The 223,974-nt window shown below is 71.1% G+C and carries 213 protein-coding genes (1 of these 213 running past the window's edge); 84 read left to right on the forward strand and 129 right to left on the reverse strand.

Going from position 1 to position 223,974, the window contains the following annotated elements:
• The 4 genes from ABZ470_RS05285 to ABZ470_RS05300 form a co-directional block, all read left to right on the forward strand.
• On the forward strand, positions 1 to 349 hold the 3' portion of the coding sequence (locus ABZ470_RS05285) for a DUF4129 domain-containing protein (protein ID WP_362910102.1). 329 nt of this gene lie to the left of the window's left edge; the window shows 349 of its 678 coding nt (coding positions 330–678); its start codon lies beyond the left edge, outside the window; it ends in the stop codon at positions 347 to 349.
• Positions 346 to 1,539: a DUF4350 domain-containing protein gene (locus ABZ470_RS05290; RefSeq protein ID WP_362910104.1), complete on the forward strand. Its 1,194-nt coding sequence runs from the start codon at positions 346 to 348 to the stop codon at positions 1,537 to 1,539. Before ABZ470_RS05285 ends, ABZ470_RS05290 begins: the two co-directional genes overlap by 4 nt.
• A gap of 227 nt (positions 1,540 to 1,766) precedes the next feature.
• The gene (locus ABZ470_RS05295; protein WP_362910354.1) at positions 1,767 to 2,765 is read left to right on the forward strand and encodes a MoxR family ATPase; all 999 of its coding nucleotides are present in this window, start codon (positions 1,767 to 1,769) and stop codon (positions 2,763 to 2,765) included.
• 55 nt (positions 2,766 to 2,820) lie between these two features.
• On the forward strand, positions 2,821 to 4,188 hold the full coding sequence (locus ABZ470_RS05300) for a DUF58 domain-containing protein (protein WP_352009854.1): 1,368 nt from the start codon (positions 2,821 to 2,823) through the stop codon (positions 4,186 to 4,188).
• Positions 4,189 to 4,204: 16 nt separating this feature from the next.
• Here ABZ470_RS05300 and ABZ470_RS05305 read toward each other — a convergent pair whose 3' ends face one another.
• Positions 4,205 to 5,200, reverse strand: coding sequence for a stage II sporulation protein M (locus tag ABZ470_RS05305; protein WP_362772423.1), 996 nt, complete (start codon positions 5,198 to 5,200; stop codon positions 4,205 to 4,207).
• A gap of 105 nt (positions 5,201 to 5,305) precedes the next feature.
• Here ABZ470_RS05305 and ABZ470_RS05310 point away from each other — a divergent pair, with 105 nt between their 5' ends.
• Positions 5,306 to 6,142: an arylamine N-acetyltransferase gene (locus ABZ470_RS05310; protein WP_362910106.1), complete on the forward strand. Its 837-nt coding sequence runs from the start codon at positions 5,306 to 5,308 to the stop codon at positions 6,140 to 6,142.
• 90 nt (positions 6,143 to 6,232) lie between these two features.
• On the forward strand, positions 6,233 to 6,925 hold the full coding sequence (locus ABZ470_RS05315; RefSeq protein WP_352009857.1) for a phenylalanine--tRNA ligase beta subunit-related protein: 693 nt from the start codon (positions 6,233 to 6,235) through the stop codon (positions 6,923 to 6,925).
• Here the strand turns inward: ABZ470_RS05315 and ABZ470_RS05320 are convergent.
• Positions 6,894 to 7,385 carry a helix-turn-helix domain-containing protein gene (locus tag ABZ470_RS05320; protein ID WP_362910108.1) on the reverse strand — a complete coding sequence of 164 codons (492 nt, stop codon included), beginning with the start codon at positions 7,383 to 7,385 and terminating at the stop codon, positions 6,894 to 6,896. The two genes, ABZ470_RS05315 and ABZ470_RS05320, sit on opposite strands and share 32 nt — an antisense overlap.
• A gap of 100 nt (positions 7,386 to 7,485) precedes the next feature.
• Between ABZ470_RS05320 and ABZ470_RS05325 the strand changes: the two genes are divergently transcribed.
• Both ABZ470_RS05325 and ABZ470_RS05330 read left to right on the forward strand, forming a co-directional pair.
• The gene (locus ABZ470_RS05325; RefSeq protein ID WP_362910110.1) at positions 7,486 to 8,010 is read left to right on the forward strand and encodes a pyridoxamine 5'-phosphate oxidase family protein; all 525 of its coding nucleotides are present in this window, start codon (positions 7,486 to 7,488) and stop codon (positions 8,008 to 8,010) included.
• A 48-nt stretch (positions 8,011 to 8,058) separates the two neighbouring features.
• Positions 8,059 to 9,006, forward strand: a complete 948-nt coding sequence (locus ABZ470_RS05330) for an RDD family protein (RefSeq protein WP_362910112.1) — start codon at positions 8,059 to 8,061, stop codon at positions 9,004 to 9,006.
• 52 nt (positions 9,007 to 9,058) lie between these two features.
• Here ABZ470_RS05330 and ABZ470_RS05335 read toward each other — a convergent pair whose 3' ends face one another.
• Complete coding sequence (locus ABZ470_RS05335) at positions 9,059 to 10,468, reverse strand: hypothetical protein (protein WP_362910114.1); 1,410 nt, start codon at positions 10,466 to 10,468, stop codon at positions 9,059 to 9,061.
• Between the two features lie 184 nt (positions 10,469 to 10,652).
• Between ABZ470_RS05335 and ABZ470_RS05340 the strand changes: the two genes are divergently transcribed.
• Positions 10,653 to 11,312, forward strand: coding sequence for a DUF305 domain-containing protein (locus tag ABZ470_RS05340; protein ID WP_362910116.1), 660 nt, complete (start codon positions 10,653 to 10,655; stop codon positions 11,310 to 11,312).
• Between the two features lie 2 nt (positions 11,313 to 11,314).
• Here the strand turns inward: ABZ470_RS05340 and ABZ470_RS05345 are convergent, their stop codons facing one another.
• Entirely contained in the window at positions 11,315 to 12,556 is a 1,242-nt protein-coding gene (locus ABZ470_RS05345) for an adenosylhomocysteinase (protein ID WP_352009863.1), read from the reverse strand.
• A 63-nt stretch (positions 12,557 to 12,619) separates the two neighbouring features.
• The gene (gene ahcY / locus ABZ470_RS05350) at positions 12,620 to 14,047 is read right to left on the reverse strand and encodes an adenosylhomocysteinase (RefSeq protein ID WP_352009864.1); all 1,428 of its coding nucleotides are present in this window, start codon (positions 14,045 to 14,047) and stop codon (positions 12,620 to 12,622) included.
• A 201-nt stretch (positions 14,048 to 14,248) separates the two neighbouring features.
• Between ahcY and ABZ470_RS05355 the strand changes: the two genes are divergently transcribed.
• The 3 genes from ABZ470_RS05355 (at position 14,249) to ABZ470_RS05365 (ending at position 16,580) form a co-directional block, all read left to right on the forward strand.
• Positions 14,249 to 14,584, forward strand: coding sequence for a MerR family DNA-binding transcriptional regulator (locus ABZ470_RS05355; protein ID WP_352009865.1), 336 nt, complete (start codon positions 14,249 to 14,251; stop codon positions 14,582 to 14,584).
• Between the two features lie 68 nt (positions 14,585 to 14,652).
• Complete coding sequence (locus tag ABZ470_RS05360) at positions 14,653 to 15,831, forward strand: histidine kinase (protein WP_362910118.1); 1,179 nt, start codon at positions 14,653 to 14,655, stop codon at positions 15,829 to 15,831.
• Positions 15,828 to 16,580 (forward strand): response regulator transcription factor, encoded by a 753-nt coding sequence (locus ABZ470_RS05365; RefSeq protein WP_362910120.1) that lies wholly within the window; start codon positions 15,828 to 15,830, stop codon positions 16,578 to 16,580. The genes ABZ470_RS05360 and ABZ470_RS05365 overlap by 4 nt, the downstream gene beginning before the upstream one ends.
• A gap of 10 nt (positions 16,581 to 16,590) precedes the next feature.
• Here the strand turns inward: ABZ470_RS05365 and ABZ470_RS05370 are convergent, their stop codons facing one another.
• The 5 genes from ABZ470_RS05370 to ABZ470_RS05390 form a co-directional block, all read right to left on the reverse strand.
• On the reverse strand, positions 16,591 to 17,550 hold the full coding sequence (locus tag ABZ470_RS05370; RefSeq protein WP_362910122.1) for a cation diffusion facilitator family transporter: 960 nt from the start codon (positions 17,548 to 17,550) through the stop codon (positions 16,591 to 16,593).
• Positions 17,551 to 17,591: 41 nt separating this feature from the next.
• Positions 17,592 to 18,698 (reverse strand): bifunctional phosphoglucose/phosphomannose isomerase, encoded by a 1,107-nt coding sequence (locus tag ABZ470_RS05375; protein WP_362910124.1) that lies wholly within the window; start codon positions 18,696 to 18,698, stop codon positions 17,592 to 17,594.
• A complete protein-coding gene (locus ABZ470_RS05380) occupies positions 18,695 to 18,868 on the reverse strand; it encodes a Trm112 family protein (RefSeq protein ID WP_184712993.1) in 174 nt (57 codons plus the stop codon). The genes ABZ470_RS05375 and ABZ470_RS05380 overlap by 4 nt, the downstream gene beginning before the upstream one ends.
• 4 nt (positions 18,869 to 18,872) lie before the next feature.
• Positions 18,873 to 20,228, reverse strand: a complete 1,356-nt coding sequence (locus tag ABZ470_RS05385; RefSeq protein ID WP_362910126.1) for a phosphomannomutase/phosphoglucomutase — start codon at positions 20,226 to 20,228, stop codon at positions 18,873 to 18,875.
• 430 nt (positions 20,229 to 20,658) lie between these two features.
• Positions 20,659 to 21,045 (reverse strand): DUF3499 domain-containing protein, encoded by a 387-nt coding sequence (locus tag ABZ470_RS05390; protein WP_352009871.1) that lies wholly within the window; start codon positions 21,043 to 21,045, stop codon positions 20,659 to 20,661.
• Between the two features lie 228 nt (positions 21,046 to 21,273).
• Here ABZ470_RS05390 and ABZ470_RS05395 point away from each other — a divergent pair, with 228 nt between their 5' ends.
• Complete coding sequence (locus ABZ470_RS05395) at positions 21,274 to 21,669, forward strand: metallopeptidase family protein (protein ID WP_362910128.1); 396 nt, start codon at positions 21,274 to 21,276, stop codon at positions 21,667 to 21,669.
• Positions 21,670 to 22,205: 536 nt separating this feature from the next.
• Here ABZ470_RS05395 and ABZ470_RS05400 read toward each other — a convergent pair.
• The 4 genes from ABZ470_RS05400 to ABZ470_RS05415 form a co-directional block, all read right to left on the reverse strand.
• The gene (locus ABZ470_RS05400; protein WP_362910130.1) at positions 22,206 to 23,618 is read right to left on the reverse strand and encodes a DUF5719 family protein; all 1,413 of its coding nucleotides are present in this window, start codon (positions 23,616 to 23,618) and stop codon (positions 22,206 to 22,208) included.
• Positions 23,615 to 26,476, reverse strand: a complete 2,862-nt coding sequence (locus ABZ470_RS05405; protein ID WP_362910132.1) for a glycosyltransferase family 2 protein — start codon at positions 26,474 to 26,476, stop codon at positions 23,615 to 23,617. The genes ABZ470_RS05400 and ABZ470_RS05405 overlap by 4 nt, the downstream gene beginning before the upstream one ends.
• A gap of 178 nt (positions 26,477 to 26,654) precedes the next feature.
• The gene (locus ABZ470_RS05410) at positions 26,655 to 26,915 is read right to left on the reverse strand and encodes a WhiB family transcriptional regulator (RefSeq protein ID WP_012888122.1); all 261 of its coding nucleotides are present in this window, start codon (positions 26,913 to 26,915) and stop codon (positions 26,655 to 26,657) included.
• A 229-nt stretch (positions 26,916 to 27,144) separates the two neighbouring features.
• Positions 27,145 to 29,154, reverse strand: a complete 2,010-nt coding sequence (locus ABZ470_RS05415; RefSeq protein WP_362910134.1) for a hypothetical protein — start codon at positions 29,152 to 29,154, stop codon at positions 27,145 to 27,147.
• 261 nt (positions 29,155 to 29,415) lie between these two features.
• On the opposite strand from ABZ470_RS05415, the gene cofD reads away from it, so the two are divergent.
• From cofD to ABZ470_RS05430, 3 genes are all read left to right on the forward strand, one after another.
• Positions 29,416 to 30,381: a 2-phospho-L-lactate transferase gene (gene cofD / locus ABZ470_RS05420; RefSeq protein WP_352009876.1), complete on the forward strand. Its 966-nt coding sequence runs from the start codon at positions 29,416 to 29,418 to the stop codon at positions 30,379 to 30,381.
• Positions 30,378 to 31,697: a coenzyme F420-0:L-glutamate ligase gene (locus ABZ470_RS05425; RefSeq protein ID WP_362910136.1), complete on the forward strand. Its 1,320-nt coding sequence runs from the start codon at positions 30,378 to 30,380 to the stop codon at positions 31,695 to 31,697. The genes cofD and ABZ470_RS05425 overlap by 4 nt, the downstream gene beginning before the upstream one ends.
• Before the next feature lie 380 nt (positions 31,698 to 32,077).
• Positions 32,078 to 32,998 carry a histidine kinase gene (locus ABZ470_RS05430; protein WP_362910138.1) on the forward strand — a complete coding sequence of 307 codons (921 nt, stop codon included), beginning with the start codon at positions 32,078 to 32,080 and terminating at the stop codon, positions 32,996 to 32,998.
• On the opposite strand, the gene ABZ470_RS05435 is transcribed toward ABZ470_RS05430, so the two are convergent.
• Positions 32,963 to 33,571 carry a response regulator transcription factor gene (locus tag ABZ470_RS05435; RefSeq protein WP_352009879.1) on the reverse strand — a complete coding sequence of 203 codons (609 nt, stop codon included), beginning with the start codon at positions 33,569 to 33,571 and terminating at the stop codon, positions 32,963 to 32,965. The genes ABZ470_RS05430 and ABZ470_RS05435 overlap by 36 nt on opposite strands.
• Positions 33,572 to 33,840: 269 nt before the next feature.
• On the opposite strand from ABZ470_RS05435, the gene ABZ470_RS05440 reads away from it, so the two are divergent.
• On the forward strand, positions 33,841 to 35,352 hold the full coding sequence (locus ABZ470_RS05440; RefSeq protein ID WP_352010170.1) for an acyl-CoA carboxylase subunit beta: 1,512 nt from the start codon (positions 33,841 to 33,843) through the stop codon (positions 35,350 to 35,352).
• 14 nt (positions 35,353 to 35,366) lie between these two features.
• Complete coding sequence (locus ABZ470_RS05445) at positions 35,367 to 35,615, forward strand: acyl-CoA carboxylase epsilon subunit (protein ID WP_362910141.1); 249 nt, start codon at positions 35,367 to 35,369, stop codon at positions 35,613 to 35,615.
• A 110-nt stretch (positions 35,616 to 35,725) separates the two neighbouring features.
• Here the strand turns inward: ABZ470_RS05445 and ABZ470_RS05450 are convergent, their stop codons facing one another.
• From ABZ470_RS05450 to ABZ470_RS05575, 26 genes are all read right to left on the reverse strand, one after another.
• A complete protein-coding gene (locus tag ABZ470_RS05450) occupies positions 35,726 to 36,607 on the reverse strand; it encodes a glutathione S-transferase C-terminal domain-containing protein (protein WP_352009881.1) in 882 nt (293 codons plus the stop codon).
• Positions 36,604 to 38,271: an ABC transporter ATP-binding protein gene (locus ABZ470_RS05455; RefSeq protein WP_362910143.1), complete on the reverse strand. Its 1,668-nt coding sequence runs from the start codon at positions 38,269 to 38,271 to the stop codon at positions 36,604 to 36,606. The genes ABZ470_RS05450 and ABZ470_RS05455 overlap by 4 nt, the downstream gene beginning before the upstream one ends.
• Positions 38,268 to 39,113: an ABC transporter permease gene (locus ABZ470_RS05460; protein WP_352009883.1), complete on the reverse strand. Its 846-nt coding sequence runs from the start codon at positions 39,111 to 39,113 to the stop codon at positions 38,268 to 38,270. The genes ABZ470_RS05455 and ABZ470_RS05460 overlap by 4 nt, the downstream gene beginning before the upstream one ends.
• Positions 39,110 to 40,069 (reverse strand): ABC transporter permease, encoded by a 960-nt coding sequence (locus ABZ470_RS05465; RefSeq protein WP_352009884.1) that lies wholly within the window; start codon positions 40,067 to 40,069, stop codon positions 39,110 to 39,112. The genes ABZ470_RS05460 and ABZ470_RS05465 overlap by 4 nt, the downstream gene beginning before the upstream one ends.
• A complete protein-coding gene (locus ABZ470_RS05470) occupies positions 40,066 to 41,502 on the reverse strand; it encodes an ABC transporter substrate-binding protein (RefSeq protein ID WP_362910145.1) in 1,437 nt (478 codons plus the stop codon). Before ABZ470_RS05470 ends, ABZ470_RS05465 begins: the two co-directional genes overlap by 4 nt.
• 303 nt (positions 41,503 to 41,805) lie before the next feature.
• Positions 41,806 to 43,404, reverse strand: a complete 1,599-nt coding sequence (locus ABZ470_RS05475) for an MFS transporter (protein WP_362910147.1) — start codon at positions 43,402 to 43,404, stop codon at positions 41,806 to 41,808.
• Positions 43,405 to 43,491: 87 nt separating this feature from the next.
• Positions 43,492 to 44,349 carry an LLM class flavin-dependent oxidoreductase gene (locus ABZ470_RS05480; RefSeq protein ID WP_352009887.1) on the reverse strand — a complete coding sequence of 286 codons (858 nt, stop codon included), beginning with the start codon at positions 44,347 to 44,349 and terminating at the stop codon, positions 43,492 to 43,494.
• Between the two features lie 49 nt (positions 44,350 to 44,398).
• Positions 44,399 to 45,061: a DsbA family oxidoreductase gene (locus ABZ470_RS05485; protein WP_362910149.1), complete on the reverse strand. Its 663-nt coding sequence runs from the start codon at positions 45,059 to 45,061 to the stop codon at positions 44,399 to 44,401.
• A 91-nt stretch (positions 45,062 to 45,152) separates the two neighbouring features.
• Positions 45,153 to 46,187, reverse strand: coding sequence for a zinc-binding dehydrogenase (locus ABZ470_RS05490; protein ID WP_362910151.1), 1,035 nt, complete (start codon positions 46,185 to 46,187; stop codon positions 45,153 to 45,155).
• On the reverse strand, positions 46,177 to 46,770 hold the full coding sequence (locus tag ABZ470_RS05495; RefSeq protein ID WP_362910153.1) for an NAD(P)H-dependent oxidoreductase: 594 nt from the start codon (positions 46,768 to 46,770) through the stop codon (positions 46,177 to 46,179). The genes ABZ470_RS05490 and ABZ470_RS05495 overlap by 11 nt, the downstream gene beginning before the upstream one ends.
• An 8-nt stretch (positions 46,771 to 46,778) precedes the next feature.
• Positions 46,779 to 47,915, reverse strand: a complete 1,137-nt coding sequence (locus ABZ470_RS05500; RefSeq protein WP_352009891.1) for a nucleotide disphospho-sugar-binding domain-containing protein — start codon at positions 47,913 to 47,915, stop codon at positions 46,779 to 46,781.
• Positions 47,912 to 49,018: a nucleotide disphospho-sugar-binding domain-containing protein gene (locus ABZ470_RS05505; protein ID WP_362910155.1), complete on the reverse strand. Its 1,107-nt coding sequence runs from the start codon at positions 49,016 to 49,018 to the stop codon at positions 47,912 to 47,914. The genes ABZ470_RS05500 and ABZ470_RS05505 overlap by 4 nt, the downstream gene beginning before the upstream one ends.
• A gap of 32 nt (positions 49,019 to 49,050) precedes the next feature.
• Positions 49,051 to 49,959: an MBL fold metallo-hydrolase gene (locus ABZ470_RS05510; protein WP_362910157.1), complete on the reverse strand. Its 909-nt coding sequence runs from the start codon at positions 49,957 to 49,959 to the stop codon at positions 49,051 to 49,053.
• Positions 49,960 to 49,996: 37 nt separating this feature from the next.
• Positions 49,997 to 51,127, reverse strand: coding sequence for an acyl-CoA dehydrogenase family protein (locus tag ABZ470_RS05515; RefSeq protein WP_362910159.1), 1,131 nt, complete (start codon positions 51,125 to 51,127; stop codon positions 49,997 to 49,999).
• Between the two features lie 6 nt (positions 51,128 to 51,133).
• On the reverse strand, positions 51,134 to 51,811 hold the full coding sequence (locus ABZ470_RS05520; protein WP_362910161.1) for a hypothetical protein: 678 nt from the start codon (positions 51,809 to 51,811) through the stop codon (positions 51,134 to 51,136).
• A 91-nt stretch (positions 51,812 to 51,902) separates the two neighbouring features.
• Complete coding sequence (locus ABZ470_RS05525; protein WP_362910163.1) at positions 51,903 to 52,433, reverse strand: hypothetical protein; 531 nt, start codon at positions 52,431 to 52,433, stop codon at positions 51,903 to 51,905.
• On the reverse strand, positions 52,430 to 52,939 hold the full coding sequence (locus ABZ470_RS05530) for a nuclear transport factor 2 family protein (protein WP_362910165.1): 510 nt from the start codon (positions 52,937 to 52,939) through the stop codon (positions 52,430 to 52,432). Before ABZ470_RS05530 ends, ABZ470_RS05525 begins: the two co-directional genes overlap by 4 nt.
• 79 nt (positions 52,940 to 53,018) lie before the next feature.
• On the reverse strand, positions 53,019 to 54,005 hold the full coding sequence (locus ABZ470_RS05535) for a 3-hydroxyacyl-CoA dehydrogenase NAD-binding domain-containing protein (protein WP_362910167.1): 987 nt from the start codon (positions 54,003 to 54,005) through the stop codon (positions 53,019 to 53,021).
• A gap of 32 nt (positions 54,006 to 54,037) precedes the next feature.
• Positions 54,038 to 55,435: an NDP-hexose 2,3-dehydratase family protein gene (locus ABZ470_RS05540; RefSeq protein ID WP_362910170.1), complete on the reverse strand. Its 1,398-nt coding sequence runs from the start codon at positions 55,433 to 55,435 to the stop codon at positions 54,038 to 54,040.
• A complete protein-coding gene (gene rfbB / locus ABZ470_RS05545; protein WP_362910171.1) occupies positions 55,432 to 56,427 on the reverse strand; it encodes a dTDP-glucose 4,6-dehydratase in 996 nt (331 codons plus the stop codon). The genes ABZ470_RS05540 and rfbB overlap by 4 nt, the downstream gene beginning before the upstream one ends.
• Positions 56,424 to 57,488 carry a glucose-1-phosphate thymidylyltransferase gene (locus ABZ470_RS05550; protein WP_352009901.1) on the reverse strand — a complete coding sequence of 355 codons (1,065 nt, stop codon included), beginning with the start codon at positions 57,486 to 57,488 and terminating at the stop codon, positions 56,424 to 56,426. Before ABZ470_RS05550 ends, rfbB begins: the two co-directional genes overlap by 4 nt.
• A 46-nt stretch (positions 57,489 to 57,534) precedes the next feature.
• Positions 57,535 to 58,290 (reverse strand): SDR family oxidoreductase, encoded by a 756-nt coding sequence (locus ABZ470_RS05555; protein ID WP_352009902.1) that lies wholly within the window; start codon positions 58,288 to 58,290, stop codon positions 57,535 to 57,537.
• Positions 58,291 to 58,307: 17 nt separating this feature from the next.
• The gene (locus tag ABZ470_RS05560) at positions 58,308 to 58,922 is read right to left on the reverse strand and encodes a dTDP-4-dehydrorhamnose 3,5-epimerase family protein (RefSeq protein ID WP_362910173.1); all 615 of its coding nucleotides are present in this window, start codon (positions 58,920 to 58,922) and stop codon (positions 58,308 to 58,310) included.
• A 5-nt stretch (positions 58,923 to 58,927) separates the two neighbouring features.
• Positions 58,928 to 59,671: a class I SAM-dependent methyltransferase gene (locus ABZ470_RS05565; protein WP_352009904.1), complete on the reverse strand. Its 744-nt coding sequence runs from the start codon at positions 59,669 to 59,671 to the stop codon at positions 58,928 to 58,930.
• A 25-nt stretch (positions 59,672 to 59,696) separates the two neighbouring features.
• On the reverse strand, positions 59,697 to 60,818 hold the full coding sequence (locus tag ABZ470_RS05570; RefSeq protein WP_352009905.1) for a DegT/DnrJ/EryC1/StrS family aminotransferase: 1,122 nt from the start codon (positions 60,816 to 60,818) through the stop codon (positions 59,697 to 59,699).
• Positions 60,819 to 60,844: 26 nt separating this feature from the next.
• A complete protein-coding gene (locus ABZ470_RS05575) occupies positions 60,845 to 61,603 on the reverse strand; it encodes a phytanoyl-CoA dioxygenase family protein (RefSeq protein ID WP_362910176.1) in 759 nt (252 codons plus the stop codon).
• Positions 61,604 to 61,822: 219 nt separating this feature from the next.
• Between ABZ470_RS05575 and ABZ470_RS05580 the strand changes: the two genes are divergently transcribed.
• The 4 genes from ABZ470_RS05580 (at position 61,823) to ABZ470_RS05595 (ending at position 65,699) form a co-directional block, all read left to right on the forward strand.
• Positions 61,823 to 63,094: a beta-ketoacyl-[acyl-carrier-protein] synthase family protein gene (locus tag ABZ470_RS05580; RefSeq protein ID WP_352009907.1), complete on the forward strand. Its 1,272-nt coding sequence runs from the start codon at positions 61,823 to 61,825 to the stop codon at positions 63,092 to 63,094.
• Positions 63,091 to 64,347, forward strand: a complete 1,257-nt coding sequence (locus ABZ470_RS05585; RefSeq protein WP_362910179.1) for a ketosynthase chain-length factor — start codon at positions 63,091 to 63,093, stop codon at positions 64,345 to 64,347. Before ABZ470_RS05580 ends, ABZ470_RS05585 begins: the two co-directional genes overlap by 4 nt.
• Positions 64,348 to 64,406: 59 nt before the next feature.
• Entirely contained in the window at positions 64,407 to 64,652 is a 246-nt protein-coding gene (locus tag ABZ470_RS05590) for an acyl carrier protein (protein WP_352009909.1), read from the forward strand.
• A gap of 114 nt (positions 64,653 to 64,766) precedes the next feature.
• A complete protein-coding gene (locus tag ABZ470_RS05595; RefSeq protein ID WP_362910181.1) occupies positions 64,767 to 65,699 on the forward strand; it encodes an aromatase/cyclase in 933 nt (310 codons plus the stop codon).
• A gap of 195 nt (positions 65,700 to 65,894) precedes the next feature.
• Here the strand turns inward: ABZ470_RS05595 and fabG are convergent, their stop codons facing one another.
• Positions 65,895 to 66,707, reverse strand: coding sequence for a 3-oxoacyl-ACP reductase FabG (gene fabG / locus ABZ470_RS05600; protein ID WP_362910183.1), 813 nt, complete (start codon positions 66,705 to 66,707; stop codon positions 65,895 to 65,897).
• Between the two features lie 52 nt (positions 66,708 to 66,759).
• Entirely contained in the window at positions 66,760 to 67,554 is a 795-nt protein-coding gene (locus ABZ470_RS05605) for an AfsR/SARP family transcriptional regulator (protein ID WP_352009912.1), read from the reverse strand.
• Positions 67,555 to 68,369: 815 nt separating this feature from the next.
• On the opposite strand from ABZ470_RS05605, the gene ABZ470_RS05610 reads away from it, so the two are divergent.
• Positions 68,370 to 68,747 (forward strand): DUF4267 domain-containing protein, encoded by a 378-nt coding sequence (locus tag ABZ470_RS05610; protein WP_352009913.1) that lies wholly within the window; start codon positions 68,370 to 68,372, stop codon positions 68,745 to 68,747.
• Here the strand turns inward: ABZ470_RS05610 and ABZ470_RS05615 are convergent, their stop codons facing one another.
• A complete protein-coding gene (locus ABZ470_RS05615) occupies positions 68,748 to 69,689 on the reverse strand; it encodes a helix-turn-helix domain-containing protein (RefSeq protein WP_362910356.1) in 942 nt (313 codons plus the stop codon). It abuts the gene before it with no gap.
• Positions 69,690 to 69,768: 79 nt separating this feature from the next.
• Between ABZ470_RS05615 and ABZ470_RS05620 the strand changes: the two genes are divergently transcribed.
• The 3 genes from ABZ470_RS05620 to ABZ470_RS05630 all read left to right on the forward strand — a co-directional run bounded on the left by ABZ470_RS05620 (position 69,769) and on the right by ABZ470_RS05630 (position 70,828).
• Positions 69,769 to 70,089, forward strand: a complete 321-nt coding sequence (locus ABZ470_RS05620; protein ID WP_362910185.1) for a cupin domain-containing protein — start codon at positions 69,769 to 69,771, stop codon at positions 70,087 to 70,089.
• Positions 70,090 to 70,271: 182 nt separating this feature from the next.
• Positions 70,272 to 70,559, forward strand: coding sequence for a type II toxin-antitoxin system Phd/YefM family antitoxin (locus ABZ470_RS05625; RefSeq protein WP_352009915.1), 288 nt, complete (start codon positions 70,272 to 70,274; stop codon positions 70,557 to 70,559).
• Complete coding sequence (locus ABZ470_RS05630; protein WP_362910187.1) at positions 70,556 to 70,828, forward strand: type II toxin-antitoxin system RelE/ParE family toxin; 273 nt, start codon at positions 70,556 to 70,558, stop codon at positions 70,826 to 70,828. Before ABZ470_RS05625 ends, ABZ470_RS05630 begins: the two co-directional genes overlap by 4 nt.
• A 25-nt stretch (positions 70,829 to 70,853) precedes the next feature.
• On the opposite strand, the gene ABZ470_RS05635 is transcribed toward ABZ470_RS05630, so the two are convergent.
• Positions 70,854 to 71,327 carry a DUF1203 domain-containing protein gene (locus tag ABZ470_RS05635; RefSeq protein ID WP_362910189.1) on the reverse strand — a complete coding sequence of 158 codons (474 nt, stop codon included), beginning with the start codon at positions 71,325 to 71,327 and terminating at the stop codon, positions 70,854 to 70,856.
• 49 nt (positions 71,328 to 71,376) lie between these two features.
• Entirely contained in the window at positions 71,377 to 71,946 is a 570-nt protein-coding gene (locus tag ABZ470_RS05640; RefSeq protein ID WP_362910191.1) for a WHG domain-containing protein, read from the reverse strand.
• 72 nt (positions 71,947 to 72,018) lie between these two features.
• Here ABZ470_RS05640 and ABZ470_RS05645 point away from each other — a divergent pair, with 72 nt between their 5' ends.
• Both ABZ470_RS05645 and ABZ470_RS05650 read left to right on the forward strand, forming a co-directional pair.
• The gene (locus ABZ470_RS05645) at positions 72,019 to 72,513 is read left to right on the forward strand and encodes an FBP domain-containing protein (protein ID WP_362910193.1); all 495 of its coding nucleotides are present in this window, start codon (positions 72,019 to 72,021) and stop codon (positions 72,511 to 72,513) included.
• A 171-nt stretch (positions 72,514 to 72,684) separates the two neighbouring features.
• Positions 72,685 to 73,281 carry an AAA family ATPase gene (locus ABZ470_RS05650; RefSeq protein ID WP_362910195.1) on the forward strand — a complete coding sequence of 199 codons (597 nt, stop codon included), beginning with the start codon at positions 72,685 to 72,687 and terminating at the stop codon, positions 73,279 to 73,281.
• Here the strand turns inward: ABZ470_RS05650 and ABZ470_RS05655 are convergent, their stop codons facing one another.
• Positions 73,282 to 73,902 (reverse strand): DUF4386 domain-containing protein, encoded by a 621-nt coding sequence (locus tag ABZ470_RS05655; protein WP_362910197.1) that lies wholly within the window; start codon positions 73,900 to 73,902, stop codon positions 73,282 to 73,284. It abuts the gene before it with no gap.
• Positions 73,903 to 74,085: 183 nt separating this feature from the next.
• Between ABZ470_RS05655 and ABZ470_RS05660 the strand changes: the two genes are divergently transcribed.
• Positions 74,086 to 74,718 (forward strand): TetR/AcrR family transcriptional regulator, encoded by a 633-nt coding sequence (locus tag ABZ470_RS05660; RefSeq protein ID WP_352009922.1) that lies wholly within the window; start codon positions 74,086 to 74,088, stop codon positions 74,716 to 74,718.
• Between the two features lie 42 nt (positions 74,719 to 74,760).
• Here the strand turns inward: ABZ470_RS05660 and ABZ470_RS05665 are convergent, their stop codons facing one another.
• The 10 genes from ABZ470_RS05665 to ABZ470_RS05710 all read right to left on the reverse strand — a co-directional run bounded on the left by ABZ470_RS05665 (position 74,761) and on the right by ABZ470_RS05710 (position 88,128).
• Positions 74,761 to 77,355 carry a bifunctional FO biosynthesis protein CofGH gene (locus ABZ470_RS05665; protein WP_362910200.1) on the reverse strand — a complete coding sequence of 865 codons (2,595 nt, stop codon included), beginning with the start codon at positions 77,353 to 77,355 and terminating at the stop codon, positions 74,761 to 74,763.
• A 284-nt stretch (positions 77,356 to 77,639) separates the two neighbouring features.
• The gene (locus tag ABZ470_RS05670) at positions 77,640 to 78,476 is read right to left on the reverse strand and encodes a DNA-3-methyladenine glycosylase 2 family protein (RefSeq protein ID WP_362910202.1); all 837 of its coding nucleotides are present in this window, start codon (positions 78,474 to 78,476) and stop codon (positions 77,640 to 77,642) included.
• Positions 78,477 to 78,545: 69 nt separating this feature from the next.
• A complete protein-coding gene (locus tag ABZ470_RS05675; RefSeq protein ID WP_362910204.1) occupies positions 78,546 to 79,640 on the reverse strand; it encodes an NDP-sugar synthase in 1,095 nt (364 codons plus the stop codon).
• 71 nt (positions 79,641 to 79,711) lie between these two features.
• Positions 79,712 to 80,833, reverse strand: a complete 1,122-nt coding sequence (locus ABZ470_RS05680) for a glycosyltransferase family 1 protein (RefSeq protein WP_352009926.1) — start codon at positions 80,831 to 80,833, stop codon at positions 79,712 to 79,714.
• A 91-nt stretch (positions 80,834 to 80,924) separates the two neighbouring features.
• Positions 80,925 to 81,851 (reverse strand): lysylphosphatidylglycerol synthase transmembrane domain-containing protein, encoded by a 927-nt coding sequence (locus ABZ470_RS05685; RefSeq protein WP_352009927.1) that lies wholly within the window; start codon positions 81,849 to 81,851, stop codon positions 80,925 to 80,927.
• Positions 81,852 to 81,880: 29 nt separating this feature from the next.
• Entirely contained in the window at positions 81,881 to 82,720 is an 840-nt protein-coding gene (locus ABZ470_RS05690) for a class I SAM-dependent methyltransferase (RefSeq protein WP_362910206.1), read from the reverse strand.
• Positions 82,721 to 82,806: 86 nt separating this feature from the next.
• A complete protein-coding gene (locus tag ABZ470_RS05695; protein WP_352009929.1) occupies positions 82,807 to 83,883 on the reverse strand; it encodes a glycosyltransferase family 4 protein in 1,077 nt (358 codons plus the stop codon).
• Positions 83,884 to 84,813, reverse strand: a complete 930-nt coding sequence (locus ABZ470_RS05700) for a glycosyltransferase family 2 protein (RefSeq protein ID WP_352009930.1) — start codon at positions 84,811 to 84,813, stop codon at positions 83,884 to 83,886.
• Between the two features lie 54 nt (positions 84,814 to 84,867).
• Entirely contained in the window at positions 84,868 to 85,875 is a 1,008-nt protein-coding gene (locus ABZ470_RS05705) for a permease-like cell division protein FtsX (RefSeq protein WP_362910209.1), read from the reverse strand.
• A 105-nt stretch (positions 85,876 to 85,980) separates the two neighbouring features.
• Entirely contained in the window at positions 85,981 to 88,128 is a 2,148-nt protein-coding gene (locus ABZ470_RS05710; protein WP_352009932.1) for a hypothetical protein, read from the reverse strand.
• A gap of 102 nt (positions 88,129 to 88,230) precedes the next feature.
• On the opposite strand from ABZ470_RS05710, the gene ABZ470_RS05715 reads away from it, so the two are divergent.
• The 5 genes from ABZ470_RS05715 to ABZ470_RS05735 all read left to right on the forward strand — a co-directional run bounded on the left by ABZ470_RS05715 (position 88,231) and on the right by ABZ470_RS05735 (position 95,602).
• Positions 88,231 to 89,688, forward strand: coding sequence for a phospholipid carrier-dependent glycosyltransferase (locus ABZ470_RS05715; RefSeq protein WP_362910212.1), 1,458 nt, complete (start codon positions 88,231 to 88,233; stop codon positions 89,686 to 89,688).
• A 153-nt stretch (positions 89,689 to 89,841) separates the two neighbouring features.
• Positions 89,842 to 91,539: an LCP family protein gene (locus ABZ470_RS05720; protein WP_352009934.1), complete on the forward strand. Its 1,698-nt coding sequence runs from the start codon at positions 89,842 to 89,844 to the stop codon at positions 91,537 to 91,539.
• A 244-nt stretch (positions 91,540 to 91,783) separates the two neighbouring features.
• Positions 91,784 to 93,697: an acyltransferase family protein gene (locus tag ABZ470_RS05725; RefSeq protein ID WP_362910214.1), complete on the forward strand. Its 1,914-nt coding sequence runs from the start codon at positions 91,784 to 91,786 to the stop codon at positions 93,695 to 93,697.
• Positions 93,698 to 93,746: 49 nt separating this feature from the next.
• Positions 93,747 to 94,877, forward strand: coding sequence for a glycosyltransferase family 4 protein (locus ABZ470_RS05730; RefSeq protein ID WP_352009936.1), 1,131 nt, complete (start codon positions 93,747 to 93,749; stop codon positions 94,875 to 94,877).
• Positions 94,862 to 95,602: an acetoacetate decarboxylase family protein gene (locus ABZ470_RS05735; RefSeq protein WP_362772587.1), complete on the forward strand. Its 741-nt coding sequence runs from the start codon at positions 94,862 to 94,864 to the stop codon at positions 95,600 to 95,602. The genes ABZ470_RS05730 and ABZ470_RS05735 overlap by 16 nt, the downstream gene beginning before the upstream one ends.
• Before the next feature lies 1 nt (position 95,603).
• On the opposite strand, the gene ABZ470_RS05740 is transcribed toward ABZ470_RS05735, so the two are convergent.
• Positions 95,604 to 96,521: a PfkB family carbohydrate kinase gene (locus tag ABZ470_RS05740; RefSeq protein WP_362910216.1), complete on the reverse strand. Its 918-nt coding sequence runs from the start codon at positions 96,519 to 96,521 to the stop codon at positions 95,604 to 95,606.
• 220 nt (positions 96,522 to 96,741) lie between these two features.
• On the opposite strand from ABZ470_RS05740, the gene ABZ470_RS05745 reads away from it, so the two are divergent.
• The 5 genes from ABZ470_RS05745 (at position 96,742) to ABZ470_RS05765 (ending at position 102,071) form a co-directional block, all read left to right on the forward strand.
• The gene (locus ABZ470_RS05745; protein WP_362910218.1) at positions 96,742 to 97,446 is read left to right on the forward strand and encodes an FCD domain-containing protein; all 705 of its coding nucleotides are present in this window, start codon (positions 96,742 to 96,744) and stop codon (positions 97,444 to 97,446) included.
• Complete coding sequence (locus ABZ470_RS05750; RefSeq protein WP_362910220.1) at positions 97,443 to 98,264, forward strand: ATP-binding cassette domain-containing protein; 822 nt, start codon at positions 97,443 to 97,445, stop codon at positions 98,262 to 98,264. Before ABZ470_RS05745 ends, ABZ470_RS05750 begins: the two co-directional genes overlap by 4 nt.
• A gap of 102 nt (positions 98,265 to 98,366) precedes the next feature.
• Positions 98,367 to 99,563, forward strand: a complete 1,197-nt coding sequence (locus ABZ470_RS05755; RefSeq protein ID WP_362910222.1) for an MFS transporter — start codon at positions 98,367 to 98,369, stop codon at positions 99,561 to 99,563.
• Positions 99,564 to 99,853: 290 nt separating this feature from the next.
• Complete coding sequence (locus ABZ470_RS05760; protein ID WP_362910224.1) at positions 99,854 to 100,687, forward strand: aldo/keto reductase; 834 nt, start codon at positions 99,854 to 99,856, stop codon at positions 100,685 to 100,687.
• Positions 100,688 to 101,156: 469 nt separating this feature from the next.
• On the forward strand, positions 101,157 to 102,071 hold the full coding sequence (locus tag ABZ470_RS05765; RefSeq protein WP_362910226.1) for a TIGR03620 family F420-dependent LLM class oxidoreductase: 915 nt from the start codon (positions 101,157 to 101,159) through the stop codon (positions 102,069 to 102,071).
• 108 nt (positions 102,072 to 102,179) lie between these two features.
• Here ABZ470_RS05765 and ABZ470_RS05770 read toward each other — a convergent pair whose 3' ends face one another.
• The 6 genes from ABZ470_RS05770 to ABZ470_RS05795 all read right to left on the reverse strand — a co-directional run bounded on the left by ABZ470_RS05770 (position 102,180) and on the right by ABZ470_RS05795 (position 108,149).
• Complete coding sequence (locus ABZ470_RS05770) at positions 102,180 to 103,061, reverse strand: glycosyltransferase family 2 protein (RefSeq protein ID WP_352009944.1); 882 nt, start codon at positions 103,059 to 103,061, stop codon at positions 102,180 to 102,182.
• Positions 103,062 to 103,257: 196 nt separating this feature from the next.
• A complete protein-coding gene (locus ABZ470_RS05775) occupies positions 103,258 to 104,025 on the reverse strand; it encodes a CDP-alcohol phosphatidyltransferase family protein (RefSeq protein WP_352009945.1) in 768 nt (255 codons plus the stop codon).
• The gene (locus ABZ470_RS05780) at positions 104,003 to 105,043 is read right to left on the reverse strand and encodes an iron-containing alcohol dehydrogenase family protein (protein WP_362910358.1); all 1,041 of its coding nucleotides are present in this window, start codon (positions 105,041 to 105,043) and stop codon (positions 104,003 to 104,005) included. Before ABZ470_RS05780 ends, ABZ470_RS05775 begins: the two co-directional genes overlap by 23 nt.
• Positions 105,044 to 105,048: 5 nt before the next feature.
• The gene (locus ABZ470_RS05785; protein WP_352009946.1) at positions 105,049 to 105,783 is read right to left on the reverse strand and encodes a phosphocholine cytidylyltransferase family protein; all 735 of its coding nucleotides are present in this window, start codon (positions 105,781 to 105,783) and stop codon (positions 105,049 to 105,051) included.
• Positions 105,784 to 105,886: 103 nt separating this feature from the next.
• Positions 105,887 to 106,510 (reverse strand): DUF5941 domain-containing protein, encoded by a 624-nt coding sequence (locus ABZ470_RS05790; RefSeq protein ID WP_352009947.1) that lies wholly within the window; start codon positions 106,508 to 106,510, stop codon positions 105,887 to 105,889.
• A gap of 10 nt (positions 106,511 to 106,520) precedes the next feature.
• Positions 106,521 to 108,149 (reverse strand): CDP-alcohol phosphatidyltransferase family protein, encoded by a 1,629-nt coding sequence (locus tag ABZ470_RS05795; protein WP_362910228.1) that lies wholly within the window; start codon positions 108,147 to 108,149, stop codon positions 106,521 to 106,523.
• Positions 108,150 to 108,304: 155 nt separating this feature from the next.
• Between ABZ470_RS05795 and ABZ470_RS05800 the strand changes: the two genes are divergently transcribed.
• Positions 108,305 to 109,669 (forward strand): SDR family oxidoreductase, encoded by a 1,365-nt coding sequence (locus tag ABZ470_RS05800; protein ID WP_362910230.1) that lies wholly within the window; start codon positions 108,305 to 108,307, stop codon positions 109,667 to 109,669.
• Between the two features lie 28 nt (positions 109,670 to 109,697).
• Here the strand turns inward: ABZ470_RS05800 and ABZ470_RS05805 are convergent, their stop codons facing one another.
• The gene (locus ABZ470_RS05805) at positions 109,698 to 110,723 is read right to left on the reverse strand and encodes a glycosyltransferase (protein ID WP_362910360.1); all 1,026 of its coding nucleotides are present in this window, start codon (positions 110,721 to 110,723) and stop codon (positions 109,698 to 109,700) included.
• A 64-nt stretch (positions 110,724 to 110,787) separates the two neighbouring features.
• On the opposite strand from ABZ470_RS05805, the gene ABZ470_RS05810 reads away from it, so the two are divergent.
• The 6 genes from ABZ470_RS05810 (at position 110,788) to ABZ470_RS05835 (ending at position 116,587) form a co-directional block, all read left to right on the forward strand.
• On the forward strand, positions 110,788 to 112,329 hold the full coding sequence (locus tag ABZ470_RS05810; protein WP_362910232.1) for an LCP family protein: 1,542 nt from the start codon (positions 110,788 to 110,790) through the stop codon (positions 112,327 to 112,329).
• A 45-nt stretch (positions 112,330 to 112,374) separates the two neighbouring features.
• Complete coding sequence (locus ABZ470_RS05815) at positions 112,375 to 112,719, forward strand: STAS domain-containing protein (RefSeq protein WP_352009951.1); 345 nt, start codon at positions 112,375 to 112,377, stop codon at positions 112,717 to 112,719.
• Positions 112,720 to 112,828: 109 nt separating this feature from the next.
• A complete protein-coding gene (locus ABZ470_RS05820) occupies positions 112,829 to 113,974 on the forward strand; it encodes an ATP-binding protein (RefSeq protein WP_362910234.1) in 1,146 nt (381 codons plus the stop codon).
• On the forward strand, positions 113,971 to 114,816 hold the full coding sequence (locus tag ABZ470_RS05825; protein ID WP_362910236.1) for a response regulator: 846 nt from the start codon (positions 113,971 to 113,973) through the stop codon (positions 114,814 to 114,816). The genes ABZ470_RS05820 and ABZ470_RS05825 overlap by 4 nt, the downstream gene beginning before the upstream one ends.
• A gap of 112 nt (positions 114,817 to 114,928) precedes the next feature.
• The gene (locus ABZ470_RS05830; protein ID WP_352009954.1) at positions 114,929 to 115,504 is read left to right on the forward strand and encodes a hypothetical protein; all 576 of its coding nucleotides are present in this window, start codon (positions 114,929 to 114,931) and stop codon (positions 115,502 to 115,504) included.
• Between the two features lie 168 nt (positions 115,505 to 115,672).
• Entirely contained in the window at positions 115,673 to 116,587 is a 915-nt protein-coding gene (locus ABZ470_RS05835) for a glycerophosphodiester phosphodiesterase family protein (RefSeq protein ID WP_362910238.1), read from the forward strand.
• Here the strand turns inward: ABZ470_RS05835 and ABZ470_RS05840 are convergent.
• Complete coding sequence (locus ABZ470_RS05840) at positions 116,532 to 117,743, reverse strand: multidrug effflux MFS transporter (protein ID WP_362910240.1); 1,212 nt, start codon at positions 117,741 to 117,743, stop codon at positions 116,532 to 116,534. The two genes, ABZ470_RS05835 and ABZ470_RS05840, sit on opposite strands and share 56 nt — an antisense overlap.
• Before the next feature lie 177 nt (positions 117,744 to 117,920).
• Between ABZ470_RS05840 and ABZ470_RS05845 the strand changes: the two genes are divergently transcribed.
• A complete protein-coding gene (locus ABZ470_RS05845; protein ID WP_362910242.1) occupies positions 117,921 to 118,385 on the forward strand; it encodes a heme-binding protein in 465 nt (154 codons plus the stop codon).
• A 76-nt stretch (positions 118,386 to 118,461) separates the two neighbouring features.
• Positions 118,462 to 118,704, forward strand: coding sequence for an antibiotic biosynthesis monooxygenase (locus ABZ470_RS05850; protein WP_362910244.1), 243 nt, complete (start codon positions 118,462 to 118,464; stop codon positions 118,702 to 118,704).
• 43 nt (positions 118,705 to 118,747) lie between these two features.
• On the opposite strand, the gene ABZ470_RS05855 is transcribed toward ABZ470_RS05850, so the two are convergent.
• A complete protein-coding gene (locus ABZ470_RS05855) occupies positions 118,748 to 119,575 on the reverse strand; it encodes a hypothetical protein (protein WP_362910246.1) in 828 nt (275 codons plus the stop codon).
• A gap of 431 nt (positions 119,576 to 120,006) precedes the next feature.
• Between ABZ470_RS05855 and ABZ470_RS05860 the strand changes: the two genes are divergently transcribed.
• Together ABZ470_RS05860 and ABZ470_RS05865 are read left to right on the forward strand one after the other, a co-directional pair.
• Positions 120,007 to 120,351: a hypothetical protein gene (locus ABZ470_RS05860; protein ID WP_352009960.1), complete on the forward strand. Its 345-nt coding sequence runs from the start codon at positions 120,007 to 120,009 to the stop codon at positions 120,349 to 120,351.
• A gap of 140 nt (positions 120,352 to 120,491) precedes the next feature.
• Complete coding sequence (locus tag ABZ470_RS05865; RefSeq protein ID WP_362910248.1) at positions 120,492 to 122,564, forward strand: hypothetical protein; 2,073 nt, start codon at positions 120,492 to 120,494, stop codon at positions 122,562 to 122,564.
• Between the two features lie 157 nt (positions 122,565 to 122,721).
• Here the strand turns inward: ABZ470_RS05865 and ABZ470_RS05870 are convergent, their stop codons facing one another.
• The 4 genes from ABZ470_RS05870 to ABZ470_RS05885 all read right to left on the reverse strand — a co-directional run bounded on the left by ABZ470_RS05870 (position 122,722) and on the right by ABZ470_RS05885 (position 125,495).
• Entirely contained in the window at positions 122,722 to 123,018 is a 297-nt protein-coding gene (locus tag ABZ470_RS05870; protein WP_362910250.1) for a hypothetical protein, read from the reverse strand.
• Positions 123,015 to 123,539 carry a hypothetical protein gene (locus ABZ470_RS05875; RefSeq protein ID WP_362910252.1) on the reverse strand — a complete coding sequence of 175 codons (525 nt, stop codon included), beginning with the start codon at positions 123,537 to 123,539 and terminating at the stop codon, positions 123,015 to 123,017. Before ABZ470_RS05875 ends, ABZ470_RS05870 begins: the two co-directional genes overlap by 4 nt.
• Positions 123,540 to 123,672: 133 nt before the next feature.
• Positions 123,673 to 124,032, reverse strand: a complete 360-nt coding sequence (locus ABZ470_RS05880; protein WP_362910254.1) for a hypothetical protein — start codon at positions 124,030 to 124,032, stop codon at positions 123,673 to 123,675.
• 299 nt (positions 124,033 to 124,331) lie between these two features.
• Entirely contained in the window at positions 124,332 to 125,495 is a 1,164-nt protein-coding gene (locus ABZ470_RS05885; protein WP_362772661.1) for an acyl-CoA dehydrogenase family protein, read from the reverse strand.
• Between the two features lie 152 nt (positions 125,496 to 125,647).
• On the opposite strand from ABZ470_RS05885, the gene ABZ470_RS05890 reads away from it, so the two are divergent.
• A complete protein-coding gene (locus ABZ470_RS05890; protein ID WP_352009966.1) occupies positions 125,648 to 126,967 on the forward strand; it encodes a UDP-glucose/GDP-mannose dehydrogenase family protein in 1,320 nt (439 codons plus the stop codon).
• Positions 126,968 to 127,014: 47 nt separating this feature from the next.
• Here ABZ470_RS05890 and ABZ470_RS05895 read toward each other — a convergent pair whose 3' ends face one another.
• From ABZ470_RS05895 to ABZ470_RS05910, 4 genes are all read right to left on the reverse strand, one after another.
• Positions 127,015 to 127,218, reverse strand: coding sequence for a DUF397 domain-containing protein (locus tag ABZ470_RS05895; protein ID WP_352009967.1), 204 nt, complete (start codon positions 127,216 to 127,218; stop codon positions 127,015 to 127,017).
• Positions 127,203 to 128,030, reverse strand: coding sequence for a helix-turn-helix transcriptional regulator (locus tag ABZ470_RS05900; RefSeq protein ID WP_352009968.1), 828 nt, complete (start codon positions 128,028 to 128,030; stop codon positions 127,203 to 127,205). Before ABZ470_RS05900 ends, ABZ470_RS05895 begins: the two co-directional genes overlap by 16 nt.
• A 167-nt stretch (positions 128,031 to 128,197) precedes the next feature.
• Complete coding sequence (locus tag ABZ470_RS05905) at positions 128,198 to 129,682, reverse strand: alpha/beta fold hydrolase (protein ID WP_362910256.1); 1,485 nt, start codon at positions 129,680 to 129,682, stop codon at positions 128,198 to 128,200.
• A gap of 62 nt (positions 129,683 to 129,744) precedes the next feature.
• Complete coding sequence (locus ABZ470_RS05910; RefSeq protein WP_352009970.1) at positions 129,745 to 129,981, reverse strand: DUF397 domain-containing protein; 237 nt, start codon at positions 129,979 to 129,981, stop codon at positions 129,745 to 129,747.
• A 233-nt stretch (positions 129,982 to 130,214) separates the two neighbouring features.
• On the opposite strand from ABZ470_RS05910, the gene ABZ470_RS05915 reads away from it, so the two are divergent.
• Positions 130,215 to 131,033 (forward strand): alpha/beta hydrolase, encoded by an 819-nt coding sequence (locus ABZ470_RS05915; protein WP_362910258.1) that lies wholly within the window; start codon positions 130,215 to 130,217, stop codon positions 131,031 to 131,033.
• A 189-nt stretch (positions 131,034 to 131,222) separates the two neighbouring features.
• Positions 131,223 to 132,440: an MFS transporter gene (locus ABZ470_RS05920; protein WP_362910260.1), complete on the forward strand. Its 1,218-nt coding sequence runs from the start codon at positions 131,223 to 131,225 to the stop codon at positions 132,438 to 132,440.
• Between the two features lie 61 nt (positions 132,441 to 132,501).
• On the opposite strand, the gene ABZ470_RS05925 is transcribed toward ABZ470_RS05920, so the two are convergent.
• The 3 genes from ABZ470_RS05925 to ABZ470_RS05935 all read right to left on the reverse strand — a co-directional run bounded on the left by ABZ470_RS05925 (position 132,502) and on the right by ABZ470_RS05935 (position 134,458).
• Positions 132,502 to 132,744: a hypothetical protein gene (locus ABZ470_RS05925; protein ID WP_362772679.1), complete on the reverse strand. Its 243-nt coding sequence runs from the start codon at positions 132,742 to 132,744 to the stop codon at positions 132,502 to 132,504.
• An 81-nt stretch (positions 132,745 to 132,825) separates the two neighbouring features.
• Positions 132,826 to 133,329, reverse strand: a complete 504-nt coding sequence (gene purE, locus ABZ470_RS05930; protein WP_352009974.1) for a 5-(carboxyamino)imidazole ribonucleotide mutase — start codon at positions 133,327 to 133,329, stop codon at positions 132,826 to 132,828.
• A 43-nt stretch (positions 133,330 to 133,372) separates the two neighbouring features.
• Positions 133,373 to 134,458 (reverse strand): 5-(carboxyamino)imidazole ribonucleotide synthase, encoded by a 1,086-nt coding sequence (locus ABZ470_RS05935; protein ID WP_362910362.1) that lies wholly within the window; start codon positions 134,456 to 134,458, stop codon positions 133,373 to 133,375.
• Positions 134,459 to 134,839: 381 nt separating this feature from the next.
• Between ABZ470_RS05935 and ABZ470_RS05940 the strand changes: the two genes are divergently transcribed.
• Positions 134,840 to 135,319 (forward strand): GtrA family protein, encoded by a 480-nt coding sequence (locus ABZ470_RS05940; protein ID WP_362910262.1) that lies wholly within the window; start codon positions 134,840 to 134,842, stop codon positions 135,317 to 135,319.
• A 3-nt stretch (positions 135,320 to 135,322) separates the two neighbouring features.
• Here ABZ470_RS05940 and ABZ470_RS05945 read toward each other — a convergent pair whose 3' ends face one another.
• The 10 genes from ABZ470_RS05945 to ngcE form a co-directional block, all read right to left on the reverse strand.
• A complete protein-coding gene (locus ABZ470_RS05945; RefSeq protein WP_352009976.1) occupies positions 135,323 to 136,600 on the reverse strand; it encodes an ATP-binding protein in 1,278 nt (425 codons plus the stop codon).
• Positions 136,601 to 136,603: 3 nt separating this feature from the next.
• The gene (locus ABZ470_RS05950) at positions 136,604 to 137,272 is read right to left on the reverse strand and encodes a response regulator transcription factor (protein WP_012888073.1); all 669 of its coding nucleotides are present in this window, start codon (positions 137,270 to 137,272) and stop codon (positions 136,604 to 136,606) included.
• Between the two features lie 259 nt (positions 137,273 to 137,531).
• A complete protein-coding gene (gene bfr, locus ABZ470_RS05955) occupies positions 137,532 to 138,014 on the reverse strand; it encodes a bacterioferritin (protein ID WP_362772684.1) in 483 nt (160 codons plus the stop codon).
• 15 nt (positions 138,015 to 138,029) lie between these two features.
• On the reverse strand, positions 138,030 to 138,209 hold the full coding sequence (locus ABZ470_RS05960) for a (2Fe-2S)-binding protein (protein ID WP_362910264.1): 180 nt from the start codon (positions 138,207 to 138,209) through the stop codon (positions 138,030 to 138,032).
• A 140-nt stretch (positions 138,210 to 138,349) separates the two neighbouring features.
• Complete coding sequence (locus tag ABZ470_RS05965; protein ID WP_352009979.1) at positions 138,350 to 138,967, reverse strand: MBL fold metallo-hydrolase; 618 nt, start codon at positions 138,965 to 138,967, stop codon at positions 138,350 to 138,352.
• A complete protein-coding gene (locus tag ABZ470_RS05970; RefSeq protein WP_352009980.1) occupies positions 138,964 to 140,049 on the reverse strand; it encodes an S-(hydroxymethyl)mycothiol dehydrogenase in 1,086 nt (361 codons plus the stop codon). Before ABZ470_RS05970 ends, ABZ470_RS05965 begins: the two co-directional genes overlap by 4 nt.
• Positions 140,050 to 140,140: 91 nt before the next feature.
• The gene (locus tag ABZ470_RS05975; RefSeq protein ID WP_362910267.1) at positions 140,141 to 141,118 is read right to left on the reverse strand and encodes an adenylate/guanylate cyclase domain-containing protein; all 978 of its coding nucleotides are present in this window, start codon (positions 141,116 to 141,118) and stop codon (positions 140,141 to 140,143) included.
• 91 nt (positions 141,119 to 141,209) lie between these two features.
• Entirely contained in the window at positions 141,210 to 142,061 is an 852-nt protein-coding gene (locus tag ABZ470_RS05980; protein ID WP_352009982.1) for a carbohydrate ABC transporter permease, read from the reverse strand.
• The gene (locus tag ABZ470_RS05985; protein ID WP_362910269.1) at positions 142,061 to 142,972 is read right to left on the reverse strand and encodes a sugar ABC transporter permease; all 912 of its coding nucleotides are present in this window, start codon (positions 142,970 to 142,972) and stop codon (positions 142,061 to 142,063) included. Before ABZ470_RS05985 ends, ABZ470_RS05980 begins: the two co-directional genes overlap by 1 nt.
• A 12-nt stretch (positions 142,973 to 142,984) precedes the next feature.
• A complete protein-coding gene (ngcE, locus tag ABZ470_RS05990) occupies positions 142,985 to 144,379 on the reverse strand; it encodes an N-acetylglucosamine/diacetylchitobiose ABC transporter substrate-binding protein (RefSeq protein WP_352009984.1) in 1,395 nt (464 codons plus the stop codon).
• Positions 144,380 to 144,444: 65 nt separating this feature from the next.
• On the opposite strand from ngcE, the gene ABZ470_RS05995 reads away from it, so the two are divergent.
• The 6 genes from ABZ470_RS05995 to ABZ470_RS06020 all read left to right on the forward strand — a co-directional run bounded on the left by ABZ470_RS05995 (position 144,445) and on the right by ABZ470_RS06020 (position 153,060).
• Complete coding sequence (locus tag ABZ470_RS05995) at positions 144,445 to 145,479, forward strand: hypothetical protein (RefSeq protein WP_362910271.1); 1,035 nt, start codon at positions 144,445 to 144,447, stop codon at positions 145,477 to 145,479.
• Positions 145,476 to 146,426: a BadF/BadG/BcrA/BcrD ATPase family protein gene (locus tag ABZ470_RS06000; RefSeq protein ID WP_362910273.1), complete on the forward strand. Its 951-nt coding sequence runs from the start codon at positions 145,476 to 145,478 to the stop codon at positions 146,424 to 146,426. The genes ABZ470_RS05995 and ABZ470_RS06000 overlap by 4 nt, the downstream gene beginning before the upstream one ends.
• Positions 146,423 to 147,889, forward strand: coding sequence for a glycoside hydrolase family 3 N-terminal domain-containing protein (locus ABZ470_RS06005; RefSeq protein ID WP_362910275.1), 1,467 nt, complete (start codon positions 146,423 to 146,425; stop codon positions 147,887 to 147,889). The genes ABZ470_RS06000 and ABZ470_RS06005 overlap by 4 nt, the downstream gene beginning before the upstream one ends.
• Positions 147,890 to 147,895: 6 nt before the next feature.
• On the forward strand, positions 147,896 to 149,137 hold the full coding sequence (locus ABZ470_RS06010) for an ROK family transcriptional regulator (RefSeq protein ID WP_352009988.1): 1,242 nt from the start codon (positions 147,896 to 147,898) through the stop codon (positions 149,135 to 149,137).
• A 332-nt stretch (positions 149,138 to 149,469) separates the two neighbouring features.
• Positions 149,470 to 151,134 (forward strand): carboxylesterase family protein, encoded by a 1,665-nt coding sequence (locus tag ABZ470_RS06015; protein ID WP_362910277.1) that lies wholly within the window; start codon positions 149,470 to 149,472, stop codon positions 151,132 to 151,134.
• Positions 151,135 to 151,389: 255 nt separating this feature from the next.
• A complete protein-coding gene (locus ABZ470_RS06020; RefSeq protein ID WP_362910279.1) occupies positions 151,390 to 153,060 on the forward strand; it encodes a PQQ-binding-like beta-propeller repeat protein in 1,671 nt (556 codons plus the stop codon).
• A gap of 81 nt (positions 153,061 to 153,141) precedes the next feature.
• On the opposite strand, the gene ABZ470_RS06025 is transcribed toward ABZ470_RS06020, so the two are convergent.
• The 4 genes from ABZ470_RS06025 to ABZ470_RS06040 form a co-directional block, all read right to left on the reverse strand.
• Positions 153,142 to 153,777, reverse strand: coding sequence for a phosphoribosyltransferase (locus tag ABZ470_RS06025; protein WP_362910281.1), 636 nt, complete (start codon positions 153,775 to 153,777; stop codon positions 153,142 to 153,144).
• 100 nt (positions 153,778 to 153,877) lie between these two features.
• The gene (locus ABZ470_RS06030; RefSeq protein ID WP_362910283.1) at positions 153,878 to 154,798 is read right to left on the reverse strand and encodes a DNA-processing protein DprA; all 921 of its coding nucleotides are present in this window, start codon (positions 154,796 to 154,798) and stop codon (positions 153,878 to 153,880) included.
• 82 nt (positions 154,799 to 154,880) lie between these two features.
• A complete protein-coding gene (locus ABZ470_RS06035; RefSeq protein WP_352009993.1) occupies positions 154,881 to 155,399 on the reverse strand; it encodes a PH domain-containing protein in 519 nt (172 codons plus the stop codon).
• A 33-nt stretch (positions 155,400 to 155,432) separates the two neighbouring features.
• A complete protein-coding gene (locus ABZ470_RS06040) occupies positions 155,433 to 156,257 on the reverse strand; it encodes a biotin--[acetyl-CoA-carboxylase] ligase (protein WP_352009994.1) in 825 nt (274 codons plus the stop codon).
• Positions 156,258 to 156,366: 109 nt separating this feature from the next.
• On the opposite strand from ABZ470_RS06040, the gene fdhD reads away from it, so the two are divergent.
• Positions 156,367 to 157,239 carry a formate dehydrogenase accessory sulfurtransferase FdhD gene (gene fdhD, locus ABZ470_RS06045; protein WP_352009995.1) on the forward strand — a complete coding sequence of 291 codons (873 nt, stop codon included), beginning with the start codon at positions 156,367 to 156,369 and terminating at the stop codon, positions 157,237 to 157,239.
• A gap of 24 nt (positions 157,240 to 157,263) precedes the next feature.
• Here fdhD and ABZ470_RS06050 read toward each other — a convergent pair whose 3' ends face one another.
• The 3 genes from ABZ470_RS06050 to ABZ470_RS06060 form a co-directional block, all read right to left on the reverse strand.
• Positions 157,264 to 159,900: a phosphoenolpyruvate carboxylase gene (locus tag ABZ470_RS06050; protein ID WP_362910286.1), complete on the reverse strand. Its 2,637-nt coding sequence runs from the start codon at positions 159,898 to 159,900 to the stop codon at positions 157,264 to 157,266.
• A 65-nt stretch (positions 159,901 to 159,965) separates the two neighbouring features.
• Positions 159,966 to 161,570 (reverse strand): hypothetical protein, encoded by a 1,605-nt coding sequence (locus tag ABZ470_RS06055; RefSeq protein ID WP_362910289.1) that lies wholly within the window; start codon positions 161,568 to 161,570, stop codon positions 159,966 to 159,968.
• The gene (locus ABZ470_RS06060) at positions 161,546 to 162,334 is read right to left on the reverse strand and encodes an ABC transporter ATP-binding protein (protein WP_362772717.1); all 789 of its coding nucleotides are present in this window, start codon (positions 162,332 to 162,334) and stop codon (positions 161,546 to 161,548) included. The genes ABZ470_RS06055 and ABZ470_RS06060 overlap by 25 nt, the downstream gene beginning before the upstream one ends.
• Before the next feature lie 209 nt (positions 162,335 to 162,543).
• On the opposite strand from ABZ470_RS06060, the gene ABZ470_RS06065 reads away from it, so the two are divergent.
• The 5 genes from ABZ470_RS06065 to ABZ470_RS06085 all read left to right on the forward strand — a co-directional run bounded on the left by ABZ470_RS06065 (position 162,544) and on the right by ABZ470_RS06085 (position 167,362).
• Entirely contained in the window at positions 162,544 to 164,136 is a 1,593-nt protein-coding gene (locus tag ABZ470_RS06065; protein WP_352009999.1) for an acyl-CoA carboxylase subunit beta, read from the forward strand.
• A complete protein-coding gene (locus ABZ470_RS06070) occupies positions 164,133 to 164,330 on the forward strand; it encodes an acyl-CoA carboxylase epsilon subunit (RefSeq protein ID WP_362910291.1) in 198 nt (65 codons plus the stop codon). Before ABZ470_RS06065 ends, ABZ470_RS06070 begins: the two co-directional genes overlap by 4 nt.
• Positions 164,331 to 164,432: 102 nt before the next feature.
• Positions 164,433 to 165,374: an NYN domain-containing protein gene (locus tag ABZ470_RS06075; protein ID WP_352010001.1), complete on the forward strand. Its 942-nt coding sequence runs from the start codon at positions 164,433 to 164,435 to the stop codon at positions 165,372 to 165,374.
• Positions 165,375 to 165,449: 75 nt separating this feature from the next.
• The gene (locus ABZ470_RS06080) at positions 165,450 to 166,859 is read left to right on the forward strand and encodes an AlkA N-terminal domain-containing protein (RefSeq protein ID WP_362910293.1); all 1,410 of its coding nucleotides are present in this window, start codon (positions 165,450 to 165,452) and stop codon (positions 166,857 to 166,859) included.
• A complete protein-coding gene (locus tag ABZ470_RS06085; protein ID WP_362910295.1) occupies positions 166,856 to 167,362 on the forward strand; it encodes a methylated-DNA--[protein]-cysteine S-methyltransferase in 507 nt (168 codons plus the stop codon). Before ABZ470_RS06080 ends, ABZ470_RS06085 begins: the two co-directional genes overlap by 4 nt.
• A 10-nt stretch (positions 167,363 to 167,372) precedes the next feature.
• Here the strand turns inward: ABZ470_RS06085 and ABZ470_RS06090 are convergent, their stop codons facing one another.
• From ABZ470_RS06090 to ABZ470_RS06145, 12 genes are all read right to left on the reverse strand, one after another.
• The gene (locus tag ABZ470_RS06090) at positions 167,373 to 168,329 is read right to left on the reverse strand and encodes a hypothetical protein (RefSeq protein WP_362910297.1); all 957 of its coding nucleotides are present in this window, start codon (positions 168,327 to 168,329) and stop codon (positions 167,373 to 167,375) included.
• Positions 168,326 to 169,006, reverse strand: coding sequence for a hypothetical protein (locus tag ABZ470_RS06095; protein WP_362910299.1), 681 nt, complete (start codon positions 169,004 to 169,006; stop codon positions 168,326 to 168,328). The genes ABZ470_RS06090 and ABZ470_RS06095 overlap by 4 nt, the downstream gene beginning before the upstream one ends.
• Positions 168,976 to 171,795 carry a hypothetical protein gene (locus tag ABZ470_RS06100; RefSeq protein ID WP_362910301.1) on the reverse strand — a complete coding sequence of 940 codons (2,820 nt, stop codon included), beginning with the start codon at positions 171,793 to 171,795 and terminating at the stop codon, positions 168,976 to 168,978. Before ABZ470_RS06100 ends, ABZ470_RS06095 begins: the two co-directional genes overlap by 31 nt.
• Positions 171,796 to 171,875: 80 nt before the next feature.
• Positions 171,876 to 172,313, reverse strand: coding sequence for a pilus assembly protein TadG-related protein (locus tag ABZ470_RS06105; RefSeq protein WP_362910303.1), 438 nt, complete (start codon positions 172,311 to 172,313; stop codon positions 171,876 to 171,878).
• Entirely contained in the window at positions 172,310 to 172,717 is a 408-nt protein-coding gene (locus ABZ470_RS06110) for a TadE/TadG family type IV pilus assembly protein (RefSeq protein ID WP_352010008.1), read from the reverse strand. The genes ABZ470_RS06105 and ABZ470_RS06110 overlap by 4 nt, the downstream gene beginning before the upstream one ends.
• The gene (locus ABZ470_RS06115) at positions 172,714 to 173,172 is read right to left on the reverse strand and encodes a TadE family protein (RefSeq protein WP_362772737.1); all 459 of its coding nucleotides are present in this window, start codon (positions 173,170 to 173,172) and stop codon (positions 172,714 to 172,716) included. The genes ABZ470_RS06110 and ABZ470_RS06115 overlap by 4 nt, the downstream gene beginning before the upstream one ends.
• Positions 173,156 to 173,431: a hypothetical protein gene (locus ABZ470_RS06120; RefSeq protein ID WP_352010010.1), complete on the reverse strand. Its 276-nt coding sequence runs from the start codon at positions 173,429 to 173,431 to the stop codon at positions 173,156 to 173,158. Before ABZ470_RS06120 ends, ABZ470_RS06115 begins: the two co-directional genes overlap by 17 nt.
• 1 nt (position 173,432) lies before the next feature.
• A complete protein-coding gene (locus ABZ470_RS06125) occupies positions 173,433 to 174,371 on the reverse strand; it encodes a type II secretion system protein (protein ID WP_352010011.1) in 939 nt (312 codons plus the stop codon).
• A complete protein-coding gene (locus tag ABZ470_RS06130; RefSeq protein ID WP_362910305.1) occupies positions 174,361 to 175,275 on the reverse strand; it encodes a type II secretion system F family protein in 915 nt (304 codons plus the stop codon). Before ABZ470_RS06130 ends, ABZ470_RS06125 begins: the two co-directional genes overlap by 11 nt.
• Positions 175,272 to 176,573, reverse strand: coding sequence for an ATPase, T2SS/T4P/T4SS family (locus tag ABZ470_RS06135; protein ID WP_362910307.1), 1,302 nt, complete (start codon positions 176,571 to 176,573; stop codon positions 175,272 to 175,274). The genes ABZ470_RS06130 and ABZ470_RS06135 overlap by 4 nt, the downstream gene beginning before the upstream one ends.
• Positions 176,570 to 177,325: a hypothetical protein gene (locus tag ABZ470_RS06140; protein WP_362910309.1), complete on the reverse strand. Its 756-nt coding sequence runs from the start codon at positions 177,323 to 177,325 to the stop codon at positions 176,570 to 176,572. The genes ABZ470_RS06135 and ABZ470_RS06140 overlap by 4 nt, the downstream gene beginning before the upstream one ends.
• Position 177,326: 1 nt before the next feature.
• Positions 177,327 to 178,025, reverse strand: a complete 699-nt coding sequence (locus tag ABZ470_RS06145) for a hypothetical protein (RefSeq protein WP_352010015.1) — start codon at positions 178,023 to 178,025, stop codon at positions 177,327 to 177,329.
• Positions 178,026 to 178,748: 723 nt separating this feature from the next.
• Here ABZ470_RS06145 and ABZ470_RS06150 point away from each other — a divergent pair.
• Positions 178,749 to 183,329, forward strand: a complete 4,581-nt coding sequence (locus ABZ470_RS06150; protein ID WP_362910311.1) for an FtsK/SpoIIIE domain-containing protein — start codon at positions 178,749 to 178,751, stop codon at positions 183,327 to 183,329.
• Positions 183,330 to 183,407: 78 nt separating this feature from the next.
• Here the strand turns inward: ABZ470_RS06150 and ABZ470_RS06155 are convergent, their stop codons facing one another.
• Complete coding sequence (locus tag ABZ470_RS06155; protein WP_012888044.1) at positions 183,408 to 183,680, reverse strand: WXG100 family type VII secretion target; 273 nt, start codon at positions 183,678 to 183,680, stop codon at positions 183,408 to 183,410.
• Positions 183,681 to 184,049: 369 nt separating this feature from the next.
• Between ABZ470_RS06155 and ABZ470_RS06160 the strand changes: the two genes are divergently transcribed.
• The 3 genes from ABZ470_RS06160 (at position 184,050) to ABZ470_RS06170 (ending at position 188,768) form a co-directional block, all read left to right on the forward strand.
• Positions 184,050 to 185,825 (forward strand): biotin carboxylase N-terminal domain-containing protein, encoded by a 1,776-nt coding sequence (locus ABZ470_RS06160; RefSeq protein WP_362910364.1) that lies wholly within the window; start codon positions 184,050 to 184,052, stop codon positions 185,823 to 185,825.
• 107 nt (positions 185,826 to 185,932) lie between these two features.
• Positions 185,933 to 187,291, forward strand: a complete 1,359-nt coding sequence (locus tag ABZ470_RS06165; RefSeq protein WP_362910313.1) for a hypothetical protein — start codon at positions 185,933 to 185,935, stop codon at positions 187,289 to 187,291.
• Positions 187,292 to 187,538: 247 nt separating this feature from the next.
• Positions 187,539 to 188,768: a pentapeptide repeat-containing protein gene (locus ABZ470_RS06170; protein ID WP_362910315.1), complete on the forward strand. Its 1,230-nt coding sequence runs from the start codon at positions 187,539 to 187,541 to the stop codon at positions 188,766 to 188,768.
• A 7-nt stretch (positions 188,769 to 188,775) separates the two neighbouring features.
• Here the strand turns inward: ABZ470_RS06170 and ABZ470_RS06175 are convergent, their stop codons facing one another.
• Together ABZ470_RS06175 and ABZ470_RS06180 are read right to left on the reverse strand one after the other, a co-directional pair.
• A complete protein-coding gene (locus tag ABZ470_RS06175; protein ID WP_352010024.1) occupies positions 188,776 to 189,603 on the reverse strand; it encodes an alpha/beta fold hydrolase in 828 nt (275 codons plus the stop codon).
• 23 nt (positions 189,604 to 189,626) lie between these two features.
• Entirely contained in the window at positions 189,627 to 191,021 is a 1,395-nt protein-coding gene (locus ABZ470_RS06180; RefSeq protein ID WP_362772768.1) for an NAD(P)H-quinone dehydrogenase, read from the reverse strand.
• A 181-nt stretch (positions 191,022 to 191,202) separates the two neighbouring features.
• On the opposite strand from ABZ470_RS06180, the gene ABZ470_RS06185 reads away from it, so the two are divergent.
• The 4 genes from ABZ470_RS06185 (at position 191,203) to ABZ470_RS06200 (ending at position 194,964) form a co-directional block, all read left to right on the forward strand.
• Positions 191,203 to 191,655: a gamma-glutamylcyclotransferase gene (locus ABZ470_RS06185; RefSeq protein WP_352010026.1), complete on the forward strand. Its 453-nt coding sequence runs from the start codon at positions 191,203 to 191,205 to the stop codon at positions 191,653 to 191,655.
• A gap of 48 nt (positions 191,656 to 191,703) precedes the next feature.
• A complete protein-coding gene (locus ABZ470_RS06190; protein WP_352010027.1) occupies positions 191,704 to 192,507 on the forward strand; it encodes a purine-nucleoside phosphorylase in 804 nt (267 codons plus the stop codon).
• Between the two features lie 11 nt (positions 192,508 to 192,518).
• Entirely contained in the window at positions 192,519 to 194,156 is a 1,638-nt protein-coding gene (locus ABZ470_RS06195) for a phospho-sugar mutase (RefSeq protein ID WP_362910317.1), read from the forward strand.
• A gap of 223 nt (positions 194,157 to 194,379) precedes the next feature.
• Entirely contained in the window at positions 194,380 to 194,964 is a 585-nt protein-coding gene (locus tag ABZ470_RS06200; protein ID WP_362910319.1) for a hypothetical protein, read from the forward strand.
• Between the two features lie 43 nt (positions 194,965 to 195,007).
• Here the strand turns inward: ABZ470_RS06200 and ABZ470_RS06205 are convergent, their stop codons facing one another.
• A complete protein-coding gene (locus tag ABZ470_RS06205) occupies positions 195,008 to 195,631 on the reverse strand; it encodes a hypothetical protein (RefSeq protein ID WP_362910321.1) in 624 nt (207 codons plus the stop codon).
• Between the two features lie 73 nt (positions 195,632 to 195,704).
• Entirely contained in the window at positions 195,705 to 196,784 is a 1,080-nt protein-coding gene (locus ABZ470_RS06210) for an adenosine deaminase (RefSeq protein ID WP_362910323.1), read from the reverse strand.
• A 173-nt stretch (positions 196,785 to 196,957) separates the two neighbouring features.
• Here ABZ470_RS06210 and ABZ470_RS06215 point away from each other — a divergent pair, with 173 nt between their 5' ends.
• Positions 196,958 to 197,545 (forward strand): TetR/AcrR family transcriptional regulator, encoded by a 588-nt coding sequence (locus ABZ470_RS06215; RefSeq protein ID WP_362910325.1) that lies wholly within the window; start codon positions 196,958 to 196,960, stop codon positions 197,543 to 197,545.
• Positions 197,546 to 197,556: 11 nt separating this feature from the next.
• Positions 197,557 to 197,847: a hypothetical protein gene (locus ABZ470_RS06220; RefSeq protein WP_362910327.1), complete on the forward strand. Its 291-nt coding sequence runs from the start codon at positions 197,557 to 197,559 to the stop codon at positions 197,845 to 197,847.
• Between the two features lie 6 nt (positions 197,848 to 197,853).
• Here the strand turns inward: ABZ470_RS06220 and ABZ470_RS06225 are convergent, their stop codons facing one another.
• The 4 genes from ABZ470_RS06225 to ABZ470_RS06240 all read right to left on the reverse strand — a co-directional run bounded on the left by ABZ470_RS06225 (position 197,854) and on the right by ABZ470_RS06240 (position 201,667).
• A complete protein-coding gene (locus ABZ470_RS06225) occupies positions 197,854 to 198,837 on the reverse strand; it encodes an aldo/keto reductase (protein ID WP_362772783.1) in 984 nt (327 codons plus the stop codon).
• A gap of 96 nt (positions 198,838 to 198,933) precedes the next feature.
• Positions 198,934 to 199,287: a cupin domain-containing protein gene (locus ABZ470_RS06230; RefSeq protein ID WP_362772786.1), complete on the reverse strand. Its 354-nt coding sequence runs from the start codon at positions 199,285 to 199,287 to the stop codon at positions 198,934 to 198,936.
• Positions 199,288 to 199,445: 158 nt separating this feature from the next.
• Entirely contained in the window at positions 199,446 to 200,069 is a 624-nt protein-coding gene (locus ABZ470_RS06235) for a hypothetical protein (RefSeq protein WP_362910329.1), read from the reverse strand.
• A gap of 158 nt (positions 200,070 to 200,227) precedes the next feature.
• Positions 200,228 to 201,667: an MFS transporter gene (locus ABZ470_RS06240; RefSeq protein WP_362910331.1), complete on the reverse strand. Its 1,440-nt coding sequence runs from the start codon at positions 201,665 to 201,667 to the stop codon at positions 200,228 to 200,230.
• An 85-nt stretch (positions 201,668 to 201,752) separates the two neighbouring features.
• Between ABZ470_RS06240 and ABZ470_RS06245 the strand changes: the two genes are divergently transcribed.
• Positions 201,753 to 202,145, forward strand: coding sequence for a MarR family transcriptional regulator (locus ABZ470_RS06245; protein WP_352010038.1), 393 nt, complete (start codon positions 201,753 to 201,755; stop codon positions 202,143 to 202,145).
• 55 nt (positions 202,146 to 202,200) lie between these two features.
• On the opposite strand, the gene ABZ470_RS06250 is transcribed toward ABZ470_RS06245, so the two are convergent.
• Together ABZ470_RS06250 and ABZ470_RS06255 are read right to left on the reverse strand one after the other, a co-directional pair.
• Entirely contained in the window at positions 202,201 to 202,815 is a 615-nt protein-coding gene (locus tag ABZ470_RS06250; protein WP_352010039.1) for a VC0807 family protein, read from the reverse strand.
• On the reverse strand, positions 202,812 to 203,993 hold the full coding sequence (locus ABZ470_RS06255) for an alpha/beta fold hydrolase (protein ID WP_362910333.1): 1,182 nt from the start codon (positions 203,991 to 203,993) through the stop codon (positions 202,812 to 202,814). The genes ABZ470_RS06250 and ABZ470_RS06255 overlap by 4 nt, the downstream gene beginning before the upstream one ends.
• Positions 203,994 to 204,078: 85 nt before the next feature.
• On the opposite strand from ABZ470_RS06255, the gene ABZ470_RS06260 reads away from it, so the two are divergent.
• Positions 204,079 to 204,633, forward strand: a complete 555-nt coding sequence (locus ABZ470_RS06260; protein ID WP_352010041.1) for a TetR-like C-terminal domain-containing protein — start codon at positions 204,079 to 204,081, stop codon at positions 204,631 to 204,633.
• Positions 204,634 to 204,642: 9 nt separating this feature from the next.
• Here the strand turns inward: ABZ470_RS06260 and ABZ470_RS06265 are convergent, their stop codons facing one another.
• From ABZ470_RS06265 to ABZ470_RS06295, 7 genes are all read right to left on the reverse strand, one after another.
• The gene (locus tag ABZ470_RS06265) at positions 204,643 to 205,917 is read right to left on the reverse strand and encodes a thymidine phosphorylase (protein ID WP_352010042.1); all 1,275 of its coding nucleotides are present in this window, start codon (positions 205,915 to 205,917) and stop codon (positions 204,643 to 204,645) included.
• A gap of 3 nt (positions 205,918 to 205,920) precedes the next feature.
• Positions 205,921 to 206,310, reverse strand: a complete 390-nt coding sequence (locus tag ABZ470_RS06270) for a cytidine deaminase (protein WP_362910335.1) — start codon at positions 206,308 to 206,310, stop codon at positions 205,921 to 205,923.
• An 11-nt stretch (positions 206,311 to 206,321) separates the two neighbouring features.
• The gene (locus tag ABZ470_RS06275; protein WP_352010044.1) at positions 206,322 to 207,599 is read right to left on the reverse strand and encodes an ABC transporter permease; all 1,278 of its coding nucleotides are present in this window, start codon (positions 207,597 to 207,599) and stop codon (positions 206,322 to 206,324) included.
• Entirely contained in the window at positions 207,596 to 208,768 is a 1,173-nt protein-coding gene (locus tag ABZ470_RS06280) for an ABC transporter permease (protein WP_362910337.1), read from the reverse strand. Before ABZ470_RS06280 ends, ABZ470_RS06275 begins: the two co-directional genes overlap by 4 nt.
• Complete coding sequence (locus tag ABZ470_RS06285; protein ID WP_362910339.1) at positions 208,765 to 210,315, reverse strand: ABC transporter ATP-binding protein; 1,551 nt, start codon at positions 210,313 to 210,315, stop codon at positions 208,765 to 208,767. The genes ABZ470_RS06280 and ABZ470_RS06285 overlap by 4 nt, the downstream gene beginning before the upstream one ends.
• 75 nt (positions 210,316 to 210,390) lie before the next feature.
• Entirely contained in the window at positions 210,391 to 211,467 is a 1,077-nt protein-coding gene (locus ABZ470_RS06290) for a BMP family ABC transporter substrate-binding protein (RefSeq protein WP_352010047.1), read from the reverse strand.
• Between the two features lie 370 nt (positions 211,468 to 211,837).
• Positions 211,838 to 213,073, reverse strand: coding sequence for an amidohydrolase (locus ABZ470_RS06295; RefSeq protein WP_352010048.1), 1,236 nt, complete (start codon positions 213,071 to 213,073; stop codon positions 211,838 to 211,840).
• Positions 213,074 to 213,956: 883 nt separating this feature from the next.
• Between ABZ470_RS06295 and ABZ470_RS06300 the strand changes: the two genes are divergently transcribed.
• On the forward strand, positions 213,957 to 215,297 hold the full coding sequence (locus ABZ470_RS06300; RefSeq protein WP_362772810.1) for a peptide ligase PGM1-related protein: 1,341 nt from the start codon (positions 213,957 to 213,959) through the stop codon (positions 215,295 to 215,297).
• Here ABZ470_RS06300 and ABZ470_RS06305 read toward each other — a convergent pair.
• Positions 215,271 to 215,468, reverse strand: a complete 198-nt coding sequence (locus ABZ470_RS06305; RefSeq protein ID WP_362910341.1) for a hypothetical protein — start codon at positions 215,466 to 215,468, stop codon at positions 215,271 to 215,273. The genes ABZ470_RS06300 and ABZ470_RS06305 overlap by 27 nt on opposite strands.
• A gap of 100 nt (positions 215,469 to 215,568) precedes the next feature.
• Between ABZ470_RS06305 and ABZ470_RS06310 the strand changes: the two genes are divergently transcribed.
• The 4 genes from ABZ470_RS06310 to ABZ470_RS06325 all read left to right on the forward strand — a co-directional run bounded on the left by ABZ470_RS06310 (position 215,569) and on the right by ABZ470_RS06325 (position 219,224).
• Positions 215,569 to 216,705: a D-alanyl-D-alanine carboxypeptidase gene (locus ABZ470_RS06310; protein WP_362772816.1), complete on the forward strand. Its 1,137-nt coding sequence runs from the start codon at positions 215,569 to 215,571 to the stop codon at positions 216,703 to 216,705.
• Between the two features lie 87 nt (positions 216,706 to 216,792).
• Positions 216,793 to 218,037 (forward strand): sensor histidine kinase, encoded by a 1,245-nt coding sequence (locus ABZ470_RS06315; protein ID WP_362910343.1) that lies wholly within the window; start codon positions 216,793 to 216,795, stop codon positions 218,035 to 218,037.
• A complete protein-coding gene (locus ABZ470_RS06320) occupies positions 218,028 to 218,669 on the forward strand; it encodes a response regulator transcription factor (RefSeq protein ID WP_352010053.1) in 642 nt (213 codons plus the stop codon). The genes ABZ470_RS06315 and ABZ470_RS06320 overlap by 10 nt, the downstream gene beginning before the upstream one ends.
• A gap of 12 nt (positions 218,670 to 218,681) precedes the next feature.
• Complete coding sequence (locus tag ABZ470_RS06325) at positions 218,682 to 219,224, forward strand: hypothetical protein (protein WP_352010054.1); 543 nt, start codon at positions 218,682 to 218,684, stop codon at positions 219,222 to 219,224.
• Between the two features lie 4 nt (positions 219,225 to 219,228).
• On the opposite strand, the gene ABZ470_RS06330 is transcribed toward ABZ470_RS06325, so the two are convergent.
• The 3 genes from ABZ470_RS06330 to ABZ470_RS06340 form a co-directional block, all read right to left on the reverse strand.
• Positions 219,229 to 220,173 carry a YihY/virulence factor BrkB family protein gene (locus ABZ470_RS06330; RefSeq protein ID WP_362910346.1) on the reverse strand — a complete coding sequence of 315 codons (945 nt, stop codon included), beginning with the start codon at positions 220,171 to 220,173 and terminating at the stop codon, positions 219,229 to 219,231.
• Positions 220,174 to 220,248: 75 nt separating this feature from the next.
• Positions 220,249 to 221,253 carry a tryptophan--tRNA ligase gene (gene trpS, locus ABZ470_RS06335; RefSeq protein WP_352010056.1) on the reverse strand — a complete coding sequence of 335 codons (1,005 nt, stop codon included), beginning with the start codon at positions 221,251 to 221,253 and terminating at the stop codon, positions 220,249 to 220,251.
• Between the two features lie 14 nt (positions 221,254 to 221,267).
• The gene (locus tag ABZ470_RS06340) at positions 221,268 to 222,581 is read right to left on the reverse strand and encodes a hemolysin family protein (protein ID WP_352010057.1); all 1,314 of its coding nucleotides are present in this window, start codon (positions 222,579 to 222,581) and stop codon (positions 221,268 to 221,270) included.
• Positions 222,582 to 222,703: 122 nt separating this feature from the next.
• Between ABZ470_RS06340 and galE the strand changes: the two genes are divergently transcribed.
• Positions 222,704 to 223,666, forward strand: coding sequence for a UDP-glucose 4-epimerase GalE (galE, locus tag ABZ470_RS06345; RefSeq protein ID WP_362910348.1), 963 nt, complete (start codon positions 222,704 to 222,706; stop codon positions 223,664 to 223,666).
• Positions 223,667 to 223,974: the final 308 nt, after the last annotated feature.

A 223,974-nucleotide genomic window follows, 5' to 3' on the forward strand; every position in this document is an offset into this window, starting at 1 on the left:
CGAGCACCGGCAGGCGGCCGAGCACCTGGCCGCGCGGGAGCAGTGGGCCGAGGCGATCCGCGAACGGCTCAGGGCCGTGGCCAGGGACCTGGAGGACCGCGTCGTCATCGACTCGATGCCCGGCCGTACCGCCGACGAGCTGGCCGTCGAGGCGGGGCGCGCGCTGCCCGGCCTGGCCGCCGACCTGGCCGCCGCCGCACGGATCTTCGACGACGTGACCTACGGCGAGGTGCCGGGGACCGCCGCCGCCTACGAGGTCATGCGCGACCTCGACGAGCGCCTGCGCACCGCCCGGCCCGTGTTCGCCCGGGAAACCTCCCCGGAAACCTCCAAGGTGGCCGTCCCGTGAGCTCCCAGACGGGCCTGGCCCCCGTGAACGCCCTCGGGCCGACGCCGACCTCACCGACCGCGCGGAGCCTGTGGCGCGGCGGCAGGGGCGCCCTGTCGATCGCCCTCCTGGTCGTGCTGGTGGCCGTCGGCGGGGTGCTGCTCGGCGGCGGCCAGGGCGAGGGCAAGCCGCTCGACCCGGAGAGCACCTCGCTGTCCGGGGCGAGGGGCCTGGCGCAGCTGCTGCGGGCCGAGGGTGTCCGGGTCGTCAGGGTCACCTCCGTGACCGAGGCCGTCGAGGCCGCCGGGACCCCGAAGGCCCCCGGCGGCAGCATGCTGCTGCTCGGCGACACCTCCTTCCTCACCGAGGAGGAGGCCGACCAGCTGGCCTCGACGCCCGCGGACCGGCTGGTGGTCGGCGCCCAGCCGTACCTCGGCCGGCTGGCCCCCGGTGTGAGCCCCGGCCCGGAGACACGGGCGCGCTCGCGCGAGCCGCGCTGCGCGCTGCCCGCCGCGGTCAGGGCGGGCAGCGCATACCTGGGCGGGACGACCTTCACCGCCCCCTCGTGGGCGACCGGCTGCTACCCGGCGGACGGCTCCCCCTCCCTGGTCAGATACGAGGAGGCGGGCCGTACGATCACGGTCGTCGGCGACGGCCAGTTCATGAGCAACCTGCGCCTGGCCGAGGACGGCAACGCCGCGCTGGCGATGAACCTGGCCGGGACGCGGCCCACGCTGGTCTGGCTCGTCGCCCCGGAGACGCCGCCCACCGTGAGCGCCACGCCGCCGACCCTGTACGACCTCATCCCGTCCGCGGTTGTCTGGGCCGTCGTGCAGCTGGCCGTCGTGGTCCTCCTGCTCGCGCTCTGGCAGGGCCGCAGGCTCGGTCCCGTGGTGACCGAACGGCTTCCGGTCGTGGTCAGGGCGGCGGAGACCGTCGAGGGACGGGCCAGGCTCTACCGGGCGAGGCGGGCCCGTGACCGGGCCGTCTCCGCCCTCAGGACGGGCTTCGTCGACCGCGTGACCCCCAGGCTCGGACTGCCCGTGGGGGCGGGCCCCGAAGCCGTGGTCGGCGCGATCGCAGAAAGGACCGGTCAGCCCGCCGCCTACGTGGGCTCCGCCCTGTACGGCAGGGCGCCGGCGGACGAGGCCGGGCTGATAGCCGTGGCCGCATACCTTGACATGTTGGAAAGGCAGGTCAGAGAGTCGTGAGCGAGCGCAGCGAGCCGGGCGCCGGATACCCCGATCCCGGGCCCGGCGGCGACCCCGCGGGCACGCCGCCGGACAACGGCGGTCAGGGCGGCACGCCGTCCCCGGGGCCCCAGACGCCCTTCCCCGGCGGCCAGGGCGGCTTCGCGGCGCCTCCCGCCCCGCCTCCCGGACCGCCCGCCTCCTTCCCCGCCGGGCCCGCTGTGCCCTCAGGGGCCCCGGCGCCCCCGATGCCCGCTGTGCCCCCAGGGGCCCCTGTGCCTCCCGTCGCGGGGACCGACAGGGCGCGTGAGGCGCGTGAGGCCCTCAGCGCGCTGCGCGCCGAGGTCGCCAAGGCCGTGGTCGGGCAGGACGCGGTGGTGACCGGGCTGGTCATCGCCCTGCTCTGCCGGGGGCACGTGCTGCTCGAAGGCGTGCCGGGCGTCGCCAAGACCCTGCTCGTCAAGACGCTGTCCGCCGCGCTCTCCCTGGACTTCAAGCGGGTGCAGTTCACCCCGGACCTGATGCCCGGCGACGTCACCGGCTCCCTGATCTACGACGCGAAGACCTCGGAGTTCGAGTTCAGGCAGGGCCCGGTCTTCACCAACCTGCTGCTCGCCGACGAGATCAACCGCACGCCTCCGAAGACGCAGGCGGCCCTCCTGGAGGCGATGGAGGAGCGCCAGGTCAGCGTCGAGGGCAGGGCGCGCGCGCTGCCCGAGCCGTTCATCGTGGCCGCGACCCAGAACCCGGTCGAGTACGAGGGCACCTACCAGCTCCCCGAGGCGCAGCTCGACCGGTTCCTGCTCAAGCTGACCGTGCCGCTGCCCGCCCGCGACCAGGAGATCGCGGTGCTGGAACGGCACGCGCTCGGCTTCGACCCGCGCGACCTGTCCCACATCAGGGCGGTCGCCACCGTCGAGGACCTGGACGCGGGACGCGCGGCCGTCAGCCAGGTGCACGCCGGGCCCGAGGTGCTCGGCTACATCGTGGACATCGCCAGGGCCACCCGCCAGTCGCCGTCACTGCAACTCGGCGTCTCACCGCGTGGCGGCACCGCGCTGCTCGCCGGCGCCCGCGCCTGGGCGTGGCTCTCCGGCCGTTCCTACGTGACCCCTGACGACGTCAAGGCCCTGGCCAGGCCCGCGCTGCGGCACAGGATCCAGCTGCGTCCCGAGGCCGAGCTTGAGGGCGCGACCGCGGACGGCCTGATCGACGCCATCCTCGCCTCCGTCCCCGTCCCCCGCTGAGCGTGGCACCGATCGTGACGAGGACGCGCGAAGGAGAGGGCGAGGCGGTGCGGACATGGCACTGACGGGACGGGCCGCGCTGCTGGCCCTGCTGGGGACGCTGGTCGTGCTGTTCGCGCCCAGGCCCGGTCTGGCGGTCGCCGCCGTCGCGCTGCTGCTGGTCGCGCTGGTCGCGATCGACCTGGCGCTGGCCGCGGGCGTGCGACCGCTGCGCCTGAGCCGCGCGGGAGACCGCCTGGTACGGCTCGGCGAGACCGCGGCGGTCGAGCTGATCGTGGAGAACCCCGGCCCTCGCAGGGCTAAAGGACTGCTCAGGGACGCCTGGCCCCCGTCGGCGGGGGCGGCTCCGCGCCGTTTCGTCCTCGACGTCCCTCCCGGGGAGCGCCGCCGCCTGGTCACGACGCTCACCCCGTCCCGAAGGGGGGACCGGGAGGCGGTCACCGTCACCGTGCGGACGCTGGGCCCGCTGGGCATCGCGGGCCGCCAGGGCTCCCACAGCGTGCCGTGGTCGGTCCGGGTGCTGCCGCCGTTCCTCAGCCGCAAGCACCTGCCCGCCAAGCTGTCCAGGCTCAGGGAGCTTGAGGGCAGGCACCCCTCGATGATCAGGGGGCAGGGCACCGAGTTCGACTCGCTGCGCGAGTACGTGGTCGGTGACGACGTCCGTTCGATCGACTGGCGGGCGACCGCCCGCCGCCACGACGTGGTGGTCCGCACCTGGCGTCCCGAACGCGACCGCCGGGTGCTGATCGTCCTGGACACCGGGCGCACCTCGGCGGGACGGGTCGGCACCGCCCCGATCCCGCTCGCGGGTGAGCTTCCCCGCAACCGGGACATCCCTGGTGGAACCGGGGTGGCGCCCGGCTGGCCCCGCCTCGACTGGTCGATGGACGCGGCCCTGCTGCTGGCCGCGCTGGCCTCGCGGGCGGGCGACCGGGTCGACTTCATGGCCCACGACCGCGCGGTGCGGGCCTGGGTCTCCGGCGCGGGCCGTGGCGACCTGCTGTCCACCCTGGTCAACACCATGGCCCCGATCGAGGCCGAGCTGATCGAGGCCGACTCGGCGGACATGGTCTCGGCCGTGCTGTCCAGGGCGAAGCGGCGCTGCCTGGTCGTGGTGCTCACCGACCTGAACCCGGCCTCGCTTGAGGAGGGGCTGCTGCCCGTGCTCCCCCAGCTCTCCTCCCGGCACCTGGTACTGCTGGCCGCCGTCTCCGACCCTCAGGTCGCGGCGATGGAGGCCGGGCGCGGCACCGCCGAACTGGTCTACAACGCCGCGGCGGCCGAACGGCACAGCGCCGAGCGGCGCAGGATCACCGCCCGGCTCAGACGACACGGCGTCGAGGTGGTCGACGCCGCCCCCGAGCAGATCGCCCCCGCCCTCGCCGACGCCTACCTCGCCCTGAAGGCCGCGGGCCGCCTGTGACCCGGCCCCCGGGCTCCTATCCGGCGCTCGGGGCCAGGTCGGGCGCCCGCTCCAGGTCTCCGGTCTCCCCCGCGGCCACGGCACGGCGGCCGAAGAAGATCACGTAGGCCAGGAAGGCCGCCTCCGCGACGACCCCGATGCCGACGCGCGCCCAGGTCGGCAGGCCCGAGGGGGTGACCAGGCCCTCGATGAGCCCGGAGACCAGCAGGACGACGACCAGCCCGAGCGCCACGCTCACCACGGCTCTGCCCTGCTCGGCGAGGACCTCGCCCCGCCCGCGCGGCCCCGGGTTGACGACCGTCCAGCCCAGGCGCATGCCGACGGCGGCGGCCAGGAAGACGGCGGTCAGTTCGAGCAGGCCGTGCGGCGTGATGAGCCCGAAGAAGACGTCCAGCCTGTCGTGGGAGGCCATCAGACCTGCGGAGACGGCCACGTTGGCCGCGTTCTGCCACAGGATGTACGGGATCGGCAGGCCGAGCAGGATGGCCATCACGATGACCTGCATCGAGACCCAGGCGTTGTTGACCCAGACCTGGCCCGCGAACGAGGCCCCGGGGTGCTCCGAGTAGTAGTCGGCGAAGTCGTGCTCGACGAGCTGACGGATCTCCTCCGGCGTGCCGACCGCGGCCTGGACCGCGGGGTCGCGCGCGACCCAGACGGCCATGACCACCGAGACCAGCAGGAACGCCCCGGTCGTCGCGATCCACCACCAGCGGGCGCGGTAGGCGACCACGGGGAAGGAGACCGTGAAGAAGCGGACGAACTCCCGCCAGGCGGGGGTGTGCGCGCCGGTCACCGCGGAACGGGCCCTGGCCACCAGCGCGGAGAGCCGCCCGACCAGGAACGGGTCCGCCCGGCCTGAGCGCACGATGGACAGGTGCGTCGCGACCCTCTGGTAGAGCTCGACGAGTTCGTCGATCTCGGCGCCGTTCAGCGACCTGCGGCGCCGTACCAGCTCCTCAAGGCGGTCCCAGACGGGGCGGTGCGCGTTGACGAAGGCGTCGATGTCCACCAGGAAAGCCTAATGCCGCGCCCGGGGGCCCTTCTTGACCTCAAGGGGGATTGAGGTCCTAGGTTCGGAGACCTGTGGAGTGGTCGAGCCGGACGGGGACGGGACATGAACCAGGCGGGGCGTGGCTGGGACGGCGAGACGCTGGATCTGGCGGCCTATCTGGCGCGGATCTCCTTCGAGGGAGACCTCACGCCGACCGCGCGGACGCTGCGCGCCCTGCAGCGGGCGCACGCGGCCGCGATCCCCTTCGAGAACCTGGAGGTCGTGCTGGGCCGCCCGGTCCTCCTCGACCTCGAAGCCCTTCAGGACAAGATGGTGCGCGGGGCACGCGGCGGTTACTGCTACGAGCACACCCGGTTGTTCGCGGCGGCGCTCGAACGGCTGGGGTTCGGCGTGACGGGGCTCGCCGCACGGGTGCGGATGGGCTCGGACAGGCTGCGGGCCGCGACGCACGCGCTCCTGTTGGTCGAGGTGCCCGGGTCCCCGGAAAGCGGGTGGATCTGCGACGTCGGCTTCGGCGAGGGACCGACCGAGCCGATCGAGCTGGTCGAGGGCGCCGAGTCGGAGCAGGGCGGCCGGCGCTTCCGGCTGGAACGGGCAGGGCGGGAGTGGGTGCTGAACTCCCTGCGCAGCCCCGCCGACGGCTGGCTCGACCTGCACTCCTTCACTCTCGACCCGCGCTACCCCGTCGACTATGTCGTGATAAATCACTACATCTCAACTCATCCGAACTCGCCGTTCGTCAACCGTCTCGTGGTCAGGCGACCCGGCCCCGGGGTCCTGTACGGCCTGCTGGGGACCACGCTGACCGCCCACCACCCCGACGGCTCCGCCGAGGAGCGGCATCTCGAACCCGGCGAGGTGCCGAAGGTCCTTGAGGAGACCTTCGGCGTCCGGCTCGGCCCCGCCGACGCCGCCGCCCTCACCGCCCGTCTCTCCTGACCCGTCCCGGCCCGTTCCCGCGAGCCGTACCGGTGATCGACACCGGTTACGGTGTCCTCCTAGACACATGAACCCACGGGGAGCGGCCTCATGTACTTCCAGCACGCGGACGACATCTGGGCGGAGCACCCCGGCCTCGCCGCCGGAGTGGTCCTGGCCACCGGGATCACCCCGGAGGCGTCCGTCGAGGAGCGGATCACGGAGTTCGCCGCCGTCGCCGGGCGGCGGCTCGCGGCGGGCTCCGAGGCCGAGTTCCCCGAGATCCAGGCCTGGCGGCGGACCTTCTCCAAGATGGGCCTCAAGCCGACCCAGTACCGCTGCGCCTCCGAGGCGCTGCTGCGGCGTTTCAAGAAGGAGGGGGACCTTCCCCGGATCCACCCGCTGATCGACCTGTGCAACGCGGTCTCGATCGCGTTCGCGATCCCGATCGCCGTGTTCGACCTGGCCAACGTCTCCGGGGGCCTTGAGGTCAGGCACGCGACCGGCGAGGAGACCTACCTGACCTTCTCCGGGGAGACCGAGAACCCGGAGCCGCGCGAGGTGGTCTTCGCCGACGCCGAGGGCCGGGCGCACGCCCGCCGGTGGACGAACCGGCAGAGCGGGCTGTCCGCCGTACGGCCGGGCACCGCCTCGGTCCTGATCGTCGCCGAGGCGCTGCACGACTCGGCGGCCGGGGACGTCGAGGAGCTCACGGCCACGGTCGCCGGGCAGCTCGGCGAGGTCTGGCCGGTCGCGCCCAAGGCCGTGACACTCAGCCGGTCGGCTCCGCGTCTGGAGTTCTGAGCGGCTCCCCGCCCGCTCCCGGGCCGGGCAGTACGTCCACGTCGGTGGCGCGCATCGGCTGCCCGCACGAGGAGCAGCACAGCTCGACGTGGCCGATCTCGCCGCAGGCGTGGTGGCGGTAGAGCACCGGCGGCCCCGCCTCGCCCGAGGTCCAGCGGTCACCCCAGCGCACCATCACCAGCAGCAGGTCGCACAGCTCCCTGCCCTTGGCGGTGAGCAGGTACTCGTCGCGGGGTGGCCGCTCCGAGTACGCCCGTCGTTCGAGCACGCCGTTCTCGGTCAGCCATCTGAGCCGTTCGGCGAGCACCTTGCGGGAGATGCCCAGGTCCTGCTGGATCTGCTCGAAGCGGTTCATTCCAACGTAGACGTCCCGCAGGATCAACGGCGACCACGGCTCGCCCACGATGTCCAGCGTGCGGGCGATGGAACAGGCCATGTCACCGAACCGAGTGCGTTGCATCGGCCCAGTCTAGGCGAGTGGGTTCCCTCAGGGAATGGTCTCTGCTACGGTCGCCCTATGAGTTCCCTCAGGGAACTGACAAGGAGAGGACTGATCCGCGATGTCGAAGAACCCGGTGGCCGAGCTCCTGTTCAGCGAGGCCGACGCCACCCCCATCAGCACCGACCCGGCGACGGTGAAGTCCTGGGACCTGGCACGGACGTGCGTCGAGTCGGCGCACCGGGCGTGGCTGTCGACCGGACGGCCGGGCGGCGGCCCGCACGCCGTGCCGTTGATGCCGGTCTGGGTCGACGGCGCGCCCTGCTTCACCAGCCGCCCCCACTCCCGCAAGAGCAGGAACCTCGCCGGCGACCCCCGCTGCGTCCTCACCGCCGCCGACGAGACACTCGACCTCGTCATCGAGGGCGAGGCCGTGCGGATCACGGACGAGGACGGCATCAGGCGGGTCCTCGACGCGTTCGGGGCCAAGTACGGCTGGGGGCTGTCGGTGCGCGACGGTTCGGCCTTCGCCGACGACCTGCCCGGCTCCCCCGAGTACGGTGTCTACCGGATCGTTCCGACCCGTGCCTTCGGCTACGGCGCCGACGGCTCGACGGCGACACGCTGGCGGTTCGAGGGAGAGTGACCAACTGCGTAGGGGAGTGGGATGGTCCGTCATAGGTAGGGTGCTGATGTGACCGATGTCGTAACCGGCGAGGCCGTCGTCGTCGAAGTCAGGATCGCCCAGCTACCGAGCCGGGCCCTGGCACTGCTGATCGACATGACGGTCCAGTTCGTGACGCTGTTCGGCGTTTCCCAGCTGATCGGCGTCCTGGCCTGGAACGCCGACGAGGCACTGGTCGTGATGCTCTACATCGCCTTCACCGTGTCCGTGCTCGTCGGCTACCCCGTGGCCTTCGAGACCCTCAGCAGGGGCCGCAGCCTGGGAAAACTCGCCCTCGGGCTCAGGGTCGTCAGCGACGACGGCGGCCCGGAGCGGTTCCGGCAGGCACTGTTCCGCGGCCTGTCCGGAATGGTGGAGTTCTGGATGCTCGGCGGCGCCCCGGCACTGATCGGCTCGCTGATCTCCGAGAAGGGCAAACGGCTCGGTGACGTCTTCGCGGGCACCGTCGTGATCGCCGAGCGCTCCCCCAGGCAGTACGGCCCGCCCCTGGAGATGCCCCCGCCGCTGGCCGCCTGGGCCGCGACGCTCGAACTGTCCCGGCTGCCCGAGGGGGTCGCCGCGACCGCCAGGCAGTACCTCATGCGCTGGCACGACCTCTCGCCCGCCGTGCAGCACGAGATGGGGGTGCGCATCGCCACCGAGATGTCGGCCTTCGTCTCACCGCCCCCGCCGTCCGGGGTGCCGCCGTTCGCCTACCTGACCGCCGTACTGGCCGAGCGCCGCAGACGTGACCAGGTACGGCTGGCGCAGCGGATCGGCGCTCCCCCGCCCGATCCCCGGTTCCAGGCCCCGTCCCAGGCTCCGTACCAGCCGTATCCGCAGCCGCCCGCCCCGCCGCCCGCGCCGTACGGCCCGCCCTTCGCTCCCCCCACGCAGGCCCCTCAGCCCCCTCGGCCCCCGCAGGTCCCGCCGGCGCCTCCCACGACCACCCCCGGCGGCTTCGTCCCGCCCGCCTGAACACCGACGTGCCCCGGCCATGGCGGACCGGGGCACCGGAGAAGGGGAACGGTCACTCCGCCCCGACGCCGAACCAGCCCCTGTAGGAGGTCTGGGTCTGCACGTTCAACCGGTCGAAGCGGACCCACCTCGCCGGGTCGGTGCGCCTGTCGCTGATGTTGAGGACGTCGAGCCCGAAGTTGAAGTCACTGCCGTAGACGTAGCCGTTGTAGTAGTAGGCCGACCAGATGCCGCCGGAGCCACCGCTGGGGTCGGGACCGCGCTCGAAGAAGCCGATCTCCTTCGGGTGGGCCGAGTCGGTGAAGTCGATGACGGAGACGCCGCCCTGGTACCACGCCTGGACCAGGATGTCGCGGCCCCTGACCGGGATCAGTGAGCCGTTGTGCGCGACGCAGTTCTCGGTCTCCCCCTGGTAGCGGGAGATCTTGAAGTAGCTCTTGAAGACCAGCCTGCCGCGCCTGATGTCGAAGATGGCGTCGGCTCCCCGGTTGGGTCCCGTCTCCTCGTTGCAGGTGGCCGCGCCGCCGCCGCCGAGTTCGTCGGTGAAGATGACCTTGGTGCCCTCGTTGTTGAACGTCGCCGAGTGCCAGAAGGCGAAGTTCGGGTCGGTCACCCGGGCCGTGACGACCGGGTTCTCCCGGTCGGAGATGTCCAGCAGCACGCCGTCACCCATGCAGGCCCCGGCCGCGATGTCCTTCTCCGCGTAGACGGTGATGTCGTGGCAGCCGGTGGTCGGCAGCAGCAGACCGGGCTGGGTCTCGTTGCCGCCGTCGGGGAAGACGACCGGCGTGCTGACGACCGCGGCGTCCACCGGCCTGTGCAGCGGCACCTTGATGACCGAGATCTTGTCATGCGGCGGCTGGCAGTCGGGGAAGGCCGCGTTGGGGCTGTAGGAGGAGACGTACAGGTAGACGTTCCTCCAGCGGTCCCTGCCCTTGCCCGGCACCTGGGTCAGGGTGTGGGAGCCGCAGTTCGTCTCGACCGACTTGATGTACTTCGGATGTGCCTTGTCGCTGATGTCGAAGATCCGGACGCCCTCCCACGACTCCTTGACCGACGCGCTCTGCGCGGTGCTGCTGCAGGAGTCGTTGTTGCGGGAGGAGTCGACCGCGGTGAACAGCAGGTTGTCGTGGACGGTGACGTCCATCTGGGAACCGGGGCATACGACGCTGCTGACCACCTTGACGTGTTTCGGGTCGCGAATGTCGTAGATAGAGAAACCGCCGTAATTTCCGACGAACGCATAGTCACCCTGGAATGCGATGTCGGTGTTGATGGTCTTCTCCAGCCCGGCGGGCTTGGGAACATTCGTCACATGCGCCACATTCGCACTGGTGACCACCTGGCCGGGGGCCGGGAGATCGGAGGCCTGGGCCGGTACGGTGGCCAGGACCAGCGCCGCCGCGGCCGCGGCCGCGATCAGGAATCGGCCACCAAGGCCCTTCCTGAGAGGGGATAACACCGGTGATCCTCCTTGCCGCTTATGCCATAAAGCACAGATAAATAACTGAATTGTTTATCCGAACGGCAGACACCACAAGACCTGACCACGTCAGTAAATTTTCCCGTTCTGCGGCCTTTACTCCTTTCCCTCCCCGGGTTATCGTCCTTGCCCGGGGGAGTCGGGAGATCACGAAGGAGGCCGGGTGCGCGTCAGACTGGTGCTCGCCGTTCTCACGGCCCTGTCGGCCCTGTCGGCCACCGCCTGCTCGGCCGGTGGGCGACCGGCGGCGCTGTCCGCCCCGCTGTCGGCCGCGCCGCCGACCGCGCCCGTCATCGCGCCCGGCAGGCCGGGCGAGGCCGCCAGGACGCTCGGGGCGGACGAGGCGGCGACGGCGGTGCCCACCCCCACGGCGAACGCGGCCGACGTGCGGTACGCGCAGGACATGATCGTCCACCACCGGCAGGCCCTGGAGATGGCGACCCTGGCCCTCACCCACGCGGGCGACCCGACGGTCCGCGCCCTGGCCTCCCGGATCAGGGACTCACAGGGGCCGGAGATCCAGGTCATGTCCCGGTGGCTGACCGAGCAGGGCATGCGGCTGCCGGACCACCACACGAACCACGGCGCCATGCCCGGCATGGCCACCCCCGAGCAGCTCGACGCCCTGGCCGCCGCCTCGGGCCCGGAGTTCGACCGCCTCTTCCTGCGGCTGATGACGGCCCACCACCGGGGCGCGATCACGATGTCGGCGGAGGTCCTGACCAACGGCTCGCACCTGAGGATCGAGGAGATGGCCAACGAGATCGCCACGGTCCAGGCCGGGGAGATCCGCAGGATGGCCCGCCTCCTGGCCTCCCCCTGAGGTCAGGAGCCCAGGCGCCAGGAGCGCAGGTACTCCTCCTGCTGCGTGGTCAGGTGGTCGACCTCGATGCCCGCGGCGGCGAGCTTGAGCCTGGCCACCTCCACGTCGACCTCCTCGGGAACGTCGTAGACGCCGGGTTCGAGCCGGGCCCGCTCACGGGCCAGCCAGGCCACGGCGAGGGCCTGGGCGGAGAAGGACATGTCCATCACGGCGGCCGGGTGCCCCTCGGCGGCCGTGAGGTTCACCAGACGACCCTCGGCCAGCAGCAACAGCCTGCGCCCGTCGGCCAGGACGTACTCGTCGGTGTTCGGCCGCACCCCGGGCCGCACCTCGCGGGCCAGTTCCTCAAGGGCCCTGACGTCGATCTCGACGTCGAAGTGGCCGGCGTTGGCCAGGATCGCGCCGTCCTTCATCGCCGCCAGGTGCTCACCCCTGATGACGTCGCGGTTGCCGGTCACGGTGACGAACACGTCGCCGACCACCGCCGCGGCGGCCATGGTCCGCACGTCGTAACCCTGCAGCGAGGCGTCGAGCGCCTTGACCGGGTCGATCTCGGTGACGACGACCCGGGCGCCCAGGCCCCTGGCCCGCTCGGCCACCCCCCGGCCGCAGAATCCGAACCCGGCGACGACCACGACCTTGCCCGCCAGCAGCGTGTTGGTCGCGCGCATGATGCCGTCCAGGGTCGACTGGCCGGTGCCGTACCGGTTGTCGAACATCCGCTTGGTCCGGGTGTCGTTGACCGCGACGACGGGGAAGCGCAACGCCCGCTCCGCCGCCATCTGCCGGAGCCTGATGACCCCGGTCGTGGTCTCCTCGCAGCCGCCGGAGACCGTTTCGAGGAGTTCGGTCCGCTCGGTGTGCAGGATGTTGACCAGGTCACAGCCGTCGTCGAGAACCAGGTCGGGGACGATGTCCAGGGCCTGGTGGATGTGCCGGTAGTAGGTCTGCCGGTCGACCCCCGCCAGCGCGTGCACGCGCACGCCGTACGCGCCGAGGGCCTGGGCCACGTCGTCCTGGGTGGACAGCGGGTTGGAGGCGGCCAGCGCGATCTCGGCCCCGCCCGCCCGAAGGGCACCCATGAGGACGGCGGTCTCCGCCGTCACGTGCAGGCAGGCGGCGATCCGCAGTCCGTCGAACGGCTCGTCGGCCGCGAACCGTTCCCCGATCGCGGTGAGCACCGGCATCGCCCGCGCCGCCCACCCGATCCGCCGCTCCCCGGCGGCCGTCAGCGCGCTGTCCACGGTCCTCCCCAGATGGCCCGAAGGCCCCCGCGTGCCACGCGGGGGCCGGGTCTGACGGTTCGATCAGTAACGGTAGTGGTCGGCCTTGTAGGGGCCCTCGACGTCCACGCCGATGTACTCCGCCTGCTCCTTGGTGAGCTTGGTGAGCTTCACGCCGAGGGCGTCGAGGTGGAGGCGGGCGACCTTCTCGTCCAGGTGCTTGGGCAGCACGTAGACGCCGACCGGGTACTGCTCGGTCTTGGTGAACAGCTCGATCTGGGCGATCACCTGGTTGGTGAACGAGTTGGACATGACGAACGAGGGGTGGCCGGTGGCGCAGCCCAGGTTCATCAGACGGCCCTCGGCGAGCACGATGATCTGACGGCCGTCGGGGAAGGCCCAGGTGTGGACCTGCGGCTTGACCTCGGTCTTGACGATGCCCGGGATCTTGGCCAGGCCGGCCATGTCGATCTCGTTGTCGAAGTGCCCGATGTTGGACACGATCGCGTTGTGCTTCATCCGCGACATGTGGTCAGCGGTGATGATGTCGAAGTTGCCGGTCGTGGTGACGAAGATGTCGGCGATGCCGACGACGTCGTCGAGCGTGGTGACCTGGAAGCCGTCCATGGCCGCCTGGAGCGCGCAGATCGGGTCGATCTCGGTGACGATGACCCGGGCGCCCTGGCCCCTGAGGGCGTCGGCGCAGCCCTTGCCGACGTCGCCGTAACCGGCCACGACCGCGACCTTGCCACCGATCAGCACGTCGGTGGCGCGGTTGAGGCCGTCGATGACCGAGTGGCGGCAGCCGTACTTGTTGTCGAACTTCGACTTGGTCACCGAGTCGTTGACGTTGATCGCCGGGAAGAGCAGCGAGCCCGCCTTGAACATCTCGTACAGGCGGTGGACACCGGTGGTGGTCTCCTCGGTGACGCCCTTGATGCGCGAGGCGATCTCGGTCCAGCGCTTGTCCGGCCCGACCGTACGGCGCAGCAGCTCCAGGATGACCTGCCACTCCTCGGAGTCGCCCTCGGAGGCACCGGGGACGGCACCGGCCTTCTCGTACTCGACGCCCTTGTGGACGAGCAGCGTCGCGTCGCCGCCGTCGTCGAGGATCATGTTGGGGCCGTCACCGCCGGGCCAGACGAGCGCCTGCTCGGTGCACCACCAGTACTCCTCCAGGGTCTCGCCCTTCCAGGCGAAGACCGGAACGCCCTTGGGGTCCTCGACGGTGCCCTCGGGGCCGACGACCACGGCGGCGGCGGCGTGGTCCTGGGTGGAGAAGATGTTGCAGCTCACCCAGCGAACCTCGGCGCCGAGCGCGACCAGCGTCTCGATCAGCACGGCGGTCTGGATGGTCATGTGCAGCGAGCCCATGATCTTCGCGCCGGCCAGCGGCTGGGAGTCCGCGTACTCCTTGCGGACGGCCATCAGACCCGGCATCTCGTGCTCGGCGAGCTGGATCTCCCGACGCCCGAAAGCGGCCAGGGAAAGGTCGGCGACCTTGAAGTCCATGAATTAACCCCTCTGGTTGATGGTCTGGCGCCGCATGCCCCCGCCGGGCTCGCCGCGTGCACGGCCCCGCTTCGCCTCCGGGCACGGCTCTCACTCCACCGGAAAGCAGACGAAGTGAGTGTAGGCGCCCGATACGGCTCCGCGCACCTTGTGAGGCGGTAACCTTACACAAGAATGTGAGGTTTCCAGGAAAGGCGCGATATGCGGATCACCGAGGCCGCGAAACGGCTGGGAATGTCCCCCAGAATGCTCCGCTACCGCGAGGCCCTGGGACTGCTCCCGCCCGTCAGGACCCAGGGGGCGCACCGCCGCTTCGGCCAGGAGGAACTGGCCGCCGTGGCGCAGGGCGTCGAGCTGGAGAAGCGCTTCGACGTCTCCCCCGCCGAGCTGGCGTTCGCGCTGCGGGTGCTGAGCGAGCCCGCCGTCGCGCAGGCCGTACGGGATCTCGGGCTGCGGATCGGCCGCCTCCAGGCCCCGCGCAGGGCGCTGGACTTCGAGAAGGAGAAAGCCCTGCGCCTGCTCCAGGGGCGCTCCTGACCGCCGGAGGGGAACGTCGCTCCCAGGAGTGACGACGCCGGACGGCCTCCGTCGCGACAATTCTCCCCATGAACGTCGCAACCGTATTGACCGAGGCCGAACGGAGGGTCGACGCCCTGAACCTCCGGCGGGTCATCGCCTCCCCCCTCACCGACGTCGCCGTCGGCGTCCTGCTCATGTTCCTCGCCCTGGCCCAGCTCGGCGGCCGGTCCTCCCTGACCATGCTGGCCGCCGTGCTCGCCACGCTGCCGCACGTCGTACGGCGCAGGCATCCCTGGGCGGTCGTCACTCTGGTCTCCTTCGGCGCGCTCTGCCTGCTCTACACCGGCGTACTGCCCGGCTACCCCCCGTTCGGCGTAGTGCTGTCCGGCGCGCTCACCCTCTACACGATCGCGCGGATCGTCGGCCCGCTCGTCGTCGGGCTGGTCATCGGCGCCCTGACGATCCTGCTCCTGGCGGCCGTGTTCCTGCTGAACGGGAGGGAGCTGCTGTCCATCGCCACGCTCGACAGACAGGCGGCCTCCCCGCTCGTCGTCCTGTTCCTCGGAACCGTCCTGCTGATCTTCCTCGCCCATGTACGACGCAGCGCCAGCACGATCACGGAGATGCGCGCGGGCAACCTGGAGACGCTCAGGGAGCAGGCCGCGATGGCCGAGCGGGCCAGGATCGCCAGGGAGATGCACGACATCGTGGCCCACTCCGTCTCGAAGATCGCCGTGCAGGCCGAGACCGCCCCCTACACGCTCGACGGCCTCGACGAGCGGACCCTCCAGGAGTTCGCTGAGATCGCGACCTCCGCCCGGACCACCCTCACCGAGATGCGCCGCCTGCTCGGCGTGCTGCGCGCCGACGTCGTCACCGCCCCGGAGACCGCGCCACAACCGGGGCTGGCGCGGCTTCCCGAACTGGTCGGACGACACGAGGGCGAGGTCGACCTCGACGTGATCGGGGAGGAGGTCCCCCTGCCGCAGGCCGTGGACGTCTCCGCCTACCGGATCATCCAGGAGGCGCTGACCAACGTCCGCGTCCACGCGCCCGGCGCCCGGGTCTCGATCGAGCTGGCCTACCGCCCTGCCCTGCTGGCGCTGCGGATCACCGACAACGGCCCCGGCCCCTCCGGCGACACCGAGAACGGGCACGGCCTGGTCGGCATGCGCGAACGCGCCCTCGCCCTCGGCGGCTGGTTCAAGGCGGGCCCCGGCCCCTCCGGTGGCTTCCTCATCCAGGTGGGTCTCCCCCTCGAATGACCTCCCCCGAACCTCCCGCCCCTTACGCCGAGGCCCTCCCCGGTCCTCAAGCCGAGGCCCTCCCCGGGACGGCCTCCGGGGCTCCTCCCGGGACGGCCGTGGACGGCCGGATCCGGGTGCTGATCGCCGACGACCAGCCGGTCGTGCTGCGGGGCTTCGCCGCGGTGCTCAGGGCCCAGCCTGACATCACCGTCGTGGGAACCGCCCCCGACGGCGCCCAGGCCGTACGGCTGGCACGGCGGACCCGTCCCGACGTCGCGCTGCTGGACATCCGGATGCCGGAGATGAACGGCATCGAGGCGGCCCGCCGAATCCTGGAGACCGAGGCGACCAGGATCATCATGATCACCACGTTCGACCTCGACGACTACGTGTACGACGCGCTCACCGCGGGGGCGAGCGGGTTCCTGCTCAAGGACGTCAGGGCCGGAGATCTGGCGGAGGCCGTGCGGACGGTGGCCCGTGGGGACGCGCTGCTGGCCCCCAGGATCACCAGGCGACTGATCGCCGAGTTCTCCCGGCAGCGAAGGCCCGCCGCGGACGGCGGGCCGCTGACCCCGCGTGAGGTCGAGGTGCTGCGGCTGATCGCCCAGGGGCTGTCGAACGCCGAGATCGCCTCCCGCCTCGTGGTCACCGAGCACACCGTCAAGACCCACGTGGCCAGGCTGCTGGCCAAGCTGAACCTGCGTGACCGCACGCAGGCCGTCATCCACGCCTACGAGACGGGACTGGTGGTCCCCGGCGCGTGAACCTCCCGGGTCACACCCGGCCGTTGGCCGCGTGCGGCCCGGGGGTGATCCCGCCCGTCTTGGCCCGGTCGAGGTCGGGCTCCAGGTAGATGACGCGGGCGATCGGCACGGCGGAGCGGATGCGCTGCTCCGCCTCGTCGATGCCCCTGGCCACCTCGGCGGCCGTGTCGTCGTGGTCGACCGCGATCTTCGCGGCGACCAGAAGCTCCTCGGGGCCGAGGTGGAGGGTGCGCATGTGGATGACCCTGACCACCTCGGGGGCGCTCTCCAGGGCGGCGATGATCTGACCCTCGACCTCGGGACCGGCGCTCTCGCCGATCAGCAGCGACTTCATCTCGACGGCCAGCACGATCGCGATGACGGCCAGCAGCACGCCGATCGCCATCGTGCCGACGCCGTCCCAGACACCGTTGCCGGTGATGACGGCCAGCGTCACACCGGCCAGCGCCAGGATGAGGCCGACCAGGGCGCCCAGGTCCTCCAGGACGATGACCGGCAGCTCCGGCGACTTGGACCTGCGGATGAACTGGGTCCATGTCTGCTTGCCGCGCAGCGGGTTGGACTCCTTGATCGCGGTGCGGAAGGAGAAGCCCTCCGCGATGATCGCGAAGATCAGCACCGCGAAGGCCACGACCGGCGTCTCCACCGGGTGCGGGTCACTGATCTTGTGCCAGCCCTCGTAGAGGGAGAAGAGCGCGCCGATCGTGAACAGCACCACCGCGACCACGAAGGCGTAGAAGTAGCGTTCCCTGCCGTAGCCGAAGGGGTGCTCCGGGGTGCGCTTGCGCTCGGCCCGCTTCCCGCCGACCAGCAGCAACACCTGGTTCCCCGAGTCGGCGAGGGAGTGAATCGACTCGGCGAGCATGGACGACGAAGTCGTGACCAGGAAGGCGACGAACTTGGCCGCCGCGATCGCAAGGTTCGCGCTCAACGCCGCGATGATCGCCTTTGTACCGCCGCCCGCACTCACGACAGCCTCCGCTTACATAGTCCGAAAAAGACGAGAGGATACTATTGGGAAATTCTCGCCTTTAGTTCCGTGATGGCCGACACGGGGGTCGGATCGATCCCGTACCCCAGGGCGAGATAGGTACTCGCGTAGTCGCCCAGCCCGATCAGCGTCGCGAGCCGCTCAAGCGGATGAGCGCCCTCCGCGACGAGCTGGGTGGCCGGAACGCCCCTGTCCTCGGCCATCCGCACCGAGGCCTCACGCCGCCGCGCCTCCTGCGGATGCTCCTCCGTGTCACGCAGCATGAACAGCCGCAGCGACCGGCCCGCGTCGTCGGCGAAGATGTCCCGCTGCGCCAGCGGACCGTCGAAGGCCACCACCTGGTTGTGGTTGGCCTCCGGGATCTGCCCCCAGACGGCCGGGTACTTGCCGTTCTCGTTGAGCTGGCTGGCCCACCGGTAGGCGGCCACGGCCGAGAGCCGGGAGGAACCCCAGATCATCGGCACCGTCTCCGCCAGCTCCATGGCCAGCGTCTTGCCCGGGTTGATGAAGGACTCACTCACCGGACGGCAGCGGTGGGCGATCTCCTCAAGACGCTTGGCGACCTCCTCGATCACCCCGTCGTCCATCTGGAGCACGCCGAGTTCGGCGGCGACCACGAGCAACGGCACCGACAGCGCCCAGACCGCCGCCCGGGGCTGCCCGCCGGTGGTCACCGGCACGAACGGCGCGCCCGACTGCCTGGCGACCGCGTGCAGCGGAGAGTTCGCCGCGGCCAGCACCAGCAGGCGGCACCCCCTGCGGACGGCCTCCGTGGCCACCGCGAGTGTCTCCTCGGTCTTGCCCGAACACGACACGGCGACCACCAGGTCCGTCGCGCCGACCCAGCCGGGCAACTGGTAGGAACGCACCGTCACGATCGGCAACGGAGCCCCGTTGCCGCACACCGCGTCGAGGATGTCACCGGCGATGCCGGAACCGCCCATGCCCGCGACCACGATCGCCCTCGGCCTGCCCTCCCCGATCACCCGGGTGAGGTCGGCCTCACGGACACCCCGATGTGAGATGCGCACCTGCGCCGCCGAGGCGGCGACGGCGCGCAACATGCCTGAGGGGTCGCCCTCGGTCAGCCACCCCTGGTCGTCGAGCCGATCCGACTCCCAGCTCACGACTTCCGAGCCTCGTCGACCAGCAGGACCGGAATGTCATCACGAACCGGATAGACCAGCCCGCACGAGGCCGAAGTACACGACAGCTCGTCCACCTCCGGCTCCGCACGCAACGGAGACTTGCAGTTGGGGCAGGCCAGGATCTCCAGCAACCACTCGTCGATCTTCACGTGCTCAGCTCCTCACGACGGCGAGGACCTCGTCCCTGATCGCCGCCATCTGAATCTCGTCGGCCGCCTCGGCGTTCAGCCTGAGCAGCGGCTCGGTGTTGGACGGACGAAGATTGAACCACCATCCGGGGCCGGAGACGGTCAGACCGTCCAGGTCGTCGAAGGTGACGCCGTCCCTGCCCTCGAAGACCTGCCTGACCCGCGCCGTCGCGGCCCGCTGGTCGGCGACCGTACTGTTGATCTCCCCGGAGGCGGCGTAGCGGGCGTAACCCGCGAGGATCTCCGACAGCGGCCTGTCCTGCTCACCCAGCGCGGCCAGCACGTGCAGCGCGGCCAGCATGCCGGTGTCGGCGAACCAGAAGTCCTTGAAGTAGTAGTGCGCGGAGTGCTCACCGCCGAAGACCGCGCCGCTCCTGGCCATCTCGGCCTTGATGAAGGAGTGCCCGACCCGGGTCCTGACCGGGACCCCGCCGTGCTCGGCGACGATCTCGGGAACGCCCCGCGAGGTGATCAGGTTGTGGATGATCGTGGCGCCGGGCTGCTTGGCCAGCTCACGGGCGGCGACCAGCGCGGTGATCGTGGAGGGCGAGACCGACTCGCCGCGCTCGTCCACGACCCAGCAGCGGTCGGCGTCGCCGTCGAAGGCGAGGCCGATGTCCGCGCCCACGTCGAGCACGGCCTTCTGCAGGTCACGCAGGTTCTCCGGCTCGATCGGATTGGCCTCGTGGTTGGGGAAGTCGCCGTCGAGCTCGAAGTAGAGCGCGGTCAGCTCGACGGGAAGCCCCTCGAAGACCACCGGCACCGTGTGTCCCGCCATCCCGTTGCCCGCGTCGACCACGACCTTCAACGGCCGGACACCGGACAGGTCGACCAGCGTGCGCAGGTGGTCCGCGTAGCCCTGCAGCAGGTCACGCCGGGAGACCGTACCGCCGCCCTCGCCGCCCTCGCCGCCCGAGGCGAGCAGTTCGGCCGCCCGGTCGCGGATCTCGGTGAGCCCGGTCTCCCCACCGATCGGCACCGCGCCCGCACGGCACATCTTCATGCCGTTGTAACGGGCCGGATTGTGGCTGGCGGTGAACATCACCCCGGCCATGCCCAGACTGCCGCTGGCGTAGTAGAGCATGTCGGTCGAGCCGAGACCGGTGTCCACCACGTCGGCCCCACGTGAGACGGCCCCGCCGGCGAAGGCCGCGGCCAGCGGAGCCGATGAGGCACGCATGTCGTGCGTGACCACGACGGACCCGGCACCGGTGACCTCAACGAAGGCCGCGCCGACCGCCCACGCGGTCTCCTCGTCTAACTCGTCCGGCACGACGCCGCGCACGTCGTACGCCTTGAAGATCCTGGCGAGGTCGCCCACTCCAGCTCCGCCCCTTTGACTCGTCTCTGCCGCCCCCAAGCCTAGGGGGTCGGTGTCCCTTTGCGCCGCCTGCTGTGTCTCCTTGCTCCGCCTGGCGGCGTCGCGGGCTTGGGCGCCCTGGGTCGGTGCTTTCCCTCGTCGCTCATCCGCTGCGCTCCTTCGCTCCTCAGTCCAAGCACCGACGCGCCCAAGCCGGACACTCCTCACACACGGGACCGGTAAAGCAAAGATCAAACTCCTCACACTTGGCGCCGGTAAGGCACGGGCGAAACTCTTCACTCGCCGCGCCGAGGAAGGCCGTTCTGGGTGGGCTCTCCACTGCGGGCACCGTTGTCGGGGGCGCAAGGTGGGCGTCTCCGTGATGAGGTTCTTCTGAGCTGTGTCCCGGGTTCCGGAACCCTCGCCGCTCCGGGGGGTGGGGACGTACGGCTCAGCGGTCGCGCTGGGGCTGCGCGGGGTGGGGCTGTGGCTGGGCTGAGCGCAACACTCTCAGGTGTCCACGACGCCCGACCTCGACTCCCTGGCCCACGGGCTCGGTGCCCTTCGTCGCGGGCCTGGCCGCCTCCCGGACGGCGTTGGCGAGCGCTTCGAGGTCGTCGGTGCTCGGCGGCGCTCCGTCGCTCGGCAGCCGGACGACCTCCCAGCCCCGTGGGGCGGTGAGCCGCTCCGCATGCTCGGCGCACAGGTCGTAACAGTGCGGCTCGGCGTACGTCGCCAAGGGCCCGAGAACGGCGGTCGAGTCGGCGTAGACGTACGTGAGCGTGAATACGGCAGGCTGACTGCACGCGGTGCGGGAACAGCGGCGGACGGGGCTCACGGTGGGACCGTATCCGGTAAGCGTCCAGGGCGCCACTATCTGAGCGCTCTTAACGAGCGTGTCGCCACAATTCGGACACGTGTCCCGCCTTCCACCCGCCTGTACGGCTTGCACACCCTCCCGTCAACCCCTTTCCACCTTCCCACCAGGCATGTCTAAGCTTGGCCCGTGAGCCCGGCACCAGGTAGACCTCGCCCTCCTCGCAAACGCGACCGACACGGTCGTGGCATGCGGGGCCCGCTGGCACCCTCCCATGTGCCGATCGCCAAGTCGCGCAGCGAGCGCTTCGACGATCTCGTCCTGGACGCCGTGGACCGTCTCAAGCCACGCTGGGGCACCCAGCTCGCGTCCGTCGAGTTCGCGATCGAGGAGGTGCCGCCGCTGTCGGAGCTGGGCGACGGCCCGGGCCTGCTGTCCGGCGAGCCGATCCCGTTCGGCCGCTCGGAACCCGCCGTCGGCAAGCGCCCCGCCGTCGTGATCGTCTACCGGCGCCCCCTTGAGGCCAGGGCCCGCGACCGCGACCAGCTGGGAGCCCTGGTCCACGACACCGTGGTTGAACAGATCGCCGGTCTCCTGGGTCTGCCCCCCGAATCCGTAGACCCCGGCTACGAGGAAGACGACTAGCCCAATCGGGCTGCCTTACCTCACCGCCAGATCTCCCTTACCTCACCACCCCCGCCCCACGCCACCCCAGGTTCCCCCGAGTACGACCCCCAGGGAACTCACCCCGGCGCCAAGAGCGGACTCCCCCAAAGAACCCGACCACTCCCGGCACCGCACACGAGGCTTTTGCCCTTGTGCCTTACCGCCCCCAAGTGTGAGGGTTTCGGCCCCCTGCCTTACCAGCTCCCGGTGTGAAGCTTTTGCCCTCGTGCCCTACCGGCGCCGTGTGTGAGGAGTGCCCGGCTTGGGCGCGTCGGTGCTTGGACTGAGGAGCGAAGGAGCGAAGCGGATGAGCGACGAGGGAAAGCACCGACCCGAGGCGCCCAAGCCCGCGACGCCGAAGGCGGAGCAAGGAGACCCGGTTCGGGCGCGCCGACGCTTGGACTGAGGAGCGAAGGAGCGAAGCGGACGAACGACGAGGGAAAGCACCGACCCGAGGCGCCCAAGCCCGCGACGCCGAAGGCGGAGCAAAAAGTCACAACAGGCGGAGCAAGGAGTCACAACACCACCCCCATCGATTCCGTCGTAGGTGGCACCAGAGCCCACACTCGGGCCGCGGCGAGGGGTTGGACGGTCAGGGCCAGGCCCTTCTTGATTCGTTCGTCCATCACCCGCCCGCCGTACACGGGCCCCGATCCTTCCACCGGTAGCACCAGCACCCCGAAGGGGCCGTCGACCTTGGGGAGGCTCACCTGTTTGGTGCGGGCGGCGGGGATGTCCACCTCGAACGGTTCCGGTGCCTTTCCCTTGCGTGGCAGGACCCGCACGCTCACCTTGCCTGCCGTCTCCGGCGCGCTCAGCACGAGCCTCGCGCCCTTGTCCCCGCCGGTGTGGTTGTCGGCGACCACGCTGCCCAGGTCGATGGGGGCTGCTCCGGCGGTGAAGGCCACATCGGGTTTCTTGCCGGTCCCGGTTACCGTCACCCCGGCGAGGATGGGGGCCTCCGAGGTCAGCACGAGGGCGGCCGACCGGTCGTCCACGGCGTTCGACAGGTCCAGGGTCGCGACCGACTCGGCGGGCACTTCGAGCACCTCCTTGCCCTTGAGGGCGTAGGTCCCGTCCGAGGTGATCGCCTTGATCTCGACCAGGGTGTCGGTCTCGGCGGTCGAGGCGACCAGCAGCTGGCGGGTGCCGCCTCCGCCGGGGACGGCGGGGACCACGACGCGGGTCGCGGGAGGGGCCGAGGCGGGCAGCCAGTCCACGCCCTTTCCGCCGTGCATGATCGCCCGGGCCGCCGCGGTGACCCGGCCGGAGACGGTGCGTACCCCGACCGCCATGACGAGCGGTGAGGGCGCGACGTCCTTGAGGTCGATCGCCCTGGTCTCGCCCGGCTTCATGGTGATCACGTCGCCCGAGTCGGAGACCACCGGCCCCTCCCCCGCGTAGACCGTGAGCTCGACGGTCGCCTGGGCGAGTCCCGGGTTGGCGAGGTAGAGCGTGACGTCGGCCGCCGCCGGCCCGGGGCCGACCAGCCAGGTGTCGGCGGCGGGCTCGACGCACCGCACTCCGGCCAGCCCGCGGTGCCTGCCCGAGGTCTCCCTGCGGGTCTGGGAGGCCTCAAGGCCCGCCGCCATGTTCGCCTTGGCGGTCACGACGAGCGGGGCCGACTTGGCGGGGATCTTCTCGTGCCAGAGGGTGCCGGGGGTCCGCAGGGCCGTGACCGTGGTGTCCCCGGTGACGAGTGTGGCGGTTCCCGCGTCCTGGCCGCCCGGCGGGGTGACGACGGCGGCGTCGGTGTCGCCGGGGTCGGGGCAGACGACCGTCACCGAGGCGACGGGGACCCGTCTGAGGCCCTTGGCCGGTTCGGCCTCGGGAGCGGGCCTGGTCGCGGAGGCGACGCCGTACAGGGCCAGTAGGGCGACCAGGACGAGTGCGAGGAGGCTGAACCGGTTCTCGATCAGGGACTTCATCGGCTGGACGGCTCCCTGCCTGGCTCGGGGACCTCGGTGCGGATCTGACTGTCGGCGCCGCGTGAGGCCGGGGCGGCCAGGACGGAGACGACCAGCAGCAGTACGGCCTGCGCCCACAGCCAGCGGCCGTGCCAGGGGTCGTCCTGCGGGGTGGGGGGCACGGTGACCGGCTGGGTCAGCTGCCACACGCCTATGGCACGCGACAGGCTCATCCTGGCCAGGGCGGGCTGGGAGTCGAGGGCGTGGCTGATCGTCTCGGTCACCGGCGGGACGACCACGACGAACCGTATGCCGTAGGAGGCGAGCACGTCGGCGTCGTCACCGCCCCTGCCCGAGGCCAGCCCTCCCGCGGCGACGGCGACCCGTTCCCTGGGGCCGGGCGGGGTGGGGATGTCGGCCTCGCCGACCAGCGGGGTACGGCCCCGCAGCACGGTGAAGGCCAGGGCGCCGTCCTTCTCGCGCAGCAGCAGGGTCCGTTCGCCGCCGCCGGAGTTGAGGGCGGCCAGCGCGGGCATCACGTCGCCGACGTCACCGCCGAGGGGGCCGCCCGCCCCCCTGGTGATCCACATTCCGGCCGCGAGGACCGGGGTCGAGAACGCGACGGCGACGATGGCGACCGCCACGGCCCTGCGCGGCCCGCCCGCCTTCCTGAGGTCGGCGATGCGGTTGGCGGTGAGCGCGGCGACGACGAGCATGCCGATCGCGGCGAGGGCGAGCGGCACGCCGGGCCAGGCGGGGGCCCGGGTGTCGGCGTTCAGCGAGGTGACCGGGGTTCTGCTGACCAGGATCGCGACCAGCGTGCCGAAGAGCGCGACGCCCCAGCCGACGGCGACGACCGTCCGGTCGCGGCGCATCAGCAGCGCGGCCAGGCAGGCGGCGATGAGGCCGCCCGTCACCCACAGCGGCGGCATCCCCGGGCCGCCGGGGCTGAGCAGCAGCAGCGAGGAGGCGGGCAGCGCGGCGTCGACCAGCTCGGGCCGGTGCAGGCCCGCTTCGAGCAGCAGCAGGCCGGGGGTGGAGACCACCTGGACCAGCCAGGGCAGCAGCAGCGCCACCGGGACGCCGAAGGCGATGACGACCGAGCCGGTCAGTCCCCTGCGGGGGAAGGCCAGCGCGGCCAGCGCGCCCAGGACCAGCGTGAGCGGGTAGATCAGTGGGGCGAAGGCCGTACCGACGGCCAGCAGCAGGCCGAGTCCCCAGGCGGCGCGGCGCGCCCGGCGCGGGTCGGCGGTCAGCATCCTGGTGGCCAGCGCCGCGTAGCAGGGCAGCAGCGTGAAGACCACGGCGGTGCCGAGTCTCCCGGCTGCGATCGCCCCGGTGGCGACGGGCAGCAGCGCGTAGGAGGCGCCGAGCCAGACGCGGGTCCAGCGGCCCGGGATCATCGCCCTGGTCGCGGTGTAGGCGGAGAGCCCGGCCAGCGGCACGCAGCCGAGCAGCAGCACGGTCACGGCGAGCCAGGGTTTGCCGAACAGCACCGTGGACAGCCCGGCGAGCACCGCCACGTACGGCGGCGCCCACCCGTCACCGCCGAGTCCCGCCTGACGGTAGCCCTCGGTGTAGAGGTCCCACAGGTCGGAGGCGCCGCCGATCACGGGGACGAGCGCGCCGCCGCCCAGCCGGGAGCCGCCGAGCAGGCCGCGTTCCGCGACCAGCGTGACGGCGGCCAGGACCAGGAACAGCGCCATGCCCGGACTGCCGAACAGGCGCCGGGTCGCCCCGACGTCGTCGGTGAGCAGCTCTTCCCCGTCCTCCTGGACGGGGGTCGCGGCGTGGTGGCGTCCCGCCGACTCGACGAGGCCGTTGCCCGCCAGGTAGCCCTGGAACCGGTCGGCCAGCCGCCGGTAGCCCGCACCCGGCGGGGTGAGCAGCCTGGCCGCCGCGGCGCCGCCGCGTCTCCTGCCCGCGGCGCGGACGCGTCTGGCCCTGACGAGCCTGCCCGGGTGCCTGAGGATCGAGCCGAGCGCGAGCGCCTCGTCCAGCGCGTCGGCGGGCTGTTTGGCCAGCAGGAACAGCAGTGTGCTGACCAGCGAGCCGAAGAGGTTGCGCAGCAGCGCCCACGGCAGCGACCGCGCGGGCAGGTTCGCCATGACCACGAACATGGCGTTGCGGCGGTCGAGGCGGCGGGGGTGGTCGCCGCTGACGGTGATGCGGCGGCGGCGCCTGCCGGCCGCCTCCGCGTGCCAGGCGACGGCCTGGGTGACGTTGCGGACCCGGTATCCGGCACTCCTGATCCGCCAGCACAGGTCGAGGTCGTCACGGAACAACGGCAGGAAGGGGTCGAGGCCGCCGACCTCCTCCCAGACGTCCCTGCGGACCAGCATTCCGGCCGTGGAGACCGAGAGCACGTCCCTGGCGCCGCTGTACTGGCCCTGGTCGAACTCGCGGGGTTCGATGCCGGTGTCCCTGCGTCCTCGCAGGTCCACGGTGACGCCGACCTCAAGCAGGAGCCGCCGGTCGAGCCAGTCGCGGAGCTTGGGGCCGAGTACGGCCGCGCCCGGGTCGTCGTCGGCGGCCTTCAGCAGGGCTTCGAGGGCGCCGTCGTCCGGCGCGCAGTCGTCGTGCAGCAGCCACAGCCACTCGTTTCCCTCAGAGGGCCCGAGCCGGTCGAGGACCTCGGCCACGGCCTGGCCGAAGCTCGTCGAGCGCGGCAGCGTGAGCACGGCGTTGCGGCCGAGGGTACCGGTCAGCAGCGCGGCGCTGCCGTCCCTGCTGCCGTTGTCGACCCCGACCGCCCGGTCGATGGGGCGGGTCTGCCGCAGCAGCGCGGCGAGGGTCTCCCCAAGCCAGCGTGCGCCGTCGTGGGCCACGACGATCGCGGTGACGGTGTGGTTGGGGCGGGGGGAGTCGGTGCTGGACATGCGTCCCGTGTTCAGGAAGGGCTGATGATCGGCGCGACCACGATACGGCACCCTCTGTTGAGGTATGCCTGATGCACCAAAAAAGGAGCATGTGGCCGGTCGGCCACATGCTCCGTCGATATATGATCAAGCACTCTCCGTGAACCCGTGGCCCCCGGTGAGCGCGTCAATCGTCCGCTCAGACCGCCTCGCGCTTGATCCTGCGGCGCTCCCTCTCGGAGAGCCCTCCCCAGATCCCGAACCGCTCGTCGTGCTCCAGAGCGTACTCAAGGCATTCGGCACGCACCTCGCACGAGCGGCAGACCTTTTTGGCCTCCCGAGTGGATCCCCCCTTCTCGGGGAAGAACGCCTCGGGGTCGGTTTGCGCGCACAGCGCGCGTTCCTGCCAACCAAGCTGCTCTTCAGCGATGCTGTCCTGTGCGATGACCAGGTCGGCCACTGCACACCTCCCTGCCGCCTGCCCGCAAATGGAGCCCCCCTATGAACGCCTCCCCTCTTACCCACCAGCGGGAAGGCGTAACAACACGTGTGTAATTACACGCGCGTGGCCTGTGTGACGTCAAGCGGCATGCCGGTATCCGGGGAAAGACCTGCTCTCCCCGGTAGTGGATCGTCCTACTGCCAAATACGGCGTTCACCCCGGTCTCCCGTGACGATCGCCTGGCTCTTCAGTGCTCTCGGCGGTCGGAACCGTACCAGGACATGTTCTGCTCCTGACCGGGACCCACCCTTTCTCTGTCCGGACTTTCCTCTCCCGTTACCTGGGTCGAGCGCTCCGGTTTGTAAATCGCGGTGGGGTCGATGGGGGGCTGCGAGTCCCACGAGCGCCCCGAGGGGCTCGGGCCGTTGAGCGGGTCGCCCTGGTATGCGGCGGGGTCGAACCTCAGCGTCATCTCGGCCGGGGCCTCCCACTGGCCGCCGCCCTGCTGGTACGGCTGCGCCTGCGGGTACCCGAGGTTGTCGTAGTTTCCGCCCTGCTGGGGGGTCTGGGGGTTCGAGGTGTACTCGGGGACGCGCAGCTGCGGTTCCGGTGTGCCCGCCTGCGACTGCTGGTAGTTCTCCGCCTGCTGGTAGGCCTGCGCCATCTGCTGCGAGCGGGGGTCGACCGGGTCGGGCGCCGGGTAGTGCAGGTTCGGCTCGGTCTGGCGGACGTACTCGGAGCCGGAGTAGCCGGTGAACGGCTGGCCGTAGTTGTCCGGCGGCTGCGGGAAGGAGTGCTGTCCCTGCGCGTCGAACGTCAGCCGCGGCTCGCTGTCGGAGCCGTACGGCGAGGCCGCCTGCGGTTCGGGGCGGCCGCCGTAGGAGTCGGCGCCGTGGAACTGCCCGGCCTTCTGGCCGTACCCGGTGGCCTGGGGCTCGGCGGGCGGCGGGTAGGCGGACGGCTGGGGGTCGGCGTAGGCGTCGGTGTAGGACGGGGCCTGCGGCTGTGACGGTGGCTGTGGCTGCGGCTGTGGCTCCGTCCTCGGCCCGTAACCGGACTGGTCGTAGGCGGGCGGGTCGTAGGACGGCGCCGGAGGCTGGACGTCCGCCGGGACGTACGGCCCCGGGTTGTAGGACTCACCGTAGGAATCGTTGTAGGACTCCGCGGCGCCGTAGGAGGGGGCCGGGGATGCGTGGGAGCCGGTCTGCGGGGTCAGCAGGTCCTGGCCGTACCTCTCGCCGTATCCCTCGGCGCCGTACGCCTCGGCGGCGGCGGCCGGGCCGGGGGGAAGGGCGGGCTGGCTGTGCGCGGGCCTGCTCGCGGGGGCGGGCGGAGCCTGCTGCGCGAACCCGTGGCTCCCCTGGTCCTGGGCCGGGAAGCCGTGACCGCCCTGGTCCTGGGCCGGGAAGCCGTGACCGCCCTGGTCCTGAGCCGCGAAACCATGGCCACCCTGGTCCTGGGCCGGGAAGCCGTGCTGGGCCGTCTCCTGGGGGCGGGCCGCCTGCTCGTACTGCGGCGGGACCTGCTCGTGCGGCGGCCGGCCGTGCGCGGGGGGCTGTTCCTGGACGTTGACCCCCTGCGGCGCGCCCTGCTGGTCGTACGGCGGGAAGCCGTGCTGCTCCTGGGGCGGGAAGCCGTGCTGCTCCTGGGGCGGGAAGCCGTGCTGCTCCTGGGGCGGGAAGCCGTGCTGCGGGACCTGCTCCTGGGGGTGGGCCCCCGGGAAGGGCGCACCGGGCTGCGCGCCGGGCTGCGGAACGGAGTGCGCGCCGGGCTGCGGGGTGGGGAAGGCCTGGCCGTGGGAGAAGACCGGTTCCTTCCGCGCGGGCCCGGCGGCGGCCATCCTGGGCAGGAGATAGGCCAGTGCGAGGCCGGTCAGCCCAAGGGTGGGGAGGCTGACGAGGAGGAACTCGACCTTCTCCATGAGGCCGGTCTCACCGGCGAACAGGCCGCCGAAGAGGCCGACCGTGCCGAACAGGGCGGCCAGGCCGAGCGTGCCGACCGCGATCTGCGTCATGAGCTTCAGCCGCGCGATCGCCGGGCCCGCGTTTGCCGCCAGCAGCACGGCGCCGACGAGCAGCGCGGTGGTCACCGGGGAGGTGAGTCCGCCCACCTGGCCGGCCGCGCGAAACGCGAAGGACCCTCCGAGCGATGTACCGAACAGCAGCCGCTCGACATCGACGAGAACGCCCGTGGACGCTACGGCGATCATGAGCCACGCGGCCGGCTCCCTGAGCCTGCCCGCTTCCGCATTGATCACGATTACTCCCAAAGGGTTCTCAGGTAAACCCGGGGCAAGTTTTGCACATGGCCGACTTAGGTGTCTGGAGTCCCAGCAAGCCCACTTATCCCATAAGTACTACATAGCATCCTATTCGGACATATTTCGGGCAGCCCTGAAGATCACGCTGCCAGCGAAGACGCCGTGCATAACGATCAAGACAAGTCGTCCCGCCCCCTTGACGAACGCTCCCATACCCCATCAGGGCGGGACCGGTACGGCAGTGGAACACTGGACCGCATGCGCATTGTGTCCCTCGCAGGTGGGATCGGCGGTGCCCGTTTCCTGCGCGGCCTCCGTTCCGCCGTCCCCGATTCAGAGATCACCGTCATCGGCAACACCGGCGACGACATCACCCTGTACGGCTTGCAGGTCTGCCCCGACCTGGACACCGTCATGTACACCCTGGGCGGCGGCATCGACGAGGAGCAGGGCTGGGGCAGGCAGAAGGAGAGCCACGTCGTCAAGGAGGAGCTGGCCGCCTACGGCGTCGAACCGCAGTGGTTCGGCCTGGGGGACCGTGACTTCGCCACGCACATCGTGCGCACCCAGATGCTCTCCGCCGGATACCCCCTGTCGGCCGTCACCGAGGCGCTGTGCGCCCGCTGGCAGCCCGGCGTGCGGCTGATCCCGATGACCGACGACAGGGCCGAGACCCACGTGGTCATCTCCGACGAGCGAGGCCGCAGGGCCGTCCACTTCCAGGAGTGGTGGGTACGGCTGCGCGCCTCGGTCCCCGCCGAGCGGATCATCCTCGTCGGCGCGGAGGAGGCCCGTCCCGCCCCCGGCGTGCTCCAGGCCGTCGCCGAGGCCGACGTGGTGATCCTGCCCCCCTCCAACCCCGTGGTGAGCATCGGCACGATCCTGCAGATCAAGGGCATCCGCGAGGCCCTTGAGGCCAAGACGGTCGTCGGCGTCTCCCCCATCGTCGGCGGCGCCCCCGTACGCGGCATGGCCGACGCCTGCCTGACCGCGATCGGCGTGGAGACCACCGCCCAGGCGGTCCTCGACCTGTACGGCTCGCCGCTGATCGACGGCTGGCTGGTCGCCGAGGAGGACGCCGGGGTCGCCCTCGACGGCGTGCGCGTCGAGGCCCGTCCCCTGATCATGCACGACGTCGAGGCCGCCGCCGACATCGCGCGGGCCGCCCTCGACCTTGCCGTCTCCCTGGCCGGGACCGGCGGCTCGGACGGGGAGGCCCGATGAGCAGGGTCCGCCGTACCAGGGCCGGCTCCCAGGACGCCAGGCTGGAGATCTTCGCCGTCCCCGGCATCCCCGAGGTGAGGGAGGGCGACGACGTCGGCGAGCTGATCGCGGACGCCGTGCCCGACCTGCGTGACGGCGACATCCTCGTCGTCACCTCCAAGATCTCCAGCAAGGCCGAGGGGCGGGTCAGGCGAGGCATCACCCGGGCCGAGGCCATCGCCGCCGAGACCACCCGGGTCGTGGCCCGCTGGGGCGAGACGGTGATCGCGCAGACCACGCACGGGTTCGTCATGGCCGCGGCCGGGGTCGACGCCTCCAACACCGAGACGGGCACCGTCGTGCTGCTGCCCGTCGACCCCGACGCCTCCGCCACCGCGGTGCGGGAGAGCGTACGGCGCAGGCTCGGCGTCTCGGTCGGCGTCATCGTCTCCGACACCTTCGGCCGCCCGTGGCGCAACGGCCAGACGGACGTGGCGATCGGTGTGGCGGGGGTGACCCCCATCCTCGACTACCGGGGCATGTCCGACGACCACGGCAACGCTCTTGAGGTCACCCTGACCGCAGTCGCCGACGAGCTGGCCGCCGCGGGTGACCTGGTCAAGGGCAAGCTCGCCCAGACCCCGGTGGCGGTGATCAGGGGGATGGCCGAGTACACCACCCAGGAGGACGGCCCCGGCGTCCGCGAACTGGTCCGCCCGTCGGAGGAGGACATGTTCCGGTACGGCTCGCGGGACGTGCTCTTCTCCCGCAGGACCGTGCGTTCCTTCTCCGCCGAGCCCGTCGACGGCGCCAAGGTCCGCAGGGCCGTGGAGGCCGCGATCGCCGCCCCCGCCCCGCACCACACCACGCCGTGGCGGTTCGTCCTTCTTGAGTCGCCCGAGGTCAGGACCAAGCTCCTGGACGCCATGCGGGAGGCGTGGATCGCCGACCTCCGGGGGGACGGGTTCTCCGAGGAGGCGATCACCAGGCGGGTCGCGCGCGGGGAGGTGCTGCGCGGCGCGCCGTACCTGGTGGTGCCCTGTCTGGTGACGGACGGCTCGCACACCTACCGCGACGAGCGGCGCAACGCGGCCGAGCGGGAGATGTTCGTGGTCGCGGCGGGTGCCGGGGTGCAGAACCTCCTGGTCCAGCTCGCGGTCGAGGGGCTCGGCTCGGCCTGGGTCTCCTCGACGATGTTCTGCCGCGACGTGGTCCGCGAGGTGCTCGGGCTGCCCGGCGACTGGGACCCGATGGGCGCCGTCGCCGTCGGCCGCCCCGCGGCCCCGCCCAGGGACCGCGCCCCGAGAAAGGCCGACGACTTCATCGTCGTCCGCTGAACCTTTCACCGTCCCCCGGTTTCCAGCCCCCTCCTGGGCACCCCCCGCCGGGGAACTCTCCGCGGACGACCGGGCCCGGCCCACGGGCTGACGCGACGGCCCGCCCTGGTCGCGCGGGACCGGCCCGGTCTCCCCGTACGGCGGCGCCCTCGCGGGGTGGAGTCCGCCCCCGGCGCCCGGCCCCACTCCTCCACGACGTCACTCCTGCGAGCGCGTCCCCGCCGCCCGGCGGCCCCGTGGCGGCGCGGAGCGGCCCCGGGCACGGCCCTCGTACAGTTGCTATGGACCGCTGATCTACGTATCCGTTGCAGTCGACGCCCCAGCATGTGCTTTGGAGTGTGACGATGGAAGAAATCGCAAGGTCAGATGCTCCGCGTCGGATGCCCGCACGGCTGCGTTCGCTCGCGACGGTCCTGATCGCCGCCCAGTGCGGTTTCTGGGGTGGCCGTGTCCTCGATGCGAGTTTCGGCGAGGACCTGCTGCTCGGCGGGGTCGTCGCGCTGGCCGTCGCCGGTGCGACCGGGATCGGTTTCCTCACCCTGAGGCGGCTGGGAGACGCCCTGGTCAGGTGGCGGGGGCACCGGACGGCCCTTGAGGCGGCCAGGGCGGAGCTGTTGTGCGCCGCCGCCATCGCGCAGGAGCGCGAGCGGATCGCCCGCGACCTGCACGACCTGCTCAGCCATGGGATCTCCACGATCGCCCTCAAGGGCGAGCTGGCCCGGCGGATCACCCCCGCGGAGTCCCCCCGGGTCAGGGAGGAGCTCTCGGAGATCATCGAGATCTCACGCAAGGCTCTGGCCGACGTCCGCGAGCTCTCGCACAACCACAGCAGGATGTCGTTGCGGGACGAACTGGACTCGGTGCTCTCGACGCTGTCCGGCCTGGGCATCAGGGTCGAGGCGGACATCTCCCCCGAGCCTCTCGACCCGGACACCGGGACCGTCCTGGCGATCGTGTTGCGCGAGGGCGTCACCAACCTCCTCAAACACGGCACCGGCCGGTGGTGCGAGGTCTCCGTCCGGTCCACGGGCGAGGCGGTCACGATGGTCCTGGCGAACGACTGCGCGCCGGGCAGCCCCTGGCGCCCGGCGAAGGACGGCAACGGGCTGGCCAACCTCGCGTCCCGGGTCGCCACGGTCAACGGCCGTTTCTCCGCGGCCCGTTCCGGCGGCCGGTTCGTCCTTGAGGTCGCGATCCCCAGGGATACCTTCTCCCCCGGCTCCCCTGGCTCTCCGGGCTCCTCCAGTGCCCCGGCCGAGCGGACGTCAGGAGAGCCACCCCGATTCCTGTGCGAGACGTAGCGCGTCGATGAGGTTGCGCGCGCGCAGTTTGCCGACGATGGCGGTGAGGTAGTTGCGCACGGTCCCCGGCGACAGTGACAGGCGGGCGGCGATCTCCCGCGCTCCCGCCCCCGACCCGGCCATCCTGAGCACCTCGGCCTCGCGCAGCGTGAGGGGGTTGGCCCCGTCGTTCCACGCGGCGAGCGCCAGCTTGGGGTCGAAGACGTGCTGCCCGTCGGCCACCGCCCGTACGGCGTGGGCGAGTTCCTCAGGCGGGGCGTCCTTCAGGACGTATCCGGAGACCTTCGCCTCGATGGCGCGGTGCAGCGTCCCCGGTCTTCCCAGGCCGGTGAGGATGAGGGTGCGGCATCCGGGCAGGGTCTCGCGCAGCCTGTTGGCGGCGCTGATGCCGTCGAGTCCCGGCAGGCCCACGTCGATCAGGGCCACGTCGGGCCGGTGCCGTACGGCCTCGGAGACGATCCGGTCGCCGTCGCCGACCTCGGCGACCACCTTGAGATCGTCTTCGAGTTCGAGCAGGGCCACCAGTGCGCCCCGGATCATGTTGACGTCCTCGGCTATCAGGACTCGGATCACTACGCCCCCTTGGCTGGTGTGCCGCTTTTCTGCGAAAAATCCACCTGTAGCGCTTTAAAAGCCGTCATATCCCACCAAATAGGTCGGGTGCGAGGCTGGTTCAAGTGTTCCTCGATCGGCTCCGGCCATGCTGGGACCCGGTCGAACGCACGCCGGAGGCCGAGCCGCCGAGGGGGATGTCGATGAGCACCGTCACGCACGAACCGCCCGAGCCCGTGACCACGGGCCCCGCCTCTCCGATGCGCGAGCGCGTCGCCGCGCTGACGTGGATGCGGGCCCGTGCCAGGGTGGGGCCCGGCGAGCAGGCCTCCCGGGCGCAGCACGCCAAGGGCAAGCTGACCGTCAGGGAACGGCTCAGGCTGCTGTTCGACGAGGGGACCTTCACCGAGATCGAGGCCTTCCGCAGGCACCGCGCGACGGGCTTCGGCCTTGAGGACCGCAGGCCGTACACCGACGGCGTGGTGTGCGGGTGGGGGCGGGTGCACGGGCGCAAGGTCTTCGCCTACGCGCACGACTTCCGGATCTTCGGCGGCGCCCTCGGCGAGGCCCACGCCGAGAAGATCCACAAGGTGATGGACCTCGCGGAGACGACGGGCGCCCCGATCGTCGGGCTGTGCGACGGCGCGGGCGCGCGCATCCAGGAGGGGGTGACGGCGCTGGCGGGCTACGGCGGGATATTCCAGCGCAACGTCCGCGCCTCCGGGGTGATCCCGCAGATCAGCGTGGTGGTCGGCCCCTGCGCCGGGGGCGCGGCCTACTCCCCCGCGCTCACCGACTTCGTCTTCATGGTGCGCGGGGTGGCGCAGATGTTCATCACCGGCCCCGACGTGGTCCAGACGGTGACCGGAGAGAGCGTCACCCACGAGGAACTCGGCGGCGCCGACGTGCACGCGCGCTCCGGCGTCGGCTCCTTCGTCTACGACGACGAGGAGACCTGCCTGGCGGACGTCAGGTACCTGCTGTCGCTGCTGCCGTCCAACAACCGGGAGTCCGCGCCCGTCCTCGCGCCCGCCGACCCGCCGGACCGGCGGGTGGAACGGCTGCTCGACCTGGTCCCGGTCGAGACCGGCCGCGCCTACGACATGCGGGCGGTGATCGAGGAGATCGTGGACGACGGCGAGATGCTGGAGCTGCACGAGCAGTGGGCGCCGAACGTCGTGTGCGCGCTGGTCAGGCTGGACGGGCAGGTCACCGGCATCGTCGCCAACCAGCCCGCCAGTCTCGCCGGGGTGCTCGACATCGACGCCTCGGAGAAGGCCGCCAGGTTCGTCCAGTTCTGCGACGCCTTCAACATCCCGCTGGTGACGATGGTCGACACCCCGGGTTTCCTGCCCGGGACGGACCAGGAGCACGGCGGCGTCATCAGGCACGGCGCCAAGCTGCTCTACGCCTACTGCAACGCCACGGTCCCCCGCGTCCAGCTCGTCCTGCGCAAGGCGTACGGCGGCGCCTACATCGTGATGGACTCGCGCTCCATCGGGGCCGACCTGTCGCTGGCGTGGCCGACCAACGAGATCGCGGTGATGGGCGCCGAGGGCGCCGCGAACGTCATCTTCAGGCGGGAGATCGCCGCGGCCGAGGACCCGAAGGCGGTCTTCGACCTGCGGACCGAGCAGTACCGCCAGGAGCTGATGCACCCCTACCACGCGGCGGAACGCGGCCTCGTCGACGACGTCATCGACCCGGCCGACACCCGCTCCGCGCTGATCGGCGCCCTGGCGATGCTGCGCGGCAAGCACCGGGTGCTGCCCTCGCGCAAGCACGGAAACCAGCCACAGTGACGCCGACGGTGACGATGACGATGACAGCGACGCCGATCCTGGTCGTCCGGGGCGAGGCGGGAGCCGAGGAGCTCGCCGCTCTCGCCGTCGTGCTGCTCGCGCTGGGCAGGCGGGGCACACCCGGCGCCACACCGCCCGGCGAGGGCGCCTCACGGCCCGTCCCATGGTCGGAGGGGCTGGACGGCTACCGTCCGCCCGGCTCCTGGGCCTCCGGTGAGCACCCCTCCTGGGCGGGGCTTCCCCGGGGGTCCCGCCACCCGTAGGACCGGACCGTGGACGGCCCCGCCGAAGACACGCGGCGTGAACGGCCCGGCCGCGCCGTTCACAGGACCGGATCGCGGGCGGGCCCCGCCGAAGACACGCGGCGTGCCGTTCACAGGACCGAGTCGCGGCCGTGTGGCAGCTCCCAGTCCGCCTCGACCGGTTCGACCTCGATCCGCGCCGGACCCGGCCTGCGGATCGAGGAGCGGTCCCTGCGGAAGGTCCCGAAGTCCGTGGTGTCGCGGAAGGCGGGCCGCTGGTACAGGTCGCGGGCGTAGGCCCACAGGTTCGGGAAGTCGCTCAGGCTCCGTTCGCTGATCTTCCCGAGCGGGTTGTCGAGGAGGTCGAAGCGGGCCAGGGTCGGCCACAGCCAGACGTCGGACTCGGTGATCGTGTCCCCGAACAGGAACCGGCGGGTGGCCAGGCGCCTCTCCATCCGGTCGAGGACGGCGACGACACGCCCGCGCGCCGCCTCGTACCCCTTCTGGGTGGTGGTCATCGCCACCTCCCAGGCGCCGCCGTTGAGGTCGGCGTGCAGGTAGGCGTTGAGCCTGTCGATCTCCGCGCGCAGCTCGGGCGGGTAGAGCCGGACCTCCGGGTCGCCCCACTCCTCGAACTGGGTGCCGAGGTCCACGGTGATGGCGGCGTAGTCGTTGCTGACGAGGCCGCCGGTCACCCGGTCCCACAGCGCGGGCACCGAGACCGGGCCGTCGTAGCCGGGCACGGTCGCCTCGTAGGCCTGCCTGAGGCGGCCGAAGCCGTTCACCGGGTCGGGGCCGCGCCGGGGGCCGAAGGTCCACCCCTCGGCGCCGAGGTCGTCCTCGACGTAGGACAGCGTGACGACCTCCCGCAGACCCTTGAGGTCGCGCACGATGGCCGTCCGCTGCGCCCAGGGACACGACCAGGCCAGATAGAGGTGGTAGCGGCCGGGCTCCGCGGGGTAACCGCTTGAGCCGTCGGCGGTGACACGTCCCTTCAGCGCGGAACCGTTCACTGGATTGCCTCCGTCGTTGGTCGGGGCCGGGCGGCCGGGACGAGGTGGGCCGTACCCGCCTGTTCGGACGGCCGGTCGAGTTTGGGGATCGCGGCCAGCAGTTCGCGCGTGTAGTCGGCCCGGGGCGCGGTGAAGATCTGGCCGACGTCGCCGGTCTCGACGACGCGGCCCTCCTTGAGCACCACGACCCGGTCGCTGACGTGGTGGACGACGCCCAGGTGGTGGGAGACGAACAGGTAGGCCATCCCCAGCTCCGCCTGCAGGTCGGCCAGCAGGTCGAGCACCTGCGCCTGCACCGAGACGTCCAGGGCGGAGACCGGCTCGTCGCAGACCAGCACCCGGGGCCGCGGGGCCAGGGCGCGGGCGATGGCGACCCGCTGCCGCTGGCCTCCCGACAGCTGCCGGGGGCGGCGTTCCAGCACGCCGCCGTCGAGCCCGACCTGGTCGAGCAGTAGCAGGGCCTGGTCGCGGCGTTCCGCGCGGGGCACTCCGCCGACCATGAGCGCCTCGTCGAGGATGCGCCTGACGTTGAAGCGGGGGTCGAAGGAGCTGAGCGGGTCCTGGTAGACCACCTGGACGTGACGGCGGGCCTCGCGGCGCTGCCGTGCCGTCATCTCCCCCCAGGTCCTGCCCTCGACCAGTGCCTGCCCGCCGTCGGATTCGAGGAGGCCGAGCACCAGTCTGGCGACGGTCGTCTTGCCCGACCCCGACTCGCCGACCAGTCCGAGCGTCTCACCCGCGCGCAGCTCGAAGGAGACCTCGTCGACGGCGCGCCGCCCACGGAAGTCCTTGACCAGGCCGCGCGCCTCGATCACCACCTCCCCCGGGGCACGGCGCGGCTCGGGCCGTACGTGCCCGGACGTCGCCGACAGGCGGGTGCCCCTGCTGTGCTCTCCCGGGATGGCGGCCAGCAGCGCCCGGGTGTAGGGGTGGGACGGGGCGGTGAGGACCCGGCCGGTCGGCCCCTCCTCGACCACCGTCCCGTCCTTCATGACCAGCACCCGGTCGGCCAGCCGCGCGACGACCGCCAGGTCGTGGCTGATCAGCAGCAGCGCGGTGCCCGCCCGCCGCCGTTCGTCGAGCAGCCGCAGGATCTGCGCCTGCACGGTGACGTCGAGCGCGGTCGTCGGCTCGTCGGCGATGAGCAGCTCGGGGTCGCAGGCGATGGCCGAGGCGATCAGCGCCCGCTGGCGCAGGCCGCCGGACAGCTCGTGCGGGTACTGCCCGGCCCGCAGTTCGGGCTCGGGCACCCCGACCTCGCGCAGCAGCTCGATGACGCGCCCGTCGATCTCGGCGCGCGGCACCGCGCGGTGCAGCCTGAGCGTCTCGGCGATCTCCCTGCCGACCGGCCGCAGCGGGTCGAGGGAGACCAGCGCGTCCTGCAGGACGTAGCCGATCCCGGTGCCGCGCACCTGACGCCACTGCCGTTCGCCGAACGCCAGGGCGTCCTGCCCGCCGACGCGCAGCCGGGCGGCGCCGACGGTGGCGCCCTCTCCGGTGAGCCCGATGAGGCTGCGGGCGGTGACGCTCTTGCCCGAGCCGGACTCCCCGACGATCGCCACGCACTCGCCGGGGCTCACCGCCAGGGACACTCCCCGTACGGCCTCGATCGCCCCGAAGGACACGGTCAGGTCCTCAACCTCGACCAGCGGGTCACCGTTCATCGGTCCCTCCCCTCAAGGCGCCGCTGCAGGGCGCGTCCGACGACCGTGATCGACAGCACGGTGAGCGTGACGGCCGCGCCAGGGAAGACCGCGACCCACCACGCGACCGAGAAGTAGTCCCGCCCGCCGGCCAGCATCGCCCCCCACTCGGGGGCCGGCGGCCTGGCGCCCAGCCCGAGGAAGCTGAGCGAGGAGGCCGCGACCAGCGCGGTGCCGACCTCGATGGTGGCCAGTACCAGCAGCGGGGCGAAGGCGTTGGGCAGGATGTGACGCAGGACGATCCGGCTGCGGGTGAGGCCGAGCGAGGTCGCGGCCTCCACGTGGCCCGAGCGGCGGATCACCATCGTCTGCACCCTGACCAGCCGGGCGTAGCTGGGCATCGTGTACAGCGCGATGGCGTAGATCGAGTTGAGGGTGCCGGGGCCGGTGATCGTCAGGACGAGCAGGGCCAGCAGCAGGGTGGGCAGCGACAGCGTCACGTCCGTCAGCCGCATGATGATCTCGTCGGCGACCCGCCCGCCGAGCGCGGCCAGCAGCCCGAGCAGGGTGCCCGCGCCCACCGCGAGCACCGTGGCGCCGACCCCGGCCAGCAGCGACTGGCGGGCGCCGTACACGATGCGGGTGAAGACGTCCCTGCCGATGGCGTCGGTGCCGAACGGGTGGCCCTCCCCCGGAGGTTGCAGCGCCATCAGCGCGTCCGACTCGTGGGGGGCGCCGTCGGTCAGCAGGCCGGGCGCCACGGCGGCCAGGACGATCAGGGAGAGCGCGATGCCCGCGGCCCAGACGCCCGGCCGGACGCCGGGTCGTTCACGGGTCGCGGCCCGCAGGGTGACGGCCGTCATGTGGCCTCCCTCAGCCTGGGGTCGATGACCAGGTAGAGCAGGTCGATCAGGGCGTTGACGACGACGTAGACGGTCGCGGTGAGCAGCGTGACGCCCATCACGACCGGCAGGTCCTTGCCGGTGACGGCGCCGAGCATGAGCGTGCCGAGTCCCTGTCTGGAGAAGACCTGCTCGATCACGACCATGGCGCCGAGCAGCAGCCCGAACAGCCATCCGGCCAGGGTGACGACCGGCAGCAGGGCGTGTCTGAGGGCGTGCCTGAGCCGTACGGCGGCGTCGGACATGCCGCGGGCGCGGGCGGTCAGCACGAACGGCTCGTCCAGCGCCCGTTCCAGTCCCTCCCGCATGACCTGGGCCAGCAGGGCCGTCACGGGCAGGGCCATGGAGATCGCGGGCAGGACCAGCCCCGCGAGGCCGTCACCGCCCGCCGCGGGGAACCAGCCGAGCTGGAAGGAGAAGACCGTCAGCAGCAGGATGCCCACCCAGAAGATCGGCACGGAGGTGCCGACGAGTTCGGCGCCGGAGGAGACCCCGCGGATCCAGCGGGAGCGCTTGGCGGTCAGCAGCGCCAGCACCGTCGCCAGCACCAGAGCCAGCCCCATCCCGGCGGCGGTGAGCTGGAGCGAGGCGCCCAGCTGCGACCAGATGGCCGTGCCGACCGACTCGTTGAGCTGGTAGGAGTGGCCGAGGTCGCCCCTGACGACCATGCCGAGATAGGAGAGGTACTGCGTCAGGACGGGCCTGTCGAGCCCGTAGTCGGCGATGATCTGCGCCTTGACCTGCGGGGAGACGATCGAGGTTCCCACGAGGGCGTCGGCCACGCTGCCCGGGGTGAGCTGGAGGGCCGCGAAGGAGACCGTGGCCGCCCCCCAGATCACCAGGAGTGAGGTGGCCAGCCTGACCAGCGCCGCGCGCAGGCGGCGCCGGTGGCGGAGGCCGGGGACGGTCCCGCTCATCGCGCGGCGACCCAGGCGTCGTAGAAACTCGGGTAGGCCTGCGCCTCCCAGGTGACGCCGTGCACCCTCTTGGCGGCGCCGAGCACGTAGTTGAAGGTGTAGACGGGGAAGACCGCGGCGTCCTCGACGACCTTGCGCTGCACCTTGGCGTACAGCTCGGCGCGCTTGGCCGGGTCGACGGTGTCGAGGGTCTGGTCGAGCCAGGCGTCGACGTCCTTGTTCGAGTAGCGGGAGGCGTTGGCCCCCGAGCCGCCCTGGTCGTTGGGGATGTTGGCGGAGGCGAACAGGTCGCGCAGGGCGTCGGCGTCCACCCGCTGCCAGCTGTAGTCGGACAGGTCGTAGTCGCCCCGCAGGGCGATGGGCGCGTAGTTGCTCGGGGTGACGTCGAGGAACTGGACGTCGATGCCCGCCTTCCTGGCCTCGGCCTGCACCTGCTCGGACAGTACGGCGCGCTGCTCGCGGGCGATCATCTTGACGAACATCCACCGGACGGTCAGCCGTTCGCCGTTCTTCGTCCGGTAGCCCTGGGCGTCGCGGGCGGTCCACCCGGCCTCGTCGAGCAGCTTCGCCGCCGCCTGCGGGTCGTATCCACCGAGTTGTTCGGTGCCGGGGTCGTAGCCGAAGGTGCTGGGCGCGATGGGGCTCGCGGCGGGCTGGAAGACGCCGAAGTAGAGCTTGCCGATGATCGTCTTGAGGTCGATCGCCGCGCGGAAGGCCTGCCGTACGCGGACGTCGGAGAAGACGCCCTTGGCGGTGTTCGGGTAGTAGTTGTAGTTGCCGCCGGGGGCCTGACGGGTCTCAAGCCAGAGTCTGGAGTCGGCCTTGACCTGGCTGACGTTGACCGGGGGGACGCTTCCGATGGCGTCGACCTGGCCGCTGGTCAGCGCGCCGACCCGGACGGAGTCCTCCCGCAGGACCTTGAACTCCAGTTTGTCGAGGTAGGCGGGGCCGGTGTGCGCGGTGCCCCGCGGCGGCCAGGCGTACTTCGGGTTGCGGTGGTAGGTGATGCCCTGACGCGGGGTGAAGGCGTCGATCACGAACGGCCCCGAGCCCACGACCTTCCTGGCCAGGGCGTCGGCGCCGAGTTTCAGCGAGGCGGGCGACTGGATGCCGAGGTAGGGGGTGGACAGGGCCGACAGCAGCGGGGAGTGCGGCCGGGAGAGGTCGACGCGCACCGTGTGCGGGCCGATCACCTCGGTCCCCTTGTAGGGGGTGATGAGCCCGGCGGCGAGTTCGGACTTGGTCTTCGGGTCGACGACGTGGTCGAGGTTGGCCTTCACCGCCGCGGCGTCGAACGGCGTGCCGTCGCTGAAGGTGACGTCCTTGCGGAGTTCGAAGGTGTAGCTCTTCCCGTCCGGCGAGACCTGCCATGACGTCGCCAGCCAGGGGTGCACCCCGCCCTTGGGGTCCAGGGAGACCAGGGAGTCGAGCACGGGCCGAGTGAAAACGGCGGTTATGTCGGAGGGGCTCGCGTGCGGGTCGAGATTACTCGGTTCGGTATTGACCGCGTAGCGAAGAATTCCCCCGCTGACCGGTTTGGTGGATTTCGTGTCACTTTCAGCGGCGGCGCCGCATGAGGAGAGGGCAAGGGCGGTGATGAGCAGCAACGCGGGAGGCGCGAATCTGCCGGTCAAGTACACTCCGTCAGCACCTTTACGGGTAGTGCGTGCCAGGAACCGGCTCGGGGCCGGCCGTCCACATTACATATCTTCCTGGTAGGAAATGTAGCCTTCTTTTCATGACATGTCAGGTGCTTCGGCGCGATGTTCTACTAATTCGGGCTTCTCCGATTTATCCGACTGCTCTGATCCATGGGCGTCCGCGGGCCGTACACCGCGCAGCAGCAGGACCACCGCGACCGCGAGCCCGAAGACGGTGACCATGCCGATGCCCGCCGCGAGCCGCAGCCCGTGGGTGAACGCCTGCCCCGCGGCCAGGCGCAGGCTCTCGCCCAGCTCACCGGGCAGCCGCGCCGCGGCGGAGAAGGCCGCCCCCACCGTGTCGTGGGCCGCGGCGACGGCCTGCGGGGGCAGGCCCCGGGGCAGGTTCCCGGCCACCTCTCCCCGGTAGACGGCCATCCCGGCGCTGCCGATGGCCGCGATGCCCAGGGCGAGACCCAGGTCGGAGCCGGTCTCCGAGATCGCCGAGGCCGCCCCCGCCTGCCGTACGGGGACCGAGCCGAGCACCAGGTCGCTGCCCAGCGCGAGCGTCGGCCCGAACCCCAGCGAGGTCATCACGGTGGCCGCGACCACGATCCCGACCCCGGCGTCCGCGCTGACCTGTGTCAGCACCCCCATGCCCAGGGCCGAGAGGGCCAGCCCGAACGCCATGAGGTAGGCCCTGGGGATCCGGCGGGCGAGCACCGGGGCGAGCATGGTGCCGGTGATGCTCGCCACCGCGCTGGGCACGACCACCAGGCCCGCCCGCAGCGGCGACAGCCCGAGCACCGTCTGCAGGTACTGGCTGATGAAGAACTGCATGCCGGCGGAGGCCGCGATGGCCAGGGCGGTCGTGCCCAGCGAGGCGGTGAAGGCCCGGTTGGCGAACAGTCTGGTGTCCAGCAGCGGGTCGCGCAGCACCCGCTGCCGCCGGACGAAGACCACACCGACGGCCACCCCGGCGACCGTGACGGCCACGGCGGGCAGGCTCACCCCGGCCGCGGCGATCCGCTTGAGCCCGTAGACCACGGCCAGCACGGTCGCCAGCAGCAGCCCGGCGCTGAGGAAGTCCAGCGGTCCCGGCTCCGGGTCGCGCTGCTCGGGCAGCAGGATCGGGCCGAGCACGACCAGCAGCACGGCCACCGGTACGGCCAGCAGGAACACCGACCCCCACCAGAACCGTTCCAGCAGCGCCCCGCCGACGACCGGGCCGAGCACGGCGCCCGCGGTGAAGCTGGAGATCCAGACGCTGACCGCGACCGCGCGCTGACGCGGGTCCTCGAAGATGGTGCGGATCAGCGACATCGTCGAGGGCATCAGGGTCGCCGCGGTGACGCCCATCAGCGCCCGCGCCAGGATCAGCAGCTCGGCGTTCGGGGCGAGGGCGGCGAACGCGCTGGCCAGGCCGAACGCGCCCGCCCCCCAGATGAGCAGCCTGCGGCGGCCGATGCGGTCGCCCACGTTGCCCATCGTGATCAGGAATCCGGAGATCACGAACCCGTAGACGTCGATGATCCACAGCAGCTGCGTGCTGTCGGGCTGCAGGTCGGCGCTCAGTTTGGGCACGGCCAGGTTCAGCACGGTCATGCTGATCGCGATCACGACCGTCGGCAGTGCCAGCACCGCCAGGCCGAGCCAGTCGCGCGTGGTTGCGCGCGCCGGTGCAGCGGCGACCATCGGTTGATCCCTTCGTCGAGTTCGTCCGGAAGGCCGCCGCGCCGCGACGGTCCGCGTGGGATGGGGGCGGTCCTCACGCCCCCGGGTTCACAGCCCGATCGTGTCGGCCAGCAGGTCGACCTGGGCGGGGTCGGGGTCGTTGCCCGCGAAGATCAGCTCGTCGACGCCGATCTCGGCGAACCCGGCGACCGCCGTCGTGATCTGCTCGGGCGTGGTGAGCGCCGCCGAGGCGCCGTAGGAGGCGTACTCCTCGCCGGCGAAGGCGTAGTAGGGCTCGATGGCGGCCGAGACCGCCCGGCGGGCGTCCGGTCCCAGGGCGAACATCACGGTCGCGACCACCCTCGGGGCGCCCGGCCTGCCCGCGTCCGCCCAGGCCTTGGCCAGGCCGGGCGTGAACTCCCGCACCCCCTCGACCGTCGCGTCGCCGGCGATCCACCCGGTGCCCCGGGTGGCGATGCGCCGCAGGGCCGCCTCCGAGTGCCCGCCGAACAGCAGCGGGATCCCGCCGTCCGTCGCGGCGCGGGGGCCGACCGGGTCCTCTCCCCGGGAGACCCCGGCCAGCCGGTCGAGCAGCCGGTCGAACTGCCGTCCCCGGGTGGCGTAGTCGACGCCGCCCTCGGTGAAGTCGTCGTCCCGCAGCCCGGGGGCGAGGCCGAGCTGGAGCCTGCCGGGACCGGCGAGCTGGTCGAGGGTGGTCACGGCCTTGGCGAACAGCGCGTGGTTGGCCCGCAGCGGCGCCAGCAGCACGCTGGTGAGCAGCCGGATGCGGGAGGTGGCCCCGGCCGCGGCGGCCAGCGTGATCAGGGGTTCGGGCGTCGTCCAGACCAGGCGGTCGCTGACGGAGAGCGTGGAGAAGCCGCGTTCCTCCGCCCGGCGCGCCCAGTCGACCAGGGCCCGGCCCTGTGTCCAGGGGGCGTGCCCGGGAAGCCCGATACCGATGTCCATGCGGGTGTGATTCCTCTCGTGCTGTCGTGTCGGTGAGGTGTCGAACCCGTCAGTCGCCCGCGACGGGCGCCGGGCGCAGCGCGTCCTGGAGCAGGCGGGTCAGGTCGGCGGGAGACTGGATGCCGCTGACGGGCGGCCTGCCGTCGATGATGAGCATCGGCACGCCGTTGACGCCCCGCTCCTTCGCCCTGCGCTCGTCGGCGCGGACGTCCTTGGCGTAGGCGTCGCCGTCGAGCAGCGCGCGGACCTGCCCGGCGTCGAGACCGGCCTCGACGCCGACGCGCTCCAGGACCTCGGGGTCGCTGACGTTGCCGCCCTCGCAGAGGTAGGCGCGCAGCAGCCGCTCCATCACCTGGTCGGCCAGGCCGTGGTCGGCGGCCAGGTGACGCAGCCGGTGGGCGTCGAAGGTGTTGACGGGCCTGGCGAGGGTGAGGTCGATGGCCACGCCCTCCGCCCGGCCGAGGGTGTGGATCAGCTCGACCCTGGCGCTGCCCTGCTCGCCCCACCAGTCGCCCATCGCCTCGGCCGCCGTCCTGCCGGGAGTACGGCCCTCCTCCGGCGACAGCTCGTAGCTGCGCCAGACGATCTCAAGCCGCTCCCTGCCCTCCGTCCCGGCCAGGGCCGTCTCAAGACGCCTTTTGCCGATGTAGCTCCACGGGCACAACACGTCGGCGTAGACCTCGACGGTCCTGGTCTGGTTATCGGTAGACATGGGGAATCCTCCCGTCCCGCGGCCAGTGCGCGGCGAACTCGGAAAACGGGTTTCGACGCCTTCGATGCTGCAACCTCAAGCACGCTAGAGGTCAAGCCGGGAAGTGATTGTCGGCGTTTCGGCCAACCCTTAGGACGACCCTCCCGATATGGCGACGGCCCTCGATGATCTCGTGTGCCCTGGCCACCTGCCGGAGAGGGAGGACGGCGTGGACGACATCTTTGACGCTGCCGTCCCTGAGATGGTCCACCAGCAATTTGTGGTCCGTCCGATAACGATCGGGACGGGCGGCCCGCCAGGCGGAAAGGGCAAATCCCGTCACATATTTAATCCCTATCAACTCCATGGGCGATATGTGAGGAATATCCAATCCACCGTGCGATGACCCGTAGAACACCAGTCGTCCGAACGGCGCCAGCAGACCGATCCCCTGCCGGAGCACCTGTCCCCCGACGCTGTCGAGGACGACGTCCACCCCGGCGCCGCCCGTCGCCTCCCGCACCCGCTCCGCCCAGTCGTCCTCGCCGTAGTCCACGACCAGGTCGGCGCCCAGATCCCGGACGAAGTCGCGCTTGGCCGCCGACCCCGCCGTCGCGATCACCTGCCCCGCCCCCGCCAGTACGGCCAGCTGCACGGCCAGGTGACCGATGCCGCCGGAGGCCGCGTGGACCAGCACCCGCTCCCCCTGCCGCAGGTCGGCCACGCCGAGCGTGCCCATCGCGATCGGCCCCGAGCCGGGCAGTACGGTCGCCCGCACGGCGTCCAGGTCCTCCGGCACCGGCACGAGCGAGGCGGCGTCGAGCACCGCGTACTCGGCGTAGGCGCCGTGCAGCGTGTAGGCGCCCACCCGGTCGCCGGGCCGTACGTCCTCGACGCCGGGGCCGGTCTCGACGACCACGCCGACGACGTCGCCGCCGAGCACGATGGGGAACGTCGGCCGCCACATCGGGGCGGGGAAGAGGTCACGCCGCATCTGGGTCTGCGCGAACCCCACGCTGACGGCCTCGACCTCGACCAGCACCTGCCCGGGTCCCGGCCTCGGCACCGGGACCTCCTCGGGACGCAGCACCTCGGGCGGGCCGTACTCGTGGACGCGGACGGCGAGCATCGTCCCCTCAGCCGGCATGGGGCCGCCGTCCACGTCCCTCACGCAGGGTGCTCGCCAGCCATTCGAGCTCCCGCAGGATCTCCTTGGCCGTCGAGGCGTAGCCCTCGGGGTCCTTGGGCCTGCCGTCCTCGCCGAAGACCTCCCTGGGGAACTGGAAGGTGAGCACCTCGCGCACCGTGACCGCCTCAAGGGCGGCCAGGATCTGCCGGGTGTGCTCGGCCGCCCGTATGCCCCCCGAACGCCCGCCGTAGGAGACCAGCGCGACCGGCTTGGCCCGCCACTCGGCGTCGCTCCAGTCCAGCGCGTTCTTCAACGAGGCGGGCAGGCTGTGGTTGTACTCGGGGGTGACCACGACGAAGGCGTCGGCGGCGGCGAGCCGTCCGGAGAGCCGGGCCGCGACGGCCGCGACCTCGGGGGCCGGGTCGCTCCCGAAGGCGGGCAGCACGACCGGCAACGGCGACTCCGCCAGATCGACGACGTCCGTGGTGAACCGCCCGTACTGGGCGACCTGCTCGGCGAACCAGTTCGCCACGGTCGGCCCGAAACGGCCCTCACGCACGCTTCCCACGACCAGGGCCAGGTGCAGGGGTGTCTGTGTCATCGGGACTCCTATCGGGAGGTGTGGACCAGCCGCTCGACGGCGGCCAGCGCCTGGGAGGGGCCGGGAAGCAGGGACATCTCGTGGGCGACGTCGCGGGCGCGCTGCCGGTAGGAGGGGGTGCCCAGCACCTCCCGGCAGGCCTCGGCCACGTTCTCCGGGGAGTCGTCCTCGGGAGGCAGCATCCTGGCGGCGCCGTAGTCGGTGAGCCTTCTGGTGAAGCCGAGCGCGTAGGGCAGGTAGGGGATGAGCAGCTGGGGCACTCCGTAGTGCATGTTCCCCAGGACCGTGGTGCCTCCGGCGTGGCTGACCACCAGGTCGCAGGTCGGGGCCACCACGTCCAGCGGCAGCCAGCCGGCCCTGACGTTGTCCGGCAGGGGGCGCAGCGCCTCCGCCACGTCGGCGGGCGCCGCGACCAGCAGCTCCACGTCCAGCGCGCCCACCTTGGCGACCAGGCCGCTGAGGATCTCGAAGTCGCGGTCCGGGGTGACCCGGCTGCCCGCGGAGACCAGCACCCGGGGCCTGTCCCCCTTGGTGTACATCCAGGACTCGACGCGGCCCTTGGTGGAGTAGGGGATGTATCTCATGATCTGGGCGGGCGGCGCGTCCGCCTCCCTGAGGCTGGGCGGGCAGATGTCGACGAACAGATCGGAACGCGGCATCTCGTGGAAGCCGAGCCGCTTCAGCCAGGGCCCCAGCTCTGCGGCGGCGGCCAGGTCGATCGTGCGGGGCTCGCCCATGTCGACCGCCTGCTTGACGTACGGCACGCCCGCGTGGCGGGCGACCAGCGGCGCGGCGAAGACCAGCGTGCCCCCGACCACCACGTCGGGGCGCCAGCGGTCGGCGAAGTCGAGCAGCCCCTCAAGGCACCAGCCGGCGTAGCGCCCGAAGCAACGCCCGTTGAAGATGTAGCGCTCGTGCAGGTCGGTCGGGATCGGACGGCGCTCGCCGTCGTCGTACAGCAGGGTGTCCAGCATTTTGCGCGAGGTGACCGCGACGGCCGTCAGCCCGGCCGAGGTGATGGTCGGCACCACGTTCTCCGGGGCCGCCATCACCACCTCGTGCCCGGCGTTACGCGCCGCCTGGGCCAGCGGGATGATCGAGAAGATCACCCCGGACGTCCCCCCGGCCACGAACAGGACTCTCACGCCACGACCTCCTCGGTCAGCAGGGGAACGAGGTCGGCGGGCAGCGGCATCTCGTGGATCTCGGCGCGCAGCCGGTGCGCCGCCTGCCCGTAGGCGGGATCGGCCAGCACCTCCCGGCAGGCCGCGACGACCTCCTCCGTCTCCACCGGAGCCCCCGGGACCGCCGAGGCTCCGACCTGTCTGGCCGCCCCGAGACGCGCCAGCCTGTCGGCGTGCTCGTCGAGGCCGGGGTCGCCGGGCAGCAGGACCTGCGCCGCCGCCCGTGCCAGGCAGGTCAGGACGACGTCCGGGCGCCCCCGGTGGACCACGACGTCCCCGGGCCGTACGGCGACGCCGAGCGGGACCCGGCCTGCGCGCACGCCGGGCGGCACCGGCCCCTCCTCGCGGCCGGTCACCACGATCTCGGCCTCCAGCTCCCGCAGCCCCTCCAGCAGGTCCGGCCGCGTCTCACCGTGGTCGTGCACCAGGACACGCGGCCTGTCCTGTCCGGGGTGGGCCCACGGCGGCAGGGCGCTCTGCGTCTCGTAGGGGATGTGCCGCAGCGGCAGGGCGGGGGCCGCGTCGGGGGCACGCAGGCTGGGCGGCGCCACGCTGACCGAGCGCCACGGCGCGGGAAGCTCGTACAGGCCGAGTTTCTCCAGCTCCGGTCCCAGCTCGGCGACGGCCGCCAGCATGTGGACGACCGGCTCCGCCAGATCGGTCGCGAACCGGACGTACGGCACACCGCCGTCGTGCGCGGCCAGCGGCGCCGCGTAGGCCGTGGCGACCCCGACCACCCGGTCGGGACGCCAGTCCCGCACCAGGGCCAGCAGCCCGTCCAGGCCGTCGGCGGCGAAGCGGCCGAACACCCGGCCCACGGCCAGGTCGTGTTCGTGTCCCGGCTCGGGAAGCTCGACGGTCCGCCCCCTGCGGTCCACGAGGAAGTCGGACAGCGTCCTCGACGAGATCGCGACCCCGGGCAGGCCCGCGGCGGCCACGACGGGAAGGACGTCCTCGTGACCCGCGACGAAGACCTCGTGCCCGCCGAGCCGTACGGCCTGGGCCAGCGGGACGAGTGGATAGCAGGCCCCTGCCGTGTGGCCCGCCACGAAGAGAACTCTCATGCGCACGTCCCCGGTTTCTGTCGAGGGTTTGGTCAGGCGTGACAGGCGGGCAGGCCGCCGTTGAACTCGACGATCTCCCCGAACACGGCGGGCACGTCCAGCGGCAGGCCCGGCTCACCGCCCGGTTCGCCGAGTTCGAGCAGTGCCCGGTGCAGGTTGCCCACGAGCCGCTCGGGGTCGAGCAGCCCGCCGTACTCGCCGAGGGAGCACTCGCGGGCCGTGCCGAGGGCGTCGAGCCCGCGCCGTGCCCCGTCGGCCGCGACCCGCCGCAGCCAGCGCAGGTAGGCCTCGGTCTCGTCGAAGGCGTGCGGCCCGGCGACGGGGCCGTGGCCGCCGACGACGACCTCGGGGCGCAGCTCCCGCAGCAGGTCCAGGGTGGCCAGCGTCCCGCTGACCGTCCCCATCATCACGAACGGCGTACAGCCCGGCATGACGATGTCCCCGGCGAACAGGACGCGTTCCTCCGGCAGCCAGACCACGGTGTCGTGCCGGGTGTGCGCGGGACCCGCCGAGATGAGTTCGATCCGCCTGCCGCCCGCGTGCACCGTCAGCCGGTCGGTGTAGGTGACGCCGGGCGGCACGACCCCGACGTCCCCCCACTCCACGTCGGGCCACAGCCCGGTCAGCGCGAGCCCGGTCTCGGCGATCTCCTCGCGCGTGCCCGCGTGGCTCACCACGGTCGCCTCGGGGCCGAAGACCGCGTTGCCGAAGACGTGGTCGCCGTGGAAATGGGTGTTGACCACGAGCCTGCGGTCTCCCCCGGCGACCCCGTCGACGGCGTCCCGCAGCGCCAGGGCCCGGCGTTCGGTGGCCGCGGTGTCCACGACCACGGCCCCGTCGGGCGTGGTGATCACTCCGGCGTTGTTGAGGCACCAGCCCCCGTCCGGCTGGAGGTAGGCGTGGACACCCTCGGCCACCTCGACCAGCTCAGGCGCGACCATGAGACGTTCCCCTTTCTGTGGTCGTTCCTGTGGCCGGTCACCCCGCCGACGGCAGAGCGGACCGGCTCACGAACGCGCCCGCCACGGCGGGCAGCTGCAGCCCGGCGTGACCCGCGCCGGTGGTCACGTCGCGCCAGTGCCGTTGCAGCGGCTCGCTCTCCGACTGGCCCCTGCTCCCCGAGCTGCGCAGCAGCCGGTCGGCGGCGGTCGCGAGCAGGTCGGCCGCCAGCGCGCAGTCACGCCCGTTGCGCGCGGTGAGCAGGGCGTCGACGGGCGCCTGGTCGGCGACCTCGGCGACCCGCCGCAGCAGCAGGGCCGCCGCGTCCACCTCGCCGTCCGCGCGGGCCAGGGTCAGCTCGTAGGAGCCCCTGCCGACCCCACCGGAGATCGCCCCGGCGGGCGCGAGCAGCTTGTCGCGCACCAGCTCCGACCAGCGCCGCAGCGCGCCGCGCGCGGCGCCGAGCAGCGGGGCGGTCAGGGTGAGCCCGTTGCCCGCCTTCATCGGCACCCGGTGGCAGACGGCCCGCGCGTCGGGGGCCTCACCGGCGAGCAGGTCGTCGAGCGCGACCGAACGGGCCTCGGGGACCTCGGTCTCGTCGAGGATCAGGGTGTTGCTCCCGGTCGCCCGCATGCCGCTGTTGAACCAGGTGTCGGCGACGCCGTACGCGGCGCGGGGGACCGCGAAGAACCTGGCCCCCCGCTCCGTTCTCGCGCACAGCAGCGCCCAGTCCGAGTGGGCGATCCCGCTGACGTACGGCCACTGGCCGCGTACCCGCCAGCCGCCGGAGACCCGCTCGGCCGTACCGGCCTGGACGAGGCCCCCCACGATCACGGCGTGGGGGCCCTCGGCCCAGACCTCCCGCCGCCCCTCCTCGGGGAGGTAGGCGGCCAGTCTGCCGGTGCCCGCCGTCAGGGACGCGAACCAGGCGGCGGACGCACAGCCCTCCCCCACCTGTGTCACGGCGGACAGCAACTCGGTGAAGCCTCCCGCCGCGCCGCCGTACCCGGCGGGCACGAAGTGCCTGACGAAGCCCGCGTGGACGATCGCCTCGACCACGTCGGGGGTGAGCTGTCTGTTCGCCTCTGCCTCCGCGGCACGCTTGGCGGCCACGGCGGCGGTCTCCCTGACGGCGTCAGGGGACAGGGAGGCGGGGGTGGCTTCCGGCATGTCGGATCACCCGATGGTGGTCGTGGTGAAGGTCACGGGGCTCGCCGGGTCCACGTAGTTCTCGAACGGGTCCCACTGACCGCTGACGGTCTGCTCGCGGTACCAGTAGAAGGCCGGGTCGGCGAAGCTGGAACCGCCGGGCGAGGTCGTGACCGTGCCCGTGGCACCCGCGCGGACCTTGACCACCAGGTCGGGCACGTCGAACTCGACCCCGCCCTGGAAGGTGCCGTTGCTGCGCAGGACCAGGTCGGAGCCGTTCCGCTCGACCCAGAAGTGGGCGCCGCCGAGGTTGCTGCCCCCTTCGAGGCGGTAGCGCAGGATGGTGGCGTCACCGGAGACCCGGTAGGCGATCCGCAGGTCGGTCAGCGTCTTGTTGTGCGCGGGCACCGCGAAGATCGGCGCCGAGTCGAACCTGACACGGAAGTCGTCGCCGGGCTCGACCGTCGCGGGGGCGGTCACGGTGTAGTCGCGGGTGTAGCCCTCGATGGGGGTCCACACGCCGTCGATACGGGTCCGCGAGATGTACGGAACCGTCACCGTCGCGGTGGTCCGCACGGCCCCCGTCGCTGTCCCCGTCGCCCCCGTCGTCGTGGTCTGCCGGGCCTCGGCCGGGGCGGTCAGGCCGGTCAGGGCCACGGCGGCGAGGCAGGCCGCGGCGGCGGTACGGAGGGTCCACTTGTTCATGCGTGTTTCCTTCGTTCGTTACCCATTGTTTTCCAGGAGGTTTTCCGGGTTTTTCGGCGTGAGCCGTCCCCGGCGTAGGAGAGACACGAGGTCAGGAGGAGATCAGGGTGGTGGTGAAGACCACCGGCGCGTCAACGGGGACGTAGCACTGGAAGGGGTCCCACTGGCCGTTGACCGCGTGCTCACGCGTCCACCCGAAGGCGGGCCGGTCGAACCCGGAGCCCCCCGGCGACGTGGTGACCGTGCCCGGCTCCTCCGCGCGCACCGTGACGACCAGGTCGGGCACCGCGACCTCGACCCCGCCCGCGATGGTCCCGCCGAAGCCGACCACCAGGTCGTCGTCCTGCCGCTCGGCGGTGAACTCCAGCCCGCCGGGGGTGTCGCCCCCGCGCAGCTCCCACTCCAGTACGGCCGCCTGGCCGGAGACCCGGTAGGCGATCCGCAGGTCGGTCAGCGTCCGGTTGAACGCGGGCAGGGCCAGGATCGGCGCGCTGGCGAAGACGACCGTGAACTCCTCTCCCGGCGCGACCCGTTCCGGAGCGGTCACCGTGAAGTCCCTGGAGTACTCGATCGGCGTCCACTCGCCGTCGATCCTGGTCCTGGCCAGGTACGGCACGCTCACCGCGACACCTCACCGTTCACCGGGCCGTTCACTGGGCCGCCCGCCGCCGCGCCGACCGTGGTGGCCGGTTCCGGCTGCCAGTCGTGCTCGACCCATCGGGACCTGACCAGCAGGCCGCCGTCGGCGTCCTCGACCAGCACGTCGTGGACCACGCAGCTCGGCGCGATCTCCGGCTGCCTGACCCCGGGGCGGGTCGCGACGACGAGCACGTAGAAGGTGGCGTGGATCTCGCCGCCGGAGCCCGGTTCCACGCGCAGCATGTTGAACCAGTGGCGCCGCTGCACGGGGTCGCCGGCGAAGCGCTCCCGGTGGAAGGCCTTCAGCTCCTCGGCGATGCCCGCGCGGGTCCTGGCCGCGGGCCGTCCCGGTGTGTGCCGGAACTCGCCGTCCTCGGTGAAGGTCTCGGCGTAGGCGTCGAATTCACCACCGTCGAGCGCGTGCATCTGGGTGGCGTGGAACTGCTGTATCCGCGCGTACAAATCCGGTGGGGCCGTAACTTCTCTCATCTGGCGGACTCCTTTCGAGAAGTCCTCATAATGCTAGAAAGAGGCGCTCGAATGACACTTGAGAAACGTGGCCGACCGCTCATCCGGGCTCCGCCACGGTGCCGCGAGCCCCGTTCAGTTGCCGGATATTTCCGGATTCAACACGGGCAAGGGCATCAAGGATGGCATTCTGCCTAATGTCCCTTTTTGTGGAGAGTTCCGGGTAATTTCCCACGCCGTAGACCCGTTCCGCCTCCGAGCTCAGCAGCTCGATCGTCTCCTCCGTCAGCTCGGGACTGCCGAGTTCCCGCCAGCTCGCCTCAAGTCCCCGGCCCAGGTGCCCGAGCCAGCGGCGCAGACCTCCCTCGCCGCCCCCCAGGTGGAAGGCCTGGAACGGCCCGACCGTCGCCCACCGCAGGCCGATCGAGTTGACCACGACGCTGTCCAGCTCCTCCATCGTGACCACGCCCTCGCGGACCAGGTGGATGCTCTCCCGCAGCAGCGCCGTCTGCAGCCGGTTGGCCACGAACCGGGGCACCGGCCTGCGCAGCGCGATCGGGACCTTGCCGACCGAGCGGTAGAAGGCGATCGTCTCCTCGATCGCCTCCGGGGTGGTGCTCGTGCCGCCGACCACCTCGACCAGCGGCACCACGTGCGGCGGGTTGAAGGGATGGCCGACCACCAGCCTGCCCTGGTCCGGGACCCGCTCGCCGAAGTCGTCGGGCACCAGCGTCGAGGTCGAGGACAGCAGCAGCGCCCCGGGCGGGGCCGCGCCCGCGATCACCCCGAACAGCTCCCGCTTCAGCACCGGGTCCTCCGGGGCGTTCTCCTGCACCACGTCGGCGCCGGAGACCGCCCGCGCCACGTCGGGTTCGAAGCGCAGCCCGGCCAGCAGCTCCTCCGGGTCACGCCCGCCGCCGGGCAGCGTCGGCGCGAAGGTCCGCAGCCCCTCCTCGACGACCCGCCGGGCGTCGGGGCGCCTGCTGTTGACGGTGACGTCCAGCCCGTGCGCCGCGAACAACGTGATCCAGCCCAGCCCGATCGTGCCCGCGCCGATGACCGTCACGGCGCCTGGTCGCGTTCCCATCCGTTCCGTCCTCCCTGTCGGGCTTGTCGGGCTCACCAGCCGACCGCGCCGGTGTTGAGGCAGGCGAGCAGGGAGCGCGCCTGGACGTTGACGTAGTGCGGGTGCCGCGCCAGGAAGCGCAGCTGCCCCGGGGTGACCCAGCGGAAGCCGGGCGGCGGGTCGAGCGGCGCGTCCGCCTCGTTCACGTCCACCACCAGGTAGCGGCCCTCCGCGTTGAGGAACCTGCCGCCCTCCTCCGAGTGGATCGCCCGGTAGCGGACGCTCTCCGGCCTGGCGGTCAGCACCAGGTCCAGGAAGGGCGGCCGGTCGGCGCCGCTCAGGTGGGCGTAGTTCTCCGGGGTGTACTGGACGGTCGGGGCCAGCTCGATCGTGTCGCGCAGTCCCGCCTCCGCCTTGGCGTGCACCAGAACGTGCGGGACCCCGCCGATGCGCCTGGTCAGGAAGGCCGTGACGGCCAGGCCGTGCGGTTCGAGCAGCGGCTGGGTCCAGCGGGTCACCTCGCGGTTGCCCGCCGCGACGGAGACCGCGACGATGCTGAAGTAACGGCCCGCGTCGTGGTCGATGGACCAGGGGCCGCGCCGCCAGTCGTTCACCTCGGTCAGCGGCATCAGCTCCACCCGCATCTCCCGCCTGGCCCGCTCCGCGGTGAACCAGGACAGCAGCTCGGTGTCGCTGTGCAGCGCGCCCGCCTCGTCGGAGCCGATCGGCGCGCAGGCCAGGACCGTACGGGCGTCCATGTTGACGACGTTGTCCCGGCGCAGCAGCTCCCCGATCTGCCCGAGCGTCAGCCAGCGGAAGTCGTCGCCGATCGGGACGTCCTCGTCCACCTCGACGATCATGTTGCGGTTGATCTTCTGGTGGAACCACGAGCCCTGCTCCGACTGGAGCACGTCGGCCAGGACCCGCCCCCTGGTGGGATCGACGAAGTACTCCAGGTAACGCACCTCGGAGCCCCGGTGCACCTTGGTGTAGTTGCTCCGGGTGGCCTGGACGGTCGGCGACAGTTGCAGCAGGTTGGGGTTGCCCGGCTCCATCTTCGCCTGCATCAGCAGGTGCGGAACCCCGTCGAACTCCTTGAGCAGCAGGCCGAGGATGCCGACCTCGGGCTGTTTGATGATCGGCTGGTCCCAGCTCAGGACGGGCCCCTGGTCGGCCGTGACACGCAGCCCCTCGACGGTGAAGAACTTGCCGCTGTGGTGGGCCAGCCTCGCGCCGTCCTCGACGAAGTCCCACTGGTCGAGTCTGGCGAACGGGATGCGTTCGACGACGAAGCGGTGGGCCAGGGCGCGTTCGGCCAGCCAGTCCGTGACCTGCGCGGTGCTCAGCTGCCAGCCCGCCGTCGTCTCCGCCAGCGAGCGCGCGAGCCGTTCGGCCAGTCCGGCGTCCTCCCTGGCGCGCAGCCTCGGCAGGTCGAACAGCCCGGCCGTCATGCCCCCACCCCCGCCGCCGTCCGCAGGGCGTGTTTGACCGGCCCCCACCAGCCGGGGTTGTCCCGGTACCAGGCGACCGTCTCGGCCAGCCCCCGCTCGAACGGTACGGCGGGCCGGTAGCCGAGTCGTTCACGGATCTTGGTGTCGTCGAGGGAGTAGCGCCGGTCGTGCCCCTTGCGGTCGGCCACGGGACGGATCACCGAGCGGTCGGCGCCGAGCAGCGCGATCAGCCGTTCGGTGACGGCGATGTTGGTCTGCTCGCTGCCGCCGCCGATGTTGTAGACCTCACCCGCGTTACCCCGGGTCAGGACGAGCTGGACGCCCCGGCAGTGGTCGTCGACGTGCAGCCAGTCGCGGACGTTGAGGCCGTCGCCGTACAGGGGCAGCGGCTCGCCTTCGAGCAGGTTGGTGACGAACAGCGGGATCATCTTCTCGGGGTGCTGGTGGGGGCCGTAGTTGTTGGAGCAGCGGGTGATCGAGACGTCGAGCCCGTAGGTGCGCCAGTAGGAGCGGACGAACAGTTCGGCCGCCGCCTTCGAGGCCGCGTAGGGGGAGTTGGGCAGCGGCGGGCACTCCTCGTGCCAGGAGCCCTCCTCGATGGAGCCGTACACCTCGTCCGTCGAGACGTGCACCACCCGCTCGACCCCGGCCGCGAGACAGGCCTCCAGCAGCGTCTGGGTGCCTCCCACGTTGACGTGCGCGAACTCGGCGGCGTTCCTGAGGGAGCGGTCGACGTGCGTCTCGGCGGCGAAGTGGACGACCGCGTCGTGCCCGGGCAGCAGGTCGAGCAGCAGCGGCAGGTCGCAGACGTCGCCGTGCACGAATTCGAGGCGGGGGTGCCCGATCGGCAGGTTCGCGATGTTGCCGGCGTAGCTGAGCTTGTCGAGCACGGTGACCCGGACGTCGTGGAAGCCCGGGTAGCCGTCGTCGAGAACGGTGCGCGCGTAGTGCGAGCCGATGAAACCGGCGCCGCCGGTGACCAGCAGTCTCATGCCGCCGTCTCGATTCTGGCCTCGTCGCCGACCACGAGCCGTAACACGCCGTCCGGCGGACGCCCTCCGACGACCGTGCCGCGCCCGATGACGGAGTCACGCAGCCCGGCCACGCCCGTCAGGCGGGCCCCGTCCATCACGACCGAGTCCCGCAGCCGGGTGCCGCTGATCACGCACCCCCTGCCGACGGTCGTGCCGGGGCCGATCTCGCTGTCCTCGACCACGCTGTCGCCGCCGATGAGCGCCGGGCCCTCGATGCGGGACCGTACGACACGGGCGCCCGCCTCGACGACCACCGGGCCGGTGACGCCGCTGGCCGCGTCGATCGAGCCGTCGAGACGCGGGGGCAGGCCGCCGAGCAGCCGCCGGTTGCAGTCGAGGACGTCCTCGACCCGGCCCACGTCCCGCCAGTAACCAGGGTACTCGGCGGCCGTTACCTCGGCCCCGTCGTCGACCAGCCACTGGATCGCGTCGGTGATCTCCAGCTCGCCCCTGGCGCTCGGCCGGATGGCGGCGACGGCCCGGTGGACGGCGGCGGTGAAGAAGTAGACGCCGATCAGGGCGAGGTCGCTGCGGGGCCTTCGCGGCTTCTCGACCACCCGCTCAAGCCTGCCGTCGGGACCGAACTCGGCCACCCCGAACGACTGCGGATCGGCGACCTTGCGTACCACCACGTGTGCGGCGGGCCGGTTCGCGGTGAAGCGCGCCGCGGGCTCGGCGACCCCCTCGGGCAGCATGTTGTCCCCGAGGTACATCACGAAGTCGTCCTCCCCGAGGAACGGCCTGGCGATCGTGACGCAGTGCGCCAGGCCGAGCGGCTCGTCCTGCGGGATGTAGGTCACGCTCATCCCCAGCCCGCCGCCGTCACCGATCGCCTCGCGGATCTGCCGTTCCCCGGCGCCGACGACGATCCCGGCCTCGGTGACGCCGACGGCCCTGAGGTTGTCCAGGACGTGTTCGAGAACCGGTCTGTTGACGATGGGGATGAGCTGTTTTGGCATGGAGTAGCTGAAAGGGCGCAGGCGGGTTCCCGTCCCGCCTGCCAGCACCAGAGCCTTCACGGCGGAGTCCTCTCTGGACGATCTCGACGATCGCGGCGCCGGGCCGCTATGTGCTCTCCCGCTGCCGCTGGAACCCGTTGACGACCTCAAGCCAGCGCTCGTGGTCGGTGACGCGCTCGGCGGCCTGGTCGGCGACCTCGGGATGCGGAAGGATCAGGAACCGCTCCTCGGCGATCCCCTTGAGCAGCGCGTCGGCGACCTCCTCCGGGCCGATGGCGGTGGAGGTGAGCGTCAACCCGCTCGAACTCGCGGCCCTGCGCGTCTCGGTGCGGACGCCGCGGGGGCAGACGGCGTGCACGCTGACGCCGCGGTGCCGGTAGGTCAGTGACAGCCATTCGGCGAAGGCCAGCGCCGCGTGCTTGGACACCGCGTACGGCGCCGCCCCGACCATGGTGAGCAGTCCCGCCGAGGAGACGACGGAGACGAAACGCCCCTGCCCCCGTTCGAGCCAGCCGGGCAGCAGGTCCCGCGCGGCCCGCACGTGGGCCATCACGTTGACCTGCCAGGCGCTCTCCCAGTCCTCCTCGGGCGCCTCGGGACCACCGGCCCGTACGGCTCCCGCGTTGGCGCAGTAGACGTCGATCCGCCCGCCGAGCAGGCGCAGGGCCTCGGGCACCAGGCCCCGCTCCGCGTCGCCGGGCAGGGCGATCCCGCCGATCTCCCCGGCCACCTCCTCGGCGCGCTCAGGATGGCGGTCGTTGACGACGACCCGGGCACCCTCCTCGGCGAACCGCCTGGCCAGCGCGGCCCCGATGCCGCGTCCCGCGCCGGTGACCACGACCGCCGCCTCTCGCAGGCCCATGCCGTACGGCTCCTCTCTCACGCGCCGTGCCCGGCGGCCCGCAGACCGTCCAGGGCCCGGCTCGCGGCGTAGTCCGGCAGGATCCCGGCGCGTTCCGCCTCGGCGAGCGTGGGAGCCCGCCGGTCGCGCTCGGACAGGATCAGGTCCAGGTCGCGCGGCAGCGGCAGCCCCAGGGCCGGGTCGAGCGGCGAGACCGCCAGCTCGTTCTCCGCGACGTATCCCGTGGACAGCAGGTAGGAGACGGCCGTGTCGTCCTCAAGCGCGACGAACAGGTGCCCGACGCCGACCGGGAGGTAGACCGACCTGAAGTCCCGCTGGTCGAGGACCACGCTGTCCCACACGCCGTAGGTCGGCGACCCCACCCGGGTGTCGAGGACCACGTCCAGGGCGACGCCCCCGGCGCAGTAGGCGTACTTCGCCATGCCGGGAGGTGTGGCGGTGAAGTGGACGCCGCGGACCACCCCGCGCCGCGACCGGCTGTGGCTGGCCTGCGCCACCGGGAACAGCGGGCGCCCGACCGCCCTGACGAACGGTTCCTCCTGGTAGGGCGACAGGAAGAAGCCCCGTTCGTCCCCGAACACCTCGGGGGTCAGCTCGTAGGCCCCCTCGACCTTCAGCTCGCGGACGCGCATCCCGCTCACCCGGCGCCCAGGACGCCGACGTACAGGCCGGGCCCCGCCCAGTCGTGCTCGACGAACTCCGCGGCGAAGCCCGCGCGGGTGAAGGCGTCGAGATACTCCCGCCGGGAGAACAGCGACATGACGTGGACGTCGGAGTGGTGGCTGATCCCCGTCTCCGGGTGGGCGGCCGTCCAGTGCACCTCCATCCGGCTGGCGGCTCCCTCCCGCTGCCACGTCGAGTGGGAGACCCGGGAGACCGTCAGGCCGCCGACCTTCACCACGTCCCCCTGGACGTGCCCGGGGAGGAAGTTCTCCGGCGCCCACCAGGGTTCGACGACCACGACACCACCCGGGTTGAGGTGCCTGGCGAAGCTCTCCAGCGTCGCGGTCAGCTCACCGACGTCGGCCAGGTAGCCGACCGAGCTGAACATGCAGGTCACCGCGTCGTAGGTGACGCCGAGGTCGAACTTGCGCATGTCGCCCTGCCACAGGGGCACCCCGGGGACCCGGTCACGGGCCCTGGCGAGCATCCGCTCGGACAGGTCGACCCCGGCGACCTCGCCGAACGTCCCGGCGAAGTGACGCAGGTGCGAGCCGGTCCCGCAGGCGACGTCGAGCAGGCTCCGCGCGCCGGGGTTGCGCTCGCGGATCAGCGCCGAGGTGACCGCGGCCTCCCGCTCGTAGTCCTTGCCCCTGCCCTCGTAGACCACCTCGTAGAGGTCGGCCCTGTCGTAGGCCCCGAGGACCTCGCTCTCGTTCATCTGACGCCCTCCAACGGGTCGGCTCCTACAGCGTGGACAGCACTTCGCGCAGCGCGGCGATCACCTTGTCCTGCAGCTCCTCCGACAGCGCCGGGTACATCGGCAGGGAGAAGATCTCCTTGGCCAGCCGTTCGGTCACCGGCAGCGACCCGGCGCCGTAGCCCAGGTGGGAGAAGCCGGTCATCGTGTGCACCGGCCAGGGGTAGCTGATGTTCAGGGAGATCCCGTACGACTTGAGCCGCTCGATGATCCGGTCCCGTTCCGGGTGGCGGACCACGTACACGTAGTAGACGTGCTCGTTGCCCGGCGCCGTGGACGGCAGCAGCAGCCCGCCGGGGCCGGTGAGGTCGCCGAGCGCCTCCTCGTACCGCCTGGCGACCGCCTGACGTGCGGCGATGTAGGAGTCGAGTCTGCGGAGCTTGCGACGCAGGATCTCGGCCTGCACCTCGTCGAGCCGGGAGTTGTGCCCGGGGGTCTGCACGACGTAGTAGACCTTCTCCATGCCGTAGTAGCGCAGCCGCCGCAGGTTCTGCTCGATCTCGTCGTCGGAGGTGGCCACCGCCCCCGCGTCGCCGTACGCGCCGAGCACCTTGGTCGGGTAGAAGGAGAAGGCCGCGGCGTCCCCGAGCGTCCCGGCCAGCCTGCCGTGGTGACGGGCGCCGTGCGACTGGGCGCAGTCCTCAAGGATCTTCAGCCCGTGCTCGTCGGCCAGGGCGCGCAGCGGCGCGAAGTCCACGCACTGGCCGTACAGGTGCACCGGCAGCAGCGCCTTGGTCCGCGGGGTGATCGCGGCGGCCACCTGGGCGGTGTCCATGAGGAAGTCCTCCTCGCGGACGTCCACGAAGACGGGCCTGGCCCCCGCCCCGTCGATGGCGACCACGGTGGGGGCCGCGGTGTTGGACACCGTGACGACCTCGTCGCCGGGGCCGACCCCGAGCGCCTCAAGCCCCAGCTTGACGGCGTTCGTCCCGTTGTCCACGCCGACGCTGTGCCTGAGCCCGTGGTAGGCGGCGAACTCCTCCTCGAAACCCTTGACGCTGGGCCCCAGGATCAGCTGGCCGGAACGGAAGACCGTGTCCACGGCGTCGAGGATGTCCTCACGCTCGTTGTCGTACTCCGCCAGGTAGCTCCAGACGTAGGTGCTCATGAACGTGCTCCCGGTCCTTCCGGTGGTCAGCTGTGGGCTCCGATGAGGGGGAAGACGCGGTCGTCGTCGAGCGGCTGGCCGGGCAGCAGCCCGCCCAGGTCGTCGGGGACGAGGTCGCTCGGCTCGTAGACGGCTTCGGCGTCCATGTAGACGGTGGCCAGCGAGACCCTGACCTCGTCGGTGTCGTTGCGGCCCGCCAGGTGCAGGACCCGCTCGTGGTGGAAGGTGACGTCCCCGGCCCGGACCGGGACGGTGACCCGCGGCTCCCAGACCAGGTTCACCGGGCAGCGGAAGGGGTCCTGGTCCCCGGAGTCGTCCCGCTCGTGCGGGACCAGGTGCGAGCCGGGGATGTAGCTCATGCAGCCCCGCTCGACCGGGACGTCGGTCAGCGCCACCCAGGCGGTCAGGCCGATGGACCGGCCGGCGAACGGGATGGCCGGGGCGTCGGCGTGCAGCGGGGTCAGGGCCGACCCCGCGGTGCCCTTGCGCAGGAGCTCCGACTTGAACAGCCGCAGCGGGCCTCCCGCCAGCCGTTCGGCGACGGCGGTCACCCGGGGGTGCAGCGCCAGGCCGCGCAGTTCCTCACTGACACGGTCGACGTGGGGGACCCAGTCCATGACCCGCCCGTCGGCCCGGTCCCAGTTCACCTTGTCCGCCTCGTCGAGACGGACAAGGGAGACCGCCAGGAGGCTCTCCACCTCCTGCGGCGTCAGTACGCCGGGGATTCGGATGAACCCCTCCCGCCGATAACGCTCAACCACTTCGTCGGAGACGAGGTCGGGCATGTGCCTGCTCCTTCCCGTGTGCCCCGCGGCGCCCTCGTGGACGCCGGGAACGATCGGACGGCGCGAGTGTCTCCGACACGACTCGAAGCGCGGTCGAGCCTTCCTCCATCGGGTCCCCGAGCCGATTTCGAGCTGTGCTCAAGGCGGCTGACCCATGCTGCTGCTGGCTCCGCGATCGACGGACGCCCGCACACGGGTACACAGCCTGGAGGTACGCCGATGGAAAGTTCAGCCAGAGGCCGGCGCGTCGTCATGACGGGGATGGGCGTCCGCACTCCCGGCGGGGCAGGCACCAAGGAGTTCTGGGACCTGCTCACCTCGGGGAGGACGGCCACCCGCCGGATCTCCTTCTTCGACGCCTCACCCTTCCGCTCGCAGGTCGCGGCCGAGGCCGCCTTCGACCCCGTCGCCGAGGGCCTGACCCCCCGGCAGATCCGCAGGATGGACCGGGCGACGCAGTTCGCCGTCGCCTGCACCCGGGACGCGGTCGCCGACAGCGGACTCGACTTCGACGCGCTCGACCCCTACCGGGTCGGGGTGAGCCTGGGCAGCGCGGTCGCCTCGGCGACCAGCCTGGAGAAGGAGTACCTCGTCATGTCGGACGCGGGCAGGAACTGGCTCGTCGACCCCGCCTACCTGTCGCCGCACATGTTCGACTACCTGAGCCCGGGGGCGATGCCCGCCGAGGTCGCCTGGACGGTCGGGGCGCAGGGGCCGGTGACGATGGTCTCCGACGGGTGCACCTCCGGCATCGACGCGGTCGGCCACGCCGTACGGCTCATCCGGGAGGGCAGCGCCGACATCATGATCGCCGGGGCGACGGACACCCCGATCTCGCCGATCGTCGTCGCCTGCTTCGACGCGATCAAGGCGAGCACACCGCGCAACGACGACCCCGAGCACGCCTCCCGGCCCTTCGACCGGACCCGTGACGGCTTCGTCCTCGCCGAGGGGGCCGCCGTGTTCGTCCTTGAGGAGTACGAGGCGGCGCGGGCCAGGGGCGCGCACATCTACGCCGAACTCGGCGCCTCGGCGACCCGGTGCAACGCCCACCACATGACGGGCCTGACCAGGCACGGCCGGGAGATGGCCGAGGCGATCAGGAACGCGCTCGACGACGCGCGGGCCGACGCCACCGACATCGACTACGTCAACGCCCACGGCTCGGGCACCCAGCAGAACGACCGGCACGAGACCGCCGCCTTCAAACTGGCGCTCGGCTCCCACGCCTACCGGGTGCCGGTCAGCTCCATCAAGTCGATGGTCGGCCACTCGCTCGGCGCGATCGGCGCCATCGAGATCGCCGCCTGCGCGCTGGCCATCGAGTACGACGTCGTGCCGCCGACCGCCAACCTCCACGAACCCGACCCCGCCTGCGATCTGGACTACGTGCCGCTGACCGCCAGGGAGCTGCCGGTGCGCACCGTGCTCACGGTCGGCAGCGGCTTCGGCGGCTTCCAGAGCGCCATGGTCCTGCGAGCCGTCGCGTGAGCGGCCCGGCCGTACGGCCCGCGCCGGCCGGGCACGTTCCCACGGTCGTCACGGGCGTCGGCGTGGCCGCGCCCAACGGCCTGGGCACCGAGGAGTACTGGCGGAACGTGCTCGAAGGCCGCAGCGGCATCACGGAGATGACCAGGTTCGACACCTCCGGCTACCCGTTCAAGCTGGCCGGGCAGATCACCGGGTTCGTCGCCGAGGACCACCTGCCCGCCAGGCTGCTGCCGCAGACCGACGTCTCGACCCGGCTGGCGCTGGCCGCCGCCGACTGGGCGCTCGCCGACGCCGCCGTCGAACCCGGCGACGGGGAGAACTACGACATGGGGGTGATCACCTCCAACGCCACCGGCGGGTTCGAGTTCACCCACAGGGAGTTCCACAAGCTGTGGGACCAGGGGCCGTCCTACGTCAGCGTCTACGAGTCCTTCGCCTGGTTCTACGCGGTCAACACCGGCCAGATCTCCATCCGCAACGGGCTGCGCGGCCCCGGTGCCGCCCTGGTCGGCGAGCAGGCGGGCGGGCTGGACGCGCTGGGGCACGCCTGCCGTACGGTGCGGGAGGGCACCGGCCTGGTGATCAGCGGAGGGGTCGACTCCGCGCTCGACCCGTGGGGGTACCTCTCCCAGTTCGCGGGCGGCCTGGTCAGCGCGGAGTCCGACCCGCGCCGCGCCTACCTGCCCTTCGACGCCGCGGCCGGCGGCTACGTGCCCGGCGAGGGCGGGGCCGTACTGGTCGTGGAGTCCGCCGAGGCCGCCGAACGCCGGGGAGCGCCGCGGATCTACGGTGAGATCGCCGGATACGCGGCGGCCTTCGACCCGCCTCCCGGCTCCGACCGGCCACCCGCGCTGCGCCACACCGCCGAGCAGGCCATCGCCCGCGCCGGTCTGCGGCCCGGCGACATCGACGTGGTCTTCGCCGACGCCGCGGGCGTGCCGCGCCTCGACCTGGCCGAGGCCCAGGCCATCAGCGGCCTTTTCGGCCCGGGGGCGGTGCCGGTGACCGCGCCCAAGGCCCTGACCGGACGGCTCTACGCGGGCGGCGGCCCGCTGGACGTCGTGACCGCCCTGCTGTCCATCAGGGACGGGGTGATCCCGCCGACCGCGCACACCAGCGACGTCCCCGGCTCCTACGGCATCGACCTCGTCGTCGGGGAGCCGCGCGCCCTGCCGGTCTCGACCGCGCTCGTCGTGGCCCGTGGCAGGCACGGCTTCAACGCGGCCGTCGTGGTACGCGCCTGGACGAACTGATCCCGTTCCCAGCCCGAACCACGCCGTGGAAGACGGCGTGGTGTGAAAGGAGCACGACCATGTCCGCACTGAGCATCGACGACCTGCGCCGCGTCCTGGTGGAGTGCGCCGGGGAGGCCGAGGGAGCCGAGTTCGACGGCGACGGCCGGACGTTCGAGGAGCTGGGATACGACTCCCTCGCCCTGATCGAGACCGCCGCCAGGCTCAAGCAGCGCTACGGCATCGACCTCGACGACGGCGACGTCATGGCGGCCGAGACCCCGGCCGCGCTGCTGTCCCTGGCCAACGCGGCGGCCCGCTCCTGAGACCTCCCCGACCCTCCCGGGTCTCGGCGCCTTCCCAGGACTTCCTCGGACTTTCCGGGCGTGGTGCCCTCCCGGGACGGGACCTTCCCCGACGTGACATCGAAAGGCCAGTAGATGAGCACACACCGCACCGAGCACACGCTCACGGTCGACGCCCCGGCCCGCGTGCTGTACGACCTGGTCTCCGACGCCGGGACCTGGCCCGCCGTCTTCGGGCCCAGCGTGTACGTCCGGCACCTGGAACGCGACGCGAACCGGGAGCGCTTCCGCATCTGGGCCGTGGTGAACGACGAGGTGCGGAGCTGGACCTCGCGCAGGGAGCTGGACCCGCAGGGGCTCTCGGTCACCTTCCGGCAGGAGCACAGCAGGCCCCCGCTCTCCTCGATGGGAGGCGGCTGGCGCTTCCGCGAGCTTCCCGGCGGCCGGACCGAGATCGTCCTTGAGCACGTCTTCGAGACCGACGGCACGCCGGAGGCCCTCACCTGGGTCACCGCCGCGCTCGACCGCAACAGTCCCGAGGAACTGGCCGCCCTCGCCCGGATCGCCACCCTGGCACCGCGCCCACAGGACGTGGTCGTCTCCTTCACCGACACCGTCGAGGTGCCGGGGACCGCCGCCGAGGCCTACGACTTCATCCACCGCGCCGACCTGTGGGAGCGGCGGCTGCCGCACGTCGAACGGGTCAGCCTGCGTGAGGACGCGCAGGGCGCGCAGGTGCTGGAGATGAGCACCCGTACGGCGGACGGCGCGGCGCACGAGACCCGCTCGATCCGGATCTGCGAGCCGGGCGCCTGGATCGCCTACAAACAGCAGCTCACCCCGGCCCTGCTGCTCGGCCACAGCGGACTGTGGACGTTCACCGACGGCCCCGGCGGCGCCGTCGTTACCTCCCGGCACACCGCGGTGATCTCGCCGGAGGCGGTGCCCGCCGTCCTCGGGCCGGGCCGTACGCTCGCCGACGCCCGGGAGTACGTCCGCACGGCGCTGAGCCGCAACAGCCTGGCCACCCTGGAGGCGGCCGCCGCCCAGGCCAGGGCCGCCCGGTGACACCCCGATGACATGACGCCGCCCCGGAGCCGAGCGGGCTCCGGGGCGGCACCGTCTGTCTGGCACTGTCCGTCTGGCACTGTCCGTCTGGCACTGTCCGTCTAGGGCGATCGCGCCGTGGCGATCCCGTCCTGGACGGCCCCGCCCTTGGGCGGCGCCGCCCCTCCTCGTCAGGTCAGGCCCGGCCGGGAGCCGTCAGTAGTTGCCCAGGCCGCCGCAGACGTTGAGGGCCTGGGCGGTCACGGCCTGGGCGTCGTCGTCGACGAGGTAGTCCACCATGGCCGCCACCTCCTTCGGCTCCACGTAACGCCCGATCGGGACGCGGGTGGTGATGCGGTTCTTGGTCTCCTCCTCGTCCACCCCCCAGATCGCGGCGTAGTGCTTGCGCACCCGCTCGGCCATGGGCGTCTCGACGAACCCGGGACAGACCGCGTTGACGGTGATGCCGGTCCTGGCCAGTTCGAGGCCGAGCGCCTTGGTGAAACCGACCACCCCGTGCTTGGAGGCCGAGTACGGCGCGGCGTGCACCACCCCCTGCTTGCCGCCCGTCGAGGCGATGTTGATGATGCGGCCCCGGCCCGCCGCCAGCATCCCGCCCGCGTTCAGCACCTCCTTCGTCATCAGGAACACGCTGTTGAGGTTGGTGTTGATGACGTCGAACCAGAGGTCGTCGTCGAGTTCGGCGGTGGCTCCGCCCCCGCTGCGCCCGGCGTTGTTGACCAGGATGTCGACGGGGCCGTACCGCTCCCTGGCCGTGCGCACGAACGCGCGGATCTCCTCGGGCCTGGAGACGTCACAGGTCGTGCCGTCCACCTCGTACCCCTGCTCACGCAGGGACTTGACGGTCGCGGCGACGTCCTCGGCCCCGCGGGCGCAGACGAAGACCGCGGCGCCACGGCGGGCGAGCCGTTCGGCGATCTCCCGCCCGATCCCGCTGGTCGCCCCGGTGACGAGGGCGACGGGACGCGCGGGACGGTCGGTCGGCGTGATGTCGGTCGTGTCGGTCAACTCGGCTCCCTCGCTTCGGCGAACACCTCACGTGCAGAGTGCCGCAGCGCGCTCAAACCCTGGTCGAGAAGCTCTCGGGGAGGCCGACGCCGTACGGCCTGGGCCGGATGCCTCCGCCGTCGGTGACCAGGTCGAGGGTCGGGTCCCCGGCGAGCATCGCCAGGTGCAGGCGGCGCAGGCGGGCCGACGGTTCGATGCCGAGCTCCTCGACGAGCTTGGCCCGCAGCCGGTGGAACTCCTCAAGCGCCCGTGACACGTTGCCCGTGCGGTACAGCGCCAGCATGAGCTGGGAACGGAAGCCCTCGTGCATGGGGTGCTCGGCGACCAGGACACTCAGCTCCGGGAGCAACGCGGCCTGTCTGCCCAGTTGCAGGGCGGCGTCGATCCGCTGTTCGAGCACGCTCATCCGCAGGTGCTCCATGCTCATGACCTCGCGTTGCAGGATTCTGCCGTGCGGGACGTCCACCAGGGCCGGCCCCCGCCACAGCCGCAGGGCCCGTTCGAGCGTGGCCAGTGCCCGGGGGTCACCCGCCTCGTGCGCGGCGATGCCCGCGGTGGCCTGCGCCTCGAACTCCTCGGCGTCGGAGAGCCCCGGGCCGCGTTTGAGCATGTAGCCGCCGAAACAGGTGACAAGAAGCTCCTTGGGGGAACGTCCCGACTCCCTGGGCTGCGCGGCGGCGATCTTGTTACGCAACTGGAGCACGTAGGTCTGCAGGGTCGTGGAGGCGCTGCGCGGTATGCGGTCCCCCCAGAGTTCCTCCATCAGGGTGGACACCTGGACCACCCGTTCCCCGCGCAGCGCGAGAAGGGAGAGGACCTGCCGTGGCTTGCCCGCGCTCGGCACCACGGAGATTCCGCCTTCACTGATTCTCAGCGGACCAAGGACACTGATATCCAACAGATAACCCCCTCTTCTATTTACAGGTACTTTACATCTGACGTCTTCAACTCCCTGTCCAGCACCCTCAGAGCCTTACACACATCCATCTGTGAAACCATGTGACCACATCATGATCTTGACCGTGAAAAATACACGATGATTCATTCCCGTGTCCCCCGCACTACGGAACGACACACCTCACAGCGTTAACTTCGGCGTAACACGCAGGCCACACGCTCTTCTTCCACCCCTTCCCCCGGCATCCGATCCGCCTATTAGACAGGACGGACGAAGGCGTATCACTCTCCGTCGCCCATCAACTCCGGACCGGAGGAATTCTTTTCAAGAATATGTCAACCATTGCCACACGAATAATCCGGAGACATCGACGGGGAAGCGCCCGCCGCTCTTTTCAATGAGCTTCGGGAACGTTCCCTCCACCGGGAACACCGTCACACCCACGGCTCACCATCCCTTTCCCGAGGCCCCGCAACCGCCCACTTCCCCTCCGGGAACGCCCTCCGAAGCGCCGTCCCCCTCCGAGGCCGTCGCCTTCCCGGGAGCGCGCCGCCACCGCCTCCCGCACGACTCCCCCCGTCCCCCCAGGGGCCGTCGCCTTCTCGGGAACCCCGTCACCACCTCCCGCACGACTCCCCCCGTTTCCCGGAGGCCGTCATGCCGCCCACCCCAGAGCACCCCCACCCCTGTTCCTAGCGCCGCTAGATTTCCTGCCTAAGGCATGCTAGCTTCACTCCTGTTCCTAGCGTTGCTAGCAAAGAGAGATGCTCATGCTCACCCCCGTCGCCTACGGGCTGGCCGTACTCCTCGATCTCCTCATCGCCTTCATCGGCCTCAGGTTCCTCCTGACGCCGGGCCCCGCCGCCGCCGGTTACGGCGTCCCCGCCAAGGAGAACGGCGACGCCGCCTACCTGACCATCAAGGGGCTGCGCGACCTGACCTACGGCCTCCTCGGCCTGGCCCTGCTGGCCTTCGCCGGTGCCAGGGCCGAGGCGTGGTTCATGCTCGTCGTCGCGATCGTCCCGTTCGTGGACACGGTCATCGTCCTACGCCACGGCGGCACCAAGGCCGTCGCCTTCGGCATCCACTTCGCCACCGCCGTAACCGTCCTCCTCAGCGCCGCCCTGCTGTTCATGGTCTGATCACCGCGACCGGGCCCGGAACGCTCGGCGGTAGGCGCCCGGGGTCGTGCCCAGGGCCGTGAGGAACCGCCTGCGGAGGTTGGTCGAGGAGGAGAGGCCGGCCCGGCGGGCGACGGCCTCCAGCGGGAGGTCGGAGGACTCCAGCAGGTCCTGGGCGACGGCGATCCGCTGGGCGAGCAGCCACTGTCCCGGGCTCGTGCCGAGCTGGTCGGTGAACCGCCTGGCGAGGGTGCGCGCCGAAAGCCCCGCCCACCCGGCCATGTCCTCGACGGTCACCGGTTCGTCGAGCCTCCCGGCGACCCACTCCAGCAACGGCGCGAGCGTGCCGTCGATCTGCTCGGGGTGCGGCGGCGCCGAGTACTGCAGTTGCCCGCCCTCACGGTGCGGCGGCATGACCATGGTCCTGGCGATGTGCGCGGCGTACCGGGCCCCCTGGTCGCCACGGACCAGGTGCACGCACAGGTCGAACCCGGCCCCCGCCCCGGCGCTGGTGGCCACGTCGCCGTGGTCCACGTACAGCACGTCCGGGTCCAACCGGACATGCGGGAAGCGTCTGGCGAACTCCCCCGCCAACGCCCAGTGGGTGGTCGCCTGCCGTCCGTCGAGCAGACCCGCGTACGCCAGCGCGAAGGCGCCGGAGCAGATGCTGACCACCCGCGCGCCACGGGAGTGCGCGCGGCGCAGCGCCCGGACGACCTCGGAAGACGGCGGCTCCTCGACGGGCAGCCAGCCCGGGACGACCACGGTGTCCGCCTGGTCGAGTGCCTCCAGCCCGTCGTTCACGAGCATGTCGTACCCGGCGAGCGTCGGGATCGGGCCGGGCCGCTCCGCGCACACGCCGAAGGCGTACCTGACGGGAAGGCCCGGCCGTTCGACCCCGAACACCTGGGCCGCGCAGGCGAGTTCGAAGGTCGACTGCCCGGGGCGGACGAGCGCCGTCATCCGATGCATGGCAAGAAAGTACCGTACGACGTCATTCCTGACACTCGGCAGGGAGACGGCCGACCACCAGGCTGGCCACATGACGACAGAGCGGTATGTGTGGTCCACCGTCCAGGACGCCCCGGTTCGTGAGCTCTTTCCCGGCATTCGCCTGCACTCCCTGTGGAAGGGGGGCAACGGCGCCAAGGCCTATGTGCTCCAGATGGACCCGAACACGTCCTGGCAGGGGATCGACGTCCACGACCCGGGCCCCGAGGAGGTCTTCGTGGTCTCCGGGGTCTTCAACGACGGCGACCGGGATTACCCCGCGGGCACCTTCATCCACGCCCCCGCGGGCTCCTCCCACGTCCCCCGGACGACCGTCGGCTGCACCCTCTTCCTCTTCTACCCGGAGGGCTGAACCCTTCCGCCAGAGGTCTGAGCCCCAGGTCACACGGCGCCATCCCACGAAAACCACGTCGGGCGCCGAACCGTGTTCCCCGGACCCGATCCCCAGGGGCTCCAGGTCACGTGGACGTCGCCTAGGGAGGGCAATGGCCGAGAATCTGGCCGTCATATCGGCCAAGCAGATATCATGGACGTATGGAGATCATCCCGATCAGTGAGGCCAAGGATCGGCTGACCGAACTGGCCGACCGGGCCGCTCGCGAGCATGACCACTTCACCCTGACCCGGAACGGGCGGCCACACGCCGTGATCGTGTCCGTGGCCGAGTGGGAGTCCCTCCAGGAGACCCTGGAAATCCTCGCCGACCCACAGATGCGCGCCGACCTGGTCGAGGCGGCGTCCGCCGAGGCCCGCGGCGATGTGACCACCGAGGAGGAGATGGCCGCCATCATGGCGAACCGTCTTGGCAGGGCCAGCGCGTGAGCGACCGCTACACCGTCCTCCTGGCCCCTCCCGCACGACGTGCCCTGACGGCGAGTCTGCCCGAGACAGTGGCGGTCGCGGCCTGGGAGTTGATCACCGGCGCGCTCGCCAAAGAACCGTGGCGCGTCGGCAAACCCCTCCAGGAGCCATATGAGGGACTCCACGTCGCCCGACGCGGGACCTACCGGGTGATCTACCGCATCGATGAGGACAAGCACACGGTGACGGTTCAGGTCATCAAACACCGCCGGGATTCATACCACACCTGACATCGTCACCGTGTGCGGTCTGTCCTCAGCCGCGCCGTGCCTCGAAGTGGAAGCAGCCGAATTCGATCGCGCGGATGTGGACCACCGCCGTCTCCGGGTCCTCGAACACCTCCCGCAGCGCCGTGTCCGGGTCCTCGCCGGCGGCCAGGTAGCGTCCCCCCAGGATGTGCCCGTCCGCGGCGTAGGCCCGGAGCATCCGGTGCGACTCGTGCCCCGCGGGCCAGCCGTCGGACCCGGCGCCGGGACAGTCGCCGGCGTGCACGAAGATCGGCCCCTGCTCGTCGTAGGCGCCCGGGTCCACTCCCTGTTCCGCCGCCCACCGGCGCAGCGGCGCGTACGACAGCAGCGCGACCCTCTCCCCCGCTCCCGCCCTGGTCAGGCAGCACCGCAGCGGAGCGCCCTCCCGCTCGGTCGACACCCGGGGCGGGCGGCCCGCGTCGTCGCCCTCCAGCAACTCCTTCACGACCTGGGCGTCGATCGCCCGAATCTCATATCCCATGCCGCCATCGTCGTACCGCCCGCACCCGGGCACCGGCGCTCCTCGGACCTCACATTTGCGACGGCCAGTTCCGCAGGAGGACGTCGAGGGCGTCCAGGTTTCTGGCCCAGGACTCGTCGATCGCCTTCGAGTGGCTGAACCCGCCCGCCGTCTCCAGGCTGACGTACCCGTGGAAGAAGCCGTGCAGCAGCCGTACGGCGTCCGTCTGGGCGGGTTCCGGCAGGTGGTAGCCGCGGAGCAGCGCCCGCGTCATCGTCGAGTGCCGGGTGGCCGCCTCGGCGGAGGCGTTCTCCGGGTCCAGTTCGAAGCGCGCCGCGGCGTATCTCCCAGGGTGTTCCCTGGCGTAGTCGCGGTAGGCGTTGGCGAAGGCCACCAGCGCGTCCTTGCCCGAACGCCCGGTCAGCGCGGCGGCGGCCCGGTCGGCCAACTCGGTCAGCGCGAGGATCGCCACCCTCGTCCTGAGGTCGCGCACGTTCTTGACGTGGGAGTACAGGCTCGCGTCCGTGACGCCGAATCCCCGCGCGAGCGCCGAGACGGTCACGTTCTCGAAGCCGATCTCGTCGGCCAGGTCCGCCGCCGCCCGCGTCAGCCGTTCGACGGTCACTCCCGCGCGCGCCATACGCCTCCCTCTCACAACTTAGATGAATTAACCATTTGCCTAGGGTTCCTAGGAAAGGATAGCGTCCCAACCATGAGACCGGTTACCGAGCGCGACATCCGCGCGGCCTTCGTCAACTGCACCAAGGGAGAGGCGAAGCGGCTGGCCGTACCCCGGGATCTGGCCACGCGCCCCTGGGACGACCTGGACTTCCTCGGCTGGCGCGACCCCGCCTCACCGGAGCGGGCCTACATGGTCGCCGAGTCCGGCGACGGCCTCGTGGCGATCGCCCTGCGCCAGGCCGCCCCCCACGCCGGTCATGTACGGCGCAGCATGTGCTCGCTGTGCCTGACCGTGCACCCCGGAGACGGCGTGAGCCTGCTGACCGCCCGCAGGGCGGGAAAGACCGGGCAGCAGGGCAACTCCGTCGGCGCCTACATCTGCACCGACCTGGCCTGTTCCCTCTACCTCCGCGGCAAGAAGGAAGCCGCCCCCGGTGCCCGCCTCCACGAGTCCCTGACCCTGGAGGAACTGATAACCCGCACCGCCACCAACCTCACGAACTTCCTGAACAAGGTCGTCGCGTAGTCCCACACGACCACCGGAAAGGGGTTCGTGTCGCTCGGCAACGCGTGTGGCGAAGTTCCGGCGACCGGCCGTACGGTCATCCGGAGGCGGCATCGCATGTCTCGCGGTCGCCCTGGCGGATCTTGCCCATCTACGATGATCGAGTTCGGTGATCACCAGGGGAAGGGTGACATGGCGCAGGATCCGGATCATGCCTCCGTTCCCGGAACCCCGGCCGGAGGCAGGGTCATTCTGCTCAACGGCACGTCCAGTTCCGGCAAGAGCAGCATCGCCGGGGAACTGCTCGACGTCCTGGACGGGACGTGGTTCCACATGCCGGTTGACGCCTTTCACGCGATGCGGTGCAAGCGTGAGATAGCCGAGGAGGACCTGCAGGCCGAGGTCGACCGCACCGTGAAGGGCTTCCACCGCGCCGTCGCCGGTATGGCCGCGGCGGGGAACAACCTTGTGGTCGACCATCCGCTCAGCCGACGCTGGCGGTTGCTGGACCTTCTCGATGTGCTCGTGCCCGAGAACACGGTGCTGGTGGCGGTGCGCTGCCCGCTGCCCGAACTGGAGCGCCGTGAGGCCGAACGTGGCGACCGGCAACCCGGGCTGGCGGCTCTGCAGTACCACCGGGTCCATTCCCACGAACTGCATGACATCGACGTCGACACGAGCGTCCACAGCCCGCGGGAATGCGCCGTCCGGATCAGCGACGCGCTGCCGGACCTGCCGCGCCCGACCGCCTTCGAGACGCTCAGGCGAACGCTGCGGCGGCCACGCTGATCACCCGGTGACCACCGGTAGGGCCCGGGCCTTCTCGGCCTCGACCTCCTCGGACTCGGCGGGAAATCCCTTCACCGTCAGCAGCACTCCCAGGCCTACTTCGAAAAGGCCGCCGGGAACCGAAAGGGCCGTGCCGACGCCGTACCCGAGGATTTCGAGAATCGCACCCACCGCGAAAACGGCGTAGCCCACCGTCCCCCACACCGCCATGAATCCGGGCACGAGTTTCGCCCGGAACAGAACGCGGCAGAACAGCAGGCTCCCAAGGCCCAGGGAGACCATGGCGATCTGGTAGGCGTAAAGGTTCCCCTGCCGCAGGACGGCGGCCAACGACGGGGAAAGGGAGGTGTCCCGCGCGAGGGGGACCAGCAGAAGCAGGAAGACGATCCCGACGGCCAGCATCACCGCCTCGACGACCCTGGAGACCAGGTAGGCGTGGGCGGAGAGTTCGTGGTGGCGTTTCAGGACGGGGAACATCAGCACTCCGATGCCGGCGACGGCGACGGAGTTGACCAGCATCAACAGTGCTCCCGCCGACGTCCGCATCTGGTCGGCGGCGGCACCGGTCAGGGCGTTGCCGGGGATGTACACGACGAACGCGAGCAGAAAAAGAGCACCCACGGCTCGTCCCGTTGCTCTGGCTGACATCTCTTCCCTCTTTCACCGGGCCGGGCTTCACCGGGCCGGGCTTCACCGGACCCGGACGTCACCGGACCCGGCGAAGCCCGGTCCGGAGTGCGCTCGTACTAAGTACGGTCACGGTAACGTACTAAGTACGAAACGACAATCGTCCAGGAGGGTGCGATGGCTCAGCTCAGCCGTGAACGGGTGTTGCGCGGCGCCCTCGCGGTCGCCGACGCGGGAGGAATCGGGTCGCTGACGATCCGCTCGCTCGCCCAGGAGCTCGGTGTCAAACCGATGTCGGTCTACCACCACGTCGCCGGCAAGGAGGAGATCCTCGACGGCATCGTCGACCTCGTCTTCCAGGAGATCGAGCTGCCGTCGGCCGACGGCGACTGGCGAGAGGAGATCCGGCGGCGGGCGTCCTCGGCCCGTCTCGTGCTGCGGCGCCACCCCTGGGCGCTCGGGCTCCTGGAGTCGCGGACCACCCCCGGCCCCGCGACCCTGCGGCACCACGACGCGGTCCTCGGCATCCTGCGCGGGGCGGGTTTCCCGGTGCGGATGGCCGCCCACGCCTACGCGCTGCTCGACAGCTACGTGTACGGCTTCGCCCTCCAGGAGGCGTCGCTGCCCTTCGACGGCCCGCGGAACGTGACCGAGATCGTCGAACCGATGGCGCAGCAGGCCTTCGCCGAGGGGTATCCCCATCTCGTCGAGATGGCGACCGAGCACGTTCTCAAGCCCGGCTACGACTTCGGCGACGAGTTCGACTTCGGGCTCGACCTGATCCTCGACGGACTCACGCGGAGGAGATGACGCGCTGGGCGGGAACCCCGCCGAGGAGCCCCGCCCAGCGACTCAGACCTGTTCGAGGGGCAGCAGGCCCCGGACACTGCGGCAGACGCCGTCGCTGGCGGCCGAGGCGGCCAGCCGCTCGGCGTCCGGCGTGCCGTACTCCGTGGTCCGCTGACGGATCCGCCGCCCAGTCGGGGCCACCATCTCCCCGATCTCGGTGATCGTCTTGAACGAGCCGTTCTCCGAGCCCGCCATCCGGCTGATCGTCTCCTCCATCAACGTGCCGCCCAGGTCGTTGACTCCGCCCTGGAGCACCTGACGGCACAGGTCGTCACGGAGTTTGACCCACGAGCACTGGATGTTGTCGATCGCGCCGTGCAGCAGGATCCTGGACAGCGCGTGCACGGCGCGGTTCTCCCGCGCCGTCGGTCCCGGCCTGGCGATCCCGGCCAGATAGATGGGCGCGCTGTGGTGCACGAACGGCAGCAGGACGAACTCCGAGAAACCGCCCGTCTCCTCCTGCATGCGGCGGATCAGCTGAATGTGCCGTACCCAGTGGGCGTGGGTGTCCACGTGGCCGTACATCATCGTCGAGGTCGTCGGGATGCCGACCCGGTGCGCGGTCGAGATGACCTCGATCCACTCCCTGGCCGGCAGTTTGCCCTTGGTCAGCACCCAGCGCACGTCGTCGTCGAGGATCTCGGCCGCGGTGCCGGGCAGCGAGTCGACCCCCGCCTCCCTGGCCGCGACGAGCCAGTCCTCGATGGACAGGTTCGTACGGCTCGCACCGTTGATGACCTCCATCGGGGAGAAGGCGTGGACGTGCATTCCCGGCACCCTCGCCTTGACCGCCCTGGCGATGTCGAAATAGGCGTCGCCCGGCATGTCCGGATGGATGCCGCCCTGCATGCACACCTCGGTCGCCCCGGCCTGCCAGCCCTCCCAGGCCCGGTCCGCGACCTGCTCCAGGCTGAGGGTGTAGGCGTCGGCGTCGGTACGGCGCTGCGCGAACGCGCAGAAGCGGCAGCCGGTGTAACAGACGTTGGTGAAGTTGATGTTGCGGTTGACCACGAAGGTCACGTCGTCGCCGGCCGCCTGCCTGCGCAGGTCGTCGGCGATCCGGCACAGCTCGTCGAGGGCCGCGTCGTCGGCCCCGGCCCCGTTCTGGTCGCCCGCCACGTCGAGCAGGGCGACGGCCTCCTCCTCGGTCAGCGCGGCCGGGCTCTCCGCGGCCTTCCGCAGGGCCCGGCCGACCTCCCCGACCAGCACGGAGGGAGCGGCGGCCACGGGCAGCCGTTCCCTGAGCGCGTCCCAGTCACCGTAGACGTCGTCGAAGTCCTCTCGACGATCGGCGGTCCGCCCCTCGGTGTCCACCGCGGTGTGCAGGTCGGTACGGCCCGCCGAGACGAAGCCGCCGTCGGGCTCCTGCCAGGGACGGCCGACGAGGACGGCGTCCTCCCGCGCCAGCCCCGTCTCCGGGTCGGCGAGGGCCGCCACGTGCGCGTGAAGGCGGGGGTCGAGCCAGGGCTCACCCGCGAGCACGTACTCGGGGTAGATCGTCAGCCGCTCACGCAGCGTGAAGCCGGAGGCGGCGGTACGGGCGGCGAGTTCCTCGATCTGCGGCCACGGCCGTTCCGGGTTGACGTGGTCGGGGGTCAGGGGCGAGACACCGCCCCAGTCGTCGATCCCGGCCCTGATCATCAGGTCGTACTCGGCGTCGACCAGGTTCGGCGGGGCCTGCACCCGCATCCGGGGGCCGAGGACCAGCCGGGAGACCGCGATCGTGGCGGCCAGCTCCTGCAGGTCGGCGTCGGGCATGCCGCGCATCGCGGTGTCCGGCTTGGCGCGGAAGTTCTGGATGATGGTCTCCTGGAGACCGCCGTACTCGCGGGCCACCCTGCGCAGCGCGAACAGCGACTCGGCCCTGTCCTCGACGGTCTCGCCGATGCCGATGAGGATGCCGGTGGTGAAGGGCACGTTGCTGCGGCCCGCGTCCTCAAGGACGCGCAGCCGTACGGCGGGGTCCTTGTCGGGAGAGCCGTGGTGCGGCATGCCCTTGACCTCGAACAGGCGCCGTGAGGTCGTCTCCAGCATCATGCCCATCGACGGCGCGACCGGCTTGAGGCGTTGCAGGTCACGCCAGGTCATGACGCCCGGGTTGAGGTGCGGCAGCAGGCCGGTCTCCTCAAGGACCCGGATGGCCATCGCGCGGACGTAGGAGAGCGTGTCGTCGTAGCCGTGCGCGTCCAGCCACTCGCGGGCCTGGTGCCAGCGGTCCTCGGGACGGTCGCCGAGGGTGAACAACGCCTCCTTGCACCCCATGGCGGCGCCCTGCCTGGCGATCTCCAGCACCTCGTCGGGGCTCAGGAAAACGCTCTCCAGCTTGTGCGGAGCGGTGGCGAACGTGCAGTACCCACAGCGGTCACGGCACAGGCGGGTCAGCGGTATGAAGACCTTGCGGCTGTAGGTGATGGTTCCCTGCCGTCCGACGGCTTCGAGACCCGCGTCCCTGACTCGGCCCGCGTGTTCGAGCAGGGTGTCGAGATGACCGTCCCTGGCGTGCAGGAGGACGGTGGCTTCGGTGAGATCAAGAGCTTTGCCGTCACGGGCGCGGGCCAGCGCCCTACGCATCGCGCTGTCGGTGGGGTTGTCGCTCATGACGGCACATTACGACCCTGCTCCGGACGGACCGGGCGCGGGGTACGGCTCCGACTTCAGCACTGCTTAAGTGGACCCTCAAGCAAATCTCGATAGACGTAAATTATTGCACCTGCATATATTGGAGGCATCCCCGGAAACCGCTCCACAGGAGTTCACGATGCTCTGGTTCCTCCTCGCCCTGCTCGCCGTGTCCGCGCTGGCCCCGCTGATAGGCACCGACACCCGTGACGGCCGTGACTGGCGCGACGACGACCCTGCCACGTCCAGGAGAAGGCTCCCCGTCAGAAGGATCGGTAGTCCCGCACCCGTGCCCTCGGCCCCCGTGCGGGCGGGCGTTCGCCGTCCGACCTCAGCAACCTGCTGACCCGGTGACGATGCCCCAGGTAGGGGGCGAGCAGCCGCAACATCCCCGCGTCGTCGGTCCGCCGCCCCGTCAGCGCCCAGCCGACCAGCGACGACAGGTGATAGTCGCCGACGGAGAGCGCGTCCGCGTCACCGTGTGAGCGCTGGCGCACCTCGGCCGACGTCCACACCCCGATCCCCGGCAGCGCCCGCAGCAGCAGATCGGTGGCGGCGCTGTCCCCCGCCGCCTCCAGCCTCGCGGCGTACCGGGCGGCGTTCACGATCGTCCTGGCCCGTACGGCCTCGGCCCCCGCCCGGTGCCAGTCCCACGAGGGGATCGACCGGCACACCTCAGGTCCGGGAAAGACCCGCATCCCCTCGGGCGCGGGCCCCGGAGCCGGCTCACCGTAGTGGTACAGCAGCCACCGCCACGCCCGCCAGCCCTCCTCACTGACCACCTTCTGCTCCAGTACGGCGGGCACCAGGGACTCGAAGACCCGGAAGGTCCGTCCGATCCTGAGCCCTTCGTGCCGTTTCGCCGCGCGCCGTACCACCTCGTGCTCCGGGACGAAGCCCGAGACGTCGTCGTCCTCGCCGAGCAGCGCGGGCAGCGTCTCCAGCAGCCATCCGGCTCCGGGACCCCACGCCGCACCGGTGACGCGGCCGTCGGCGACGGCGACCCGCAGCGTGCCCGGTCCGTCGGGGGTGGCGCAGGTGCGCCAGAACGCCCCGTCGGGGGTGTGCCGCCAGGCGGGGTCCCCGGGACCGTGCCGCAACGGACGCAGAGTCGCCCTGAGATCGAGCGGCCGGTCCGGCCGCCACCGTCTTTCCGCCAAGGGAGAGGGTCAGCGGTCGCTGGAGAAACGGATGGCGCACTCGGGCAGCACGACACCCGGCCAGACCCGGCTGCCCGCGAGCAGTTCGTTGCCCGGCCCGACGACGGCGCCGTCACCGACGACCACGTCCCGCAGGACCGCGCCCGGCTCGACCCTGGCCCCGATGCCCACGACCGAGTCGGTCACCGACGCCCCGGCGCGGATCACGCAGTCGTCGCCGAGCACGCTGCCGGAGACCTGCGCCCCCGCCTCGACGACCGCGCGGGCGCCGACGACGGAACCGCCGTCCACCTTCGCCCCCGCGTCGACCACGGCGCCGGGCAGCGCCAGCAGGTCACCGGTCGGCCCGGGCAGGGCCGGGGAGGCCAGCCGGCCCAGGACCAGGTCGCGGGAACCCTGGACGAACGCGGCGGGGGTGCCCACGTCCAGCCAGTAGGAGGCGTCGGCGTAGCCGAGCACCAGGGCGCCGTCCTCGATGAGGCCGGGGAAGGTCTCCCGTTCGACGGAGACGACCTCCCCCGCCGGGATGGTGTCGATCACCGAGCGGGTGAAGACGTAGCAGCCCGCGTTGATCCGGTTGGTGACCGGGTTCGGTGTCTTCTCCAGGAACGCGGTCACCCGGCCGTCCCCGTCGGTCGGCACGCAGCCGAACCGCGAGGGGTCCTCGACCTCGGTCAGGTGCAACGTCACCGCGGCCTGTCTGGCGATGTGCCTGGCGACCTGGTCTCCGATGTCGTGGCCGGACAGGATGTCGCCGTTGAGCACCAGCACCGGGGCGTCCGGGCCGCAGGTCAGCGCGTCGGCGGCGTTCCTGATGGCGCCGCCGGTGCCCAGCGGCGTCTCCTCCGTCATGTACTCCAGCGAGAGCCCGAACGCCGAGCCGTCCCCGAACGCCTCGGAGAACATCTCGGCCCGGTAGGAGGTGGCGAACACGATGCGCCGTACCCCGAACGAACGGGCCCGCGCCAGCTGGTGCGCCAGGAAGGGGACCCCCGCCGTGGGCAGCAGCGGCTTCGGGGTGCCCAGGGTAAGCGGACGCAGTCGCGTTCCTTGTCCTCCGACAAGAAGAATCGCCTCAAGATCCGACAAAGAGGTCTCCATCATCCCGCGAGATTAGCTCACCGTTCAACGGCGTGCTGAATAGCCCATTAACCGATGGAAGATCGATTCTTTCGCTAATCGAGCGCACGCTGATAGGACAACAGATGGGCCTCGGCCGAGGCGTCCCAGGTGAACTCCTTCGCCCTGGAGTGCCCCGCCTCGGAAAGCGCCGCGCGGCGCTCCGGCGAGGTCAGCAGCGAACGCAGCGCGTCGGCGATGCTGGCCTCGTCGGGCTCGGTGTAGGCGACCGCGTCCCCACCGACCTCGGGCAGCGAGGTCCGGTGCGTGGTCAGCACCGGTGTGCCGCAGGCCATGGCCTCAAGGACGGGAAGCCCGAAGCCCTCCCCCCGGGAGGGGAAGGCCGCCACCAGCGCGCCGCCGAGGAAGCCGGACAGGTCGGAGAAGGCCAGGAAGCCGGGACGGACGACCCTGACGTCCGAGGGCACCTCGTCGATCGCGGCGTCCACGTCGGCCTCGTGGACCCCGCCCGCCAGCACCAGCGCGGGCGGCGAGGGCAGCTCGCGCACCGCCCTGGCGAACCCCCTGATCAGGTTCGGCAGGTTCTTGCGCGGCTCCATCGGGCCGAGAAAGGCAACGTACGGCGTGCCGTGCAGCCCGAGCCGGTCGGCCGCGTGCGCCAGCTCCCGCTCCGAGGGCCGGTGGAACAGCCGGGGATCGACCCCGTGGTAGGCCACGTCGATCCTCGTCGGGTCGGCGGTCAGCACCCTGACCAGCTCGTCCCTCGTCGCCTTAGAGGGGACGACGACCCGCGCGGCGTGCCGTACGGCGGTGCGGGTCGCCGAGCGGAAGAAGGAGGCCCTGACCGTGTCGTGCTGGGAGGCCTCGGTGAACCACGTGACGTCGTGCACGGTCACCACGGCGGGCAGCCCGGAACGCAGCGGCATCGAGTAGTAGGGGGCGTGGATCACCTGGGCGCCCACCTGCTGGGCGACGACCGGCAGCCCGGTCTGCTCCCAGGCGATCCTGGCGGCCCGGTTGGCGATGCCGAGCGGACCTGGAACGATCCTGGCCGAAGGGGCGAGCCCGGCGTAACGTTCGGCGTCGGCGCGTTGGCACACGATCGCCAGGTCGGCTCCCGCCCGGTCAAGCGCGGCGAGAAGTCCGTCGACATATCTGATCAGAGCACCACGGTCAGCCGGAACCGCGGCCGCGTCGACGAGCACTCGGGGCGTCAAGAACGATCACTCCCCCTCAAGGGTCAGCGCGGGCTCCTTCTCCCATTTCCCCCTCACTCTATTGCGAGCGTCTTCGAAAACGTGGGGTATATCACACGGGTTTTCCCGTTGTTTGATCGTGCGTGGGACCGACGTCACGACGGGCCGCGATCCCGGCCGCACCGGCGCAAACAAGGTCACCGACAACGATCACGATTCTGGAGCAGAGCGCCACCGTGATCGCCTGTCCCTGGCTCAGCACCGGGGCCAGCACCGCGACCATGGCCACCTCGCGCACCCCCGCCCCCGCCGGGACCACGAACGTCATGATGCCCAGACACCAGGAGAGCGCGAACGCCCCGATGGAGAAGACGATCGCGGAAAGCCCGGAGGGGCCGAAGTCACGGACGACGGCGGCCAGGTGCAGGCCGTAGGCGGTCCAGCCGAGCAGCGCCCAGCCGAGCGCGGTGAGCATGCCCCCGCGGGTGAGCGGGCGTTCGAGCGGCTCACGCCCCAGCTTCCGCAGCCCGAACCCGAGGACCGCGTTGACCACCCGGGGCTCGAAGGCCACCGCGAGCACCGGGATCAGCAGGAACACCCAGGCGTACGGCGCCGCCGAACCCGGCATGGCGGCCAGCAGCGTCACCCCCGAGACCACCAGCCCGCTGCCCAGCTGCACCGGCATCGTCAGGAAGAACGCCGCCGCGCTGCGCGACCTGGGCACGCCGAGTTCCCTGCCCATCTCCATCTGGGCCAGGACCGGCCACAGCGAGCCGGGGATGTACTTGCCGAGCTGGCCGACGAAGAAGACCTTCGCGGCGGGGCGGAACGGCAGCGGCGAGCCGAGGTCGGCCAGCAGCGCCCGCCACGTCATCATCCCGCCGCCCAGCGCGGCGATGACGGCCAGCAGCGACAGGACCAGGCCGGGCCAGGAGAGCCGGGCGAACCCGGCGCGGATGTCGTCCCACTGCCGGGCGACCGCCCACGCGCCGAAGCCGAGCGCGACGACCAGGAACGCGATCCGGACCAGGCGTTTCACGCTCTCACGGTTCCAATCTCACAGGGGTCTCACAGAGGGAGCACCGGCTCCGGCGGCTGCGGCAGGGCGGCCCCCGCGGGACGGCGTCGCCCCTTGGTCGCCACCCACAGGTAGGTCGGCACGACCGGCAGCAGCGCGCCGAGCACCGGCCGGGGCAGCCGGGACAGGACACCCTCCGCGGCCCGGCCGACCGCGCCGGGGAACAGCTCGGACCCGGCGAACTCCGCCGGGGTGGCCAGCACCGGGAAGGTGTAGTCCCACACCCGTAGCCCCCTGACCATCCGGCGCAGCCCCCTGCGGGTCCGGTAGCGCTCGTAGTAGCTGTCGGCCCGCCCGGACAAGCGCACGTAACGGTCGGCGAGCGCGGGCGGTAGATAGGACAGGAACGGCAGCTTGTAGTGCGGCTCCATCACCCCGAGCCGGTTGCCCAGGCCCAGGTAGAGCACGCCGTCGGGGGCCAGCACCCGGCGCATCTCCGCCATGATCGCGTCAGGGTCCACCACGTGCTCGTAGATGTGGTTGAAGACCAGCACGTCGATGGAGTCGTCGGGGAAGGGCAGCGCCGTACCGTCGGCGCAGACGAAGCTGACCCGCTCACCGAACCGCGCCGAGGCCTTGCGCAGGCCCGGCACGTCGATGTCCACGCCGAACGTCCGCCGCGCGCCCGCCGCCGCCAGCTCGTCGGCGATGAACCCGGCCGAACAGCCGATGTCGGCGACCGTCAGCCCTTCGAGGACCCGCTCCCTCCTGCCGAGGAAGTGGCCGAGCACCGCCACGATCTTCGCGGCCTTGCGGCGGCGTTTCTCCTCGTCCAGCATGGCCGCCTGGAACTCGGAGTACTCCAGCTGCGCAACCCGCTCGCCGCTCATCGTCCGTTCACCGTTCCTCGTCGCCATCACGGCCCGCCCCTGCCCGCCGGGGCGCGCGGCCCAAGCGTACCGGCGTGCCGTGTCCCTTACCGGTCACCGACCAGAGCCGCCAGGTAGGCGTCCCAGTAGGGTTCGGGGTCGACCGGCTTGACCCCGGACCGCAGCCGTTGCGGCTCTCCCGGCCGGTAGAAGGCCTCAAGCGCGGCCCGCAGGGACTCCACCGAGCCCGGCTCGACCAGCAGGCCGTCCACGCCGTCGGTCACGTGGTCACCGAGCGTCCCCACCCGGCTGGCGATCACCGGCACGCCCTGTTCGTGACCGAGCCACACCTGCTGGCTGGCCGTACCGCCGCGGTAGGGCAGGACCAGCGCGTCCACGTCGGCGAACAGCTCCGGCACCTCGGTGTCGGCCACGTAACCCGGTCGCAGTTCGACCCGGTCGGTCAGCCCGAGCTGCGCGACCAACGCCTTCGTCTCGTCGAGACCTCCCCAGAACTCTCCGGCGACACGCAGCGAGACCCCTTCGGGCAGCGCCCTGATCAGCACGTCGAGCCCCTTGTACGGACGGACCAGGCCGAAGAACAGCAGCCGCCCGGCCACCTCCTCACCCGCCCCCCGGGCACGTCCGCGCAGGGCTGCGGGCAGGTGCGGCGCCATCTCGGCCACCGTCACCGGAGCGGGCGTCAGCCCTCGGGCCAGGTCCCCCTGCGCCCGCGAGTGGGCCAGCACCCCGTCGACCCTGCGCAGCAGCGCCCGCATCAACGGCACGTCGTACGGCTTGCGCTCGTGGGGCAGCACGTTGTGGCACAGCGCGACGACCCGGGTACGGCGCCGCAGGCCGTACAGGATGCCCAGGTAGGCGGGCACCTGCACCGGGCTGAGCACGACGAGGATCACCAGGTCGGCCCCCGCCAGGCGGCGCCCCGCGCGCACCCAGCCGTCGGGACGACGCCAGTCGAGGTCGCGCAGGACGTTGGGGAAGGGGGCGCCGTCGGGGGTGTCCACGGTCTGGGTGCCCGGGTAGAGGAAGGAGGGGTACTGCGCCCGCCACGACTCGATCAGCACGTCATGCCCGGCCGCCCGCAGACGGTGGGCCAGTTCCGTGGTGTGCGCGACCCCGCCGCCCTTGTAGGGGTGGGCGGGCCCGACGATCGCGACGCGCATCTACTCGCTCCTGGAGCGCACGATGAGGTCGGCCAGCAGCGCGAGCGAGCCGATGAGCAGACCGGACAGGAAGATGACGATGGTGTTGCTGGTCAGGTAGAACCCGTAGCGGATCATGTCGACCACGCCCTTGACCAGGCCGATGCCGACCAGCCACAGCGCGGGCGGCATGAGGACCTTGAGCGGGTTGAAGTACATGACCATCCGCAGCACCTGCAGGATGTAGCGGTAGGCGTCGGAGACGAAGCTGAACTTCGACGTGCCCGCCCGCTTGCTGTACTCGATCGGCAGATAGTAGACGTCGTGCTGGTTCGACAGGAACGACAGCGTGATCGTGGTGACGCAGGAGAAACCGGGAGGCAGCAGCCGCAGGTACGGCTTGGCCACCGACTTGCGGAAGGCCCGAAGCCCGCTGTTCAGGTCGGGGATCTTCTGCCCGGCGAGCCGCTCGGCCACCTTGCGGATGAACCACTTGGCGGGCACCCGCAGGAACTTGTGCGAGCCCTCCTCGGTGGTCCGCGCGCCCACGACCTGGTCGATCGCCGCGTCCTTGTCCAGGATCGCCACCAGCTCGGGGATGCGCTCGTTCGGGTAGGTCATGTCCGCGTCGGTCCACACGACGATCTCGCCCCTGGCCTCCTGCGTGCCGATCCTGCGCACGGTGCCCGAGCCGCCGTTGCGGTGGAAGGCCCGCACCCGCATGTTGGGGAAACGCGGCGCGGCCTCGTGCAGCCTGGCCAGGGTCGCGTCGGTCGAGAAGTCGTCGACGGCCACGAGCTCGTAGGTGTAACCGCTGTCGTCCATCGCCCGGCAGATGCGCTCGACCTCGTCGATGACGTGGTTCTGCTCGTTGTAACAGGGCAGGACGATTGTGACGTACGGTGTTGCGTCCACGGCGGTTCCACTCTTCGGCGTCTCGGGCGTGCTCACGACGGGCGAGGATACTCTGCCCGGCTGGGAGGCGAGTGCACTTCGCCGTCCGACTCAGCCTGTCTCCACGACACCGGCGCCGCCGACGCCCGGCAGTCCCTCCATCGTCGCGGCGAATGACCGGGCGTCCGTCGGGTCGGCGAGCTTTACAAAGTATCCCTCGGACACGGTCGCCGAGTCGGGCAGGCGCCCTGCCCACATGAAGGACAGAACGCGCCGGGCGTGGGCGGCGTCCTCGACGTAGACGTGCTCGACCTCCTCCATGCCCGCCAGCCTCGCCTCGACGGCCTTCCTCTCCTGGGAGGTGGCCCGGCCGCGTCCCGCGCAGTCGTCCGCCCCGCACAGCGTGAGGTAGGCGTCGGCCTTGTACCGCCAGAAGGGGTGGCCGAAGGCACCGGCGTTGGCGACGCCCGGAGCCCGGTTGAGCGCGGCGGGGAAGGGGGCGATGTCGGCCCGGTCACGGAGTGTCCCGACGAACGACTCCGGCAGGTCCCCGGCCTTGAGGACGGAGAGCATGACCTCGTCCCCCGCGTAGGCCCTGCGGTAGTCCGCCAGGGCCTCCTGGCGGGAGACGAACCGCACGTCCTTCACCTGGGGCATCGCCCGCAGCCTCTCCCCGAGAGCGCGCCGTTGCTCGGCGGTCACGGCCCTGCCGTGGCAGTTCTCCCACGGGGCGTCGTCCCAGCACAGGAAGACGGAGAACGTCCCGCCCTTCGGCCAGGGACCGGCGGGCGGCGGGGAGAACTTCTGGCCGGTCGCGGAGGACCCCGTCGTGAGGGACGGCGCCTTGAGGGCCGGGGCCTTGGGAGGCCGTGCCGTGGGAGTCGCGGCCTTGGGGGAGCGTCCCTGCGGGGACTCCGCCCGGGGAGCCGACGCCCTGGCAGCCGACGCCTCGGGGGACGGAGCCTTGGGGGACGGCGCCGCCTGCGCGGCCGTCGGCGGGAGCACCGGCAGTACGGCCACGGCCGCGACCCCGCTCAGTACAGCGCGGCGGGCCCGTGCCCGTCTCCGCGAGCCACCGGACCCGCTCCCGGGAACAATCGTGTCCAATGCGTCACCCACCGCGATAACCAGATGTCCTTCACAACAGCCATGAATGGATATCACGGATTCGATCACCGCTTGACGAGGTGGTCCCCGGCGGGCGAAACCGTTACCTACGGGCCTTCAGGAGGCGGGCGGGACGGTCATCCAGACGTCCACGGCCATCGACCAGGTGCCGTTCGGCGGCTCGACGAGGGAACGCTCGTCCTGACGGGCCCGCAGCTTCATCACCTGGACCGGATCGCCGTACGGAGCGAGCTGGTCGGCCCTGACCGCGAGCAGGACGGGCACCCGGCCCGCCGCCCGGACGCGGCCGACCAGGCGGTTGACGTCGGAGGGGATGGGGATGTCCGCGCCCTGCCGGTGGAAGACCTTGGCGGTCGGCACGCCGCAGGTGCCCCTGACGACCTGGGTGAACCGGTCACCGGTGACCCGTTCGACGATCAGCACGGAGGCGTTGGCGGGCAGGGCCGCGCACATCGCCTCGACCGCGGCGCGCTCACCGCGCTCGACCGGGGTGAAGGCGACGCCCGCCGAGGTGACCACGGGCGGCACGAGCAGCAGCAGCACGCCCGCGACGACCAGCCCGCGTTGCACGGGCCTGCCGTACCCGAGCCTGCGGGCCTTGTCCCTGACCCAGCGCAGCCCCCAGACCGCCAGCAGCACCAGGCCGGGGATGACGACGGGCACCAGGCGCCGGGAGGCCCACGGGTGGTCGGGGGTGATGGAGGGCAGTATCAGCGTGGCGACCGTGGTCCAGCCGATCACGGCCAGCGGCAGCAGCCAGCCGAACCCGCGCCGCCTGACCAGCCTGCGCGTCAGCAGGGCGGCGGCCATGGTGGCCAGGGCGACGGCGGGAACGCCGAGGTACCAGATCACCCAGTAGAGCGACTCCTCGTAGTAGAGCCGGGTCGGGTCGGCCGCCAGGCCGTTGTCCGCCTGGGTTCGCTGGATGAACGCGGCGTTCAGCGCGTCGTCGGCGGTCACCGGGATGCGGGTCACGGTCTGCAGCCAGGGCCGGGCCACGAAGATCGCGACGACCAGCACCACCAGACCCGCGGCGATCTCGGGAAGCCCGCGCAGCCGTACGGCCCGCCGCAGCGGCGGGGCGAGCACCGGGGCCAGGGCCGCCGCCACCAGGGTGAGGGCCAGGACCGCCCCGCAGATGGCCAGCAGCGGCCTGACCGAGGCTCCCAGGTAGGTCAGGTACGGCCGGGACAGGAAGTAGGCGGCGGCCAGGCCGACCCCGGTTCCCACGGCCAGCCCGCACAGCAGCGGCAGGCCGAGCCGTCCCTCCTGACGGCCGCCGACCCTGCGCATGGCGATCAGCAGTCCGGCGTAGGCGAGCACGGGCAGGATGTCGCGCAGGCCGTCGATCCTGACCAGCACGGCCAGCCCGAACACCAGGCCCGCCAGGTCGGCTCCCGCGACGGCGCCGTAGGCCTGGGCCGCGCGGACCAGCCCCGGCCGTTCCCCCGAGGGGACCGGTGGCAGGTAGCCGAGCCCCATGACGCCCGAGCGCAACCTGGCCCGTGCGTCGTGGAGCAGGACGAGCCCGCCGAAGAGCATGATCAGGGACGGGATCTCACTGAAGGTGGTGCGCGAGGTGTAGAGGATCGGCAGGCTGACCGCGAACACCAGGGCGGCCAGCGGCGCCCAGCGGGCGCCGACGAACCTGGCGACGAGCCCGGCGACGACCAGCACCGCCATGGCGCCGAGCAGCGGCGGGACCAGCAGCAGGCCGCCCAGTCCGCCCAGCCAGTGGCCGAGCGCCTGGATCATCGGCGGCCCCGGCATGAACTGCGGCACGACCACGCCGCCGAAGTCGTAGAAGCCCATGCTGCCGAAGACCAGCGCCGGGTCGGCCCCGCCGAAGGCCGCCTCCTGGTACGGGATCGGCAGCGAGCCGTGTTCGGCCAGCCAGACGGCGTACTGCGCGTAGGTCGCCGGGTCACGGCGGACGATGAGCTGCTCGCTGCCGAACACGGTGTTGAAGATCGCGGAACCGGCCGCGACGGCGACGACCGCGGCCGTCTGCCCGGCGGTCGCCTCGACCGTCTCCGGCAGGCGGCGCAGGCCGTAGCGGCACAGCAGCGCCGCGACCAGCAGGCCGAGCGGCAGCGCGGCGACCGGCCTGAACCAGCCCAGCATGAGCAGCGCGAACCCGGCCAGCAGCCAGCCAGCCAGGACGAGCGCGGGCACGGCCGAGAGCACGGCGAGCACCCTGCCCGCCGTGGGTCCGCGCGCGCTGTCCCACGGGCCGATCCTCATGGCTGGCCCCGAGCGTAGCGGCCCCGCCGCGTGACGGCGACGGGGGCGCGCGACGGGCGGGCCGAGCCGGTAGCGTACGCGCAGCATGCGAAGGGGGCGGTAGTGGTCGGGTGGGTGCGGGGGCGCAGGGGGCTCTTCCCGGTGCCGGAGCGGGCCGCGCTGGAACCGCTGAGGCAGCGGTGGTTCCTGGTGGTGCTCGGTCTCGGGGTCGTCCTGCGGGCGCTCGCCATGCTCGGCTACCGGCCCGCGCTGTGGTTCCCCGACTCCTACACCTACGTGGTCACCGCGATGCGGCCCAGGCCCGACCTGGTGCGCCCGGCGGGCTACTCGATGTTCCTGCGGCTGTTGGAGCCCCTGCACAGCTTCGCCCTCGTCGCGGGCGTCCAGCACCTGCTCGGGCTCCTGACGGGCGTGATGGTCTACCTCACCGCCAGGCGGCTGCGCGCCCCCGCCTGGGCCGCGACGCTCGCCTGCGTCCCCGTCCTGCTGGACGCCTACCAGATCGAGCTGGAGCACCTGCTGGTCTCCGACACGCTGTTCACGACGCTCGTGGTGGCCGCCGTCTGCCTGGCCGTACGGGAGCCCGGGAGTCAGCGGGGGCGGATGGCCGGGGCGTGCGTGATCGGCCTGCTGGTCGCGGCGGCGACGCTGACCAGGACGGTCGGGCTGCCGCTGGTCGCGCTCCTGGGCGCGTGGCTGCTCTACCGGCAGCGGGGCCGGGTGGCGGTCGCGGCGGTGACGCTGGCCGCGGCGGCTTTGCCGATCCTGGGTTACGGCGTCTGGTTCCACGCGACCACCGGCAGGATCGGCCTGGTCGGCGCGAACGGCGCCTTCCTGTACGCCAAGACGATGACGTTCGCCGACTGCGCGGTGATGAGGCCGTCGGCGGAACTGGCCGTCCTGTGCGACCCCCGGCCGCCCGCGTCGCGGCCCCCCTCGCAGGAGTATCTCTGGGGCCAGGACTCCCCGCTGGTCAGGCTGCCCGGCATCACCTTCACCCGGGAGACCGACGCGCTGGCCGGGGAGTTCGCCTCGCTGGCCATCCGCAGTCAGCCGCTGGACTATCTGGGCTCGGTCCTGACGGAGCTCGGTCGCTCCTTCACGCTGGACCGGCCCGTCTACCCCGACCAGGAGATCTACGACCACTACCTCTTCCCGGCCGCGACGCCCGAGCCGCCGGGACGTTACCCGGCCCTGGTCGGCGCCTCCTTCGCCCGGCTCTACGAGCGGGGGCCGATCGAGACCGAGGTGGTCGAGCCGTACGCGGGCTGGATGCGGGCCTACCAGGGCGTCGCCGCGCTGCCCGGCGCCGCGCTGCTGGTGATCCTGCTCCTCCCGCCGGTCGTCGCGGGGGTACGGCGGGCCAGGTCGGCCGGATCCGTCCCGGCGGTGTGGGTGCTGCCCTGGGCGACGGCGGTGACGTTGCTGGTCATGCCCGCGGCGGTGGCGGAGTTCGACTACCGCTACGTACTGCCCGCCGTACCACTGGCCTGCCTTGCTGCGGCTTTCGCCGCAAGTAAACCTTCTTTCAGTAACATTCCAAGAAATGTCCGTATTTGAGTATGCTGGGCGGCCGGATCACCGCGCAGTCCCCGGGGGAGATCATGGCTGAGTTCGTACCATCACGACTCCCCACGCCGACTTCGTGACCTACTCTTTGGGCGCTATGAGCGAGCCGAGACAGCGGGTGTCGCCGCCGAGCAAGGAGATCGCATGAGCGACCAGCGGCACGTCGCCATGAGCGATCACACCACCCAGCCGGCCCTTGGGCGCAGGGCGTCCAGGCGCGCGGCCGGGAACGGCGTGACGCCTGAGGAGATCTCCCCTCTTTACCAGGAACCTCCCAGGAGGAACGGCGGCGGCCGGTCGAGAGGGTCGGGCGGCAAGGCCGCCAAGCTCGGCGTCGGTGCCTGGGTCAGCGTCGCGCTGACCGGCGTCATGGTGGTCGGCACCCTCACCGGATACAAGTTCTACCGGGACATCGAGGGCAACATCACCCGTGAGGACGTCGAGGGCAAGCTGGGCGCCGACCGCCCGCCGGAGACGGGCGCGCTCAACGTCCTCGTCGTCGGCTCCGACAGCCGCGACGGCGCGGGCAACAAGAAGTACGGCCAGCACCTGCAGGGAACGGGTGAGCGGACCGACACGATCATCCTCCTGCACATCTCCCCGAACCGCGACAAGGCGACGCTGATCAGCTTCCCCCGCGACTCGATGGTCCAGGCGCCCGAGTGCCAGAACCCCAAGACCAAGGCGATCATCCCCGCCGGTCTCCGGCAGATCAACGCGACCTTCAACGACGGCGGCATCACCTGCACGTGGAAGACGATCGAGACGCTGACCGACATCCACATCAACCACTTCGTCAAGGTCGACTTCTCCGGGTTCAAGGGCATCATCGACGCCCTCGGCGGCATCGAGATCTGCCTGCCCAAGGACGTCACGGACAAGAAGGCCAAGCTCGAACTGAAGAAGGGCAAGCACATCGTCAAGGGCGAGACCGCCCTGGCCTACGTCCGTGCCCGCTACACGCTCGGCGACGGCAGCGACATCAGCCGCATCAAGCGCCAGCAGGTCTTCCTCACCCAGGTGATGAAGAAGGCGACCAGCTCCGACCTGCTCACCGACCTCGGCAAGCTGACCAGTTTCCTTGAGGCCGCGACCTCCTCGGTGACGATGGACCGCAACCTCACCACCGGACGGCTCCTGGAGATCGCGCAGAGCGCGGCCTCCCTCAACGCCAAGGGCCTGAAGTCCGTCACCGTCCCCTGGAAGCCGTACGCGCCCGACCCCGGCCGGGTCGAGTGGGCCCAGCCGAAGGCCGACCAGCTCTTCGCCGCGATCCGCAGCGACATCGAGGTGCAGCCGACCGCCACGCCGAAGCCCTCGGCCAGCCCAGGCCAGACCTCGGCCCCCGCCAAACCCGCGATCAAGCCCTCCCAGGTCAGGGTCCAGGTGCTCAACGGCACCAGCGTCGCCGGCAGGGCGCAGGAGGTGGCCGACGCGCTGGCCGCCCAGGGCTTCACGGTGACCGAGGTCGGCAACGCGCGGCTGCCCAGCGGCGCCGACCAGCCGAAGACACGCATCCTGTACGCCAGGAACGCCCAGGACGGCGCCGACTACGCCGCCCCGGTGGCCGCCAAGCTCCTCAACAAGGAGAAGGTCAAGCCGGAGGGCGGCAAGCTCAAGCCGGGCGGCAGCGAGCCGTACGTCCCGTCGGCCACGGGAACGGCCTCGACCGCGCCCACCGCGACGCCGACGGCGAGCGCCCCGGCCACCACGACGGACGGCCAGGGGCCGGTCATCCAGCTGGTCATCGGTGCCGACTGGCAGGGTGTCGCCGCTCCCATCAAGATCCCGGACAGCATCAAGGGCGACGTGGTCGACGCCAACACCAACCCCTGTCTCTGAGCCCTGTCCCCGGTACCGCCGGTGCCGCCCCGTGCCCCGTTCCTCCGGGAACGGGGCTGTTCTCCCAGCTCCGGGCCGCCCCGACGGTCACGAAACCCCGTGAAACGCGGCGAGCTCGTGCGACAGGGCGTCCAAGAGCGTTTATGGTGGTCCGACCGGTGGACGACTCCGTCATCCGTCCGTGTCCCGGGCGATCTCGCCGGTCCGCTTCCCCGTCTCCGACAGATAGCTGAGCGTTTTCCTCGTGAGCGACACCCGACCCTCTTCCCCGGTACCGGCCCCATGGGACGACGGCGCCAGTGGCGCCGGAGGCGGCGGGCAAACCGGCGGACAGGACGGAAGGGCGGCGCCGTGGCCCCAGCCTCCGGCCCCCGACCCCACGGAGGGGGCGGGCGAGGTGACCGCGTGGGGCTACCCCGCCTACCGGGACCCGGAGAACGCGCCCGGCGGGGAGACGGGCACGCCGTACTGGGAGGGTTCCTCCGCGTTCGGGAGTGAGGAGACCTCCGGGGCGGGCGCGGCACCGTCCGCCGCACGGCAGGCGCGCAGCCCCTACCCCAGCCCTCACGACCCCCCGCACACCACCGCGTCCCAGGAACCCGCCTCTCAGAGGCCGGAGGCCCGGGAGCGGGACGCGCGGTGGGCTCAGGAGTTCGGCGCGGCCCAGGCACGGGCGTGGACCTCGGGCACCCCGTCCGAGCCCCCCTCCTCGGAGACCTTCTCCTACTGGGAGAACTCCGCCCGGCAGCAGCCCGAGCCCCAGGAGGCCGACCGTCGGCCCTCCGCGTGGGGAGAGGCGACCGTCTCCCCCTGGGACCGCCCCTCCCCCGTCCCGTCTCAGGAACCCCCCGCGCCCGCCGAGCAGGCCGGGTACACCGCACCGGCTCCCGCCGAGCTCCCCGAGCGGACCACGCCGCGCCGCCGGGGCTCACGGGCGGCCTCGCACCTGAACGCCCGGCCCAGAATCCCTGCCTACCTGGACGAACACCCCCAGGTCACCGAGCAGCAGAGGGCCCCGGTTCCCGTCGGCGCGCACGCCGCGGGACCGGCCGTCGCCCCCTCACCCGTCGGAGGTCCGGCGGCCCTGGAGTGGGAGCAGCGGGCCTACGCCGAGGAGGAGCCCGCCGCTCCCCCGGCGAAGAAGAAGCGCGAGCCGTACCTCGACAACGTCAAGTTCGTCCTGATCGTCATGGTGGTCATCGGGCACTCGCTGGTGCCGACCCTGGCCGCGCACTCCTCCAGGGCCGCCTACCTGTTCATCTACACGTTCCACATGCCGGCGTTCGTGCTGATCAGCGGCTATCTGGGACGCAACTTCTGGAACTCGAACGCGAAGATCAACAAGCTGGTCGACACCATGCTGGTGCCGTACGCGTTCATCGAGATCGGTTACGCCCTGCTGCGTTACGCGCTCGGCCAGAAGTGGACCCTGACGATCATCGACCCGGCCTGGCTGAACTGGTATCTCGTCGCGCTGGTGCTCTGGCGGATCTCCACCCCCATCTGGACGCGGATGCGCCAGCCGTTGCTGGTCGCGGTGACCATATACATGGTGGCCGGTTTCTCCGAGATATCCGGCGACTTCAGCCTCGACCGGTTCTTCGGCCTGCTGCCGTTCTACGTGCTCGGCCTGCTGCTCAAGCCCGAGCACTTCGACCTGCTCAAGCCGTTCTGGGTGCGGATCGCCGCCGGGTTCGTCGTCGCCGGAGGCGTCGCGGTGGCCGTCTACCTCGCCCCCAGGGTCGGCCTCGACCCGGTCTACTACCGCTACAGCTTCAAGTACATGCACCTCAGCTGGTGGATGGGCCTGAGCGTGCGCGCGGCCATGCTGCTGGCGGGCCTGGCGCTCTCGGTCGCGCTGCTGGCGCTCGTGCCGAGGCGCGAGACCTGGTTCTCCGACCTGGGCACCCGCACGCTCTACACCTACCTGCTGCACGGTGTCGTCGTGCTCATCGCCAAGGACCAGAAGTGGCTGAGCTTCCCCTGGCTGTACGGCCCGCTCGGCGTGCTGGCGATCGCGTCGAGCTCGCTCGTACTGGCGATCATCCTGAGCCTGCCGCAGACCCGCACGCTCTTCAAATGGCTGCTCGAACCCCGCCTGGTCTGGCTGTACCGCAGGCCCTCCTCGAAGGAGAGTTCAGCCGCCGTTCCCCGGTAGTTCACTCAACGCATCCGGTGAGGACGGAACGGGCACTCAGCATCGGCATATGCGGGTATGTGTCGGGACGATCGTCCATCACCCCGAAGACGCCCGGATCATGCATCGGCAGATCCGGGCGCTCCTCGACGCCGGGCATGACATCACCTATGTCGCGCCCTTCACCGACTGCAACGTCACGCCCGATCCCGGGATCAGGGCGATCGACGTTCCCCGCGCGACCGGGCGGCGCCGCAGGCGCGCGCTCAAGGCGGCCAGGAAGGCACTCAAACGCGGGATCGAGGGCGCCGACCTGCTGATCGTCCACGACATCGAGTTGCTGTTCCGGCTGCCCAGGCGCAGGCCCGCGACCGTGTGGGACGTGCACGAGGACACGGCCGCCGCCCTTGAGGCCAAGCCGTACCTGCCCGAGGTGCTGCGCCGTACGCTGCCGTCGCTGGTGCGCGGGGTCGAGGCCAGGGCCGAGCGGCGCATGCACCTGATCCTGGCCGAGGAGGCCTACCAGGAGCGCTTCTCCAGGCCCCATCCCGTGGTGCTCAACACCACCTACGTGCCCCGGCGCCCGCCCGCCCCGCCCGGGGGGAACCGGGTGATCTACGTCGGCCAGCTGTCGGCGGCCAGGGGGGCCGTCGAGCTGGTCGAGCTGGCCAGGCGGCTGCTGCCGCACGGGATCAGGACCGATCTGGTCGGGGCGGCCGACCAGGAGATCAGGCCGCTGCTGCGGGACGCGCAGCGGGAGGGCGTGCTCGACTGGTACGGCTACGTGCCCAACCAGCACGCGCTGCGGATGGCCGAGGGGGCGATCGCCGGGCTCTCCCTGCTGCACGACGTGCCCAACTACCGGCAGTCGATGCCGACCAAGGTCGTGGAGTACATGGCCAGGGGTGTCCCGGTGGTGACGACGCCGTTGCCCGCCGCCGCCTCGATGGTCGAGCGGGTCGGTTGCGGCGTCGTCGTGCCGTTCGGGGACGTGGACGCGGCGCTGCACGCCGTGCTCGGGCTGCGGGACGACCCCGGCGGGGCCACGGCGATGGGCAAGCGCGGGTACGAGCAGGCGCTGAACGAGCACCACTGGCCCGACCACGCGGGTGAGTTCGTCGGCCGCCTTGAGGAATGGGCCGGCAAACCGGTGACGTCCGCCGTGGAGATTGGTGTACTGGAGGCATGGCACGCCATCTGATCCAGGGACGTGAGATATCCACCCCCGTCCGCGTCCGCGACGCGGTGGCGTGCGCGGCCTCCTATCTCGTCAGAGCGGACGCCGCCCGGGCCGTGATCGCCTACTCGGGGTTCGACGTCGCCGAGGTGCTGCCGGGCAGGGCCCTGTGCACACTGGCGTTCGCCGAACACGCCGACGGTGACCTGGAGGCCTGCCGGGAGTTCGCCGTCTCCTTCCTGACCAGGCCGCCCGACGCCGGGCCGCCGCCCAGGGCTCGTGGCCTGCGGGCCAACCTCGCCGAGCTGCGCCGGGCCGGGGCGGGGTCGTTCGTCCACTGGCTGCCGTCCGACCGGGAATTCGCCGCGGAGGCGGGACGCGCCATCTGGGGCTTCCCCCGGGAGGTCGCCGACATCGACCTGCGGATGGCCTCGCCGTACAAGCGGTGCGTGGTGCGCAGGGACGGCCGCCTGGTGCTCGACCTGCTCGTCAAGCCGGGGGCGGCCGTCCCCTTCGTGGGCAGGGTCACGCCGCCGAGGGCCTACGGCCAGCTCGACGGTGTCACCCGCCGTGTCCCCTGGTCGGCCACCCTGCGCGGGGTCCGGGCCCGCCTCGGCGGGGCGCTGATCCGCCTGGGCAACCACCCGATCGCCAAGGAGCTGAGCGAGCTCGGCCTGCCCAGGCGCGCTGTGCTGACCGGTACGGTCTCCCACCTGGCCATGACGCTCGGCGAGGCCAAGCAGTTGTAGGTCAGCCCTCCAGTTCGAGGAGCGGCAGTTCGGCGCGGGTCGGCAGGCCCTGCCAGTCGCTGGGGCTCGACGCGGCGAAGGCCGCGAGCTGGGCGCCCCTGCGCAGCCTGTCCGTCGGGTGCAGCCGGTCGAGCAGGGCGCTGAGATAGCCCGCGACGAAGGCGTTCTCGCACCCTCCGGGGTCGACCACGGGCGCCACGATGCCCGGGGCGTCGTGGCGGACGCCGTCCACCCGCACGCTCGCCCCCCTGGTCCCCCTGAGCACCACGACCTGCCTGCCGCCGCCGAGGGCGGGTTTGACCAGGTCGAGTTCGCTCTGCCGTACGAACAGCAGGTCGGCCGAGCCTGCCAGGGCGCCGAGGACCTCCTCCGCCTCCCGCAGGTCGGGCCAGAGCCGGTCGTGGTAGTCCACGGCCACCGAGACGACGACCCCCGCCGCCTGCGCCGCCCGTACCGCGGCCTGCATGGCGTCGCGCGCGCTCAGCGCGGCGGTGACCCCGCTGACGTGCAGGATGCGCACGGCCGCGATGCGGTCTATGGGAACGTTCCCCTGGGCGAGCCGGGTGCCTGCCCGATAGTGGGTGACCTTGGCCGCCTGCCCCGGTCTGGTCTCCCGCAGGATCATCCCGGTCGCCGAGCCGTCCTCGGTCCTGGCGTCGGAGACGTCCACTCCCTCGCCGCGCAGCGCGGTGAGCACCCGCTGGCCCAGCTCGTCCGCTCCCACCTTGCCCAGCCACGCGACCTTGTGGCCGAGTCTGGCCAGGCCGACCGCGACGGTGAACTCCGATCCCGTGACGTCCAGCCTGACCTCGTTCTCGTGACGGATCCGGCTGCTGCTGACGATGGCGAAGGCCTCGCCGAGGGTGTAGACGTCCACGCCGGAACCTTTCGCGGCGCCGTAGGACGCCGATGGAGCCATGTTCGGATTTTCGAACTCTAGCGATTCTCCCCGTCCCGCTCTTCCCAGGGAGCACAACAGCAACCGGCCGGTGATCTCCGCGTGCTCTGACCTCCAGGGGTGCTGGGAGCCTTATGGTCCTGGGAGCCTTCACGGGCTCCCGGAGGACCTTCGTCGGTCTTCAGAGGTCTGAGGACCTGTTAGGGTTCTCGCATCGAGGAGAGCCCATGGGAGGTGGGAGATGGCCGAGTCACCCGGCCTGCGGCACGGCCCCGTCGTGCCGCAACTGGAGAGCCTGCTGCGCGAGCTGCTCAGGGAGCAGCGCTGGAAGGCCGGTGAACGGCTGCCCAGCGAGGTGCGGCTCGCCGAGGAGCTCGGCGTCGGCCGTTCCTCGGTGCGCGAGGCCATCCGCCTGCTGGCCCGTGACGGTCTGGTCGACGTACGGCACGGCTCGGGCACGTTCGTCACCGACCTGTCCGCGGTCCCCCACGAGGGGCCGGACGTGCGCCAGCTCCTGCGCCGGGCCCGGCTGCTTGAGGCCTACGAGGTGCGCAGGGCCCTTGAGGTCGAGGCCGCCAGGCTCACCGCGCGGCGCATCCGCCCCGAGGACGTCGAGCGGCTGAGGGCGAGGCTGCGCGAGCGCCAGGAGCGGGTCGGCGGTGACCCTGCCGCCTTCGTCGACGCCGACCTCGACTTCCACCACGCGATCGTGGAGCTGTCCGGCAACGCCGTGCTCGTCGGCCTGTTCGACGTGGTGCGCCCCGTGCTGCGCGCGGCGCTGATCGAGATGGTCACCCACGAGGCCGCCCTGCCCGACGTCTCGTGCGCCCACGCCGACGTGCTTGAGGCGCTGGCGCGCGGCGACGCCGAGGCCGCGGTGGCCGCCACGGCCGACAACCTGGAGGGCACCATGGCGTTCATCAGGGCGGAGATGGCCGACCGATGATCGTCTCCCAGCCCTCGGAAACCGGGCCCGTCCTGCACGCGCAGGAGGTCGACGTCGTGCGCGACGGCAACCACCTGCTGCGGCAGATCTCCCTGACCGTGCACCGGGGTGAGCACTGGGCCCTGCTCGGCGCCAACGGCGCGGGCAAGAGCACACTGCTCAACCTGCTGGGCGCGGTCACCCACCCCACCCGCGGCGTCGTCGAGGTGCTCGGGCGCAGGCTGGGCCGGGTCGACATGCGGGAGCTGCGCTCCTACCTGGGTCACGTCGACCCGCGTCACGCCCCCGACTCCCCGCTGCGGGTCAGGGAGGTCGTCCTGACCGGCCTGACGAACACCATCGCGCTCGTGCCCCGCTGGGCGCCCACCGCCGAGGAGACCCAGCGCGCCGATCACCTGATCGAGCTGCTGGGCATGGGCGCCAGGGGTGAGGCGCGCTGGCCCACGCTGTCGCAGGGCGAGCGTGGCCGGGCCCTGATCGCCAGGGCGCTGATGCCCCGGCCACGGCTGTTGCTGTTCGACGAGCCGGCGACGGGCCTTGACCTGGCCGCCCGCGAGCAGCTCCTCGGCAGCATCGACCTGCTCAGGCACGAGCATCCCTCGCTGGCCACGGTCCTGGTCACCCACCACCTGGAGGAGCTTCCCGCGAGCACCACTCACGCGATGCTGCTCAGGAAGGGCCGCTGCCTGGCCTCCGGCCCGGTTGACGACGTCCTGACCACCGACCTGATCAGTGCGTGCTTCGACCACCCGGTGCGGATCACCCGCAGCGAGGGCCGCTGGAGCGCCAAGGCCGCCACCCTGCTGGCGACCCCCTGACCTCTTCCCTGGAGTTCCGGAACTCCAGGGAAGATCGACACCTTATGTTGTCTGAGGTCTGAGGACAGTCCTCGGACTTTCACGAGAAGGACGCACGAGAGAGTGAAGAACCGCAGGGCCCTGGGGCTGCTCACGGTCACCCACGGGGTCAACGACATGTACCAGGGCGCCGTCCCCGCCCTGCTCCCCTTCCTGGTGGCCGAGCGCGGCTACAGCTACGCGCTGGCCACGGGGATCGTCGTGGCCGCCACGGGGCTGTCCAGCGTCGTGCAGCCGCTGTTCGGCGTGGCCGTGGACCGCCGCCGGATGAGCTGGCTGATCGCCGTGGGCATGATCGCGGCCGGCGTCGGGGTCGGCCTGTCCGGCCTGGTCGACGACTACGCGTGGACATGGCTCGCCATCGCGGTCTCCGGCCTGGGCGTCGCCGCCTACCATCCCGCGGCGGCCAAGGCCGCACGGATCGCCGGCGGCGGCTCCGCGCGTTCGATGGGCGTCTTCTCCGTCGGCGGCAACGTGGGAGGCGCGCTCGCCCCGCTGTTCGTCGCCCTCGTCCTCAACGCCGCCGGAACCCGGGGCACCTGGCTGCTTGCCGTGCCCGCCGTGGTGGCCGGAGTCGGCTACCTCCTGGCCCGGCGCGCCTCCGGCTCCGGCCCGGCAACCGCGACCACCCCGGCGGGCGCGGAGGGGGCCACGGGGCGCGACGACTGGCGGGCGTTCGCCCGGCTGTCGGCCCTGGCGGTCTTCTGGTCGATCCCCTATGTCGTCATGGGCTCCTTCGCCGCCCTGAACGTCATCGGCCGCTTCCACGTCTCGACCGCCACCGGGACGGCCACGCTCACCGTCTTCACCGCGGGCGGCGTGGTCGGCACCCTCGCGGGCGGATGGCTCGCCGAACGACGGGGACGGCTGAGCACGATCCGCCTCGGTTATCTGACGGCCGCGCTCGCGGTGGCGGGCGTCGTGTTCTCACCCGGCCTGGCGGGGGTGCTGTGCTGTACGGCGCTGTTCGGCACCGCCCTGTTCGTGCCCTTCGCCGCCCAGGTCACCCTGGCTCAGGACTACCTTCCCAACCGGGTGGGAACGGCCAGCGGGCTCACCCTGGGGCTGACCCTGTCGGTCGGCGGCCTGCTCTCCCCCGCCTTCGGCGCCCTGGCCGACGCCTGGGGGGTGCGCACCGTGCTGGTCTGCCTCGTCGCGGTCCTGGCCGTGGCCGTCCTGATCGCACTGAGGCTTCCCGAGCCCTCCGCCCCCCTCCCGTCTCCCCGTTCCGACCCGGAGCCCGCGGACGCCGCCGCGTGAACCCCGGAGAGGCCGCGAGGCGCGCGGAACCCCCGGGCCGGACGACCACCGGCGCCGCCCTCGTACGGCTTCGGCGGACCTTGCGGCCCGGGGGCTCTTCCCCGCCCTTGGGTGCCGCACCCCTTCCCGCTTCTCACCACTTATCACCCCATAAGGGAAATTTGTCCCTTCTCTCCAGGTCAGCGGGGTCACGATGTCGGCCGGCGATGTCGAGGGGCACCTGTTAAACGGCACAAAGCCGGGTACCGGCATGCTTGGGGCTCAACACACAGACATCAAGGGGAAATCGGATGACTTCGGTACCCATCATCAGGTTGAACAACGGCGTCGAGATCCCGCAGCTGGGGTTCGGGACCTACCAGGTCAAACCTGGCGAGACGAAGGCGGCGGTGCTGTCCGCGCTCGAAGTCGGCTTCCGGCACATCGACACCGCCGAGATGTACGGCAACGAGGCACAGGTCGGCGAGGCGGTCAGGGCGTCCGGTCTCGACCGGGGCGAGGTGTTCGTCACGAGCAAGCTGAACAACGGCTTCCACGCCCACGACGACGCCCTGAAGGCGTTCGACCGGACGCTGGAGGAGCTGGGGTTCGACTACCTGGACCTGTTCCTCATCCACTGGCCGCTGCCCGCCGTCGGTGACTTCGTGGAGACCTGGAGGGCCCTGGAGGAGATCTACCGTTCGGAGCGTGTCAGGGCCATCGGCGTCTCCAACTTCCACGTGAGCCACCTGCGCAGGGTCCTGGAGGAGACCGAGACCGTGCCCGCGGTCAACCAGATCGAGGCGCATCCGTACCTCACCCAGGACGACATCAGGGCGTTCGACGCCGAGCACGACATCGCCACCGAGGCGTGGTCGCCGATCGCACAGGGCAAGGTGCTCACCGACCCGACGATCGTACGGATCGCCGAACGACACGGCAGGACACCCGCCCAGGTGACGCTGCGCTGGCACATCCAGCGGGGCGACATCGTCTTCCCCAAGTCGCTCAGGCGCGAGCGCATGCAGGAGAACTTCGACATCTTCGACTTCGAGCTCTCCGAGGAGGAGATGAACACGATCTCCGCCCTCAACCGCGGCGAGCGGGTCGGCCCCGACCCGGACACCTTCAACTGGATTCCCTAGTCCCTCTCACGAACTGGTCCACGGACCACAGCGATGGCGGCCGCCCGACCCGGACGGCCGTCATCGGCGTCTCGCCCACCTCGACCGGCAGCGGCACCCGGAACAGCGGCTGGTCGAGGTGAGCGAGTACACCCTCCGCCCGGCGCGCCCAGGCCGACGGCTCCCTCCGTCCGCCCCACCGCGACCCCCTCCGGTCGCCCCGGGCCCCGTCCATGGCACAAGGTGCCCCCACCCGGCCTCCTCAGGACAAGGCCCCGGCAACCCGCCCTCGGGAGAGGCCGGGCAACCCGGCCGCTTGGAACAGGGCTTCCCTCTCTTCACGACACAGCAGCCACCTGTGACAGGCCGCTCGACGACGTGCGTCGATTGCCAAGCGGAGGCAACCTCCGTATTGTGGTGCACACAAAACGGAGGGCCTCTCCGAATAATGGGGAGTCCTCCCATACCCCGGAGGCAGGCGATCGTGACCGTGGAAGAGACACGTCTGAGGCTGGGCCGGTTCGGTGTCTGGCTGGCCCCGCCCACTCTGCTGAGGACCCCCGTCAGCGTGCAACGTGAGCAGTTCTCCCGCGTCGAACGGCTCGGCTACGGCTCACTGTGGAGCGGCGAACCCCCGGCGACCTCCCTCGGCGCCGGACGTGAGGTGTTCACCCAGCACGCCGTGATGCTGGCCGCGACCGACCGGATCGTCGTCGGAACGGGGGTGGCGAACATCCGGATGCGCGAGCCCCTCGCCGCGCACGGCGGCGCCGCCACCCTCGCCGAGGCCTACCCCGGGCGGTTCGTCCTCGGTCTCGGCGGGCACGGCGGTGACCGCCCGCTGGGAGAGCTACAGGCCTATCTAGAGGCGATGGCGACCGCGGCGACGACGCTGCTCCCGGAGATCGGCTACCCCCTCGTCCTGGCCGCCCTGGGGCCCCGGGCGCACCGGCTCGCCGCCGACCACGCCGACGGAGCACACCCGTTCATGCAGCCGGTCGAGCACACCGCGATCGCGCGCGAGCGGCTGGGGCCCGGCAAACTGCTGATCCCTCACCAGGCGGTCGTCCTCGACACCGACCCGGTCTCCGCCAGGGCGCGGATGCGCGCCCTGACCCCCGCCCGGTTCCGTGACGTCGAGACCCCCTACACCGTCAACTTCAGGCGCCTGGGCTACGGGGACGACGACCTCGCGGGTGAACGCAGTGACCGGCTCATCGACGCCATCCTGGGCTGGGGGGACGAGAAGACCGTCGCCGGCAGGCTCGGCGCCCACCTGGAGGCGGGCGCCGACCACGTCCTCGTGCATCCCCTGGCGGACGACCTGGTCTCCGCCGTCGACCAGCTCGAACGCCTCGCCCCTTTCCTGACAGCCCCCCAGGATCCGCACGCCCGAGGCATGTGACCGACCGGTCGCGCCCGTGCGGCCACCGGTTCGAAACCGGTGGAACCGCTCCTCGGCAAGGAGAGGACGATCTCGGTCAGCCGCACGCCGCCGCGCCCGGCTGACGGCTCAGACGATCGGGGGACGGCCCAGGCGGAGCATGCGCCAGGCGGTCTTCCAGCCCATCGGACGGCGCTCGCCCGCGGGCTCGCGCATCCCCTCGGTGAAGCCGGTGAACCAGGCGCGCAACGCCGGACGGGAACGTTCTCTGAGCAGGGTGAGAACGATCCAGTTGAGGAGGTAGAAAGCCGCCAGCGGCCAGGGGAGGTTGCGCCGGGCCAGCCAGACGCGGTTCCTGGCGTTGAGGCGGTAGAAGTCCGCATGGCGGGTCGGCGGGACCTGCGGGTGGTACATGACCGTCTGGGCGTCGTACTCGATCCGGTAGCCCTCGCCGAGCAGCCGCCAGGCCAGGTCGGTCTCCTCGTGGGCGTAGAAGAAACGCTCGGGGAGGCCGCCGACCTGGAGGAAGGCCGACCGGCGGATGGCGCAGGCGCCACCGAGGAAGGTGGTGACCGGTGAGGACCGCTCGGGGTCGCCCGCGCGCAGGCGCGGGACGTGACGGCGCTGACCGACACCGCCCTCGGGGTCCATCACGCGGAAGGAGACGACCGCCAGGTCGGGCTCGGTCGAGAAGCGCTCACGAAGGTGGGAGATGACGTTGCTCTCGCCGTACCAGCCGTCGTCGTCCAGGAAGAGGACGACGTCGCCGGAGCACTCCTCGACGCCGCGGTTGCGACCGGCCGGGATGCCGGTGTTGTGACTGAGCCGGACGGTCCTGATCGAGGCCGCCGATCCCGCGGGCACGGTGACCGGCAGCTCGGGCACGTCCGCGCCGTTGCCGACGATGACGATCTCGACATCGCCGTCGACCTGGTTGACGGCCGACTCGACGGCCCGGGCCAGCTCAGGGACCCGGTTGCCCATGGTGAGGATGACGCACGAGATCTTCAACGCGTCATCGCCTTGACGCGTCGAGAGCACGTGCGGGGCATACTTTCATGATCACCGAGTCTGCTGGGTGGGGCGATTCTGGCTTCAGTACAACTTCCTGATTTACCGGGAAATAAGCGTATCGGAACCTCCGGCGAACACCCACCAAACAGTGGGACGTCCGCACCTACGACGCACCGAAACGCCATCCGGTTCCTCACGAAAGCCGCCTGGAGGCCAGAATGCTCACCAGGTGCAGAGCGGTCTGCAGCACGGCGACCACCACGCAGGCGACCATGAGCACCCGCGTCGCGGCCAGACCGCCGCTGAGGGCGTCCCACAGGGCCACGAGCACCACGATGAGGGACAGCTCGACCGCCTGGACGAGCCGGTGGAACTTCAGCGCCGCCGCGGCCCTGCGGGCCATGCCCAGGCCCCGCGATCGGAACTGCTCCGCCGAGCTCTCCGTCGCCGCGATCAGCCCGGAGCGGGCACGCGCCACGTCGACCAGGTCGGTCTCGGCCTTGATCAGGATGGCGCCGAGCGCGGCGGCGAAGCCCAGCACGGTGTACCAGTCGGGCAGAACCTCCGAGGCCCTGAAGCCAAGACCGATGAGCAGGGCGGCCTCGGCGAAGTAGTGCCCGACCCGGTCCAGGTAGACACCGGTGATCGAGGTACGGCCCGTCCACCGGGCCAGTTCCCCGTCGGAGCAGTCGAGCAGCAGGTAGAGCTGGATGAGCAGGGCCGCGCCCACCGCGGCCCAGAACCCCGGCACCGTGAGCACCACGCCCGCCAGCAGTCCGGAAAGGATCATCAGCCAGGTGGTCTGGTTGGGGGTGATCGGCGTCTTGGCGAGGAACCAGGTGACGTAGATCGACAGCTTGCGCATGTACAGCGAGCCCGCCCAGTGCTCGCCGCTGTTGCGACCCATGGTCGACTGCGGCTGGGCGACCGCGCGGAACTCAGCGACCGACGGCCCGGACATAGTCCCCCACCCGCTCGCGAATCTCCGGCTCGGACAGGCGCAGGTGCTCCAGGATCGTGTAGCGTCCCGGACGCGTCGAGGGCGCCAGCATGACGGCCTCGGTGAACTGCTCCTCGGTCAGTCCGGCGTCGCCGGGGGTGACCGGAAGCTCGTGCCCGCGCAGGCACTCGACGACCTGGGTCAGTCTCCGCGAGTCCTCGCGGAGGAAGAAGCAGAAGGCGGCACCGATTCCGGCGAGTTCGCCGTGGTTCGAGGTGCCGGGGAAAAGCTGATCCACGGCATGCAGGATCTCATGGTCTCCGCCGCTCGAAGGACGGGATGACCCGGCGATGACCATCGCCATCCCCGACATGATGAGCGCCTCGGCCAGCACGGTGAGGAAGGCGTCGGACTCGATGGAGTCGTTCCTGCCGATCACCGCCTCGGCCGCGGTGCGGGCCATCGCGCAGGCCAGACCGTCGATCGGCTCGCCCCGCTCGGTGTTGCCGAGCTGCCAGTCCTCGATCGCCGACAGGTTGCTCACCACGTCGCCGACCCCGGAACGGACCAGGGAGTCGGGCGCGTCGTGCACGAAGTCGAGGTCGACCACGATGGCCAGCGGCATGGGCACGCCGAAGGAGCCCTTGCCGCCGTCGTGGGTCAGCGACGCGACCGGCGAGCAGATGCCGTCGTGCGACAGGTTGGTCGCCACCGCGACCATGGGGATCCCTGCGAGCGACGCGGCGTACTTGGTCGCGTCGATCGTCTTGCCTCCGCCGATGCCGACCACCGCCTCGTAGGCGCCTTTGCGCAGGTCGGCGCCGAGCGAGACCGCGGCGTCGACGGAGCCGTTCGCCACCCGGAAGACCTGGGCCTCACCGAGTGAGGGGGCGATGACCGAGGCGATCCGGTCGCCCTGCCCCACTCCGACGGCCACCGCGACCCGCCCCGAGGTCGCCACCCTGCTGTCGGCCAGCAGCGTGCCGAGCTGGGCGACCGCGCCCCGCCGTACCTCCATGGTCAGCGGGGCGGGCAGCATCCTGGCTAGTATCGGCACGCGATCTCCCGGGCCCTCGCGAGGTCGTCGTGGTTGTCCACCTCGACCCACGGGACGTCCCCGATCGGGGCTACGGCGATCTTCTCGCCGCGGGTGACCATCTCCTGATAGCCGTCCTCGTAGTACAGCTGCGGGTCGCGCTCGAAGGTGGCCCTGAGGGCGTCGGCGAGCCGCTCCGCGGCACCGGGACGGATCAGCGTCGCGCCGATGTACTCACCGGCCGCGGCGGCCGGGTCCATCAGCTTGGTGATCAGCTTGAGGTGACCGTCGTCGTCGAGGGTGACCTTCATCTCCTCGTCGGCGAGCTTCTTGACGTTGTCGACCGCGAGCAGGATGTCGCCGGTCACCGGCGCGGAAAGCAGCGTCTCCTCGACGGAGGCCGGGTGCACGGTGTCGCCGTTGACCAGGAGCACACCCTGGTCGAAGTGGTCACGGGCGCACCACAGGGAGTAGGCGTTGTTCCACTCCTCGGCCTTGTCGTTGTGCACGAGGGTGAGCTTCACGCCGTGCCGCCGCTCCAGCTCGGCCTTGCGCTCGTGTACGGCCTGCGCCTGGTATCCGACGACGACCACGACGTCACGGAGGTCGGCCGCGGCGAGGTTCCGCAGCGAGATGTCCATGATCGTGGTATCACCGTCGACCGGCACGAGCGCCTTGGGCAGCGTGTCGGTGTACGGCCGCAGGCGTCGTCCGGCCCCGGCGGCCAGCACCATTCCCAGCAACGTGCACTCCTCATCCAAGTGAGCCCCTCGACGGGCACTCCTGGTCCCAAAGGTTAGTTGCCTTCAGGCCTTGATCGTGTAATCGGAGGTTTGCCGGGTGTTCTCAGTCATGCGTCTCCAGGCCGGCCGAGCCCGCCTTCGAGCGGGGTACGGCCAGCCAGCAGGTAACGCTCTCCCACCCGAACAGACCCCACAGATACAGCGCAAGCAGGGCGAACACCAGCGTGACCTGCCCGGTCAGCCCGCCGAGCGCGACCAGCAGCATCCGGCCGTCCCAGCCGAGCCCGAAGGTCGCCAGCCACTGCGGCGGATAGACGCGTTGCCGCAGACGATAGACAAGATCATAGTGGTGGAAGGCCATCGCGCCGAGCAGGGTGAAGATCAACCAGGGCGGCACGTCGTGGGCGAACCCGACCGAGGCCACGAAGCCGTACTCGGTCAGGCGCAGGATCGGCGGCACCAGCCAGTCGAGACGGCCGTCGTGCGGGTGTGAGCTGCCGGGGCCCGCCAGCAGCAGCGCGACGGCGGGGGCCAGGACGGCCAGCCCGTCGGTGCCCGCGACCCCGACCAGCAGCAGCACCCCGGTCACGAACGTGCCGACCAGCACGGGCGGCAGCGGCGGCAACTGCCCGACGACCAGCGCGCCCATCCCCCGCGACAGCACCCCGTCGTCGCGGTAGGCGACCACGTTGCCGCGCGGCACCGGCGTCATGTGAACGGTGACCATGGCTCCCCTCTCACCTGCTCATCGACCTGGCGACCCGGCCGGAAAGCGTGTAGAGCATGGCGACGCAGCCCCACCCCAGCAGCGCGAGGAACGTCACCCGCGCGTCGAAGAGCGCCGCGGTCACCGCGATCAACGCCATCCGCTCCCCGATCGGCAGCACGATGATCTTCTTCAGCCAGCGGGTGAGGGAGTCCTGCTCCAGGCGGTGCGAGAGCCGTACGACCGCGTTGCCCCGCCGTGCGGGCGGCTCCTGAGACGCCGGGGGCGCTGGAGGCACCGGCGGCTCGGCGGGCGCCGCGACCGGTCCGTACGGATCGCGCCCCCGCCGCCGGGGCCCCTCTGCGGCCACGGCCACGTCGCTCCTGGCGGCCGGCGAACCCGCGGCCCCCGCCCAGGCGTGGCCCGCCCGCTCGGCGTCCGCCCTGGCGCCCACGTAGGAGAAGTCGACCGTGTGCCGCAGCGTCTGCAGGATCAGCGCCCCCACGGTCAGCGGCCAGATGCCCTCCCCCTGGTAGCCGAGGGCGAGTCCCAGATAGACGACGTACTCCTTGACCCGGTCGAAGGTGGCGTCGAGCCAGGCGCCGAGCGGGGAGAACAGCCGGGTGTAGCGGGCGAGCTGGCCGTCGACGCAGTCGAGCACGAACGACAGGTAGACCAGCACGGCCCCGGTCACCAGCGCGGGACGGGTGCCCGCGGAGAACCAGACGGCGGCCAGTACGGCCAGGCCGACCGAGACACCGGTGACCGCGTTCGGCCGCAGGCCCAGCAGCGCCGCGACCCTGACCACGTGTCCGGACCACGAGCTGACGAAGAAGGTGGCGAAGAAGCCGTCGTCGCTCTTGATCGCCGCGTCCAGCCGGGCCTCGGACTCGTCCACCTCGCTCAGCCGCCGCAGGGCCGCGTTCGCCTCCTCCTGCGTCGTCACCCGGTCGCAGCGCAGCCGTCCGAGCCCGACGGCCCGCACCGCGACACCGGAGCGCAGCAGGCCGGACAGCAGCAGCTCGCCCGCCTCCGCCTCGTCCGTCGTGCCGAGGCCACCGGCCTCCGCCAGGTCGGCCAGCGTCTCCGCGGTCGCCGCCAGGGTCCGCACGTCGTCGGCGCCCACCTGGAAGGCACCGTGGAAAGCGCCGTTCGGGCCCTCCACGTCGTGAAGGGAGGTCCCCGCCGCGGAGACCAGCCCCCTGTCGATCCTGACCGGCGGGGTTCCGTCCCCCCTGGTGACCAGGGCGCCGGTGTCGCGTCCCGGGCGTTCGAGCAGCAGCGCCAGCGCCTCGGTGTGGGCCACCAGGTTCCCGGCGAGCACCGCGACCGGTCCCGTGGCCGTACGGGCGACGCCCGCGACCCTGCGCAGGTCGTCCGCCAGGCCGCCGGACCCCTCCGAGCCGATCAGGTAGGCGCCGCCGGGCGCGCGGATGACGTCGCCTGAGCGGGTGACCACGTGCACGTCCCCGGTGGGCAGCCCGGAGAGCTGGGCGGTCAGCCGGTCGAGCAGAGTGCCGCCCTGCCCGCGCAGTCCCGCGGCGTCCGTCGTGGCGAGCACGACGGTGGCCGTCCGGGCGGCGGGAGCAGGTGTGGAGCCGTCGGATGGAATGTCTGGGGGGAGGCCCTCCGCGGGGAGGGAGGCATCGGGATCGGGCAAGAAGAGCTCCTTCGTATCCGACGGCTTCGCCGTACGAATCGGGGAGTGCGCACTCAGGGTAGCGAGATCTTGACCGCATAGCACGGGACCGCGGGCCGGGATCGGACGGTCAACCGTTACGCTCGCCGTATCCAGACCGTTGGAGGAGTCAGACCTTGACCGTTCTTGAACCACGCCCGCACACCGTCGGGGTTCTCCTGGCCGGCGGGGTCGGCAGGCGGGTCGGGCTCGACACCCCCAAACAGCTCGTCGAGATCGCGGGCAGGTCGATCATCGAGCACACGCTGACCGTGTTCCAGGACGCCCCGGAGATCGACGAGATCCTCGTGCTGATGACGCCCGGCTTCACCGAGGACGTGGAGCGCGTCGTCGCGGCGGGGGGGTTCACGAAGGTCAGCCGGGTCCTTGAGGGCGGCGCCAGCCGTACCGAGACCACCTGGCGGGCGCTGCGGGCCCTTGAAGAGCACGAAGATCACGAAGAGCGCGAGTGCGACGTGCTGCTGCACGACGCCGTACGGCCGCTGCTCGAACCGCGCGTCATCACCGAGTGCGTCGAGGCGCTGCGGACCCACCGGGCCGTCGAGGTCGCGATCCCCACCTCCGACACGATCGTGGTCGTCGGGCGGGGACCGGACGGGGAGGTCGTCCGTGAGGTCCCGGACCGGGCGGCGCTGCGGCGCGTGCAGACCCCGCAGTGCTTCCGCCTGCCGGTGATCCGCGAGGCCTACGAGCGGGCGTTCGCCGATCCCGGCTTCGCCGACCGGCCGCCGACCGACGACTGCGGCGTCGTGCTGCGCTACCTGCCCGACGTGCCGATCCACGTCGTGCCCGGCAGCGAGCGCAACATGAAGGTCACCCACCCGGTCGACGTGTTCATCGCCGAGCGGCTGTTCCAGCTCGCCGCCGAGCGGGTGCCGGAGCAGCTGCCCGCCGCGTACGGCGCGGCGCTGAACGGCGGAACCGTGGTGATCTTCGGCGAGGGCGAGGGCGAGAGCGAAGGCGAAGGGGACGGGGTGGGCGCGGCGGTGGCCGAGCTGGCCGGACGGCACGGCGCCGCGGTGTTCTCCTTCCCCTGGACGCTGGTGAGCGACCCGCGCTCCGTCGAGGAGGCCCTGGCACGCGTGGCCAAGGAGAGCGGCGGGATCGACCACGTCGTCGGCGTGGTCGAGGCGCCGGCCGCCGGTGACCTGGGCAGGACCGGCGCCGCCCAGCTCGGTCCCGTCGTCGTCGCCGACGCCGCCCTGCCCCACCTGCGTGAGCGACGGGGTCACCTGCTGTTCCACTCCGCCGTGCCGTACCCCGGGGCGGGGCACGCCCTGCGGTCGGCCGCGCGGGCCTCGGTGGTCGCCCTGACCCGGGCGCTGGCCGTGGAGTGGGCGGCCGAGGGCGTGCGCGTCAGCTGCCTGGCCCCAGAACCGGCGGGACCCCTGACGGCACCGGCGCCCGAGCCGTCGCGTGCGGACGTCGCCCGCACGGTGGTCGACGTCCTCGTCTCCGGGGTGAGCCGTACGGCCCGCTGAGACTCCGGGGTGAGCCCCGCCGGGAACCTCAGCCCTTGGCGGGCTTGACCAGGCTGCGCGGGCTCGTCAGGAAGCCCCACCCCCACGACATGTGCATGGTCATGTAGACCAGCGGCAGTCTGAGCAGGGCGGAGGTCGGCAGTCCGCTCCCGGTGAGCGCGGACCCGGCGAGGATCGCCGCGAGGTAACCACCGGGCAGCAGCAGGCCGGGCCAGAAGAACGGCGAGACGACCAGCCCCAGGATGATGGCCAGCACCGCGGCGGGCGGCGCCAGGTAGCGCAGGTTGATCGTGCCCTCGTGGGTGCGGGCGACCACCCTGCGCCAGCGGCCGTAGTGGAAGTACTGCTTGGCCAGCGCCTTGACGCTCGGCCTCGGCCGGTAGGACACGCGCATCCTGGGCTGGAACCACACCAGGCCGCCCGTCTCGCGGATGCGGTGGTTCATCTCCCAGTCCTGCGCCCGCTGGAAGTGCTCGTCGTAGCCGCCGACGCGTTCGAGCGCCTCCCTGCGGAACACCCCGAGATAGACCGTGTCCGCGGGCCCGGCGGTTCCGCCGGTGTGGAACCTGGCCCCGCCGACGCCGATCTTGGAGGTCATGGCGCGGGCGACCGCCTGCTCGAAGGGCGTGACGCCCTCGGCCGCCATGACACCGCCGACGTTGTCGGCCCCGGTCTCCTCAAGGGTCTCGACCGCGACCTTGAGGTAGTCCTCGGGCAGCATGGCGTGGCCGTCGACCCGGGCGACGATGGCGTTGCGCGAGGCGGCGATGGCGGCGTTGAGGGCGTTGGGCGTGCGGCCCGTCGGGTTGGGGACCACGACCACCCGGGGGTCCTCCGCGGCGATCGCGTCCGCGACCTCCTGGGTGCGGTCCTTCGAGGGCCCGATCGCGAGCACGACCTCGATCGGGCCGTCGTAACGCTGCGACAGGACCTGGCGCACCGCCTCCCGCAGATGGCGCTCCTCGTTCAGCACCGGGATGACGATGGAGATGGGCGGCCAGACACGTGTCTCGGGAGACGACGCCGGCGCGGGCGAGTCGGGGAACTGCTTCATGGCGTCGCTCACGCTACTGTACGGACGGGTACCTCATCGACCCAGCAAGCCTAGGGGGCCACGCATGCGCGAGTCGGGAGAAGAGGACTCGGGGGTGCGGGTGGGCGGCGACGCCTACGGCAAGGTCCGAGTCGCCCCCCGGCGTGAGCGCAGGCCCGCCCGGGGTGCCCGGTCACGGCGGCGCGGCCTCATCCTGGCCGGCGCGCTCTCCTGCCTGGTCCTCGGCGGTTCCGGGACGACCTGGGCGTTCACCAACTACGTGGGCAGCCAGATCAAGTCGGTCGACGCGGGGGTGCCCGGCTCGCAGGCCACCGGCGCGATGAACATCCTGGTCGTCGGCGTGGACAAGCGCGACAACCTCACCCGCAAGCAGCAGAACGAGCTCAAGCTCGGCCGGGAGAGCGGGCAGCGCACCGACACCATGATGGTCCTGCACCTGTCGGAGGACCACACCCGCGTCACCGTGGTGAGCCTGCCCCGTGACACCTGGACGACGATCCCCGGCCAGGGCATGCGCAAGATCAACGCGGCCTACCAGCTCGGCGGGCCCAAGCTGGCCGTACGGACGGTGCAGAACGTCACCGGGCTGACCATCAACCACTACGTCGAGGTCAACGTGCTGGGCTTCATCCAGGTCGTCGACTCCCTGGGCGGCGTGGACGTCTGCACCCCCGTGGCCATCGACGACCCGAAGACCGGGTTGCAGCTCCAGGCGGGCAACTACTCCCTCGACGGCGCCAAGGCCCTGTCCTACGCCCGGACCCGGGCCACCGCCCGCTCCGACCTGGACCGCATCGACCGGCAGCAGCAGGTCATCTCGGCCCTGCTGCAGCGGGCGCTGAGCGGCGGCACGCTGGCCAATCCCGTCAGGCTCAGCGCGTTCGTCAACAGCACCCTCGGCACGCTCAGTGTCGACGACGCGCTCCGCAGGGACCTGCTCGGCCTGGCCGAACAGCTCAAGAACGTCTCGACCGACGACGTCTCCTTCGCTACGGTCCCGCTCGCCGACGTCGACTACAAGACGCCGACCGGTGAGTCGGCCGTGCTGTGGGACAAGGAGGCCGCGGCCGAGATGTTCCGCAGGATCGCCGCGGACGACCCGCTCACCAAGCCCGCCAAGCCCACGAACAGCCCCTCGGCGACCCCCTCCGTGAAACCTTCCGTAACCCCTTCTGTGAAGCCGTCCGCGAAGCCGTCGGCGACCCCGCTGACCGTGCCGCCGTCGCGGATCGCCGTCAAGGTGCTCAACGGAACCCTGATCAGGGGCCTGGGCGCGCGCACCAGGAACGACCTGATCAAGGCCGGGTTCCGGGTGCCGCAGCCCGCCGGGGACACCCGCGAGCGTGACCACGACAAGACCCTCATCCGGTACGGCCCCGGCCGCGAGGACTCCGCGCGCACCCTGGCCGCCGCGCTGCCGGGGGCCGAGGTGCGCGTGGTCGACGACCTCGGCGACCGGATCGAGGTGGTCGTCGGCCAGAAGTACCCGGGAGCCAGGAAGGTCACCGTCACGGCCCCCTCGGCTACCCCGGCTCCGGCCCCGAGCCCCTCGGCGAGCACGCTTCCCGAGGCGAAGACCGCGACCGAGAACATCTGCAAGAAGTGAGTCCGGCTCCTCCCAGGGCAGGAATCCGGTGAGGAGGTGATGGCCATGACGGTTCTTGAGGTCCGCAGATGGCGCAGGGGTCCCTGTGTCGTGGTCCACGCCGCGGGGGAACTGGACATGTCGGTCGCGCCGCGTCTCGACACGGAGATCGGCCGTGCCCTCGGCATGGTCGAACATCCCTGCCTGGTGCTCGATCTGACCGAGATCTCGTTCTGCGACTCGGTCGGCCTCGGTGTCCTGGTCGGCGCGCTCACCCGTGCCAGGGACGCCCAGGGCCGCCTCATCCTGGTCGTACGTCCCGGCATGGTCGCCCGCCTGCTGACCATGACCAATCTCGACAGGTACATCGAGACCCGGGGCAGCCTGCGGGAGGCTCTGTCCGTCGCCTGACCCCCGCGCGCCCGCGCGGGGGTCACGTACAACAGGGCGCGTGCCCGCGCGGGGGTAACGATCAGGGCACGCGGTAACCCGGTCGAGGGCCCAGGCACGTCGCCTAGACGTGGATTTGCTACGGCACGACGTCCAGGCCGCCACCGAACGGCGCATGGCCAGGATGATCGTCTACGCCAGGGCGGGCACCACGGCGTTCCTGCTCGTCCCGCTGGTCTCGTGGGACCGGCTCGCCCTTCCCTGGGCGGCGGCCTGCGTGGCGCTCCTGGCCGCCGTCGAGGCCGTGTGGTTCACGGCCAGGGCCTGGCACGGCACCCTGCACGACCCGCCGCTCGTCTGGGCCGACGTCCTGGTGAGCCTGGTCGTGATGACGATCGGCTCGCGCGCCGCTCTCCCCCACGAACGCAACGTCGTCCTGACGGCCCTGCTGCCCTTCTGCCTTGCCACCTCGGCGGTGCTGGGCTTCGGGTTCGGCTGGAACCGCAGGGCCGTGGCGGCGGTGGCCGTACTGGCCGTGGCGTGGACCGCCTCCATCTATCCCAACCTCACCCAGAAGCTGCTGTCCGACCTGCTGGGCTTCACGCTGTGGTTCCTGATCGCGGTACTGATCGGCAGGGAGCTGCGTGACCTGGCGGGCCAGACGGTGCTGGCGCAGCGACTGGCCGAGGAACGCCAGGAGCTCATCGCCGAGTACAAACGCCGCCAGGAGACGGCGCGTCAGCGCGAGTCGGCGCACCGGGCCATCCACGACGACCTGCTGCCGATCGTCGAACGGGTCGCGGGCAGCCCGTCCCTCGATCCGCCGACCGCCCGTGCCGCCCGCAGGGCCGCCCAGCGGGCCAGGCGGTTCATCACCGACGAGCACGCGACGGCGTTCGCCGACCTGATGGCCGAGGTGGCCGAGAGCGCCGCCGACCTGGGACTTGAGCTCACCCACGTGCTGCGCGTCCACCACGACCCTCCCCCCGAGGTCGGCGCGGCGCTCGCCTCCGCCGCCCGTGAGGCGCTGAACAACGTGGCCAGGCACGCGGGCAACCCGGACGGCGTGCACCTGTACGCCGAGGCGCACGACGACGGTGTGACCGTGGTCGTGCGCGACAGGGGCCGCGGCCTGCCCGAGGACCCCGTACGGCGGGGCGGCGGGATGTCGCGCAGCTTCGCCGCCGTCGAACGGCACGGCGGGAGCTGGACGATCGAGTGCCCCCCTGGCGGCGGCGCCAAGGTCGTCCTGCGCTGGCCCGGGGACCGGGGGTGAGCCGGGCACGGGTCGGGATCGTCGACGACCATCCGATCGTGTCCTACCCGCTGGCCGACGCCCTGCGCCGCGCCGGGCACACGGTGCTCGAACCGGTGACCGCCGTGGAGTGCCTGCCTGAGGGCGGCCCGGGGGACGTCGCCGTCTGTGACCACTCGCTTCCCGAGGGCCGTTCGGGTGCGGAGGCCGTCGCCCACCTGACCTCAAGGGGCTGGCGGGTGCTGGCCACCTCCGGGGTCGCGGGCCGTGCCCAGGTGCTCGACGTGGTCGCCGCCGGGGCCTGGGGATACGTGGAGAAGCGCTTCACCACCCACGCGGAGTACGTCCACGCCGTCGGCCTGGTCAGCGCGGGCCGTCACCACGTCTCCCCGCTGCTGGCCGCCCTCCTGCTCGACGACGCGGCGGCCCGCCCGCTGGGTGCGGGCGATCTTTCGGCCAGGCAGCGTACGGCGTTGCGCGCGCTGGCCGAGGGCGACGGCCACGAGGAGGTCCTCGCCGCCTTGGGAAACCTCTCGGGAAACGTCTCGGGGCCCGTCTCGGAGACCGTCTCGGGGACCGGTGAGGCAGAGCTTGAGGCCGCGCTCGCGGGGGCGTTCGCCCTGACGGCCCGCCGCCGCAGGATCAACCGCCTCTCCCCCCGTGAGCTGGACGTGGTCGCCGTCGTCGGCTGCCGGGGCCTGGGCCTGAAGGAGACCGCCAGGGAGCTGGGGATCAGGCCGGGTACCGTCGCCGACCACCTGGAGGCGGCCAAACGGAAGTACCTGGCCTCCCACCCCGGGGAGAGGGACCTCTCCCCCCGTGCCGCGGCGCTGCGCTGGGCGATGGAGCTGCGCCTGTGCTGATCCTCCCGTCTCCCCCTCCCCCGGTGGCATCCCCATGTTTGGGGATGGCGGCCCAAGGAGCGGCCATCCCAAAATCCCCTTGGGGGTCCGCCCTTTCCGTCAGGAGCACACCATGCGCACACGCGTCATCACGTCCACCCTTGCCGGTGCCGCACTGATCGCCGCGACACTCCCCACGACCGCCCACGCGGGCACGGCCACCGGCCGGTCGAGCACGGCCGTCAGTTACAGCGTCGTCATCTCGGGCACCGTCAGCGGCAGGAGTTTCCGGCGTTCGGCCACGCTCGTCCTGCGCAGCACCGTCACCCGGGTCACCACGAACGGGACCAACCCGGTCGACGTCTGCCTGAAGTCGGGCTTCCCCGCCGGAGCCCCGCAGGTCGGCGCCATCTGGTACGGCAGCAACTCGGCCTGTTTCGGCGGCACCGCGGCCCTCGACATGGCCTATGTCAGGACCAGCGGGAACACCGCGACCGTCTCCCCCGACAGCCGGATCAGCGCCTCGGGCTCGAACAACTTCACCGCGACCGGCACCCTCACCAGCTGCGTCTACTTCCCGACTGAGGGCGGCGCCTCCTACACCTTCCGCAACGACGGCACCGTCTCCGGACGGATCTCGATACGTGGCTTCGGGGGCTACCCCTGTGGCTACTCCACCTACACCGCGAACCTGTCCGGCCGCCGCTGAGACCGGCGATCTTCCCCTCCCCGAGGGGAAGATCCGCCCGGGTCCGGGTAAACCGCCGTCGCGTCTGCTCACCTGCCCGGCATCGCCGGGTTACTTGTTCCTCAACTCGTTGTCACAGGCCTCAGTCAGCTTGGAATCGTAGGTCATCCCTCCGACCCGAGGAGACCCATGTTCCGACGACTCGGCCTCTTCGTCACGACCGCACTCGTGGCGGCGCTGACGGCCACCCCCGCCGCCCCCGCCGCTGCCGCCGTACGGCCGGTGAGCGTCGTCGCCCATCGCGGGGCGTCGGCGTACGCGCCGGAGAACACCGTCGCGGCCTTCGAACTGGCGCGTGAGCAGCGCGCCGACCTGTTCGAGCTCGACGTCCAGGAGAGCAGGGACCACGAACTCGTCGTGGTGCACGACACCACCCTGAACCGCACCACCGACGTCGAGCGGGTCTTCCCCGGCCGGTCGCCGTGGCGGGTCGGGGACTTCACGCTGGCGGAGATCCGCAGGCTGGACGCGGGCTCGTGGTTCGCCGCGAAGTACCGGGACGAGCGGGTGCCCACCCTGGGTGAGGCGCTGCGCGCGATGGACGGCAGCGGCCTCGGCCTGTTGCTTGAGATCAAGGCGCCCAACCTGTATCCGGGCGTCGAGGAGCGCGTCGCCGGCGAGCTCCGCCGCAATCCGGCCTGGCTGGCCCCGGGACGGCTCGTCGTGCAGTCGTTCGACTGGGACTCGATGCGGACGTTCCACCGGATCATGCCCCAGGTCCCGATCGGCCTGCTCGGCACGCCTCCGGCCTCCCGGCTCGACGATCTGTCCAGGTTCGCCCGTCAGATCAATCCGACGTACGGCGATCTCACCCCCGGCTACGTCAGGAACGTCCACGACCGCCGCATGGAGGTGTTCACCTGGACCGTCGACGACCGGGAGGCCATGCGCCGGGTGATCTCCCAGGGGGTCGACGGCGTCATCACCAACCGGCCCGACGTGCTGCGCGAGGTGGTCTCCCGCGCCCAGCGCCGGGCCGTACCCCAGCTCAGGCGGCGTGGGGCCGCGCCCGGAGCGTCGCGAACAGCACGGCCAGCGTCGTGACGGAGGTCACGCAGATCGCCAGCGTCATGGACAGCGCGCTCGCGCCCGCCAGGGAGACCAGCGGCGGCACCACGGCGCCGAGCAGGAACTGCAGCACGCCCAGCATCGCCGAGGCCGTCCCGGCCCGTTCGCCGTGCGGCGTCATGGCCAGCGCGTTGGCGTTCGGCGTGGACATGCCGACACTCGCGACCGCCAGGAACAGGCCGGGCAGCAGGCCGTAGAGGCCCCAGCCCGCCAGCACCCCGGCGAGGGCGGCCACCGCCCCGACCAGACCGACGACGAGTCCCGAGCCCAGCATCCGGCGGGCGCCGTACCGGCCGACCAGGAGACCGTTGACGTTGCCGCCGAGGACGATGCCGACGGAGTTGACCGCGAAGATCGCCGAGAAGGTCTGCGCGGTCACCCCGTAGCCCTCCTGCAGCACGAACGGGCTGAGCGTGATGTAGAGGAAGAGCGAGCAGCCCGCCAGCGCCAGCAGCATCGCGTAGCCGACGAAGACCCGGTCGCGCACGAGCACCGTGAACTGCCGTCCCGTCTCGCGCAGCCCGCCGGTGTGCCGCGCCTGCTTCTCCAGCGTCTCCGGCAGGGTGAGCCCGGCCAGGAGCAGCAGCACGCCGATGACGGCGAGCGCGACGAACATGCCCCGCCAGTCGGTGAAGCGGGCGAGCTGGCCACCGGCGAGCGGGGCGACCACCGGCGCCAGGCCGCCGACCAGCATGAGCAGCGAGAACACCTTCGCCGCCTCGTCGCCGTCGAACAGGTCGCGGACCATCGCCCTGGCGATGACCAGCCCGGCCGCCCCGGCCAGTCCCTGGACCAGGCGGAAGCCGATCAGCGACCAGATCCCGGGGGCGAGCGCGCACAGCACCGACGCCACCGCGTACGTCGCGACCCCCAGCAGGAGCGGGCGGCGGCGGCCGATCCGGTCGCTGATGGGACCGGCCAGGAGCTGGCCGAGCGCCAGCCCGACCATGCACATCGACATGGTCATCTGGGCCAGGGCGTCGGTGGTCCGCAGTGCCCTGCCGAGCTCGGGCAGGACCGGCAGGTAGAGGTCCATCGACAGCGGGCCGAAGGCCGAGAGGGCGCCGAGCGTGACCAGCACCCGTACCCGCCGGAGCCCGGACAGCGCGGCGGGCCGTGCGGCGACCGTCATCGCGTCCGCCCGTCCTGGTGCCGTCCGTCCTGGCCGGGGGTGCCGACGTTCATGGATCTCCTTCTCGCGGGGTTCCGGTCCGTGCGGGAGCCGGCGGGGCGCTCGGGTCAGAACCAGTATCACGACGCCGATTTCCCTGATTCCCACCGGGTCCGGTCGTATACGACTTTTGCTGTGATGTCCTACATAGTGGGACCGTACGACTCGACGCGGGAGGGACATGTCGTGGCACGGGAACTGAGACTGGACGAGGCACGCGCGATGGCCGAGGCCGCGCTGGCCCGCGCCGCCCAGGAGGACCTGCGGGTCAGCGTCGCGGTGGTCGACGCCCTCGGCCGGGACGTCCTCGTCGTCCGCGGTGACGGCGCCACCTGGTTCACCCCCGAGGTCGCCCGTTGCAAGGCCCGTACGGCCGCCGCCTTCCGCCGCGACAGCGCCGGCCTGACCGGGCTCAGGGAGAACTACCCCGACGTGTTCGACCTGGCAGGCGACCAGCTGCCCTTCCGCCCGACCACCCTGGCCGGTGGTCTCCTCCTCGAACACGACGGCGATCCCGTCGGCGCCATAGGCGTGAGCGGCGCCACCCCCGCCCAGGATGTCCTGTGCGCCGAGGCAGGTGTGATCGCCTTCCCCACCCGCTGACGCGGGAGAGACCCGTGTTCGGATCGATGGTGCGTTTCACGTGCGAGGACCAGGCGGGCGCCGACGGTTCGACCGGTTGACCGCCCGGACCGTGGCGAAGGTCCGGGAGAGCGAACCCGACACGCCGATCTACACCACGCACACGGTCGAGGGGCGGCCGCCCCAGCGGATCTTCCACGAGCCGTACCGTGACCGCGCCGCCTTCGAGGCGCACCGCGAGCTTGAGCACGTCAAGCGTTTCGCGGCCCGCTGTGACGACCTGTCGGTCTCCTTCGAGGTCGACTTCCTCAACCTGCGGAAGATCGGGACGACGGCCTGAGCCGTTTCCCGGCGCCGAGGAGATCCGCCCACGCCTCCCGGGCTCACCGGTGAGGTGATGAGCCCTCCGCCGCGACCGGCAGGGGCGTGGAGTCGGCCGACGGCCGAGGGTCGGCCAGGTCATGGGCGGAACGGATCAGCCAGACCATGCCCAGGGCGTCGACGACCGTCAGTGCGTCGCGGACGGCCTCCCCTCCCGCGAGCAGCCCGGCCAGCGGCCAGAGAACGGGCAGCAGCAGGGCGGCGATGCCGTACTGGACGGTGGCCGTCCGCCAGCGGCCGTCCATCCACTGCGCCCGCAGCACCAGCACCGTCCAGACCAGGGTCGCCAGGGCGCAGATCAGGTTCAGCTGACCGGGCGTGTCCCGGCCGAGGAGGGCGAGCACCTCGGAGACGGCGACGCCCCCGTACGCCAGGACGCCCACGGCCCCCGTGCGGTCGGCGCCCTTCACACCGCGTGTCAGCACCGGCCGGAACAGCAGCACGACCACCACCATCAGCAGGGAGTCGAGCACCGTCACCCACCAGGGCCACGACGGCACGGCGAAGTAGAGCAACCAGGTCGCCGCGGACGCGTACAGCGCCGCCCTCAGCCGCCGTTCGTCCCGGTCCAGGGTGGGCGACGGCCCCGCCAGCGGCCCGCGAAGGCACTGCCACAGCGCCCAGGCCCACAGCGCTCCGGCCAGGACCAGGACGATCACGTTCGGCCACGTCACCGCCGCGCCCGCGTCCGCCTCGGTGAACACCGTCAGCCACCACAGCACACCGAGATCACCGGTGACCCACGCGGCCCCGGCGGCGACCGCCACCGCGACGAGGTAGACGCCCATGACGAGCAGGGCGGGAACACCGAAACGATGACGACGTAACATGCGGCTCTTCCCGGGGGTCAAGATCGAAGGGGGTCAAGATCGAAGGCCCCACCCTAGCGAGTCGCCGCTCCGAGACCGACCACGCACTCTCCCCGACGGCCCCGCCCGTGCCCGTCACCGTGAAAACGCCTCGGCCGACCGGCGACCAGGCCCGGTATTCCACGGAACGGGAAACACCCTCCGGCCGGGTCCGCCGCCTTCTTCCACATCCCCTTTTATGTGGAAATAAGCAGACAAATAAACGACGACACAACCACCGCGCCATTCTGACCGGCCAGGACACAATTCAATGCCCACCTGATTCACAACACACACCGCCTTGACGAAGCGCGGCAAAAACATACTGTTATTACAGCCGCTCTCTTTAATTGACCACTCTCCAAATCAAGTTCGAGTGGTTCCAAAACCAGAACGGCGCTACGGGAGGCATTATGGTGAAGATCAGATGGGTCGCGGGGGCGGTGCTCACAGCCGGACTCGTGATTCCGACCGCCAACGCGGTCGCGGTCAGCTCCTACGGCGGCGGCGCCCACGCCTGGGCGCCCGCACAGGGCAACCCGGGGAAGATCGCGGTCAAGGACAACAGCGACGACGGTGACCCGGTCAAGGCCGAGTACTACCGGCAGAGCAGCCCGGGGACCAAGCGGACCCTCTGGAACCACAGCGGCTACAGAAGAACCGTCTACTCCGGGAGCGGCTCGAAGATCATCAAGCTTCGCGCCATCGACGAGAACAACCACGCCCCCGACGACGTCGGGCCCTGGGTCTCCCCCTGACCCGAAGTCCATCACCTGGCCGGGCCGACACCGTCGACCCGGCCTTCGTCCTGACGCCCGGAACCGACGACGGGAGGCAAGTGCGTTCCCATGGCGTACCGCGAAGCCGTACGAGCCCCGGAGACCTGGGGTCCGGTCCCGTGACGGGCCGGTGGGCCCTCCTGGCCGCCTCGTGCGTGCTGGCCGTGGTCATGTCGGCCATGGTGCTCGCGGTCGCGACATACGAGGGGCGCGCGGCCAGGGATCGGGCGCGCGGCCCGGTCATCGCCGAGACGGCACGGGACGCCGTCGCCTGGTGGGCGTCGAGATTCGACGCGGTGGGGGGCCTGCAGCACAGCGTGGTGTTCGTGGAACCGCTGGACGCCTCGGCGCCGCCGCCTCCCGGGCTGACCCGGTGGCCCGCGCCGGGAGAGGCGATGCTCTCCCCGGAACTGCTGAGACGCGGGGCCACGGAGGAGGTCCGGACCCGCTACGGGCGCTTCGGCGGGCTCATCGGGCCGGAGGGGCTCCTGTCGCCCTCGGAGCGGCTCGCCTACGTTCGCCCGCCCACTTCCCCGAACGCGGTGGAACGCGAATCATGGTTGCCGATCACCGGGTTCGGACGGCCCTTCCCGCTGGTCGAGACGCTGGACCAGCGTGACCTGTCCGAGGTGCTGCTCGCGCTCGGGACGTTCACGCTGGTGCCCGCCCTGGCGCTCATGACGGTCGCCGCCCGACGCGCCCCGCGGACCGGGAACCGTACCGGACCACGGTGGCGCCCGCGGACCCGATCGCGTCGGAGCGAGCGGGCCGGACCACGGTGGCGCCGGGCGTTGACGGGGCTCGGCGAGGAGGTTGCGCCGCTCGTGATCGGCAGCGTGGCGGGAGGTCTCGTGCTCGTCCTGGCCGCGTGCGTCGATCTGCCCGTGCCGGCCACCGGCTACGTGCTGAACTCCGCCGACGTCCGCGCCGCCTGGCCTCTCGGCTGCGCGGCGATCCTCACGAGCCTCACCACCGGGCTCGTCCTCGTGGCCGCCCCGCGCCGGACGGAGCAAAAGACCTCCAAGGTGGAAGCGGACCACGAGACGGCACAGAAAGGAGACCGAGAGGCGGAAAGGGGGCCCGGCACCCCGCCGTACTCCGTTCCGAAACGGCGCCTCGTGGCGTGCCCTCTCGCGGCCGGGACCGTCGCCCTCAGCCAGTACTTCCCTCCGGCCGGGAAACTGATCACCTTCGCCGTGGGCACGGCCGGCATGTGGGTTCTGCTGCCCTCGGCGGCCACCGCGCTCGCCGTGTCCGGGGGCCGCGAACTCGCCAGGCGCGGCGCGGACTCGGGGCGCCCCGGACTCCTCACCGGCGGTCTGCGGCTCGCGGCGCGGCCCGCCCCGTTCGTGCGCCTGTTCACGGCGTTGGTCGTCCTGCTGGGGGTCCTGACCCTCATCCAGATCTGGGAGGGACGGATCGGAGACACGGCGAGAGCGGCCCTGACGACGGAGCGGCGCATCGGTGACACCCTCCTGGTCGTGCGTACGGCGGGGCGCCCGGACCTGGAGAGGTTCTCCCGGGCCCTTCCCCGCACGTCGGCGCTCGCGGTGCTGACGATCGGTGAGGACGGCAGGCTCGCGACGCTCGTCGGGCCGTGCCGGACGCTCCGGATGCTGAAACTGCCGTGCACCGGCGCGCTGGTCCCCGGGAACCACGAGGACGACAGGCTGAAGGAGCTCCGGAGCTGGTACGGCATCCGGACGCTGACCGGCCAGGTCGGCCGGGGCCGTACCGAACGGACCAGGAACCTGGTCGTGGTCGTCAGCGACACCAGGGGGCAGTACCCACGGGTCGCCCGCGCGGCCTACGCGACGCTGCCCGTGCTGGAGACCACGGCCCCGGGCGGCGGCTGGATCGACGGGGCGGTCCGGCGGACCGGGCTGGGGACGTGGCTGACACTGCTCGGCCTCGTGGGAGTGTTCGCGCTGCTCCAGGCCGCCTGGATCGGCTTCGCCGAAGACCGCGACGCCTCCGGGCCGGCCGCCTGGTGGCACCTGACGGTCCCCCTGCTCGCCATGACCGCCCTGGTGATCGTCATCACCGCCTGGCACGGCCTGTTCCTCATCTCCATCACGGCAGGAGGCACCCTCCCCTGGCCCGTGCTGACCACGACGGCCGCGGCCTGCGCCCTCCTCGCAATCGCCCTGGGGCCCTTCCACCAGCGGAGCCGCGGCCCTGAATTCAGATGAGCCGGATCCGGCAGAGGCCGCCCGTCATTCGGCGATGACCGGTTCGAAAGCCGCCTGCTTCAGGAAAGCGATCAGGCACCTGCTCCGAACCGTGAAAACCCCTCGGTCACAGTCACCCGGAACATGATCGTTCGATGATTTCTCCGGAGACCGGCGGTCATTCCTTCTTGGAGTCCGTGGCGGTGGAATCGTCGTAAGAAAGCCCCTCGAACAGCGGCCAAAGCGGGCTGTTCTCGTCAATCTCGACGCGCTGGTCCTTGTCGATGACCTTAGCGTTCGACGTGTCGTCCTTCCCTGCCGGTGTGACCACCGATTGTCTCGCCTTCCCCGGATCGTCGCGGTCGGCCATATGGTCTCCGGTTGTGAGCAGCAATGCGACGCCCAGAACGAACATCTGCCGGTAGCACCATGTCCGTTTCTTCTCCCCCGGCATGTCGCGGACCGGACCGGTCACAACCCGGTGTCCTCCCAGTACGGGGTGTGCGTTTCGATGTCCTCCGGCACGTGAATCCGCCCGTTCGACAGGACAAGTGGCGCGATCTCAACGCTCTCGTGGAAGCGCAGGTAACCGACGAAGAATCCGGCGCCGCCGGCATGTGCGTCAACCGAACACCGGCCAAACCAGTCCAGCAATGTCCGGAGCCGGTAGAAGTCGTCGGGATGGAGTTCCTGGCGTACCGTCAGCACCCAGCCGTCCGATCGCTCTCGCGCGACCAACTCGGCGACGAGCGCGCCCCCCACCCACCGGGCAGCGCCCCGCTGCGCGAACACGGGCTCCGCCTCCGCGTTCTCCCATTCGCAATCGGGGTCATCGGGATCACCGAGCGGATAGGTTTCCACGTATCTGTCGGAGCCGATCGGCAGCCGCTCAGGCCGTGGCCCCTCCCCCACATGCCACCGCAGCTCGGCGAGCTCGTCGTCGGTCACGTCAGCGCGAATGTCCGCCGAAAGCACGAGTTCGTAGACATCTCCCATCGGCACACCGTACCGTCACAACACCCCGAAAGATCGTTCTGTGAGGAGTTCACAGCTGTGGTCACCGATCTTCAGCAGGGTTCGGAGACTTCCAAAAAAAGCCCTCCACGATATGACCGGATTCCATCAGCGGTTATCGTGTCAGGACCCGTTTGTGGTAGCTCTCAATGTCCCGGACCTCGACGGTGACCTGGGTGTTCAGTCCCGTCCCGGGCCTGAGGTGGTCGCACAGCGTCGCAAGGGTCAGATCTCCCAGACGAGCTTTGACCTCCGGATCGCGCCCGGGCAGGATCGCCAGATCTACGTGGACCATCGCCTCGGTGGCGGCACCGCCACCGATGACCGCTTCGGCGATCGAACGAAAGCGTGTTTTGAAATCCGGCAGGGCACTGCCGATCAACTCGGCCGCGGCCGGATGAAGTACCGACGCGAATCCGCGCCGGTCGAACGCCTCAGCGAGGGATGCGGAGTACTCGACAACGATCTGTGGCATGCCACTCATTGTGGAAGCCGTCCGCACCATGACCAAGCCGGTTTCCCGGTTCGAAGAAGAATGAAGGTTCGGTACCGGCCGGACAGAGTCTCGTGCACCCACACCCCGGAACATCTGGGGAGGCCGGATTCCTCGGGGTCCCCCGGGACGACCGTTCCGGTGACCTTGTCCATCGTGACGACCCCCGCTCCGTGAGACACGGGGCTCTCCCCGTTCCGTCCCCGCACCGCGTCTCACGGAACGGGGACGGAACAGAGCCTCATGGAGGCCACGAAAACCGGCGGACGGTTCTCAACGACCTACTTCAGCAGCTGCCTGGCCATGACCAGGCGCTGGATCTGGTTGGTGCCCTCGTAGATCTGGGTGATCTTGGCGTCGCGCATCATGCGCTCCACCGGGTAGTCGCTGGTGTAGCCGTACCCGCCGAGGAGCTGGACCGCGTCGGTGGTGATCTCCATGGCCGCGTCGGAGGCGGCGCACTTGGCGGCGCTGGAGATGAAGGTGAGGTCCTTCTGCGGCTTGCCGTGCATGGCCAGTTCGGACTTGGCGGCGGCGGCGTAGGTGAGCTGCCTGGCCGCCTCCAGCTTCATCGCCATGTCAGCGATCATGAACTGGAGTCCCTGGAAGTCGGCGACGGGCCTGCCGAACTGCTTGCGCTCCTTGACGTAGCCGATCGCGTAGTCCAGCGCCCCCTGGGCGATGCCGAGCGCCTGGGCGGCGATCGTGACGCGGGTGTGGTCCAGGGTGGCCAGCGCGGTCTTGAAGCCGGTGCCCGGGGCGCCGATCATGCGGGAGGCCGGGATGCGGACGTCCTCAAGGATGACCTGACGGGTCGGGGAGGCCCGGATGCCGAGCTTGCGCTCCTTGGCCCCGAAGCTGACGCCCTCGTCCGACTTCTCCACGACGAAGGCGGAGATGCCCTTGGCGCCCACGCCCGGCTCGGTCACGGCCATCACCGTGTAGTACTCGGAGACCCCGGCGTTGGTGATCCACATCTTCGCGCCGTTGAGCACGTAGTGGTCGCCGTCGGCCACGGCTCGGGTCTTCATCGCCGCGGCGTCGCTGCCCGCCTCCGCCTCGGACAGGGCGTAGGAGAACATCGCCTCGCCCCGCGCGACCGGCGGCAGGTAACGCTGCTTGAGTTCCTCGGAGGCCGACAGCAGCAGCGGGACGGTGCCCAGCTTGTTGACCGCGGGGATCAGCGAGGACGAGGCGCACGCCCGCGCCACCTCCTCGATGACGACGACGGCCGCGAGCGCGTCCGCCCCGGCGCCGCCGTACTCCTCCGGGACGTGTACGGCGTGCAGGTCGGCCGCGACGAGTGCCTTGTAGACGTCCCAGGGGAACTCCCCTGTCTCGTCGGCTTCGGCGGCCCGCGGAGCGATCTTCTCGTCGGCCAGGGCACGGACGGTCTCCCGGAGCATCTGGTGCTCTTCGGGCAGCTCGTAGAGAGGGAAGCTCATGGAGAAATACTAGGACGTCCAACAAAATATGGACCGCTCCAGGGTGGTAGATCAGTGCAGCCAGATGTTTGTGCAGGTGGCGTGAGAGTACAGACAAGTGGATACCGCTACTCTGACGGCACAGAATCGGGCAGAAACCGAAAGGAACACCAGTGGCCTACCGCCTGACGATGGTGGGAACCGGATACCTGGGTGCGACGACGTCGGCATGCATGGCGGAGCTGGGCTTCGAAGTCCTCGGCGTCGACGTGGATGCGGAGAAGATCGCCCGCCTGCAGGCCGGGGACCTGCCTATCTACGAACCCGGCCTTCAGGAGATCCTCCGGCGCAATCTCGCCAACGGACGGCTGCGCTTCACCACCTCCTACGAGGAGGCCGCGGCCTTCGGGGATGTGCACTTCCTGTGCCTGGGCACCCCGCAGAAGCCCGGAGAGTACGGCGCGGACGTCTCCCATCTGGACGCCGCGGTCGAGTCGCTGGCACCGTTCCTGGAACGTGAGTGCCTGGTGGTCGGCAAGTCGACGGTCCCGGTCGGCACCGCGCAACGCCTGTCAGAGAAGCTCGCACGGCTCGCCCCCATCGGCTCCGGCGCCGAGCTGGCCTGGAACCCGGAGTTCCTGCGCGAGGGCTTCGCCGTGAAGGACACGCTGTATCCCGACCGGATCGTGCTCGGCGTCGCCTCGGAGAAGGCCGAGAAGGTCATGCGCGAGGTCTACGCCGCCATGCTCGAACGCCAGACCCCCCTGGTGATCACCGACTACCCCACCGCCGAGCTGGTCAAGGTCGCCGCCAACGCCTTCCTCGCGACCAAGATCTCCTTCGTCAACGCGATGGCCGAGGTCTGCGAGGCCGCCCACGCCGACGTCAAGCAGCTGTCGCTGGCGCTGTCCTTCGACGACCGCATCGGCGGCAAGTTCCTCAACCCCGGCCTGGGCTTCGGCGGCGGCTGCCTGCCCAAGGACATCCGCGCCTTCATGGCCCGCGCCGGAGAGCTCGGCGCCGACCAGGCGCTGACCTTCCTGCGCGAGGTCGACGCGATCAACATGCGCCGCCGCGCCCGTATGGTCGACCTGGCCCGCGAGCTGACCGGCGGCTCCTTCCACGGGTGTACGGTGACCGTCCTCGGCGCCGCGTTCAAGCCGAACTCCGACGACATCCGCGACTCCCCCGCCCTCGACGTCGCCGTCACGATCAGCCGGCAGGGCGGCCAGGTCACCGTCTACGACCCGGCGGCCCAGGAGAACGCCCGCCGGGCACATCCCCAGCTCGCCTACGGCGAATCCGCCCTCGACGCCGCCCGCGACGCCCATGTCGTACTGCTGCTGACCGAGTGGCAGGAGTTCATCGACCTCGACCCCGAGGCCCTGGGCTCCGTGGTCGCCAGGCGCAAGATCGTCGACGGCCGTAACGCCCTCGACGCCGAGGTCTGGCGCGAGGCCGGCTGGCACTACCGCGCCCTGGGGCGCCCCTGACACACGCGACGGCCCCCTGCGCGTGAGAGCGTCAGGGGGCCGGTTGATCAGACGTCGAACGAACCCTGCCTGACCTCACCGAGGAACGCCCGCCACGCCGTACGGGTGAGGATCAGCTTCGGCCCGTCGGGGTCCTTGGAGTCACGTAGCGCGAACAGCGGGCCGACCGCGGCCATCTCGACGCACTCTCCGCCGTTGTCGCTGCTCAACGACGCCTTACGCCACACGGCCCCGCTCAGGTCTGCTTCCATGTCTCCATCACCTTCGTCATGAGATCGATGCTCGCCCCCGGGGACATGGCCTCGGTGCGAAGCTCCTCGTAGCGTCTGCTGACCTCCGCCACGTCACGCGGATGATCCGTTACCCGCCCTTCGATCGCGCATTCCACGTAGGCGGTGTCCGTGGTGCCCTCGATTCCGGCGATGACGAACGCCCCGCTCAGACCGGCCGTGACGCTGGCGTCCCCCGGCATCACCTGGATGGAGATGTGACGGTTCTCCATCGCCGCGATGACGGCCGCGATCTGACCGCGCATGATCTCGGGGCTGCCGACCCGCCGGTAGAGCATGCTCTCGTCCAGCACCGCCCACAACAGGGGTGGATTGGCGCCGTGCAGCAGGCTCTGCCGTTCGATCCTGGCGGCGACCAGCTCCTCGATCCGCTCCTCCGGCATCGTCCGCCTGCCTTTCAGCAGGGCGCGGGCGTAGTCGGGGGTCTGCAGCAGGCCGGGGAAGACCAGCGGCTGCCAGTTCTTGAGAACGTGCGCCCTGCGTTCGATCCCCACCCATGGACGAAACCAGACGGGATAGGCGGCCTGGCTGAGAATCGGCCAGATCCGCATGAGCGTCCCCTCGGTGTTGAGCATCCGGTCACAGCGCTCGATGAAGTCACGCGACGGATTGCGCTTGGCGGTCTCGACCATCCCGACCAGGGAGACGGAGGAGGAGATCGCCTCTGCGAGCTGCTCCTGGGTCCATCCGGCCTGGTCGCGCAGGCGGCGAAGCTCTGCTGCGAAGAACGCCAGCGGGCCTGACCCGCTGTCGAGCTCACGCGACGATGGCATCCGAACTCCTGTCTTACGTCTCACACCGGTATCGCAGCATGACCGGTCATCAGGGGACACGATCATGCCTTCAGTGACAACTGCATCACGCACGGTAATGTGACACCGTCTCGTTTGGAAGCGCATCCCCAAAACACGTCAAGATCAGCAAAGCGAAACCCCGGCGATCACCCAGAGACCTTGACCGGGGGGATGGCCGCCAGGCACGAGGTGTCCGGCGTCCGGCCGTCACGGAGAAACGCGGTCACAACGCCCGCGACACACCCGCTGGGTTCGAACTCCGACACATGGCCGACGTTGGGCACGGACACGAAGACCCCCCGGGGAAACTGCGCGGCGGCCTTGCGCCCGTTGGCCTCGGCGGTGATGCCGTCCAGGTCGCCGTTGAGCACCAGCACCGGCACGTCGGGGAAGCTCCCCGTCGAGATGTACGGCCTGCCGGTGCCCTTGGCGGGCCAGCGCAGGCAGTAGTCCCCGGCGTCGGCCTGCGCCCTGGCGAATCCCAGGGGGCTGAACGCGCCGAACTCGCCGGGCCTGGCCCGTCCGACCGCGCGTTCGAAGTGGCGGCGCCGTTCGGCGAGCGAGGCCCCGACCGGCCACGGGCGGGGGTAGTCGTTGCACGAGACGGTGGCCGCGATGCCCATGTCCATGCCCTCGTAGGCCGCCAGGTCTCCCGCCATGATCTCCCCCATCAGGGCGACCAGCTCACGGTCGTCCCCCCGGGCCGCGCCGCGCAACGCCCTGGGCAGCCTGCCGACGACCGGGACCTCCGAGGGCACCGCCCCGACGGCGACGCTGGCCGAGGAGTAGACCAGCTGCGCGAACCTGTCCTCGGTGAGCGCGACCCACCTGTTCCGTCCGCCGACGGTGAGGGGCACCCGCGCGGGTACGGCCCGCAGCCTGGCGGCCACCCTGCCCAGGTCCCGTACGGCCCGCTCCCCGTCGCAGGCCCCGCTCCGCTCGCAGATCCGCCGCAGCGTCAGGGAGACGGCCTGGGCGCTCTCCCTGCCCAGCGGGTCGAGGCCGATGGGGTAGGCGGCGGAGAACACCGCCGACTGGACCCGCTCCGGATGCCGCTGGGCGTAGACGGGCAGCAGGTAGGTGCCGTAGGAGAGTCCGTACAGCATGACCTTGGGGATGCCCAGGGCGGCCCTGACGGCGTCGAGGTCGTCGGCGGTCGCGGCCGAGGTGTAGCCGACGGCGCGCGGGCCGAGGTTGTCCGCGCAGCGGCCGACCAGCCGTAACAGGCCCTCCCGTGGTTCGGTCACCACGGCACCCGCGGGAACGCCGCAGGTCAGGGGGCCCGACCGGCCCACTCCCCGGGGATCGACGAGCAGCAGGTCGTGGTCGGCGAGCAGGCCCCCGAGCAGGGCGGTGAACGTCTCGTGCTGGGCGATCGCCTGTCCTCCCGGGCCACCGGGATTGACGAGGATCGTCCCCTTGGCGGGGCTGGCCGTCTCCCGCCGGAGGATTCGTGCGTATCCGACGGTGACGGCGCCCAGGTCCGGCCTTCCCTGGACGAGGGGCCGGGGAAGCGTTCCGCACTCGACCCGGTGGCCGGGAACCTCAGGACACCAGGTGGTCTCCTGGGCGGGGGCGGACACACCGGGCAGGGTGAGGGACAGGGCGAGAGCGATCGAAGTCAAGGTCACGATCGGGATTGTTGATCCTCACCCGGCCCGCCACCAGACCCAAACTTCGACCCCGGCGTCGGTCAGTTGTCGAACTCGCCGAGTTTCACGCCGCCCACGAAGGCCTCCCACTCCGAGCGGGTGAAGAAGAGCTTCGGGCCTTCGGGGTTCTTCGAGTCGCGCAGCACGTACAGCGAGCCGAGGCCCGCCTTGTGGCCGGAGTCGACCGGGTCGATCACGGCCACCTCGACGCAGTCCTCGGTGGGGTCGTCACCCGTGACCGCCCTGCGCCAGACGGCCTTGCTCAGGTCAACGTCCATCTCTCATCACCTTCGCTGTCGGGTCGGCGCCGCGCCGGGCACCTTCATACGGAGATCCAGGATGACCGGTGACGTTCTCCCCCGTGCCGGATTCCCGCACACAGTATCCGCGGCGACGACCGGCGGCGGACAGGACCGTACGCGATTACCTAACGGATGACTGATTCCTCCCTTGATTGACTTCAATAACGTTCTGATCAGCGAAACAACCGAAAGATCCTGAGGAGATTGCCATGCCGTACTTCGAGACCGCCGACGGCACCCGCCTCGCCTACGAGGACTACGGCACCGGCAAGCCAATCGTGTTCGTGGCCAGCTGGGCGCTGGGCGCCGACATGTGGGAGTACCAGGTGCCGTTCTTCGTCGAGCAGGGCTACCGGTGCGTCCTCCTCGACAGGCGTGGGCACGGCCGCTCCGACCGTCCCTCGGGGGGATACGACATCGACACCAGGGCCGACGACCTCGCCACCCTGGTCGAGCACCTCGACCTGCGGGAGATCACCCTGGTCGGGCACTCCTCCGGTGGCGGCGAGGTGGCGCGTTACCTGGTCAGGCACGGTGAGGAGCGGGTCTCGCGGGTCGCGTTCGTCTCGGCGGTGCTGCCGTTCCTGAAGCGGACGGACGACAACCCGCAGGGCGCGCCCGAGATGCTCTGCGAGGCGGTGATCGCCCAGTTCAGGAAGGACCGGCCCAAGTGGTTCGCCCAGCGGGCGCAGGGGTTCTACGCCACCCACCTGGGCAACGACGCCTCGCCCGCGCTGGTCGACCTCACGCTGCGGCGGTGCCTGGACACCGCGCCGTGGGCGACGATCGAGGTGTGGCGTTCGACCTTCCACGCCGACCACCGCGAGGGCCTGCGCGCGATCACCGTCCCCACGCTGGTGGTGCACGGCACGGCCGACCAGTCCGCGATCGTGGAGATGACCGGCAGGCGCACCGCGCAGCTGGTGCCGGGCTGCGTCTACAAGGAGTACCCCACCGGCGGCCACGGCCTGTTCGCCACCCACAGCGAGCAGCTGAACAACGACATCCTTGACCTGATCAAGGGCTGACGGGCGTTCCGCCGGACGGCCGAGGGGAAAAACGGGAGGACGGACACGGGCAGAACGTCCGTATACTCCTGGCATGATCCGACGACATTGATGAACGACCAGAGGTCGAAACGAGAGCGGATGCCGTGGGCCACCTGGCGCCTCAGAGCACCTGGAGCCCCGTCCCATCTCGTCTCGTGGAAAGACCTCATGATCGCACTTTCTCCGCGTGCGTCGGGCGCCCGCGTGAAGCGGCTGACCCGTCCCCTCTACCTCTACGCGGCCCTTGAGGACTTCGTCCTCCTCTATCCGGTCTACGCTCTGCTGTTCGCCGACCACGGCCTGTCGGTGCCCGAGATCTCCTCCTTGTTCGTCATCGGCGCCGTCTGCGGCATGCTGCTGGAGGTTCCCTCGGGCGCGTGGGCCGACGCCGTCTCCCGTCGTCTGCTGCTGTCGGTGGGGCCGCTGCTGTCCGCGGTGGGTTACGCCCTGTGGTTCCTGGTTCCGGCCTACTGGTCGTTCGCGCTCGGGTTCGTGCTCTGGAGCGCGGGTTCCTCGCTCCGCTCCGGCTCGATGGAGGCGCTCGTCTACGAGGAGCTCGACCATCTGGGTGAGGCCGGGCGCTATGCCACGGTGATGGGCAGGGTCCGTGCCATCGGGCTCGTCGCCGTCGCGGCGGCCACCGCGGCGGCGACCCCGGTGCTGAGCGTCGGCGGGTATTTCGCCCTCGGTGTGGCCAGTGTGCTGACCTGCGTGTTGTGCGCCCTGACCGGTATGGCGCTGCCCGAGCACCGGGTGGCCTCGGCGCGGCACGATGACGCGAGCGGGTATGTGGCCGTGCTGCGGGCGGGCCTGGGCGAGGTGCGGGACAACCGGCCGGTCCGGGGCGCCCTGCTGCTCGTCGCGGTGGTGACGGCGGTCTGGGGTGGTCTTGAGGAGTACGTCCCGCTGCTCGCGGCGGCGACCGGCGTCTCCGAGGCGACCGTGCCGTTGCTCGTGCTGATCGTCTGGGGTGGCGTCGCGGTCGGCGGCCTGCTGGCCGGGGGCGCGAACAGGATGCCGGTCAGGGCCTTCGCCGCGGTGCTCGCCCTGGCCTCGCTCGTCATGGCGACCGGGGCGCTGACGGAGCGGCCCGCCGGGCTGGTCGCGGTCGGCGCGGGCTTCTGCGTCTTCCAGCTGGCGAGCGTGATCGCCGACGCCAGGCTCCAGCGGCGGATCACCGGGCCGAGCCGGGCCACGGTGACCTCGTTCGCGGGCATCGGCATGGACGCGGGCACGGTGGTGGTCTACGGCGTCTACGCCGCTCTTTCGCCGTTCGCCGCGCATGGCGTGATCTTCGCGCTGTTCGCCGCGCCGTACCTCTGCGTCGCCGCCGCCCTCGCGTACGGCTCCGCCCCTGCCCCGTCCGCCTCGACGGGCTCCCGCTAGGCCGTCTCCCACCCGCCCGCGCCGCCCCGCGCCGTGCGTGGAGTGCCTGCCCGGTGACCGGTCACCACGCCGGCCGAAGTCCAGGGTCGCGGTGACCGGGCACGTGGCGGCCCGCCGGGTGTTCGACCAGCCCGTCGGGGGCGCGCCGCTGGAGGATCCGGCTGTTGCCCGCTTCTCCCGGCGTGGGGGCCGGGAGTGCCGCCTGCCCTGAGGTGAGGGGGCGGCGGGTGCCGGCTCCCATGCCGCCGAGGACCGCCAGGATCAGGACCGTCACCCCGAGGGTGGTCCGTATCACGTTTCTCATGATTCCTCCCTCCTCATCCCGCCGAAGGTCCTCTCCTGCCCCGAAGGGCGGGAGATATCCACACGGATGAGGAGGGAGGGATCAGCCGCCGAGGGAGGCGGCCTCGGCGCGCAGCTTGGCGCCCTTGGCGTGGGCCTGGTCCCGCAGCGACTCCTGGAAGCCCTCCATCCGGACCCGCAGCGCCTCATCCGAGGCCGCCAGAATCCGTACGGCCAGCAGCCCCGCGTTGCGCGCGCCGCCGACGGCGACGGTCGCGACCGGGACCCCGGCGGGCATCTGGACGATCGAGAGCAGGGAGTCCATGCCGTCGAGATACTTCAGTGGCACCGGGACACCGATCACCGGCAGCGGGGTCACCGAGGCGAGCATGCCGGGCAGGTGGGCGGCGCCCCCGGCCCCCGCGATGATCACCTTCAGGCCGCGCCCCGCCGCCTGCTTGCCGTAGGCGATCATCTCCTCGGGCATGCGGTGCGCCGAGACCACGTCGGCCTCGAAGGGGACGTCGAACTCGGCCAGCGCCTCGGCGGCCAGCCGCATCACCGGCCAGTCGGAGTCGCTGCCCATGACGATACCGACGGCGGTCATGCTCTCTCCTCGCCTCGCGGCCCGCGGCCGCGCTTACGGACGTTCACGTGTAGCGGCCCTCGGACAGGTAGACCGCGGCGTGCTGGGCGCGCGCCCTGACCTCGTCCAGGTCGGTGCCGAGGGCGGTGACGTGGCCGATCTTGCGGCCGGGCCGTACGTCCTTGCCGTAGAAGTGGATCTTGACTCCCGGGTCGTGCGCCATGACGTGCTCGTAGCGGGAGAACAGGTCCGGGTCGTCGCCGCCCAGGAGGTTGGCCATCACCACGACGGGGGCCGCCAGTGAGGGCGAGCCGAGCGGCAGGTCGAGCACCGCGCGCAGGTGCTGCTCGAACTGGGAGGTGCGGGCGCCGTCGATGGTCCAGTGGCCGCTGTTGTGCGGGCGCATGGCCAGCTCGTTGACGACCAGCCCGGTGGCGGTCTCGAACATCTCGACGGCCAGCAGCCCGGTCACGCCCAGCTCGTGGGCGATCTTCAGGGCGATCCGCTGCGCCTGCGCGGCCCGCTCGGGGTCGAGCCCCGGGGCGGGGGCGAGCACCTCGACGCAGATGCCGTCACGCTGGACGGTCTCCACGACGGGGTAGCTGACACCCTGTCCGTGCGGCGACCTGGCGACCAGGACGGCCAGCTCACGCTCGAACGGCACGAACGTCTCGGCCATCAGCGGCACCCCGCCGGCCAGCACCTCGGCGGCCTCCTCCGCCGACCGGCAGACCCACACGCCCCGCCCGTCGTAGCCACCGCGCACCGCCTTGAGCACGACCGGCCAGCCGTGCTCTGCGGCGAACCCCGTCACGTCCTCGACGGAGGCGATCCGCCGCCACGGCGGGCAGGGAGCGCCGATCGCGGTCAGCCGCTCACGCATCACCGCCTTGTCCTGGGCGTGCACCAGCGCCTCGGCACCGGGGTGTACGGCGAAGCCGTCCTCGGTCAGCGCCCGGACGTGCTCGGTCGGCACGTGCTCGTGGTCGAAGGTGATCGCGTCGCACCCCTTGGCGAAGTCACGCAGGACCGCCAGGTCGCGGTAGTCGCCGAGCCTGGTGTCGGCGATCACCCTGGCCGCGCTCTCGTCGAGGGAGTTGGCCAGCACCCGCAGCTCGATCCCGAGGGCGATGGCCGCCTGCTGGGTCATCCGGGCCAGTTGACCTGCTCCGATGACGCCGACGACGGGACCGATGGGACTGACCGGGGAAGGGCTGCTCACGTCGGTCGAGTTTACCGGCCCTCCGCACGGGAACCGGCAGGGGCATCGGCCCCGCGCCACCGGGTACGGCGTGGGGCCGGTCATGTTTTGCCGTGAGTGCCAGGTGTGACATCCCGGGCCGGAGTAACGCCATACGCCTAGATTTATCGCCATAAATCCGATATTTCTTGAAACACCGTAACTGACTGCTTGCGGAACATCTGGTCAGCCGAAACACGGGACGAGCGGGTGCGCCGGTAACCTGACAGAACAACGTCCGAGGTCCTCCCAGCGACGGCCTCAGCCATCCGAAGGGACCGTGTGGGAGACGTGCTGTTTCTGCGACGCGCCTACAAGCAGCTCGTCGGCCTGATCCACGAGCTGTCCAAGTTCGGGGTCATCGGAGCCATCGCCTTCGTCATCGACACCGGCGGGCTGAACTTCATGCAGTACGTCCTGCACCAGGGGCCGCTGACCTCCAAGGTCGCCGCCACGACCGTGGCCGCCACCTTCGCCTACCTCGGCAACCGTTACTGGACCTTCAGGCACCGCGAGCAGAGCGGCCTGGCCAGGGAGTACTTCCTGTTCTTCCTGCTCAACGGGATCGGGCTGCTGATCGGGCTGCTGTGCATCGGCTTCACCCAGTACACCCTCAAACTGACCGACCCGCTGAGCTTCAACATCTCCAATCTGGTCGGTGTCGGCCTGGGGACGCTCTTCAGGTTCTGGTCCTACAAGAAGTGGGTCTTCCTGGCCGCGACCGAGGACATCCCCAGGGAGCTCCCGAACGAGAACACCCGGGTCCTCTAGGACTCACGCGGGGCCGCTGACCACCCGGTTTCTCGTGGTGTCGTCCACCTGGCGCAGGAACAGTGCGAAGGCCGCCGGACGAGGACGGATGAGTTCGAGACGGCCGCCGTCCGCGGCGGCCAGCGCCCGCGCCAGGGTCAGCCCGAGTCCGGTGCCCCCACCTCCGCTGACGTTCCTTTCGAAGATCCGTCCGGCGAGTTCGTCGGAGACCCCCTGCCCCTCGTCCGCGACCTCGATCACGATCGACCTGTCCTTGTCACTGGTGGTGACCGTCACGGTGCCGCCGCCGTGTTCGAGGGAGTTCTCCAGCAGCGTGGAGATCACCTGGCTGACGCCTCCGCTGGTGCCGAGCGCCTGCAGGCCGCGCGTCCCGGACAGCTTCAGCTTGCGTCCCACCCTGCGGAAGGCCGGGCCCCACTCGATGAACTGCTGGTCGAGCACGTCGTCCAGAGTGACGGCGTCCGCCTGCGCCTGCCGCTGCCTTCTCGCCGCCGCCAGTAGTTCGTCGATCACCGCCGTGAGCCGCTCCGCCTGCACGATGGCCGCCTCGCCCTCCTCCTTGACGATTCCCGGCTCGTGCGCGGCCGCCACGATCTCCTCAAGTCGCATGGTCAGACCTGTGAGAGGGGTGCGGAGCTGGTGCGAGGCGTCGGTCGCGAACTCCCGTTCCCTGGCCAGCAGGTCCGAGATCCGGGTGGCGCTGCGGTCCAGCACCTCGGCGACCCGGTCGAGTTCCTGGATGCCGTAGCGGTGTTTGCTGGGTCTCGCGTCGCCGGAGCCCAGCCGCTCGGCGATCATGGCCAGGTCGCTGAGCGGCAGTGTCAGCCGGCGTGACTGCACGACCGCGAGCCCTACCGCGACCGCGAGGGCCGCGGCGGCCAGCGCCAGGATGAGCAGGAGCCATGCCCTGACCTCCCGCTCCACCTGCGTCTTGTCCCGGCTGACCGCGACGTACACGCCGTTCTCCGACTGGGCGTCCTGGGTCATCTTGCGACTGTCGGGGGGCTCGGTCCCCACCATCGTCACCTGGGGGGGAGTCCCTTTCGCATAGACTTGGATATATCGGTCGGGGTATTTGCGCTTGAGCTGCTCCGGATCGACGGGCTGGTCCTGAATCCGGGCATACTCCACCTCCCCCAGCAGGCTTTTGGCCTGGGAGGAAAGCTCCTGGGTCGCCTCTTCCTCGATCAGCCGGTTCACCGCGACGCCCAGGGGGATGCCCAGCAGCAACACCCCGATGACGGCGACAAGCAGGGTTGAGGAGAGCAGGCGGCGGCGCATTCCCTACTCGCGTTCGAAGCGGAAGCCAACCCCTCGCACGGTCGTGATGTATCGCGGCTTGGCGGCGTCGTCCCCCAGTTTGCGGCGCAGCCATGAGATGTGCATGTCCAGGGTCTTGGTCGAGCCCCACCAGTTGGTGTCCCACACCTCGCGCATGATCTGCTCGCGGGTGACCACCTTCCCGGCGTCGCGGACCAGGACGCGCAACAGGTCGAACTCCTTGGTCGTCAGGTGGAGCTCCTTGTCGCCCATCCACGCGCGACGGGAGTCGGCGTCGATGCGCACCCCCTGGACGACGGGCGTCTCAGAGGTGCCGCGCCGCAGCAGCGCGCGAACCCTGGCCAGGAGTTCGGCGAGCCGGAACGGCTTGGTGACGTAGTCGTCGGCCCCGGCATCGAGGCCGACCACGGTGTCGACCTCGTCGACACGGGCGGTGAGGATGAGCACGGGCGTGCCGTGCCCCTCTGCGCGTATGCGTCTTGCGACTTCCAGGCCGTCCATCTCAGGAAGGCCCAGGTCAAGAACAATCAAGTCGATGCCACCCGACAGCGCCCGTTCCAGGGCCTGCGGGCCGTCGGGGCTCACCTCGACTTGGTAGCCCTCCCGACGCAGCGCGCGCGCCAGTGGCTCGGAGATCGAGGTATCGTCCTCGGCGAGAAGTACACAGGTCATGTTGCGATCGTAGGACCTTAAGGGATCGTTTCCCGGGCACAGCGCGCGGTTTGACTCGTCATTGACCTATCCATTGACCTGGGCAAACACTGATAAATCCCGGATAGTCGTCCCGCAACGGCTGGAGCCTTCGCGGTAGCGCTCCCGCATCAGAACCACCTGGAAAGGGCAGCCCCGCCGGCCGTTCCCTCAAATGTTTCCGACAAAACAGAACACGCCCTCCGAAAGGAATTCGGCGGGCGTGTTCGGACGATCAACCTCAGGAGGCCGACGGTGGCTCGGCGTAGCGAGCCAGGTAGAGCTGCTCGCCCAGGCTGCTGATCAGCCCCAGCTCCGTCTCCAGATAGTCGATGTGGTGTTCCTCGTCCTCAAGGATCTCCTCGAAGAGGCGAGCGGAGGTGGCGTCACCCTTTTCCCGCATGAAAATGATCGCGGGCTTCAACCGGTTGACGACCTCAAGCTCGATGTTGAGGTCGGATCTCAGCTGCTCCTCGACGGTCTGGCCGATGTGCAGCGTACCTAGCCGCTGATAGTTGGGCAGGCCTTCGAGAAAGAGGATTCGATCCGTCAGTTTCTCCGCGTGGCGCATCTCGTCGATGGACTCTTCGCGGGTGTACTTCGCGAGTCTGGTGTATCCCCAGTTCTCCTGCATCTTCGCGTGCAGGAAGTACTGGTTGATCGCGGTCAGCTCTGCCGTGAGCTGTTCGTTCAGCAACTCTATGATCTTCTTGTCGCCCTGCATGGCGGGCTCCTCGGGCTAAGCGGTCGGCAACAAGTCTTCAGACCGCTTCAGGATCGCACAGATCTTCCGCACACAGGAGGCGCAGTCACCACCCGCACCGGTCCGGTCACGAACCTGGCGCGCGCTGCTGGCTCCTGACGCTATGCAGTCATGCACCTCGTTTTCGGTGACGGCGCGGCAGACGCAGACATACACGGCGGGAAAAGGCCTTTCTCAGGTGCACTACAAACTAGGTAAGGCATACCTAACATAACGCATTCAGTAAGGCTTTCCTATGTGATGTAGACCACACGAAGAACATTTCCCCGCCGCGCGTGTCCCGGCGCGTCAGACGATCAGTGCCCCCTCGCGATCCACTCCTGGAGATGCGGGGCCTCCGCGCCGATCGTGGTCGACTCGCCGTGGCCGGTCTCGACCACCGTCTCACCCGGCAGGGTGAGCAGCCTCTCCCCGATCGACCCGATGATCGTCTCGAAGGAGGAGAAGGACCTGCCCGTCGCCCCGGGGCCGCCGTTGAACAGCGTGTCGCCGGTGAAGACCACGCCCAGTTCGGGCGCGTGCAGGCACACCGCGCCCGGCGTGTGGCCGGGGGTGTGCAGCACGGTCAGCTCGACGCCGCCCGCGGTGATCACCTGCCCGTCCCCGAGCGGCGTGTACGGCAGGTCCGGGTAGACCATCTCCCACAGGACCTGGTCCGCCGGGTGGAGCATGATCGGCGCGCCGACCCGGGCGGCCAGGTCGGCCGCCGCGTCGATGTGGTCGTTGTGCGCGTGCGTGCAGACGATCGCCCTGACCTCCCGGTCGCCGATCCGCCCGGCGATGGCCGCCGCGTCGTGCGCGGCGTCGACCACCACGACCTCGCGCTCGGAACCGACCAGCCAGACGTTGTTGTCCACCTCCCACGTCCCGCCGTCCAGCGAGAACGTCCCCGAGGTGACGACCCGGTCGATCACAGGACCACCACCGAGCGCAGCACCTCGCCGCGGTGCATCTTGGCGAAGGCCTCCTCGACGTCACCGAGGCCGATCGTCTCGGAGACGAAGCCGTCCAGATTCAGCCGTCCCTGGAGATAGAGGTCGATGAGCATGGGGAAGTCACGGCTGGGCAGGCAGTCGCCGTACCAGGAGGACTTCAGCGCCCCGCCCCTGCCGAAGACGTCGAGCAGCGGCAGCTCGATCGTCATCTCCGGGGTCGGGACGCCCACGAGGACCACGGTGCCCGCCAGGTCGCGGGCGTAGAAGGCCTGCCGGTAGGTCTCGGGACGGCCGACCGCCTCGATCACCACGTCCGCGCCGTTGCCGCCGGTGAGCTCCTTGATCGTCTCGACCGGGTCGCTCTCGCGGGAGTTGACGGTGTGGGTCGCGCCGAACTCCTTGGCCCAGGCGAGCTTGCGGTCGTCGATGTCCACCGCGATGATCTTCGTCGCGCCCGCCAGGTGGGCACCGTGCACGGCGGCGCCACCGACCCCGCCGACGCCGATGACGGCCACGCTGTCGCCCCTGGTCACGCCGCCGGTGTTGATCGCGGCGCCGATGCCCGCCATCACGCCGCAGCCGAGCAGCCCGGCGGCCGTCGCCGGGGCCGCCGGGTCGACCTTGGTGCACTGCCCGGCGGCCACGAGGGTCTTCTCGGCGAAGGCGCCGATGCCCAGGGCCGGGCTGAGCGGCGTGCCGTCCTCAAGGGTCATCGGCTGGGTGGCGTTGTGGGTGCTGAAGCAGTACCACGGACGGCCCCGGCGACAGGCGCGGCACTGCCCGCAGACCGCCCGCCAGTTCAGGATCACGTAGTCACCGGGCGCGACGTCGGTGACACCCTCACCGACCGCCTCGACCACCCCGGCGGCCTCGTGGCCGAGCAGGAACGGGAACTCGTCGTTGATCCCGCCCTCGCGGTAGTGCAGGTCGGTGTGGCACACCCCGCACGCCTGGACGTTCACCACCGCCTCGCCCGGACCCGGGTCCGGCACGTGGACGGTCTCCAGGGAGACGGGCTCCCCCTTGCCTCGCGCGACCACGCCCTGCACGGTGTACGGCATGTCTGCACCTCGTCCTTGATCGTCTGGCATCGTGGCGGTGCCTCACCGGGCACCCCGGTGTCCATGCTTACCAGGCCGGACCGGGCTCCCGTCAGGCCCTTCTGAGCACGTACGGCTGGACCATGCCGAGCCCACGCGCGGGACGGCGGCGCATGCGCTGGACCGTGACCCCCACCGCCCCCTCGACGGCCTCGGCCAGCTCGCCGTCGGCGATGATCGTGCCGGGACGGGCGATGGCCGTCAGCCGCGCGGCCAGGTTGACCGTGGTCCCGAAGACGTCGCCCATCATCGGCACCACGGGGCCGTAGGCGAGCCCGACGCGTACCTCGGGACCGTAGTCGCGGATCGCCTCGACCAGGCCGAGCGCGATCCCCGCGGCCGTCCGCGGCTCCGCGGCGGTGAACAGCACCTCGTCCCCGAGCGTCTTGACCAGCCGCCCGCCGTACGTGGCGACCACGTCAGCGGCGCGTGACTCGAACCCCTCGACCAGGTCGGCCAGGCCGTTCTCGTCCAGTTCGCGGGAGAGCTGGGTGAAGGAGACCAGGTCGGCGAAGCCGACCGCGAGGGTCAGCCGGTTCGGCACGATCTCCTCGCTGAGGTCGGTCGTGGCGAGCAGGCGGGTCCCGGCCGCGGCGAGCTGGGCCCGCCAGACGTGGACCAGCACCTGCTCGAAGTCGGGCAACAGCCTGCGGGAGGCCTCCAGGACCGCGGCGAGGTCGGCGTCGCTCGGCCGTCCCTGCCCGTCGAGCACGGCGCCGACCATGATCTCGGCCTGCCACTGCGCCAGCCTGGCGGTCGTCTGGCCGATCGCCCTGGTCATCCTGATGACGGCCCGCTCGTCCAGCGGGCCGTCCTCCAGCATCGCCCTGACCCGGCCGAGCGCGGCAACGTCGGCGTCGGTGAAGGCGACCGCGTCGTCGGCCAGCGTGGCGAAGCCGAGCGCCCGCCAGATCCGTTCGGTGAGTTCCTGCGGCAGCCGCGCCAGCTCGGCGACCTCGACCCGGGTGTAGCGGGGCGAGGTGCCGACGAACAGGCGCTCGATCTGCTCGGCCGTCGGACGTTGCGCCACGTTCCTCTTCGCCGTCCCCTCCGTCGTGCTCAGGCTTCCGCCCAGGAGGTTACGCCACCGCCCGCACTCTCCGGGTCAGACCGGCGAGCTCCTATTTGAGCGCACCGGCCGTCATCCCCGCCTGGACCCTGCCCTGCAGGAGGGCGTAGACGATCAGGATCGGCGCCATGGCGATCGTGAGACCCGCGAAGAGGCCCGAGCGGTCACCGGCGTAGCCCTGTTCGACCGCCAGGTTGGCCAGTCCCTGTGACAGCACGAACTTACTGTCGTCGCTGACGAGGACGAGCGGGATGAGGTACTGGTTCCACTGGCCGATGAAGTTGAAGATCCCGACGCTGATGAGTCCCGGTTTGGCCATCGGCAGCATGACCCTGAAGAAGGTCGCGATCTCCCCGCAGCCGTCGAGTGTGGCGGCCTCGGCGATCTCCCCCGGCAGCGTGCGGAAGAAGGCCACCAGGAAGAACATGGAGAAGGGCAGCGAGTAGGCCGTGTAGACCAGGATGAGGCCGGGCAGCGAGTCGCCGAGCCCCAGGTTCTGGACCACGAAGAACAGCGGGACGAGCGCCATGAAGACCGGGAAGGTCATCCCGGCGACGAAGAAGTAGTAGAGCACTCCCTTGAGACGGAACTCGAAGCGGGCGAACACGTAGGCGGCCATGGCCGACAGCAGGAGCGTCAGCGTGACGCCGCCGCCGACCACGATGACGGTGTTGCCGAAGTACGTCCCGATGGAGGCGCTGTCCCAGGCCCGGGCGAAGTTCTCCCAGCGCAGGGCCGCGGGCAGCGACCACGGGTCGGCGACGATCTCGGGATCCGACTTGAGGGAGCTGACGACGGCCCACAGCAGCGGCGCGGTCGAGATCACGGCCCACAGGACCAGGAACACCTGGGCGACGGCGATCGTGGGGCCGGACGACCTTCGCGGGCCCGTGGCGGTGGCCATCAGAACTCGATCCTCTCTCTACGGGTCGCCCGGAGCGTGAAGGCGGACAGGGCGAGGGTGACGGCGAAGAGCACGACGCCCATCGCGGAGGCGTAGCCGAAACGGCCGTAGGAGAACGCGTTCTGGTAGAGGTAGAACGAGGCGACCTGGGTCGAGTCGTTCGGCCCGCCGCCGGTCATGATCTGCACCACGGCGAAGGCGTCCAGTGCGGCGATTCCCAGATAGACCGTCGCCGTCCGGACGTTCTCCCAGATCAGCGGGATCGTGATGCGGAAGAAGATCTGGGTTCTCGACGCGCCGTCGAGCACCGCCGCCTCAAGCAGCGAGGCCGGGATGGCCTTGATGCCCGCGGTGAAGAGCACGACGTAGAAGCCGACGCCGTTCCAGACCAGTACGGCGAGCACGGCCCAGAAGGCGAGCCGTTCGTCACCGAGCCACGACGGCTGGACCTGTTCGAGGCCGACGGCGCGCAGCGCGCCGTTGAGCAGGCCGTTGATGGGGTTGTAGATGTTCGTCCACAGCACACCGATGATCGCGATCGACAGGATGTACGGGAAGAAGTAGACGACCCGGTAGAACCCGGCGCCCCACACGCCCCGGATCTCTCCGCTGCGGGGCCCGCCCGCGGCGTTGAGCATGAAGGCGAGGAACAGCGCCAGTCCTATGGTGACCACGGGCAGGGTCACCAGCAGGATCAGGTTGTTGAGCAGTGCCTTCCAGAACACCGGGTCACCGGACAGTTCGGCGAAGTTGGCCAGGCCGACGAGGTCCACCTCGGCTGACAGGCCCCGCCAGTCGGTGAGGGCGATGTAGAACGCCTGCACGTATGGCGAGGCCACGAACACCGTGTACAGGACGACGGGCGCGGCGAGGAAGCCGACGATGACACGGCTCTGGTGCCGGTTGCGCATGGGGTGCTCGTCCTAGCCGCGGGCCGCGTCGGTGAGGCGCTGAGCCTCCTTGGCGAGTTGGTCCGCCTTCACGTCACCGTTCATGAAGCGTCCCATCACCTTGGCGATGTCGCCCCACAGCCGGCTGTCACGGGTGTCGAGGGTGACGCCGAAGACGTTGTCGCCCGCCTCGGCCAGCGCGGCGTCGATCGACACGAGACCGTGCTTGGCGTCCTTGGGCAGCTTCGCCCTGCGGTTGGAGGACAGGGTGCCCGCCTGGGCGATGAAGTTCGCGGCGCTCTCGTCGGAGAGCATCGCCCGCAGGAACTCCAGGCCGCCCGCGGTGTTCTTCGCCGAGCGCGGGACGATGTACGGCTCGCCCGCCTTGGCGCACAGGGCCCCGAAGGGCCGGTCGTCGTTCGCGGTGATCGACGGGACGCGGCAGATCGACATGTCGAAGCCCGCCGGGACGCTGTCGCCCATCTCCTTCTCCAGCCAGGAGCCGCCCGGGACGAAACCGGCCTTGCCCAGCAGGAACTGCATCTGCGCGTCGGTGTGGTTCAGCCCGGAGCTTCCCTTGAGCACCCAGCCGTTGGCGGGGATCGCCTCGAAGGCCTTCAGGGCGGCGACGGCCCGCTCGTCGGTCCAGGCGTCCTTCTCAAGGTTGTTGATCTTGTCGATGACCTCCTTGCCGGCCACCTTGTAGATCATCGAGGCCAGCCACCAGAACATGTAGTACGGGAACTGGCCGGGGTAGGTCCACGGGGCGATGCCCGCGGTGGCCATCTTGTCGCACAGCGTGAGGTACTCGTCCCACGTCTGGGGGTAGGTCCACCCCTTCTCCTTGAACAGCGCGGAGCTGTACCACGCGCCGTAGGCGCCGTAGGAGTAGTTCAGGACCGTGAACTGGCCGCCGTGCGTGCCCACCTCGACCACACCGGGGCGCAGGGTGTCGCGCACCTTGGCCGCTGGATCGCTCCACGAGGGGGCGTCCAGCAGCGGAAGGAGGGGCAGCAGTGCCTCGTCCTTGACGAGCGCGCCGTAGTCGATGGCGTTGGAGCCGGAGTTGTTCACCACGTCCGGCGGGTTTCCGGCGACGAAGCGCGGCTGGAGGGACTGCTGGATCTGCTGGGTCGCCGTCTGGGTGATCTTGGCCTTGGGATGCTTGCCCTGGTACAGCTCGACGGGCAGCTTGATGTAGGTCTGGCCGTAGCCGCCGTCGAAGACGACGACCTCGATAGGCGCGCCCTGGGCCACCCCGAACGGGTTGCCCGCGGCCGCGGCCCCGGTCGGAGTGGCGGCCGGGGCGGCGCTCTGCCGGGTGCCGCCGGTGGCACAGCCGGCCAGCGCACCCGCCACAGGGGAGAGGGCGAGGAGCGCCAGAACCGAGCGACGGGTCGGCTGGAGCGGAGACGGACGGTCGTTCATGAGATGTACCTCCACAGGATCCTGAGCTTTTGACGATCCTGAGTAAGGTAAGCTACCTTACTAACATGGCTACAGCAACCGGCAATCCTCAGAGCCCGCCATGGAACACCTTCGACCAGGCCTTCGACAGCCAGCCCGAGGCGCTGACGCGGCTCGCCACGACGCTGCCGGACCTGCTCCGCCGCCACACCGCGCCACAGACGCGGCGCCTGGTCGTGTTCGGGATCGGGGCGAGCCGTGCCGCGGCCCACGTGCTGACGGCGGGGCTCACCGCGCGGGGGGTCTCGTGCGAGTTGCTGACCGGGGCCGACTTCACCGCCGAGCACGTGCGGCCGGGGACGACGTATCTGGGGATCTCCCAGTCGGGGCGCAGCGTCGAGATCGTGCGCGCGCTGTCGGCGGCTCCCGTCGAGTCGCGTATGAGCGTCGTCAACCGGGTGCCCTCGCCGGTGGCCGACCTGACGCCGCGGCACCTGTGGCTGGGCGACGTCGCGGACTCCCGGGTCTCGACCGTCGGCTACACCGCCACCGCCCTGGCCCTGGCCCTGCTGGCCGAGCACCTCACCGGCGGTGTCGACGAGGAGCGCTGGCGCTCCTTCGGCGGACGGCTGGCCACGGTGACGCGGTGGCGCGGGGCCGCGAGTCGTATGGCGGCCGACCTGCTGGCCGCGGGCCACGTCGACCTGGTCTCCTCAGGGGCGGGGCTGGCCGCGGCCGAGGGGGGTTCGCTGCTGTTCCGTGAGGGCCTCACGATCCCCGCCTCCGCCTTCGACACCCGGTCCTACCTGCACGGCTTCATGGACAGCGCCAAGCCGGGCACCGTCCACCTGATCGTGAACCGCGGGTCGGAGGCGCTGCTCGCCCGGCAGCTGGCCGACCACGGTTCCACCGTCCACCTCATCGGAGCCGACCCGATCGAGTACGGCGGAGGCGGCCCCCTGCACCAGATCCACCTGCCGGGGCTGTCCGACGCCGAGCTGTCCATCGCGGCGAGCGTGATCTTCCAGATGGTCGTCCAGGAGGCCTGCGCGACCACCGGCCGCCACCCCGAGGACCCGGTGTTCACCCGCCTCGACACGAAGGTCGTGACGGCCGCGTGAGCACGGTCGACCGGCCGCGTCGCGGCGTCGCGGGCCTCGACATCGGCGGCTCGTACCTGAGGGTCCGCGTCGAGGACGCGATCACCGGCGAACAGCTCGTCACGGAGACCAGGTCGAACACGGGCTGGAACGACCTGTCGCCCGTGGAGCGGGCCCGGCTGGTCCACGGCGCGCTGCGCCGGGTCACCCCCGGTGGTTACATCCTGGCCGCGGTCGGCGTCGGGGCGCGGGGATGTGACTCCGAGGCGCTGACCAGGGAGCTTGAGGCCGCGGTCGCCGCCGAGTTCGGTCCCGGCGTGGCCGTGCGGGTCTGCAACGACGCCCTGCTTGTCGGCCTGGCCGGGGGGTGGGAGCACGCGCTCTCGGTGATCGCCGGAACCGGCGCGGTGGTCGGCGGGCTGACCTCCGACGGGGTCACGGTGCTCACCGACGGCTGGGGCTGGCTGCTCGGCGACCACGGGAGCGCGCCGCGCATCGTGGTCGACGCGCTCCGGCTCTACACCGCGGGCCTGGACCGTGAGGAGAGCGACCCGGTGTTCGGCCGGTTCGTGGCCGGGGCGCTCGGCGTCACCGAGGACCGCAGGCTCCCCGGGGCCGTGCGACGCGCCCGGGAGACCCTCGGAGATCTCGCGCCGGGCGTCTTCGAGTGCGCCGAGGCCGGTTCGCCCTGCGCCCGGCAGGCCATAACCGACAACGCCTGGCGGCTCGCGGGCAACGTCGTGACGGCGCTGCGCCTCGGTGTCCGGGCCGACGCCGTCGTCGGCGCCGGTGCGATCATGGTCAAGCAGCCCTCCTTCCGGGCCGCGTTCGCCTCCGGGCTGGTCGCCCAGGAGGTGACGCTGCCGCTGTCGGTTCTCGACACGGAGCCGGTCCTCGGGGCCGTCCGGCTCGCCAAACTGGCCCTGCGCAACGCTGCTTCATGCAACGATGAGGAACAACTGACATGACATCCCATCTGCGTCATCTCGCCCTTGGCACCGTACTGCCCGCGTTCGAGGGGACCACGGCCCCGCAGTGGCTGCTCGACCTGCTGCGGGAGGGACTGGGCGGCGCCATCCTGTTCGGCCGCAACATCGTCTCCCCGCCCCAGGTCGCGGCGCTGGTGCGGCAGATCCTGGACGCGCGCCCCGACGCCGTCGTGGGGATCGACGAGGAGGGCGGCGACGTCACCCGGATCCACCACGACAGCGGCAGCCCCTACCCCGGCAACCGCGTGCTGAGCGAGAACGACGACCTCGACGCCACCAGGGCGGTCGGCAGGGGCATCGGCGCCGAGCTGCGCGACCTCGGCGTCAACTTCAACCTCGCGCCCATCGGCGACTACGTGACCAGCCCGACCAGCCCGATCACCACCCGCTCGTACGGCCGTACGCCGCAGGCCAACGCCGAACACGCCGCGGCCTGGATCGAGGGCCTGCAGAGCGCGGGCGTGGCGGCCTGCCTGAAGCACTATCCAGGGCTCGGCGGATCCCTGCTCGACTCGCACCTCTCGCTCGGCCGGGTCACCGCCGAACGCGCCGACTTCGAGTCGGAGCACCTGCGGACCTTCGTACGGGCCGCGGGCGCGAACGTGGCGAGCATGATGACCGCCCATGTCGTGATTGACTGTCTCGACCCCGGTGTCCCCACCACCCTGAGCGAGACTGTGATCGGCGACCTGCTCCGCGACGAGATCGGCTACGACGGCGTCGTCATCTCCGACGCGCTGGAGATGCGCGGCGTCCTCGACCACGCCTCGTCGCTGCCCGCCGCCGCGGTCGGCGCGCTGCGCGCCGGTGTCGACGCGCTGTGCCTGGGCGCCGAGCAGTACGAGGAGGCGACCCGGGCCGTCGTCGAGGCGATCGTCGCCGCGGCGGAGTCCGGCGCACTGCCCGTCGAGCGGCTGGAGGAGGCCAACCGGCGGATCCAGGCGATGGCCCGCGCCTACCCCGGCACGCCGGACGCGCCGGGCGCGACCGACACGACGGCCGAGCGTTCCATCGCCCTTGAGGCCGCGTGGGGGGCGACCGTCCGCGAGGGCGACGTCTCGATCGCCGGGGGCGCCGTGCACGTCCTGACCTTCGACGACCGGACCTCCATCGCGGCGGGACCCGTCCCGTGGGGCATCGGGCCTGAGCTGCGCGCGGCCGGCGTCCCGTTCCACGACCTGGTCCTGAGCCCGCCGATCCACGGCCTTCCCGACCTGTCCGGTGTCGCGCCGTCCGACGTGGTGGTCGCGGTGGTCCGGGACCTGCCGCTGCACCCCCGCAGCGCGGAGGTCTTCGAGAGGCTGCGGGCCCCGCGCCTGGTCGTCGTCGACATGGGATACCCGGGGACGGAGTACCCCCACGCCACCGGCGTGATTCGAACCTTCGGCGCGTCCAGGGCGAGCTCGGCCGCCGCCGTACGCGCCCTGACCGAGACGGTGTGACCTCGATTGCATGACGACGTCCGTCCCCTGGAACTGCCCCCCACCCAGCGGCACGTCCTGAGTCACACGCTGGGGCACGGGTCGACCACCCGGCCCCGGCTGCTCGCGGCGACGGGCCTGTCGAAGCCGAGCGTCAACGACGCCGTCAGCTCGCTCGAAGGCGCCGGATACGTGCGCCGCAACGGCAGGCACGTCCCGGCGACGGGCAAGCCCGCCGTGGTGTTCGAGGCGGCCGAGGAGGTCGGCTGGGCGCTCGGCGTCGACCTGGGCAGCTCCCACATCGAGCTGATGGCCGTCGACCTCGCCGGGACGGACCGCGCGCACGTCTCCGTCACCGAACCCGGCGGCCCCGGGACCGCGCGGCGGCGCGAGCCGTCCGCCTCGGTCGTGGAACGGGCGGTCGAGCAGCTCACCGAGTGGTGCGCCCGGCCCGACCGGCTGCGGCGGCTGCGCGCGGTGACGATCGCCGTCCCGCAGATCGTCGACGCGGGCCGCCGCCAGGTCTCGGCCGCCGACGCCGACCGGGAGCGGGGAGCCGTCGCGGCCCTGCTCCGCGCGCTCGCGGACCACTACGACGGCCCGGTCCGGCTGGAGAACAACGTCAACTGCTCGGCGGTGGCCGAGATGCGGCTCGGGGTCGGCGCCGAGGTGCCGAGCCTGGCCTACCTGCAGCTCGGCGTCGGCGTCGGCGCCGGGATCATCAACGAGGGCCACCTCGTCCGGGGCGCCCACGGCGCGGCGGGCGAACTCTCCCGGCTGCCGTTCCCCTGGGCCGACGGCGCCGAACAGGCCTCCCGGTACGCGATGGAGGACCGTCTCGCGGCCTCCCGCCTGGTCGACGCCTACCGGTCGAGCACCCCCGGCGCCCAGGACTCCTCCGTCGGCGACGTGGTGCGGGCGATCCTGGCCGACGTCGCGACCGGCCCCGCCGAGGTGCGGGCCGTCCTCGACGAGTACGTGCGGGACGTGGCCAGGGCGTGTGTCGCGCTGGCGGCCGTCGTCGATCCCGACATCGTGGTGATCGGCGGCGAGATCGGCGACGTCCCCGAGGTCGTCGAGGCGGTCCAGGCCGCTGCCCGGCCGCTGCACGAGTTCCTGGTGGTCTCCGGCAGCGTCATCGGAGAGCTGGCCACCGTCTTCGGCGCGGTCGTCCTCAGTCTTGAGGCGGCACACGCCCGGCTTCTCGGCGAGCACGCGGTGCACGCCGCGGCCGCCGTCGACCGCCTGGGCCCGCGCTCAGACGTCTGACCTGCGGCATCACCCGCCGGGGTGCCCACGACCCCGTGACCGTCGTCGCCGACCGTGTTCCCCCGCACCACCGACGGTTACCACCGTTGTCATGAAACGGTCAGGATTCCCCTGACCGCTGGTCGATGTGATTCGACCGCTCACCGACACGGCGGGACCGGTGAGCGCTCCGGGAACGCCGTTCGTCCACCCCGGCACAGCATGCCTGTTCCGTACCATCGGCCCGTCCTATGGTCAGGGTGCCCTCTCGTGTTCATTTGCCCGGCAGATCGAAGTCGGCCCCACCGGCCGATCCCCCCAGCTCTGTTGTCGGTCCCAAAAGGAAACCCAACATGAAGACGAAGAAACGGCACTTCACGTTCACCGTGGGCGTGTCACTCGTCGCGGCTGCCCTGACCCTCACCTCCTCGGTCCCCACCGCTCTGGCCTCCGCCGCGCCGAGCGCTCCGGCGGGCGCGCCGACCGCCGCGGCCCCGCAGACGGCGGCCCCCGACTGTGCCCCCGACACCACCGTGCAGACCGACCAGGGTCCGGTGTGCGGCCTGGTCACCAACGGCGTCAAGTCCTGGCTCAGCGTCCCCTACGCCGCGCCGCCCGTGGGCGAACTGCGCTGGGCGCCGCCCGAGCGGCACGCCCCGTGGACGGAGACCCTGCAGGCCACCCAGCGTTCCACGCCCTGCCCGCAGCCCGCGTTCCTCACCCCCGAGACCTTCAACGAGGACTGCCTGAAGCTGAACGTCGCCGCTCCCGCCGACGCGGGCGGCACGCCGCTGGCCGTGATGGTCGAGTTCCACGGCGGCGGGTTCCGGCTCGGCTCCTCCTCCGACGGGACCTACCTGGCCGGCGCGGGCCGTGTCGTCCACGTCAGCGTGGACTACCGGCTCGGCATCCTCGGCTTCCTGGCGCACAAGGCGCTGGGCGCCCGCTCGGGCAACTGGGCGCTGCGCGACCAGCAGGAGGCGCTGCGCTGGGTCCAGCGCAACATCTCCCGGTTCGGCGGCGACCCGCGCAACGTGACCATCTACGGCGCCTCCGCCGGAGGGTCCAGCGTGTGCGCCCACACCACCTCGCCGCTGTCGCGGGGGCTGTTCCAGAAGGGCATCTCGCAGAGCGGCGAGTACAACTCGCTGCGCGGCCACGAGGCCATGTGGCAGACCCAGGACTGCAAGGCCGACCTGCCGACCGAGGCGGAGGCGCAGCAGACGGGCGACCGGTTCGCCGCCGCCGTCGGCTGCGGGGACGCCGCGGACGTGGCCGCCTGCCTGCGCGCGGTGCCCGCCAAGACCCTGCTGGAGAAGGCCGGCGACGGCCTCGGCCCCGACAAGGGCACGCTGGCCCCGATCGTGGACGGCACGGTGCTGCCCCTGTCACCCGCCGAGGCGTTCGCCACCGGCCGGATAAACCGGGTCTCCCTCATGCACGGCGTCGACCGCGACGAGACCCAGCTCCCCGGGGCCAACACCCCTGCGGACTACGAGAGGCTGGTCAAGGAGCAGTACGACACCCTCGCCCCCGAGGTGTTCAAGCGCTACCCGCTGAAGCGCTTCCCCGAGCCCGCGGCGTTCATCGCCTACCGCACCATCGTGGCCGACTCCAACTCCGTCTGCCCCGCCCTGCTGAACGACGAGCGGCTGTCCCGGCACATCCCGGTCTTCGGCTTCCAGGTGGACAACGCCGACGCCCCGCCGCTGTTCTTCCTCGACACGACCAAGCCGAACGGGTCGTACCACATCAACGAGGTGCCGTTCCTGATCTTCCCCAGGACCGACCTGAGCGGCAACCAGCAGACCTTCGGCAGGCAGCTGGTCTCCCAGTGGACCGGGTTCGCCAAGACCGGCAACCCGACGGTGGACGGCACGCCGTACTGGTCCAGGTACACCCGCTCGCACCCGACGGTCATGTCGCTCGTGCCGGCCGGTGACAGCCAGCTGACCGAGGAGATCGCCAAGCAGCACCACTGCGGCTTCTGGCAGAAGTACGCGGCCTTCACGCACTGAGCGGCACGCCACAGCCGGTGACCGGACGATCCGACGCACACCTTCCCGTGTACGGCCCGGCTCACCGGCTGTTCGCCCTGCCCCCGCGTGCCGGTTGACCGTCCTCCACCATCGTGCCCGCCCGTCGTAACCGGCCCAAAGGACCGCCCCGGGTCCCGTGGGCCGCACCGAAAGAGGCCGGCCCACGCGACAACCGGCCTCCCCGTTCCCGGTACGGCGCGCCCCGCCGCCGGGACCACACATGGAGAGAAGATCATGGGAACACGTTCCATCCGCAGTGGAAGAGTGCTCAGATCGACCGCGGTCGTCGCCGCGTCGTGCCTGACCCTGCTGCTGAACACGCCTCTCACGGCGAACGCCGCACCCCCCGACGACACCGCGCAGACCACCGAGGCGACCACTGAGGCACTCGGCGGGGGCGGGCACTCCCTCCCCGGCGACTGGGCGTCCTGGCAGAAGGACCTGAGCGGTTCGCGCTCCAACCCCTTCGAACGCAGGCTCACCCCGGCCAACGTGGGGCAGCTCAAGCTGAAGTGGGCCTTCGCCTTCCCCAAGAACGCGGGCACACCGCACAGTCAGCCCGCCGTCGTCGGCGACACGATCTACTTCGGCGCTCCGGACGGCCACTTCTACGCCCGGGACGCGCGCACCGGCGCCGCGAAGTGGGACTTCGACCTGAGCACCGTCGGTCCCGCGAGCTTCCGCGCCGTGGTGCAGGACGGGGCCGCCGTCTCCGGGGGCAAGGTCTACTTCGGTGACGGCCGGGGCTACTTCTACGCCCTTGAGCAGCGCACCGGCAAACTGGCCTGGGCCCGGCAGATCGACACCGAGGTCTCCTCCGGCGTGACCAGCTCGCCGATCGTCTTCGGCGGACGCGTCTACGTCGGTGTCTCCAGCGGCCAGAACATCATGGGCAAGACCTTCCCCTGCTGCACCTTCCGCGGCCACATCGACGCGCTGAACGCCGAGACCGGCGAGCAGGTCTGGCGCTACTACACGGTGCCCGAGCCCAAGCAGAACGGCACCTGGCCCAACGGCGTGCCGAGGTACGAGCCGTCCGGGGCGGGTGTGTGGAGCACCCCGGCCATCGACCCGGTCACCCGCACCCTGTACGTCGGGACCGGGCAGAACTACACCGGAAGCGCCGGAAACTACGACTCGGTCCTGGCGCTGGACCTCACGACCGGCAAGGCCCGCTGGACCAGGAAGATGACCGACGTCGACACCTGGCGGATCGAGTGCTCGGCCCGTACCCCCGAGGACAAGCAGTACTGCCCGAACCTCGACCAGGGAACCGCGCTCGACTTCGACCTGGGCGCCGCGCCCAACCTGTTCACGGCCGGTGGCAGGCACCTGGTCGGCATCGGGCAGAAGGCCGGGGTCTACCACGTGCTCGACGCCAGGACCGGAAAGATCGTCTGGCAGCGTCAGCTCTCCGAGCCGATGCCCAGCGGCGGCCTGTCCGGCATCCAGTGGGGCACCAGCTTCGACGGCCGGCGCCTGTACGTCTCGACCTACATGGGCAGGCCGGGCACCCTGTTCGCGATCAACCCGGCCGACGGCCACATCATCTGGAAGACCCCCAACCCGGCGGACGGCTGCACCACCGGTGGTGCCGCGCAGTACCCGAACGTCTGCCAGCTCGGCCACGGCCCCGCGGTGACCACCACCCCGGGTCTGGTGTGGCTGGGCAGCATGGACGGCAAGATGCGGGCCTACTCCTCGCGCACCGGTGAGGTGCTGTGGACCCACGACACGATCACCGAGGTCCAGGGCGTCAACGGCCTGCCCGGACGCGGTGGCGCCGTCTCCGGAGCGGGCGGCGCGGTCGTCTCGCACGGGATGGTCTACGTCAACTCCGGTTACATGTTCACCCCGTACCCCAACCCCGACCACGGTTCGGTCCTGCTGGCCTTCGGCCTGTGACCCCGATCTCCCTCAAGGGAGTGGGCTCTCCCTGAGGGAAGGGCCGGGGGCCGCACCTCCCCCGGCCCGCCTTTCCCCAGCTCATCCTGGATGGACGGCGCACCGATCCATCCTGAAGGGCCTGTCCTTCGTCTCGCGGAGGATGGGCCTCCAGCCGTCCCAGCCGGGGTTCACATGACGGCCGAGAACCACGGCGGCCACCCTTTCCGCGCCCGCCCGTTTGAGCGCGGACGCCACAGACTGAACACGTGCCCCTGTGGTCCAGGTGTCATCGAGCAGGAGGACACGGGCACCCCCGACGTCTCCGCCGGAAACCCGGAACCAGTCGGCGCGGAACTCCCGCACCTCCGAGGGGATGTCCGGATTCACCGACAACTCGACCCACGGCAGTCCAAGCCGGTTTCCGACAAGTGACCGCAGCGGATGATCACCCGGCCGGTTCCTGGTGCTGGGAACGACCGCCGCATGACTCCAGGTGGAGACGCGGGCGGCCTGGGCCACACAGCCGAGGTGGTCCCTGACGAAGAGCAGGAACAGACTGAGCAGGTCGGTCTGGATCTCTCCCGAGGGAAACCTCGCCTTGTAGACGGCGAGGTTGTGGGCGTGCTGGGTCCGTTTCTCCGCGTAGGAGATGGGGACCACGACATCGGCGACCCCCGCCCCCGCCGATCTCAGGTGCCGTTCACAGGGGCGGCAGCGGGACCAGCCTGGATTCACCGGTCCTCGGCACACGTAACAGACGGAGGGTGAGGGATCGAGGGGATTGCGGAGGTAGAAGGCCTGTTGGGCGACTCGGGCGCGAACGAACTGCCATGGATCAGTTGGTTGCGACAAGGTGGGCGGTCTCCGGAAGCGCTTCGGGGCCGGTGTGCAGGTCCGAGATCACTTGCTCCACCACCGAGAGTAGCTCGCCGAGGCCGGAAACCACATGCACTCCGGGCCTCTGGGAGTATTCCCGCGCCCAGTCGTGCTCCAGAAGCCGGTCGGGCATCACGACGGGGCGGCCGTGTTCAAGGGCCAGCCGCGCCTGGATACGGGCGCCGCTCTTCCAGGGAGCCTCCACCACGACCGTGGCGGCCGCGTAACCGCTCATCACCGCGTTACGCATGGGGAAGCTCTGCTTGCTGGGCGGGGCGTCGGGCCAGAACTGGCTGAGCACCGCCCCTTCGACGGCGATCCGCCGCTGAAGCGCCTGGTTCTCACTCGGGTAGAAACGGTTGACGCCCGTTCCGATGACGGCCACGGTCCGGCCGCCCGCTTCGAGCGCCGCCGTGTGCGCGGCCGTGTCGATGCCTCTGGCGAGGCCGCTGACCACGGTCACCTTGTTCAGAGCCAGCTCCCTGGCCACCACCGACGCGATCCGAAGGCCCTGTTCGCTCGCCTGCCGGGTGCCCACCACGGCGATCGCGCGCCGGTCCTCGGCGGGAACGCCCCGGGAGAACAGCAGCGGAGGCATCTGGTGAATCCCGCGGAGCTGGCTCGGATAGTCATGGTCGAAGCAGGCGTGGACTCCGATGCCCGCGGACTCCCACCCGGCCAGCGAGGTCGCGGCCTGTGCGAGGGCGGACGTCACGGGGTCGGCCTCGGGAAACAACGTTTCCTGAAGGCGGAGCCCCCGCTCCAGCACGGTCACCGCGCTGCCGACCTCAAGCACATCCAGCGCGATGTCCTGCCATTTGGCGCCAGGGCGCTGCAACAGCGCCACAAGCGCGGCGCGTTCACGCAGTTCCTGGAGCATGCTCCCGATGCTACCGAGCGACAAGGGCCCGCCCCAAGAACTTGCCTCACCGGAACCGTTCTGTCCCGCCCGTCCCTGCGACTCAGACAGGGCGGGGTTCGCGGGGTTCCTCGTCGTCGGCTTCGTCCACGGCTCGGAACAGGTCGGCGCGTACGTCCTGGATGTTCGGGATGTCGCGCAGCGTGACGTGTCCCTGCTCCCCCGCCGACTCGACGTTGAGCGTGCCGCAGCCGAACAGCCGTTCAAGCAGGGTCTGGTCGGCGCTGACCGTGTTGACCTTGGTCATCGGGATGTCCTCGGTCGACTTGTTCAGCACCCCTCTGCTGATGGCCAGCCGGTGCGAGGTCAGCACGTAGGTGGTGTTCTTCCACTGCAGGTACGGCACGAACGACCACACCGTCAGCAGCCCCACCGCGATCACCGCGACGGCGATGCGCGCGTAGCCGTCGTAGGCGAAGACCGGCATGAAGAAGATCCCGGCGCCGGACCCCAGAACGATGAGGACCAGCGCGAGGAACGGCGTGACGAGGCGCTTCCAATGGGGGTGGAACGTGCGGATGCGCAGTTCCCCCTCCGCCAGGTGGTGATCAGCGAGACCCATGGGGCAAATCGTGGCACGTCCCGACCCCGTTAGTCACGGGAGGTGCGGACGCACGTGCACGACGTCTCCCGCGCTCAGCGTGTGCGTGCTCCCCTGCGACTCGACGAGCAGATGTCCCGCCCCGTCGACGCCGACGGCCCGCCCGGTGAGCACCCGCTCGCCCGGCAGCTCGACCCGGACATCGCGGCCGACCGTCGCGCTGAGCCCCAGATAGGCCGCCCGCAGCCCGCACGCGTCGGCGTCGCCGTCCGCCCGCGACCACTCGTGGTAGTGGGTCTCGATCTCCCGCAGCACCGCCCTGATCAGCGGGTCGCGGTCGACGCAGGCGGCCTCCTCGATCGCCAGCGAGGTCGCGGTCTCGACGGGCAGTTCCTCCGCGCGGATGCTCACGTTGAGCCCGACGCCCACGACCACCGCGCCGTCCACCCGCTCGGCGAGCACCCCGGCGAGCTTGCGCTCCCCGACCAGCAGGTCGTTCGGCCACTTCAGGCGGGCCTCGACCTCGGCGATCCTGCGGACGGCCGAGGCCGCGGCCAGGCCGACGAGCAGCGGCAGCCAGCCCTGCCGCGACGGCGACGGCTCGGGGCGCAGGAGCACCGAGAAGGCCAGCCCGGACCGGGGCGGCGCGCTCCAGACGCGGCCGAGCCTGCCGCGGCCCGCGGACTGCGCCTCCGCGACGACGACGGTTCCCTGTGGGGCGCCGTCGCGCGCGGCCTGGGCGAGGTCGGCGTTCGTCGAGCCGGTCCTGCCGACGACGGTGATGTCCGACCACAGACCGCCGGGACGGACCAGGGCGCGGGTGAGCGCCGTCTGGGACAGCGGCGGGCGGTCGAGATCGGAGAAGGGCGAGTCGAGCACCCGTCCATCTTCCCTCCCCAGGCGACCATCCGTTACCGAAGCAGGGCAATGAGCAGGCAACACCGGGGCGGTGACGACGACGCACGCCTGGAGCGCCAGGATGGGAACCATGAACGAAGACTCACGTCATCCGGTGCCCGGAGGGGTCGTCCGGCGCCCCGGCCCCAGCACCAGGACCCGGGTCAGGGAGGTGGCCGGCGGGGTCGTGCGGGACAGGCGTGACGACCTGGCGACCGAGGAGCCGCTGGAGATCAGGGTCCAGTCGGACGGCGCGCGCCGTACGGTGGCGATCACCATGCGGACGCCGGGGGCCGACTTCGAGCTGGCGGCCGGGTTCCTGCACGGCGAGGGCCTGGCCTCGGCGGCGGAGATCGCCTCCATCGCCTACTGCACGGACGAGGACGTGGCGCCCGAGGCCCGCTACAACACCGTCACGGTACGGCTGCGCGGCCCGCTGCCCGACCTGCCCTCCCTCGACCGGCACTTCGTGACGTCGAGCGCCTGCGGCGTCTGCGGCAGCGCCAGCCTGGACGCGCTGCGCGACCGGTGCGCCCCGCTGCCCGCCGGTGACGTGCGGGTCTCCCCCGAGACCCTGTACGGCCTGCCGGAGAGCCTCAGACGGGCACAGGGCGTGTTCGGCAAGACCGGGGGGCTGCACGCCGCCGGGCTGTTCACCCCGGAGGGCGACCTGGTGGCGCTGCGCGAGGACGTGGGACGGCACAACGCGCTGGACAAGCTGGTCGGCTGGGCCCTGATGAAGGGCATGACGCCGCTGACCGGGCACGTCCTGATGGTGAGCGGGCGCACCAGCTACGAGATCACGCAGAAGGCGCTGAGCGCGGGCGTGCCGGTCGTCTGCGCCGTCTCCGCCCCCTCCTCCCTGGCCGTCGACCTGGCCAGGGAGTTCGGGATGACACTGGTCGGCTTCCTGCGTGAGGAGCGTTTCAACCTCTACGCGGGTGCCGAGCGGGTGACCGGGTGAGGACCCGGTCACCCGCTCGAACGGTCAGCCGGTGTTCTGCAGGCCCGCGGCCACGCCGTTGACCGACAGCAGCAGGAGCGTGGACAGCCGCTCGCGCTCCTCCTCGGTCAGGGTGTCGCCGGAGCGCAGGGCGGACAGGGCGCGCAGCTGCAGGTGCGAGAGCGCGTCCACGTACGGGTCGCGGAGCTGGACCGCGCGGGAGAGCACCCTGCGGTTCTCCAGCAGGCGGCTGTGGCCGGTCACCTCAAGGGCCAGACGGCGGGTGCGGTCGTACTCGGTGAGCACCTGCTCGACGAAGTCGTCCCGTCCGCCGAGGGCGAGGTAGCGGGCCGCGATGTCCCGGTCGGTCTTGGCCAGAGACATCTCCACGTTGTCCAGCAGCGAGGCGAACAGCGGCCACTCGCGGTAGGCGGCGCGCAGCTCGTCGATGCCCGACTTGGCGACGGCCGCCTCAAGGCCGCTGCCCAGGCCGTACCAGCCGGGCAGGTTGACCCGGGTCTGCGCCCAGGAGAACACCCACGGGATGGCCCGCAGGTCGTCCAGGGACCTGGGCGCGCCGAGGCCGCGCCTGGCGGGGCGGGAGCCAAGGCGCAGCAGGCCGAGCTCCTCAAGCGGGCTGACCAGGGAGAACCACTCGGGGAAGCCGGAGGCCTCGGTCAGCGACCGGTAGGCCCGCTCCGAGGCGGAGGCGACCTGCTCGGCGAGGCCGCGGAAGCGTCCCGCCGCCCTGGCCGTACGGTCCTCGATGGTCGGGGTCGAGGCGAGCAGCACCGCCGAGGTGACCTGTTCCATGTGGCGGCGGGCGATGGCGGCGTGGCCGTAGCGGGCGAAGATGACCTCACCCTGCTCGGTGACCTTGAACCTGCCTCCGACGGAACCGGGCGCCTGGGCGAGCACGGCGCGGTTGGCGGGACCGCCGCCCCGGCCCAGGGCGCCGCCCCGGCCGTGGAAGAGCGTCAGCCGTACGTCGTGTTCCGCGGCCCAGGCGGTCAGCGCCTCCTGCGCCTCGTACAGCTTCAGCGTCGCGGCGGCCGGGCCGAGTTCCTTGGCGGAGTCGGAGTAGCCGAGCATGACCTCAAGCCGGCGGCCGTTGACCGCGAGCCTGTCCTGGATGCCGGGGATGTCCAGCATGCCGGACAGTACGGCGGGCGCGTTGGCCAGGTCGGCGCCCGACTCGAACAGCGGGACCACGTCGAGGCTGGGCGCCCGATCTCCCAGGGCGTGCCCGGCCAGCGTGTAGACGGCGGCGACGTCGTCCGCGGAACGGGTGAAGGAGACCACGTAGCGGGAGCAGGCGGTCGTGCCGAACCGCTCCTGGATCCAGCCGATCGTCCTGATGGTGGCCAGAACCTCGTCGGTGCGCTCCGAGGTACGGCCCTCGGCCAGCTCGGCCAGCGCCTGGGCGTGGACCTGCGAGTGCTGGCGCACCTCAAGCTCGGCCAGGTGGAAGCCGAACGTCTCCACCTGCCAGACGAGGTGCTGCAGCTCGCCGTAGGCCTGCCGGGACGCCTTGGCGGCGACCAGCGACTCCTGGGCCAGGCGCAGGTCGGCCAGCAGCTCCTCCGGAGAACGGTAGGCCAGGTCGAGGCCGCGCTTCCTGGTCGCCGCGATCCTGGCGGCGACGAACAGCAGCCACTGCCGGTGCGGTTCCTGCGGCGAACGGGTGGCCATCTCCGAGACCAGCTCGGGGTGGTCGTTCTCCGCCGCGTACAGCGCGGCCCGCAGCTCCGCGGAGGCGGGCGCGTAGGAGGAGGTCAGGGTGAGCGACCTGCCGATCCTGAGCGCGGCGTTCTCCAGCGCGATCAGCACGTGCTCCGACTGGATGAGCACGGCGTCCCTGGTCACCTTGGCGGTGACGTTGGGGTTGCCGTCGCGGTCGCCGCCGATCCAGCTCCCGTAGCGGATGAAAGCCCTGGCCAGCGGCTCACGGGTGCCGGTGCCCTCGCCGAGCGCGGCGTCCAGCGAGCGGTAGACCAGCGGCACGACCCGGAACAGCGTCTCGTCGAAGGCGGCCATGGCGGTGCGCACCTCGTCGAGCGGGTCGAGCTTGGTCGACCTGAGCTGCGCGGTCCGCCACAGCAGGTCGATCTCCTCAAGGAGCCGCCGCCGGGTCTCGGCCCGTTCGGCCGCGCCCCGGTCGGGACTGTTGTAGGCGGCGAGCCTGCCGCTGATCCGCTGGATCGCGGTGACGACCGCGCGCCTGCGGGCCTCGGTCGGGTGCGCGGTCAGCACCGGGTGCAGCCGCAGCCCCTCGACCAGCTCGGCGACGCGCTCACCGCCCAGTTCCTGTACGGCCTGCGCGATGGACTCCGGCAGCGGTTCCTCCCCCGTGTCACGGACACGGAGGGTGCGGATCCTGAAATGCTCCTCGGCGAGGTTCGCCAGGTGGAAGTAGCAGGTGAAGGCGCGGGCGATCAGCACCGCCCTGTCGACCGGCCACTGCGCGACCATCTCGGTGATCTCGTCGCCGGAGACCTTCCCGCGACGGGCGTCGATGACGGCCTTGCGAAGGCGTTCGACGTCGGCGAGCAGGTCGTCGCCTCCGTGCTCGGCGATCACCTGCCCCAGGAGCCCACCGAGCAGCCGCACATCCGCGCGGAGCTCGTCGGGCATCTCGGTGACAGCGGATGAACGTTCTGCGGTGTTCGCGATAGCGGACATAATCGTCAGCGTAGTCAGTCCGAATTCTTCACCGCAGACCGGTCCCACCTATTGGACTAGACCAATCAGCCCCCTCGGGAGACGGCCCCCACGAGCTCCGGATACCTGCGGAAACCGACGCTCCCCGCCACTCTCCGTCCCGCCCACGCGACCAGCAGTCCGTACGGCACCGCCAGCACGCTGACCCAGGTGACGCCGAGCAGGACGGGCACGACGACGGGCAGCGACAGCAGGCCGCCGCCGATCATCGCGCCGAAGGAGGCCACGAAGGCGAGGCCGCCCTGTCCCGGCACCGCGCCGGTGAAGGCGTTGAGCCGCTCCGGCACCGAGTACGGCACCAGCACGCTCGTCAGGGCGCCGACCCCGAGCCCGACACCCAGGACGCCCCAGCCGCTGAGCGCTCCGGGGATCGCCAGCATCGGGTCACCGGCCAGCAGGGAGGCGATCACGGCCACCAGGGCGAGCAGCGGCACGGCGATCGTCGCGACGGCCAGGTGCCGCCCGGCCAGGTCGGTCCGCCAGTCTCCGCCGGTGCCGTAGACCACGGCGTTCATCCACAGCGAGCGGCCGTCGATGCCGAAGGAGTTGGCCGACTGCAGGGCGATCATCACCGCGCCCAGGCAGGCCGGGCCGACCACCAGGCCGGCACCGCCCATCCCCTCTCCCCTGCTCAGGGAGAAGGCCATGATGCCGGTGACCACAAGGGAGGTGAACCAGACGACCCTGCCCCTGGGGTCGCGGCGGGCGTACTTCAGCTCCTTGGTCGCGACCGCGGCGAGCTGCCCGTCCGGCAGGAACCTGGCGAGCAGGCCCCGGGAGTTGCGCACCGAGGCGCCCTGGGTCGAGGCGTCCGGGGTGACCAGCGCCCTGCGCAGCGCGGCGATCCACAGCCGCCCGATCACCACCACCAGTACGGCCAGCACCAGCAGTTCGGCGACGGCGACCAGGCCGCCGTCCGCGATGGCGTGGGCGGCCAGGCCCGGCGGGGTCCAGCGCAGCACCGAGGCCACGGCGTGCAGCATCCGCCCCGGGTCAGTGGAGAAGCCACCGTTGAGCACCAGGTTGGGGATCTGCCCGGCCAGGACGAACAGGACGACGGAGACGGCGAGCACGTCGCGTCCCCTGCGGGTGCGCATGACGCCGGACAGGGAGGTGGTGACCAGCCGTGAGGTGACGATGCACAGCGCGAACTGCAGCAGCACCGCGACGACCCCGAGGAGCGCTCCGCCGATCCCGCTCGCGATGCCGACGACCGCGCCGGACATGACGATCAGCGCGGAGATCGGCCAGACACCGGTGATCGAGGCGGCGAACATCCCGGCCGCGAGCCTGCCGGTGGTCAGCGGCAGCAGCGCCAGGCGCGACGGGTCGAGCGTGTCGTCGAGACCGAAGACCAGCAGCGGCCCGATGGCCCAGCACACCACGAAGACGGTGAACAGCACCACCCCGACGTCGGCCGCGATCTCGGCGGGGGCGAACCGCAGCGCGGAGACCCCGACGAAGCCGAGACCGGCGACGACCACGGCGGCGAGCACGGTGAAGACGAACCCGGCGACACGCGCGCCGTTGCCGCGCAGGTTCCCGGCGATCAACCTGAGCTTGAGCCGTACGAAGAGCATGGGGCCGACCCGCGCGGCCCGTTCGTTCACGCCGAGGTCGCGCCCAGCCATGACAGACCCTCCCCTCCGCCGTCGCCGTGTCCGTGGCCGCCCGCGCCGACCAGCCCGAGGAAGGCCTCGTTGAGGCTGCGTCCCGCGCGGACCTGGTCCAGCGGCCCCTGGGCGACGATCTGGCCCCTGCTCATCACGGAGACCCAGTCGCACAGGCGCTCGACGAGGTCCATGACGTGGCTGGAGAAGACGACGGTCGCGCCGGACTCGGTGTAGCGCCGCAGGACCTCGGTCAGTGTGTTGGCGCTGACCGGGTCGACGCCCTCGAAGGGCTCGTCGAGGAAGAGCACCCTGGGGTTGTGCAGCAGGGCGGAGGCCAGGCCGATCTTCTTGCGCATGCCGGTGGAGTAGTCGACGACGAGCTTGTCCGCCGACTCCGTCAGGTCCATGACCCGCAGCAGTTCCTCGGCCCTGCGTTCGACCTCGGCCTTGGGGATGCCCCTGAGCTGGCCGTTGTAGGACAGCAGTTCCCTGCCGGACAGGCGTTCGAACAGGCGCAGCCCCTCGGGCAGCACACCGATACGGGCCTTGACCTGGACCGGGTCGCGCCAGACGTCGAGGCCGTCGATGTGGATGGCGCCGCCGTCCGGGCGGAGCAGACCGGTGACCATGCTGAGCGTGGTCGTCTTGCCCGCGCCGTTCGGACCGACCAGTCCGGCGAAACTGCCGCGGGGCACGACGAGATCGACACCGCCGACGGCCACCTGCTGCCCGAATCTCTTGAAGAGCTGTTGTGTTCGTACCGCTTCGGCGCTGTCCATCATGACCTCTATTTTGCCAGAATTAACCTTTTGGAAGTCATACCTCCCAGCTCAGAACGGTCCGGGACCCCTCTGGGTTCCGGGATCACCGGAGGGCTACCCTGCTGGAAACGAGCGGGGAACGCGCCCGCGCGCCCGGAAACGTCAGGCCGCACAACGGCCGCCACGCCCGGGCGCGCCTGTCACGAACGCAGCGAGGAGTGAAGGACCCGATGAGCGCCGAGCCGACAGCCCCGGGGATCGACATCCACACGACCGCGGGCAAGCTCGCCGACCTGGAACGCCGCCTGGACGAGGCGGCTCACGCCGGTTCGGCGCGCGCGGTCGACAAGCAACACGCCAAAGGCAAGATGACGGCCAGGGAGCGTGTGCTCTCCTTCCTGGACGAGGGCAGCTTCGTCGAGTTCGACGAACTGGCCAGGCACCGTTCGACCAACTTCGGCCTCGACCGCGAGAGGCCGTACGGCGACGGCGTGGTGACCGGGCACGGCACGGTCGACGGCAGGCCGGTGGCGATCTTCGCCCAGGACTTCACCGTGTTCGGCGGCTCCCTCGGCGAGGTCTTCGGCGAGAAGATCGTCAAGGTCATGGACCACGCCCTGAAGACCGGCTGCCCGGTGGTCGGCATCAACGACTCCGGCGGGGCGCGCATCCAGGAGGGCGTCGTCTCCCTGGGCCTGTACGCCGAGATCTTCAAGCGGAACGTGCACGCCTCCGGCGTCGTCCCGCAGATCTCGCTGGTTATGGGCCCGTGCGCGGGCGGCGCGGTCTACTCCCCCGCGCTCACCGACTTCGTGCTGATGGTGTCGGAGAAGTCGCACATGTTCATCACCGGCCCCGACGTCATCAGGACGGTCACCGGCGAGGAGGTGACGTTCGAGGAACTCGGCGGCGCGCACACGCACAACTCCAGGTCGGGCGTGGCGCACTACGAGGCCGTCGACGAGGCCGACTGCCTGGAGTTCGCCAGGGCGCTGCTGTCCTACCTGCCGTCGAACAACCTGGACGAGGCCCCGGTGCTGGACGCGGAGCCGGTCCTGGAGACCACCGACGAGGACAGGGAGCTGGACACGCTGATCCCCGACTCGGCGAACCAGCCGTACGACATGCACACCGTCGTCGAGCACGTGCTCGACGACGGCGAGTTCCTTGAGGTGCACGCGCTGTTCGCGCCGAACATCCTGGTGGGTTTCGGCCGGGTCGAGGGACGTTCGGTGGGGATCGTCGCCAACCAGCCGATGAGTTTCGCCGGGACGCTGGACATCGCGGCCTCCGAGAAAGCCGCCAGATTTGTCCGTACTTGTGATGCCTTTAACATTCCCGTTCTTACTTTTGTGGACGTACCGGGATTCCTTCCGGGAACTGATCAAGAATGGAACGGGATCATCCGCCGCGGGGCCAAACTGTTGTACGCCTACGCCGAGGCGACCGTCCCACTGGTCACCGTGATCACCCGCAAGGCGTACGGCGGCGCCTACGACGTCATGGGCTCCAAGCACCTGGGCGCGGACGTCAACCTGGCCTGGCCGACCGCGCAGATCGCGGTGATGGGCGCCCAGGGCGCGGTCAACATCCTCTACCGGCGTGAGCTGGCTTCGGCCGCCGATCCCGACGCCGAGCGGGCCAGATTCGTCACCGAGTACGAAGACACCCTCGCCAACCCGTATCTCGCGGCCGAACGAGGGTATGTGGACGCCGTGATCCGCCCGTCCGACACCCGAGTCCAGGTCGTCAGGGCCCTGCGCGCCCTGCGCAACAAGCGAACGGTCCTGCCCCCCAAGAAGCATGGGAACATCCCGCTATGACACACCTGAAGATCGTTCATGGAGAAGCGACACAGGAGGAGGTCGTCGCGCTGGTGGTCGCCCTCGCCGCACGGACGGCCCCGGCGGCGAAAGCAGCACCAAAGCGCGAAAATTGGCGTAATCCCTCACACCGCATGCGAAAGTATCTGCCCACCGGACATGGTGCTTGGAGATCAAGCGGACTGCCTCGTTAGATCCATGGAACGGGGTGTCAAGTTGCACGAGACTTGGGACTATCTAAGAAATGGGCGCATATAGTCAGCCCGATCAGTGAGTTCCGAGGCCTGGAGGACGAGATGACCATCCTGGACCTCACAACGCATCCCGTCGCCGCCAAGTACGCCGTCCTCGTGGACGTCGGCTATCTCTACGCGGCGGCGGGAGAGGTCCTCCTGGGCGCCAAGGAGCGCAAGGAGTACCGCGTCGCCGCCGACGAACTCATCCAGGCGCTGCAGAAGCACGCCGAGGCGCGCATCCACGGCGAGCTGCTGCGGATCTACTGGTACGACGCCGCCAGAGACCGGGTGCCGACCGTCGACCAGCGCGTCATCGCCCAGCTCCCCTGGGTCAAGGTCCGGCTCGGCAACCTCAACGCCCGCGGCCAGCAGAAAGGCGTGGACGCCCAGATCAGGAGCGACCTGGAGGCCCTGGCCAGGCACCACGCGGTGAGCGACACCATCCTGCTGGCCGGAGACGAGGACATGGTCCCCGCCGTCGAGGCGGCCCAGGCCTACGGCGTGCGCATCCACCTGTGGGGCGTCGAGCCGCCCTACGGCACCAACCAGGCCGAGCGCCTGGTCTGGGAGTCCGACACCGTCGAGATCATCAGCGCCGACTTCCTGCGCTCCTTCTTCAGCCGCGCCCCCGCGCCCGTCCCCGTCCCGGTGCCGCCGGTGACGCCCTCCCCGGCCCAGGTCTTCGCCGGCCGTACCGCCGCCAAGCCGAAGGCCCCCGCCGGTCAGCCCGCCAAGCTCGGGCCGAGCCGCCCCCGGGTCGAGGACGTCGGCGAGCACGTGGCCCAGAAGTGGATCCTCACCCGGGGCCGCGACAACATCCGCGACCTGCTGCCCGGCCCGATCCTGCCCACGGTCATCGACACCGAGCTGCTCATCGAGGCCGAGAAGGAGCTGGGCCACTCCCTGCGCCCCTACCCCGAGGCCAGGGTCTGGCTGCGCGACGGCTTCTGGGCCAGGGTCTACCGCGAGTTCGAGATCGGGGTCGGCATCTCCTCGAAGTGATCTCCCCACGGTGATCCACGGTCACGTCCGAATCCCGCCGGTCACACCCTCTACGCTGCTCATATCGTTGAGGACATGTCCGTCGCAGAGCTTGACTTCGACTCCTGTTACCGCGCGGTGACCGCCAGGGACGCCCGGTTCGACGGGCGGTTCTACACAGCTGTCACCTCCACCCGCATCTACTGCAGGCCCATCTGCCCCGCCCGCACACCCGCCTCGCGCAACGTGCGCTTCTACCGCCACGCCGCCTCCGCCGAGGCGGCCGGGTTCCGGCCGTGCAAACGCTGCCGTCCCGAGCTCAGCCCCGGAGACCCCGGCTGGGACCACCGGGGCGACCTGATCGGCAGGGCACTGCGGCTGATCGACGAGGGCGTGGCCGACAACGGCGGGGTCGCCAGGCTGGCCGGTCGCCTGCACATCACCGAACGGCACCTGCACCGCCTGTTCACCACCGAGATCGGCGTCGGCCCGCTGGCCGTCGCCAGGACGAAACGCCTGCTGCTGGCCAAACAGCTGCTCACCGAGACCGGCCTGCCGATCACCGACGTGGCCTTCGCCTCCGGCTTCGGCAGCGTGCGCCAGTTCAACGCGACCATGAAGGAGACGTACGGCTTCACGCCCGGCGAACTGCGGGCGACCGCGAGCAGGGACGGGGGCGGGAACGGGGGCAGGGCCGTGGCCGACACCTCGCTGACGCTGCGGCTGCACCGGCGCGAGCCGTACGACTCGCGGGCGCTGCTGCGGTTCCTGCGGGCCAGGGCGATCCCCGGCCTGGAGACCGTCGACGAGACCTCCTACAGCAGGGTGGTCCCCGGCGGTGCCGTCACCCTCACCCCGTTGCCCGGCCACGTGCGGCTCGACGTCGAACTCGACGACACCCGGGGGCTTGCCCGCGTCGTGGCCCGCTGCCGCCGTCTGCTCGACCTCGACGCCGACCCGCAGGCCATCGCCGACGCGCTCGGGGGGACCTCCCTGGGCCCGCTGGTCACCGCCAACCCGGGCCTGCGGGTGCCCGGCGCGTGGGACGGCTTCGAGGTCGCCGTGCGCGCCGTGGTCGGCCAGCAGATCTCCGTCGCGGGCGCCCGTACCCTGCTGGGCAGGATCGTCGCCCGCGCGGGCCACGGCGGCGTGCTGTTCCCGGCCCCCGGCGAGCTGCTCGAAGCCGACCTCGAAGGGCTCGGGCTGACCGGGCGGCGGGTCGCCACGCTCAGGGCGCTCGCCGCGTGCGTCGCCGAGGGCGAGATCGACCTGGACGGCGCGCAGGAACCCGCCCAGGTCGTCTCCCGGCTGCTGCCGCTGCCCGGCATCGGGCCGTGGACGGCGAGCTACGTGGCGCTGCGGGCGCTGCGTGACCCGGACGCCTGGCCCGACGGCGACCTGGTGCTGCGCAGGACCATGGCCCGCCTGGACATCCCCGAAGACCACATCGAGCGGTGGCGGCCCTGGCGGGCCTACGCCGCGCTACACCTCTGGAGCGCCGCATGACCGTCGAGGCACAGGTCCTCCCCACCCCCATCGGCCCGCTGGCGCTGCTCGCCCGCGAGGGCGTCGTCGTGGCGGCCGGTTTCACCGCCGATCCCCAGGAGATGTTCGTACGGCTCCCGCCCGCCCTCAGGGCCCTCGACCTGGTCGTCACCGACGACCTGGGCCCGTCCGCGCGGGCCGTACGGGACTATCTGGACGGCGACCTCAAGGCCCTCGACAGCGTCGAGGTGACGCAGCCCGGCACCCCGAAACGGCAGCGGCTGCTCGACGCCCTGCGGCAGGTCCCGCCCGGCGTCACGGTCAGCTACGCCGAGCTGGCCGAACGGGCGGGGCTGCCCAGGACGGCGGCCAGGGCCGCGGGAGGCGCCTGCGCGCAGAACCTGATCGCCCCGTTCGTGCCGTGTCACCGCGTCCTGCCCTCGACCGGCGGCTTCGGCGGTTACTACTACGGCGTCCCGGTCAAGCGGTGGCTGCTCACCCACGAGGGCGCCCTCCTGCCCTGACCGGCCCGCCTCATTCGTCTCCCTTGACGACGCTCTGCACCTCGCCGACGGCCACGTCCCGGTCCGCGCTCACCTGGACCGGGGCGTAGTCGAAGTCGACCCCCGGCGCCGTGACGGGCCACACCGCGGTCACGGTCATCGTGTAGACCCCGCGCGGCTGGTCGGCCGAGGCCCGCCGGTAGGTCACCCCGCAGCTGAACCTGTCCTTCTCCCCCTTGCTGTACGGCTTGCCGCCCCCCTCACAGTTCTGCTTGACGTCGGCGCGATCGCCCGTGGTGCCCGACTTGATCTGCAGGCTCCCGAGGGTGGCCGTGACCGTGGCGCTCATGACGCCGGGCAGCGTCGCGGTCACCGAACGCGTCTTGGCGCCGGTGTCACCGAGCCAGACCCAGGTGTCCAGGTTGACGTAGCTCTTGACGTTCGGATTGACCTCGATCTTCGGCTTGGGCACGGTCAGCGCGGCCCTGGCGATGTCGGCCAGCTCCCTGACGGTGATCCCGGCGGGCGGGGTGGTGTTCGGCGGGACGAACACGTACGGTTCGAGCCCCGCCAGGCAGGACAGCGCGTTCGGGTCGGCCGCGTTGTAGGCGCGCGTCCACCAGTTCCCCTCCTTGCCGACCTTGTCCTTGAACTGCTTGAGGTCGTCCAGGTGCCTGCGCCACTCCGTCTCGGGGATCCACTCGGGCTTGCTCCCCTCCTGCTTCTTCAGCATGTCCTCGGCGTTTCCGCCGGGTTCGTACCAGCAGGGGCGCTTGACCCGGTAGCCGTCGCTCTTGCCGCCCGTCCCGTTCCCGGACACGACGATCCGGGAGTCCTTCAGGACGACGCCGACCTTCTCGTTGCCCTCGCCCCCCTGGAAGCCCGTGGCCTCGGGACCGCCGCCCCCTCCGGGAGGGGCCGCGAAGGCGACGGAGGGACTCGTGACGGCGAGCAGGACCAGCCCCGCGACGGCCGTTCTCCTGATCATCGAAGACACCCCTTCACCCGTTCGCTGGGAAGTTCCGTGTGCCGTAGCAGCGCGACCCGCCACACCCCGTCGTCGCCGAGGCGCATCCCGGCCGCCTGCAGGAAGGGCTCACGGGTCCACGCGGGCTGGCGGGCGAGCGGCCTCCCGGTCGCCGTGTCGAGCAGACGCATGCCGGACTCGTCCATGCACGCCTCCATCTGCGCCCCTCTGCCGTCCACGGGGCCGACGGTCAGCGCGTAGACGCGGGCGGTGCCCCGTACCGAACGGTGCTGGTCGAGGAACTCCCCCACCCACGTGCTCAGCTCGCCGACCGCGTCACCGGTGACGGCGTCGAGATAGCCGACGTCCCTGCCGCCGGTGACGACGGCCCTGAACGACCCGGCCAGGTGGTCGCGGAAGGCGGCGACCATCCCGGCGGTGTCCCGGTCGGGGGCGGCGGGCCACTCGACGACCAGCCGTACGCCGGGGGCGACCTCGACCGTCTCCGTCCGTGCCGTGGGGGTCGCGACGGGCGCCCTTGAGAGGTCCGGCGTCGCGCTCGCCCCACCGGCGTCGCCCTGCGGGACGAACCTGTCCGGCTCCGCCGTACAGCCCGCGAGCAGGACTCCTGCCGCCGCGGCCCCGGCCACCATGGCCCTCCCCGCCCTCATGCGGACGGCGCCGAGCGCATCCGCCACGAGGGCAGCAGCTCGTCGATCAGGGCCTCGGTCTCCGGGGCCATCCCGCTCCCGCCCGGCTGGGCGGCGGCCCTCCTGTTCAGGGCCTCGACCACGGTCCGCAGCCGCGCCTGGTCTCCGGTGAGGTGGGTGGCCCGCAGCAGGTCGCGCCAGAGCCCCTCGTCGTCGGCGGCGAGCAGCAGGCCCGCCCGCACCGCGGCGACGGCCCGTCCCCCGTCGCCCTCCTCGATCCGGATGTCGCAGAGCCGGTGCGCGGCGTCCGCGACGGCCGCCGTCACGTCGTACTCCAGGTCGTCGTCGGCCAGCCAGGCGTACCGGCCGCGCGGGCGGCCGTTGAGCAGCGGCCCGCGCACCAGGTTCAGCGCCCGTTCGAGCAGTACGGCGCGCACCCCGGAGTCGGTGTGGGAGCGGCGGACCAGGTCGCGGAAGACCATCCAGTCGGTCCGCACCTCGGGGCCGAGGCGGAACCTGCCCGCCTCGTCGGCGTAGAGGTTGGGGCGCCCCGCGCCGTCGGTGCCCAGCCAGTCGACGACCCTGGCGATGGTCGCGTCCCTGACCGCCGCCTGCACGCCGCGTGGCCACAGGACGCCGCCGAGCACGACCGGGTGGACGCCGCCCGGGTGGGTCGCGAGGTAGACGACGAGTTCCACCGCGAGCGTGGCCCGTCCCTCCTCCATCGGTGAGGGGCCCGCGATCTCCACGGGGCCGAGGACCCGCACCTCGACCGAGGCGTTCGCCGGGACGGGCTCCGGCCGGTCGCTCATCGGCTCGCCGTCGAGCCGTCCCGCGGTCTCGAACAGGTCGATCAGGGCACGGTAGTGGCGGCGGGGCAGCAACTGGGCGTCCACCTCGAAGCCGAGCGCGTCCACCTTCGCCCTGCCGTCCTCGGTGACCTCCCAGTTCCAGGTGGCGTGCGGGACCTTCCCCGCCACGACGTACCCGGCCGCTGTCCTGACGCCCTTCCTGGCGAGTACGGCCAGCCGGTGCCCCTCCTCCTCGTTCGGCACGAGCGCGGAGAGCACGTAGTGCGGCGGCCAGATCGGCTCCGCGGCCCGTCCCTGGATCCTGCCGGTCAGCACGTCCCCGCCCTGGCCGCGTTCCGCGGCCCTGGCCTCAAGCTCGGGCAGCAGTTCGGCGAGGGTCGCGACGTGCCTGACCCGGTCGGGGGCGATCACGGTCAGCTCCTCGCCGAACCCGACGAGCGTGACGGTCATCAGGTCCGACCAGCGGTTGGTCGCCAGTTCGACGGCGAGGGCGGCCAGGGCCTCGGTGCTGCGCGGGCCGTCGAGGCTGATCAGGCCGTGCGCCGCCTCCAGGTCGACGAGCACGCGCCCCTCGCCGTTCGACCCGAGCGAGACCAGCCCGGGGTACGGCGCGGGCGCCTCGGACAGCGCCCGTTCGTCGAGCATCCTGCCCTCGTGGGCGGGCAGCTTCCACACCTGGCCGCCGTCGTGGGCGCTCCAGGGCGCGGGTGCCTCGGCCACGGGCGGGTGGATCCACAGGTCGAGGCTCTGCGCCGACAGGTGGGCGGCGTAGATGGTGGGCGGGATGCGCTTCTGCGCGGCCAGGGAGCGGCCGAGCAGCCGCAGCCCGATGTCCAGCATCCGGCTGCCCGGGGCGTCGGCGCCCAGTCTGAGCGCCACCTCCGCCTTGGCCGCGTCGTCCTTCGGCCTGGCGATCCTGCGCCCGAACGCCCTGTGCCACAGCTGCTGTCTGCGCCTGCGGCCCAGGGCCGCCAGCAGCCCGGCCGCCGCGAGCGAGGCCCCGGCCAGGTAGTCGAGCAGCTCCAGCCCCTGTTGCTGCCCCTGGTCGCGGCCCTGGTCCTGGCTCTGCTCCTGTCCCTGGTCCTTGGTCCTGTACGGCTCCCGCCTGCCGCTGTCGGCGCTCTCCTCACGGGAGTCGGCGGGTCTGCGGGCCTCGCCCCTGTTCTCCCCGCCGCCGCCCGCCTCCTGCCGGGCCTCGCCCGGCAGGTCGGAGCCTCCCTTGGCCGAGATGTCCTGGGTGTGGCCGTCGAGTTCCGCGGGCTTGCCCGGGTGGTCCTCAAGGGTCTCCCCGCGCGGCTGGGAGGCCGGGACGATGTGCACGTTCCTGGCGTCGTCCGGCATGTCGAGCACCCAGCCCGGCCTGATGAGGTCGGCCATGTGCAGGCGGCTGCCGTCGGGCTGCTCCTTGTGCTGGTTGAGCCGGTAGATCTCCGGATAGCGCCGCCCGTCGCCGAGGCACTTCTCCGCGATCTCCCACAGGCTCTCGTGGTGGCGCCCGTGCGGCGGCTGCACCACGTAGACCTTCCTGGCCTTCTCGACGTGCACCAGCGGCGCCCGTTCCTCGGGCTCCGGGGTGGTGACCGAGGCCGCCGCGGTCACGGGGGCGGCGGGCGTCGCCGTGGGCCTGACGATCGGCACGACGACCGCGGAGACGGTGAACAGCAGCAGGACCGCGGAGACCAGCCGGTTGGCCAGCATCTGGGTGCCGCCGGAGAAGGGCACCCTGGCGGGCATGCCGACCCGGCGCAGCCCCGCGTAGATCTCGACGATCACGCAGACGGTCAGCTGCAGCCAGGCCAGCCAGACCAGCAGCACGAGGATGGCCACGATCATGCTCGTACCGACCTGGCTGGTCAGCAGGTTCAGGTGGAGCAGTTCGGGCGACAACGGCGGCCCGGCCAGCCTCAGCAGCGCGTAGGGAACCCCGCCGACCAGTGCGACCAGCACGACCAGCGCGCCGAGACCGGCGGCCAGGTCGCCCGCCGTACGTCTCGGTCGTATGCGCGTTGGCTGTCGCGTGGGCATGCGTCTCCCTTCGTGTCCAGGTTCTTCGTCCTCAGCCGGCTCCGCCAGCCGTTCGCCTCAATCGGTACGGCCCGCGTCCGTCACCCGTCGTCCCCCATGTCGGGTCCCGCGGTTGCCGAGGCCTCCATGTCGGAGCCGGGGAAGCCGAGCGCGGCCAGGAAGAACGACGTCCAGGCCGCGGAGACCCGGACCGTGACCTCGCCCTGCCCGCCGCCGACCGAGCACTCGCCGAGGCGGACGTCGGAGCCCGCGTAGCCGGAGACGATCTTCTTCGCCTCCGCGCAGACCTCGTCCTCGCCCAGCAGCCGGGCCTGACCGGTCTCCCTGAGGTACTCGACGTCTATCTTGTCGGCGGCGGCCCTGGCCGCCTGCTCGGCGATGTCCGCGGCCCGCAGCCTGGCGTTGATGGCGCCCCCGCCGTCCACGAGGAGCCCGGCCAGCATGAAGACCATCACCGAGAAGATCACCGTGAAGACCGACATCGACCCCCGGTCTCCGGGTCGGCGGGCAGAGGTCATTTCTCCACCCTCCGGAGCTGCTCAAGCGGGGCCACCGCGTCCCCCCGCATGTCCTTGGCCGCGCCGAAGCCGAGGAAGTCCAGGTCGAGTGAGCAGGTCACCGTCACCTTGACCTGGCCGCCCGCCTTCCAGTCCGTGCCGGCGAGGCTGACGTCCGGTTCGCACTGCCCGGACAGGGACCCCTTGGCGGCCTCGTCTGCGGCGCTCTCCGCGTCGGAGCGGGTGCGTTCGACGGAGGCCGCCCGCGCGGCGTCCCTGGCGGCTCCGTTCACCTCGCCCTGGGCCTCGACGATCCGTCCGGCGCCCACCAGGAACAGCAGGAACAGCAGGAAGACCGGTGCGAGGAGCACGGCCTCCGCCGACAGCGACCCCCTCTCGGGGTCCCCGCCCGCTCTCCTGGTCACTCCTGACACCCCTCACCACCGTCGTCGGGCCGGAAGCACTCGACGGGGCCGCCGAAGCGCGAGGTGATGGTGAGGCTCGTCGAGGGCAGCAGCGGGACGACCTGGACCGCGGTCGCGGTGATCTCGACCCCCCGCTGGTCGCCCTCCTCCCAGGTCGTCACCTTCGCGCCGTCGAGAAGCTTGGGGCCGATGGCCTTGAGCACCTCCTCGGCCTTGGAGGTCGCGTCCTCCTGCCAGGAGTCGGAGTCGATCCTGGCCAGCCGTGACCCCTCCCGCGCCGCGGCGTCGGCCACCTGGCGGCCGTGGAACCACAGGGCGAACTGCACGACGAGCAGCACGACGGCCAGCACGACCGGCATGATCATCGCGAGTTCGACGACGGAGGCGCCGCGCTCGCCGTCCCGTCCGCGCACGCGCCGGGAGCGGCGCGCGGGCGCCTCAGCCGTTGCCGCCAACCGGGCCACCTCCGCCGTCGGTGCCGCCGCCCCCGCCCCCGCCACCGCTTCCGCCGCCGAACTGGTCGGAGATCTCCCCCTGCCTGCCCTCGACGAGGGTCCTGATGAGGGTGGCCAGGCCGAGGGCGACCCCGGCGATGATGGCGGTGATGATGACCCACTCGACCGCTGAGGCGCCCCTGCTCGGAGCGTTGCGCGCCCGGTCGATCCGCACACTCAGGAAGGTCGTCGCGTAGACGATCCACGGATGGTTCAGCATGTCAGGACCCCAACATCTTCATCGCTGCCGGAAAACTCAGGAAGATCACAAAACCGGCGCAGAGCAGAAGCTGCGCGACGAGCATCGACTGGGAACGCTCACCCGCCTGCCCCTCGATCTCGGCGAGCTCCCGCCGCCGCAGGGTCGCGGCGCGCGCGGTCAGCGACGAGCGGACCTTGGCGCCGTCGTCGGCGACCAGCCCGAGGGCGGCGGACAGGTCGCGCAGCTCGTCCACGTTGATCTCGTCGCCGAGCTGTCCGAGGGCCTGCCACGGGGTGATGCCGACGATCCTGGCGTTGCCGAGCGCCTCACGGATGCGGGCCATCGCCCAGTTGGCCTCCTCCTCGTCCCCGGCGGGCGCGCCGACGGAGACGGCCATCAGCAGCGCCTCCGGCACTCCCCGGCCGCCCGCGAGGTTCATCGCGACCAGGTCGAGGAAGGCTCCGACGACGTGCCGGAAGTCGCGGCGCATCCGTGCGGCGTCCCGTTTGACCTGGAGGTCGGGCAGGACGAAGAACACCCCGGAGACCGCGAGGGCGACCCACAGCGGCATCGTGAGCGAGGCGTCCCAGCTCATCAGCGCCAGCCAACCGGCCAGCAGGGGGAAGGCCAGCAGCCCGGAGACGGCCAGCAGCACCTTGGTGGCCAGGAACGCCTCGAACGACCTGCCGAGCAGGGCCAGGTCGGACTTGGCCGAGCGCGCCTGCCAGCCCCTGGCCGCGTACAGGCGGGCCAGCCGTACGCCCAGCTCCCTGCGCAGGGCGCTGACGTCCTCGTCCGGCAGGATGAGCCTGGCCCTGGGCGCCTGGGTGCCCTCCCTGGCCGCGTCGAGGGCCAGCAGCCTGGTCACCAGCCCCGGTCTGGCCGGGAACAGCGCCCGCATCAGCAGGAACAGGCCGAGGCCGAACACGCCCCCGGCGAACAGCGCGTCAGTCGGCATCGCGCGCCTCGCCTCCCATGGTGCCTCCCACGGCCCCTCCGGTGGGCAGGCCGAGCAGTCTGGCGGGCTTGTCGAAGCGGGCCAGGCGCCGCATCCAGGCGAAGCCCGCGCCGAAGAACCCGGCCACGACCACGAGCACGGCCTGCCCGAGGGCGCTGTCGTACTCGGCGACGTAGGAGGGGTTGAACACCACGAGCGCCACGGCGAAGGCGATGGCCGTACCGACCACGATCTGCACGCTGCGCCGGGTCGAGCGGCGCTCGGCCTCGACGCGGCGGCGCATGTCCAGCTCCTCGCGGGCCGAGACGGCCAGCGCGCCGAGCACGTCGCGCAGGCCGGGGCCGCGCAGCTTGGAGTTGAGGATGAGCGCGGCCACGACGAGGTCGGCCGAGGGGTCGTCCAGCTCGTCTGCGAACAGCCTGAGCGCGTCCTGCAGCGGCATCCTGGTGTGCAGCCGGTCGACCAGCGACAGCAGGTGCGGGCGCAGGGTCGGCGCGGCGGCCCTGATCGACGACGGGATCGCCTGTTCCAGGCCCGCCGCCCCGGCGATGGTGTCACGGAGCGACTCGGTCCAGGCGGCCAGGCCCTCAAGGCGCCGCATCGCCGTACGCTCCTCGGCCGCGCCGCCCGCCAGGCCCCGCCATCCGAGCGCGAGCAGTACGGCCCCGGCCGCCATGACCGGCCATCCGGTCACCACGAGCACCAGGACGCCCACGATCGCGCCGATGGCCGAGCGGGTGGACAGCGCCTTGAGAAGCTCGCGTCTTCCCGCCTTCCTGCCCGGGCTCGCGGGCCGGGGGCGCAGACCGTACAGGGCCAGGCCGAGCAGGAACAGCCCGGCGCCGAGCGCCGCGCCCGCGAGCATGACCAGCGGGTCGAACAGGCCGGGGGGAAGGCCGTTCACGCCCAGCCTCCGGGGTCGTAGCCGTGGTGGGCCAGCTCCTCCATGCAGGACAGGGGGGCGTTCGGCAGGACCCGGCCGTCGGGGGCCGTGGCGAAGACCTCGGAGGAGAGCACCCGCCCGTCGACACCGGCGACCTCGCGCACGCTGGAGACGAAGCGGCGCAGTCTGCCGCCCTTGGCGTAGTCGTTGCGCTTCTCGATGAAGACCACGAAGTCGATCGCGCCCGCGATGAGCATGTGGGTCGCCTCGATCGGCAGACGCTCGGCGGCCTGGAGGGCGTAGGTGGCGATGCGGTTGAAGACCTCCATCGAGGAGTTGGCGTGGATGGTGGACAGGGACCCGTCGTTGCCCTGGGTCATCGCGTTGAGCATGGTGACGATCTCGTCGCCGAGGACCTCTCCGACGATCACCCGGGAGGGGTTCATGCGCAGCGAGCGGCGCACCAGCTCGGCCATCGAGATCTCACCCTGGCCCTCGGAGTTGGGCAGCCGCTGCTCGAAGGCGACCACGTTCGGGTGCAGCTCGGCGAACTGGTCGAGGCCGAGTTCGAGGGCGCGTTCGACGGTGATGAGGCGTTCGTGGGGCGGGATCTCGTTGGCCAGGGCGCGCAGCAGGGTCGTCTTGCCCGCGTTGGTCGAGCCGGAGATCATGATGTTCTTGCGGGCCGCGACGGCCGCGGAGAGGAAGCGGCCGATCTCCGGGGTCACGGTGCCGTTGCCGACCATGTCGCTGAGGAAGACCTTGCCCAGGCGGGAGCGGCGGATGGAGACCGCGGGGCGGACCGTCACGTCCATCACCGCGGAGAGCCGGGACCCGTCGGGCAGGCGCAGGTCGAGCTGGGGGTTGGCGGTGTCGAAGGGCCTGCTGGACAGGCCGCTGTAGGCGGCGAGGACCTGGATCAGCTCGATGAGCTCCTCGTCGGAGTCGGCGACCGGCTCCCGCATGAGCTCCTGGCCGTCGGCGTAGCCGACGAAGACCCGGTCGCAGCCGTTGATGTCGATGTTCTCGACGTCGGGGTCGTCGAGCAGCGGCTGCAGGCGGCCGACGCCGAACAGCGCGGCGTGGATTCCGCCGGCGAGGGCCTCCTCCTCCTCTGCGGTCGGCGGGGTACGGCCGACGCCGATCTCCCCGCGGGCGAACTCCTCAAGCACCTGGGCGATCAGCGCACGGGCGAACTGGCGCTCGTCCTCACCGCTCATCGGCGGCAGGCCGCTGGCCTGGTCGAGGCGGCGCTGGTGGGCCAGCCGGTCGCCGACCTCCTGCCGGAAGCGCTTCACCAGGGTGTGGTCTATGGTCACAGGACGTGCTCCGGGACGCGGATCTGGGCGGCGAGGCGTCCGGCCAGCTCACGGGCGGTGCGGATGAGCAGCGAGCGGTCCAGGCGCCCGCCCCACTGGCCGCGCAGCAGCTCGGCGCCCTTGGGGTCGTGCGCGATGCCGGTGACGAAGGCGACCTGCCTGCCGGTCGCCGTGACGATCCGGCGGACGTCGTCGATCGTCGTGCGGTACTGGCGGGGGTCGGCGATCACCACGACCGCGACCTGCACCGACGAGGGCAGCACCTGGAGGCGTTCGCGCAGGTGGGCGACGTGGTCGAGGCTCGCCCTTGTGAACAGCACCACCAGGGCCGCCTCCGTGACCAGCTCGGTCATCTCGGGGTGGCCGCCCAGGCGCCCGCAGTCGGCCAGCACGTCGGCGCCGGGCAGCGCCGCGAACGCGCGGCCGAGCGGCCCCCACAGCCAGGTGAGGCCCGCGGCCTGTTCGCCGTGGGTCAGCCCGGCCAGCACGTCGAGCCCGCCGACGATCCGCTGGGTGTGCTCGTGGATCTGCTCGGGCTGCAGCCCCCTGCGGGCCGTGGCCCCCAGGGTGAGCAGGCCCCTGCCCGGGTTGAGCACGCCGCCGTCCTGCGCGGGCAGGCGGTAGGCCAGGTCGCCTCCCGCCGGGTCGCACTCGGCGAGCAGGACGGAACGAGGCCAGACCGCGCCGAGCGCGGTGGCCGCCGTGGTGACCCCGGGCGCCCCCTTGTCGGCCGCCAGCACGATGAGCGCCATCTCAGCGGGCCCCGGGGAGCTCGACCACCGCGACCTCGCCGCTTGAGGCGTAGGTGCTGATCAGGGGCGCGTCCTTGACGTCCACCACGATCGCCAGCGGACCGGCCGGGGTTCCCCTGCTGGTCGCGGTCATCCGGTGGACGAGCGCGCTCTGCGCCAGGACCCGGCTCTGCGTCCCGTCGCCGCCCCGGCCCGGCACGTAGATCACCTGGACCCGGTCGCCCTCGTCGAGGGTGATGGGCAGCTGGCCGGGTTTGAGCGACAGGCCGACGATGGCCTTGCCCGGCCCGAGCTCCCCGCTCGCCGAGGCGACCATCCTGGGGGTCAGCAGGGTGCCCGGCAGGAGGGTGACGCTGGCGAAGTCATGGGCGACCTGGGCGCTCTGCGACCACGGAACGTAGTCGATGCCGGTGTCGGCGATCTGCACCTCCTGCATGGAGGTGACGAGCATCTGCTGCCCGGCGCCGATCTGCTTGACGATCCGGATCGCGGAGACCCGGTCTCCGCTGCGCAGCACCAGGAGGGTGGTGGCCAGCGCGCCGCCCAGGATGAGCAACAGGGCGAGGGCCGCGAGCGCGGGTTTGCGCTCACGCGGGGACACGGGGAGTTTGCGCGACGCCGGGCCGGAAAGCCCTGGTTGCGCGCCCGGCCGCTCGGCGTTCGCCGGGGGGCGGCCGCCCGGCTTCTCACTGGTCCTCATGGGTAGGGGGACTCCCAGAGTCTTCGCAAATGGGACTACTGCTCGAATTTACGCCATTATGCGCACCGCACCGATGAACAGGCAGACAAAATCCAGGTCCCATGCTCGTTTGATAGGAACAGGTCTGTCAACGCCGATCGCAAGGATGCTGACGGTTCGGTGAGATGACAAGAGACTTATCGGGGTGATAAGGGCATCTGATTAACTCGTGCGGCGTCCACCCCGGCGTTTAGGGGGCTCATTCGGCGGGAAAGACCCGCGCCCTTCACCATCCGGCCGGAAGGCCGTTCACCGTGTGTCATCCTTGCGTCATGGCTTGCGTCATGGCGAAGTGGTCCGGGTACGCCGCCCCGGCCCCACACCGGATGCGGTTCCCCCTCAGGAAAACGGATCACCCGTGTCACCGCGAAACCACATACGCGAAGACGGCGTCTCCCGTTGCCCGCCGTCCGCGTCCCGCCGCCACGACCTCCCAGGTCAGGCCGTACGGCGAGGCGGCGGCCTGAGTTTTCCACAGCCCCACCCGGCCATTCCCGTGCGCGGCCCGATGAGCGAACGCCCATTTAAAACGGCACGACCGGCCACTGTCATCAGGCGGTTTTCCACAGACCGCCACGTTTTCCACATACCGCTCCACAACCCATGGCATTGCCGCAAACCACTCCTTCGCGACAAGTGCCACTCTGTACCGTGGACCGGGGCTCCGACCCGAGGAGAGCGTCGATGCGGATCATGCTCACCGTGCTCAGCGAGCACACCGACCGCGATGTCGTGGTCGAGGGCGACGACACGACCACGGTCGCCAGGCTCGCCGAGGCGCTCGCCGGCCAGGGCGGTGAGCGGCCGAGCAACGTGGTACGGCTGACGCGCAGCAAGGCCCCCTACGGCCTGGACCGCGACATCGGGTCACAACCCCCGCCCATGTGGCTCGACGGCCGCCTCCTCGAACCGTCCGCGCCCGCCCTCGGCCTGCTCCGCGACGGCGACCTCGTCACCCTCGAACGCGACCTGGCCGCCGCGACACTCGCCGAGGAACCGGGCGGCATCGTGGAGATCCGGGTCGTCGGCGGGCCCGCCGCCGGGTCCGTGCACCGCATCAGCCTGGGTGTGCACACCATCGGCTCCGACCCGGCCTGCGCGGTCTCCGTCGCCGACCCCATGCTGCCCCCCAGGGCCGCCGTCGTCCGGCTCACGCCCGAGGCCATCACCGTCGAGGCGGGGGAGGGCGCCACGCCGAGACTCGACCGGGAACCGCTCGAAGGCCCGGCGCCCTGGCGGGAGCACGCCGTACTGACCTGTGGCGCGAGCGTGCTGACCCTCAGGGCCGTCGAACCTCCGGACGCGCACCTGGACGCCCAGCCCGACGGCGGCCTCGCCTACAACCGGCCGCCCAGGCTGCGCACCCCGCCGAGCACACGGCGCTTCGAGGTCCCCGCGGAGCCCAAACGCGCCGAGACCATGCGGCTGCAGCTGCTGACCGCCTTCCTGCCCGCCGCGCTCGGCGTGGTCATGGCCTGGACCCTGCACGTCTGGTACTTCCTGCTGATGGCGCTGATGACGCCGTTGATCATGGTCGGCCAGTGGTGGAGCGACCGGCGGCACGGCCGCAAGCAGTACCGCCAGCGGATGAAGGAGTACAGGAAGCGCCTGAAGGACTTCGAGGCGGACGTCGAGCGCGCCCGCGCCGACGACGAGGCGGAGCGCCGTACCGCCGCGCCGGACCCGGCCGAGGTGCTGCTCACCGCAACCGGGCCGAGACGGCGGCTGTGGGAGCGCCGTGACCACGACCAGGACGCGCTCAGGCTGCGGGTCGGGCTCGCCGACCTGCCCGCCGACCTGGAGTTCACCCCGGAGCGCTCCGCCCCCGCCGACTGCGTGCTCCCCGACCCGCCCGACTGCCACGCGGTGCCCGTGGCCCTGGCCATGCGCCGTCTCGGCGTCGCCGGCCTGACCGGGCACAGACCGGCCGTCACGGGGCTGGCCAGGTGGCTGGTCGGCCAGGCGGCCGCCCTGCACAGCCCCCGCGACCTGGCGATCGTGGTGCTGTCGGCGCACCGCGACGGGGAGGAGAACTGGAACTGGGTGCGCTGGCTGCCGCACTGCGCCCCGCGCGGCGGCGAGGACTGCGTCGCGCTGGTCGGCGCCGACCCCGAGGCCGCCGCCCGCAGGGTGACCGAGCTGACCGCGTTGATCGAGGGACGCCAGGGCGAGGAGGAGGGGTCGGCGGCCAAACTCGGCCGTATCGCCTCCGGATGGGGCGACGGCGCCCCGGCAGGCGCCGACGTCGCGCCCGTATACGACGAGCGGCCCTACGACGTGCTGGTCGTCCTGGACGGCGCCCAGGTCCTGCGCGCCCTTCCCGGCATGCCGCAGGTCCTGCGCCAGGGCCCCAGGGCGGGCGTCTACACCCTGGCCCTCGACGACGACCAGCGGCTGCTGCCCGAAGAGTGCGCCACCGTGGCGGACGTGGCCGGGGACGGCACCGTACGGCTGCGCGGAGGCGGCCTGGACGGGCTCGGCGAGATCCTGGCCGACCAGGTCTCCTCCTCCTGGTGCGACCGGCTGGCCCGCTCCCTGGCCCCGGTGCGCGACGTCAGCCGGGACGAGGCCGCCCTGGCCCTGCCCGGCTCCGCCAGGCTGCTCGACCTGCTCGACCTGCCCTCGGTCTCCGGCGCCGTCCTGGCCGAGCGCTGGGGCCGTACGACACGGGCGGTGATCGGCGCGGGCCCCGACGGCGTCTTCTCCGTCGACCTGCGCACCGACGGTCCGCACGCGCTCATCGCGGGAACGACCGGCGCGGGCAAGTCGGAGCTCCTGCAGACCCTGATCTGCTCCCTCGCGGTGGCCAACCGCCCCGACGAGATGACGTTCGTGCTGATCGACTACAAGGGCGGGGCCGCCTTCAAGGAGTGCGTACGGCTGCCGCACACGGTCGGCATGGTCAGCGACCTCGACGGCCACCTCACCCAGCGGGCGCTGGCCTCCCTGGCCGCCGAGATCCGCCGCCGCGAACGGCTGCTGCTGGCCGCCGGGGCCAAGGACATCGAGGACTACCACGAGCTGCGCGACGCGCAGCGGGCCCGCGCCTCACGGGACCTGATGGTGGCCGGGGCGGGCTCGGCGGTCAGGCAGCTGCCCCTGCGCGCGGACCCGCTGGCGGCGCTGCCCCGCCTGGTGCTGGTCATCGACGAGTTCGCGGCCATGGTCAGCGAGCTGCCCGACTTCATGACCGGCCTGGTGGACATCGCCAGGCGGGGCCGTTCGCTGGGCATCCACCTGATCCTGGCCACCCAGCGGCCCGGCGGCGTGGTCACCGCCGACATCCAGGCCAACACCTCGCTGCGCATCGCGCTGCGGGTGACGGAGGCCGCGGAGTCCTCCGACGTCATCGACAGGCCGGACGCCGCGCACATCTCCAAGGCCACCCCGGGACGGTGCTACGTGAAGTCGGGCGTCGGCACGCCCACGGCGGTGCAGACCGCGCGGATCGGCGGACGCGGGCCCGGCGCGCAGAGCGAGGTGCGGGCCAGGGTGACGGAGGTCGGCTGGCGGGCGCTCGGGCAGCCGCTCACGCCGCCGGAGACGGCCACGGAGAACGCCGCGGTCACCGACCTGTCCGTGCTGGTCGACGCCCTGGTCGAGGCCGCCCGTGTCACCGGTGTCCCCAGGCAGCCGAGTCCCTGGCTGCCGCCGCTCGACGACCTGCTGGTGGCCCCCGGGGTCACCGTGGCCCCCGGGGATGCGCCGCCGTACCGGGTGGGGGTCCAGGAGGTGCCGCCGCTGGCGTTCGGGACGACCGACCTGCCGTGGGCGCAGGCCCGCAGGCCGCTGGCGCTCAACCTGGCCGCCGGGGGTCACCTGCTCCTGGCGGGCGCCTCCCGCAGCGGGCGTTCGACCGCGCTGCGCACGCTCGCCGGGGCGATCGCCGCCGGGGCCTCCCCCGAGGACGTGCACCTGCACGCGATCGACTGCGGTTCCGGGGCCCTGCTGCCGCTGATGGCCATGCCGCACTGCGGCGCCGTGGTGACCCGCGACCAGCTCGACCGGGTCGAACGGCTGCTGACCCGGCTGCGCGCCGAGGTCGGGCGGCGCCAGCAACTGCTGGCCGAGGCGGGCTACGCGTCGCTGGCCGAGCTGCGCGCCGCCGCGACCGGGCCCAGGCTGCCGTGGATGGTGCTGATGCTCGACCGGTGGGAGGGGTTCGTCGCCGCGTTCGAGGGCTACGACTACGGGCGGCTGATCGAGTCGGCGATGCAGTTGCTCAGGGAGGGACCCGCGGTCGGGTTGCGCGCCGTGGTGACCGGGGACAGGTCGGTGCTGCTCGGGCAGATCTCCACGGTCTTCGAGGACCGGCTGATCCTGCGCCTGGCCGACCCCTCCGACTACGGCCTGGCCGGGCTGCCGGTGAAGGACCTGCCCGCCGCGCTGGCCCCCGGCAGGGCGCTGGCCACCGGGGAGCACGGGATCGTCGAGAGCCAGATCGCGCTGCTGTGCGACGATCCCGCCGGCCCCGCCCAGGTCGCCGCGTTGCAGGCGCTGTCCAGGGAGGTGCCCGGCCGCTTCGGCGCCTCCCCCGGTACGGCCGAGCCGGGGCGGTGGCCGTGGAACGGCGAGCCGCCGCTGCGGGTCGACGCGCTGCCGATGCGGATCACCTCGGCGCAGGCGCTGGAGCTGGTGCCCTCCTTCGAGCCGCCCTCCCCGCTGTGGGCGCTGTTCGGCGTCGGCGGCGACTCGCTGACCCCGCTCGGCGTCGACCTGCTCGCCCAGGGACCCGGCGCGGTCGTCGCCGGGCCGTCCCGTTCCGGGCGTTCCTCGGCGCTGCTGACCGCCGCCCGCTCCCTGCTGGACAGGGGGACGCCCGTGGTGGTGGTCACCCCCAGGCGCAGCCCGCTCAGCACGCTGGCCGGGCAGGAGGGGGTGCTGGCCGTACTCGGCGCGGACGGCGACCTCGACAGGGCCGTAGCGGGGCACGAACGGTACGTGGCGATCGTGGACGACGCGGAGCTGGTCTCCCCCGACTCGCCCCTGGGCATGTCCCTTGAGCAGGTGTTGCGCACCGGCCGCGACAGCGAGCACGGCCTCGTCATCGGCGGTACGACGGGTGACCTGACCACCGCCTACCGGGGTTTCGTCGCCGAGGCCAGGAAGGCCCGCACCGGTCTGCTGCTCTCGGTGCAGAGCCCCGCGGACGGCGACCTGTTCACCATCCGGCTCCCCCGCGGCGCGGTCGGCGGCCCGCCGGGACGGGGACTGCTGGTGACGCTGGGCACGGCCACCGCCGTCCAGACGGCCCTGCCCGGCTGAGATACGGCGGGCTGAGGTACGGCGGGCAACGAAAACGCCGCCCCGGTCTCACGAGACCGGGACGGCGTGGCGGCCGAGTCAGCGCGTGGCGGACTCGATGTTGCCGCGGTAGGTGTTGATCACGCGGGAGGCCTCGGCGAGCTCCTCGGACATGCGCTGGAAGGCGGCACGGTAGTTCTGCCAGGCCTCGGTGAAACGCTGGGCACCCGGGCCGGTCCAGGCGGTGCCGACCTTTCCCGCCTCACGGTCCAGAGCCGCCATCGTGGCCCTCACCTGGTCGGCCTGCTGGGTGAACTGGGTGGCCATCTGCTGCATTTCCGCGGGATTGCCACCAAGCAAGTTCTGGCTCATGCCAGCACTCCTTCTGGATCGGTGTCGGGGGCTCACCAAACGACATCACGATAGGTGAGTGGATCACGGAGATACTCGGATTATGCCGAGCGGCTATGGATCTTCCCATACCCATGGACCGGATAACGCGTCATTCGCCGTAAGTCACATGTCATACCGGGAATCGTCATCCGAGAGGCGCCATGTGCCGACGGCCGTGCCCACTCCGGCGCACGGGGATCATCACCAATACGGCCATCCAAAAACAACCCATGACATATCCCAATCCCGGCGGGCGGGACCCCGCTCTTCCCAGGCTCCGTACGGCGCCTAAACTCCGTTGGAGGCCCGCCAGCCCCCCGTTCGCACGTGATGAAGGGAACCATGTCGGTGCAGAAGGTCTTGGTCGCCAACCGTGGCGAGATCGCCGTACGGATCATCCGCGCCTGCAGGGACGCGGGCCTGGCCAGCGTCGCGGTCTACGCCGAGCAGGACCTGGACGCCCTGCACGTCCAGCTCGCCGACGAGGCCCACTCGCTGGGCGGCCAGTCCCCCGCCGAGACCTACCTCGACATCGCCAAACTGCTCGCGGTCGCCGAGACCAGCGGCGCCGACGGGGTCCACCCCGGGTACGGCTTCCTGGCGGAGAACGCGGCCTTCGCCCAGGCGGTCATCGACGCCGGGCTGACCTGGATCGGGCCGCCCCCCTCCGCGATCGTCGCCCTCGGCGACAAGGTGCAGGCCAGGCACATCGCGCAGAAGGTGGGGGCGCCGCTGGTCGCCGGGACCGCCGAGCCGGTCTCCGGGTCCGAGGAGGTGGTGGCCTTCGCCGCCGAGCACGGCCTGCCGATCGCGATCAAGGCCGCCTTCGGCGGTGGAGGGCGGGGCCTGAAGGTCGCCAGGACCCTTGAGGAGATCCCCGAGCTGTACGACAGCGCGGTCCGCGAGGCGGTCGCGGCCTTCGGCCGGGGCGAGTGCTTCGTCGAGCGTTACCTCGACCGGCCCCGGCACGTGGAGACGCAGTGCCTGGCCGACACGCACGGCAACGTGGTGGTGGTCTCCACCCGTGACTGCTCGTTGCAGCGCAGGCACCAGAAGCTTGTCGAGGAGGCCCCGGCGCCGTTCCTGACCGACGAGCAGATGGAGCTGCTGTACTCCTCCTCCAAGGCCATCCTGCGGGAGGCGGGCTACGTCGGGGCGGGCACCTGCGAGTTCCTCGTCGGCCAGGACGGCACGATCTCCTTCCTTGAGGTCAACACCCGGCTGCAGGTCGAGCACCCGGTCAGCGAGGAGGTCACCGGGCTCGACCTGGTCTCCGAGATGCTGCGGATCGCCGAGGGGCAGCCGCTCGGCTACGACGACCCGCGGGTGAGCGGGCACAGCATCGAGTTCCGGATCAACGCCGAGGACGCGGGACGGGGCTTCCTGCCCGCGCCGGGCACGATCACCGCGGTGCGCTGGCCCTCCGGGCCGGGCGTGCGGGTCGACGCCGGATACGAGGCGGGCATGACCGTCCCCGGCGCGTTCGACTCGCTGGTGGCCAAGGTCATCGTGACCGGGGCCGACCGGGGACGGGCGCTGGCCCGGGCCAGGCGGGCGCTCGCCGAGCTACACCTTGAGGGAATGCCGACGGTGGCCGAGTTCCACCGGGTCGTGGTCGAGGAGGAGGCCTTCGCCGCGCCGGACGGCGCGTCGTCGTTCGCGGTGCACACCCGCTGGATCGAGACCGAGTTCGTCAACCCGGTCCAGCCGTACGCCGGGCCGGTCGCCGAGCCGGGGACGGCCGAACGCGAGCGGGTCACGGTCGAGGTCGGCGGCAAGCGGCTTGAGGTCGTCCTGCCCGCCGGGCTGGTCGGCGGGCAGGGCGCGGGCGTGACGGCCCAGGGCGGCGCCGGGGGCAGGCGCGCGAGCAGGCGCCAGGGCGCCGGGCGGGCCACGGCGGTGAGCGGGGACGGACTGGTCAGCCCGATGCAGGGCACGATCGTGAAGGTCGCGGTCGCCGACGGGGACGTGGTCGCGGCCGGGGACGTGATCGTGGTCCTGGAGGCGATGAAGATGGAGCAGCCACTGACCGCGCACCGGGCCGGAGTCGTCGCCGGGCTGAACGCGGCGGTCGGGCAGACCGTCACGGCGGGTGCCGCCATCTGTGACATCCGCGACAACTGACCCCTCCTTCTCCCGGGTGACGCGTCCAGGTTTGGAAAGGATTACGGTCAGGGGGGAACTCTGACGTCCACTCGCTCGTCTTCCAGGGCGAAGGAGGGCTTTCTGCCGTGACCACCAAGCAAACAGCGTCAGGTCGCCTCGGTGCCGCGATCATCGCGTTGCTCGCCGGGCTGCTGACCATTTTCATGATCGCCCCGGCGGCGAACGCCGCGGCGCCCGACCCGAGCACGATCGCGTCCGGCCTGAAGGACGGCGACCACTTCTACGCCGACCCCGCGGCGGACATCCCCGCCAGCGCCCAGGACGCCATGAGCAGCGCCGCCGAGCAGACCTCGACGGTCTACGTGGCACTGCTGCCCTCCGGCTCGATCACCAGCCAGTCCCAGGCGAAGACTCTGCTGACGTCCCTGCGCAAGGACGTCGGAGGCAAGGCGACCATCCTGGTCATGAACGGCAAGCAGCCGTTCGGTGTCTCCAACGTCAAGGGCATCGACGTGGACGAGCTGCTCCGCAGGGCGGCCACGACCTCGAGCCCGACGGACAACATCGTCAACTTCGTGAAGCTGGCCGACGACGCGGCCACCGGTGCCGGGCTGGGCTCCAGCCCCTCCCGCTCCTCCGGGGGCTCCTCGGGCGGCGTGCTGATCGGCATCCTGGTGCTGGCCGTCGCGGGCGGTCTGGGCATCTTCTTCTACTCCCGTAAGAAGAAGCGGCAGCGCGAGGCCCGTGAGGCCGCCGAGCTGGCCGCCGTCAAGCAGACCGTCGACGAGGACGTCACCAAGTTCGGTGAGGAGATCACCGACCTGGACACCGACGTCAAGCTGCTCGGCAACGGCTCCGATCACCTGCAGGACTGGCAGCGCGCCCTCGACTCCTACGAGCGGGCCAAGCTGGAGCTCGCGGCGGTCAACCGCCCCGACGAACTCCGCGGCGTGACCACCGCGCTTGAGGAGGGCCGCTACGCCCTGGCCTGCGTGAAGGCGCGCGTGAACAACCAGCCGCTCCCCGAGCGGCGCTCGCCGTGCTTCTTCAACCCGCAGCACGGTCCCTCGGTCCGTGACGTCCGCTGGGCCCCGCCCGGCGGCGCGGTGCGCGACGTGCCCGCCTGCGCGGCCGACGCCGAGGCCATCGAGCGTGGCTTCGAGCCGCAGACCCGTCAGGTCATGGTGGACGGCCACTACCGCCCCTACTACGACGCGGGCCCGGCCTACCAGCCCTACGCCTACGGCTACTACGGCGGCTTCGGCGACGTCATGAGCGCGATGCTCGTCGGCACGATGATGGGCAGCATGCTGGGCGGCGGCTGGGGCCACAGCGGTTACGGCGCCGGCTACGAGCAGGGCCTGGCCGACGGCGGCGGCGGCAGTGACTTCGGCGGCGGCGGAGGCGACTTCGGCGGCGGAGGCTGGGGTGACTTCGGCGGCGGCGACTTCGGTGGTGGTGACTTCGGTGGCGGCGACTGGTAGTCACCGCTGACGGATCCGGCGGCCACCACGGTCACCGGCTGAGAGCCCTCACCGGCCAGAGATCAGGACGGGCGCGTTCCCTCGGGGACGCGCCCGTCGTCGTTCGCGCGGGCGTGCACCATACGGCCCGGCACCGGGATGACGGGAGCCGGGGATCCGGAAACGACGTGGTGGGGACGTGCAAGCCTCCGTCTAGCGGGATGCAATGATCCACTGACACGATCGGGACTGTTCCAAGGAGGTTCCCGTGCGTCGTTCCGTTTCCCTGACACTCCTCGCCGCGATCTTCGCGCTGTCAGGGGCCATGATCTCTCCCGTCACGGCCCAGGCCGAGACGGCGGCCTCGGCCGCGGCCGGGCCGTGCAGGCCCGGCCAGGGCGCCAACCTGCGCGGCAGGGACTTCACCAAGGGCGCCGCGCTGCCGTACAGCCTGCGCTGCGCCGACCTGACCAAGGCGAAGCTGGGGGGCGTCGAGCTCATCCAGAAGGACCTGACCGGAGCGATCCTGCGCGGGGCCGACCTCAGGCAGGCCAACCTCACCCAGGCCACGCTGAAGTACGCCGACCTGCGCGAGGCGAACCTCAGTGAGGCCGACCTCGGACAGATGCACGCCGACCACGCCGACCTGCGCGGGGCGATCCTGGTCGACGCGGAGGCCGGGCAGGCCGAGTTCCCCTACGCCAACCTGACCGGGGCAAAGCTGACCCGGGCCGTGCTGACCCAGGTCAACTTCGTCAACGCCAAGCTGGTCGACGCCGACCTCAACGAGAGCAGGCCCGGCCAGATCAAGGGACGCAAGGCCGACTTCACCCGGGCCAAGCTGCACGAGGCCAAGATGGGGCAGTCCGACCTGGGCTTCGCGGTCTTCAAGGACGCCGACCTGCGCGAGGCCGTGTTCGACCAGGCCGAGCTCGACGGCGCCTCCTTCGTCGGCGCCCTGGTCGACGACGCCTCCTTCACCCAGGCCGACGACGCCGACCTGACCGGTGCCCGGGGGACCCCCAAGGGCATCGACGGGCCGTTCTCCGTGCCGACGCCCGCCGAGGAGCAGGCGAGCGACGACGAGCCGGAGAGCACGGCCACCCCGGACGCCCAGGCCTCACGGGGAGGGACGTCCGTCGGGCTGGTCATGGTCGTGCTCAGCGCGCTCGGCCTGGCGGTCACCGTGGTGGCCTGGGGGGTCAGCGCCCAGCGGCGCAACAGGCGCAACGCCAGGTTCGCGCTCATGCGGCGCGGGGCCGAGGAGGACATCACCCGCCTGGGCGAGGAGATCGACCAGCTCGACTACGAGTTCCAGATCAGCGGGCGGGGCGGCATGACCGCCGACGCCGACTGGCGGCACGCCCTCGACGCCTACGAGGCGGCCAAGAACGCGCTGGTGATGGCCAGGCGGGACGAGGAACTGCACTTCGTCGCGCGGGCCGTACAGGACGGCAGGAACGCCCTGAACAGGCTGCGCGCCAGGACGTCCCGCTGAGACGGGCTCAGACCGGGTGGCGGGCCAGGTGGGTGAGCAGGAGTTCGTTGACCCGGTCGGATGCCTCCAGCTGCAGCCAGTGGCCCGCCCCGTCCACACGTTCGTAGCGCCAGGGGCCGCTGACGTGCGCGGCCGTACCGGTCATCGACTCCTCGGTGAGGAAGCGGTCGCGGCTGCTCCACACCCCGAGCGTGGGGGCCCGCAGGGCGGGCGGCTCCGAGGGCGGGGCGACCAGGCTCTCCGGGGGCACGCCGGTCCGGTAGATCGCCAGGCCCGCGGTGAGCGCCTCCGGATCGCGCATGCGCGCGACGACCTCTTCGGCGTCGGGATGCCCCTCCAGCATCTCCCTGGCGTTGCGGAAGTCGTTCTGGCTGAGCCATCGCTCGGCGACACCGGCGAACTGGAACAGCAGCATGTACCACGACTTCTCCCGCTGCCGCCAGCCGGCGGCGGCCAGCGCGGCGGGGTGACCGACCGACAGGCAGGTGAGACTGGCCACCCGTTCCGGGGCGAACACGGCGAGGAACTGCGCGAGCGCCGAACCCCAGTCGTGTCCGACCACGTGCGCCCGCTCGACGCCGAGCGTGTCGAGGACGGCGAGCAGGTCGCCGACGAAGAGCCGGGGCTCGTACGCCTCAAGCCCGGCCGGTTTGTCCGAGTCGCCGTATCCCCGCAGGTCCGGCGCGATCGTACGGTATCCGGCGGCGTTCAGCGCGGCCACCTGGTAGCGCCAGCAGGTGTGGCTGTCGGGGTAGCCGTGCACGAGCAGCACGGCGGGCCCCTCCCCCTCGACCTGGACGTTGAGCCCGATCCCGTTGACGTCGAGACGTGTCATGGCGCTCCCGTCGGTTGGCGAGGTCAGATCCCGCTGGGGGTCATCGGCTGCATCAGGCGGCGGGCCGCCTCGGTGACGGACCCGGAAAGCGAGGGGTAGACCGCGAAGGTGTGGGCGAGCTGGTCCACGGTGAGCCGCTGCTGGACGGCCACCGAGACCGCCAGGATCAGCTCGGAGGCCCGGGGCGCGACCACGACGCCGCCGAGGATGATGCCGGTGTTCGGGCGGCAGAACAGCTTCACGAAGCCGTCGTTGAAACCCTGCATCTTGGCCCTGGCGTTGGTGGCCAGCGGCAGCTTGACGACGTTGGCCACGATCTCACCGGCCTCGATGGCCTTCTGGGTGACGCCGACGGCGGCGATCTCGGGGTCGGTGAAGATGTTGGAGGCGACGGTGGCCAGGCGCAGCGGCTGCACGGCCTCCCCCAGCGCGTGCCAGACGGCGATTCTGCCCTGCATGGCGGCGACGGAGGCCAGCATCAGCACGCCGGTGCAGTCACCCGCCGCGTAGACGCCGGGGGCGGAGGTGCGGGAGACCTTGTCCACCTGGATGAACCCGCCCCGGTCGAGGGTGACCCCGGCCTCCTCAAGGCCGATGCCCGAGGTGTTGGGGATCATGCCGACCGTCATCAGGCAGTGCGTGCCCTCGGCCGTCCTGCCGTCCTCAAGTGTGACGACCACGCCGTCGGCGGTGCGTTTGACGGACTCGGCGCGGGAGCGGCCCATGACGTTCATCCCACGGCGCCGGTAGACCTCCTCCAGGACCTCGGCGGCGTCGGCGTCCTCGTTGGGCATCATCCGGTCGCGCGAGGAGACGAGCGTGACCTCGGAGCCGAGCGAGCGGTAGGCGCCGGCGAACTCCGCGCCGGTGACGCCGGAGCCGACCACGATGAGGTGCTCGGGCAGCTCCTCCAGGTCGTACATCTGCCGCCAGGTGAGGATGCGCTCGCCGTCCGGCTCGGCGGAGGGCAGGATGCGCGGGGTCGCGCCGGTCGCCACGATCACGACGTCGGCCCGGATCGTCCGGTCGCCCGCCCTGACCACCTGGGGGTCGACCAGCCGCCCGGCGGCCTTGATCACCTCGACCCCCTCGGCGGCGAGCCGCGCGGCGATGTCGGCCGACTGGGCCTGGGCGAGGTGCTTGACGCGGCTGTTGACCAGCGGCATGTCGGCGATGACGCCGCCGACCTCCCCGTCGGGGCCGCCGGTGAAGTGCACCCCGAGCATGCTGGCGTCGAGCAGGGCCTGCTTGCGGACCGAGGTCGCGATCAGGGTCTTCGAGGGCACGCAGTCGGTCAGGACGCAGGCCCCTCCTGGGCCCTCCTGTTCGACCACGGTCACCCGCGCCCCAAGTTGCGCGGCCACCAGAGCCGACTCGTATCCGCCGGGCCCGCCACCGATGATCACGATCCTCGTCACGTACCCCATTGTCCCGCATCCTTTGCGGCATTCGCCCCCTGGGGCCCCTTCGCTTGTCGCAGAAGGACCGGTTATGGCAAAGGACACCCGGGTACGGTGGGCACCGGCGTGGGACAAAAGACACCGACACCACACCGACACACGTGAGCACCCGCCGGATCTTCGATTAGTGTTGGACGCTGTGCCTGTCTACGCCGCCTACGGCACCAACATGGACCCGAAGCAGATGGCCCTGCGGGCCCCTCACTCCCCCATGAGGGGGTCGGGCTGGCTTCAGGGCTGGCGCCTCACCTTCGGCGGGAACGACCTCGGCTGGGAGGGCGCCCTCGCCACCATCGTGGAGGACTCCTTCGAAGAGGTCTTCGTCGTGCTCTACGACGTGCCCGAGTGGGACGAGACCTCCCTCGACCAGTGGGAGGGCGCCGCGCGCGGCCTCTACCACAAGGTCAGGCTCCGAGTGCAGACCCTGGACGGCGAGGTCGTCGCCTGGTTCTACGTCATCGACGGTTACGAGGGCGGCCTGCCGTCCGCGCGCTATCTCGGCATCCTGGCCGAGGCCGCGGAGAAGGCGGGCGCGCCGGACGACTACGTCAGGCGGCTGCGGGGCCGTCCCTGCACGTCCGCGGGAGGCTGACCGGCTCCGTCCCGCCGTTTCCCACGGCGGGACGAGTACCCTCAGTTCGTGACCAACGACCCTTATGCCCTCGCAACGGACGCCGCAGCCGCCCTGAGGAAGGCCGTCGGCGTGAGCTCCTTCGATGTCGCCCTGGTGATGGGTTCGGGCTGGGTCCCGGCCGCCGACGCGATCGGTGAGACGATCGCCGAGATCCCGGTGACCGACCTGCCCGGGTTCGCCCCTCCCGCGGTCGAGGGACACGCGGGCAGGATCCGCGCGGTGCGCACCGGGTCCGGCACGAACGCGTTGATCTTCCTCGGCCGCACCCACCTCTACGAGGGCAGGGGCGTCGACCCGGTCGTGCACGGGGTGCGGACCGCGATCAGGGCGGGCGCGGGGACGATCGTGCTGACCAACGCGGCGGGCGGGCTGCGCCCGGAGACCCAGCGGGTCGGCGAGGCCGTACTGATCAGTGACCACATCAACCTGACCGGCACCAGCCCGATCACCGGCGCCACCTTCGTCGACCTGACCGACGTCTACACCCCCCGGCTGCGCGACCTCGTCCGGGAGGTCGAGCCGTCCATGACCGAGGGCGTCTACGTGGCCTTCCGCGGGCCGACCTACGAGACGCCCGCCGAGGTCCGCATGTGCAGGATTCTCGGCGGCGACATGGTCGGGATGTCCACGGTGCTTGAGGCCATCGCGGCCAGGGAGGGCGGGGCGGACGTGCTCGGCGTCTCCCTGGTCACCAACCCGGGCGCGGGCCTGGTCGGCGAGCCGCTCAACCACGAGGAGGTGCTGGCGGTCGGCCGCGCCACCGCCTCGCGCATGGGCGACCTGCTCGCCCAGGTCGTCTGCAAGCTGTAGCGGAGGCCACGATGAGCGACGATCTCCTGCGGCGCGCGCGGGCCTGGCTCGCCCAGGACCCCGACCCGGAGACCAGGGCCGAGCTGACCGATCTGCTCGACCGGTTCCCGGAGAGCCTGGAGGCGCTGCGCGAGCGCTTCCACACCAGGCTTGAGTTCGGTACGGCCGGGCTGCGCGGTGAGCTGGGCGCGGGCCCCAACCGGATGAACCGGGTCACGGTCATGCGCGCCGCCGCCGGACTCGCCCGGGCCCTCGGCCCCGGGGCGCACGTCGTGGTCGGCTACGACGCCAGGCACAAGTCCGACGTCTTCGCCCGTGACACCGCGGCCGTGCTCACCGGCGCCGGGCTGCGGGCCTCGGTTTTCCGCGGCCCGCTGCCGACCCCGGTGCTGGCCTTCGCCGTACGGCGTCTCGGGGCGGACGCCGGGGTGACCGTCACCGCGAGCCACAACCCGCCGAGGGACAACGGCTACAAGGTCTACTGGGGGGACGGCTCGCAGATCGTGCCGCCGGTCGACACGGAGATCTCCACCGCGATCGACGCCGTCGGGCCGGTCTCCGAGCTGCCGCTCGGCTCGTCGTGGACCGAACTCGGCGACGACGTCGTGGCCGCCTATCTGGAGGCGGTGACGGCGTTGCCCATCGGCGAGGCCAGGCGGCTGCGGGTCGCCTACACCCCGCTGCACGGCGTCGGCGGCGACCTGGCGGCACGTGCCTTCCTGGCGGCCGGGTTCGACGCCCCCGTGGTCGTCGAGGAGCAGGCGGCCCCCGATCCGGACTTCCCCACCGTCGCCTTCCCCAACCCGGAGGAACCCGGCGCGATGGACCTCGCGTTCGGGCTGGCCCGGCGGATCGACGCCGACATCGTGCTGGCCAACGACCCCGACGCCGACCGGTGCGCAGTCGGGGTGCGCCTGCCCGGCGGGGGTCACCGGATGCTCACCGGCGACGAGGTCGGCGCGCTCCTCGGCGAGCACGTGATCAGGCACACCTCCGGCGAGGACCGCCTGGTCGCCACCACGATCGTCTCCTCCTCACTGCTCGGCAAGATCGCCGCCGAGTACGGCGTCCGCCACGCGGAGACCCTCACCGGCTTCAAATGGATCATGAAGGCCGGGCCCGGGCTGGTCTTCGGCTACGAGGAGGCCCTGGGCTACAGCGTCGGCTCCGACGCGGGCCTGCCCGTCCACGACAAGGACGGCATCGGCGCCGCGCTGACCGTCGCCGGACTCGCCGCCGAGGCCGCGGAGCGGGGACGCACCCTGCTCGACCTCCTCGACGACCAGGCCAGGAGGTACGGCCTGCACGCCACGTCCCAGCTGTCCTTCAGGGTCGCCGACCTGTCGCTGATCACCGAGGCGATGGCCGGGCTGCGCGCCGTACCCCCGGCCGAGCTCGGCGGGCGCAAGGTCGAGGCGGTCGACGACCTGGGTGCGGGCCTGGACGGGCTGCCGCCGACCGAGGGTCTGCGTTACCGCCTGTCCGGGGGCGCCCGCGTCGTGGTCCGCCCCTCGGGTACCGAACCGAAGCTCAAGTGCTATCTGGAGGTCGTGGTGCCGGTCGAGGAGGAGGTCTCGGCGGCCAGGGAGCGGGCCGTACGCGACCTGGGCGCCCTGCGCGCCGACCTCTCCGCCGCCCTGGGCCTGTGACCCGCCACGCCGGGCCGGCGGCCGTCGTCCTGGATCCGTGACCTGCGGTCTTGGAAAAGCGACCTGCCGGTACGGCCGGCGAGCCGCCGGTCGGCTCCGGGCGGTAGGACAGCCCTCACCCCACGGCTACAGCTACCCTGAGTAATCGAATGCATGCTTTCTGATGCAGACGAGGCCGGGGCGTTCGCGCATCCGGTCTCCCTCCACAAGGAAGGCAGAGAGTATGCGTCCGATCCGCGCCCACCTGGCCGTGCTGGCCACCGCCCTGACCACCGTTCTGGCCACCGTGCTGGTGCCCGGGCTGTCCACCGCCGCCTCCGCCGAGACCGCCCCGGCCCCCCTGCCACCCAGGGTGACGCTCACCATCGGCGGAGGGCACGTGGTGAACATCGACGGCAGGGTCTTCGCCGCCCTGCTGCCCTCACCCCCGGCCACCAGGTTCCGCCTTCTGCCCACCCGCGGCGGCGTCCGGTTCCTTGACGAGCGCACCCACGGCCTGGTCTACGTCCCCGAAACCGAGCCCTTCACCCAGTTGCGCGTGAGCGGCCCCGGCCATGTGCCCCCGCACTCGGTCTTCGTCATCGAGGCGGCCACTCCCATCGAGGACGACCTCGCCTCCGGCCCCACCTCCGACCTGACCCCCGACGGCCCCGGCGAGGTGATCCGGACGGCCAGGATCAGGCTGGCGGGCACCGACCAGTACATCGGCCGCAACCTCATCGAGGACCGCAGCCTGCTGCCCAAGTGGGTGGTGCTGCTGCCGGCGGGGGTCCGCGCCCCGGTGTTCGGCATCCACCCTGTCTTCTGACCCTCTGACGCGCTCTCCGACGCCCGGCACCTGGGGCCGGGCGTCAGGAGAGAAGGGCTGCGACGATCATGGCCACCGAGACGGCCAGGGCCGCCAGGGCGGTCGGCGACCAGGTCACCCTGACCGTCCCCGGCTCCGGCACGGTGCCGGTGGCCTTCGACGCCGTCCGCTTGGCCGAGCGCGCTCGTTCGAGCAGCTGCTCGGCGACCCAGTCGGCGTGGGTCTTGCCCGCCAGCGCCTCGACCGCCGCCTGCTCGCCCTTCGACCGCGCGGGCTCGGTCCTGAGCCGGCCCGCCTTGCCCGGCAGGGCCCTGCGCATGGCGGAGACCCGCTCACGCCCCGAGGCCTGCGGCGTCCAGCAGCGGATCTTCCTGCCTCCCGAGGTGATCATGATCGAATGGGAGACGCTGACGTCGTCCACGAGCAGCCACGGCACGAAGAAGTTCCTGAGGGGGTTGCGGACCAGCACACCGTCCTCGACGAACTTGGTCACCGGGCGCAGGCAGGTGATAAGGACCACCGCGGTCAGCACGGTCAGCACCGCGGCGGCGATCATCGAGGGCCGCCCGCTGAACCGGACGATCAGATCGACCGCGTTGAAGGCGGCGAAGGCCATCCAGATCCAGCCGAGCACCTGCACGGCCGTCGATCGGAACGCCTGTTTCATCACACAGCTCCCACTCTCGTCACGGACCCCCATCCAACCCGATCGCGGGAGACTTCAACACATCCGCGGGGAATCACGCCCGCCATTTGAGCCGCGCGAACCCGGGCTTGATGACGCCGTTGATGAGCGCCAGCCGTTCGTCGAACGGCAGGAACGCCGACTTCATCGCGTTGATGGTGAACCACTGCAGGTCGTCCCAGCCATACCCGAAGGTCTCCGAGAGCTTGGCGAACTCCTCGGACAGGGAGGTGCCGCTCATCAGCCGGTTGTCGGTGTTGACCGTGACCCGGAAGTTCAGCGACCGCAGCAGCCCGATCGGGTGCTCGGCGATGGAGGGGGCGGCCCCGGTCTGGAGGTTGGAGGTCGGGCACATCTCCAGCGGGACGCGCTTGTCACGGACGTAGGCCGCCAGCCTGCCCAGTTTGGCCTGTCCGTCCTCGGAGACCGTGATGTCGTCGATGATGCGGACCCCGTGGCCGAGCCGGTCCGCGCCGCACCACTGGAGCGCCTGCCAGATCGACGGCAGGCCGAAGGCCTCACCGGCGTGGATGGTGAAGTGGGCGTTCTCCCGCTGGAGATACTCGAAGGCGTCGAGATGACGGGTCGGCGGGTAGCCCGCCTCGGCCCCGGCGATGTCGAAGCCCGCGACGCCCACGTCGCGGTAGCGGACGGCCAGTTCGGCGATCTCCATGGACCTGGCCTGGTGGCGCATCGCGGTCAGCAGGGTGCCCACCTTGATGCCGCGGCCCCGTGAGCCGGTCTCGAACCCCTCGATCACGGCCTCGATCACCTCTTCGAGGCTGAGGCCCGCCTGGGTGTGCTGTTCCGGCGCGTAGCGCACCTCGGCGTAGACCACGCCGTCGGCGGCCAGGTCCTCCGCGCACTCGGCGGCGACCCGCACCAGGGCCTCGCGGGTCTGCATGACGCCGACCGTGTGGTCGAAGGTCTCAAGGTAGCGTTCGAGCGACCCGGAGTCGGAGGCCTCGCGGAACCAGGCGCGCAGCGCGTCCGGGTCCGTCGTCGGCAGCCCGGCGTATCCCGACTCACGCGCCAGATCGGCGATCGTCTCCGGCCGCAGGCCACCGTCGAGGTGGTCGTGGAGCAACACCTTGGGAGCCTGACGGATCTCCTCAAGGGCGAGTGGCTGACTCATCTCCTCATCCTAGGGGCGAGGTCCGGGACGGACGGCGGCAGCCACGCGACCGTTCCGGGCGCCCTGGAACGGACCGGCCTGCCCGCCCGGATCCGGGAGGACCCCTTCCGCGCAATCGAAACGCATGCGTACACTTCTTGATGTGAACGGCACCGTTTCGACAGGAGGCCGGGATGCCGACGCGCCGACGCGGCGAGATCCGGGAGGAAGCCATCCTGCTCGCGGCCATGAGCCTGCTGGGTGAGGTCGGCTACGACCGGTTGACCATCGAGGCCGTCGCGGAGCGGGCCCACGCCAGCAAGGCCACGATCTACCGACGATGGCCGGGCAAGGCCGAGCTGGTGGGGACGGCCGTACGGCGGTATGCCGGAGCACCGGTGGCCGCCCCACCCGAAACCACGAACCTGCGTGACGACCTGGTGGCGGTGCTGCTGGAGCTGCGAACCGGCCTCACCGGTCAGGACAGCGCGCTCATCCTCGGGCTCCTCGTCGCGATGCGTCGCGACCCCGATCTCGCGCACGCCGTACGGCGACACGTCCTCGATCACAAACGCGACGTGTTCGCGGCCGTCCTGGCCAGGGCCGCCGCCAGGGGCGAGGTTCCCGAGATGGTCGACCACGCGCTCCTGGCCGAAATCGGCTCGGCCGCGCTGCTGTCCCGTCTCCTCGTCACCGGCGAACCCCTCGACGACCACTTCCTGCACACGCTCGTGGACGCGGTGCTGCTTCCCATGCTCAGCCGTCAGCTCAACCGACCATAAGGACTTCCACGATGTGGCAGACGATCGTTCTCAGTTTCCTCGGCGGCCTCGTCGCCGGTAACGGACTTCCGCACTTCGTCCGCGGCATCACCAGAAGCCGTTACCCGAGCGCCCTGGGCAACGGGCCCGTCCCCAACCTCGTCGCGGGATGGGCGGGCCTCGTCCTCGGCGGCGCGCTGCTGTGGTGGGCGCACATCGACCGGCACCCCGGGCCGGCCTTCGCCTCCATCGGCGTGAGCGTCCTGCTCATCGGCCTCTTCCACGCGGGCCCTGGCGCCTTCGGGCGTGGGGAGACGGCCTGACGGCCGTCAGAACACGTCCAGGCGGGCTCGCTGGTCCTCCGTCAGCTCCAGGTCGACGGCGGCCAGGCTCTCCTCAAGCTGTGCGACGGAGGAGGCGCCGACCAGCGGGATGATCGGGTACGGCCCGCCGAGCTGCCAGGCAAGCACCACCTGGTTGACCGTCGCCCCGGTCTCCGCGGCTACCTCGCGCAGCGCCGCGAGCCTGACGGGCGTTCCCGGGTGGTCGTAGTCCGGCGGCAGCTGCTTGTCCTGCCGGGCGTAGACGCCGCCCATCAGCGGGGAGTAGGCGACCAGGGTGAGGTCGCGCTCCTCCTTCAGGTAGCTCAGCAGTTCGGCCCCTGCGTGACCGAGACTGCCCTCGGGGAAGATGCCGTAGGGCATGTCGTAGCGCGGGCGCAGGAGGCTGTGCTGGTACTGCAGGACCTCGTAGCCGGGCAGCCCGGCCTCGGCGGCGATGGCACGGGCCCGCTCGACCCGCCAGACCGCGTGGTTGCTCACCCCGAGCAGCCCGACGGTTCCCTCGGTGACCAGCTCGGCGAAGCCCTCGACGGTCTCCCGCGCCGAGACGCTCCTGTCCTCGATGTGCGCGTAGAGCATGTCGAGCCTGTCCACCCCGAGCCGCTGCCTGCTGGCCTCGGCGGACTCCCTGATCGCCTTCGCGGACAGCCCGTCGGCGCCGTCGGCGTAGCCGGTGCCGGGCACGAGCGGGCGGGCGCCCAGCTTGGTGGCGATGACGATCTCGTCCCCGACGCCACGGCTGCGCCGCCACCGCCCGAGCAGTTCCTCGCTCCGCCCGCCCAGGCCTCCGTCGACCCAGTAGGCGTAGTTGTTCGAGGTGTCGACGAACGTCCCGCCCGCCTCGACGTAGCGGTCGAGGATCGCGTAGGAGGTGCTCTCGTCGGTCGCCGACCCGAAGAGCATGGCGCCCAGGGCGATCACGCTCACCTCGCGGCGGGTCTTCGGGTCGGTGCCGATGGTGCGGTACTTCATGGTGTCCTCTCCGGTACGGCCCGGCGTTCGCGGGCCCCGGGAAAGGAGTCTGGGATGTGGAGTGCACTCCAGGTCAAGCCCGGAGCCATCCGGTCGTCATTCTGAGCGGTTGGCGCTCTCCGGGGAGAAGGCGGGCAGGCACACCGCGACGTACTCGGCGCCCTCGGGGCCGGAGCTGTACCGGATCCTCTCCCCCGGCTCGCTCACGAACGCCTGGCCCGCGCCGACCTCGGTGACGCCCCCGTCGTGCTCGACGACGACCGTGCCTCTGAGCACGAGGGTGTACTCGGCGAACTCCGGCGTCTGGGCGGGTTCGTCCCACCCGGGAGGAGCCGTCATGTGGGCGATCGAGATCTGGGTGTCGCCGCTGTTGACCCGGCCGACGTACTCGTCGATGGTCTTGCCGCCGGGGACGGGGATGCGGGTGGCGTTGTCGATTCTGCGTACCATCGGGCCAGTCTGCCAGCGCGCGGGCCGGCCGCGCCGCCGGGGGACGTCCCCGGAGATCACGCCGGTCCGCCGGTGTACGGCCGGCCCGTGTGCGCGGTCGGTGCCGTCACGCCGGCGAACCCCACGCGGACCTTCGTACGGCCGGCCCGTGTGCGCGGTCAGTGCGCGACGTCGATGACCAGGCGCTGCGGGGCACGCTGCTCCAGGACCCGGAAGGGGGCCCGGTGGTCGAGGACGATGCCCACGCCGACCACGGCCTCGAAGTCTCCGGTCTTGACCACGCTGCGCACGTTGCCCAGCCCGGCGTGGAAGACCGGGCCGCCGACCCAGGTCGGGGAGCCGGTCTCACCGTGCGCGTTGGCGGGGGTGATGGTCACCTGGAGGTAGGCCCCTCCCGGGGCGTCGATCGGGTCGCCCGAACCGTCCTGGACCAGCCTGGGCACCCACTGCACGCTGTAGCCGGGCTGCCCGCCGTTCAGGTCGATCACCACCCGGTCGAACCCGTCGTGTTTGGCGAAGCGCGCCCCGAGTACGAGGGGCGGGTTGTCCGTGGTCCGCCTGACCGTGACCTCCCGCGTGCTCGTCGGGGGCCCGAGCCGGGTCTCCCCGGGGAAGTCGGGGGAGGCCGGGGCGGCGGAGGAGACGGAGGGTGAGACGGTGACGGTGGCCGTGACGGTCGGGGCGGTCGTCCCCGGAGCGGCCGAGGGCGGGCCGCCGGACAGGCCGCAACCGGTCAGCAGGACGAACGGGGCAAGGGCGAGTGCGACGCGGGTGCGCTTCATTATGGCCTCCTGTCCGGTTAGATGCCCAGAGGCCGGGCCGGGTTCACCACCTGCGAAGATCCACACCCGGCACACGGCCTCAGGGCCGCCGACGCGCCCCGGTTCCTGCGTCGGCGGCCCTGAGGACCGGGTTCCGCAGGCCGTACGGCCCGCGCGTCTCAGACGGTCTCCAGCACCCTGCCCTCTCCGGCGTCCCCGGCGTCCACAGCCGCGGATTCCGAGCGGGGGCGGCGCAGCCCGGTGAGGGCGACCAGCAGGCCGACCACGGCGAGGATCGCGGAGACCGTGATCGCGGCGCGGAAGGCGTCCAGCGGGTTGGCACCGGTGTTCGAGGTGAGCACGGCCGTCACGACGGCCAGCACGATCGCCCCGCCGACCTGCCCCGAGGTGTTGAGCAGGCCGGAGGCCAGGCCCTGCTCGTCGTCGGCGACGCCGTTGGTCGCCTGGATGTTCAGCGAGGGGAAGGACAGGGCGAAGGCGATGCCCAGCAGGACCATGCCGGGGATGATCAGCGTGGCCAGGCTGGGATCGGCGTTGACCCGCAGGAACAGGGCGAAGGCGCCCGCAAGCGAGGCCGAGCCGACCGCGATCAGCTTGCCGGTGCCGAACCGGTCGGCCAGGCTGCCCATCCTGGTCGACGTCACGGCCACCAGGACTCCGGCGGGCAGGAAGGCCAGCGCGGTCTCCAGGGCCGACCAGTGCAGGAAGTTCTGGAAGTACTGCATGGCCACGAACTGGAAGCCGACGTAGGAGCCGAACAGGATCACCAGTCCGAGGTTGGCCCGGACGATGGGCCCGGAGCGCAGGATGCCGAGCCGTACCAGAGGGTGCTTGACCTTCGACTCGGTCAGCACGAACAGGCCGAGCAGTACGGCGGAGCCGACCAGGGAGCCGATGGTGCGCAGGGAGAACCAGCCCGCGGCGGGCGCCTCGACGACGGTGAAGACGAGCAGCAGCATCGAGGCGGTGATCGTCACCGCGCCGATGAGGTCGTGACCGCTCTCCGCCCTCTCCTCACGCCGCTTGGGCAGGACCTTCATGGCCGCGAACAGCGCGATGATCGCGACGGGGACCGGCATGAGGAACGTCCAGCGCCAGCCGAGTTCGGTCAGGAAGCCGGAGATGACCAGGCCCAGCGAGAATCCGCTGGCGCCGGAGGCCGTGAAGACGCTCAGGGCCCGGTTGCGGGCGGGGCCCTCGGCGAAGGTCGTGGTGATGATGGACAGCGCGGCGGGGGCGGTGAAGGCGGCGCTGACGCCCTTGACGAACCGGGCGGCGATCAGCATCGTGCCGTCGTTGACCAGGCCGCCGAGGAGGGAGGCGAACACGAAGACGGCGAGCGCGGCCAGGAAGACCTTGCGCCTGCCGAGGAGGTCGGCGGTGCGGCCGCCGAGGAGCAGCAGCCCGCCGTATCCGAGCACGTAGCCGCTGACCACCCACTGCAGGGCGGAGGTGGAAAGACCCAGGTCGGCCTGGATGGACGGCAGCGCGACTCCCACCATCGAGACGTCGAGGGCGTCGAGGAAGATGACGGCGCAGAGCACCGCGAGCGCTGCCCAGAGGCGCGCGTCCCAGCGCTCTTCCGTGGAGGAGATCATGCGGACAACCATACATGCAGGCGCATCTAATGCAAGCGAACTTAATTCTCGTGCATTAGTTGACTGGGATGGTATGCTCCGCGACATGAACGAGGACTCCGTCGTGCACCTGTGGCGAGATGTGCTGGCCAGGCACGCCGCGGCCTCGTGCGCGCTGGAACGTGAGCTCTCCGAGCGCCACCGGCTCGGGATGAGCGAGTTCGAGGTCCTGGAGCGCATGGTCGAGGGCGGCCGTGACAAATACCGCGTCCAGGAGGTGGCCGACGCCGTCCACCTGAGCCAGAGCGCGTGTTCGCGGCTGATCGCGCGGCTGGAGAAGGCGGGCCTGGTCTGCAGGAACATGTGCGAGGCCGACCGGCGCGGGGTGTTCGTCCGCATCACCGACGAGGGCCGCGCGCGCCACAAGGAGGCCCTGCCGACCCACCGGGCCGTGTTGATGAGCGCCCTGACCACGGAGTCACGCCCCGCGGAGGCCTGATCTCCCACGTCCGGAGAAGCGCGGTCCGTGGTCACGGGCCGCGCTCTCGTGGTGTTCAGGAACGGGAGGAGGTGATCACCCGTTCCGCGCGACCGCCGTACCAGGCGGACCACACGCCGAGCAGCAGCAGCGTGCCGACCAGCAGCAGCGTGGACAGACCCGCCATGACGTCCACCGGTAGCAGGTAGACCAGCGGGATCCGCACGGCCGACTCGACCAGCAGGGCGAACGCCCAGGTCAGCGTCATCACGAAGTAGATCCGCCGGAAGGCCGCCAGATCGGTGTAGAGCCTGTCCCAGCGGGCGGCGGTCGCCTCGTCCTCCGCGCCGAGGCGCTTGGCGATCCCGAAGGCCGCCGGACGCCCGGCCAGGCAGGTGCCGATCAGGACGAGTCCGAGGACCGTCGTGGTCACCGACTTGACGACCAGCATGAACCGCTCATCCCCGGTGAGGAAGGAGAGGCCGAGACCGAGCGCGAACACCAGGCCCGTGCACGCGGCGAAGCCGTCCAGCCTGCGTTCCCTGACACCCACGTAGACCACGCGCAGCGCGCCCACACAGGTGGCGGCCAGCAGCGCGGCGTACTCGCTCAGGCCCAGCAGGCGCAGCGCGTAGTAGGCGGCGATCGCGGGAAGCACGTCCCACAGCAGAACCGGCAGCATCTTCCTCATCGGAACGTCCTCTCCAGCCAGTCGCCGATGCGGGCCATCGCCAGGCGCTGGGCGCCCGACTGGCAGTGCGCGTCGGCCCCCTCGGACCCGTGGAACTCGATGAGCGTCTTGTCGCAGGTCAGGTGGGCGTACAGCGTCTCGGGCTGCCCCCTGAACGCGAAGTCGTCGGGGGCGGAGCAGACGAGCGTCGGGCAGGTGATCCGCTCGGCGACGCCGTCGCCCAGATGGTAGTCGTCGAGCATCGCCCTGGCGTAGCCACTCGGCGAGGTGCCCGTCACCCAGGTGCCGTGGCCGATGGCCCAGCGCGTGACCGCGTCCCGCTCCATCAGCCCGCGCATGAACGTGTCGGCCTCCGGGTCGTCGAGGGCCCGCCTGGCCGCCTCCCTGTCGCCGCCGAACCTCTCGGCGATGACGACGCCCATGTCGTAGACGCCGTCGAAGGCGACGAGCGCCCTGACCCTGGGCTCGAACGCCGCCGCGCGCGGCGCCAGCAGGCCCCCCATGCTCGCCCCGAGCAGCGCGACCCGCTCCCCGTCCACGTACGGCCTGGCCTCAAGCCAGTCGAGCACCGGGCCGACCACGTTCTCCCAGTCGGGCCGGAAGACCAGGCCCTTCCTGATGGCGCCCGGCTGCCCGGGGCCGTCGAAGGTCAGCACGTTGAAGCCGCGTTCCCGCAGCGCCGCCGCCCCGAAGAAGTGCATCTCCTCCACGCTGCCGTCGAAGCCGTTGTGCATGACGACCGTGGCGCCCCCGCTGCCACGATAGAAGTAGCCGGGCAGCGTGGTCCCCTCGTAGGGGATCTCGACCGGCTCGATGTCATGGACCGCGGCGAACTCCCTGAAGGCCGCCACCTGCCGTGCGTAGGCGACCGCGAGGCGCGGGTCCGACGGGTCGCCGTGCAGGAAGAACTCGGCCGCGCGGTAGTAGTTGGACGCGCGCAGGAAGCCGTCGGCGGCGCTGATCCGGTGCCCGGCGACCAGTGAGCGCTCCGCCTCCGCAGCCACCCGGTCCGCCGTGGCCAGCCACTCGTCGTGCCAGCTGTCGTAGTCGCTCTCGGTGATGCGCTGGGAGGTCGTGACGACCTCGCCGAAGTCGGCGCCGCCGTAGGCGATGTGGCCGAACATGCGCAGTGTCTCGTACCAGAACGTGGTGTCTTCCGTGAAGACGAGAGGACGCACCCCGAACTCCTTAATGCGAGTAATTTCGCTTCAAAGTAGCGTGCGGGCGACGCTAAAGCAAGACGGTTCGCATTAGGCTGTTCTCATGCAACCTGTACAGCGACCGGGAGGGCGCACCGCGAAGGTCAGGACGGCCGTGCACGAGGCGGTGCTCGACCTGCTGCGCGAGGACCGCTGGGACGACCTGAGCATCGCCGTGGTGGCCGAACGGTCCGGCGTGCACCAGGCCACGATCTACCGGCGCTGGGGCACGCTCAACGCGCTGGTGGACGACGTGGTGGTCGAACGCCTGTCCCAGGGGTCCCCGGTGCCCGACACGGGCACGCTCCGCGGCGATCTGGAGGCCTACGCGCTCCAGGTGGCCGAGGACGTCGCGGGACCGCTGGGCAACCTCTACCTGCGCGCGGCCATGATCGGCTCACGCGGCCCCGAGGGCGCGACCTACCTGGTCGACCGGGCGGTGCAGCTTGAGGGCATGCTCGACAGGGCCGCCGAGCGCGGGGAGCGCCCTCCCACGCTGCTCGAACTGATGGAGGTCGTCATCGCGCCCCTGTACTACCACGCGATGTTCTTCAACCGCCCGGTCGGCCCCGACCACGCCCGTTCCCTGGTCGACAGGCTCCTCAGGCTGGGCGGCTGAGACCTGCGCTCAGGCCGTGATCCGGTCGATCACCAGGGGCAGCGCCTCCGCGGCTCCCCCTTCGGCGATGACGTAGGCGCCGTCGAGCGCGGCCAGCGCCCGCTCGAAACGGGAGGCGTCGTCGGCGTGCAGCGTCATCAGCGGCTGCCCCCGCCGTACGGTCTCACCCAGGCCCGCGTGCAGCACGACGCCCGCGCCGAAGGAGACCGGGTCCTCCTTGCGCTCCCTGCCCGCGCCGAGCCGCCAGGCGGCCAGGCCGACACCGTAGGCGTCGAGGCCGGTCAGCACGCCGGATTCGGGGGCGGTCACCTCAAGGGTCTCCGCGGCCCTGGGCAGCGGGGCGTCGGGGTCGCCGCCCTGGGCGGCGATCATGCGGCGCCAGACGTCCATCGCGGAGCCGTCCCGCAGCGCCCGCTCCGGGTCGCCGTCGATCCCCGCCGCCTGGAGCATCTCGTGGGCCAGCCGCAGCGTCAGCTCCACCACGTCCGCCGGGCCGCCGCCCGCGAGCACCTCCACGGACTCGGCCACCTCAAGCGCGTTGCCCACGGTCCTGCCCAGCGGCCGGTCCATCGCGGTGAGCAGCGCCACGGTGCGCACCCCGGCGTCCGTACCCAGCTCGACCATGGTCGTGGCCAGCTCGCGGGCCCGCTCCACGGTCTTCATGAAGGCGCCCGAGCCGACCTTCACGTCCAGCACCAGCGCCCCGGTGCCCTCCGCGATCTTCTTCGACATGATCGAGGAGGCGATCAGCGGGATCGACTCCACGGTGCCGGTCACGTCGCGCAGCGCGTACAGCTTCCTGTCCGCCGGGGCGAGCCCCTCCCCCGCCGCGCAGACGACCGCGCCGGTCTCGCCGAGCACCCCGAGCATCTCCCGGCCCGACAGCGAGGCGCGCCAGCCGGGGATCGACTCCAGCTTGTCCAGCGTGCCCCCGGTGTGCCCCAGCCCCCGCCCGGAGAGCTGCGGGACGTAGCCGCCGCACGCGGCGACCAGCGGCGCCAGCGGCAGCGTGATCTTGTCTCCGACGCCGCCGGTCGAGTGCTTGTCCGTCGTACGGCCCGGCAGCCCCGACCAGTCCATCCTGGAGCCGGAGCGGATCATGGCCTGGGTCCAGTCGGCGATCTCCCGCCGGTTCATGCCGTTGAGCAGGATGGCCATCGCCAGCGCGGACATCTGCTCGTCGGCGACCACGCCCCGGGTGTAGGCGTCGAGCACCCAGTCGATCTGCCCGGTCGACAGCTCACGGCCGTCCCGCTTGGTGACGATGACGTCGACGGCGTCCATTCCTCAGTCTCCCCGGTCCAGGTCGTCCGGCCCGAACGCGTACGGCAGGATCTCGGCCAGCGTTCTGGGACCGTCCACGGTCTCCACGAGCAGGCCGGGGCCGCCGAACTCCAGCAGCAGCTGCCTGCACCTGCCGCACGGCATGAGCAGCTCCCCACGGCCGTCCACGCAGGTGAAGGCGACCAGTCTGCCACCCCCGCTCGCCTGGAGGGCGCTGACCAGGCCGCACTCGGCGCACAGGCCCAGGCCGTAGGAGGCGTTCTCCACGTTGCAGCCGGAGACGACCCTCCCGTCGTCGACCAGGGCCGCGGCGCCGACGGGGAACTTCGAGTAGGGGGCGTAGGCGTGGGCCATCACCCGTACGGCCTCCCGCCTGAGGGCCGGCCAGTCCACGTTCTCCCCGCTCACTTCGCCTGCCCCCTGCGGTACGGCACGCCGTCGGCGGCGGGCGGGCGCAACCGCTGGGCGGCCAGCGAGAGCACCAGCAGCGTGGTGACGTGCGGTGCGACCGAGGTGAACTCCGAGGGGATGGTGCTGGTCAGCGCGAACACCACGAAGACCGCGACCGCCGCGATCCCGCTGATCACCGCGGCCCGGGTGCGCCGCTGGGCGACGAGCTGGTAGACGGCCGCGGCGGCGACGAGGATCGCCACCACGAGCAGCAGCGCGTGCACCGACTCCCCACCCCGGCGGAGCTGGAGCGCGTCGGTGTAGCCGAACAGCGTCGCGCCCGCGGCCAGGCCGCCGGGACGCCAGTTACCGAAGATCATCGCGGCCAGGCCGATGAAGCCCCGGCCCCCGGTCTGCCCCTCCCGGTAGGCGGTCGCGGCCACCAGCGAGAGGAAGGCCCCGCCGAGACCGGCCAGGGCGCCGGAGACGAGCACCGCGGCGTACTTGTGGAAGTAGACGTTGACGCCCAGCGACTCCGCCGCGACCGGGCGCTCACCGCAGGAACGCAGCCGCAGGCCGAAGGCCGTACGCCACAGCACGTAGTAGCTCAGCGGGACCAGCGCGATCGCCAGGACCGTGAACAACGAGACGTTCGTCAGCAGGCCCCGCACGATGCCCGCCAGGTCGGAGACCAGGAACCAGTGGCCGGACTCAAGGGCGGCCAGGCCGTCCCCGATCCCGGGCACGCTCACGATGCCGGGCTTGGGCACGGGGGGCGACTGGGAGTCGCCGCCACCCGGCATCTCCGCGAAAGTGATCTTGGAGAGGAACTCGGTGACGCCCACGCCCAGGATGTTGATCGCGACACCGGAGATGATGTGGTCGACCCCGAACGTCACGGTCGCGACCGCGTGCAGCAGGCCGCCCAGGGCACCGCCGATCGCCCCGGCGAGCACACCCGCCCACGGGTTGCCGAAGTGGAGCGCCCCCCAGGCACCGCACCAGGTGCCCATGACCATCATGCCCTCAAGGCCGATGTTGACCACGCCCGCCCGCTCCGACCACAGGCCGCCGAGACCGGCCAGGCCGATCGGGACCGCCAGCGCGACGGCGGCGTTGATCGCCCCCGCCGAGGTGAGGTCGGCGGCGCCGGTGACCGCCCTGGTGACCGAGAGCAGCACGACCAGGGCACCGAAGGCGGACAGCAGGACCGGCCAGGTGACCCTGAACCGGCGCGGCCTGGGCGGCTCCACGACGGGAGCCTTGGCCAGGGTGAGACCGCCTTCGCTCATGCCGACGCTCCTTCGGCCTGGACCTTGGGTCCGCCGGACAGCTCCTTGCTGACCCTGCGCTGTCCCGCCGAGATCCGGTAGCGGTGGACCAGCTCGTAGGCGACGATCACCGACAGGACGATCGTGCCCTTCATGATCTCGACGATCTCCGGGGAGATGTCGTGGATCTGCAGGATGTTCGACGAGGTGTCGAGGAAGGCCCACAGCGCCGCGCCGAAGGCGATGCCCACGGGGTTGTTGCGGCCGAGCAGCGCGATGGCGATGCCGGTGAACCCGAGCCCCGGCGGGAAGTTCAGGCTGTAGCTGTAGGACTCGCCGAGCAGGTTCGGCATACCCGCCAGGCCCGCGACCGCGCCGGAAATGATCATCGTGGTGAAGATCATCCGCTTGACGTTGACGCCGCTGGCCACGGCCGCGGGTTCCGAGCGCCCGGTGGCGCGCAGGTCGAAGCCGAACCGGGTCCGGTTGAGCACCACGTAGTAGAGCAGGCCCATGACGGCCGCCAGGATGATCAGGCCGTCCACCTTCAGCGGGCTCCCCGGGATGAGCGGGATGCCGGGGACCTGGGCGGAGGGGCCGAGCGGCTGGGTGCCGATGTTGTTGCTGCCCGCGACCTCGACCGCGAGCCGGTCCTTGTTGAGCAGCCAGGAGCCCAGGGCGGTCGCGATGGCGTTCAGCATGATCGTGGAGATGACCTCGCTGACGCCGCGCCTGACCTTGAGCACCGCGGCGATCGACGCCCAGCCCGCGCCGACCAGCACGGCCACCAGCAGGATCGCGGCGACGTGCAGCGGGGCGGGCAGGGTGATCGCACCGCCGACGGCGGCCGCGATGAGCGCCGCCAGCCGGTACTGTCCGTCGACGCCGATGTTGAACAGGTTCATCCTGAACCCGATCGCCACGGCCAGCGCCGACAGGTAGTAGCCGGAGGCGAGGTTCAACGCCAGCGTCAGCGACCTGGGCTGCAGGCCGTAGTCGACCATCGTGCCCATCGTCTCGATCGGCGGGGCTCCGGTGACCAGCAGGATGGCCGAGGTGACCAGGCCCGCGAACACGATGGCCAGGACCGGCGCGGCCAGCGAGAGCAGACCGCCGAGTTTGACCCGGCCCATCAGCCTGTCGGCGAAGGTGGACCCCGCCTCCCGGCCGCCGGCCGTACCGTCGCTCATGCCGCCTCCCCCGCGCCCGTCATGGCCGATCCCAGCAGCTCGGGCGTGACCGTCGCCGGATCGACGTCGGCGACCAGCCGTCCGCGCAGGATCACCTTCAGCGTGTCGGACAGGCCGATCAGCTCGTCCAGGTCCGCCGAGATCAGCAGTACGGCCAGCCCGGCCGCGCGGGCGGCCCGCAGGTGGTCCCAGATCGCGGCCTGCGCCCCGACGTCCACCCCCCGGGTCGGGTGGGAGGCGATCAGGAAGACCGGCTCCCCGCTCATCTCCCTGCCGACGATCAGCTTCTGCTGGTTGCCGCCGGAGAGGGACGCGGCCTCCACGTCGATCCCCGGCGTACGGACGTCGTACTGCTCGACGATGCGCCGGGTGTCCGCGCGGGCGCCCGCGCGGTCGATCCAGGGTCCCCTGGCGTTCGGCCGCCGTGTCTGGTGGCCGAGGATCCTGTTCTCCCAGAGCGGCGCCTCAAGCAGCAGGCCGTGCCGGTGCCGGTCCTCGGGGATGTAGCCGATGCCCGCCTCACGGCGGCGCAGCGTCGTCCAGGCGGAGATGTCCTGGCCACCGAGGAGGATCTCCCCCTCCGCCTGGCGCATCCCCATGACGGCCTCGACCAGCTCCGCCTGGCCGTTGCCCTCGACGCCCGCGATGCCGAGCACCTCGCCCTTGTGGATGTCGAAGCCGATCCCCTCGATGAGGACCCTGCCGTCGGGCGCGCGGACCGTCAGGTCCCGCACCGAGAGCGCGACCTCGTCGGTGACGGTCGACTCGCGCGTCTCCGGGCTGGGCAGCTCGCTGCCGACCATCAGCTCGGCCAGCTGCCTGGCGGTGACGTCCGCGGGGTTCACCTCGGCGACGGTCGTGCCGCGCCTGATGACGGTGACGGCGTCGGCGACCGAGAGCACCTCGTCCAGCTTGTGGGAGATGAAGATGATCGTCAGGCCCTCACGGACCAGGTCGCGCAGGTTCTCGAAGAGCTCGTCCACCTCCTGCGGCACGAGCACCGCGGTCGGCTCGTCGAGGATGAGGATGCGGGCTCCCCGGTAGAGGACCTTGAGGATCTCCACGCGCTGCCGCGCGCCGACGCCCAGGTCCTCGATCATGGCGTCCGGATCGACGCCCAGGCCGTAGGAGTCGGAGATCTGCCTGATCCTGCGGCGCGCGGCGCCGAAGTCGATGGCGACCCCGCCGACGCGGGGCTCGCTGCCGAGGATCACGTTCTCCAGAACGGTCAGGTTGTCGGCGAGCATGAAGTGCTGGTGGACCATGCCGATGCCCACGGCGATGGCGTCGGAGGGAGATCTGAAGGTCACGCCCGTGCCGTTGACCCGGATCTCACCCTCGTCCGGACGCTGCATGCCGTACAGGATCTTCATGAGGGTGGACTTGCCCGCGCCGTTCTCGCCGACGACGGCGTGCACGTGGCCTTGCTGGACGGACAGGGAGATGTCGCGGTTGGCCACGACGCCGGGGAACCGTTTGGTGATCCCCTCAAGCTCGACGGCCGGTGTCGAGGTGCTGATGACGGCCCCCTCCGTACGGATGGCCACGGTGGTGAAAGCGCAACGCTGGACGTTACCCAAAGGGCCCGGGGAGGAATCCGCCGGGCCCTTCGAGGTCGTGGATCAGGAGGTCTTGTCGGGGACGACGATCTCGCCGGAGACGATCTTCTGCTTGAGCTCGTCGAGCTGGGCCTTGATGTCGTCGACCTGGCCGCCGGTGGTCGAGTAGTCGACACCGCCCGCCTTGAGGTCGTAGACCGTGGTGCCCGGCTTCAGCGAGTTGGAGGTGAAGCCCTTGAGGAAGTCGAAGACGGCGACGTCGACCTTCTTGATCATGGAGGTCATGATCACGCCCTGCACCTCGGGCGCGGCGGTCTTCGCCTGGTCGGAGTCGACGCCGATGGCCAGCCCCTTGGCGGACTTGGCCGCCTCGAACACGCCGCCACCGGAACCGCCCGCGGCGTGGTAGACCACGTCGGCGCCCGCGTCGAACATGCCCTGCGCGGCGGTCTTGCCCTTGGCCGGGTCGTTGAAGCCGGTGAAGTCCGGCGGCTGGGTGAGGTACTTGACGTCGATCTGGACGTCAGGCTTGATCTTCTTCGCCCCGGCGTAGAAACCGGCCTGGAACTTCTGGATCAGCGGCACCTGGACACCGCCGACGAAACCGATGTGCTCCTTCTTCGACTTCAGCGCCGCGGCGGCACCGACGAGGTAGGAGCCCTCCTGCTCGGCGAAGAGCAGGTTGGAGATGTTGGGGCCGGTGGCCGCGGCGTCGTCGACGATCGCGAACTGCACGTTGGGGAACTCGGCGGCGACCTTCTTCAGCGAGGCCGAGTAGGCGAAACCGATGGCGATGACGGGGTTGTAACCGCCCTGGGCGAGCAGCCTGAGCCGCTCCTCCTTGGCCGCCTCGGTCTCGCCGCTGCCCGCTTCGAGCTCCTTGGTGTCGGCCAGGCTCAGCTCGGTCTTGGCCTTGTCGAGGCCCGCGGCCGCGGCGTCGTTGAAGGACTGGTCACCGCGACCGCCGATGTCGTACGCCAGACCGACCTTCGGTCCCTTCTCCTGCGGAGCGCCACTCGCGCTGGCGTCGGGCTTGGCCGACGTCGCCGGCTCCTCGCTTCCCCCGCACGCGGCAGCCCCCATGAGCATGCCTCCCGCGACCACCGCCGCGGTCAGCCTGCCGAACCGGTTCCGAAGCAAGATGGACCCCCTTCGCGTTCAGTGCACGCGCGAGGAGACGCACGGCAACCCTGCACGGAAGATAGTTGGTTGACCAGGGTTGACCAAACCAGCACACCAGTCCGCAACAGGTCTGTTATGCAGCTCACGCCACCTCGTGACCCACAGGGACGGCCGATCCTACCGAACGGTAGCTTCGGGTGTCGTCACGGTAGCGTCACGGTAGGGCACCGTCTTCCATGCGGAGGCCCACGGGTGATCCGTCCGGGTTTCACCTACTCCGGTCACCGGCGGCCACCCAGACGCCGGTGACCGGCGTCCGGGACGGCGCTTCAGGCGACATCACTTCAGGCGAAGGCACTCATACGGCGGCGCTTCGGGCGACGACGCCTCAGGCGATGGCCCCCGCCACGTGCTCGCTCGCGCTGGGCCGCTGCCCCTCCCACAGGGCGGTCAGCGCCGTGGCCGCGAGGAAACGCACCCCGGCCGCGATGCAGGACTCGTCGACGTCGAAGGTGCCCTGGTGGATGTCACCCGGATGCGGCGTCCCCGGCGTACGGGTGCCCAGCCTGGCGAAGGCCCCGGGGATCGACTCCAGGTACCAGCCGAAGTCCTCGCCCCCCAGGCTCTGCTGCGTCGGCTCGGCCGAACCCTCGCCCAGCACGCCCCCCGCCGCCTCGGCCAGCATCTGCACGCTGACCTCGTCGTTGACGACCGGCGGCACACCTCTGACGTAGTCCATCCGGGCCTCGACACCGTAGGCGCCCGCGACGGACTCCAGCAGGGCCTTGATCATGTCGGGGGCCGCGTGCCACGCCTGCTCGTCCAGGCAGCGCACGGTGCCCTCGGCCAGCCCCTCGTCGGGAATGGCGTTGGCCACGGAACCCGCCTCGACCCGGCCCCAGACCAGGCTCAGTGAGGAACGCGGGTCGATCCTGCGCGACAGCGCCGCGGGCAGCTCGGTCAGGATCTTGGCCAGGGCGAAAACCAGGTCGGCGGTCAGATGCGGCCTGGCCGTGTGCCCGCCGGGACCGCTGACCCTGATGAAGACCTTGTCGCAGGCGGAGGTGATCGGCCCCGTCTTCAGACCGACCTTGCCGACGTCGACCCGGGGGTCGCAGTGCAGGCCGAAGATGCGGTCCACACCGCTGATGCCGCCCGCCGCCATGACCTCAAGCGCGCCGCCGGGAAGCTCCTCCGCGGGCTGGAAGATCAGCCGGACCCTGCCGGGCAGCAGACCCGCCTCGGCCTGCCTGGCCAGGAAGAGGGAGGTGCCGAGCAGAACCGTGGTGTGCACGTCGTGCCCACAGGCGTGGCACACCCCGGGAACCGTCGAACTGTAGGGAACGTCCTTCTCATCCGGCACGGGAAGCGCGTCGATGTCGGCCCGCAACGCGACGGTCGGCCCGTCGCCGCTGCCGACCTCGCAGATCAGGCCGGTACCGCGCGGCAGCACCGAGGGCGTGAGACCGGCCGCGATCAGCCGGTCGGCGACGCGCTGGGTCGTCCGGTACTCGGCGAACGCCAGTTCGGGATGCATGTGCAGGTCACGCCGGAAACCGATCAGCTCCTGCCCGGTCTCGGCGAGGAACACGTCCAGTTCCCCCCGCAGATTATGCCCCCGCATTGGTCACCGTCCTATCCGCGCCTGCCAGCTCTGGGTCCCGACGCACCGTGCCACTGCCCTCAATCACGTGAATCATGGGGCAGTCGACAAAACGATCACCGCACCGACAAGCCTGAGGGGGTGCCCAGAGCCGTTCCGGCGCGGACCGATGGACCGCCAGCACGAAAGCGGCAGGCCGGTCAGAGTCCACCGGCGTGTTGACGATGACTTCGACTTTATCTCCCCTCGGACACACCTCGCCGTCATCTCGGCCAAATGTTTTGCCGCCCCATGCTCTCCATTCACATCTCCTGACCCACTTGGACCAGGGATGATGGCCCGGATTGACTAGACGTTTGGCGCCGCCTGCGGCGGCGCGGGCTGTGTCTCTTTGCGCCGCCTTCGGCGTCGCGGGCTTGGGCGCCCCAGGTCGGCGCTTTCCCTCGTCGCCCATCCGCTGCGCTCCTTCGCTCCCCAGTCCGAGCACCGACGCGCCCAAGCCGACACTCCTCACACCCGGCATCGAGAAAGCCAAGATCAAACCCTGTGCGTGAGGGGGCGGGGACGAACCCCGTCGGCGTTCACGGGGCGAGGGTCGCATCGGCGAGGGGCCCTCCCGGGGTGTCCCCGGGTGTCCTCGGCCAGGGGCTTCCAGCCGTCGCGGGTGGCGATGTTTGGGGTGGGGAGTGGGGAGGGGGACCGTTCTGGGGGTAGTGGCAGGTTTGTGGGGGTTTGAAACGTCGAAGGGCTGCCAATTTCCGTGTCCTCAGGTACCAGTCATAGAACCCGACGGAGTGATGCAAAGGGGAGGAATGCATGTTTAACTCCGCCTATGATCACTTGCATCCCGTTCGGGGAGAAGCATTCCGGATTGAGCATCTTTGAACCGGACGAAGGGACCATAGTGATCGTCCCTTCACTGTCGCTTCCCCAGGACGAACTCCGCAGGATCACGGGCGCCTACTGCTACGAGGAACGCATGTTGTTCTTCCTGCTCACACTCCGGCGCCCGGGTGTCGAGGTCGTCTACCTCTCCTCGGCGCCGGTGGACGCCGCCACGGTTGACTACTACCTGAGCTTCCTTGACGACCCCGCTGAGGCTCGTTCGCGGTTACATATGATCAATTTGGGTGATACGGGAGCGACCCAACTCACCGAGTCCCTGTTGCGCCGCCCCGACCTGCTGGCGAGGATCCGCACGGCCCTCGACCGTACGGCCGACGCCTGGATGGTGCCGTTCATCGTCAGCGAGCACGAGGAGCGGCTCTCGGCGCTGTTGAACCTGCCCATCTACGGGCCCGCGAGCAGACTGGCCTCCTTCGGGTCGAAGAGCGGGAGCCGTACGCTCGCCGAGGCGGCCGGGGTGCCGGTGGCACGGGGATTCTCCGACCTGCGCTCGCTGAGCGAGGTCGAGCACGCGGCCCGCGCGCTGAACCCCGCGGCCCGGCTGATGGTCAAGCTCAACAACAGCTACTCGGGGCTGGGCAACGCCGTCGTGACCAGGGGGGACGGGCCGCTCAGCGCGAGCCCGACGAGCTTCTCCGCCCCCGACGAGACATGGGTGACCTTCGCCGAGAAGATCGCCGAGCGGGGCGCGGTGCTTGAGGAGTTCATCGAGGAGCGCCCGCTGCGCTCCCCGAGTGCCCTGGCCATGATCACTCCGGGCGGTTCCTGCCACGTGGTCGCCACGCACGAGCAGATCCTGGGCGGCCAGAACGGCGACGTCTACAAGGGCTGCGTCTTCCCCGCCGCGGCCGACTACCGCGCCGAGGTCCAGGAGTGCGCGGACCGGATCGCCAGGGCGCTCGCCGGACGCGGTGTGGTCGGGCTGTTCGGTGTCGACTTCTTCGCCATCAAGACCGACGCCGGGTACCGCGCGCTGCTGTGTGAGATCAACCTGCGTCTCGGCGGCACCACCCACCCGTTCGGGGCCGCGCTGCTGACCACCGGCGCCTCCTCCGGCGGGCAGACCGGGCTGGTGAGCGGCGACCGCCCCAAGTACTACGTGGCCACGGACAACTGTGCCTCGGACGGCCTGCTCGGCCGTACGCCCGCCGATGTCGTCAAGTTCGTCAACGACAGCGGGCTCGGCTTCGACCGCGACAGCCGTACCGGGAACGTGTTGCACCTGCTCGGCGCGATCCACAGGTACGGCAAGCTCGGCTTCACCAGCATCGGGGACTCCCCGCAGGAGGCCGCCGACCTGCACGACAGGACCCTACGGGCGCTTTGCGAGCCCGCGTAGCCCGATCACCCCGAGGGCGATTCCCAGGAGGATGTTGACCCCGATCAGGACGCCGTGCACGACGTAGAAGGCCGTTGGGTGGCCGTCGGCGAGGTTGAAACCGAGGTTTATCCACTCGAAGATCATGAAAACCGCGACGGCTACCAAGAAACCGGCGATCTTTCGCGACATTTGCATGCGTTCAGTACTCCGTCGCACCATTGCGCCCCTGATCAGGGCGTCGTGTACATGATGCGAATCAGTACGAAGCTACCCTGTGATCACTATGGGGATGAGACACGTCGCGCCCGTCGGGGTGCTGCTGGCGGCGAACGCCCTGCTCGGGCTTCCCGCACACGCCGACAACGAGCCGGTCGGCGGCACCACGCACTCCGCCGGCAGGGCGCCCGTCGGCGGCGCCGCGCTCGGCACCCGGGGCATCGTCGCCCCCTCCGGGGTGAAGGCTCCGCCGAAGACCGCCGCGAAGTCCTACGTGGTCGCCGACGCGGAGACCGGGGAGGTGCTCGCCGCCAAGGACCCGCACGGACGCTACCTCCCGGCGAGCACGCTCAAGACGCTGACGGCGCTCACCCTGATCCCCAAGCTCGACAAGAACATGAAGGTCAAGCCGAGCAGCCGCGCGGTGAACGAGGAGGGCAGCGCCGTCGGCCTGGTCTCCAAACCCCTGTACACCGTGGACGACCTCTTCAAGGCGTTGCTGCTGGTCTCGGGCAACGACTGCGCGATGGCGCTCGCCGAGACCAACGGCGGCCTCGCCAAGACCCTCAGGGAGATGAACGCCGAGGCCAGGCGCCTGCAGGCCTACGACACCGTGGCCAAGACGCCGAGCGGCCTCGACAAACCCGGGCAGAGCAGTTCGGCGTACGACCTGGCGCTGATCGCCCGCGCCGGGCTGGCCAACCGCGACTTCCAGCGCTACACCAGCACGAAGACCGGGAGGTTTCCCGCCCCCAAGGGCTACTACGAGATCGGCAACCACAACAAGCTGCTGTGGCGCTACAAGGGCATGATCGGCGTCAAGAACGGCTGGACGTCCAAGGCCCTGGGCAGCTTCGTCGGCGCGGCCAGGCGTGACGGCCACACGATCATCGTGACGATCATGCGGCACGACGGCTACTTCTGGAACGAGGTGGCCGACCTGCTCGACTGGGGGTTCGCCGCCAGGAGCAGGGTCACGCCGGTCGGCACGCTCGTCGACCCGCTCCCCGAGGCCGCCCCGACGCCGACCGGCCAGGCCGTACCGAGGACGCCCCAGGTGGCGCGCTCGACCGCCCCGAGGGCCGACGCCGCACCGGCAGGGAACGGCGGCCTCTCCCCCGCCGTCTACGGGCTCGGCGCGGGTCTGCTCGGCGGTGGCGTCCTGCTGGTGTACGGCCTGCGCAGACGTTCCCGGAGCAGGTCCTCCTGAGCCTCGCCGGGGTGGAGTTTCCCTCACCTTTTTCCGGGATACCTCGCCCCTGTCACACAAGCACGGCCAGTCCATACCTTTGATGCCATGAACGAGGTGCTCACCCCCTGGGACCGGGTTCGGGCCTGGGCCCGCGCCCACTGGTCGGCACTCACCTGGCTGCGCACCATCCACGTGGTGACAGGACTGCCGATCGCCCTGCTGTCCTCCGGCGTGGTCATCGGCCTGGTCGCGGCCTCGATCGTGCTGGTGTGGACCGTGGTGGTCCCGATCGCGGCGTTGCTGCTGCTCGTCTGGGCCGTACCGCTGCTCACCCACCTGCAACGGGCCCGTTTCCAGGCGTTCCTCGACGTGGACATCCCCAGGACGCACCGCCGCTTCGGCACCCGCAACCCGTTGAAGCTGCTGGTGCGCGCGGCCAGGGACGGCGGCACGTGGCGGCAGCTCGGCTACCACCTGCTGGCGCCGCTGATCGGCCTGGTCGGCTTCCTCGGGGTCGTCTGCGGCTGGGCCGCCTGCCTGGTCGCGCTCCCCACGACCGTCCAGATCTGGCGGGCGGGCGGTGAGTGGTACATGATGCCGCCCGTCGTGATCGCGCTGGCGCTCTTCGTCACCGTGCCGTGGGTGGCGCGCGGGATCACGGCCCTCGACCTGATCGCCGCCGAGGCGCTGCTCGGCCCGAGCAGGAGCGACCTGCTGGCCCAGCGGGTGGAGAGCCTGCGGGAGAGCCGCGCCGAGGTGGTCGACGCGGCGGACGCCGAACGCCGCCGTCTGGAGAGGGACCTGCACGACGGCGCGCAGCAGCGGCTGGTGTCGCTGGCGATGAACCTGGGCATAGCCCGCACCACCCTCACCGACCTGCCCGCCCCCGCCCACGAGGTGATCGTCCAGGCGCACGAGGAGGCCAAGCAGGCGCTCAAGGAGCTGCGCGACCTGGTACGCGGCCTGCATCCCGCGGTGCTCAACGACCAAGGGCTCGACGCGGCGCTCTCCGGGGTCGCCGCCCGCGCCCCGGTCCCGGTCAAGCTGCAGGTCGAGGTGGAGGAACGGGTCTCCCCGACCATCGAGGCGGTGGCCTTCTTCGTGGTCTCCGAGGCGCTCACCAACATCGCCAAGCACGCTCGGGCCTCCAGGGCGGAGGTCAGGGTGCTGCGCCGCGACCGGCTGTTGCACGTGAGCGTCCACGACGACGGCCGGGGCGGTGCCCGCCAGGACGGTGGCACCGGTCTGCGCGGCCTGGCCCAGCGGGTCGGCTCCGTGGACGGGAGACTGAGCATCCACAGCCCGGACGGCGGGCCCACGACCATCACGGTGGAGTTGCCATGCGAGTGATCCTGGCCGAGGATTCGGTGCTGCTCAGGGAGGGGCTCGTCCGCCTGCTCGCCGGTGTCGGCATCGAGGTCGTCGCGGCGGTCGCCGACGCCGCCGCGCTGCTGCGCGCGGTGGACGAGCACACCCCCGACCTCGTCGTCACCGACGTGCGCATGCCGCCCTCGCACACCGACGAGGGACTGCGCGCGGCGCTGGTGCTGCGCAGGCAGCATCCCGGGCTGCCGATCCTCGTGCTGTCGCAGTACGTCGAGGAGCGTTACGCCACCCAGTTGCTGTCCACCGCGACCAGCGGCGTCGGCTACCTGCTGAAGGACCGGGTCGCCGACGTCGCCGAGTTCGTGGACGCGCTGCGCCGGGTCGCCGAGGGCGGCACCGCGCTCGACCCCGAGGTGGTCGCCCAGCTCCTGCTGCGCGGGCGCAGCGACCCGCTGGACCGGCTGACCCGCAGGGAGTACGAGGTGCTCGCGCTGATCGCCGAGGGGCGTTCGAACGCCGGGATCGCCGAGGCCCTCGTCGTCTCCGAGAGCGCCGTCGGCAAGCACATCAACAACATCTTCACCAAGCTCGACCTCTCCGGTGCGGACAAGGACCACCGACGGGTGCTCGCCGTACTGCGATTTCTGAAGATCTGAGGAAGGACAGGCATGCGAACCGGTGTCAGGGCCGCCTGGATCGTCGTCGGCGGGGCGCTCAGCGTCGCCCTCGTACTCGGGCTCGCCGTCACGACCTGGGGCCAGATCGAGCTGCCCCGCGCCTACGACTTCGTCTACCCCGGATCCTTCGGCTCCTCCCTCATCGAAAGCCGGGGGACCTCGGACGGCGAGAGCACGAAGGTCTACTCGCTGGCCGCCCCCTGGGTCATCGTGGACGCCACCGGCCCGGTCGGCGTCAGCGTCACCCCCGGTACGGCGGGCAGGCTCACGGTGCGGCAGAAGCTCACCTCGACCCAGGTCTCCCGCACGATGCGGGAGGTGTGGGAGAAGGGCAAGACGCTGCGGGTCGACCTCGACTGCCCCGGCTACGGCCCGCCGTGGGCGCCCTCCCCGCCCTGCCGGGCCGACTACACCCTCGCCGTCCCGCCGGGCGTCAAGGTCGTGGTCGTGACCCGTTCGGGGACCATACCGTGCCCGCTCACCTCGGAGCGGACGGTCTGCCGGTCCCCGGACGCGGAGGCGGAGGCGGGCTGAGCCCTCAGGCCGGCTCCCCGCCCAGCGCGCCCGCGTCGGGGATGGGGGTCGGGTCCGGCGGCGGGCCGAGCCTCGCGGTCTCCGTCCAGGCGGCCGCGTAGAGGATCACCCTGGCGGAGAGGTTGATCCAGATCAGCAGGCCGACCATCACCGCGAACACCCCGTAGATGGGGTTGTTGAGGGTCCGCGACAGGATCAGCGCGGCCAGCTGCTTCAGGATGCCGAAGCCGACCGCGCCCAGCAGCGCGCCCCGCACGACCACCCCGAACGGCTGCCGCGACCGGCCCATCCAGCGCAGGACGATCACGAAGAGAACGGTGTCGGCGAGCAGGCCGACCGCCACGCCGAGCAGCCACAGTGACCAGCTCCCCGCGATCGAGGCGGACAGGCCCAGCTTCTCCGCGACGAACCCGCCCGCCTGGGTGGCGACTCCGCCGACCAGCACGGAGGCGATCATCGTGACGCCGACCAGGATGAAGGCGGCCAGGTCCCTGAGCTTGGCCAGGAGGAAGTTGAGCGGGGGTTCGGCGGTCATCGACATCTCGCGGAGCGCGCCGCGCAGCGCGTCGATCGCGCCGAGCCCCGCGTAGAGCAGACCGAACAGGCCGATGACCCCGGCGCTGCCGCGGGAGTCGGCGATCTGCTTGATCGGCAGCTGGTCGGCCAGCCCGGGGAGGTACTGGTCGATGGCCTGCTGCAACGTCGCGATGGCGTCCGGCCGTACGGAGAGGAAGTAGCCGAAGACCGCGAAGGCCAGCGCGATGATCGGGAAGAACGACAGGAAGGCGAAGTAGGTCACCGCTCCGGCCAGCCGGTCCCCCGACTGGAGCTGGTAGCGCTGCACGGTTCTGATCAGATGGTCGAACCAGGGACGCCTGATCCGCTCCGAGGCGATCGTCGCCCTACCCCGCTCACGGATCGCGACGATCCGCTCTCGCACGCTTGTCACGCGCGTCACCTACCCAAATACCGCCGGGCCGTACGTATGACTCCACGTGGGACGTACGGCCCGGGGCGGGAGGCGTCAGACGGTGGGCAGGAACCCCACCCGGTCGCGGACCTTGGCCATGGTCTCCGCGGCGACCGCGCGGGCCCGTGCGGCGCCGACGGCGAGCATCCGGTCGAGCTCGGCCTCGTCGGCGAGCAGCTTCTCGGTGCGCTCCCTGATCGGGGTGAAGGTGTCGACCACGGCCTCGGCGACGTCCTTCTTGAAGGTGCCGTAGCCCTGCCCGGCGTAGCGGGCCTCAAGCTCGGGGATCGGCGTGCCGGTCAGGGCCGACTGGATGCGCAGCAGGTTGGTGACGCCGGGCTTGTTCTCGTCGTCGGCCAGGACCTCGGAACCGGTGTCGGTGACGGCGCGCATGACCTTCTTGCGCAGCGGCCCCGGCTGTTCGAGCAGGTCGAGGATGCCGCCGGGCGAGGAGGACGACTTGGACATCTTCGCCGTCGGGTCCTGCAGGTCGGTGATCTTCTCGACGTCCTTGACGATGTGCGGCTTGGGCAGCGTGAAGGTCTCGCCGAAGCGGTGGTTGAAGCGCTGGGCCAGGTCGCGGGTGAGTTCGAGGTGCTGCTTCTGGTCGGCTCCGACCGGGACCTGGTCGGCCTGGTAGAGCAGGATGTCGGCCGCCTGCAGGATGGGGTAGGTGAACAGGCCGACGCTGGCCGAGCCCTCGCCGTAGCGGGCGGACTTGTCCTTGAACTGGGTCATCCTGGCCGCCTCGCCCATGCCGGTGAGGCAGATCAGCACCCAGGCCAGCTCGGTGTGCTCACGGACGTGGCTCTGCACGAAGACCGTCGAGCGCTCGGGGTCGAGACCCGCGGCGAACAGCTGGGCGGCGGCGATCCTGCTGCGCCTGCGCAGGTCCTCGGGCTGGTAGTCCACCGTGATCGCGTGCAGGTCGACGACGCAGTAGAAGGCGTCGAACCCCTCCTGCATGGCGACGTACTGACGCACCGCGCCAAGGTAGTTGCCCAGGTGGAAGGAGTCTGCGGTGGGCTGGATTCCGGAGAGGACACGGGGACTGGCCATAGCTGGTAATTGTGTCAGCTGTCGGGAGTGTTCGGTGCGCCGGACGCGGGCGCTCGACGCTTTATCCGGATTCTTGACGCTCTGCGGCCGTCCATTCCGGTGACCGACAGCTCGAACCCAGGGATCTCGACCCGCTCTCCCGTCGAGGGCAGGTGTCCCAGGGCGGCCATGACGAACCCGGCGAGTGTCTCGTACGGCCCGTCGGGGAGCCTGATGCCGGTCTCCGCCTCGACCATGTCGAGGTTGGCCAGGCCGTCCAGCTCGACCTCCCCCGCGGGCAGCGCCACCCGCTTGTGCTGGACGTCGTGCTCGTCACGGATGTCGCCGACCAGTTCCTCGACCAGGTCCTCAAGCGTGACGATGCCCGCCGTCCCGCCGTACTCGTCGATCACGATCGCCAGGTGGTGCCCCTCCCCGCGCATCTCCGACAGCGTGGTCAGGACACGTTTGCTGGTGGGGACGAGCTTGACCGGGCGGATCGGCACCAGTTCGCTGATCGGCTCGATGGACCCGGTCAGCACCGGGTCGAGCAGGTCCCTGATGTGCACGAACCCCACGACGTCGTCGTAGGAGTCGCGGTAGACGGGGAAGCGGGAGTGCGGCATCGCCGCGGCCAGCACCGCGGCCTCGGCCAGCGGGGTGTCGACCGCCATGAACTCGACCTCGGTGCGCGGCAGCATCACCTCGCGGAGCTGGCGCTTGGCCGCGGCGAAGACCTCCGCGATCAGGTCGCGCTCGTCCTGGGTCAGCTCGTGGTGGCCGACGACCATGTCGCGCAGTTCCTCGGTCGTGATCTCCTCGCGGTCGGCCTCCGGGTCGCCGCCCAGCGTCCTGACCACGACGTCGGTCGAGGTGGACAGCGCCCAGATGACCGGGCGCGACAGCGCGGCGACCCGGTCGAGGAAGGGCGCGACCAGCAGCGAGATGCCCTCGGCCCGCTGTCTGGCGATCCGCTTGGGCACCAGTTCGCCGAGCACCAGCGAGAAGTAGGAGATCGCCAGCGTCACCAGCACCAGGGCCAGCGGGGCCGCGACCGCCGTGGGCACCCCCCAGCCGGCCACGACCGGCTGGAACTCCCTGGCGAGGGTGTCGGCGCCGAAGGCCGCCGAGAGCATGGTCGCCACGGTCACGCCGATCTGGACCGCGGACAGGAAGCGGTTCGGGTCGTGGGCGAGTCTGGCGGCCCTGGCGCCCCTGCGCCCCCGGGTCTCCAGCCTGCGCACCTGGCTCTCCCTGAGGGAGACCATCGCCATCTCCGCCGCCGCGAAGAAACCCCCGACCAGGATGAAGACCAGGACCAGGGCCGCGTTCGCCAGGACGTTGTTCACGAGATTGTCTCCGTCATGGCCGCCGCCCGTTCCGACTGTGGCCGATATTTGAGGTGCAAGCATATGCTGGCACCGTCCTCACAAAAATAAACACATACCCACATCATCAAACAGGAGGTCTTGTGAAGCTGCTGGTCACCGGTGGTGCCGGATATATCGGGAGCGTCGTGGCGGCGCAGCTCGTCGAGGCGGGCCACGAGGTCGTCGTGCTCGACGACCTCTCCACCGGTCACGCCGACGCGGTCCCCTCCGGCGCACGGTTCGTCCAGGGGTCGATCACCGACGCCTCCGGCGTGCTGACCGGCGTGGACGGTGTCCTGCACTTCGCGGCCAGGTCCCTGGTCGGCGAGTCCGTCGACAAGCCCGGCCTGTACTGGGGGCACAACCTCGGCGGCACCCTCGCCCTGCTCGACGCCATGCGGGCCGCCGGAGTCGGCCGGATCGTCTTCTCCTCCACCGCCGCGACGTACGGCGAGCCGGAGCGCTCCCCCATCCTGGAGACCGACCCGACCCGGCCGGCCAACCCCTACGGCGCCTCCAAGCTCGCGGTCGACACGGCCCTGACCGCCTTCGCCGGCCTGTACGGCCTGGCCGCGGTGAGCCTGCGCTACTTCAACGTGGGCGGCGCCTACACCGCGCCGGACGGGCGAACCTACCGCGAACGGCACACCGTGGAGACCCACCTGATCCCTAACGTCCTCGCCGTCGCGCTCGGCGGGCGCGAGACGGTCAGCCTGTTCGGCACGGACTACCCCACGCCCGACGGGACATGCGTGCGCGACTACGTCCACGTCGCCGACCTGGCCAGGGCGCACCTGCTGGCGCTGAACGCCTGCTCCCCCGGCGAGCACAGGATCTACAACCTGGGCAGCGGCACCGGCTTCTCCGTCCGCGAGGTGCTGTCGGTCTGCCGCGAGGTCACCGGCCACCCGATCCCCGCCGTCGAACTCGACCGCAGGCCAGGCGACCCGGCCGTACTCGTCGCCTCCTCCGAGAAGATCCAACGCGACCTCGGCTGGAAGCCCGAGCACCCGACCCTCAAGGAAATAGTCACCGACGCCTGGACCGCCCTACAGACCCCCTGACCACAACTCCTCCCCCGGCACCGGGTGCGAGGGGTTCGGCTTGGCCCTACCGGCACCGGGTGTGAGGGGTTTGATCTTGGCCTTACCGGTGCCGTGTGTGAGGGGTGTCGGCTTGGGCGCGTCGGTGTCTGGACTGAGGAACGCAGGAGCGCAGCGACGGAGTGACGAGGGAAGACACCGACCCGAAGCGCCCAAGCCCGCGACGCCGCCAGGCGTCGCAAAGAGGCCCGGCTTGGGCGCGTCGGTGCTTGGACTGAGGAGTGAGGGAGCGAAGCGGACGAACGACGAGGGAAAGCACCGACGCGCCC

It is taken from the genome of Streptosporangium sp. NPDC020072 (genome assembly GCF_040631445.1).
In the GTDB taxonomy this organism is placed as follows: Bacteria; Actinomycetota; Actinomycetes; order Streptosporangiales; family Streptosporangiaceae; genus Streptosporangium.

Coding starts and splice junctions, on each gene's coding strand:
- ABZ470_RS05295 (WP_362910354.1), top strand. CDS start 1,767: ATGCCCGCTGTGCCCCCAGGGGCCCCTGTGCCTCCCGTCGCGGGGACC.
- ABZ470_RS05300 (WP_352009854.1), top strand. CDS start 2,821: ATGGCACTGACGGGACGGGCCGCGCTGCTGGCCCTGCTGGGGACGCTG.
- ABZ470_RS05310 (WP_362910106.1), top strand. CDS start 5,306: ATGAACCAGGCGGGGCGTGGCTGGGACGGCGAGACGCTGGATCTGGCG.
- ABZ470_RS05315 (WP_352009857.1), top strand. CDS start 6,233: ATGTACTTCCAGCACGCGGACGACATCTGGGCGGAGCACCCCGGCCTC.
- ABZ470_RS05320 (WP_362910108.1), bottom strand. CDS start 7,385: ATGCAACGCACTCGGTTCGGTGACATGGCCTGTTCCATCGCCCGCACG.
- ABZ470_RS05325 (WP_362910110.1), top strand. CDS start 7,486: ATGTCGAAGAACCCGGTGGCCGAGCTCCTGTTCAGCGAGGCCGACGCC.
- ahcY (WP_352009864.1), bottom strand. CDS start 14,047: ATGGACTTCAAGGTCGCCGACCTTTCCCTGGCCGCTTTCGGGCGTCGG.
- ABZ470_RS05355 (WP_352009865.1), top strand. CDS start 14,249: ATGCGGATCACCGAGGCCGCGAAACGGCTGGGAATGTCCCCCAGAATG.
- ABZ470_RS05360 (WP_362910118.1), top strand. CDS start 14,653: ATGAACGTCGCAACCGTATTGACCGAGGCCGAACGGAGGGTCGACGCC.
- ABZ470_RS05365 (WP_362910120.1), top strand. CDS start 15,828: ATGACCTCCCCCGAACCTCCCGCCCCTTACGCCGAGGCCCTCCCCGGT.
- ABZ470_RS05395 (WP_362910128.1), top strand. CDS start 21,274: ATGCGGGGCCCGCTGGCACCCTCCCATGTGCCGATCGCCAAGTCGCGC.
- ABZ470_RS05400 (WP_362910130.1), bottom strand. CDS start 23,618: ATGAAGTCCCTGATCGAGAACCGGTTCAGCCTCCTCGCACTCGTCCTG.
- ABZ470_RS05405 (WP_362910132.1), bottom strand. CDS start 26,476: ATGTCCAGCACCGACTCCCCCCGCCCCAACCACACCGTCACCGCGATC.
- cofD (WP_352009876.1), top strand. CDS start 29,416: ATGCGCATTGTGTCCCTCGCAGGTGGGATCGGCGGTGCCCGTTTCCTG.
- ABZ470_RS05425 (WP_362910136.1), top strand. CDS start 30,378: ATGAGCAGGGTCCGCCGTACCAGGGCCGGCTCCCAGGACGCCAGGCTG.
- ABZ470_RS05430 (WP_362910138.1), top strand. CDS start 32,078: ATGCCCGCACGGCTGCGTTCGCTCGCGACGGTCCTGATCGCCGCCCAG.
- ABZ470_RS05440 (WP_352010170.1), top strand. CDS start 33,841: ATGCGGGCCCGTGCCAGGGTGGGGCCCGGCGAGCAGGCCTCCCGGGCG.
- ABZ470_RS05445 (WP_362910141.1), top strand. CDS start 35,367: ATGACGATGACAGCGACGCCGATCCTGGTCGTCCGGGGCGAGGCGGGA.
- ABZ470_RS05455 (WP_362910143.1), bottom strand. CDS start 38,271: ATGAACGGTGACCCGCTGGTCGAGGTTGAGGACCTGACCGTGTCCTTC.
- ABZ470_RS05460 (WP_352009883.1), bottom strand. CDS start 39,113: ATGACGGCCGTCACCCTGCGGGCCGCGACCCGTGAACGACCCGGCGTC.
- ABZ470_RS05465 (WP_352009884.1), bottom strand. CDS start 40,069: ATGAGCGGGACCGTCCCCGGCCTCCGCCACCGGCGCCGCCTGCGCGCG.
- ABZ470_RS05475 (WP_362910147.1), bottom strand. CDS start 43,404: ATGGTCGCCGCTGCACCGGCGCGCGCAACCACGCGCGACTGGCTCGGC.
- ABZ470_RS05480 (WP_352009887.1), bottom strand. CDS start 44,349: ATGGACATCGGTATCGGGCTTCCCGGGCACGCCCCCTGGACACAGGGC.
- ABZ470_RS05485 (WP_362910149.1), bottom strand. CDS start 45,061: ATGTCTACCGATAACCAGACCAGGACCGTCGAGGTCTACGCCGACGTG.
- ABZ470_RS05490 (WP_362910151.1), bottom strand. CDS start 46,187: ATGCCGGCTGAGGGGACGATGCTCGCCGTCCGCGTCCACGAGTACGGC.
- ABZ470_RS05495 (WP_362910153.1), bottom strand. CDS start 46,770: ATGACACAGACACCCCTGCACCTGGCCCTGGTCGTGGGAAGCGTGCGT.
- ABZ470_RS05505 (WP_362910155.1), bottom strand. CDS start 49,018: ATGAGAGTTCTCTTCGTGGCGGGCCACACGGCAGGGGCCTGCTATCCA.
- ABZ470_RS05510 (WP_362910157.1), bottom strand. CDS start 49,959: ATGGTCGCGCCTGAGCTGGTCGAGGTGGCCGAGGGTGTCCACGCCTAC.
- ABZ470_RS05515 (WP_362910159.1), bottom strand. CDS start 51,127: ATGCCGGAAGCCACCCCCGCCTCCCTGTCCCCTGACGCCGTCAGGGAG.
- ABZ470_RS05520 (WP_362910161.1), bottom strand. CDS start 51,811: ATGAACAAGTGGACCCTCCGTACCGCCGCCGCGGCCTGCCTCGCCGCC.
- ABZ470_RS05530 (WP_362910165.1), bottom strand. CDS start 52,939: ATGAGAGAAGTTACGGCCCCACCGGATTTGTACGCGCGGATACAGCAG.
- ABZ470_RS05535 (WP_362910167.1), bottom strand. CDS start 54,005: ATGGGAACGCGACCAGGCGCCGTGACGGTCATCGGCGCGGGCACGATC.
- ABZ470_RS05540 (WP_362910170.1), bottom strand. CDS start 55,435: ATGACGGCCGGGCTGTTCGACCTGCCGAGGCTGCGCGCCAGGGAGGAC.
- rfbB (WP_362910171.1), bottom strand. CDS start 56,427: ATGAGACTGCTGGTCACCGGCGGCGCCGGTTTCATCGGCTCGCACTAC.
- ABZ470_RS05555 (WP_352009902.1), bottom strand. CDS start 58,290: ATGGGCCTGCGAGAGGCGGCGGTCGTGGTCACCGGCGCGGGACGCGGC.
- ABZ470_RS05560 (WP_362910173.1), bottom strand. CDS start 58,922: ATGCGCGTCCGCGAGCTGAAGGTCGAGGGGGCCTACGAGCTGACCCCC.
- ABZ470_RS05565 (WP_352009904.1), bottom strand. CDS start 59,671: ATGAACGAGAGCGAGGTCCTCGGGGCCTACGACAGGGCCGACCTCTAC.
- ABZ470_RS05570 (WP_352009905.1), bottom strand. CDS start 60,818: ATGAGCACCTACGTCTGGAGCTACCTGGCGGAGTACGACAACGAGCGT.
- ABZ470_RS05575 (WP_362910176.1), bottom strand. CDS start 61,603: ATGCCCGACCTCGTCTCCGACGAAGTGGTTGAGCGTTATCGGCGGGAG.
- ABZ470_RS05580 (WP_352009907.1), top strand. CDS start 61,823: ATGGAAAGTTCAGCCAGAGGCCGGCGCGTCGTCATGACGGGGATGGGC.
- ABZ470_RS05590 (WP_352009909.1), top strand. CDS start 64,407: ATGTCCGCACTGAGCATCGACGACCTGCGCCGCGTCCTGGTGGAGTGC.
- ABZ470_RS05595 (WP_362910181.1), top strand. CDS start 64,767: ATGAGCACACACCGCACCGAGCACACGCTCACGGTCGACGCCCCGGCC.
- ABZ470_RS05610 (WP_352009913.1), top strand. CDS start 68,370: ATGCTCATGCTCACCCCCGTCGCCTACGGGCTGGCCGTACTCCTCGAT.
- ABZ470_RS05615 (WP_362910356.1), bottom strand. CDS start 69,689: ATGACGGCGCTCGTCCGCCCCGGGCAGTCGACCTTCGAACTCGCCTGC.
- ABZ470_RS05620 (WP_362910185.1), top strand. CDS start 69,769: ATGACGACAGAGCGGTATGTGTGGTCCACCGTCCAGGACGCCCCGGTT.
- ABZ470_RS05625 (WP_352009915.1), top strand. CDS start 70,272: ATGGAGATCATCCCGATCAGTGAGGCCAAGGATCGGCTGACCGAACTG.
- ABZ470_RS05635 (WP_362910189.1), bottom strand. CDS start 71,327: ATGGGATATGAGATTCGGGCGATCGACGCCCAGGTCGTGAAGGAGTTG.
- ABZ470_RS05640 (WP_362910191.1), bottom strand. CDS start 71,946: ATGGCGCGCGCGGGAGTGACCGTCGAACGGCTGACGCGGGCGGCGGCG.
- ABZ470_RS05645 (WP_362910193.1), top strand. CDS start 72,019: ATGAGACCGGTTACCGAGCGCGACATCCGCGCGGCCTTCGTCAACTGC.
- ABZ470_RS05650 (WP_362910195.1), top strand. CDS start 72,685: ATGGCGCAGGATCCGGATCATGCCTCCGTTCCCGGAACCCCGGCCGGA.
- ABZ470_RS05660 (WP_352009922.1), top strand. CDS start 74,086: ATGGCTCAGCTCAGCCGTGAACGGGTGTTGCGCGGCGCCCTCGCGGTC.
- ABZ470_RS05665 (WP_362910200.1), bottom strand. CDS start 77,355: ATGAGCGACAACCCCACCGACAGCGCGATGCGTAGGGCGCTGGCCCGC.
- ABZ470_RS05675 (WP_362910204.1), bottom strand. CDS start 79,640: ATGATGGAGACCTCTTTGTCGGATCTTGAGGCGATTCTTCTTGTCGGA.
- ABZ470_RS05690 (WP_362910206.1), bottom strand. CDS start 82,720: ATGAGCGGCGAGCGGGTTGCGCAGCTGGAGTACTCCGAGTTCCAGGCG.
- ABZ470_RS05695 (WP_352009929.1), bottom strand. CDS start 83,883: ATGCGCGTCGCGATCGTCGGGCCCGCCCACCCCTACAAGGGCGGCGGG.
- ABZ470_RS05710 (WP_352009932.1), bottom strand. CDS start 88,128: ATGAGGATCGGCCCGTGGGACAGCGCGCGCGGACCCACGGCGGGCAGG.
- ABZ470_RS05720 (WP_352009934.1), top strand. CDS start 89,842: ATGAGCGACCAGCGGCACGTCGCCATGAGCGATCACACCACCCAGCCG.
- ABZ470_RS05730 (WP_352009936.1), top strand. CDS start 93,747: ATGCGGGTATGTGTCGGGACGATCGTCCATCACCCCGAAGACGCCCGG.
- ABZ470_RS05735 (WP_362772587.1), top strand. CDS start 94,862: ATGGCACGCCATCTGATCCAGGGACGTGAGATATCCACCCCCGTCCGC.
- ABZ470_RS05740 (WP_362910216.1), bottom strand. CDS start 96,521: ATGGCTCCATCGGCGTCCTACGGCGCCGCGAAAGGTTCCGGCGTGGAC.
- ABZ470_RS05745 (WP_362910218.1), top strand. CDS start 96,742: ATGGCCGAGTCACCCGGCCTGCGGCACGGCCCCGTCGTGCCGCAACTG.
- ABZ470_RS05750 (WP_362910220.1), top strand. CDS start 97,443: ATGATCGTCTCCCAGCCCTCGGAAACCGGGCCCGTCCTGCACGCGCAG.
- ABZ470_RS05760 (WP_362910224.1), top strand. CDS start 99,854: ATGACTTCGGTACCCATCATCAGGTTGAACAACGGCGTCGAGATCCCG.
- ABZ470_RS05775 (WP_352009945.1), bottom strand. CDS start 104,025: ATGTCCGGGCCGTCGGTCGCTGAGTTCCGCGCGGTCGCCCAGCCGCAG.
- ABZ470_RS05780 (WP_362910358.1), bottom strand. CDS start 105,043: ATGCTGCCCGCCCCGCTGACCATGGAGGTACGGCGGGGCGCGGTCGCC.
- ABZ470_RS05790 (WP_352009947.1), bottom strand. CDS start 106,510: ATGGTCACCGTTCACATGACGCCGGTGCCGCGCGGCAACGTGGTCGCC.
- ABZ470_RS05805 (WP_362910360.1), bottom strand. CDS start 110,723: ATGAAGCAGTTCCCCGACTCGCCCGCGCCGGCGTCGTCTCCCGAGACA.
- ABZ470_RS05810 (WP_362910232.1), top strand. CDS start 110,788: ATGCGCGAGTCGGGAGAAGAGGACTCGGGGGTGCGGGTGGGCGGCGAC.
- ABZ470_RS05815 (WP_352009951.1), top strand. CDS start 112,375: ATGACGGTTCTTGAGGTCCGCAGATGGCGCAGGGGTCCCTGTGTCGTG.
- ABZ470_RS05830 (WP_352009954.1), top strand. CDS start 114,929: ATGCGCACACGCGTCATCACGTCCACCCTTGCCGGTGCCGCACTGATC.
- ABZ470_RS05835 (WP_362910238.1), top strand. CDS start 115,673: ATGTTCCGACGACTCGGCCTCTTCGTCACGACCGCACTCGTGGCGGCG.
- ABZ470_RS05840 (WP_362910240.1), bottom strand. CDS start 117,743: ATGACGGTCGCCGCACGGCCCGCCGCGCTGTCCGGGCTCCGGCGGGTA.
- ABZ470_RS05845 (WP_362910242.1), top strand. CDS start 117,921: ATGTCCTACATAGTGGGACCGTACGACTCGACGCGGGAGGGACATGTC.
- ABZ470_RS05855 (WP_362910246.1), bottom strand. CDS start 119,575: ATGTTACGTCGTCATCGTTTCGGTGTTCCCGCCCTGCTCGTCATGGGC.
- ABZ470_RS05860 (WP_352009960.1), top strand. CDS start 120,007: ATGGTGAAGATCAGATGGGTCGCGGGGGCGGTGCTCACAGCCGGACTC.
- ABZ470_RS05875 (WP_362910252.1), bottom strand. CDS start 123,539: ATGGGAGATGTCTACGAACTCGTGCTTTCGGCGGACATTCGCGCTGAC.
- ABZ470_RS05880 (WP_362910254.1), bottom strand. CDS start 124,032: ATGCCACAGATCGTTGTCGAGTACTCCGCATCCCTCGCTGAGGCGTTC.
- ABZ470_RS05885 (WP_362772661.1), bottom strand. CDS start 125,495: ATGAGCTTCCCTCTCTACGAGCTGCCCGAAGAGCACCAGATGCTCCGG.
- ABZ470_RS05895 (WP_352009967.1), bottom strand. CDS start 127,218: ATGGAAGCAGACCTGAGCGGGGCCGTGTGGCGTAAGGCGTCGTTGAGC.
- ABZ470_RS05900 (WP_352009968.1), bottom strand. CDS start 128,030: ATGCCATCGTCGCGTGAGCTCGACAGCGGGTCAGGCCCGCTGGCGTTC.
- ABZ470_RS05910 (WP_352009970.1), bottom strand. CDS start 129,981: ATGGACGTTGACCTGAGCAAGGCCGTCTGGCGCAGGGCGGTCACGGGT.
- ABZ470_RS05915 (WP_362910258.1), top strand. CDS start 130,215: ATGCCGTACTTCGAGACCGCCGACGGCACCCGCCTCGCCTACGAGGAC.
- ABZ470_RS05920 (WP_362910260.1), top strand. CDS start 131,223: ATGATCGCACTTTCTCCGCGTGCGTCGGGCGCCCGCGTGAAGCGGCTG.
- ABZ470_RS05925 (WP_362772679.1), bottom strand. CDS start 132,744: ATGAGAAACGTGATACGGACCACCCTCGGGGTGACGGTCCTGATCCTG.
- purE (WP_352009974.1), bottom strand. CDS start 133,329: ATGACCGCCGTCGGTATCGTCATGGGCAGCGACTCCGACTGGCCGGTG.
- ABZ470_RS05935 (WP_362910362.1), bottom strand. CDS start 134,458: ATGACCCAGCAGGCGGCCATCGCCCTCGGGATCGAGCTGCGGGTGCTG.
- ABZ470_RS05945 (WP_352009976.1), bottom strand. CDS start 136,600: ATGCGCCGCCGCCTGCTCTCCTCAACCCTGCTTGTCGCCGTCATCGGG.
- ABZ470_RS05950 (WP_012888073.1), bottom strand. CDS start 137,272: ATGACCTGTGTACTTCTCGCCGAGGACGATACCTCGATCTCCGAGCCA.
- bfr (WP_362772684.1), bottom strand. CDS start 138,014: ATGCAGGGCGACAAGAAGATCATAGAGTTGCTGAACGAACAGCTCACG.
- ABZ470_RS05970 (WP_352009980.1), bottom strand. CDS start 140,049: ATGCCGTACACCGTGCAGGGCGTGGTCGCGCGAGGCAAGGGGGAGCCC.
- ABZ470_RS05980 (WP_352009982.1), bottom strand. CDS start 142,061: ATGGCCACCGCCACGGGCCCGCGAAGGTCGTCCGGCCCCACGATCGCC.
- ABZ470_RS05985 (WP_362910269.1), bottom strand. CDS start 142,972: ATGCGCAACCGGCACCAGAGCCGTGTCATCGTCGGCTTCCTCGCCGCG.
- ngcE (WP_352009984.1), bottom strand. CDS start 144,379: ATGAACGACCGTCCGTCTCCGCTCCAGCCGACCCGTCGCTCGGTTCTG.
- ABZ470_RS05995 (WP_362910271.1), top strand. CDS start 144,445: ATGGCTACAGCAACCGGCAATCCTCAGAGCCCGCCATGGAACACCTTC.
- ABZ470_RS06005 (WP_362910275.1), top strand. CDS start 146,423: ATGACATCCCATCTGCGTCATCTCGCCCTTGGCACCGTACTGCCCGCG.
- ABZ470_RS06015 (WP_362910277.1), top strand. CDS start 149,470: ATGAAGACGAAGAAACGGCACTTCACGTTCACCGTGGGCGTGTCACTC.
- ABZ470_RS06020 (WP_362910279.1), top strand. CDS start 151,390: ATGGGAACACGTTCCATCCGCAGTGGAAGAGTGCTCAGATCGACCGCG.
- ABZ470_RS06030 (WP_362910283.1), bottom strand. CDS start 154,798: ATGCTCCAGGAACTGCGTGAACGCGCCGCGCTTGTGGCGCTGTTGCAG.
- ABZ470_RS06035 (WP_352009993.1), bottom strand. CDS start 155,399: ATGGGTCTCGCTGATCACCACCTGGCGGAGGGGGAACTGCGCATCCGC.
- fdhD (WP_352009995.1), top strand. CDS start 156,367: ATGAACGAAGACTCACGTCATCCGGTGCCCGGAGGGGTCGTCCGGCGC.
- ABZ470_RS06050 (WP_362910286.1), bottom strand. CDS start 159,900: ATGTCCGCTATCGCGAACACCGCAGAACGTTCATCCGCTGTCACCGAG.
- ABZ470_RS06055 (WP_362910289.1), bottom strand. CDS start 161,570: ATGGCTGGGCGCGACCTCGGCGTGAACGAACGGGCCGCGCGGGTCGGC.
- ABZ470_RS06060 (WP_362772717.1), bottom strand. CDS start 162,334: ATGATGGACAGCGCCGAAGCGGTACGAACACAACAGCTCTTCAAGAGA.
- ABZ470_RS06065 (WP_352009999.1), top strand. CDS start 162,544: ATGAGCGCCGAGCCGACAGCCCCGGGGATCGACATCCACACGACCGCG.
- ABZ470_RS06070 (WP_362910291.1), top strand. CDS start 164,133: ATGACACACCTGAAGATCGTTCATGGAGAAGCGACACAGGAGGAGGTC.
- ABZ470_RS06075 (WP_352010001.1), top strand. CDS start 164,433: ATGACCATCCTGGACCTCACAACGCATCCCGTCGCCGCCAAGTACGCC.
- ABZ470_RS06080 (WP_362910293.1), top strand. CDS start 165,450: ATGTCCGTCGCAGAGCTTGACTTCGACTCCTGTTACCGCGCGGTGACC.
- ABZ470_RS06085 (WP_362910295.1), top strand. CDS start 166,856: ATGACCGTCGAGGCACAGGTCCTCCCCACCCCCATCGGCCCGCTGGCG.
- ABZ470_RS06090 (WP_362910297.1), bottom strand. CDS start 168,329: ATGATCAGGAGAACGGCCGTCGCGGGGCTGGTCCTGCTCGCCGTCACG.
- ABZ470_RS06100 (WP_362910301.1), bottom strand. CDS start 171,795: ATGCCCACGCGACAGCCAACGCGCATACGACCGAGACGTACGGCGGGC.
- ABZ470_RS06105 (WP_362910303.1), bottom strand. CDS start 172,313: ATGACCTCTGCCCGCCGACCCGGAGACCGGGGGTCGATGTCGGTCTTC.
- ABZ470_RS06120 (WP_352010010.1), bottom strand. CDS start 173,431: ATGCTGAACCATCCGTGGATCGTCTACGCGACGACCTTCCTGAGTGTG.
- ABZ470_RS06125 (WP_352010011.1), bottom strand. CDS start 174,371: ATGCCGACTGACGCGCTGTTCGCCGGGGGCGTGTTCGGCCTCGGCCTG.
- ABZ470_RS06140 (WP_362910309.1), bottom strand. CDS start 177,325: ATGGCGCTCATCGTGCTGGCGGCCGACAAGGGGGCGCCCGGGGTCACC.
- ABZ470_RS06145 (WP_352010015.1), bottom strand. CDS start 178,025: ATGAGGACCAGTGAGAAGCCGGGCGGCCGCCCCCCGGCGAACGCCGAG.
- ABZ470_RS06150 (WP_362910311.1), top strand. CDS start 178,749: ATGCGGATCATGCTCACCGTGCTCAGCGAGCACACCGACCGCGATGTC.
- ABZ470_RS06155 (WP_012888044.1), bottom strand. CDS start 183,680: ATGAGCCAGAACTTGCTTGGTGGCAATCCCGCGGAAATGCAGCAGATG.
- ABZ470_RS06175 (WP_352010024.1), bottom strand. CDS start 189,603: ATGACACGTCTCGACGTCAACGGGATCGGGCTCAACGTCCAGGTCGAG.
- ABZ470_RS06195 (WP_362910317.1), top strand. CDS start 192,519: ATGAGCGACGATCTCCTGCGGCGCGCGCGGGCCTGGCTCGCCCAGGAC.
- ABZ470_RS06200 (WP_362910319.1), top strand. CDS start 194,380: ATGCGTCCGATCCGCGCCCACCTGGCCGTGCTGGCCACCGCCCTGACC.
- ABZ470_RS06205 (WP_362910321.1), bottom strand. CDS start 195,631: ATGAAACAGGCGTTCCGATCGACGGCCGTGCAGGTGCTCGGCTGGATC.
- ABZ470_RS06210 (WP_362910323.1), bottom strand. CDS start 196,784: ATGAGTCAGCCACTCGCCCTTGAGGAGATCCGTCAGGCTCCCAAGGTG.
- ABZ470_RS06215 (WP_362910325.1), top strand. CDS start 196,958: ATGCCGACGCGCCGACGCGGCGAGATCCGGGAGGAAGCCATCCTGCTC.
- ABZ470_RS06220 (WP_362910327.1), top strand. CDS start 197,557: ATGTGGCAGACGATCGTTCTCAGTTTCCTCGGCGGCCTCGTCGCCGGT.
- ABZ470_RS06225 (WP_362772783.1), bottom strand. CDS start 198,837: ATGAAGTACCGCACCATCGGCACCGACCCGAAGACCCGCCGCGAGGTG.
- ABZ470_RS06230 (WP_362772786.1), bottom strand. CDS start 199,287: ATGGTACGCAGAATCGACAACGCCACCCGCATCCCCGTCCCCGGCGGC.
- ABZ470_RS06235 (WP_362910329.1), bottom strand. CDS start 200,069: ATGAAGCGCACCCGCGTCGCACTCGCCCTTGCCCCGTTCGTCCTGCTG.
- ABZ470_RS06240 (WP_362910331.1), bottom strand. CDS start 201,667: ATGATCTCCTCCACGGAAGAGCGCTGGGACGCGCGCCTCTGGGCAGCG.
- ABZ470_RS06245 (WP_352010038.1), top strand. CDS start 201,753: ATGAACGAGGACTCCGTCGTGCACCTGTGGCGAGATGTGCTGGCCAGG.
- ABZ470_RS06250 (WP_352010039.1), bottom strand. CDS start 202,815: ATGAGGAAGATGCTGCCGGTTCTGCTGTGGGACGTGCTTCCCGCGATC.
- ABZ470_RS06260 (WP_352010041.1), top strand. CDS start 204,079: ATGCAACCTGTACAGCGACCGGGAGGGCGCACCGCGAAGGTCAGGACG.
- ABZ470_RS06265 (WP_352010042.1), bottom strand. CDS start 205,917: ATGGACGCCGTCGACGTCATCGTCACCAAGCGGGACGGCCGTGAGCTG.
- ABZ470_RS06275 (WP_352010044.1), bottom strand. CDS start 207,599: ATGAGCGAAGGCGGTCTCACCCTGGCCAAGGCTCCCGTCGTGGAGCCG.
- ABZ470_RS06280 (WP_362910337.1), bottom strand. CDS start 208,768: ATGAGCGACGGTACGGCCGGCGGCCGGGAGGCGGGGTCCACCTTCGCC.
- ABZ470_RS06295 (WP_352010048.1), bottom strand. CDS start 213,073: ATGCGGGGGCATAATCTGCGGGGGGAACTGGACGTGTTCCTCGCCGAG.
- ABZ470_RS06305 (WP_362910341.1), bottom strand. CDS start 215,468: ATGTCGCGAAAGATCGCCGGTTTCTTGGTAGCCGTCGCGGTTTTCATG.
- ABZ470_RS06310 (WP_362772816.1), top strand. CDS start 215,569: ATGAGACACGTCGCGCCCGTCGGGGTGCTGCTGGCGGCGAACGCCCTG.
- ABZ470_RS06315 (WP_362910343.1), top strand. CDS start 216,793: ATGAACGAGGTGCTCACCCCCTGGGACCGGGTTCGGGCCTGGGCCCGC.
- ABZ470_RS06320 (WP_352010053.1), top strand. CDS start 218,028: ATGCGAGTGATCCTGGCCGAGGATTCGGTGCTGCTCAGGGAGGGGCTC.
- ABZ470_RS06325 (WP_352010054.1), top strand. CDS start 218,682: ATGCGAACCGGTGTCAGGGCCGCCTGGATCGTCGTCGGCGGGGCGCTC.
- trpS (WP_352010056.1), bottom strand. CDS start 221,253: ATGGCCAGTCCCCGTGTCCTCTCCGGAATCCAGCCCACCGCAGACTCC.